Origin of the sequence: Maribellus maritimus, assembly GCF_022267315.1 — a bacterium.
In the GTDB taxonomy this organism is placed as follows: Bacteria; Bacteroidota; Bacteroidia; order Bacteroidales; family Prolixibacteraceae; genus Draconibacterium; species Draconibacterium maritimum.
Genome location: NZ_JAIKLE010000004.1, coordinates 57,672 through 288,357, shown reverse-complemented (window position 1 = coordinate 288,357; position 230,686 = coordinate 57,672). Strand labels below are relative to the sequence as shown.

The 230,686-nt window shown below is 37.6% G+C and carries 199 protein-coding genes, 2 tRNA genes, 1 other RNA gene and 1 pseudogene (2 of these 203 only partly in view); 116 read left to right on the top strand and 87 right to left on the bottom strand.

The window, feature by feature from the left end:
- From K5G00_RS05915 to K5G00_RS05815, 21 genes are all read left to right on the top strand, one after another.
- Window positions 1–925, top strand: the end of a protein-coding gene (locus K5G00_RS05915; protein ID WP_238765236.1) for a TonB-dependent receptor. Its footprint begins 1,418 nt before the window's first position; the window shows 925 of its 2,343 coding nt (coding positions 1,419–2,343); its start codon lies off the left edge, out of view; its stop codon occupies window positions 923–925.
- A 4-nt stretch (window positions 926–929) separates the two neighbouring features.
- Window positions 930–1,721, top strand: coding sequence for a DUF4249 domain-containing protein (locus K5G00_RS05910; RefSeq protein ID WP_238765235.1), 792 nt, complete (start codon window positions 930–932; stop codon window positions 1,719–1,721).
- A gap of 154 nt (window positions 1,722–1,875) precedes the next feature.
- Complete coding sequence (locus K5G00_RS05905; RefSeq protein WP_238765234.1) at window positions 1,876–2,598, top strand: DUF4386 domain-containing protein; 723 nt, start codon at window positions 1,876–1,878, stop codon at window positions 2,596–2,598.
- 43 nt (window positions 2,599–2,641) lie between these two features.
- Window positions 2,642–3,718 carry a serine hydrolase domain-containing protein gene (locus K5G00_RS05900; protein WP_238765233.1) on the top strand — a complete coding sequence of 359 codons (1,077 nt, stop codon included), beginning with the start codon at window positions 2,642–2,644 and terminating at the stop codon, window positions 3,716–3,718.
- Window positions 3,719–3,952: 234 nt separating this feature from the next.
- A complete protein-coding gene (locus K5G00_RS05895) occupies window positions 3,953–4,885 on the top strand; it encodes a ketopantoate reductase family protein (protein ID WP_238765232.1) in 933 nt (310 codons plus the stop codon).
- Between the two features lie 22 nt (window positions 4,886–4,907).
- Entirely contained in the window at window positions 4,908–5,723 is an 816-nt protein-coding gene (locus K5G00_RS05890; protein ID WP_238765231.1) for an alpha/beta fold hydrolase, read from the top strand.
- A gap of 26 nt (window positions 5,724–5,749) precedes the next feature.
- The gene (gene hxpB / locus K5G00_RS05885) at window positions 5,750–6,424 is read left to right on the top strand and encodes a hexitol phosphatase HxpB (protein WP_238765230.1); all 675 of its coding nucleotides are present in this window, start codon (window positions 5,750–5,752) and stop codon (window positions 6,422–6,424) included.
- A gap of 311 nt (window positions 6,425–6,735) precedes the next feature.
- A complete protein-coding gene (locus tag K5G00_RS05880) occupies window positions 6,736–7,287 on the top strand; it encodes an ElyC/SanA/YdcF family protein (protein WP_238765229.1) in 552 nt (183 codons plus the stop codon).
- A 99-nt stretch (window positions 7,288–7,386) separates the two neighbouring features.
- The gene (locus K5G00_RS05875) at window positions 7,387–7,752 is read left to right on the top strand and encodes a response regulator transcription factor (RefSeq protein WP_158868842.1); all 366 of its coding nucleotides are present in this window, start codon (window positions 7,387–7,389) and stop codon (window positions 7,750–7,752) included.
- A 10-nt stretch (window positions 7,753–7,762) separates the two neighbouring features.
- Complete coding sequence (locus tag K5G00_RS05870; protein ID WP_317235533.1) at window positions 7,763–8,959, top strand: sugar transferase; 1,197 nt, start codon at window positions 7,763–7,765, stop codon at window positions 8,957–8,959.
- 1 nt (window position 8,960) lies between these two features.
- Window positions 8,961–9,707, top strand: a complete 747-nt coding sequence (locus K5G00_RS05865) for a TolC family protein (RefSeq protein WP_238765228.1) — start codon at window positions 8,961–8,963, stop codon at window positions 9,705–9,707.
- 348 nt (window positions 9,708–10,055) lie between these two features.
- A complete protein-coding gene (locus tag K5G00_RS05860) occupies window positions 10,056–11,933 on the top strand; it encodes a GumC family protein (protein WP_238765227.1) in 1,878 nt (625 codons plus the stop codon).
- Between the two features lie 42 nt (window positions 11,934–11,975).
- Entirely contained in the window at window positions 11,976–13,334 is a 1,359-nt protein-coding gene (locus K5G00_RS05855; protein WP_238765226.1) for an oligosaccharide flippase family protein, read from the top strand.
- Window positions 13,334–14,830: an O-antigen ligase family protein gene (locus K5G00_RS05850; RefSeq protein WP_238765225.1), complete on the top strand. Its 1,497-nt coding sequence runs from the start codon at window positions 13,334–13,336 to the stop codon at window positions 14,828–14,830. The genes K5G00_RS05855 and K5G00_RS05850 overlap by 1 nt, the downstream gene beginning before the upstream one ends.
- A gap of 73 nt (window positions 14,831–14,903) precedes the next feature.
- A complete protein-coding gene (locus K5G00_RS05845) occupies window positions 14,904–15,848 on the top strand; it encodes a phosphoribosyltransferase family protein (RefSeq protein ID WP_238765224.1) in 945 nt (314 codons plus the stop codon).
- Between the two features lie 56 nt (window positions 15,849–15,904).
- Window positions 15,905–17,104 carry a glycosyltransferase gene (locus K5G00_RS05840; protein ID WP_238765223.1) on the top strand — a complete coding sequence of 400 codons (1,200 nt, stop codon included), beginning with the start codon at window positions 15,905–15,907 and terminating at the stop codon, window positions 17,102–17,104.
- A 5-nt stretch (window positions 17,105–17,109) separates the two neighbouring features.
- A complete protein-coding gene (locus tag K5G00_RS05835; protein WP_238765222.1) occupies window positions 17,110–18,318 on the top strand; it encodes a glycosyltransferase in 1,209 nt (402 codons plus the stop codon).
- Window positions 18,319–18,554: 236 nt separating this feature from the next.
- Window positions 18,555–19,670 (top strand): glycosyltransferase family 4 protein, encoded by a 1,116-nt coding sequence (locus K5G00_RS05830; protein ID WP_238765221.1) that lies wholly within the window; start codon window positions 18,555–18,557, stop codon window positions 19,668–19,670.
- 38 nt (window positions 19,671–19,708) lie between these two features.
- A complete protein-coding gene (locus K5G00_RS05825) occupies window positions 19,709–20,863 on the top strand; it encodes a glycosyltransferase family 4 protein (protein WP_238765220.1) in 1,155 nt (384 codons plus the stop codon).
- A 19-nt stretch (window positions 20,864–20,882) separates the two neighbouring features.
- Window positions 20,883–22,070, top strand: a complete 1,188-nt coding sequence (locus K5G00_RS05820; RefSeq protein ID WP_238765219.1) for a glycosyltransferase family 2 protein — start codon at window positions 20,883–20,885, stop codon at window positions 22,068–22,070.
- Window positions 22,071–22,363: 293 nt separating this feature from the next.
- Window positions 22,364–24,373: a T9SS type A sorting domain-containing protein gene (locus K5G00_RS05815; RefSeq protein ID WP_238765218.1), complete on the top strand. Its 2,010-nt coding sequence runs from the start codon at window positions 22,364–22,366 to the stop codon at window positions 24,371–24,373.
- A gap of 152 nt (window positions 24,374–24,525) precedes the next feature.
- Here K5G00_RS05815 and K5G00_RS05810 read toward each other — a convergent pair whose 3' ends face one another.
- The 4 genes from K5G00_RS05810 to K5G00_RS05795 all read right to left on the bottom strand — a co-directional run bounded on the left by K5G00_RS05810 (window position 24,526) and on the right by K5G00_RS05795 (window position 29,115).
- On the bottom strand, window positions 24,526–25,524 hold the full coding sequence (locus tag K5G00_RS05810) for an acyltransferase family protein (RefSeq protein WP_238765217.1): 999 nt from the start codon (window positions 25,522–25,524) through the stop codon (window positions 24,526–24,528).
- A gap of 132 nt (window positions 25,525–25,656) precedes the next feature.
- Window positions 25,657–26,778: a hybrid sensor histidine kinase/response regulator gene (locus tag K5G00_RS05805; protein ID WP_238765216.1), complete on the bottom strand. Its 1,122-nt coding sequence runs from the start codon at window positions 26,776–26,778 to the stop codon at window positions 25,657–25,659.
- A gap of 48 nt (window positions 26,779–26,826) precedes the next feature.
- Window positions 26,827–27,783 (bottom strand): UDP-glucuronic acid decarboxylase family protein, encoded by a 957-nt coding sequence (locus K5G00_RS05800; RefSeq protein ID WP_238765215.1) that lies wholly within the window; start codon window positions 27,781–27,783, stop codon window positions 26,827–26,829.
- Window positions 27,784–27,786: 3 nt separating this feature from the next.
- On the bottom strand, window positions 27,787–29,115 hold the full coding sequence (locus K5G00_RS05795) for a UDP-glucose dehydrogenase family protein (protein ID WP_238765214.1): 1,329 nt from the start codon (window positions 29,113–29,115) through the stop codon (window positions 27,787–27,789).
- 312 nt (window positions 29,116–29,427) lie between these two features.
- Between K5G00_RS05795 and K5G00_RS05790 the strand changes: the two genes are divergently transcribed.
- The 6 genes from K5G00_RS05790 (at window position 29,428) to K5G00_RS05765 (ending at window position 36,526) form a co-directional block, all read left to right on the top strand.
- Window positions 29,428–29,967: a heme NO-binding domain-containing protein gene (locus K5G00_RS05790; RefSeq protein ID WP_238765213.1), complete on the top strand. Its 540-nt coding sequence runs from the start codon at window positions 29,428–29,430 to the stop codon at window positions 29,965–29,967.
- Window positions 29,964–33,329: a PAS domain S-box protein gene (locus K5G00_RS05785; RefSeq protein WP_238765212.1), complete on the top strand. Its 3,366-nt coding sequence runs from the start codon at window positions 29,964–29,966 to the stop codon at window positions 33,327–33,329. The genes K5G00_RS05790 and K5G00_RS05785 overlap by 4 nt, the downstream gene beginning before the upstream one ends.
- A 127-nt stretch (window positions 33,330–33,456) precedes the next feature.
- Window positions 33,457–34,446 (top strand): YbbR-like domain-containing protein, encoded by a 990-nt coding sequence (locus tag K5G00_RS05780; RefSeq protein WP_238765211.1) that lies wholly within the window; start codon window positions 33,457–33,459, stop codon window positions 34,444–34,446.
- Between the two features lie 10 nt (window positions 34,447–34,456).
- The gene (coaE, locus tag K5G00_RS05775; RefSeq protein WP_238765210.1) at window positions 34,457–35,056 is read left to right on the top strand and encodes a dephospho-CoA kinase; all 600 of its coding nucleotides are present in this window, start codon (window positions 34,457–34,459) and stop codon (window positions 35,054–35,056) included.
- The gene (locus tag K5G00_RS05770) at window positions 35,040–35,798 is read left to right on the top strand and encodes a TerB family tellurite resistance protein (RefSeq protein WP_238765209.1); all 759 of its coding nucleotides are present in this window, start codon (window positions 35,040–35,042) and stop codon (window positions 35,796–35,798) included. Before coaE ends, K5G00_RS05770 begins: the two co-directional genes overlap by 17 nt.
- An 83-nt stretch (window positions 35,799–35,881) precedes the next feature.
- Entirely contained in the window at window positions 35,882–36,526 is a 645-nt protein-coding gene (locus tag K5G00_RS05765; protein ID WP_238765208.1) for an MOSC domain-containing protein, read from the top strand.
- 178 nt (window positions 36,527–36,704) lie between these two features.
- On the opposite strand, the gene K5G00_RS05760 is transcribed toward K5G00_RS05765, so the two are convergent.
- Genes K5G00_RS05760 through K5G00_RS05710 form a run of 11 tightly spaced genes read right to left on the bottom strand, consistent with a single transcriptional unit; the run spans window position 36,705 to window position 45,612 of the window.
- Entirely contained in the window at window positions 36,705–37,214 is a 510-nt protein-coding gene (locus K5G00_RS05760) for an NADH-quinone oxidoreductase subunit NuoE family protein (protein ID WP_238765207.1), read from the bottom strand.
- Between the two features lie 54 nt (window positions 37,215–37,268).
- Window positions 37,269–39,023 (bottom strand): NADH-dependent [FeFe] hydrogenase, group A6, encoded by a 1,755-nt coding sequence (locus K5G00_RS05755; RefSeq protein WP_238765206.1) that lies wholly within the window; start codon window positions 39,021–39,023, stop codon window positions 37,269–37,271.
- Window positions 39,024–39,041: 18 nt separating this feature from the next.
- Window positions 39,042–40,835, bottom strand: coding sequence for an NADH-quinone oxidoreductase subunit NuoF (locus K5G00_RS05750; RefSeq protein WP_238765205.1), 1,794 nt, complete (start codon window positions 40,833–40,835; stop codon window positions 39,042–39,044).
- Between the two features lie 21 nt (window positions 40,836–40,856).
- Window positions 40,857–41,252: a (2Fe-2S) ferredoxin domain-containing protein gene (locus K5G00_RS05745; RefSeq protein WP_238765204.1), complete on the bottom strand. Its 396-nt coding sequence runs from the start codon at window positions 41,250–41,252 to the stop codon at window positions 40,857–40,859.
- Window positions 41,253–41,270: 18 nt separating this feature from the next.
- Window positions 41,271–41,819 carry an ATP-binding protein gene (locus K5G00_RS05740; protein WP_238765203.1) on the bottom strand — a complete coding sequence of 183 codons (549 nt, stop codon included), beginning with the start codon at window positions 41,817–41,819 and terminating at the stop codon, window positions 41,271–41,273.
- On the bottom strand, window positions 41,816–42,556 hold the full coding sequence (locus tag K5G00_RS05735) for a PHP domain-containing protein (protein WP_238765202.1): 741 nt from the start codon (window positions 42,554–42,556) through the stop codon (window positions 41,816–41,818). Before K5G00_RS05735 ends, K5G00_RS05740 begins: the two co-directional genes overlap by 4 nt.
- Window positions 42,557–42,578: 22 nt before the next feature.
- Window positions 42,579–43,112, bottom strand: coding sequence for a dihydrofolate reductase family protein (locus K5G00_RS05730; protein WP_238765201.1), 534 nt, complete (start codon window positions 43,110–43,112; stop codon window positions 42,579–42,581).
- A gap of 53 nt (window positions 43,113–43,165) precedes the next feature.
- Complete coding sequence (locus K5G00_RS05725; RefSeq protein WP_238765200.1) at window positions 43,166–43,504, bottom strand: DRTGG domain-containing protein; 339 nt, start codon at window positions 43,502–43,504, stop codon at window positions 43,166–43,168.
- Entirely contained in the window at window positions 43,491–44,858 is a 1,368-nt protein-coding gene (locus K5G00_RS05720; protein ID WP_238765199.1) for a [Fe-Fe] hydrogenase large subunit C-terminal domain-containing protein, read from the bottom strand. Before K5G00_RS05720 ends, K5G00_RS05725 begins: the two co-directional genes overlap by 14 nt.
- On the bottom strand, window positions 44,858–45,268 hold the full coding sequence (locus tag K5G00_RS05715) for an ATP-binding protein (protein WP_238765198.1): 411 nt from the start codon (window positions 45,266–45,268) through the stop codon (window positions 44,858–44,860). The genes K5G00_RS05720 and K5G00_RS05715 overlap by 1 nt, the downstream gene beginning before the upstream one ends.
- Entirely contained in the window at window positions 45,268–45,612 is a 345-nt protein-coding gene (locus K5G00_RS05710; protein WP_238765197.1) for a hypothetical protein, read from the bottom strand. The genes K5G00_RS05715 and K5G00_RS05710 overlap by 1 nt, the downstream gene beginning before the upstream one ends.
- Before the next feature lie 180 nt (window positions 45,613–45,792).
- On the opposite strand from K5G00_RS05710, the gene K5G00_RS05705 reads away from it, so the two are divergent.
- The 3 genes from K5G00_RS05705 to K5G00_RS05695 all read left to right on the top strand — a co-directional run bounded on the left by K5G00_RS05705 (window position 45,793) and on the right by K5G00_RS05695 (window position 48,662).
- Complete coding sequence (locus K5G00_RS05705) at window positions 45,793–46,719, top strand: PAS domain-containing protein (protein ID WP_238765196.1); 927 nt, start codon at window positions 45,793–45,795, stop codon at window positions 46,717–46,719.
- On the top strand, window positions 46,703–47,902 hold the full coding sequence (locus K5G00_RS05700) for a SpoIIE family protein phosphatase (protein ID WP_238765195.1): 1,200 nt from the start codon (window positions 46,703–46,705) through the stop codon (window positions 47,900–47,902). Before K5G00_RS05705 ends, K5G00_RS05700 begins: the two co-directional genes overlap by 17 nt.
- Before the next feature lie 163 nt (window positions 47,903–48,065).
- Entirely contained in the window at window positions 48,066–48,662 is a 597-nt protein-coding gene (locus K5G00_RS05695; RefSeq protein ID WP_238765194.1) for a hypothetical protein, read from the top strand.
- Window positions 48,663–49,388: 726 nt separating this feature from the next.
- On the opposite strand, the gene K5G00_RS05690 is transcribed toward K5G00_RS05695, so the two are convergent.
- The 5 genes from K5G00_RS05690 to K5G00_RS05670 all read right to left on the bottom strand — a co-directional run bounded on the left by K5G00_RS05690 (window position 49,389) and on the right by K5G00_RS05670 (window position 55,789).
- Complete coding sequence (locus tag K5G00_RS05690) at window positions 49,389–49,772, bottom strand: response regulator (protein ID WP_238765193.1); 384 nt, start codon at window positions 49,770–49,772, stop codon at window positions 49,389–49,391.
- 383 nt (window positions 49,773–50,155) lie between these two features.
- Window positions 50,156–50,782, bottom strand: a complete 627-nt coding sequence (locus K5G00_RS05685) for a Crp/Fnr family transcriptional regulator (RefSeq protein ID WP_238765192.1) — start codon at window positions 50,780–50,782, stop codon at window positions 50,156–50,158.
- Between the two features lie 752 nt (window positions 50,783–51,534).
- Complete coding sequence (locus tag K5G00_RS05680) at window positions 51,535–52,074, bottom strand: phage tail protein (protein ID WP_238765191.1); 540 nt, start codon at window positions 52,072–52,074, stop codon at window positions 51,535–51,537.
- Window positions 52,075–52,303: 229 nt separating this feature from the next.
- Window positions 52,304–53,317, bottom strand: coding sequence for a dihydroorotate dehydrogenase-like protein (locus tag K5G00_RS05675; RefSeq protein WP_238765190.1), 1,014 nt, complete (start codon window positions 53,315–53,317; stop codon window positions 52,304–52,306).
- 177 nt (window positions 53,318–53,494) lie between these two features.
- The gene (locus K5G00_RS05670; protein ID WP_238765189.1) at window positions 53,495–55,789 is read right to left on the bottom strand and encodes a sodium-translocating pyrophosphatase; all 2,295 of its coding nucleotides are present in this window, start codon (window positions 55,787–55,789) and stop codon (window positions 53,495–53,497) included.
- 429 nt (window positions 55,790–56,218) lie between these two features.
- Here K5G00_RS05670 and K5G00_RS05665 point away from each other — a divergent pair, with 429 nt between their 5' ends.
- On the top strand, window positions 56,219–58,606 hold the full coding sequence (locus K5G00_RS05665) for a zinc-dependent metalloprotease (protein WP_238765183.1): 2,388 nt from the start codon (window positions 56,219–56,221) through the stop codon (window positions 58,604–58,606).
- A gap of 226 nt (window positions 58,607–58,832) precedes the next feature.
- On the opposite strand, the gene K5G00_RS05660 is transcribed toward K5G00_RS05665, so the two are convergent.
- Both K5G00_RS05660 and K5G00_RS05655 read right to left on the bottom strand, forming a co-directional pair.
- Window positions 58,833–60,065 (bottom strand): hypothetical protein, encoded by a 1,233-nt coding sequence (locus K5G00_RS05660; RefSeq protein ID WP_238765181.1) that lies wholly within the window; start codon window positions 60,063–60,065, stop codon window positions 58,833–58,835.
- 39 nt (window positions 60,066–60,104) lie between these two features.
- On the bottom strand, window positions 60,105–61,421 hold the full coding sequence (locus tag K5G00_RS05655; protein ID WP_238765179.1) for a DUF4270 family protein: 1,317 nt from the start codon (window positions 61,419–61,421) through the stop codon (window positions 60,105–60,107).
- A gap of 293 nt (window positions 61,422–61,714) precedes the next feature.
- On the opposite strand from K5G00_RS05655, the gene K5G00_RS05650 reads away from it, so the two are divergent.
- On the top strand, window positions 61,715–62,722 hold the full coding sequence (locus K5G00_RS05650) for a Kelch repeat-containing protein (protein ID WP_238765177.1): 1,008 nt from the start codon (window positions 61,715–61,717) through the stop codon (window positions 62,720–62,722).
- On the top strand, window positions 62,715–63,071 hold the full coding sequence (locus K5G00_RS05645; RefSeq protein ID WP_238765175.1) for a DUF4907 domain-containing protein: 357 nt from the start codon (window positions 62,715–62,717) through the stop codon (window positions 63,069–63,071). The genes K5G00_RS05650 and K5G00_RS05645 overlap by 8 nt, the downstream gene beginning before the upstream one ends.
- Here the strand turns inward: K5G00_RS05645 and K5G00_RS05640 are convergent.
- From K5G00_RS05640 to K5G00_RS05600, 9 genes are all read right to left on the bottom strand, one after another.
- Complete coding sequence (locus K5G00_RS05640) at window positions 63,048–63,341, bottom strand: hypothetical protein (protein ID WP_238765168.1); 294 nt, start codon at window positions 63,339–63,341, stop codon at window positions 63,048–63,050. The genes K5G00_RS05645 and K5G00_RS05640 overlap by 24 nt on opposite strands.
- Before the next feature lie 30 nt (window positions 63,342–63,371).
- A complete protein-coding gene (locus K5G00_RS05635) occupies window positions 63,372–64,178 on the bottom strand; it encodes a DUF4249 domain-containing protein (protein ID WP_238765160.1) in 807 nt (268 codons plus the stop codon).
- Between the two features lie 19 nt (window positions 64,179–64,197).
- On the bottom strand, window positions 64,198–66,444 hold the full coding sequence (locus tag K5G00_RS05630) for a TonB-dependent receptor (RefSeq protein WP_238765158.1): 2,247 nt from the start codon (window positions 66,442–66,444) through the stop codon (window positions 64,198–64,200).
- Window positions 66,445–66,626: 182 nt separating this feature from the next.
- The gene (gene cobA / locus K5G00_RS05625) at window positions 66,627–67,364 is read right to left on the bottom strand and encodes a uroporphyrinogen-III C-methyltransferase (protein WP_158868795.1); all 738 of its coding nucleotides are present in this window, start codon (window positions 67,362–67,364) and stop codon (window positions 66,627–66,629) included.
- The gene (locus K5G00_RS05620) at window positions 67,346–68,185 is read right to left on the bottom strand and encodes a Rossmann-fold NAD(P)-binding domain-containing protein (RefSeq protein WP_238765156.1); all 840 of its coding nucleotides are present in this window, start codon (window positions 68,183–68,185) and stop codon (window positions 67,346–67,348) included. Before K5G00_RS05620 ends, cobA begins: the two co-directional genes overlap by 19 nt.
- Before the next feature lie 79 nt (window positions 68,186–68,264).
- The gene (gene cysI, locus K5G00_RS05615) at window positions 68,265–69,965 is read right to left on the bottom strand and encodes an assimilatory sulfite reductase (NADPH) hemoprotein subunit (protein WP_238765154.1); all 1,701 of its coding nucleotides are present in this window, start codon (window positions 69,963–69,965) and stop codon (window positions 68,265–68,267) included.
- Between the two features lie 115 nt (window positions 69,966–70,080).
- A complete protein-coding gene (locus tag K5G00_RS05610; RefSeq protein WP_238765141.1) occupies window positions 70,081–71,907 on the bottom strand; it encodes an assimilatory sulfite reductase (NADPH) flavoprotein subunit in 1,827 nt (608 codons plus the stop codon).
- A gap of 1 nt (window position 71,908) precedes the next feature.
- Window positions 71,909–72,367, bottom strand: a complete 459-nt coding sequence (locus K5G00_RS05605) for a precorrin-2 dehydrogenase/sirohydrochlorin ferrochelatase family protein (protein ID WP_238765134.1) — start codon at window positions 72,365–72,367, stop codon at window positions 71,909–71,911.
- Between the two features lie 11 nt (window positions 72,368–72,378).
- Window positions 72,379–72,636: a DUF2061 domain-containing protein gene (locus K5G00_RS05600; protein ID WP_238765133.1), complete on the bottom strand. Its 258-nt coding sequence runs from the start codon at window positions 72,634–72,636 to the stop codon at window positions 72,379–72,381.
- Between the two features lie 771 nt (window positions 72,637–73,407).
- Here K5G00_RS05600 and K5G00_RS05595 point away from each other — a divergent pair.
- From K5G00_RS05595 to K5G00_RS05535, 13 genes are all read left to right on the top strand, one after another.
- Window positions 73,408–75,561 (top strand): elongation factor G, encoded by a 2,154-nt coding sequence (locus tag K5G00_RS05595; RefSeq protein ID WP_238765131.1) that lies wholly within the window; start codon window positions 73,408–73,410, stop codon window positions 75,559–75,561.
- Between the two features lie 199 nt (window positions 75,562–75,760).
- Window positions 75,761–76,123: a DUF1801 domain-containing protein gene (locus tag K5G00_RS05590; protein WP_238765130.1), complete on the top strand. Its 363-nt coding sequence runs from the start codon at window positions 75,761–75,763 to the stop codon at window positions 76,121–76,123.
- A gap of 97 nt (window positions 76,124–76,220) precedes the next feature.
- Complete coding sequence (locus K5G00_RS05585; protein WP_238765128.1) at window positions 76,221–76,787, top strand: Crp/Fnr family transcriptional regulator; 567 nt, start codon at window positions 76,221–76,223, stop codon at window positions 76,785–76,787.
- A gap of 60 nt (window positions 76,788–76,847) precedes the next feature.
- On the top strand, window positions 76,848–77,300 hold the full coding sequence (locus K5G00_RS05580) for a DoxX family protein (RefSeq protein ID WP_238765119.1): 453 nt from the start codon (window positions 76,848–76,850) through the stop codon (window positions 77,298–77,300).
- An 11-nt stretch (window positions 77,301–77,311) separates the two neighbouring features.
- A complete protein-coding gene (locus K5G00_RS05575) occupies window positions 77,312–77,896 on the top strand; it encodes a class I SAM-dependent methyltransferase (protein WP_238765102.1) in 585 nt (194 codons plus the stop codon).
- A gap of 209 nt (window positions 77,897–78,105) precedes the next feature.
- Window positions 78,106–78,663 carry a hypothetical protein gene (locus K5G00_RS05570; RefSeq protein WP_238765100.1) on the top strand — a complete coding sequence of 186 codons (558 nt, stop codon included), beginning with the start codon at window positions 78,106–78,108 and terminating at the stop codon, window positions 78,661–78,663.
- A gap of 105 nt (window positions 78,664–78,768) precedes the next feature.
- On the top strand, window positions 78,769–79,155 hold the full coding sequence (locus tag K5G00_RS05565; protein WP_238765098.1) for an exonuclease/endonuclease/phosphatase family protein: 387 nt from the start codon (window positions 78,769–78,771) through the stop codon (window positions 79,153–79,155).
- Between the two features lie 531 nt (window positions 79,156–79,686).
- Window positions 79,687–80,856, top strand: coding sequence for a Gfo/Idh/MocA family protein (locus tag K5G00_RS05560; RefSeq protein ID WP_238765091.1), 1,170 nt, complete (start codon window positions 79,687–79,689; stop codon window positions 80,854–80,856).
- 45 nt (window positions 80,857–80,901) lie between these two features.
- Entirely contained in the window at window positions 80,902–81,576 is a 675-nt protein-coding gene (gene rpiA / locus K5G00_RS05555) for a ribose-5-phosphate isomerase RpiA (protein WP_238765089.1), read from the top strand.
- Between the two features lie 121 nt (window positions 81,577–81,697).
- Window positions 81,698–83,071, top strand: coding sequence for an FAD-dependent oxidoreductase (locus K5G00_RS05550; RefSeq protein ID WP_238765087.1), 1,374 nt, complete (start codon window positions 81,698–81,700; stop codon window positions 83,069–83,071).
- A gap of 73 nt (window positions 83,072–83,144) precedes the next feature.
- The gene (locus K5G00_RS05545) at window positions 83,145–83,726 is read left to right on the top strand and encodes a Crp/Fnr family transcriptional regulator (RefSeq protein WP_238765080.1); all 582 of its coding nucleotides are present in this window, start codon (window positions 83,145–83,147) and stop codon (window positions 83,724–83,726) included.
- A gap of 113 nt (window positions 83,727–83,839) precedes the next feature.
- Complete coding sequence (locus tag K5G00_RS05540) at window positions 83,840–84,427, top strand: ester cyclase (RefSeq protein WP_238765078.1); 588 nt, start codon at window positions 83,840–83,842, stop codon at window positions 84,425–84,427.
- A gap of 131 nt (window positions 84,428–84,558) precedes the next feature.
- Window positions 84,559–85,404, top strand: a complete 846-nt coding sequence (locus K5G00_RS05535) for an SDR family oxidoreductase (protein WP_238765067.1) — start codon at window positions 84,559–84,561, stop codon at window positions 85,402–85,404.
- Window positions 85,405–85,920: 516 nt separating this feature from the next.
- Here K5G00_RS05535 and K5G00_RS05530 read toward each other — a convergent pair.
- On the bottom strand, window positions 85,921–88,551 hold the full coding sequence (locus tag K5G00_RS05530; RefSeq protein ID WP_238765065.1) for a M14 family metallopeptidase: 2,631 nt from the start codon (window positions 88,549–88,551) through the stop codon (window positions 85,921–85,923).
- A gap of 481 nt (window positions 88,552–89,032) precedes the next feature.
- Between K5G00_RS05530 and K5G00_RS05525 the strand changes: the two genes are divergently transcribed.
- The 7 genes from K5G00_RS05525 to K5G00_RS05495 all read left to right on the top strand — a co-directional run bounded on the left by K5G00_RS05525 (window position 89,033) and on the right by K5G00_RS05495 (window position 95,332).
- Window positions 89,033–90,271, top strand: a complete 1,239-nt coding sequence (locus K5G00_RS05525; RefSeq protein ID WP_238765058.1) for a hypothetical protein — start codon at window positions 89,033–89,035, stop codon at window positions 90,269–90,271.
- Entirely contained in the window at window positions 90,271–91,383 is a 1,113-nt protein-coding gene (locus tag K5G00_RS05520) for a S8 family peptidase (protein ID WP_238765057.1), read from the top strand. Before K5G00_RS05525 ends, K5G00_RS05520 begins: the two co-directional genes overlap by 1 nt.
- Window positions 91,384–91,393: 10 nt before the next feature.
- Window positions 91,394–92,422: a hypothetical protein gene (locus tag K5G00_RS05515; protein ID WP_238765045.1), complete on the top strand. Its 1,029-nt coding sequence runs from the start codon at window positions 91,394–91,396 to the stop codon at window positions 92,420–92,422.
- 163 nt (window positions 92,423–92,585) lie between these two features.
- Window positions 92,586–93,488, top strand: a complete 903-nt coding sequence (locus tag K5G00_RS05510; RefSeq protein ID WP_238765044.1) for an esterase-like activity of phytase family protein — start codon at window positions 92,586–92,588, stop codon at window positions 93,486–93,488.
- Window positions 93,485–93,676: a hypothetical protein gene (locus K5G00_RS05505; protein WP_238765037.1), complete on the top strand. Its 192-nt coding sequence runs from the start codon at window positions 93,485–93,487 to the stop codon at window positions 93,674–93,676. Before K5G00_RS05510 ends, K5G00_RS05505 begins: the two co-directional genes overlap by 4 nt.
- 287 nt (window positions 93,677–93,963) lie before the next feature.
- Window positions 93,964–94,593 (top strand): hypothetical protein, encoded by a 630-nt coding sequence (locus K5G00_RS05500; RefSeq protein ID WP_238765035.1) that lies wholly within the window; start codon window positions 93,964–93,966, stop codon window positions 94,591–94,593.
- Window positions 94,583–95,332, top strand: coding sequence for a hypothetical protein (locus tag K5G00_RS05495; protein ID WP_238765029.1), 750 nt, complete (start codon window positions 94,583–94,585; stop codon window positions 95,330–95,332). The genes K5G00_RS05500 and K5G00_RS05495 overlap by 11 nt, the downstream gene beginning before the upstream one ends.
- 173 nt (window positions 95,333–95,505) lie before the next feature.
- Here the strand turns inward: K5G00_RS05495 and K5G00_RS05490 are convergent, their stop codons facing one another.
- The 13 genes from K5G00_RS05490 to K5G00_RS05430 all read right to left on the bottom strand — a co-directional run bounded on the left by K5G00_RS05490 (window position 95,506) and on the right by K5G00_RS05430 (window position 119,855).
- A complete protein-coding gene (locus K5G00_RS05490; protein ID WP_238765027.1) occupies window positions 95,506–97,290 on the bottom strand; it encodes an FAD-dependent oxidoreductase in 1,785 nt (594 codons plus the stop codon).
- A gap of 8 nt (window positions 97,291–97,298) precedes the next feature.
- Window positions 97,299–99,200, bottom strand: a complete 1,902-nt coding sequence (locus K5G00_RS05485; RefSeq protein WP_238765025.1) for a glycoside hydrolase family 97 protein — start codon at window positions 99,198–99,200, stop codon at window positions 97,299–97,301.
- Window positions 99,201–99,211: 11 nt separating this feature from the next.
- The gene (locus tag K5G00_RS05480; RefSeq protein ID WP_238765004.1) at window positions 99,212–100,294 is read right to left on the bottom strand and encodes a glycoside hydrolase family protein; all 1,083 of its coding nucleotides are present in this window, start codon (window positions 100,292–100,294) and stop codon (window positions 99,212–99,214) included.
- Window positions 100,295–100,604: 310 nt separating this feature from the next.
- A complete protein-coding gene (locus tag K5G00_RS05475) occupies window positions 100,605–103,088 on the bottom strand; it encodes a hypothetical protein (protein WP_238764996.1) in 2,484 nt (827 codons plus the stop codon).
- 563 nt (window positions 103,089–103,651) lie between these two features.
- Complete coding sequence (locus tag K5G00_RS05470) at window positions 103,652–105,106, bottom strand: sulfatase family protein (protein ID WP_238764994.1); 1,455 nt, start codon at window positions 105,104–105,106, stop codon at window positions 103,652–103,654.
- A gap of 210 nt (window positions 105,107–105,316) precedes the next feature.
- Entirely contained in the window at window positions 105,317–108,010 is a 2,694-nt protein-coding gene (locus tag K5G00_RS05465; RefSeq protein ID WP_238764986.1) for an alpha-L-rhamnosidase, read from the bottom strand.
- 59 nt (window positions 108,011–108,069) lie between these two features.
- The gene (locus K5G00_RS05460; protein ID WP_238764984.1) at window positions 108,070–108,855 is read right to left on the bottom strand and encodes a family 16 glycosylhydrolase; all 786 of its coding nucleotides are present in this window, start codon (window positions 108,853–108,855) and stop codon (window positions 108,070–108,072) included.
- A gap of 203 nt (window positions 108,856–109,058) precedes the next feature.
- Window positions 109,059–110,207, bottom strand: a complete 1,149-nt coding sequence (locus K5G00_RS05455; protein ID WP_238764976.1) for an endo-1,4-beta-xylanase — start codon at window positions 110,205–110,207, stop codon at window positions 109,059–109,061.
- A gap of 118 nt (window positions 110,208–110,325) precedes the next feature.
- A complete protein-coding gene (locus K5G00_RS05450) occupies window positions 110,326–112,647 on the bottom strand; it encodes a GH92 family glycosyl hydrolase (RefSeq protein WP_238764974.1) in 2,322 nt (773 codons plus the stop codon).
- 175 nt (window positions 112,648–112,822) lie between these two features.
- Entirely contained in the window at window positions 112,823–114,466 is a 1,644-nt protein-coding gene (locus K5G00_RS05445) for a RagB/SusD family nutrient uptake outer membrane protein (RefSeq protein WP_238764972.1), read from the bottom strand.
- A gap of 12 nt (window positions 114,467–114,478) precedes the next feature.
- On the bottom strand, window positions 114,479–117,943 hold the full coding sequence (locus K5G00_RS05440; protein ID WP_238764954.1) for a SusC/RagA family TonB-linked outer membrane protein: 3,465 nt from the start codon (window positions 117,941–117,943) through the stop codon (window positions 114,479–114,481).
- A gap of 157 nt (window positions 117,944–118,100) precedes the next feature.
- A complete protein-coding gene (locus K5G00_RS05435) occupies window positions 118,101–119,159 on the bottom strand; it encodes a FecR family protein (RefSeq protein WP_238764951.1) in 1,059 nt (352 codons plus the stop codon).
- Between the two features lie 81 nt (window positions 119,160–119,240).
- The gene (locus tag K5G00_RS05430; RefSeq protein ID WP_238764949.1) at window positions 119,241–119,855 is read right to left on the bottom strand and encodes an RNA polymerase sigma factor; all 615 of its coding nucleotides are present in this window, start codon (window positions 119,853–119,855) and stop codon (window positions 119,241–119,243) included.
- Window positions 119,856–120,265: 410 nt separating this feature from the next.
- Here K5G00_RS05430 and K5G00_RS05425 point away from each other — a divergent pair, with 410 nt between their 5' ends.
- The 4 genes from K5G00_RS05425 to K5G00_RS05410 all read left to right on the top strand — a co-directional run bounded on the left by K5G00_RS05425 (window position 120,266) and on the right by K5G00_RS05410 (window position 124,110).
- The gene (locus K5G00_RS05425) at window positions 120,266–122,140 is read left to right on the top strand and encodes a T9SS type A sorting domain-containing protein (RefSeq protein ID WP_238764947.1); all 1,875 of its coding nucleotides are present in this window, start codon (window positions 120,266–120,268) and stop codon (window positions 122,138–122,140) included.
- Window positions 122,141–122,378: 238 nt separating this feature from the next.
- Complete coding sequence (kdsA, locus tag K5G00_RS05420; protein ID WP_238764939.1) at window positions 122,379–123,200, top strand: 3-deoxy-8-phosphooctulonate synthase; 822 nt, start codon at window positions 122,379–122,381, stop codon at window positions 123,198–123,200.
- A 15-nt stretch (window positions 123,201–123,215) separates the two neighbouring features.
- Window positions 123,216–123,692: a hypothetical protein gene (locus K5G00_RS05415; protein ID WP_238764937.1), complete on the top strand. Its 477-nt coding sequence runs from the start codon at window positions 123,216–123,218 to the stop codon at window positions 123,690–123,692.
- A gap of 4 nt (window positions 123,693–123,696) precedes the next feature.
- Window positions 123,697–124,110, top strand: a complete 414-nt coding sequence (locus K5G00_RS05410) for a Dabb family protein (protein WP_238764935.1) — start codon at window positions 123,697–123,699, stop codon at window positions 124,108–124,110.
- A gap of 44 nt (window positions 124,111–124,154) precedes the next feature.
- On the opposite strand, the gene K5G00_RS05405 is transcribed toward K5G00_RS05410, so the two are convergent.
- A complete protein-coding gene (locus tag K5G00_RS05405) occupies window positions 124,155–125,315 on the bottom strand; it encodes a nucleoside recognition domain-containing protein (protein WP_238764922.1) in 1,161 nt (386 codons plus the stop codon).
- Between the two features lie 151 nt (window positions 125,316–125,466).
- Window positions 125,467–126,498, bottom strand: coding sequence for a DUF6807 domain-containing protein (locus K5G00_RS05400; RefSeq protein ID WP_238764920.1), 1,032 nt, complete (start codon window positions 126,496–126,498; stop codon window positions 125,467–125,469).
- A 656-nt stretch (window positions 126,499–127,154) separates the two neighbouring features.
- Here K5G00_RS05400 and K5G00_RS05395 point away from each other — a divergent pair.
- The gene (locus K5G00_RS05395; RefSeq protein ID WP_238764918.1) at window positions 127,155–127,982 is read left to right on the top strand and encodes a hypothetical protein; all 828 of its coding nucleotides are present in this window, start codon (window positions 127,155–127,157) and stop codon (window positions 127,980–127,982) included.
- A gap of 196 nt (window positions 127,983–128,178) precedes the next feature.
- On the opposite strand, the gene K5G00_RS30155 is transcribed toward K5G00_RS05395, so the two are convergent.
- The 7 genes from K5G00_RS30155 to K5G00_RS05365 all read right to left on the bottom strand — a co-directional run bounded on the left by K5G00_RS30155 (window position 128,179) and on the right by K5G00_RS05365 (window position 133,909).
- The gene (locus K5G00_RS30155) at window positions 128,179–128,280 is read right to left on the bottom strand and encodes a hypothetical protein (RefSeq protein WP_394800857.1); all 102 of its coding nucleotides are present in this window, start codon (window positions 128,278–128,280) and stop codon (window positions 128,179–128,181) included.
- 126 nt (window positions 128,281–128,406) lie between these two features.
- Window positions 128,407–128,952 carry a hypothetical protein gene (locus tag K5G00_RS05390; RefSeq protein ID WP_238764911.1) on the bottom strand — a complete coding sequence of 182 codons (546 nt, stop codon included), beginning with the start codon at window positions 128,950–128,952 and terminating at the stop codon, window positions 128,407–128,409.
- 1 nt (window position 128,953) lies between these two features.
- Complete coding sequence (locus K5G00_RS05385) at window positions 128,954–129,460, bottom strand: RNA polymerase sigma factor (protein WP_238764909.1); 507 nt, start codon at window positions 129,458–129,460, stop codon at window positions 128,954–128,956.
- A gap of 248 nt (window positions 129,461–129,708) precedes the next feature.
- A complete protein-coding gene (locus K5G00_RS05380; RefSeq protein WP_238764903.1) occupies window positions 129,709–130,122 on the bottom strand; it encodes a hypothetical protein in 414 nt (137 codons plus the stop codon).
- A gap of 101 nt (window positions 130,123–130,223) precedes the next feature.
- Window positions 130,224–131,147, bottom strand: coding sequence for an RraA family protein (locus tag K5G00_RS05375; protein ID WP_238764893.1), 924 nt, complete (start codon window positions 131,145–131,147; stop codon window positions 130,224–130,226).
- Between the two features lie 35 nt (window positions 131,148–131,182).
- A complete protein-coding gene (locus K5G00_RS05370; protein ID WP_238764891.1) occupies window positions 131,183–132,466 on the bottom strand; it encodes a bile acid:sodium symporter family protein in 1,284 nt (427 codons plus the stop codon).
- A 36-nt stretch (window positions 132,467–132,502) separates the two neighbouring features.
- Window positions 132,503–133,909, bottom strand: coding sequence for a mandelate racemase/muconate lactonizing enzyme family protein (locus K5G00_RS05365; RefSeq protein ID WP_238764889.1), 1,407 nt, complete (start codon window positions 133,907–133,909; stop codon window positions 132,503–132,505).
- 254 nt (window positions 133,910–134,163) lie between these two features.
- Here K5G00_RS05365 and K5G00_RS05360 point away from each other — a divergent pair, with 254 nt between their 5' ends.
- Together K5G00_RS05360 and K5G00_RS05355 are read left to right on the top strand one after the other, a co-directional pair.
- Window positions 134,164–136,284 (top strand): M3 family metallopeptidase, encoded by a 2,121-nt coding sequence (locus K5G00_RS05360; protein ID WP_238764887.1) that lies wholly within the window; start codon window positions 134,164–134,166, stop codon window positions 136,282–136,284.
- A 151-nt stretch (window positions 136,285–136,435) separates the two neighbouring features.
- Window positions 136,436–140,404: a M6 family metalloprotease domain-containing protein gene (locus tag K5G00_RS05355; RefSeq protein WP_238764885.1), complete on the top strand. Its 3,969-nt coding sequence runs from the start codon at window positions 136,436–136,438 to the stop codon at window positions 140,402–140,404.
- On the opposite strand, the gene K5G00_RS05350 is transcribed toward K5G00_RS05355, so the two are convergent.
- The 5 genes from K5G00_RS05350 to K5G00_RS05330 form a co-directional block, all read right to left on the bottom strand.
- Window positions 140,401–141,249, bottom strand: coding sequence for a mechanosensitive ion channel family protein (locus K5G00_RS05350; RefSeq protein WP_238764872.1), 849 nt, complete (start codon window positions 141,247–141,249; stop codon window positions 140,401–140,403). The two genes, K5G00_RS05355 and K5G00_RS05350, sit on opposite strands and share 4 nt — an antisense overlap.
- A gap of 2 nt (window positions 141,250–141,251) precedes the next feature.
- On the bottom strand, window positions 141,252–142,016 hold the full coding sequence (locus K5G00_RS05345; protein ID WP_238764868.1) for a DUF432 domain-containing protein: 765 nt from the start codon (window positions 142,014–142,016) through the stop codon (window positions 141,252–141,254).
- Window positions 142,017–142,122: 106 nt separating this feature from the next.
- The gene (locus K5G00_RS05340; RefSeq protein WP_158868738.1) at window positions 142,123–142,638 is read right to left on the bottom strand and encodes a DUF4252 domain-containing protein; all 516 of its coding nucleotides are present in this window, start codon (window positions 142,636–142,638) and stop codon (window positions 142,123–142,125) included.
- 26 nt (window positions 142,639–142,664) lie between these two features.
- Complete coding sequence (locus K5G00_RS05335) at window positions 142,665–143,252, bottom strand: hypothetical protein (protein WP_238764866.1); 588 nt, start codon at window positions 143,250–143,252, stop codon at window positions 142,665–142,667.
- A 4-nt stretch (window positions 143,253–143,256) separates the two neighbouring features.
- The gene (locus K5G00_RS05330) at window positions 143,257–143,811 is read right to left on the bottom strand and encodes an RNA polymerase sigma factor (protein WP_238764864.1); all 555 of its coding nucleotides are present in this window, start codon (window positions 143,809–143,811) and stop codon (window positions 143,257–143,259) included.
- Window positions 143,812–144,316: 505 nt separating this feature from the next.
- On the opposite strand from K5G00_RS05330, the gene K5G00_RS05325 reads away from it, so the two are divergent.
- The 18 genes from K5G00_RS05325 to K5G00_RS05240 all read left to right on the top strand — a co-directional run bounded on the left by K5G00_RS05325 (window position 144,317) and on the right by K5G00_RS05240 (window position 166,025).
- A complete protein-coding gene (locus K5G00_RS05325; protein ID WP_238764858.1) occupies window positions 144,317–145,570 on the top strand; it encodes an outer membrane protein assembly factor BamB family protein in 1,254 nt (417 codons plus the stop codon).
- Window positions 145,571–145,673: 103 nt separating this feature from the next.
- Window positions 145,674–146,975 carry a glycoside hydrolase family 140 protein gene (locus K5G00_RS05320; protein WP_238764856.1) on the top strand — a complete coding sequence of 434 codons (1,302 nt, stop codon included), beginning with the start codon at window positions 145,674–145,676 and terminating at the stop codon, window positions 146,973–146,975.
- A gap of 90 nt (window positions 146,976–147,065) precedes the next feature.
- Window positions 147,066–148,433, top strand: a complete 1,368-nt coding sequence (locus tag K5G00_RS05315) for a glycoside hydrolase family 28 protein (RefSeq protein WP_238764854.1) — start codon at window positions 147,066–147,068, stop codon at window positions 148,431–148,433.
- 17 nt (window positions 148,434–148,450) lie between these two features.
- Complete coding sequence (locus tag K5G00_RS05310) at window positions 148,451–148,975, top strand: ATP/GTP-binding protein (protein ID WP_238764852.1); 525 nt, start codon at window positions 148,451–148,453, stop codon at window positions 148,973–148,975.
- A 90-nt stretch (window positions 148,976–149,065) separates the two neighbouring features.
- Window positions 149,066–150,241, top strand: a complete 1,176-nt coding sequence (locus K5G00_RS05305; RefSeq protein ID WP_238764851.1) for a purple acid phosphatase family protein — start codon at window positions 149,066–149,068, stop codon at window positions 150,239–150,241.
- Between the two features lie 134 nt (window positions 150,242–150,375).
- Entirely contained in the window at window positions 150,376–152,826 is a 2,451-nt protein-coding gene (gene pheT / locus K5G00_RS05300; protein ID WP_238764849.1) for a phenylalanine--tRNA ligase subunit beta, read from the top strand.
- A gap of 69 nt (window positions 152,827–152,895) precedes the next feature.
- Window positions 152,896–153,801, top strand: coding sequence for a DMT family transporter (locus K5G00_RS05295; RefSeq protein WP_238764846.1), 906 nt, complete (start codon window positions 152,896–152,898; stop codon window positions 153,799–153,801).
- Between the two features lie 74 nt (window positions 153,802–153,875).
- On the top strand, window positions 153,876–154,889 hold the full coding sequence (locus K5G00_RS05290) for a phosphotriesterase family protein (RefSeq protein ID WP_238764833.1): 1,014 nt from the start codon (window positions 153,876–153,878) through the stop codon (window positions 154,887–154,889).
- Between the two features lie 233 nt (window positions 154,890–155,122).
- A complete protein-coding gene (locus tag K5G00_RS05285; RefSeq protein ID WP_238764827.1) occupies window positions 155,123–155,983 on the top strand; it encodes a universal stress protein in 861 nt (286 codons plus the stop codon).
- Window positions 155,980–156,624: a DivIVA domain-containing protein gene (locus K5G00_RS05280; protein ID WP_317235534.1), complete on the top strand. Its 645-nt coding sequence runs from the start codon at window positions 155,980–155,982 to the stop codon at window positions 156,622–156,624. The genes K5G00_RS05285 and K5G00_RS05280 overlap by 4 nt, the downstream gene beginning before the upstream one ends.
- 98 nt (window positions 156,625–156,722) lie before the next feature.
- Window positions 156,723–157,568, top strand: coding sequence for a DUF2764 family protein (locus K5G00_RS05275; protein WP_238764823.1), 846 nt, complete (start codon window positions 156,723–156,725; stop codon window positions 157,566–157,568).
- A gap of 5 nt (window positions 157,569–157,573) precedes the next feature.
- Window positions 157,574–159,346 carry a V-type ATP synthase subunit A gene (locus K5G00_RS05270; RefSeq protein ID WP_238764821.1) on the top strand — a complete coding sequence of 591 codons (1,773 nt, stop codon included), beginning with the start codon at window positions 157,574–157,576 and terminating at the stop codon, window positions 159,344–159,346.
- 12 nt (window positions 159,347–159,358) lie between these two features.
- On the top strand, window positions 159,359–160,696 hold the full coding sequence (locus tag K5G00_RS05265; protein WP_238764819.1) for a V-type ATP synthase subunit B: 1,338 nt from the start codon (window positions 159,359–159,361) through the stop codon (window positions 160,694–160,696).
- Window positions 160,697–160,701: 5 nt separating this feature from the next.
- Window positions 160,702–161,820, top strand: coding sequence for a universal stress protein (locus K5G00_RS05260; protein ID WP_238764811.1), 1,119 nt, complete (start codon window positions 160,702–160,704; stop codon window positions 161,818–161,820).
- Between the two features lie 15 nt (window positions 161,821–161,835).
- Window positions 161,836–162,423: a V-type ATP synthase subunit D gene (locus K5G00_RS05255; RefSeq protein ID WP_238764809.1), complete on the top strand. Its 588-nt coding sequence runs from the start codon at window positions 161,836–161,838 to the stop codon at window positions 162,421–162,423.
- A gap of 14 nt (window positions 162,424–162,437) precedes the next feature.
- Entirely contained in the window at window positions 162,438–164,231 is a 1,794-nt protein-coding gene (locus tag K5G00_RS05250; protein ID WP_238764808.1) for a V-type ATP synthase subunit I, read from the top strand.
- Window positions 164,232–164,271: 40 nt separating this feature from the next.
- On the top strand, window positions 164,272–164,727 hold the full coding sequence (locus K5G00_RS05245) for a V-type ATP synthase subunit K (protein ID WP_158868720.1): 456 nt from the start codon (window positions 164,272–164,274) through the stop codon (window positions 164,725–164,727).
- A 125-nt stretch (window positions 164,728–164,852) separates the two neighbouring features.
- Window positions 164,853–166,025 (top strand): M14 family zinc carboxypeptidase, encoded by a 1,173-nt coding sequence (locus K5G00_RS05240; protein WP_238764806.1) that lies wholly within the window; start codon window positions 164,853–164,855, stop codon window positions 166,023–166,025.
- On the opposite strand, the gene K5G00_RS05235 is transcribed toward K5G00_RS05240, so the two are convergent.
- Complete coding sequence (locus K5G00_RS05235) at window positions 166,011–169,142, bottom strand: CHAT domain-containing protein (protein ID WP_238764804.1); 3,132 nt, start codon at window positions 169,140–169,142, stop codon at window positions 166,011–166,013. The genes K5G00_RS05240 and K5G00_RS05235 overlap by 15 nt on opposite strands.
- The gene (locus K5G00_RS05230; RefSeq protein ID WP_238764802.1) at window positions 169,142–169,927 is read right to left on the bottom strand and encodes a hypothetical protein; all 786 of its coding nucleotides are present in this window, start codon (window positions 169,925–169,927) and stop codon (window positions 169,142–169,144) included. The genes K5G00_RS05235 and K5G00_RS05230 overlap by 1 nt, the downstream gene beginning before the upstream one ends.
- Window positions 169,928–170,023: 96 nt before the next feature.
- On the opposite strand from K5G00_RS05230, the gene K5G00_RS05225 reads away from it, so the two are divergent.
- Together K5G00_RS05225 and K5G00_RS05220 are read left to right on the top strand one after the other, a co-directional pair.
- Window positions 170,024–171,262 carry a CHASE2 domain-containing protein gene (locus K5G00_RS05225; protein WP_238764800.1) on the top strand — a complete coding sequence of 413 codons (1,239 nt, stop codon included), beginning with the start codon at window positions 170,024–170,026 and terminating at the stop codon, window positions 171,260–171,262.
- The gene (locus K5G00_RS05220) at window positions 171,259–172,050 is read left to right on the top strand and encodes a hypothetical protein (protein WP_238764798.1); all 792 of its coding nucleotides are present in this window, start codon (window positions 171,259–171,261) and stop codon (window positions 172,048–172,050) included. The genes K5G00_RS05225 and K5G00_RS05220 overlap by 4 nt, the downstream gene beginning before the upstream one ends.
- Before the next feature lies 1 nt (window position 172,051).
- On the opposite strand, the gene K5G00_RS05215 is transcribed toward K5G00_RS05220, so the two are convergent.
- Window positions 172,052–172,543: a DUF7004 family protein gene (locus tag K5G00_RS05215; protein WP_238764790.1), complete on the bottom strand. Its 492-nt coding sequence runs from the start codon at window positions 172,541–172,543 to the stop codon at window positions 172,052–172,054.
- Between the two features lie 200 nt (window positions 172,544–172,743).
- On the opposite strand from K5G00_RS05215, the gene K5G00_RS05210 reads away from it, so the two are divergent.
- The 3 genes from K5G00_RS05210 to K5G00_RS05200 all read left to right on the top strand — a co-directional run bounded on the left by K5G00_RS05210 (window position 172,744) and on the right by K5G00_RS05200 (window position 174,379).
- A complete protein-coding gene (locus K5G00_RS05210; RefSeq protein WP_238764788.1) occupies window positions 172,744–173,211 on the top strand; it encodes a DUF4405 domain-containing protein in 468 nt (155 codons plus the stop codon).
- Window positions 173,187–173,603 carry a hypothetical protein gene (locus K5G00_RS05205; RefSeq protein ID WP_238764786.1) on the top strand — a complete coding sequence of 139 codons (417 nt, stop codon included), beginning with the start codon at window positions 173,187–173,189 and terminating at the stop codon, window positions 173,601–173,603. Before K5G00_RS05210 ends, K5G00_RS05205 begins: the two co-directional genes overlap by 25 nt.
- 110 nt (window positions 173,604–173,713) lie before the next feature.
- A complete protein-coding gene (locus tag K5G00_RS05200) occupies window positions 173,714–174,379 on the top strand; it encodes an O-methyltransferase (RefSeq protein ID WP_238764776.1) in 666 nt (221 codons plus the stop codon).
- Window positions 174,380–174,397: 18 nt separating this feature from the next.
- On the opposite strand, the gene K5G00_RS05195 is transcribed toward K5G00_RS05200, so the two are convergent.
- Complete coding sequence (locus K5G00_RS05195; RefSeq protein ID WP_238764774.1) at window positions 174,398–175,621, bottom strand: transaldolase family protein; 1,224 nt, start codon at window positions 175,619–175,621, stop codon at window positions 174,398–174,400.
- 411 nt (window positions 175,622–176,032) lie between these two features.
- On the opposite strand from K5G00_RS05195, the gene K5G00_RS05190 reads away from it, so the two are divergent.
- The 3 genes from K5G00_RS05190 (at window position 176,033) to K5G00_RS05180 (ending at window position 177,669) form a co-directional block, all read left to right on the top strand.
- Window positions 176,033–176,626 carry a hypothetical protein gene (locus K5G00_RS05190; protein ID WP_238764767.1) on the top strand — a complete coding sequence of 198 codons (594 nt, stop codon included), beginning with the start codon at window positions 176,033–176,035 and terminating at the stop codon, window positions 176,624–176,626.
- 62 nt (window positions 176,627–176,688) lie between these two features.
- Window positions 176,689–177,021 carry a PadR family transcriptional regulator gene (locus tag K5G00_RS05185; RefSeq protein WP_158868708.1) on the top strand — a complete coding sequence of 111 codons (333 nt, stop codon included), beginning with the start codon at window positions 176,689–176,691 and terminating at the stop codon, window positions 177,019–177,021.
- Between the two features lie 21 nt (window positions 177,022–177,042).
- A complete protein-coding gene (locus K5G00_RS05180; RefSeq protein WP_238764764.1) occupies window positions 177,043–177,669 on the top strand; it encodes a PspC domain-containing protein in 627 nt (208 codons plus the stop codon).
- 58 nt (window positions 177,670–177,727) lie between these two features.
- On the opposite strand, the gene K5G00_RS05175 is transcribed toward K5G00_RS05180, so the two are convergent.
- The 3 genes from K5G00_RS05175 to ffs all read right to left on the bottom strand — a co-directional run bounded on the left by K5G00_RS05175 (window position 177,728) and on the right by ffs (window position 178,123).
- Window positions 177,728–177,809 (bottom strand) — tRNA-Tyr (locus K5G00_RS05175).
- 11 nt (window positions 177,810–177,820) lie between these two features.
- A tRNA-Thr gene (locus K5G00_RS05170) sits at window positions 177,821–177,894 on the bottom strand.
- A 129-nt stretch (window positions 177,895–178,023) separates the two neighbouring features.
- An RNA gene (ffs, locus tag K5G00_RS05165) (signal recognition particle sRNA small type) lies at window positions 178,024–178,123 on the bottom strand.
- 202 nt (window positions 178,124–178,325) lie between these two features.
- On the opposite strand from ffs, the gene K5G00_RS05160 reads away from it, so the two are divergent.
- The 3 genes from K5G00_RS05160 to K5G00_RS05150 are packed head-to-tail and all read left to right on the top strand — an operon-like array spanning window position 178,326 to window position 180,690.
- Window positions 178,326–178,853, top strand: a complete 528-nt coding sequence (locus tag K5G00_RS05160) for a DUF4199 domain-containing protein (protein WP_238764762.1) — start codon at window positions 178,326–178,328, stop codon at window positions 178,851–178,853.
- A gap of 17 nt (window positions 178,854–178,870) precedes the next feature.
- Window positions 178,871–179,824, top strand: coding sequence for a glycosyltransferase family 2 protein (locus tag K5G00_RS05155; RefSeq protein WP_238764760.1), 954 nt, complete (start codon window positions 178,871–178,873; stop codon window positions 179,822–179,824).
- Window positions 179,825–179,841: 17 nt separating this feature from the next.
- Entirely contained in the window at window positions 179,842–180,690 is an 849-nt protein-coding gene (locus K5G00_RS05150) for a hypothetical protein (protein ID WP_238764757.1), read from the top strand.
- Window positions 180,691–180,803: 113 nt separating this feature from the next.
- Here the strand turns inward: K5G00_RS05150 and K5G00_RS05145 are convergent, their stop codons facing one another.
- The 3 genes from K5G00_RS05145 to folP are packed head-to-tail and all read right to left on the bottom strand — an operon-like array spanning window position 180,804 to window position 183,464.
- Window positions 180,804–181,757: an NAD(P)H-dependent flavin oxidoreductase gene (locus K5G00_RS05145; RefSeq protein WP_238764755.1), complete on the bottom strand. Its 954-nt coding sequence runs from the start codon at window positions 181,755–181,757 to the stop codon at window positions 180,804–180,806.
- Between the two features lie 46 nt (window positions 181,758–181,803).
- Window positions 181,804–182,589 (bottom strand): diadenylate cyclase CdaA, encoded by a 786-nt coding sequence (cdaA, locus tag K5G00_RS05140; protein ID WP_158868702.1) that lies wholly within the window; start codon window positions 182,587–182,589, stop codon window positions 181,804–181,806.
- Window positions 182,586–183,464 carry a dihydropteroate synthase gene (gene folP / locus K5G00_RS05135; RefSeq protein WP_238764753.1) on the bottom strand — a complete coding sequence of 293 codons (879 nt, stop codon included), beginning with the start codon at window positions 183,462–183,464 and terminating at the stop codon, window positions 182,586–182,588. The genes cdaA and folP overlap by 4 nt, the downstream gene beginning before the upstream one ends.
- Window positions 183,465–183,570: 106 nt before the next feature.
- Between folP and K5G00_RS05130 the strand changes: the two genes are divergently transcribed.
- The 17 genes from K5G00_RS05130 to K5G00_RS05050 all read left to right on the top strand — a co-directional run bounded on the left by K5G00_RS05130 (window position 183,571) and on the right by K5G00_RS05050 (window position 202,927).
- Window positions 183,571–184,110 (top strand): DUF1599 domain-containing protein, encoded by a 540-nt coding sequence (locus tag K5G00_RS05130; protein ID WP_238764752.1) that lies wholly within the window; start codon window positions 183,571–183,573, stop codon window positions 184,108–184,110.
- Between the two features lie 15 nt (window positions 184,111–184,125).
- Entirely contained in the window at window positions 184,126–185,256 is a 1,131-nt protein-coding gene (locus tag K5G00_RS05125) for a BT_3928 family protein (RefSeq protein WP_238764751.1), read from the top strand.
- Window positions 185,257–185,358: 102 nt separating this feature from the next.
- A complete protein-coding gene (gene tpiA, locus K5G00_RS05120) occupies window positions 185,359–186,117 on the top strand; it encodes a triose-phosphate isomerase (RefSeq protein ID WP_238764749.1) in 759 nt (252 codons plus the stop codon).
- 251 nt (window positions 186,118–186,368) lie between these two features.
- Window positions 186,369–186,800 carry a hypothetical protein gene (locus tag K5G00_RS05115; protein ID WP_238764748.1) on the top strand — a complete coding sequence of 144 codons (432 nt, stop codon included), beginning with the start codon at window positions 186,369–186,371 and terminating at the stop codon, window positions 186,798–186,800.
- Between the two features lie 19 nt (window positions 186,801–186,819).
- Window positions 186,820–187,383 carry an RNA polymerase sigma factor gene (locus K5G00_RS05110; protein ID WP_238764747.1) on the top strand — a complete coding sequence of 188 codons (564 nt, stop codon included), beginning with the start codon at window positions 186,820–186,822 and terminating at the stop codon, window positions 187,381–187,383.
- Between the two features lie 10 nt (window positions 187,384–187,393).
- Window positions 187,394–187,906 (top strand): hypothetical protein, encoded by a 513-nt coding sequence (locus K5G00_RS05105; protein WP_238764745.1) that lies wholly within the window; start codon window positions 187,394–187,396, stop codon window positions 187,904–187,906.
- Window positions 187,907–187,952: 46 nt separating this feature from the next.
- Window positions 187,953–188,333, top strand: a complete 381-nt coding sequence (locus K5G00_RS05100; protein WP_238764742.1) for a hypothetical protein — start codon at window positions 187,953–187,955, stop codon at window positions 188,331–188,333.
- Between the two features lie 105 nt (window positions 188,334–188,438).
- The gene (locus tag K5G00_RS05095; protein WP_238764741.1) at window positions 188,439–190,385 is read left to right on the top strand and encodes a 4Fe-4S binding protein; all 1,947 of its coding nucleotides are present in this window, start codon (window positions 188,439–188,441) and stop codon (window positions 190,383–190,385) included.
- A gap of 37 nt (window positions 190,386–190,422) precedes the next feature.
- The gene (locus K5G00_RS05090; RefSeq protein WP_238764737.1) at window positions 190,423–192,792 is read left to right on the top strand and encodes a YCF48-related protein; all 2,370 of its coding nucleotides are present in this window, start codon (window positions 190,423–190,425) and stop codon (window positions 192,790–192,792) included.
- Between the two features lie 75 nt (window positions 192,793–192,867).
- Window positions 192,868–195,729, top strand: coding sequence for a TonB-dependent receptor (locus K5G00_RS05085; protein WP_238764735.1), 2,862 nt, complete (start codon window positions 192,868–192,870; stop codon window positions 195,727–195,729).
- Window positions 195,730–195,740: 11 nt separating this feature from the next.
- Window positions 195,741–196,946, top strand: a complete 1,206-nt coding sequence (locus K5G00_RS05080; protein WP_238764734.1) for a DUF4876 domain-containing protein — start codon at window positions 195,741–195,743, stop codon at window positions 196,944–196,946.
- Window positions 196,947–196,951: 5 nt separating this feature from the next.
- Window positions 196,952–198,523, top strand: coding sequence for a DUF6850 family outer membrane beta-barrel protein (locus tag K5G00_RS05075; protein WP_238764730.1), 1,572 nt, complete (start codon window positions 196,952–196,954; stop codon window positions 198,521–198,523).
- A 10-nt stretch (window positions 198,524–198,533) separates the two neighbouring features.
- A complete protein-coding gene (locus tag K5G00_RS05070; protein WP_238764728.1) occupies window positions 198,534–199,418 on the top strand; it encodes an ABC transporter ATP-binding protein in 885 nt (294 codons plus the stop codon).
- Window positions 199,419–199,422: 4 nt separating this feature from the next.
- Window positions 199,423–200,097, top strand: coding sequence for a hypothetical protein (locus K5G00_RS05065; RefSeq protein WP_238764726.1), 675 nt, complete (start codon window positions 199,423–199,425; stop codon window positions 200,095–200,097).
- Window positions 200,098–200,099: 2 nt separating this feature from the next.
- On the top strand, window positions 200,100–201,338 hold the full coding sequence (locus K5G00_RS05060; protein ID WP_238764724.1) for a DUF4857 domain-containing protein: 1,239 nt from the start codon (window positions 200,100–200,102) through the stop codon (window positions 201,336–201,338).
- 81 nt (window positions 201,339–201,419) lie between these two features.
- Window positions 201,420–202,265, top strand: a complete 846-nt coding sequence (gene prmA, locus K5G00_RS05055) for a 50S ribosomal protein L11 methyltransferase (RefSeq protein ID WP_238764723.1) — start codon at window positions 201,420–201,422, stop codon at window positions 202,263–202,265.
- The gene (locus K5G00_RS05050) at window positions 202,262–202,927 is read left to right on the top strand and encodes a phospholipase D-like domain-containing protein (protein ID WP_238764722.1); all 666 of its coding nucleotides are present in this window, start codon (window positions 202,262–202,264) and stop codon (window positions 202,925–202,927) included. The genes prmA and K5G00_RS05050 overlap by 4 nt, the downstream gene beginning before the upstream one ends.
- Here K5G00_RS05050 and K5G00_RS05045 read toward each other — a convergent pair whose 3' ends face one another.
- A complete protein-coding gene (locus tag K5G00_RS05045; protein ID WP_238764721.1) occupies window positions 202,928–203,377 on the bottom strand; it encodes a DUF1284 domain-containing protein in 450 nt (149 codons plus the stop codon).
- Window positions 203,374–203,889: a metallophosphoesterase family protein gene (locus K5G00_RS05040; RefSeq protein WP_238764720.1), complete on the bottom strand. Its 516-nt coding sequence runs from the start codon at window positions 203,887–203,889 to the stop codon at window positions 203,374–203,376. Before K5G00_RS05040 ends, K5G00_RS05045 begins: the two co-directional genes overlap by 4 nt.
- Before the next feature lie 84 nt (window positions 203,890–203,973).
- On the opposite strand from K5G00_RS05040, the gene K5G00_RS05035 reads away from it, so the two are divergent.
- Both K5G00_RS05035 and K5G00_RS05030 read left to right on the top strand, forming a co-directional pair.
- Window positions 203,974–204,252 carry a putative quinol monooxygenase gene (locus K5G00_RS05035; protein ID WP_238764718.1) on the top strand — a complete coding sequence of 93 codons (279 nt, stop codon included), beginning with the start codon at window positions 203,974–203,976 and terminating at the stop codon, window positions 204,250–204,252.
- A gap of 12 nt (window positions 204,253–204,264) precedes the next feature.
- The gene (locus K5G00_RS05030) at window positions 204,265–204,759 is read left to right on the top strand and encodes a SixA phosphatase family protein (RefSeq protein WP_238764716.1); all 495 of its coding nucleotides are present in this window, start codon (window positions 204,265–204,267) and stop codon (window positions 204,757–204,759) included.
- A gap of 47 nt (window positions 204,760–204,806) precedes the next feature.
- Here K5G00_RS05030 and K5G00_RS30150 read toward each other — a convergent pair.
- Window positions 204,807–204,968 (bottom strand): annotated as a pseudogene (locus K5G00_RS30150) (LytTR family transcriptional regulator DNA-binding domain-containing protein); the annotation flags it as partial.
- Window positions 204,969–205,565: 597 nt separating this feature from the next.
- Between K5G00_RS30150 and K5G00_RS05025 the strand changes: the two are divergent.
- Window positions 205,566–205,787 (top strand): MotA/TolQ/ExbB proton channel family protein, encoded by a 222-nt coding sequence (locus K5G00_RS05025; RefSeq protein ID WP_238764714.1) that lies wholly within the window; start codon window positions 205,566–205,568, stop codon window positions 205,785–205,787.
- A 56-nt stretch (window positions 205,788–205,843) separates the two neighbouring features.
- On the opposite strand, the gene K5G00_RS05020 is transcribed toward K5G00_RS05025, so the two are convergent.
- From K5G00_RS05020 to K5G00_RS05010, 3 genes are read right to left on the bottom strand one after another with little or no spacing between them, the layout of a single operon-like run.
- Window positions 205,844–208,954, bottom strand: a complete 3,111-nt coding sequence (locus K5G00_RS05020; RefSeq protein WP_238764712.1) for an efflux RND transporter permease subunit — start codon at window positions 208,952–208,954, stop codon at window positions 205,844–205,846.
- Window positions 208,955–210,193 carry an efflux RND transporter periplasmic adaptor subunit gene (locus tag K5G00_RS05015; protein ID WP_238764710.1) on the bottom strand — a complete coding sequence of 413 codons (1,239 nt, stop codon included), beginning with the start codon at window positions 210,191–210,193 and terminating at the stop codon, window positions 208,955–208,957.
- A gap of 51 nt (window positions 210,194–210,244) precedes the next feature.
- Window positions 210,245–211,684 (bottom strand): TolC family protein, encoded by a 1,440-nt coding sequence (locus tag K5G00_RS05010; RefSeq protein WP_238764708.1) that lies wholly within the window; start codon window positions 211,682–211,684, stop codon window positions 210,245–210,247.
- A gap of 345 nt (window positions 211,685–212,029) precedes the next feature.
- Here K5G00_RS05010 and K5G00_RS05005 point away from each other — a divergent pair, with 345 nt between their 5' ends.
- The 6 genes from K5G00_RS05005 to K5G00_RS04980 all read left to right on the top strand — a co-directional run bounded on the left by K5G00_RS05005 (window position 212,030) and on the right by K5G00_RS04980 (window position 217,016).
- A complete protein-coding gene (locus K5G00_RS05005; protein WP_238764704.1) occupies window positions 212,030–213,337 on the top strand; it encodes a cytochrome ubiquinol oxidase subunit I in 1,308 nt (435 codons plus the stop codon).
- Window positions 213,334–214,347 (top strand): cytochrome d ubiquinol oxidase subunit II, encoded by a 1,014-nt coding sequence (locus K5G00_RS05000; RefSeq protein ID WP_238764702.1) that lies wholly within the window; start codon window positions 213,334–213,336, stop codon window positions 214,345–214,347. Before K5G00_RS05005 ends, K5G00_RS05000 begins: the two co-directional genes overlap by 4 nt.
- Window positions 214,348–214,440: 93 nt before the next feature.
- Window positions 214,441–215,142: a 16S rRNA (uracil(1498)-N(3))-methyltransferase gene (locus tag K5G00_RS04995; protein WP_238764700.1), complete on the top strand. Its 702-nt coding sequence runs from the start codon at window positions 214,441–214,443 to the stop codon at window positions 215,140–215,142.
- Between the two features lie 45 nt (window positions 215,143–215,187).
- Window positions 215,188–215,841, top strand: a complete 654-nt coding sequence (locus tag K5G00_RS04990) for a DUF4159 domain-containing protein (RefSeq protein WP_238764698.1) — start codon at window positions 215,188–215,190, stop codon at window positions 215,839–215,841.
- 79 nt (window positions 215,842–215,920) lie between these two features.
- Window positions 215,921–216,496, top strand: coding sequence for a flavodoxin family protein (locus K5G00_RS04985; RefSeq protein ID WP_238764697.1), 576 nt, complete (start codon window positions 215,921–215,923; stop codon window positions 216,494–216,496).
- Window positions 216,497–216,542: 46 nt separating this feature from the next.
- Window positions 216,543–217,016: a hypothetical protein gene (locus tag K5G00_RS04980; protein WP_238764696.1), complete on the top strand. Its 474-nt coding sequence runs from the start codon at window positions 216,543–216,545 to the stop codon at window positions 217,014–217,016.
- A 60-nt stretch (window positions 217,017–217,076) separates the two neighbouring features.
- Here the strand turns inward: K5G00_RS04980 and K5G00_RS04975 are convergent, their stop codons facing one another.
- From K5G00_RS04975 to K5G00_RS04925, 11 genes are all read right to left on the bottom strand, one after another.
- Window positions 217,077–217,958, bottom strand: coding sequence for a coiled-coil domain-containing protein (locus tag K5G00_RS04975; RefSeq protein WP_238764695.1), 882 nt, complete (start codon window positions 217,956–217,958; stop codon window positions 217,077–217,079).
- Between the two features lie 168 nt (window positions 217,959–218,126).
- The gene (locus tag K5G00_RS04970) at window positions 218,127–219,779 is read right to left on the bottom strand and encodes a diphosphate--fructose-6-phosphate 1-phosphotransferase (RefSeq protein ID WP_238764694.1); all 1,653 of its coding nucleotides are present in this window, start codon (window positions 219,777–219,779) and stop codon (window positions 218,127–218,129) included.
- A 230-nt stretch (window positions 219,780–220,009) separates the two neighbouring features.
- Window positions 220,010–220,768 carry a glucosamine-6-phosphate deaminase gene (locus tag K5G00_RS04965; RefSeq protein WP_238764693.1) on the bottom strand — a complete coding sequence of 253 codons (759 nt, stop codon included), beginning with the start codon at window positions 220,766–220,768 and terminating at the stop codon, window positions 220,010–220,012.
- Window positions 220,769–220,779: 11 nt separating this feature from the next.
- Window positions 220,780–222,018, bottom strand: coding sequence for an Nramp family divalent metal transporter (locus K5G00_RS04960; RefSeq protein ID WP_238764692.1), 1,239 nt, complete (start codon window positions 222,016–222,018; stop codon window positions 220,780–220,782).
- Between the two features lie 91 nt (window positions 222,019–222,109).
- Entirely contained in the window at window positions 222,110–223,348 is a 1,239-nt protein-coding gene (gene nagA, locus K5G00_RS04955; protein WP_238764691.1) for an N-acetylglucosamine-6-phosphate deacetylase, read from the bottom strand.
- 74 nt (window positions 223,349–223,422) lie between these two features.
- Window positions 223,423–224,406 (bottom strand): Gfo/Idh/MocA family oxidoreductase, encoded by a 984-nt coding sequence (locus K5G00_RS04950; protein WP_238764689.1) that lies wholly within the window; start codon window positions 224,404–224,406, stop codon window positions 223,423–223,425.
- A 9-nt stretch (window positions 224,407–224,415) separates the two neighbouring features.
- Window positions 224,416–225,759 carry a Gfo/Idh/MocA family protein gene (locus K5G00_RS04945; protein ID WP_238764687.1) on the bottom strand — a complete coding sequence of 448 codons (1,344 nt, stop codon included), beginning with the start codon at window positions 225,757–225,759 and terminating at the stop codon, window positions 224,416–224,418.
- Window positions 225,760–225,790: 31 nt separating this feature from the next.
- Entirely contained in the window at window positions 225,791–226,855 is a 1,065-nt protein-coding gene (locus K5G00_RS04940; protein ID WP_238764686.1) for a substrate-binding domain-containing protein, read from the bottom strand.
- A 205-nt stretch (window positions 226,856–227,060) separates the two neighbouring features.
- Window positions 227,061–227,273, bottom strand: coding sequence for a zinc ribbon domain-containing protein (locus K5G00_RS04935; RefSeq protein WP_158868665.1), 213 nt, complete (start codon window positions 227,271–227,273; stop codon window positions 227,061–227,063).
- Window positions 227,274–227,466: 193 nt separating this feature from the next.
- On the bottom strand, window positions 227,467–227,625 hold the full coding sequence (locus K5G00_RS04930) for an Arc family DNA-binding protein (RefSeq protein WP_238764685.1): 159 nt from the start codon (window positions 227,623–227,625) through the stop codon (window positions 227,467–227,469).
- A 525-nt stretch (window positions 227,626–228,150) separates the two neighbouring features.
- Window positions 228,151–228,999, bottom strand: a complete 849-nt coding sequence (locus tag K5G00_RS04925) for an SPFH domain-containing protein (RefSeq protein WP_238764684.1) — start codon at window positions 228,997–228,999, stop codon at window positions 228,151–228,153.
- Window positions 229,000–229,161: 162 nt separating this feature from the next.
- Between K5G00_RS04925 and nhaA the strand changes: the two genes are divergently transcribed.
- A complete protein-coding gene (gene nhaA / locus K5G00_RS04920) occupies window positions 229,162–230,487 on the top strand; it encodes a Na+/H+ antiporter NhaA (RefSeq protein WP_238764683.1) in 1,326 nt (441 codons plus the stop codon).
- Window positions 230,488–230,498: 11 nt separating this feature from the next.
- Here the strand turns inward: nhaA and K5G00_RS04915 are convergent, their stop codons facing one another.
- Window positions 230,499–230,686: the 3' portion of a hypothetical protein gene (locus K5G00_RS04915; protein WP_238764682.1), read on the bottom strand. 28 nt of this gene lie beyond the right edge of the window; 188 of the gene's 216 nt are visible here — the last part of the coding sequence; its start codon lies beyond the right edge, outside the window; it ends in the stop codon at window positions 230,499–230,501.

Genomic DNA, 230,686 nt, shown 5'->3' with positions numbered 1-230,686 from the left:
TACATATAACGAAAAAGATGAAAGGGTAAATACCGAAGTTTTTTCTGAAGGAGAGGTGGTGAAAAAATACAAGAACATTGAGCCAAGAGCAACTTTCAATATCATTTTAAACAAAAGAAATTCCATCAAATTTTCGTATGCAAGAAATGCACAGTACGTTCATCTTCTTTCAAATTCTTCGGCATCGTTGCCAACCGATTTGTGGATTCCGAGCAGCAAAAATGTAAAACCACAGGTTGCCGATCAACTGGCATTGGGTTTTTATAAAAACTTCAATAACAATATGTTTGAAACATCAATTGAAGTTTACCATAAGGATTTAATGAATCAAATCGATTATCAGAATGGTGCAGAAATACTTTTGAACGATGATGTTGAGTCGCAGTTGGTTTTTGGAAAGGGCAGGGCTTACGGACTGGAATTGTACATAAAAAAACAAACCGGGAAATTAACCGGCTGGATTGGTTACACACTTTCACGCACCGAAAAATCGATGGATGAAATAGATAATGGTAACTGGTTCCCTGCAAAACAAGATCGCACACATGATATTTCAGTGGTTGGAATGTACCAGTTAAATGAAAAGTGGAATTTGTCGGCCAACTGGGTTTATAACACTGGCAATGCTGTAACATTTCCAAGCGGAAAATATACGTTAGATGGATTTACAGTTCCGGTTTACACCAAACGAAACGGCTACCGGATGCCCGATTACCACCGTCTGGATCTTGGTGCAACGTACACGCCGAAAAAGAAAAAGCGTTTTGAATCGAGCTGGAATTTCTCCATCTACAACGCCTACGGAAGGCGCAATGCTTTTTCTATCACTTTTCAGGGAAATGAAAACAACCCGACACAAACCGAAGCGATGCGTTTAGCACTGTTTCAGATGATTCCATCAGTTACTTACAATTTTAAATTTTAAAGCCATGAAAACAATTAAAGTATTTACAATCATATTTAGTTTAGCGGTTTTATTTACCGCGTGTCAGGATGTAATCGACATCGACCTTGATTCTATTGAACCAAAATTGGTTATTGATGGAGTAATTACCGATTCTGTTGTTGTTAAAATATCCAAATCAACCGATTACTTTGAACCGGGAATTTATCCGCCGGTTTCCAATGCAATAGTTACCGTAACAGACAATTCAGGAAATTTATTTCAACTTGAAGAAATCAGTCCGGGAATTTATTCCGAAAACCATATGGGGGTTGAAGGGAACGGATATACGTTGGACGTTGAAATAAACAATGAAATCTATACTGGTAGTGTTGAAATGCCCCACAAAGTAACTATCGATTCAATTTCCATTGAGCCAACTCCTGATTATATGGAATTTTCAGGTGGTTATATTGTAAACTGTCATTTGCAGGATTCGGCAGATGTTGAAAATTATTACAGGTTGAAAGTGTCAAAATTAAATGAAACAGATCCGGAAAATGTCTTGTGCGTATTCGACGATGCTTTTGTAGATGGAAATGAAATTTCGATGCAGTGGGACAATAATCAGTTTTTTGAACAAGACACAGTGGTTGTTGAATTACAAACTTTAGCCAAATCAACTTACGAGTATTATCGGACACTTTCTTCAATTTTTGAGAGTGGGATGATTGGAAATGCAAATCCTGCGAATCCGATAACCAACCTTTCAAATGGGGCACTTGGATATTTTGGCGCTTACACCGTTAGCCGCGATACAATAATTATTCTGCCATAATATCAGTTAAAAAGAAAGCTTTTCCAAAGTTTCAAACTCTGGAAAAGTTAGCTTCTCAAATAAGTAACATATAAATATTTTTATTAGTAAACTCACCCTGAGGGAGAGTTACAAAAGATTGAAATAAATAAGCCATTCTATAAAATTTAAAGTCATGAAAACAATACAATCTGTTCGGTTAATGAAAACCAATGCGCGCACTGCCGGCGTTTTATACCTGATAATTATTATCACAGGGCTATTTAGTGAGCTGTTTGTCCGATCGGGAATCATTGTCCCGGGCAATGCTACTGCAACTGCAGATAACATTGCAGCCAATTCTTTTTTATTCCGAATTGGTTTTATCAGCGATTTAATAATGGTAATGAGCGATGTAGGTGTTGCCCTGCTTTTTTATTTGCTTCTTAAATCTGTAAATCAGGGGCTTTCTATGTTAGCTGCATTCTTTCGGTTGGCACAGGCAACTGTGCTTGGAATTAATCTGCTGAATTTTTACCTGCCGCTTTTGCTTTTAGGGAACGGCGATTATCTCAGTAGTTTTAATCAGGAACAGCTTAACTCACTTTCGATGGTGTTTCTGAATGCCCATTCGTATGGCTACCTGATTAGCGGAGTATTTTTCGGGATTAGTTGCATTATTCTCGGAACCCTGATTTTTAAAGCAGCATATTTCCCAAAATGGCTGGGAACGTTAGTGGTTGCTGCCGGAGTGAGTTATTTAATCGATTGTGTTGTTAATTTTCTGTTTCCTGAGTTCGCTTCAACGAGTGAAATACTTGTAATGACTGTAGCAGTAGTTTCAGAATTATCGCTTTGTTTGTTTTTGCTGATAAAGGGAGTAAAGTCCAATTCCAGGAAATTATTTGTAACCAACTAAAAAAGTTGTTGTCATAAAATCAGTAATTATAAAAAATTTAATCATGAAATTATTGTCTGTTTTATTAATATCCAATCTGTTATTATTTGTACATCCTGAAGTTTTCTCACAATCTCTTGAAAATAGAATTGATAGCATTTTGCAGGAAAAATATAAATCAGATGCACCGGGTGCCGTTTTTCTGGTTGCTAAAGATGGAGTACCGGTTTATCGTAAAGCTTTTGGGAAAGCCAACATAGAATTGAATGTAGATCTGAATCCTGAAGCAGTATTTCAAATCGGTTCTATGACCAAACAATTTACAGCCGTTGCTATTCTTATGCTGGAGGAAGCAGGAAAACTAAAAGTAACAGATGACATTACAAAGTTTATCCCGGATTATCCTACACACGGTAAAAAGATCACCATTCATCATTTGCTGTCACATACCTCGGGGATTAAAGACTTTACGCGCATGAAATCAATTATGAGCATAGCAAAAAAGGATTTGACCCCCAAAGAGCTGGTTGATTTCTTTAAAAACGAGCCTATGGATTTTGAACCGGGAGAAAAGTTTCAATACAACAATTCGGGCTATGTTTTACTGGGATATATTATTGAACTGGTTTCTGGAATGACTTACGAAGATTTTATCCAAAATAATATTTTCGTTAAAGCAGACATGAAGGATTCACGCTATGCCAGCGACCGGGAAGTTATTACAAACAGGGCTTACGGTTATCAGCAAAATGGTGATATTTTGTTAAATAAAATGCACATTAGTTTTAATATTCCCTATGCATCGGGCTCGTTAATGTCAACCGCCGAAGATTTGCTGAAATGGCAAAATGCAATCAATAACAACTTACTGGTTAGTGGGAAAACAATTGAGTTGGCATTTACCAATTATACGCTTAATAGCGGTGAAAAAATTAACTATGGTTATGGCTGGCATTTAAGAGAAATTGATGGTTTCTCCGACCGTGAGCATGGCGGCAGTATTTTCGGCTTTAAATCAATGGCAGTTTATGTTCCTGAAATGGATATTTATGTTGTTGGACTTACCAATTGCGATTGTAATTCGCCAACACAGGTAACAAGAGATATTGCTGTGCTGGCGACAAACTATTTTCTGAAATAGGACAAAAAGGTCTTTTCATAATGAACTTCAACATCGCTCCGTAATTATCGATTCGAAGTCAAACATCTCCCGGATTTAATTTACAAAGCTCTTCTTCATTTTGACAGCTTGTTGTATTAGCAAAATCAGATAAAGATTGCATTTAAGTGCTTTTATTAAAATATAAACCTGATATATATTGTTGTGTTAAATAAAAGGAAGCTATAAAATTATCTTCAAACAGATTCAAAACATATGAAAAAAGATAAAATTTATATCGTTGGTGCAGGAGCAATAGGACAAGCTTTGGCTGTTTTTTTACAGCAAGAAAAGAGAGATGTTATACTTGTTCGAGGTAGTGTGGATAACAAACCGGCTAAGGAAAACATCATAACAGTAACCAATCAGGATAACCAAAAATTTCAGCAAAAAATAACCACAACCACGTTTGGTAATTTAAAAGATATTAATGGCATTGTATTGGTTACTGCCAAAGCTTTTGCCAATGTAGAAATTGCCCAAAAACTAAAAAATAAAGGGGACAACTTCTCTGTGGTTATACTTCAAAACGGGCTCAACATAGAAAAGCCGTTTGCCGATTTTGAAAATGTTTTTCGATGCGTTCTGTTCTCGACCAGCCAGCGAACAAGCAATAATACGGTTTCTTTTAAAATGGTTACCGATTCTCCTGTTGGAGATATGCAAGGAAAAAACGCAAATCTAAATGCAATAGTTAATCAAATCAGCACTCCGCATTTTTGTTTTAAAAATGAACCTAATATTTTGAATGTGGTTTGGGAAAAGGTAATTATCAATTGTGCATTTAATTCAATCTGTCCGTTACTTGAAACCGATAACGGAATCTTCCTCCGTAACAGGGAAGCAACCAAACTGGCAAAAACGATTATTGCCGAATGTATTGAAGTGGCGAATAAATGTGGAATCACGCTTAATCAAAAAGAAATTGAAGAAAAATTGTTGTTAATAAGCAGGCGGGCAGATGGACAGCTTATTTCAACTTACGAAGATATTCGAAATAACAGGAGAACTGAAATAGAAAGTTTAAACCTCGAAATCTCAAGACTGGCTGATAAAATGGGAATGCTTGAGTTGGTTCCCAACACCCGATTACTAGGCGAAATGATTCAACTGAAATCAAAAATTGGAATGGCCAATATTAATCATTAAAACTAAAGATTAAACAGTATTTATGAAAGATTGGATTTTAGAAAATAGTTTTGACTTTGAAGGGAGAGAAGTTCGCTGGGGAGTTCAGGGACAGGGAAAAGCAATCGTTATCGTTCATGGAACACCCTGGTCTTCGTTTAACTTAAGACATTTAATTAAAGGATTATCCGATGAATACAAAGTCTATTATTTCGACTTGCTGGGCTATGGGCACTCAGATAAATCTGAAAACGATGTTTCACTTGGAATACAAAACAAGGTATTAGCTGCTCTTATCGACTTTTGGAAACTTGAGCATCCCATTGCAATTGGTCATGATTTTGGCGGAACAACAGTGTTAAGAGCACATTTATTAGATAAAAAACCCTATAAAAAGTTAGTTGTAATAGACCCTGTGGCAATTTCTCCCTGGGGGTCTCCGTTTTTTAACCATGTAAATAAACACGAAGAAGCTTTTTCGGGAATGCCGGATTATATTCATGAAGCAATTGTTGAAACCTACATTAAAACTGCTGCATACAAAAAATTAAACAAGAAAACCATTGAAGGAATTATTAAACCTTGGAAAGGTGAAAAAGGCAAGGCCGCATTTTACAGGCAAATTGCGCAAGCCAATTCGAAATATACCGATGAAATACAAGACAAATACAGAACGATAAACACACCAACATTGATTTTGTGGGGCGAAAATGACCAATGGATACCAGTAGAAAAAGGGATTAAACTAAGTAAAATGATAGCAGGTAGCCAATTAAAAACAATTCCAAACAGTGGGCATCTTGTTATTGAAGAAAAATATAAAGAATTAGTTATTGAAATAAAGCGTTTTATAAAATAATGCGTTAAGATTGTTTTATACAAAATATGACTCAGAAAACAAAAGATAAGATTGAAGCTTTCATTTTTGATATGGATGGAGTTATTATTGACTCTGAAGAGATATGGAAAAGAGCTGAAAAAGAAGTCTTTTCTTCTGTCGGCGTAAAACTGTCAGAAGAATTATGTTCCATTACACAATCGATGACCACCACTGAAGTTACGAATTTTTGGTACAGTAAATATCCGTGGAAGCACAAAACATTAGATGAAGTAGAAAATGGCGTAGTAGAGCGCGTTGCACATTTAATCAAAAATGAAGGGCAAGCGATTTCCGGTATTGAAAACTTTATAAGAATTTTAAAATCCAGGGGATATAAAATTGGTTTGGCAACAAATTCACCTTCAGTAATAATTCCGGTTGTATTGGAAAAGTTGGCACTTGGCGAGTACTTTGATGCCACTTCGTCGTCGGAACATGAATTGGAAGGAAAACCACATCCTTTTGTTTACCTGACCACTGCTGAAAAATTAAATGTAAAACCGGAAAATTGTCTGGCAATTGAAGACTCTTTTTCAGGGTTACTGGCAGCAAAAAAAGCAGGTATGAAAACAATTGCTATTCTTGACAGCCTTAACTGTAAGGTAGAAAATAAAATAGCAGACTACTACATCAGCTGTTATAACCAATTTGATTTTTCAATACTTAGTTTGGAAGAATAGCTATTTGCATATTGGGGGAGTATGACATACTCCTGTAAATAATATCTTTAAAAAAAACTAAATAAACACCGTAAAAATGCCTGTGCCTTGATTTTGAGCAGCCAATATTTATATTTGGGTTTGTGATTTTTCAGATTACCTTTAAAGTTAATTCTTAGTGTCCTGCATTTGAAATATACAATATTTGTATGACCCGATTTAAATTGACAAAAAAGAAAGAATGCACCGTTTTAACATGGCCTGCAAAATTTTTACTACTCGGAATACTATTGCTCTTTTTCTATCTTTTCATATTTCAAATGCCTCTTTATTTGAGCAAAAGTAAACCTGTTTATGGCGACTATTTGGTTCTTGACGGAAGTATGTCTGATTATTCCATAGAGAGAGCAATCGAATATTTTAATACAAACAATTATAAGTTAATATTTACTACTGGCGGTAAACTTTCAGTTGGGTATTATCTTGAAGAAAAAAAAACATTGGCCGAGCTAACCCGGGCAACTTTCCTAGAATTAGGATTTGATAGTACAAAAGTTATTGCAATTCCCGGGGAGACCGTTCTCAGAAACAGAACATATACCTCAGGTCTTACATTGAAGTCCTATTTTGAAGAGCAAAATATAAAAAAAGCAAAAGTAGATGTTGTTTCAACAGGATGTCATTCCCGGCGAAGTATGCTTTTATTCCAAAAAGCATTGGGAGATAATTTTGAAGTGGGAGTTTTTGCTATCGAAGACAATTCTTACGAACTAAAAAAATGGTGGAAAACAAGTAGAGGTGCCCGCACTGTAATTAGCGAAACCATTGCATTTTTTTACAGCAAATTTTTCTTTTATCCCCGTGAAAATCAGAATCCAACTTAAATATCTCATTAATAAAACATTGAATAAGTTTTGTAATTCAAAATATTGTTTATTTTTGTTTGTGATTGAGAAATCTCTATTTGCAAACCATACATCAAAATGAAAAAAATTCTAATTGTTGACGACAAACCTTCAATCAGCAGACTTATAGTTCAATTTTTGAGTAAAACATTCGAAGTAACAACAAAAGAAGACGGGCTTCAGGCACTCTCCTGGTTACAGGAAGGCAACATCCCTGATCTGATTATTACAGATTTGCAGATGCCCAACCTCGACGGATTTGAGTTGATCAGCCGTGTAAAGGAAAGTGGCTTTTTCAGGGACATTCCGATAGTAGTTTTAAGTAGTAAAGACAGTAGTACCGATAGAATAAAGTGTTTAAAAATGGGAGCTGAAGATTATCTGGTAAAACCATTTAATCCGGAAGAACTCCAAATCAGGATTGAAAGAATACTGGAAAGGTAAACCTACTTTTATGAAAGACGGAAAATTAAATCTTGTCTACATTGGAGAAGATAAAAATATTATTGAAAAATTCACTTCAGTGAATGGAACAGTAAATTTTAAAAGCTTCCCCAACCCGTTGCAGGCATCTGCATGGGTCGACGAGAATAATACGAGTACAGATGGTGTAATAAGTGAGTATGAAATACCGGGAAGAAATGGTCTGGACTTCCACCAGTCGTTTGTTGAAAATTTTGACAAAAAAAATGAAATTCCATACATCGTTTTATGCGATACTAAAACACCTGAAATATTAAACCGGGCATTCAAACAAAAGATAGATGATATTTATACCAAGCCTGTAAATGCAGAGGTGATTTTCAACCGTATTAAGTTTTTAAAAGTTTTAAAGCCTCAAATGGCGCTGTTAAAAAAAGAAGTTCACCCCGAAGAAAATATATACAAAACTCCCTTTTTTAAACGTTCTTTCGACGTATTTTTTGCAGGGCTTGTTTTACTTCTTATTTCCCCTATACTGGTTTTATTTGTCATTGCAATTCGGCTTGAATCAAAAGGAAAAGTATATTACATATCAAAACGTGTAGGGACAGGTTACAGAATATTTAATTTCCTAAAATTACGGTCGATGTATCCCGATGCTGACAAAAGACTAAAAGAATTTCAGCATTTAAATCAATACAAAAAGGAGGAAAAAACCAGTGTAGTTGAAAATAGTCTGAGTGAAAAAAAGGAGGAAAAAATTGATGAATCGGGAACAATTTTATTTGGTGACGATATCGAGGTTGACGAAAAACAACATATTCAGCATCAAAAAGAAAAGCAGGAAAGTGCATTTGTGAAATTTGAGAACGATCCACGTATTACTAAAGTTGGACACATCATTCGAAAATTGAGTATCGATGAATTACCTCAACTTATAAATGTGATAAAAGGAGATATGTCGATTGTTGGGAACCGGCCTCTCCCACTCTATGAGGCCGAACTTCTTACCACCGACGAATGGACCGACCGGTTTAACGGCCCTGCAGGGATTACCGGTTTGTGGCAGGTTGAAGCGAGGGGCAAAACATCAAAAATGTCGCCGGAGGAACGCAAACAACTTGATAACAGATATGTAGAAATTGCGAACAGCAAATTCTCATTCTGGAAGGATATTTGGATTATTATACGTACGTTTCGCGCAGTATTCCAAAAAGAAAATGTTTGAAATGACAATACAAATTAAGTTAATTTTAGGAGTAGCAATAGTATTGTTTGCAAAAAATATCTATTCGCAGTCTTCCATTCAAATTACCAAAGATCCGATTGATAAGGTTGACATTATTGAACGGTTACCATCTCTGGCAGAATTACAGGAAATTGCTGTAGAAAACTCTCCTATTTCTAAACTTTTGGATGCTGACATAAAAATCGGAAATTCTAAAATAAACGAAGAAAAACGTTTGTGGATGAAATCTCTCGGTATTGAAGGAAATGCCAGATATGGAATTTTCGATAATCTGTATTTAACAGAAGATTACTCAACAATAGAAAGCACCTTGGCAACAACAAAAGAAACTCGTTTTTATATTGGAGGATATATAAAAATTCCAATCTCTGATATTATTGATAGAAGTAATGTAAAAACAGCAATAGCTGAAAAAGAAAAGTTACAATACCAAAAAGAAGCAAAAATAATAGAACTTCGCCAACTAATTATTGTTCAATATAACGAGGTTATTAAATCTTACAGAAAAATCCAAATAAATACCAATGCTGTAGAAACTTATCGGCTTCAAATGATCAGGGCAGAAATTGATTTTAATAATGGTAAAATAAATGTAGCTGAATATGCTCGTTTGGATAATATGCTTTCTAAAACTTTAATTGAGCTTGAGGATGCAAAACTTGATTTTGCCACAGCACTTCAAGTTCTGGAAGAAACAGTGGGAATAAAAATTAATTTAAAACCGTAAGATTTGAAAATAGTTTATTTTATAAGACTGTTATTAAAACACGCAGGGTTACTAATAATATCCCCCTTGTTAATGGCGGTGCTTGTATTCTTTGGGACAAAAGAGCTACCTAAAGTTTTTATTTCAACAACACGAATTTACACAGGTATCACAACAGGTTCATCAATAGTTTCACTCGATGATTCAAAAATTGATTTGTTTGCATCTCGTGCAGCTTTCGACAATCTGATTGAAATAATTAATTCAAAAAACACACTTGAAGAAGTTTCGATCCGATTACTTGCGTCGCATCTTATTATTGATAAGCCCACCGATGAGATTATTTCAGACAATTCCTATTCAAAATTAATGGAAATTGTTCCGGAAGAAGTTAAACAACTTGTTGTAAAGGGAAATTTGGAAAAGACAGTAGAAAACTTCAGAAATCTAAAAAATAAAAATTACTCCAACTTCATATATGCAATACTGAATTACGAACACCCCCATTATAGTACTCGAAAAATTGCTTCTAAAATAAAAGTCTCAAGAGTTCAATCAAGTGATATGATTGATATCAAATATCAATCAGATGATGCAGCTATATGCAAAAACACACTTGATTTCATCGTTCAAGTTTTTATCGAAGAATATACAACAATAAAAATTAACCAGTCTGATGCCGTTGTTCAATATTTTCAGAAGCAACTAAAACAGGCCGATGAAAAACTAAACGAGGCGGAAAATGAGTTACTCCGTTTTAATCAATCGAACACTATTATTAATTATTATGAACAGACTAAACATATCGCATCTGAAAAAGAACATTTTGATTTAGCTCATCAGGAAATTCAAAGAGATAAAGTTGCAGCAGAATCAGTACTTTCGATTCTTGAGGAGAAAATGACAGCTACCCAGAAACAATTTGTCAATAATAAAAAAATTCTTGATTTAAGAAATTCGCTTTCTGAATTAAATACTCAAATTGCACTAAAAACATACGAAAACGAAAGTGACTCAGCTAAAGAAAAAAGTTTAATCTCTAACATAGCAAGTTTAAAAACACGTTCGTTTGATATACAGGAAGAATTGAAAAACTCGGTTAGAGAGCAATTTTCAATGAGTAATACGACTGAAGGACTTCCCTCCTCTTCTGTTTTGACAGAATGGTTATCAAACGTCATAAAATTAGAAGCTGCAAAAGCAAAACTTATAGTCGCCGACATTCAAAAAAAAGAATATGAAAGATTATTTTCGTCATATGCACCATTAGGAGCGACAATGAAAAGACTCGAACGTAAAATAAATGTTGCTGAAAGAGAATACCTCTCAATTTTGCAAAGTTTAGGACAAGCCAAACTAAAACAACAAAACATTGAATTGAACTCAAACCTGAGAATCATAGCGCCTCCTTTTTTTCCAATAGTGGCGGAACCCAGTAAAAGAAAATTCATTGTACTTATCGCTTTTATGATTGGTTTTCTTATCCCTACTTTTATAATAATCGTATTGGACTTTTTGAACAACAACATAAAAACCTGGGCGAGAGTTGAAGAACTAACCGGACTTAATGTTGCAGCCGTTTATCCAAATACGAGCAAAGTGAGTAAATATGTTGACATAGATACTATCGAAAAACGGGCACTCGATATAATAGCCCGTAAACTAATTTTAAATATCGCATCTATAGAAAATAAAAGAAAGCCTTCATCTTTTCTATTCTTTAGCAGTTTAGAAAAAGAAGGCAAAACAAGAATTTTACGCTTTTTGCTGAAAAGATTGACCGAATATGGATACAAAATATTATATATCTCTTATGAAAAAGATAAAATTTCAGAAGAAATAGAACAAATAATATACAGTAGAGATAATTCTTTTCACCGAGCAGAAAAGATTGAAGACTTGACTCCGGAAAAGGATAAAAATAATCTATCGAATTACGACTTCATTTTTATTGAAATTCCGGGAGTTTTGAATAACAGTTACCCGATCAATTTATTTAAAACCGTTGATGTCCCAATTTTAGTAACAAGAGCAAACAGGCAGTGGCTAAAATCTGATTCTTTCGCTATAAAAGATATTCTCGAAGCATCAGATAAAGAGCCTCAAGTTTTTCTAAATGGTGTTGAATTACAAGAAATGGAAGACTTAATTGGAGAAATTCCCCGCAAACGTTCCCGAGTGAGACGTTTCTTAAAAAGACTAATACTTTTAAAGTTTAGTTCAAAAGATAAACTCTCTATATTGTAAAAGTTCGGGCTATAATTAAACAAAAAAATACAGCTAAAAAAGTTGAATAAAGTTATGTTGTCCGTATTAAAAAAGATAATATACGAAAAAAATGTGCTTTCTCTCTCAACAAGTGTAATTGGCGCAATACTCGGTTTAGCAAGTTTTATGCTTCTAACAAGAGGACTTGAAAAAGAACTGTTTGGAGACTGGGTACTTTTCACAACCCTCGCAACTTTTTTTGACCAATTAAGATTTGGGCTTACTAGTACAGCTCTTGTTAGATTTTCTTCCGGAACAGACGAAGAACAAAATAGAATCTATCTTGGAACCAGCTTCAAGATAGGAATTATTTTAGTTGGAATACTTTCAGCAATCTTAATTATCTCCTATCTTTTTATAACCCATTTGAATACTAAAATAAACAATGGTTATTTACTTTTTCTAAAATATTACCCAATACTGGCACTTTTCAATTTATCATGGAATAATGCAACTTCCTATTTTCAAGCAAAACAGAAGTTTAAAGAGATTCTGATTATAAAGATTTTTAGCTCTGGAAGTTTTGTACTTTTTTTAATAGGAAACAATTTATATTTTAAATTTCAACTTACTACTATAGTCTTCGTTTTTCTATTGACAAACTTTATACCTAGCATTTGGGCCGCTGCAAAAAAGTGGGATGGACTATTTTTCATTCGCAAATCAACTCGATATTCCACAAAAGAAATGCTCAATTTTGGTAGATTTTCAATGGGAACATTAATTGGAAGCAGTTTATTAAAAAGTGCAGACACTATAATAATTGGACTAAGCCCCATTTTAGGATCAATTGGGGTAGCAAAATATGCAATCCCGCTCAAATTAACTGATTTACTTGGAATACCACTGAGAAGTTTTACAATTACGGCATTTCCGAAGATGGCACAAAAAAGTTTAAAAAATGATCTTGAAGGAGTAAAAAAGATATTTTACGAATACAGTGGGACAATTACTTTTCTTTTTATACCGATGGCAATATTTGGGATAATCTTTGCAGAACCATTTGTTTTATTTTTGGGAGGAAATGAATTTCGAGACTCAATTCCCCTTTTGGCAACAATTTTCAGAATCTTCGCCCTTTATTCAATTCTACTGCCAATCGATAGGTTTACGGGAATTGCTTTAGATAGCATAAATCGCCCTCATCTCAACTTTTACAAGGTAATTGTAATGACGCTTGCCAATATAATAGGAGATGTTATTGCGGTGTTTTTTTTCAAGTCATTAGAAGCTGTCGCTCTTGTAACAGTTGCATTTACCTTTATTGGTATTTTAATCGGATATCAATATTTAAATAAAGAACTTCATTTAAAATTCAAATTTATTTTTTCCAACGGATGGCAGTTCTTTAAAAAAATATATGAATTTATGAAAGTATAATGAGTCATCTATTTGAACAAAAATATGGAAATGATTTATTAACTAAGCCATCAAGTATAGTTATAATTATTCTTGTTATTGTTATGATGGGGCTTATCATTGTGAAAGGTGGATTAATTGCAGGAATAGGACTTTTCCTCCTCCCCTTCATTGTTACATTTTTATATCTGGTTTTTATGATTCCCAGAACAGGATTAATTGCTGTTTATATAGCGAATTTCCTTGCAATTGGATTAACTAGATATTTAAAGGGTATTCCTTTAGGTTTATCTATAGATATGCTTTTATTTCTAACCTATATTTCGCTTTTTCTAATGAGTTTTTTCAAAAAAATTCCATGGAAAAATGGGAAAAACGATCTAGTACTACTTTCTGCCATTTGGTATCTATATACCATCTTTGAATTATTTAATCCAGAAGCAGTCAGCAGAACTGCTTGGTTTTATGCTATGAGAGGTGTTTCGTTATATATGTTATTAATTATCCCCCTTATTTTTATTCTATTCAACAAGAAAAAAGACATTGATCTTTTTCTGAAAATCTGGGCAATCCTGTCAATTATGGGGACACTTAAAGGCATAATGCAAAAATATTTTGGAGTAGATCCTTTTGAGCAGGCTTGGCTCAATGAAGGGAATTATAAGACCCATGTACTTTTTGGAAAGCTTAGAGTTTTTTCCTTCTACTCAGATGCTGGCCAGTTTGGGGCATCACAGGGGCTGACAGGTGTCATTTTTCTAATTCTTTCTTTTAACAAAAAATTACCAAAAAAAACAAAAATATTTTATTTAGTTACTTCCTTTCTTGGATTCTACGGACTCATGATCTCCGGAACCCGCGGAGCAATGGCTGTTCCTATAATGGGATTTGCTTTGTATATTATTCTTCGAAAAAATTTTAAAGTGATGATTGTTGGAGCAATTCTAGGATTAAGCGTAATCATTTTCTTTAAATATACAACAATAGGACAAGGCAATTATAGCATTCGGCGCATGAGAACAGCCTTCAATCCCACAGAAGATGCTTCGTATTTAGTTCGACGGGCAAATCAAAAAAAACTAAGTAACTATCTGGCAGCTCGTCCATTTGGCGGAGGGATTGGTTCTGCTGGCAACTGGGGATTACGATTTACGCCAAATACGTTTCTTGCAAATACACCAACAGATAGTTGGTACGTTATGATTTGGGCAGAACAAGGCGTAGTTGGATTAGCTCTACATTTATTTATCCTTTTATACATTTTAGGGAAAAGTATGTTTTTTATCTTTTTTAGGATAAAAAATGAGGAAATTCGCAATATTATGTGTGCCTTTACGAGCGGTTATTGGGGAATAATGGTTGCATCATACGGTAATGGCGTTCTGGGACAAATGCCTACAGGAATTGTAATATATACTTGCATGGTATATATGTTCATGGGGCCAAAGCTGGATAAAGAGGAAACAGAAAAGCAAATAAGACAGAAGAAATTAAATAAAAAAACAAAACAGCAATAAGCTAGTAATCAAAAGTTTATTGTATATTTACGAAGCAAACCTTGATACAAAAAATATTTAAACCATAAGTTTCATGTATTACAGAAATATCTCCGATTTAAATCAAATTATATTAAAACGCTTAAATATACTTCCCCGTGACTTCGATTTAATTGTGGGAATTCCCAGAAGTGGAATGCTCCCGGCAAATTTATTGGCGTTATACTTAAACCGGCCTTATACTGATATTGATTCATTTCTAAATGGACATATCTATAAAGCAGGAGAACGCGGACAATTTTTTGACATAAAGAATTTCAAAAAAGTGCTCGTTGTTGATGACAGTATTGCTTCTGGGTCTGCAATGCAAAAAAGCAAAGACAGATTAAAAACAATAGAAAAAGACTTCGATTTAAAATACTGTGCAATATATGTTATCCCGGGAAAAGAGAAGAAAGTAGATTATTTTTTTGAAATAGTTCCTCTACCGCGATATTTTCAATGGAACGTATTTAATCACACTTCATTGGAGAAAGCATGTTTTGATATTGACGGAGTTTTATGTATTGATCCGACAGAAGAGCAAAATGACGATGGCGAGAAATATCGCGATTTTGTGCTGAATGCTCCGCCGCTATATATTCCGGGGGCTAAAATAGGCACACTGGTTACATCAAGACTTGAAAAATACAGGATAGAAACTGAGACATGGCTAAAAAAGAACAATGTAAGATATAAAGAACTAATCATGCTCAATTTGCCTGATATGCAAGCCAGACAAAAAGCGAATAATCATGCTGAGCATAAAGCCAAATATTACATGGAAAAGCCTTATGTACTTTTCGTTGAAAGTTCACTTTCGCAGGCGCTCGAAATAAACAGAATAACCAAGAAACCCGTTTTATGCACCGAAAATTTTGAGATGATTTTTGATGCCCAGTCATTTTACTACAATTTAAAAAGCGGAAAATATCTTCCATTTTTACGTAAAACGGCGCTAAAAATTAGAAACAAATTGAGAAAATTGAAATCGAATTAAAACAGGGAGAGAAGAGTAATAAACGCAAAAACAAACCTTTGCAACTCTAATTCAACATGGAAAACTATTTGCAAAATATTGTATGTGTTTCAAATACAACATGGGAGGGTTTTTATACAAAATCAACAGTTCAGCTTCTGTCTTTAATCGCAAAAAACAACAAAGTTCTGTTTGTAGAATACCCCTTTACTATTAAAGATTTAGTAATGTCTCTTCTGGGTAAAGGCCGGGCACCGGTTGCAAGAATGCTGGGAACAAAGAAAAGGCTAGTCACAAAAAAAACGGCATTTAACACTTCTGTTTATCATTTGGTAGTTCCGCCGATGTTGCCTTTTGCTGCATTTAAATCGAATTGGCTCTACAATTTACTTTTAAGTATTAATGCAAAAATTTTTTCGAGAACAGTTAGACGCAGCCTTCGAAAATTAAAAATGGATGCCCCAACTTGTATTAATGCTTACAACTCTATCTACGGATTAAAACTAAAGGGAAAACTGAAAGAAGTGTTACACCTTTTTTATTGTTATGACGGCCCGGATATTTTAAGATACGGAGACAGAGCCGTTCAATCAGATCAAAAGTTTACAGAAATTTCCGACGGTGTAATTGTTACGTCTGACTACCTTAAAAATACAATGAAACATTTGAACTCAAATATAAAAGTTGTAAAAAACGGCGTTGATTTCAAACTATTTAATAAGGAAACAAAAACAGATGTTCTGACAAACAAAACAAAGAAAGTGGGGTATATTGGAAGCATCGATCACCGATTTGACCTGGAAACAGTTGAACATGCTATTCAAAACCTGCCAGAATATGAATTTGAATTTGTTGGCGACCAAATGAATAAAAAAGTAGCACAACAATTACAGAAATATTCCAATGTAACTTTTCTTCCTCCGGTTCAGGCTCACGAAGTTCCGGCATTGCTAAAACAATGCGACGTTGGACTAATTCCATATATCTGTAGTGATTATACAAAAAATATTTACCCTCTTAAGATTAACGAATATTTATCAGTAGGAGTCCCGGTTGTTTTAACCTCATTTGCAAATTTACCCGAGTTTAAAAACATTGTCTCTTTTACGTTCAATAAAGAAGAATTTTGCAATGCAATTGACAATGAAATAAAAAATGACACTAGAGATAAAATAACCGAAAGGATAAAATTTGCAGAACAAACTTCTTGGGAAAACCGGGCAATTCTATTCGAAAAAGTAATCAAAAATTTTAGGGATAAAAAATTAAAAAATTAAGAGCAATGGCGGTTCTAAAATTCATAATAAACCTTTTTGAATTTATACTTTGGATATATTTTGGTTTTGCAGCCATTTATGTTTTCATATTTGGGTTTGCAGGAGTTTTTTCACGAAAACAAAAAATAAATCCAAATCCCAAAATCAGGAAATTTGCTGTTTTAATACCCGGCTACAAGGAAGATGCTGTTATTATCGACGTTGCGAAGGAAGCTTTAAAGCAAGACTATCCCAAGGAAAGTTATGAAGTTGTAATCATCGCAGATTCATTCCAAACCGAAACACTCAAAAAACTAAGAGAACTCCCCATTACTGTTATCGAAGTTTCATTTGAAGTGAGTACAAAATCGAAGGCACTGAACAAAGCCATGTTTGAATTAGGCGATAATTATGATGTGGCTCTTATTTTAGATGCCGATAATATCATGCAAGAAGATGTCATCTCGAAAATTAATCAGGCTTTTGAAAATGGATTTAAAGTAGTTCAAGGTCATCGAGTTGCAAAAAACACAAATACATCTTTTGCAATTCTTGATGCCATAAGTGAAGAGGTAAACAACAATATCTTCAGAAAAGGGCACCGAAATCTGGGTTTTTCATCGGCTTTAATTGGCTCGGGAATGGCATTTGACTACTCTTTTTTTAAAGAAACAATGGCAAACGTAAAAGCTGTTGGCGGATTCGATAAAGAACTGGAGCTAAAACTTCTGAAAAATAAATACAAAATAGAATACTTACAGGATGCTATTATTTTAGATGAAAAAGTTCAAAAGTCGGAGGTATTTACAAATCAACGGAAAAGATGGCTTTCTGCACAATTCATATATTTTGGCAGATATTTTTTCCCGGGAATCTATCACTTATTCTTTAAAGGGAATATTGATTTCTTTGATAAAGTTTATCAAATGGGTTCTCCCCCAAGAGTTCTTTTAGTTGGCTTAGTTACAATTATTACTCTTTTATATGGTTTTATTGATTTGATATTTCCAAACGCAAACTTTTTGAAATTTGGGTTCAACGAATGGTGGCCTGTATTTTTATTGGTGTTTTTGGCATTTCTTTTTAGTATTCCCGGAAAATTTTATTCTGTCAAAACCTTAAAAGCAGCCTTAACTTTACCCAAAGCTTTCTTTTTAATGTTTGCTTCATTATTTAAGTTAAAAGGAGCAAACAAAAAATTTATACATACAGAACATGGAACCATGGACAACTAAAGAATAGAAAAATTGGGTCTAAAAGTATGGATGAAAAAAAACATAAATGACCTAACACTATTTTTTATAAACTAACTCTTAAATTTTATCATAGTTACCAGATGCAACATATAGCAAAAAAACAGAAGAAAATAAAATACATCAAAATAACCAAGCTGGTTATTTTCGATGTCTGAATATATTGAATTACGAAAAGTTGAAAACGAAAATAAAAAGTAAAAACACCATATAAAAAAATGAGAACCTTTAAAATACTTGAAACGATTCGCCAAGGGAATATTGGTGGCGGAGAAAGCCATGTTATAGATTTAACCATGAATCTTAACACAGTGAGATACCAACCGATAGTTTTATCTTTTACAGATGGCCCGATGGTCGAACTAATGAAAAACAATAATATAGCCACTTCTGTAATATATACAGAGAAAGCTTTTGATTTTGCAAAATGGAAAGAAATAACAAATTTTATAAAGGAAGAAAAAATTGACCTTATTCATGCGCATGGCTCTCGCGCAATGTCTAATGTCTTTTGGGCCTCTCAAAAGTTAAAAATTCCGATAATTTATACGGTACACGGATGGTCATTCCATATCGATCAAAAGTTCTTTGTTCGGGAGCTTAGAAAACGAATGGAAAAATTTCTTACAAATAAAGCCTCCAAAACAATTTGTGTTTCCCATAGCAACCAAGAAGATGGGATCAAGCTATTTAATATGAAACGTTCAACGGTTATCTATAATTCCGTTGATTTTGAAAAATTTAATCCTAATAGAAATTTTAAAGATATTAGAGCTGAGCTAAATATAGCTCCGGAAATAACGTTAATCGGTTACATTGTAAGAATTACACAGCAAAAGGATCCTTTTTCCATGATAGAAGCAATGCGAATTATTGCTCAGAGCGAAAAAAATGTTATGCTACTAATTGTAGGGGAAGGAAACCTCAAAAATGAGGCAGTTGCTCTAGTAAACAAACTAAAGCTAAACGATCGCATAATTTTTCAGCCTTTCAGAACTGATATACCAGATATATTAGACGCTATTGACATATATTGTCTTCCATCACTTTGGGAAGGATTTCCTATTGGAATTATTGAAGCAATGGCTATGAAGAAACCAGTTATTGCCTCTCCTGCCGATGGAAATATTGAGCTAATAAACAATGGAGTAACCGGAATAATTGTTCCTGAAAAAAATCCTGAGAAACTCGCGAATGAACTTATTCAGCTGCATAAAAATAAAAAATTACGCAATTCTTTGGCAGAAGAAGGATTCAATTTTATAACTAAAAATTTCGGAATAAAACGCATGATAAGTGAAATTGAAGATTTGTATTCCAGTCTTTTAAGCTAATATTTCGGAGAGAGCAGTTAGAGTTAAATACGAAAAAAATGAAAATAGGGATTGAAGGACAACGGCTTTATCGAAAGAAAAAACACGGGATGGATATGGTTGCACTGGAACTGATAAAAAACCTGCAACTTATAGACAAAAAAAATGAATATATTGTTTTTGTAAAACCCGATGTTGACAACAGCTGTATTCCGGATGCGCCAAATTTCAAAATAATAGAGTTAGGAGGCGGCCCCTACCCCATCTGGGAACAAATAGCCCTTCCTAAAGCGGCAAAAAGAGAAGGCTGCGATATTTTGCATTGTACCAGCAATACGGGCCCGGTTTGGTCTAAAGTTCCTTTGATAACCATTTTACATGATATTATTTACCTGGAAATTATTAGCATTTTCAAAAAAGCAGGAACCTGGTATCAAAAGTTAGGAAATATGTACCGCCGCTTTGTTGTTCCCCCTGTTATAAGAAAAAGCAAAAGGGTATCAACAGTTTCCAATTTTGAAAAAGAACGAATTAAAAACTTTATGGGGCTTGGCGAAAAATTGGTTACCATCTATAACGGTGTAGGAGAACACTTTAAAAAAATTGAGAACAAACAAGTACTTTTTGCCGCCAAAGAGAAATATAAACTTCCCGACCATTTTCTATTCTTCTTTGGCAATACCGACCCAAAAAAAAATACAATAAATGTATTAAAAGCATTTGCTGAGTTTAATGAAAAAAGTTTGTTAAAATATAAACTGGTGATGCTTGATTATGAAGAATCAGCCCTTAATAAAATACTTTTTGAAATCGGGCACCCTGAAATCAGGGAAGATATACAACTAACCGGATACGTTGTAAATACGGATCTTCCTGCCATTATCAATCAATGTGAAGTATTCCTATATCCATCTCTACGCGAAAGTTTTGGAATTCCTATTTTAGAAGGGATGGCTTGCGGTATTCCGGTAATTACATCAAATACGTCATCAATGCCCGAAATAGCAGGAGACTCCGCTCTAATTGTAAACCCTGCCAAATCAGAAGAAATAACAGATGCTATCTTCAAAATTTTAAACAACGAGACGTTAAAAAAAGAATTGACGGAGAAAGGGATAAAAAGAGCAAAAGAGTTCTCTTGGGAAAATATGGCGAAGTCTTATCTCAACCTCTATGAAGAAATATACAACGAATTAAATAGTAATAAAAGCTAACCCATTAAATTCTGATAAAATGAAAGCTCTTGAAATTATCTTCTGGATTTCTCTTTTTATAATTTTCTACTCATATCTTGGTTATGGAATTCTACTTTTTCTGATAATAAAAATAAGACGAATACTGGGTTTAGCTAAACCATATACAGGAAATGAAAATTATGAGCCTGAAGTTACCCTTTTTGTTGCAGCATACAACGAAAAAGACTATGTTGATAAAAAAGTAAAGAATTCATTTAGTCTGAATTATCCAAAAGAAAAGGTAAAACACCTTTGGGTAACCGATGGTTCTGATGACGGAACCCCTGATTTACTCCGTAAATACGAAGGTATTGAAGTTCATCATTTAGACGAACGTGGCGGAAAAATTGGTGCAATGAACCGGGGAATGCAATTTGTAAAAACCCCAATCGTAATTTTTTCCGACGGAAACACAAACCTGGGAGAAGATTCAATAAGAGAAATTGTAAATCTTTTCAAAAATCCAAAAGTTGGGTGTGTATCCGGTGAAAAACGCATTTACAGCAAAGATGCGGATGCGGCAGCAGGGGCAGGAGAAGGATTATACTGGAAATATGAATCGACCCTAAAAAAATGGGATGCAGAATTGTACTCGGTTGTGGGTGCAGCAGGCGAACTTTTTGCCATCCGAACCGAGCTCTGGCAGGAAGTGGAAAAAGATACTCTACTCGATGACTTTATCATTTCTCTTCGTGTTGCGATGGGCGGACATACTATTCAATACAACCCGAATGCTTATGCAATAGAAACAGCATCGGCAAATGTAAAAGAAGAATTAAAACGAAAAATAAGAATATCGGCCGGAGGAATACAATCAGTTATTCGTCTCAGTCCTCTCTTAAACATTTTCAAATACGGAACTTTGTCTTTTCAATATATTTCACACCGGGTTTTACGTTGGACGTTGACACCTCTTTTATTATTACTAATTATTCCACTTAATCTAATTTTAGCGATTAATGTGAGTTTTGAGATCAGCAATTTGTACACTCTCCTTTTCTATGGCCAAATACTTTTTTACATAATGGCGTTAACTGGCTGGTTTCTTGAAAACAGAAAAATAAAAGTAAAAATTCTTTTTATTCCTTATTACTTTTTCATCATGAATCTATCTGTTTTCATGGGTTTCAGACGATATTTAAAGGGGAACCAATCCGTAAAATGGGAAAGAGCGAAAAGAGGATAACCTACTAAAGGACTAGCACATTAAGATCAACTAAAAAAATATTAGCGTTTATTTACAAATTACCTTAGTCTTTTTTCTTCTTTTCTAAATAATTTCTATTATTAACATAAAATCGCGGCGGCAATAATCAGCATTTTTAACCCTCTTTTTCAGAACTTCGTATCACCGTTTTCTAATGCAATATATCTAACTTGCAAGTACCATTAGAGAAAGAAGGACGCACTTCTTTTCTATCAAAAATCAGGATTGAAAAAAACAATCCACAGCAGTAAGAAAGATAAAGTTTGTAAGTTATGAAAAAGATATTGAACCAGATTTCAATAAAAATTGCAGTTATTGTTATTGTTATCATCACAACCCCATTCTTTGCGAAATCAAATCAAACAGAAATAAGTTATCTTATAGATGAATCGTCTTCGTACTATGTCACAGCCGAAACTTGGGATACTGCTCCAGGTGGTGGAGATACAATCTACATCTCGTCTGAACGCACAAAAGCGCTCAGATTTCAAGAATTAAGCGGTGATAAAGACAACCCCATTGTTGTTATAAACAAAGGAGGACAAGTACAAATTGATGCTCCTGATGCTTGGGGAGCAATAACTTTTGAAAATTGCCAGTTTATAAAAGTTTCAGGAACAGGACATGCCGGATATAAATATGGTTTTACTCTGTCTGCCAATACGTGTGGACTTGCATTCTCCGAACTAAGTTCAGACTGCGAGGCTGAATTTATAAAAATTAGTCATGAAGGCTTCTTTGGAATTATGGCAAAGAAAAATTATGACGGCAATCCTCCATCTCCGGCACCCGTTTTTGCAAATCTTGTAATACATGATTGTTTTATAGAAAATGTTACTGAGGGGATGTACTTAGGAGAAACAACTAGTCCTGGAATGGAATTCAAACACGTTAAAATATACAACAACATAGTGCGCAATACTGGCCGTGAAGCCGTTCAGATTGCGAATATGGTAGAAGATGTTGAAATTTATAACAATACGCTTCTCAACGCAGGACAAGATAACGAAACCTGGCAAAATAATATATTGCAAATTGGCGATAATTCGGTAGCAAATGTTTACAATAATATCTTGATAGGTGCACCTGAATATGGAATTATTACCATGGGAATGGGAAATAATATATTCTCCAATAATTATATAAGTTCTTGCAAAGGAGCTTTTATTGATAACAGATTATTTAGTGAAGAAAATTATCCTATAGTATTTTCAGGTAACTACTTTGTAAACAACAGTGGCGACGAAATTATCAAGAATATGAACGAAATCAATAACATCGTTATTAACAACAATACTTATGATACCGATATAGATTTCTTCACCAACGCATCGGGCGTTGACTCTAACTTAGTTTTTGCAAATAATAAAATTGCCGAGTTGGATACGATAAGTTTCACATCTCCTGACTCAAATGATTATTCTCTCTCGGAAGCAACTCCTGAGATATATGCTTACATGGGAGCTCCAGGTGGAGAAGAATATTTTGAATACAAAGAAGATACAGTAACAGAAGATACGATTGCTTCTGAACAAATTATTTTAACATCAGACATGATTGTTGATTTAGTAGATGGTGGTAGCATTTACCCTGCTGACTATTTAGTTGATGAACAGAGCTATACTCCGGAAAACGGATTGCATCCCATAAGCGAATCGTGGAAACCCTACTGGAATATGAATTATGGACCTTACCATGTATATATCGATTTAGGAGAAACATACAATATTACCAATATTGCATTACACGACATGTACAATTCGCAAAACCTAGTAGTATCTGCAGGGGAACCGGGAAATTGGGAAACGCTCTTTACTGAACCGTGTGATAAATATAAAACGTGGAAAGAAAACAGTACAAACATTTCAACCAGATACATTCGGTTAAGTATGAACGAGGGTGTTTATGCAGCGGTTAACGAGATTGTTATTTATGGATATAAAGATTCAACTTCAACAAGCGAAAAAAGTGCATCAACAGGCACCTCTAAAAGTTCATTTTCAATAGAAGAAGAACAAACGTCTAATATAGAGCTCGTAAAAAATCCCGTTAGTGATAACCTGAGATTTAACATTTCAGAAGATTTAGAAACTAGTTTTAGTATTGAAGTTTTTGACATCAATGGCTCAAAAATTTTGTCAAAAAATTTCATTAATAATTTTCAATCTCAAGAACTAAATATTAGTATTTCTGAATATAATCTCAAAAATGGTCTCTATATTATAAGGTACTTAAATTCGAATCGAGTACAAAAAACAATGAAGTTTGTAAAAACATCATAGATAATCCTTTACAAAACAAAAATTCCTTTAATCTAAAAAGATTCACGAAGTATGTAAGTTAAAAATACCGGGGTTTAGAGTCAATTTACTCAAATTTCCATTTTTAAATGTGTAAATTATAACAGAGCAATACTGAATACAAAATATTTCTATTACAATCCTACCACCTTTAAAAATTTATCAATCCCCTTTTGGTATATTACAGACAGGGGAAATACAAGAATAAGCGAAATAATTACAATATAAACCAAATTAATTTCGGATAATAACCTTGTTAAAAAGAGTAATACTAAGAAGTGTAATAAATATACAGAGAAAGAAATTTTACCTATCGATAAAAACAAATTATTAATTGGTTTCAGTTTAATATTATAAATAAAAATAGCTATAAATGAATATCCAATTAAAGCAAAAAAATCGTTAAATAATTTACCTGTGGTTCCTCCTTTTAACGCTAAAAGTGCACATATTGAGTAATTTATTATACCTCCAATCAAATAAAACATCTGGCTTCTTTCATTTTCAACTATTCTTTTGTCATTAAATATTCGCTCTGCTAGAACCATTCCCAATACAAACTCCCACAAATATTGCAGGAAAAAACTATTCCAAACTCTTTTATTTCCTTTATCAAATAAAAAAACTATTGCAGCCCAGCCAAAACTTATTAATATACCTACTACTAAAAACTTCTTTTCGTCCAATTGTTTTCTCACCCAGATAATAATATAAAATAATAGGTAAAACTGAAGTATCATAGATATAAACCAAAGAGGATATCCATAAGAACCAACAATACTTTCATCAAACATTTTATATAAAAAAACATGTCCACCTAACGCATAGAGAGAATTATTATAAACGGGAATAAATAAAGAAATTAGTGCAGACATAAAAACTACCACAATATAAGGTGTATAAACTTTTACAAATCTTTTCTTTAAAAAAGCGGGGTATGTCAGAGGTTTTCTTAGATAAGAATAATATAAACCAAACCCTGACAATAAAACAAACAAATGAATTCCTGTTCCGCCAAAATATATTAACTTATCAAACGGAGAAGGAGGTTTCAAGTATTGACAATAGTGAAAAATTACTATCGTAAATATAGAAAATCCTTTCAAAAAGTCAACAAGTTCAAATCGTTTCATATTTTTACTATTTGTTCTTTGATTTTATTATATTCATAGAACACAAAATAAATATTATTTTAACTTAATTAAATTATCTACTTAAATATAATAAATGGAAAAACGATATAAAATCTATTTATAGCACTCCAATTAGGCCTCTGAAAGAAAAAGAGAAAATGTAGTCCCTTTTCCGACTTCACTTTCAACTTGAATAGTTCCATCGTTACGTTCGACAAAGTCTTTACACAGAATTAATCCTAATCCACTTCCCGACTCACGATTGGTTCCATATGTTGTTAAATGCTGCGTCTGATCAAACAGTTTCGAAATACTTTCCTCAGGAATACCTACTCCCGAATCTTTTATATCAACCTTTATTCTTCCGTCAGACTCACTCGCAGAAATCGTTATTTTTCCTTTCTCGGGAGTAAATTTTATTGCATTCGATAAAATATTTCTAAAAACTATTTTTAATGTATTCAGGTCGGCATTTACCTTGGTATCGGGAGCGATTTCAGTAATAAAATTAATTCCCTTCAAATTTAGATTACCCTTATTCAATAAATAAACACTATTTACAAGATCATTTAAATCTACGGCTTCTTTTTCAAGAGAGAGGTTACCACTTTGTGATCTTGCCCAGCCCAATAAATTTTCCAATAAGCTAAATACCTCGTCCGTAGTTTTTACCAATAAATCCAAAGTTGATTTCAACTCTTCTCCTGCAGCAGCATCAGAAGTTTGAGAAAGAAATTCCAGAGTCATTTTTACACTGCCTAATGGTGAACGCAAATCATGCCCGATGACCGAAAACATCTTATCTTTTAATCCATTTAGCTCAGAAAGATGTTCCATTGTTTTTCTCAACTTATCTTGTGTTCTTTTTAGTTCAAGATGCGTTTTCACCCTGCTAATCAGCTCATTTTTATTAAATGGCTTGGTAATATAGTCAACCCCTCCGGCATCAAACCCCATCACTGTATTTTCTTTGTCGCTTAGTGCTGTTAAAAAAACTACCGGAAGATTTTCATTTTCGCTTTTTGATTTGATTATACGGCAAGTTTCATACCCGTCCATTTCCGGCATCATAACATCCAGCAACACCAAGTCAGGCCGAGTTTTGTCAACCATCTCTATTGCACTTTTGCCGTTGGTTGCGATTACCAGTTTATAACTTAGTGGTCGTAACGTTAACGCTATGATTTTAACATTATTGGGGTTATCATCAACAATTAGAACGGTGGGTATAATTTCCTCTGTTTTTAAATTCATTTATATCTAGAAAATGGATTACTTTCAAACGGATTGATGAGTCCGGGATCAATTTATAGTTGATTCTTTTTTCAATAAATTATCAAAATAAGTTATGGTTTTTTCTAATCCTTCTTTTAAGGGCACTTTAGGTTCCCACCCATTTAATTTTTCTTTTGCCAAAGTAATATCGGGCTGGCGTTGTGTCGGATCATCTTTGGGCAGGGGTAAATGAATTATTTTCGATTTTGTACCTGTAATACCAATGATCTCCTGTGCCAATTCCAACATCGTAAATTCACCCGGATTACCAATATTTACCGGTCCTGTAAAAGAATCCTCAGTTGACATCATTCGAGTCATTCCTTCAACCAAATCACTCACATATTGAAAACTACGGGTCTGATTTCCATCTCCAAAAATAGTAATATCTTTTCCCTGCAAAGCCTGTACAATAAAATTAGAAACAACTCTCCCGTCATCGGGTTCCATTTTGGGCCCGTAAGTATTGAAAATTCTGATAATTTTTATTCTTACATCATTTTGCTGGTGATAATTGACAAACAGCGACTCGGCACAACGTTTTCCTTCATCATAACACGAGCGGATCCCTATAGGGTTCACGTGCCCCCAATAGGTTTCTGGCTGTGGATGCAATTCCGGGTCGCCATAAACCTCGCTTGTTGAGGCCTGAAGAACTTTAGCTTTTGTTCGTTTAGCCAACCCCAGCATATTAATAGCCCCCATCACCGATGTTTTTATGGTTTTTATAGCGTTATACTGGTAGTGGACCGGTGATGCAGGACATGCAAGATTATAAATCTCATCGACCTCAATATAGTAGGGCATCGTTACATCATGTCGTACCAATTCAAAATACTTACTATCAAGCAAATGGATAATTTTTTCTTTTTTACCTGTAAAATAATTATCCAAACAAACCACTTCATTTCCCTGATTTAAAAGGTATTCACAAAGATGCGAGCCTACAAATCCAGCTCCTCCGGTTACTAAAATTCTTTTCATAATTTAATTGATTATTGGTTTTCGGCCAATGGCATAATATGTAAATTCCATTTCATTTAATTCTTCCGGATCATATATATTTCTGCCGTCGAATATCAGATTATTTTTCAAAAGTTTCTGCAGTACTCTAAAATTGGGCAACCTAAACTCGGGCCACTCTGTCACCAAAACCAAAGCGTCCGAATCAATACAAGCGTCGTATTCATCTTTGGCAAATTCGATCCTGTCTCCCAGTATTCTTTTTCCTTCCTCCGACGCAACAGGATCGTAGGCGATTACTTTCGCCCCGTCTTCCAGTAATTTATCAATTATAACCAACGAGGGAGCTTCACGCATATCGTCTGTTTTGGGTTTAAAAGCCAACCCCCAAACAGCAAATTTCTTTCCTTTTAAATCACCATTAAAGTGACGTTTTATCTTTCCATACAGGATCTCTTTCTGACGATAATTCACCGATTCAACAGCTTTAAGAATCTCGAGCGAATAACCATTCTCATCAGCCGTCCTTATTAATGCTTGCACATCCTTGGGAAAACAAGAACCACCGTAACCGGTTCCGGGGTAAATAAACTTTGTGCCAATCCTCACATCTGAACCGATCCCTTTTCTTACCGAATCAACATCAGCACCAACAATTTCACAAAGATTCGCAATATCGTTTATAAAACTAATTTTTGTTGCAAGCATTGAATTTGCTGCATACTTAGTCATTTCTGAAGAAGTTATATCCATAAATAAAATGGGGTGACCATTTAACAAAAATGGTTTATACAACCTCTTCATCACTTTTTGAGCCTTTTCGGACTCGGTTCCAATAACAATTCTGTCGGGCTTCAGAAAATCATCAACGGCACTTCCCTCCTTTAAAAACTCCGGGTTTGATGCCACATCAAACGGAACTTCTTCCCCACGTTTTTCCAATTCCTCAAGTACTGCATTTTTCACTTTTACCGATGTGCCCACCGGAACTGTACTTTTTGTTACAATAACCATATAGTGATCCATAGTGCGCCCGATTTCACGAGCCACTCCAATCACATATTTCAAATCAGCACTTCCGTCCTCATCGGGTGGAGTTCCAACAGCAATAAAAACAGCATCCGAATCTTTCAGACTTTCCTCCAGATTGGTTGTAAACATCAACCTTCCCTTTTCAACATTCTTTTTGTAAATATCTTCCAACCCGGGCTCATAAATCGGGATATGTCCTTCTTTCAACATTTCAATCTTGCGCTCATTAATATCTACACAAGTTACATTCACCCCGGTTTCAGCGAAACAGGTACCTGAGACCAAGCCAACATACCCTGTTCCAACTACAGAAATTTTCATTGTTATTGTATTTTTGAGTTAATTAAGATTCTTTTTAAGACAGATTCAGCGTTCCTTTTATAATTTGATGCAAAATAAGTATTTATATTAACACCAGAAAAAAAATTCTGATATTTCAAGTTGTTTACGGAGAAAAAGCAAACACCCCCGCACATCCATCTAAATATCAATATATTAGTTATAAATTTTGCACTTAGCTTTAGTTTAACTATTTTCAAAACCAGAATTTCCAAGGTGTATTAAAATATTTTGATATGTTCTTTTAAAAATGAAACTCTTAAACCAGTAACTAATACAAAAAGTTCATGAACTATGGAAGGAATCGTATTCAGAATGCTGCTCGATTTGGTTGAAAATAGATTTGGTTACGCGATGGTTGATAAAATAATAACCACATCAAATCTTAAACGCAATGGAGTTTATACACCCGTTGGAACTTATCCTTACCATGAGTTGATTGCGCTCAGCAGAGAACCTGAAGAAAAAACTGGAATTGTAATTGACAAATTGCACCTTAATTTTGGAAAATCTGCTTTTAATATTTTCAAACAAAGGTATTCTGATCTAGTCGCGGGGTTTAACGATGTTTTTCAATTTCCTGAACATTTGAATAATACTGCCCATGTTGAAGTCCTAAAGTTATACCCTAAAGCAGTGTTACCATACTTAACAAACAAAAAAATTAATGATAAAGAAGTTGAACTGGTTTACAACTCAAGCCGAAAAATGGCTTTTTTTGCAGAAAGACTTATCAAGGTTTCATTATCGTATTTTCAAACAAAAGCCAAAATTAAAATTCAACCTTTAATAAGCAACAACCCGAATGTTCGTTTCCAAATCAAAAAAATATGAATTCAGAAATTAACCTTTTAAAATACAAACTCGAACGGGAACAAAAAGCAAGAATTGAAGCTGAAAAATTACTTGAATCAAAATCGCAGGAATTGTATCATTCAAACCTGAAATTAATCTCTCTGAATAAAAAGCTGGAAGATCTTGTAAAACAGCGAACCGAAAAACTTTTGGAAGCTGAAAAAGATTATGAGTTTCTTGTTGAGAGTATTAACGACATGATTCTTCGACTTGACCTAAAAGGAAATATCATTTTTGCCAATATGGTAGTTACTCAAAAGCTTGGCATAAAAAGGTCGGAAGTACTTGGGCAAAATATATATGACCTCCTCCCTGCCGAATTCAAGAATAAAATAAAAACTCATTTTACCAGAGAATTTTTAAAACGAAATTGTATCAGTTATTATGAATTACCGGTAATCAACAAATACAATAAAACAATCTGGATGGGACTAAACGTACATTTTTCAAGTGATGAATGTAAATCGTGTTTCCAGAAACAGCTATCACTTGAAAATTTTGCGCAATCGATGAAAGCCGAAAAAGAATGTACTTTTACAGAAGTAATTGTTGTAGCCCATGATATTACATCGCAAAAGCAAGCACAAATTAACCTTGAAAAAAATGAAAAAAAATACCGTGAACTTTCTGAATTTCTTCCTGAAATGATCTGTGAAGTCAATTTAAACGGGATCCTCACTTATGCAAATCAATATGCGATTAATAAATTTGGGTATTCAAGAGAGGAAGTTATAGAAACGAACTTTAGCATTATTGATATTTTTCCGTACCCGGAACAAGAAAAGGTTCGCCAAAACATTCGCAGGGTTTACGAAAATGGACAAACAATCTCAAACGAGTATAATGCTGTAAAAAAGAACGGAGAAATTTTCCCTGTATTAACCTACATTTCTCCCATTTATGAACAGGAAAAAACAATAGGCGTTCGCGGAGTAATGCTGGATATCACTGAGCGTAAATCATTTGAACAAGAAATTGCACATAACCTGAAACAACAAGAAATACTCTCTAAAATATCGTTAAACTACAATTCATTTGAAGACTTCGATAAAAAAACAAATGAAGCCCTCCGTATAATAGGCCAACATGTTAACGTTAGCCGTGTTTATATTTTTGAAAATAGTGCCGATGGAAAAACGACAAGTAATACTTTTGAATGGAGCGCCAAGGGAATAAATCCACAAATAGAAGACCTGCAGAATGTTCCTTTTTCTTTAATTCCTTCGTGGAAAGTTCGTTTGGAGAAAGATAAAATAATTTTCTCGGAAAATATTAAAGAGCTCCCAAAAGACATTTATGATATTCTTGACCCCCAGGGAATAAAATCAATTGTTGCTTTTCCACTAATTGCTTCCCATAAAATTTTTGGGTTTATTGGTTTCGACGAATGTAACTCACGGAGAAAGTGGACAAAATCGGAAATTGAGTTATTAAAAACCATCTCAAACATCATTTCAAATGCCTTTCATCGAAACAAGATAAACTCAGAATTAATAAAAAGCGAAAGCGAAAACCGAATAATTATCAATTCAATTCCCGATGTAATTATACAAATCGACAGAAATGGTACTATCAAATCTTTTAAATCGTCGCAAAAATTTCACTTATTTGCCAAACTGAATGAGTCTTCAAACGATTCAATCAATATTGTTTTTAACGAAAAAATAGCACAAGCATTTCAAAAAGCAATAAAAGAATGCCTTTTAAATGGTGCATATCAGTTCGATTTCCAAGATCCCAGGGTAAACTTTATTGAATTTTATGAAGCCAGAATGGTAAAACTCAATAGCAATGAAGTGCTTGTTATCATCAGGAATGTGACCGAGTCCCGTGAAAATGAAAAGCAATTGATGATAGCGAAAAACAAGGCTATACAGGCTTCAAAATCAAAATCTGAATTCCTGGCCAATGTTTCTCACGAGATACGTACACCGCTCAACGCCATTTTAGGCTTTAGCCAATGGTTGTTTGAAAATACAAAAATTGAACAACACAAAGAATATTTAAGTACCATTTTAACCAGTGGGAAAAACCTGCTAAACCTGATTAATGATATTCTTGATCTCTCAAAAATTGAGTCAGGAAAAATGGATATTGAATTACAGCCGATGAACTACCATGAAATCATAAACGATATCAAAATGATATTTCATCAAAAAATAGAACAAAAGGGGCTTTCATTTAAAATCAGCACCGATGCTTCGGTTCCGGAATTCATCTACATGGATGAACTTAGGTTCTACCAGATTGTTTTTAACCTTATCAGCAATGCTGTTAAATTTACTTCAAAAGGATATGTCCATGTTTCTGCATTCGCGATGAAAACCAGTGTAAAGGATGAAGTAAACCTCAATATAGTAATTGAAGACACCGGGATTGGTATAGAAGAAGATCATCAAAAAAATATTTTTGATTCTTTTACACAGCAAAGCGGACAAAACAACCGTAATTTTGAAGGTACGGGACTTGGATTGGCTATTGTTAGCGGTCTGCTAAAAAAGCTTAATGGAACTATCTCGTTAAAAAGCGCCCCCGGAAAAGGTACCGTTTTTACGCTGACTTTTAACAGTGTGAAAATTGACAAATCAGAACACGACGAATCAGAAAACATAGACTATAAACCGAATGCCATACTCGACCCGTGTAAAATAATGATTGTTGACGATATCAATTACAACATCGTGGTGTTAAAAAAACTGATTAACTCAAAAAATGCAACATACATCGAAGCCCAAAACGGGGCAGAAGCATTGGCCAAATTGAATAATGAAAAACCTGATATTATTTTTATGGATATTCGAATGCCGGGAATGAGTGGATATGACGTTACTGAAGTTATAAAAAATGACGAAAAACTTGTAAAAATTCCTGTCATTGCTTTTACGGCATCTACAATAAAACAAAAAAACGACAGAATAGATCAATTGTTTGACGGATACCTTCAGAAACCCGTCTTTAAAAAGGAGGTCGATTCCATTCTTTTTAAACATTTAAGCTATAGCAACACAGCTTCAATACTATCGGAAAATAGCAACGAAGATGAAATTAAAGAATCATTAACGGAATTTGAGAAAGCGCTTCCTGAAGTAATCCTGGAAATCGAAAATAATCATTTCCCATTTTGGCAAAATATAAAAGATAATCTAATTATCTACGAAATTGAGGAATTCACCAGGAAGCTTTCAGAAATGGCTTTCCTGAAATCGTGTAAACCCGTCAGAAAATATTGTGACGAACTTAACATCGGGCTTCAAACTTTTGATATTGAGATTATAAAAAAGAAACTGGACGAATTTCCGCAATTAATTAAAAAATTAAAAACATACAAAAAATTAGAGTAAACGTCCTTTGCGCATTCCGATAAAAATACTCATGTAGTAAAATGCACTTTGCTATACCATTTTGAATATGATGATTATAAAAAACCATGATAACATTTTAGTTTAATTGGTTAATTTTGCTACTCGTATGAAAATAAAATTATCAGAAATTACGGGATACTTCAAAATTGAAAGATTAAAAGATGATAAACAAATTGTTGTTTTTCTGATTTGCCTTTTAATTGCAACTGCACTCTGGTTCTTAAATGCCTTAAGTAAAGATTACACTACTACGGTTTCTTATCCTGTAAAATTTGTTAGTCCGCCCGCTAATCAGTTTGTTTCAAATAAATTGCCACCAAAATTTGAATTACAGGTTGACGCACACGGATTTACTTTATTACGTCATAAATTAAGTCTTTCCTTTTCTCCTATTGTTATTAATCTCACTCAAATTACACGCGATTTGGAGCCGGTTGCCGATAGATATTCAATCCGTTCTGCTGATCTAATCAATATTGTTTCAGATCAGATTAGCAACGAGATTTCCGTAACCAATATACGACCCGATAACTTTATTGTCGTTCTCGATAGTTTAAAAACCAAATCAGTTCCGGTAAGGATGAATGCCGAACTGAATTTTAAGCCGCAATTCAATTTAAAAGACCCCGTCTCAATTTTGCCCGAAACAGTGTCAGTAACCGGGCCGGCAATACTTTTAGACTCGATTCAATTCCTTGAAACCGAATTTAAATCGTACGAAAGGCTGGATGCAGATATGGAAAAAGTGGTTACGGTAAAACACCCCGAAAAAACCAGTATAAAACCTGAAAAAATTACATTAAAAATTCCGGTTGAAAAATTTACTGAAAAAGAGTTAAAAGTGCCGATACAAATTAAAAACAAGCCGGATAATGTAAAAATAAAATTATTCCCGTCGGAAGTTACACTTTCATTTCTTGTTGGACTAAGCGAATTTGAGAATGTTACGTCTTCTGATTTTGTTATAACCGTTGATTACAACTCGATAAGAATGAATGTTGAAAATATCGGAGTAAAAACCGAACACGAGCCAACTTTTATTGAGATACTTAGAATTTCACCAGAAACAGTTGAGTATTTAATAGAAACCGACTAAGAAATTAAGGATGACAATAAAAATAGGAATAACTGGTGGAATAGGAAGTGGAAAATCGACCATTTGTAACATTTTTAAACTGTTAGGAGTTCCCGTTTTTGAAGCTGATACTATAGCAAAACAACTCCTTGATTCAGATTCTAAAATTAAAACGAAGCTCATTCACCTCTTTGGAGAGGGAATTTATATGGACAATGGAAGGGTTAACCGAAAAAAACTTGCCAATATTATTTTCAATGATAATATTCAGCTTGAAAAAATGAATAAAATGGTTCATCCGGTTGTTCGGGAAAAATTTAATGATTGGGTTGACAAACAAAACCACAAATATATAATTCATGAGGCTGCAATACTTTTTGAAAGTGGATTTTATAAAATGATGGATTTTAATATTTTGGTTTCAGCGGAAAAAAGACATCGAATAGAAAGAGTAAAAAAAAGAGATGGAGTTTCTGAAGCGCAGGTTTTGGAAAGGATAAGCAGACAATGGACGGACAAGGAAAAAAGAAAACTGGCAAGTATTGAAATTATAAATGACAACAAACGTTTAATAATCCCTGAAATTATTGAAATAGATAAAAAATTAAAAAAATATGGCAAAATTTGGTAAATGGATAGGAGGAGGCCTTGGATGGGCTGTTGGCGGACCAATTGGAGCAATTTTTGGATTTGTTGTAGGTTCAATTTTTGATGGAAGTACGGAACAAATGCAACAGGGTGGAGGCCCCGGATTTACAACAGGAAGAACCACCGGATATTCGGGCAGAACAACTACAGGTGGTTATGTAATGAGTTTGCTCGTTTTAGTGGCTGCTGTTATGAAGGCAGATGGAAAAGTTTTAAAATCGGAACTGGATTATGTAAAAAGGTTTATGGTGCAGAATTTTGGCGAAGCTTCAGCGACAGAATCAGTAAAAATGCTTCGAGATATTTTAAAACAAACCATTCCTGTAAACGAAGTGTGCCGCCAAATTCAGCAAAACATGAATTATTCGGCCAGACTGCAACTCCTGCATTTTTTATATGGTATTGCACAGGCCGATGGACAAGTTGATGCTGCAGAGAAACAAATGATTGCCCAAATCAGCAGATATATGGGGATTAACGATAGTGATTACCAATCAATTGAAGCAATGTTTGTTCCGAATACTGACGCAGACTATAAAATTCTGGAAATTGAACGTTCGGCCAGCAACGATGAACTCAAAAAAGCGTATCGCCGGATGGCTATGAAATATCACCCGGATAAAGTTAGCCATCTCGGCGACGATTTCCAGAGAGCTGCCAACGAGAAATTCCAGAAGGTAAATCAAGCCTACGAAAACATAAAAAAGGAGCGAAAAATTGCTTAAGACAGATTTTAGAAATCAGGAATGAGTACAGAAAAAAATAAGGTAGTCTATACCTCAAAACGCTCCATCTAAAATCATTATAAATGAAAATCATCTCAACAAATATTGGTGCCCCACAAACAATTGAGTGGCGTGGAAAGCAGATAGAAACCGGAATTTACAAATATTCGGTTCCCCACCCTATTTTTCTGGGAAAAGAAGATGTTGAAAATGATCATGTTATTGACCGCAGATATCATGGAGGCACAGACAAAGCATGTTACCTATATTCTGCCGACCATTACGACTATTGGCAAAAATTCTACCCGGAATTAAAAATGCCCTGGGGAATGTTTGGTGAAAATCTTACAGTTGAAGGTTTGCACGAAGCAAAAATAAATATTGGCGATACTTTTAAAATAGGAGAAGTTGTGGTTCAGGCTACTCAACCACGCCAGCCCTGTTACAAGCTGGGGATTCGTTTTGGGACTCAAAAAATGGTAAAACAATTTATCGATTCCGGTTTTGCAGGCGTTTATGTCCGTGTACTTCAAAAAGGCGAAGTAAAAGCCGGTGACGAAGTTGTTCTTATTGAAAAAAAAGATTCGCTTTCCATTCTAAAAGTGTATCAACTTCTTTATGCTTCCGAATTTGAAAAGGAAAAAGAAAACTTTGAAAAGGCAATCAACGACACTTTTCTCGCTGAAAGTTGCCGAAATGATTTACTCAAACGTTTTTCGCTTAAATGATCTTGCAAACTAAGAACGCGACAAAACGTAACCGATTGATTCATTTGACAAAAAAATGAGAACTTCAATTTTGAAGAAAAAAGATGTTTCAACGCAGGATAAACAAAAAAACACTTATTATAATCATAAAATTTAAAAAGTGGCGGGACTATTTTGAATTAAAAAACCCGCCACTTTTTTATGCTGATTTGGCATCATCACCTGCACATCCTTCGCGATATTCTGCAATAATCTTTTTTACTTCGCTCGGAGCAACACGGCCATACACTTTTTCGCCGACAGTAACAACCGGAGCCAAACCACACGCACCTACACAACGTAAACAATTGATCGAAAATTTCCCATCGCTGGTTGACTCTCCGACTTCTACTTTTAACTGACGCTTAAATTCAGCCAAGACCTGCTCGGCACCACGAACATAACATGCTGTTCCCATACAAATTGAAATCGGATTTTCTCCGTGTGGAATCATCGTAAAAAAGCTATAAAAAGTAACGACCCCATACACTTTTGCTACCGATGTTTTTAATTCTTTGGCAATCACTTCCTGCACTTCAGCCGGAAGATATCCTAGCTTGTGCTGCACCTGGTGTAAAACATTAATCAATTCACTCTCTTTGTTTCCAAATTCAGCGCAAGTATCTTTTATGAGTTGTATTGTATTTTCTGCTAATTTTATTTTTGGCATTTTTTATTGACTTTTAGAAATTAGACAATTATTAGTAATAGAACCTCAAACAAACTATTCCGTTCGATCAAAATACTCGGTATGTAACAAATGATGTGCTTTTTCGCTCATCGGTTCTCCTAAAAACTCCTCGTACAATTCAATGATATACGGATTTTCGTGTGATTTACGAATTACTTTGTTTTTGTCCTCCTGGTAAATAGCCATCTGTCTCTTTTTCAGTACCTCTGCATTTCCATGGTGATAGGGCTGCCCTCCACCACCAATACAGCCCCCCGGACAACTCATTATTTCAATGGCATGAAACTCACTTTTACCGGCCTGAATGTCTTCAAGCAATTTGCGGGCATTTCCCAAACCATGGGCAATTCCAATTTTTAAGGGGAATCCATCAAAATCTATGGTTGCTTTCCGAATCCCCTCCATTCCGCGTAGTTCAGCAAAATCAATCCGGGGAAGCTCTTTTTTTGTATGAATCTCATAAGCAGTTCTGACTGCAGCTTCGATCACTCCTCCTGTTGTTCCAAAAATTACTGCGGCTCCGGTTGATTCTCCAAGCGGATTATCAAACGTTTCATTGGGAAGTGTTCTGAAATCGATGTTTGAAATTTTTATCAGGGCAGCCAGTTCACGTGTGGTCAATGCATAGTCAACATCAGGGTTATCATTGGTTTTAAATTCCTCACGGCCACATTCATATTTTTTAGCCACACAAGGCATTATTGACACTACAACCAAATCTTCCCTATTAATACCCAATTTATCAGCAAAATAAGTTTTCGCAATGGAGCCAAACATTTGCTGCGGTGAACGTGCTGTAGACGGGATATCTTTCATTTCAGGAAACTGGTGCTCAAAAAACTTCACCCACGCCGGACAACACGATGTCAAAATTGGCAATTTTACATCCTTATCGCCAGACAAATGTTTTGACAAACGGTTTAACAACTCGGTACCTTCTTCCATAATGGTGAGGTCAGCTGCAAAATCGGTATCAAAAACATAGTCGAATCCAAGCTGTTTTAAGGAAGCAACGAGTTTACCTGTAACCAATGTTCCGGCTTCCATTCCAAATTCTTCGCCAAGAGCTGCACGAACAGCCGGGGCAGTCTGAACAATTACAGTTTTCGAGGGATCGGACAAAGCGCGGATTACATTTCCTGTTTCATCTACTTCGGTTAACGCACCGGTTGGGCAAACAGCAACACATTGTCCGCAATACGTGCAAACCGAATGGTCGAGATTCATTTCAAAAGCCGGAGAAACTACAGAATTAAAACCACGGTTTATCGCCGAAAGAACGCCTACCGTTTGTACTTCATTACACATCATTTCACAACGGCGGCACATTATACATTTGTCCACTTCACGAATAATTGCAGGGGAAGTGTCTTCCCGATAATGTGACTGTTCCCCCTGGTAATGAATTTCACGAATACCCAGTTGATGTGCCATGTCCTGCAACTCACAGTTGCCCGACTTTGCACATATCAGACAGTCAGCGGGGTGGTCGGAAAGAATCAGTTCCATCACTGTACGGCGAGCATTAATAGCCCGGATCGAATGGGTATTTACTACCATTCCTTCAGCTACTTCGGTACAGCAAGCCGGAGCAAGATTCCGGCGTCCCTCAACTTCCACCACGCAGACGCGACAGCCACCGGGTTTATTTTCTATATTTAAATCATGCAGTTTCATGTGACACAACGTGGGGACATGCACGCCAATTCCTGATGCCGCTTCCAAAATTGTAGTTCCGTTTTTTACAACTATCGATTTATTATCAATTGTCAGATTTATCGTATCCATTGTATTCTTTTTACTTGATTATGTTAGGGTTATCGCATCGAATTTACATTTTTCAAAACAAACACCACATTTAATACAGATAGACTGGTCAATAAAATGAGGTTGCCTGCGCTCACCTGTAATTGCTCCAACCGGGCAATTTCGGAAACAAAGTGTACAACCTGTACATAAATCTTCTGCAATTTCATATTTCAAAAGAGCCTTGCACTGCCCTGCCGGACATTTTCCGTCATTTACATGCGCCAAATATTCATTTTCAAAATTTGCAATGGTTGAAAGTACCGGGTTGGGAGATGATTGTCCCAGTCCGCAAAGTGACGCATCCTTAATAACTGAACTCAAAACCCTTAAACGTTCAATGTCTTCCACTTCTCCTTTTCCTTTTGTTATTTTGTCAAGAATTTCGTGCAGGCGTTTATTGCCGACACGACAAGGAGTACATTTTCCACACGATTCTTCCAATGTAAATTCGAGATAAAAACGCGCAATGGAAACCATACAATCGTCCTCATCCATTACAATCATTCCTCCCGATCCCATCATCGATCCAGCAGCAATCAAATTATCATAATCGATTGGTGTATCCAAAAAATCTTTTGTTAAACATCCACCGGAAGGACCTCCGGTTTGCACCGATTTAAATTCTTTTCCGTTTTTTATACCGCCACCAATGTCGTAAATCACTTCACGCAATGTAGTGCCCATTGGAACTTCAATTAAACCAACATTGTTGATTTTTCCGGCTAATGCAAAAACTTTGGTTCCTTTTGATTTTTCAGTACCAATTTTATTAAACCAGTTGGCTCCTTTATTTAATATAACAGGAATATTAGCAAAGGTTTCCACATTGTTTACGTTGGTTGGTTTCCCCATATATCCTGAAACAGAAGGAAACGGCGGTTTAAAAGTAGGTTCACCACGTAAACCTTCCATTGAATGAATAAGCGCTGTTTCTTCGCCACAAACAAATGCACCTGCACCATAACGCAGTTCAATATCAAAATTGAACTTTGCGCCCATAATATCATTGCCCAACAATCCATATTCGCGGGCTTGTTTTATCGCTGTCTTTAAACGCTCAATTGCCAATGGATATTCTGCACGGATATAAACCAAACCTTTGTCTGCACCGATACAATATCCGCAGATAGCCATGGCTTCCAAAACAGAATGCGGGTCGCCTTCCAAAATTGACCGATCCATAAATGCACCAGGATCACCTTCATCAGCATTACAAACTACATATTTTTGGTCGGCCTCCGATTTTCGTGTAATTTCCCATTTTAATCCGGTTGGAAACCCTCCACCTCCACGGCCACGTAATCCTGATTCCTTTATTTCCTGAATGGTTTCTTCCGGAGTGAATTCGGCCAGACACTTTCCAAGCGCCATGTAACCATCCCGGGCTATGTACTCTTCAATATTTTCCGGATTGATAAAACCACAATTTCGTAAGGCAATCCTGATTTGCTTTTTGTAAAACCCAATTCCTTTGGAATCACTTATATTTTCGTTGGTTACCGGATCGGTATACAATAAACGCTGAACTGTACGTCCTTTTACTATATGCTCTTTTAAAATTTCTTCAGTATCCCCGGGGCTTACTCTCACATAAAAAGTATTATCGGGCAATACCTTTACAATGGGGCCTTTCTCGCAAAAACCAAAACATCCGGTGCGTACAATTTGCACTTCGTCTTCCAGCCCAAACTCATCAATTAAAGAAGTAAATGAATTTATAATATCTTCACTTTCCGACGCTTTACAACCTGTTCCGCTGCAAATGAGAAGGTGCATTTTATAATCGCTCATAATAAATTTAGTTGAAGGTTTTTATTCATCAATGGTTTTAAAATTTACCGGAATAATGCCATCTACCAGCTTGCCACGTTTGATGTAGACTTCGATAATTTCTTCAGCTTTTGATTTATTTACGTAACCAAAAACCACCGGTCCTTTTCCGGGCAACGTTATTTCCACCGTTGGCTCGGCGTAACAATATCCCATGCATCCGGTTTGCGTAACAACGGCATCAATAGCCTGTTGTTCCAATTCTTCCACAAAATAATTCATGGTTTCTTTGGCACCCGATGCAATTCCGCACGTTGCCATCCCCACTTTAATCTGCACAGTTTGTTCGGGATGATCGCTATTCTCCCGCAATTTGATCTTGGACTGTACCTCATCCCTGATTTTTTTGAGATCAGCCAGTGATTTTATTTTAGTCATAGTTGTATTGGTTGTTTTTTATAAGGTTGCTTTTATATCTGTTAAATTGTTTTTTATCAGTTCGATAATTCCATTTTTAATTTCTTTGTTGTTTAGTGGCATTCCGTCAAGCATTTTGATAATGTCATCAGATGAAATTTCAAAAATGCTCTTAGTGGTTTTATGTGTGTATTTCAATTCTACTTTTTTGTAACTCAGCAAAGTGAGATAGTAAGAATTCCACACATCTCCCAACGGTGGCCTGTCAATATTTGATAACTGAAAAACAGCTTTTATTTCCGTTCCCATCCCCTCTTTCGATTTCAGCTCAAGTTTTCCGCCACATTGTTCTGCATTTTGTTTTAGCAGCGCCAGCCCCATCCCAACTTTCCGGGTATTTCTGGATGTAAAGAACGGTTCGGTTGCCTGTTGTAATGTCTGCTCATCCATACCGCAGCCGTTGTCCCGAATTATCAAAGTGTAAATGTCATTTTTTTTATCCTCATCAACTATGATTTCAATCAATGTAGCCTTTGCCCTGACCGAATTTTGAACGATATCAAGGATATGTTCAGATATGGTTTTCATCTTATTTGAACAAATCGGTTATTTTTCTGATTCAGAGCCATTTTAATTTCTGAAAAATCGGGTTTTTCAATTATAAAATTGGTGTAAATTTCGCCAATTTGTTCCAAATAATGGGCATCGGAATTGCGTATAAGGGTCTTTTTATTTTCTATAACATAATGTTTTCGAACATAATTTACGGAAGTATGTTTTGAAACACCCAACGCATCATATTTTAAATTCTTGGGAATAAATCCAAGTTGACTTATAATCCCATTTGCGGATCGGTCGATATGGGCGGGAATAAAAAGGCCATTTAAACCGGAAACCTGATTTTGAATTTCATCGATTCCAACTTTTAGCGCAGCAGGAAGATAATAGGGAATCATCTCCAAAATATTTTCTTCTTCATCAATTAATGGCTGGTAGCCAAAATAATCTTCCTTGTTTGGAATTTTGGTTATGTTTAAATCGATAAACTGTTGAAAGATTTCAAGTTCCTTTTCTTTTTCAAAAAACACGAGGCAATGTACCTCTTCTTTTGTTGTAACTTCAGCACCGGTAAGAACAAAAATTCCCTCCCTTTCAGCCAGCTTTCTTACCAACGGCGCTTGTTTTGTAGAGTTATGATCAGTGATTCCGATAATCTGAAGTCCCGTTTCTTTTGCTCTTTTTACGATATTTCCGGGCGACATTTCCAAATCGGCACAGGGCGACAAAAGTGTATGTATATGTAAATCGGCCCTGAATATTTGCATTTTGCAATTTTTTTGAAGATGGTTAACGCTTTATTTTGTAACGCAGTTCAATAACTCCGCTTTTGTAAACTTTTGAGTATGTCAGCTCAAGTCGTGTTTCCCGGGGAATAGCTTCAAACAACTCAATTCCCGCCTGGACAACAATGGGCATAATAAAAACATAAACCTCGTCAATTAATTTCTCGTTTAAAAACCAGGTATTCAACTGCCCACCGCCAATTAGCCAAATATCGCGCTTCGATTTTCCCCTTAAATTTTGTACAAATTCAATATGATTTTCTTTTACAAAAGTTACATATTTTGTGTTTTGAATTTCCGGATTTCGTGTAAAAACATAGTTTATTTTTGTTTTGTAGGGGAATTCTATATCCCAACTAATTAGTTGTTTGTATGTGCTGTTCCCCATGATTGTTATTCCAACAGAGTCAAAAAATTCAGCATAACCATGATCTGTATTCTCAGGATTGGGGATTGATTCCAGCCACTCTACGCTTCCATCGGCCAAAGCGATTTTTGAGTTTAAACTTTGTGCAATATAAAGTTTTATTTTTGCCATTTTCTTTTTATTTGAAGATTATAAATTCAAAACAAAATTGTCCTGAGAATCGATTAATCTTCCTGAAGAAAATTATAAAGTTTCCCTACAGTTTCAAACGTTCCCCAACGGGTTCCTAATATGGGAATTCCCTCTTCGTTGCTTTTGTTTAATGTTTCAGTTTCTGGCTCAAATCCTTTTACCAATATTACTGCTGCCAGGTCCTTTAATGACGCGACAGCCATTACATTCTGATGGGTTTGGAGTGTAATCCAGACTTCGCCTTCGCCGGCATTTCCCATCACATCACTCAATAAATCGGAAACATAACCTCCCGATATTTCATTTTCAAGGCCATTATTACCTGAAAATACTATTAGATTAAACTTTTCAACCAAATCAGAAACCTTCATTTCGTCCGCCTTTTTTATTACAATCGGCATCAAAACGTTTTTGGCCCCATACCTTTTCAAGGCTTTTAAATCCTTTTTCAACCGATAATTTATTTTCTTTTATATATCTCTTTTGTAAAAAGATACAGTCCGTCATTTTAGCATTCCCCTGAACCATGTCTTCCGCAAGGGCATGGCAGTTAGGTGCCCCGCAAGCTCCACAATCAATACCCGGAAGCTGACAAAGAATTTTGCCTGCCTTTTGCATCCGGTCCAATGCTTTTACCCGATCCTCATGCAACACAAAAATGCTTTTTGCTTCTATTTTATCTGCCTGCAACTTTTTCTGAACAATCGTTTTGCCAACATCCGGCACTTCTGTTTTTGATGCAGACGGATATCGCAGAGCGCGTTTTTGCAAACGTTCCGAAGTAAGAAACCGATTTCCTGTTAATAAAATACCCCCGGCACATCCCTGACTGCATGACTTTAATTCGAGATAGTCAAGACCGGCAATCTCTTCGTTTTCCAGGCGTTCCAAAAATTTCACCACGTTATGAATTCCGTCGATAGACATGGCCCTGCTTTTAAACTGTCTGGATTCCCCGCGGGGCAAACTCCACAAGATTCCGTCGCGACTAAGATTTTTTCGCAAGGGAGAGAAATCCTCCGTTTTATCTTTTAAAATTATTTTCATTATCCGGTTGTACAAATCCTTCATATTGATGGTTCCGTTTACAACCGATTTTTTCTCTCCAAGCGGCTGGTTCACTGCGGCCATCTTTGCAGAACAGGGACTGATATAAAAAATACCGATTTCACCTTCATTTGCCCCTTTTGCCTTTAATTCTTCAATTGCAAAATTTGCGGCTAAATCGTGGGGAGCTTTTAATGGAGTTATATTCTCAGCCAGCGAAGGATATTTTGATTGTATCAGGCGTACAACTGCCGGACAAAATGAAGAAATTACCGGATGCTCCCGATTTCTGCCGGTTTTCTTCTTTATTTCCTCCGAAAGCCAACGAATAGGTTGTTCTACCTCATAAATATGAGTAAACCCTAATTTTAAAATTGCCTGGTAAATCTGGTCCTCCGAATATTTTTCAGGAAACTGCCCGATTAAAACCGACGGAAAAAGTGCAATACGGTAATTGTAATCAAAAATATTCTGCAAATCATCCTGTTCCACATAAAATGCTTTGGCCGGACAAGCACGCAAACAGTTGCCGCAATCCACACATCTCTCCGGGCGAATAGAGGCTACTCCGTTTACGATACGAATTGCTTCGGTTGGACATGCTTTCATACAATGTGTACACCCAAAACATTTCTCTTCGTCCACTTTTATTGCATGATATTTTTGCCCCTCTTCCATTAAAAGTAATTTTTAAACTTTACAAGCGTACCTTTGCCCATCTCACTTATAATATCCAGTTCATCAACATTTTTTTTTATGTTAGGCAGTCCCATGCCTGCACCAAAACCCATTTCCCGCACCTGCTTTGAAGCGGTAGAAAAACCCGCTTCCATCGCTTTTTCCACATCCTCAATTCCCGGCCCTTTATCAGTTAGTTTTACTTCAATAAAATGACTACCTATGGATGCTTTCAAAATCCCTTTTTTGGCATGTGCCACGATATTTACCTCCGCCTCGTAAACAGCAATTACAATTCGTTTTATTGTTTTTGAATCAATATTTAATTGTTTCAACACTTTTTTGATTTTACTCGATGCATTTCCGGCACTTGTAAAATCGCCTCCTTCTATTTCAAAAACAAGTTCCATTAATACACCGGTTTTATTCCGTTTGAGAATAACACCCCACTTGCTCTGAAAATCGAAAATGGAGTTTCAAGCAAAACAATCTTATTTTCTTTGGCCAGTTGTATCATTTCCGGTGAAGCCTTTTTATTTCTGGCAAGTAAAACAACATGAATATCTGCCATTTCAGCTGTGCGAAGCAACTGCACATTTGCAAGGCCTGTTATCAGCAAAATATCTTCCTCATCAAGCGTTAGAACATCACTCATTAAATCTGAACTAAATGCCTTTTTTATATTTTTTTCTGTCAGTAAGTCGCCGGCAATGATTCGGGCTTCTGTTAATTTTTGAATATCACTAATTTTCACTGTTGAATTTAAATGGTTTTATTTTTGAGATATATTTGTTCTTCAAACAAAGATAAACGAACAAAAATTCAAATAATCAGCTTTTCATCATAAAAAACTGTTTTCAAATAGATTTAAAATGAATTGAAATAAAGGCTTTATTTGTTAATTTTCACATTCCAAATTTCGAAAAACCAAAATATGATCTACGATAAAAAATCATTTTTGACCAATAATATTGATGACCCGGAATTTCATCAGAAAATTATTGATGCGCTCCCCATTCCTATTTTCTACAGAGATTTAAATGGAGTTTACCAGGCTTGCAACAAAGCTCATGAAAAGTTTATTGGTCGCCTTCGCGAGCAAATAGTTGGAAAGTCCGTGTACGATATTCATTCCAGGGAAATGGCTGATATTTATTCACGTCGCGACAAAGAATTGCTTGAATCAACAGGTGTACAAGTGTATGAAAATCAAATTAAACATTCCGACGGAACCATTCATAATGTCATTTTTAACAAAGCCGTAATACACGACAATGATGATAAAGTTATAGGTATTGTAGGCTCAATTAACGATATAACCGAATTGAAACGAACAGAAACCCGCCTGAAAAAAGCACAGGAATCGATGGAGGTTTCTTCACACATGTTGCATAAAATTAACGTGGGTATTTTGATGATGGACGATAACCACAAAGTAGTGGATTCGAACGTTAGCTTTGCGCAGCTAATGGGCGAAGAAACCTCCGAGTTGTTTGAAACGATTCCGGGCTTAAAGGGGGCGGATGTTAGTGTCCTTGTGCCTGAAGTAATTTTTAAAATGATGTCGAGTATTCTCACGTCAGGAGAAGAGATCCTGGAGCGTGACATTAAGTTTCAGAATAAACTACTGCATGTTTCTGTTGTAACTCTTTATAAACAAAAGGTTGTAGGTGCCGTTATCCGCGACATGTCTGCGCCGATGCTGGTGCGCGATGAAATCATTAACCGGGCACAGCGGATAAAAATCCAGAATATAGAAACAGTACAAAAAATTGCCCGATTGTTAGGCGAAAATGCAGCAGAAACAGAAGAACTTTTAAACTCAATTATTGAATCGCACAGATATGGTGACGACGAATAACCCGGGCTACCACGTAGAAATTGATGTTCAGCAAAAAAAGCCAAAAGGAGAGATTGCCTGCGGCGATGTTTTTGAATCGAGTATCACCAAAGAAGAGAGTCGTACAATTTTGGTTTTAAGCGACGGGATTGGTCATGGAATCAGGGCAAATGTACTTGGCACACTTACCGCAACCATGGCTTTAAAATATACAAAACTACATACCAAACCCGAAGTTGCAGCCAGGATTATTATGGAAGCCCTTCCTAAAAGTAACGACGGAAAGGAAAACTACGCCACATTTACCATCATTGAAATTGACCCTGAGGGATATGTAAGAATAATTAACTATGATAATCCGACTGTTTTAATTCTTCGAAACGGGAAATTATTTCAACCCAAAGAATATGAATTAAAAATCCGCGGAGAAGCAAATTTGGGAAAATTATTACGTTGTCGTGAATTTAAAGCTTTTAAAGAGGACAGGATTATATTTATGTCTGATGGGGTTCCTCAATCAGGGTTGGGGAACAATCGTTTCCCGCTGGGATGGGGAATGGAAAAAATTGAAAATTTTATATTAAATCAGGTAGGCCGGATGCCGGATATCTCGGCAACAAAACTTTCGCGGAAAATCTTAAACCAGGCAGTAATGAATGACAACTTTTCGGTGAAAGATGATACAACCTGTGGTGTAATTTATTTTAGAGAGCCCAGAAAATTTATGCTCATTACAGGCCCTCCGTTTTACAAGATTAAAGACTATGATTTTGTTGGACGCGTTCAGGGATTTAAAGGCAAAAAAATTATTTGCGGGGGTACAACAGCCGAAATTATCGCCCGCGAATTAAATCTTGAAGTAAACATCCAGCACGGTGAAAAAAAAGCAACAGCATTACCACCTTCGGCAACAATGTCAGGTTTTGAGATGGTTACAGAAGGAATTTTGACACTGGGAAAAGTTGAAGACATTCTGGAGAATTACGACAGCGACACAAAATTACAGGATAGTCCGCCAGAGCAGGTTGTTAAACTTTTACTTCAACACGATAGTATTGATATAATTGTAGGAACTCGTATCAACTGGGCACACCAGGATCCGGAACAACCACTGGAACTGGAATTGAGAAAATTTGTGGTAAAACGAATTGTAAAAATTCTGGTGCACAAATTCTTCAAAAAAGTAAAAGTGGAATACGTTTAATATGGTAACAATCACTAACAGCCTCTGCCATAGAAACGAATTAGCGTACTTTCAATTGATGAACCTTCGATAGAAATTGAGAACAGACATTAACATCATTTACCATTTTTTCAGGCAATTTAAGGAGAGTTTTTCAGAAATTAGTGGATATAAAACAAAAGTCATGAAACTGCTAACTCTGCTACTTTTTGTTCTTACTTGCTCTTTTGCACTCTCGCAGGAAAAAGAATTTCATATTCAAGGCCGGATAATTGATGGAGATTCCAATCCGGTTGCAGATGTATACATTTTAAATTACCGCAACCTCAACAAAGCCGTTAGTCGACAAAACGGTATATTCGACATGTGGGTGCTTCCCGGTGATTCTCTAATGATTTCACATGTGTCATACATGTCTCAAAGAATAAAAGTTTTTGATCTAATGGTTAATCCGGTTATCCAAATTGCATTGGATACCATCAATATAATAGAAGTTGATATCTTTTCCAATCCACAGGATGATATGATAAACGCAAAGAAAAATATCGAATCAATGGGATGGAATCCTAACCCCACTCCCACTGATAAACTCACTGAAAAAGAGGTGGTACAGGACATGGTCAATCGAGAAAATAGTGTAATGCGCTCAGAAGCGACGTCGCTGAAAATTTTAAAGTTTTCTCCTTCCGATGTTGTTGGGGCTATTTCAAAAAAAATAAAAAAACGGAAAAAGTCGAATGAATATTCATCTGAAAAAAAACATAAAAAAAACTATCCCTGAGTTTCGGAATAGCTTTTTCATAGTTCTTAGACCTCTAAAGTTTTGCGTCCAGTACCTTTAAAAGGTTTCGTAATTTTTAAACTCTCTAAAAATAAGGTTTGTAATCATCATCTTCATTTCTTATATATCTTGAAAGATATTATCAATTTGTTATAGTACAAAGTAAAAACAAACAGAATAAAACTACAGATTTTTAATGCTGAAAAGCGATGCTTTGTAAACCTAATTATTAATTACACTTTACTTAAAAAGACTCGGGCTTTACTTATTTTTTTAGAAAATTATGAGTAACAACAACTACAAAAAAACCTACTTAATGTTCAGAATATCTGTAATAACAAAAATTCTATAATCTCTTCAGCCTTTTCTGGGAGAGGCGTTGCAAACAACAGGAGCCGGCCTTCTAACGGTGATGGTATGTAGAATACATTTGAAGATGATTATGTCTCAGCCGGCATCCTGTTTCATGGGCTGGGATTTCACCCATTGTTTGCAAACCTGAAAGGACGGACGGTATTATCTATGTAACTCTGAGTTTATTACTTATTTCATATTATCGTAAAACATATTCTCAAAATTTCGTTTTCAGCAGAGATATCAATTCAAAACGGGAAAAGGAAACACCGGGAGTTTCAAACTCCCGGTGTAGTCCAGAGGTTTGTAAAAACATCAATCTTTGCGTCACATAATAAATTTACACTCTTTTACTTTCAAAATATTCAATAACTAATTCAAATTCAACAAACTGCTTATATTATCCATCTCCTCCATCAATATTTCTTTATTGACGGGTTTTGGAAAATATTTCCTGATAAATCCTTTTTCTTCAAAACTCTTCACCTTATCTGTCCTGTTGCTACCAGACAACATATAGCAAATTTTATCCGGATACGATTCATTTACATACTGAACCAGCTCCAATCCATCCATCTCTGGCATAACCCAATCGCTAATTACTATTTTCAGCTCTGGGGAGTCGTTTAAAATTGAAATTGCATCTTTAGCTGAACAGGCAGGTACCAATTCAAAATTGCTTTCCAGCAATACCCTGCACATTAACAAGATATGCGCAGGATCGTCGTCAACATAAAGTATCTTTATCTTTTTCATGACCCTTAAAATTTGCTGCAATTGTACCATTATGCTTTCTTTACAAAAACAAGGAATACCAGCTCTTTTATTTCACATATAAAATCTCTGAGCGAAGTTATACCATTCCTTTATCTATTACTGTAAATAAACAATCAGTACAGAATACAGCTTGAACCTTAAATCGTATTATCGTTAAACAATTTATTATTTACGTCCATCAATTTTCGACACAATTTTAAAATGAAAAAAACGGGTTTGTATGTATCGAAAATTACATTCTATAAATAAGAAATATTATCTTCTTACAAAGAAAAAAGTTTTTATTTTATTTCCACTATCTTAAAATTGACATAAGTCATTAAATGAAAATGAAGCAAAAAAAATTACATTATTACTTGAATCTATTTTTTTCTTTTGATAAAGATGTATTCAAAAGGTGAAACATCAGGTAAATCCACTCCATCTTTTATTTTGGATCTAACCCTGCTTATAGTTTCAGGTGTTGTTCCAAGGTAATTTGCTATATAGACTGATGGAATCTGTTCTATTAATTTCGGCTGACGTTTTATCAGAAATAAATATTGTTCTTCCACAGTAAAAAAACGATTTAGCGAACGTTCCATAGAATTATATATCCAACAAGCTATCAACAAACGTTCAATATCAATTGTTACGGGAACACTTTTGCTTATCTGTTGAAAATAATCCCATTCCATCGACCATACTACTGCATTTGTAAGTAGCTGAATAGATAATATGGACGGACTTTTCCGAATCAAACTTGTATATACGCTAAATATTTCATTTGGAAACGCAAAGGTTTCAGTAACTTTTTGGCTCCCTTTTTGATAAAAAAGATGAGCTATACCTGACTCCAAAAACCATATTTTAGACACGGGTTGACCTGCTTTAACCAAATATGTCCCCTTCTGGTGTTTCTCTTTTTCAATCTTTGCAAGAATATCATTGGGAAGGTTTAATTTCAATTTAGTTAAATAGTGAATGATCTTTTCTTGCTCCCTTTGCATATAATTGAAGCTTTTCGGATTTTTTAAGCTGTTAATTAATAAATCAAAAACCATTCGACACTTATCTTTAGTTCATCCTAAGTTTACACACATAGTTATCCACTTGAAGGACTCTGTCAAATCAAATATAAAGGACAATAATTTACTTTTTTCAAGGTGGCAAGCGACAAACTATACCCTCAATGAGGCTAATATTGCTATAAACCTTTTTAATAAAATTTTGTGATTTGTATCAAGCGTTCCATATTTCATATTTTACGATATTTTAGGGAATAATATTCAAAGAAGTACAAAGGAATTAAACTTTTGCCGAATATTCTTATATTCAACTTGATTTTAATCAAGAAAATAGGTTTTTTGTAATAAAAAATTAACCTCTTGTAATAAATTGTTACAAAATAGAAATAACGAAACCTAAAAGACACTTAATTATCGTTGGAGTTATCTATTATTTAGTCAAACACCTTTTCCTACCAATCCGGCAGCTAATCATATTGATGGGCTGGAAATGCATTTCCCGCCCTTATTCGGCATACTCAAAACATTTCGCGTAAAAACTCTGTACTGCTCCTGCAAAAAAATTCCAATGATATCGTTTGCCTAAAAACTTTCTTCGGAAACTTCGGAACTCAAATCAATCGTCAACTTGCTGCACATCGGCTTCAATCACATTTATACTTTGGGTATTTCATGCAAAAATCACCAAATACTGTAACCAACACAAAATTCATATGTTTTAGATGTAATGTCTCTTAGCCCCGAGAAGGATATATCCCCTGCAACGCGATAATATAATTTATACACTGATAAGGCTGAACATTGTTGTGAGGCAGACTTCCTCCTGAATTATTAACAGTCACATCGACACCTCCGGCCTTCATAGTTGTATTTGCTTTTTGGGCATATCCTTCTGTATTTTTATTTAATGTAGCAGCCACAGCGTCTCCCGGATTGGAAGCATCCGCTTGTCCGTTTTTTGCCTGAATAGTCCCGGATGCACTATGGTTATGTGCAGGAATCTGATTTATATTTAACAGAATATTTTCTTCTCCCGATTTTTCTCCAAGTCTTCTTGGTGTTAATCCCGGCCCATTACCCGGATGCATTGGAACACGCCCTCTTAAATCAGGCAGCCCAAAAGTTGTTCGGCCGTCTCCTCCATATGTTGTGCCTAGAATTGAAAATAAGGCCTGATTTTGTGTGATTGAAAGCAATTGTCCATCACAAAGTGCCCATCCTCTTGGAGCGAAATTTCCTCCAAACAGCATTATTTGACCTATAAATGGTTCCATAGTAAAATGATTCAATGGTTTACGATTATTCCTAACACTATGTAATATAATACCTTTTTGCCTTTTTTCAAAACAAATATTTCTCCTTTACTTATTGATTTCTAAAACTATATTATCATAATTTTCTCAAAAAAAAATACAACTAATGAATTTCTCCTGTCAAACAAAAAAAAGCAGGAAACTATATGCTTCCTGCTTTTTATATAAAATAATTAGTTATTCTCTCTAACTAAACCATCGGATATTTTTTAAATATCGAATCTGATTTCATGAGAATATCAACATATTGTGCTCTCTGATATGCAAACGGGTCTTTCATATTTTTCCGCGAAAGTTTTCCTCTGAAGTCGCCCAAAGACTTGTATTCTTTTTCCTCCATCCACTTGTTTAATTCAATCAGAATATCAGAAACAACAGAAGGCTGGTTTTTGTATATCGTACTCACCATTTGCACAGCATCTGCACCGGCAAGTATCATCTTAATTACATCCTGCGCACTGTAAATTCCGCGACTGGCACAAATACTTCCTTCCAGATTTCCGTAAAGCAGCCCCGCATAACGCAAACTAACCATGTGATCTTTGGGATTACTCAACTCCCATGGATAGTAATATTCTTCCTTTTCCGCATCAATCTCGGGCTGGAAAAAACGGTTAAATAAGACATAGGCATCTGCGCCGGCTTCATCAACCTTTTTAATAAAATTAAGCGGATTGGAATAAAACATACTTATTTTAACACTTACGGGAATGTTAACTGCTTTTTTTACTGCTTTTACAATCTGAATCTGTTTATCCTCGATAGATTTCCCGGTCACTTCGAAATAGCCGGGAGTAGCGTACAAATTAATTTCCAAACCATCAACACCTGTTTTCTCTAATTCTTTGGCATATTCAACCCACGTAGGTTCGTAAATTGCATTTAAACTTGCAAAAACCGGAACATTTACACTTTTTTTCAATTTTTCAAGATTATATAAATGTTCTTTAGGGCCCGCATGTTCCAGTGTTGGAAACAAATCAGTCATTTCAGCGTTACGTTCGTTATACTCATTGAGTTCTTCATCCATCTGAAGATTTTCAAGTTGAATTTGCTCCTCAAACAACGAACGATAAACAATTGCCCCAATTCCGGCATCTTCAATTTGTTTGATTGTTTCAGGCTTGTTAACCAGATTGCAAGCTCCAAGAATTAATGGGTTTTTTAATTTTATACCCATGTAGGTTGTTGATAAGTCTGCCATAATATTTGATTTTTAATGTTTTATTCCTGTTCACAATAAGTAACTAAATTTAGAAATATTTTGTTCAAGAATAATTCTAAATTTATCCTAATATTTTTAAAATTAAAAAAGGCACAAAAAAACCACTTGTAACAATACAAGTGGCTTAATTATATTAATTCTATTACAATCAATAATTTACAGCAAACTTAATGTTACGGTTAACCCAGCCATTACAACTGAGACCATTGTCATAAGTTTAATAAGGATGTTCAATGAAGGACCAGAAGTATCTTTGAAAGGATCACCTACGGTATCACCTACAACACCTGCTTTATGAGCTTCGCTTCCCTTTCCTCCGTAATTTCCTTTTTCAATGAATTTTTTAGCGTTATCCCATGCCCCTCCGGCGTTATTCATAAATACAGCCAGCGTAAAACCAGCAGTTAAACCTCCGGCTAAAAGACCAATTACCCCGGCAACTCCCATTGACGCACCAACAATTACGGGAACAATGATAGCAACAAGTGAAGGAACCAACATCTCTCTCTGGGCTCCTTTGGTTGAAATCTCAACACATTTTGCATATTCAGGTGTTGCTTTCCCTTCCAAAATACCTTTAATTTCGCGGAACTGACGACGAACTTCATCAACCATCGCACCGGCTGCACGTCCAACAGCTTTCATTGTCATTGCACTAAACAGGAATGCCATCATTGAACCAAGGAACAATCCACCAAGGAACAATGGATTAAACAATGTAATATCGTAAGCAGCTGAAAAATCTTTTACAGAAGCAGCTGAAATTTTTACAGCTTTTATACCTTCTTCTACTGCAGGAGCAACATCATTATAAAAAACATACTGACCTTTAGCAACAAATCCTTCACCACCTTTGGCTATTTTACCAAACCACAATCTTACTTCTTCCATGTAAGCCGAAATAAGTGCCATTGCAGTAAGTGCAGCAGAACCAATGGCAAAACCTTTACCTGTTGCAGCAGTAGTATTTCCTAACATATCCAAAGCATCGGTTCTTTCACGAACTTCAGGAGGTAATTCCGACATTTCAGCATTTCCACCTGCGTTATCAGCAATAGGGCCAAAAGCATCGGTTGCGAGCGTAATACCTAATGTTGAAAGCATACCAACAGCGGCAAAACCAATTCCGTATACTCCCATTGCAAAATGCTGAGCACCACCGGCAGCCCAGAAAGCTCCCATGATACCAAGTACAATAGTTACTACCGGAATCCAGGTTGAATTCATTCCAACAGCAATTCCATCGATAATGGTTGTGGCAGGGCCTTGTTGTGCCTGATGTGCAATACCTTTTGTAGGTTTATATTCATCGGAAGTATAATATTCGGTTGCCTGACCGATAATAACACCGGCTGCCAAACCAATAACAACAGCCCAGAAAACACCCCAGGTAATCCATCCCATAAATGCCAAACCTACCAAGGCAAGAAGTATAAGAACAGAACTACCAAAAGTTCCTATAAATAAAGCTCTTAATAATGTTTTTTGTGTTGCTGATTCTTTTGTACGAACCATAAAAATACCAATGATGGATAAAACAATACCTATAGCAGCAACAATCATTGGTGCAGTTACAGCTTTAATCGGGTCAATTCCTGTACCGGCCAGAGCAACCGCCGGAAGCGCAGCTCCTAACGCAGCAGTTGCAAGTATCGAACCTGCATAACTTTCATAAAGATCGGCTCCCATACCGGCAACATCGCCAACATTATCACCAACATTATCTGCAATGGTTGCAGGGTTACGTGGGTCATCTTCAGGGATACCAGCTTCAACTTTTCCAACCAGATCGGCACCAACGTCAGCCGCTTTAGTATAAATACCACCGCCAACACGTGCAAACAATGCCTGTGTAGATGCGCCCATCCCAAAGGTTAACATCGTAGTTGTAATTTCAACCAGCTTTTGTGTTTCGGTTGTTCCCTCATGAACAAACTGGAGACCAAGAAAATGCAAACCGTTAGCCATATGTTCAGGAGTAAAAATCACTTTACTCAACAGTAAATACCATGCGGCAATATCAAGAAGGGCAAATCCTACAACAACTAATCCCATTACGGCGCCACTACGGAATGCTACCTGCAAACCTTTATTCAGCGATTGTGAAGCACCGTGGGCTGTTCTCGCCGAAGCAAAAGTGGCTGTTTTCATTCCCAAAAATCCGCAAAGTCCGGAAAAGAAACCTCCGGTTAAAAAGGCGATGGGTACAAATGGATTTTGAACACCAAAATACGCCATTATTGTTAGCAGGATAAACAGAACGACAAAAACAATTATTACAACTTTATACTGTCTCTTCAGATAAGCCATTGCACCTTCGCGAACATATTGTGCAATCTCTTTCATCCGATCAGTACCTTCTGAATTTTTCATCAACGATTTGAAGAAAATCCAGGCAAATACCAGTGCCAAAATGGAGGCAATGGGTACTAATAAGAAAATATTACTCATAAGTTGATAATTTTATGTAACTGCTGTTACGGTTTAGATTTATAATAAATATACTTTACATTGAATCGTTAAACTCAGTTTGATTTATGGTCGTTTTTAATAAAAAAAAATTTCCAGCAGACAAAGATAAATTTTAAAATGAAATGCTAAAGATTTGGTGACCTGTTACACAATAGATTGAAAATAAATTAACAAATCATTTTGATGTCTGCCTTTTGAAAAAAAAGTGGTAAACTGCCTCGTAAATCTCATGTTTTAACCCAAAATTGAACCACGTATTAAAAAGTTTTTAAATAACACCTGGGAAACTTAATCAAATTGAAATGATTGTTTGTTAATGTTTCATTAGCATGAGTAGCACTTACTCAAAAAATCGGAATTTAAAATGAAATTTTCCGATATTTATAACAAATACAAACATCTGTTCTTATGAAAAAAATTGTGACTGCTTCCATTTTATATCTCATTACATTTTTACCTTTTATTGCCTTTGGCGAAGAATTCACCGGTTTTTTTAACTTTTCATATTCTGAAAAAGAAAATAAAGTAACACTTGAAGTTGATAAGCTTGACGCAGAGTTTTTGTATGTGACATCTCTTGCTTCGGGGGTGGGTTCAAACGACTTAGGCCTTGACAGGGGAAAGCTTACCGGAACTAAAGTGGTAAAATTTGTAAAAGCAGGAAATAAATTATTACTTGTACAATCCAACTACGACTACCGGGCTTCGAGTAAAAACGACGATGAAATAAAAGCCGTTGACGATGCATTTGCTATATCAGTACTTTGGGGGTTCAAAATTGAAAAAGAAGAAAGCGGCAAATTTTATGTTGATGCTACCGATTTTTTCCTCCTGGATGCGGCTAATGTTTCTGCAACCTTACAACGGAACAAAGAAGGAAATTATAAAATTGATAAATCGCGTTCGGCAATATACCGGGACGGGCTAAAAAGTTTCCCAAAAAACAGTGAATTTGAAGCACTGATTACATTTACCGGAGAACCAGCGGGAAAATTTGTACGCACCGTTACGCCAAGCTCAGATGTGATAAGTATTTATATTCATCATTCGTTTATTGAACTGCCGGATAACGACTACAAACCAAGGGCATTTGATCCAAGGGCAGGTTATTTCTCGACCACTTATCAGGACTATGCAACTCCTTTTGATCAACCAATTGTTAAACGTTTTATTGAACGGCACCGGCTGGAAAAGAAAAACCCAAATGCCCGAATAAGCGAACCGGTTGAGCCGATTATATATTATGTTGACAGGGGAACTCCGGAACCAATTAAATCGGCACTTATTGAAGGCGCAAGCTGGTGGAACGAAGCTTTTGAAGAAGCCGGATTCAAAAATGCGTTTATTTTAAAAGAGATGCCCCAGGGTGCCGACATGCAGGATGTGCGCTACAACACCATTCAGTGGGTGCACCGCTCAACACGAGGCTGGTCCTATGGCTCAACAGTAAGCGATCCCAGAACCGGTGAAATATTAAAAGGACATGTTTCTTTGGGCTCGCTCAGGATACGCCAGGATTTTATGATTGCACAAGGACTGATTTCACCTTTTGGAAAAAACACAAAAGAGATTGAAAAAGCCAAAGAAATGGCGCTGGCACGTATTCGTCAACTTTCAGCACACGAGGTCGGACACACCATTGGCCTGGCCCACGCCTACAGTTCAAGCAGCGAAAACCGTGCTTCGGTTATGGATTATCCGCAGCCGCTGGTAAAAATTAAAAATGGAAAAATAGACCTTTCAGAAGCTTACGATGATAAAATCGGAGACTGGGATAAAATTGCGATTAACTATGGCTACCACGAATTTTCAGACGAAAAAAAGGAAAAAGAAGGCCTCGGTAGAATCATTCAGGATTATATAAAAAACGGTACAACTTTTCTCTCCGATCGGACTTCCGGAGGAGGCATCCAGCCATATACCAGCCAGTGGGACAATGGGGAAAACCCATACAAAGAACTGGAAAGAATGATGGAAATCAGAAGGATTGCTTTAAGTAACTTTGGCGAAAACACGATTCCTGAAGGAACACCTTACGCTATCCTGGAAGATGTTCTTGTTCCGGTATATTATTACCATCGTTATCAGATTACTGCGGCAGCAAAAATAATCGGTGGATTAAACTACCGGTATGCTTTAAAAGGTGACGGACAAATGATAACTGAAATGATTTCGTCCGAAGACCAGGAGAAAGCTTTACAGATTCTGTTGCAAACCATCTCGCCCAAAGAGCTGAAAATCCCGGAGAAATTACTCCGGATGATTCCTCCCAAGCCCATGGGCTACGGCAGGAGTTCTGCTGAAAACATAAAATCAAATACCGGATTAACTTTTGACCCTCTAAGCGCTGCCGGAAAATTAACGAATATGGTTTTTAGTGAACTGTTAAACCCGCAACGGGCACAACGTTTAATCGAATATCATGCAAGGAATACCAACCAGCCGGGTTTTTCCAAAATACTGGACGAACTGGTTTCTGCCACATGGGAAACTCCCCTGACAAGCGGGATGGATGGTGAGTTGCAGAAAGTAGCCAATAATACACTCCTGGTAAACCTGATGCAACTGGCCTTAAACCCAGATGCCACATCAGAAGTAAAAGCACTGACATGGCAAAAGATTCAGGATCTTAAAACGTTGGCCAGCCAAAAAAGTAATTCTGTATCTCTTTCGGAATCTAAATCACATTACGCGTATGCTGTTCATCAAATAGAGTTCTTTAATACAAATCCGGAGAAATTCAAAGAAATAAAAAACGAAATGCCACCGCAAGGTGCTCCTATCGGGATGGAATAAAATATTTTAACTTCATATGCCTTGGCAGGGTTGTTCATAATTACCTAGAAAATAAACAACTTAGCCAACGATGCAAAAAAAACAAAATTCGTTGAATTTGGTATTTACCTAACAGTTGTTTAAATATATACAACAGCAATGCTTTCGATAGATATTGATATTCCAAGATCCTACATTCGACCAATTTTAATTCGCCCAACCACATAAAAAAAGCCCTCAATAGGATTTAATCGTATCTCCGTTTTAAAAAGGCAATTTCATTTAAACTAAAGCCAAGATGAAACAGTATATAATTCTCTTTTATCAACTGATTAGAAAGTGTACCGTTCGAACCGATTTCAACTCCCCAGTTTACATTTGATATTCTTCCGGGGACAGGAACTCCTGCACCAAATGAAACACTCTTATTGCTAATTGTTTTGCTACCGAAGTTGAGGTACGAAGTTTCATAGCTGAGCCCTAATCTGTAAACCCAGTTCTTATAGCCTCTGTTGGTAATACGATTTTCCCACAAACGAAATTCACTTCCAACTGAAAAACGATGAGAATCCTTAAAATCACTCAATTGAATCGGATATTCCACACCCGACCATTTCTGAAAATTATAATCGGCCAGAAAAGTTAAGCGGTCGGAATTGTAAATTCCTATCCCAATTCCTATTTTGGTTGGAACTTTCAAGTAGTCGCTGTCATATTCGTCGTAATCTACCAAACTGTAGTTTGCATCATAAACTTTAAGTAAATGGCTCGATTTCAAATTTTGCTGATTGCTAAATGTTACTCCAAAGGAATAATTCCATTTCTTCACAGGAAACGAATACTGTATGCCGTAATCAAAATAAAAACTTTTCAAAAAATCCTGACGAACAATCTGATAGGATGGAACTACTCCTGTAGCAATTAAATTTTCTTCTTGTGTTAACGAACCAAAAAGGTATGAAGCATTTATTCCAATCGACAGGTTTTTATTGATTTTGATCGCATTCCCAAAATATGCCTGGCTGATTCCCCCGCTACCAACATATTCCGAAATAAACTGTTCATTCTTTCCTTCAACATAATTTGTTTTTGATACGGAGTATCCAACACTACTAAAAGGAACAACACCCAAGGATCCTGCAAACCAGTTTGTATAACGCCACCCGAGTGCCATATAGTTGAAGTTCCCGGTATATCCGGTATTTGATTTTCCGGAAGAGCTTAAGTCGTAATATTTGCCTTTCACTCCAAATTCAAAAATCAACCGTAAACTGTCTATTCCGGTATAAGAAGCCGGATTAATATTGTTAAGGTTGTTGCCCGATTTAAGGGCAATTCCGGTACCTCCCATCGAACCCGATCGACTAAAACCTTTGTTTTGTAATTCACCAGGACCAAAAATAGAATACGGAGATACAGTAGTCTGAGCTCCAACATAAATCGATACAAAAACTAATAATACTAATAATAGGTGTTTCATATTTTTTGCTTATCTGTTTCCGGATAACACACTCAGTCTTTATTTATACATCAGGAAATACAGCTTTAAGGTTGGCCGGTAATTATTTCCACTCCTTGTATCAATTACAAGGCGCTGTCCGGTGCTCTGAAATGTTTCTTTGGGAAATGTTATTATTAATCCGTTTTCAGGATTGAAGTACGAATCACTCAGTTCATCCATTATAAAATTTGTGATATCGAATCTATAGTGAATATCTTCGCGGTACATATTATCAAAATAAAAATCGGCAAGTAAAGTTTCATCATCGTCATTCTGCACTTCAGCTGTTAAGCGGTTGTATTCATCGGTTGTATACAGCATTAGCTCTTCCGGGAAATCAATTTGATCGTCACTCTCGGGGGCTGGTCGGAGAATCAGTTCTGCTTTATATAAAACATTGCGGGTGTCAAGCTCCATTATTTTTTCGAGGCCAGTAAAATCAAGTCGGGTAACAATTCCTGTTCCGGCCTGTATGTACGATTTGTTATCCGTTTGAGTAGAAGAAATATTCTCTCTCTGGCTTATTAGTTTTTCTATAAATGTTTCCGATCTATCGGCCACAACGTTATTAAAACAAGTCTCGGCAGAATACATTGGCAAACGATAATTTGCTTCGGTACGGGTTTGGCCTTTAAGATGTGTATAAAGCACGATATTTATTAACGAATCGGTGGATTTAAAACTCAAAAGCGATGCATCTTCATCTCCCGGAACCAGAGCAATTCCTTTAAAATAATTCAAAAAATCATCGGCTGTCGAGATCTCATCTGCATTGTCTTTCATCATTTGCATCAAGGTTATTCCCCAGTTATCGTCAAGCCTGATTTCCAAAGAGTCATCCTTGTTGGGTTCAGGAGTAAATTTGATTGCGCCAAGCGGTACATCATTGAACTTAAACTTTGATGTATTATAAATATATGAATCATCGGTACCTTCAATTTCTTCCAAAACTTCATGAACAAAAATGGTTCTTTCTTTTGTTGTATCTCCGTATGATAAACCGTCATATTCCAAAACCAGGGTAAGCGAGTCAAAAATAGCATCGTCGTCGATTCCGGCATAAGTCGGAGCATTAACCTGGAAATAAGAAGTTGAACTCACTTCGCCAAAAAAAGCGTCACTATAGCTCCCAACCAACAGGTTATTTGGTGAATTAGCAGGGATAGAGTCAATTATAAAAGTAGATAAGTTAAGAGAAAAAGTATCAACGATAACAACATGTGTTTGAGAAGAGATAAAATTATCCCCAATATTAACCAAATCCAAATCGTTTTCGTCTGCACACGATATAAATAAGTATACTATTATTAAAAGAGAAAATGTTTTTCTTTTCATATAAGATTTTAATTTGGGTTCAAAAGAAGACAAGAAATGGAACCTGAAAAAGAAATATATACCAACCCAAATTTTATATAGATAAATCAGCTATTTGTCGATGTTTTAATCTTTATTAACGCCCTTAAATCGCTAAAATTACTTCAGAGATCTGTTTCAGAGACAAATTTTCGGAGTTTATCTATACTTATCGAACTGTGGTCTAAATTCCTTTTTTCTGACTATTCTGAGGCATACGTTTGTGATTAAATTCCTGATACTTTAGGATTAATATAACATATTAAAAAACAGTCATGAAAATTAATTACTTATTTATTTTACTTTTTGTACTTTTTGGGGGTCTGAGCTCGTGCGGTAGTGATGACGACGATGAATTGATGGGAAACTGGTCGGAAAAATCAGGATTAGATGGAACTGCCAGAAGTGAGGCCGTTGGCTTTGTAATTGATTCCAAATTCTATTTGGGAACGGGGTTTGACGGAGAAGACCAATTAAAAGATTTCTGGGTTTACGATCCGGACGGCGATTACTGGACACAACTTTCTGATTTCCCGGGTGCGGCCAGAAATGGTGCTGTTGGAATAGCCATCAATGGAAAAGGATACATAGGTACCGGGTTTGACGGAGATGATGCACTAAAAGACTTTTTTGAATATGACCCTTCAACACAAAGCTGGCTCCAAATTGATGATTTCCCGGGAGAAGCAAGATACAGTGCGACTGCTTTTACTATCGACGACAATGGCTATGTCGGCACGGGGCGTGGCGACAACCTTTTTTATAAAGATTTCTTTACCTACAGTACTTCTTCCAAAAGTTGGGAAAGTATAATCAGTTTAGGCGGTTCTAAAAGACGTGATGCCGCTTCGTTTGTGATTGATGGAATCGGATACGTTGTTTCGGGCTACAACAATGCTTCGTACGAAGACGACGTTTGGGCTTATGATCCTTCAACAGGATACTGGACAGAAATGCGACATATTTCGAATTATAACGATGATGAAAAATACGACAATGACTATACAACCATTGCGCGCATGAACGGCTCGGCATTCACATTAAACGGGAAAGGTTATCTGGCATGTGGAACTGCCGGTTCAAATGTGAGTAACGTGTGGGAGTATGACCCTCAAATGGATTTATGGAAAGAGAAAACTGGTTTTGAGGGAGCTTCGCGTACAGAAGCAGTTGGCTTTTCCATCGGTTCAAAAGGGTATGTTGTAACCGGCAGAAGCGGAAGTTATTATTTATATGATTTATGGTGTTTTGATCCAAGCGCAGAACAAGTTGACAATGATTAAAAAAACGGCATATATACTCATAAGCATATTGACTGCACTCGTGGTTTTATTTGCTTTAAAAGAAAAGAAAACAGAAACAGCGAAACTCGATCAGGAACGTTTTAGTATTCAAACATTTACTACTGATAACGGTGGCTGGGGATATTCTATTTTCGATAATAAAAAAAGGATTATCAAACAGGATGTTATTCCTGTAATCCGGAAAAACATGTCTTTCCAGTCGGAAAAGGATGCCCGGGTCACCGGGTTGCTGGTAATCAGAAAACTTAATGCAAAAAAACTTCCTACGCTAAACCGACAGGAACTTGAGAACCTGCACATTTCGTTAGGCAGTTATGATATAAACTAGAAAAGCAAGGGATGGCAAAAATCCAATAAAAGCCAAACCCTTTGCTTTATTTTTGATTTTGTCCCGTTCGGTGGCGAGGTAAAAAATCCCGATGGGAATAATAGCGATAAACAAAACTGTTCCGAGAAAATTAAAAATCTCGTCCCTGTCGGTTAAAAATACCAACGAATGTCTTCCTTCTTCAAAATACCAGATGGCAACTGCAATAATTACGGAAAGAATCAGAAGAATCAAGGGAAAAATCCGACAGCAATATTTATTAGTTTTCATAATGGAAATATCTTTAAATACAAAAAAGAATCATTTTAAACTTTTGATTTTCGATTGAATTACTATTGTTTTTTCATCACAGGAGTATGCGGAAAAATACCCCAGCGCTCCGTTAGAAAAATTTGGATTTGGATTAGCTGGCGAAGCCGAAACTGCTGAATTCTCATCGATAAGCTCAGAAACAGCGCTAAAATACTCGTAAGCCGCTTTATCCAGCGTTTGTAACTGATACGTTACAGTATCACCAACTTCATAAGTTTTCCTCCGAATACGCAGTTCAACAAACTTCCCATTTGTATTATTATCATCAAAAAAAATAAAATCTTCAGGAGCATCCTCCTCTTCACCATTCAAAAACATTTTTAAGCGGTAATAGTTATTCTCCCCTGGCGGGTCATGAAAATAAAGATACACATTGTAACCTTCCTGAAATACAGAATAGTCTTCATTTAAAGCCACAGCCATAGAATCAATAAACACTGTTCTGTGCATTTTTGAAACCGACTCATACACATTTTCGCCCATGGTAACTGAAAGCCTGTACTGACAATTGGCATCGGGGATAATAGAATTATTCAGATACTGTCCGTTATTTTCTATAAGTTCAAATTCACGTCCCTCTTCATCGGTAATTTTCACCGTAGCTCCGGCAAGCATTTCAGCTGGTTCTGAGCTATAGTAACTTGTGGTATTAGAAATCTTAACACAGGCCAAATTCGGGTTGTCTGATAATGTTCCTTCTATAACAATAACAGGATTTGTTTCATTAAGGTCTACATCAATTTTTTTTTCGCAGCCCCAAAAAAGCAAAATAAAAACCGGAAATATGAGCTTCATTCTTATCATTATCCACTGGTTAAAATTTGAACTTATAACTTACAGAAGGAACAATTTTAAACAACGAAAATTGCACGGCTTCTGTTTCGCCGGGATTTGTCTCGCTTTCTCTAAAATCGATGTAATATGCATTCTCCCGGGCATAAGCATTGTATATCGAAAAATTCCAGCTCGATTCAAATTTAATGGTTTTCTTCCGAATCCATGTCAGGCCTAAATCAAGCCGGTGATAATCGGGCATTCGGTAGCCGTTCCTTTCTGTATAATACTCCACAATCCGACCGTCAATTTCGTAACGCCCGCTGGGAAATGTAACAGCATTACCGGTGTAATAGACCCATGTTGCCGAAAGTTTAAGCCTGTCGTTAATATCATACATTCCAACAATTGAAAAATCATGGGTTCGATCGTGCCGGGCAGGAAAAGGCTCTCCCTGATTTATTTCGTCGAATTGGCGCATTGTTTTTGACCAGGTGTAGCTCAGCCAGCCATTTATTCGACCATAGTTTCGTTTTACGGTTAGTTCCGCTCCATAAGCCCAGCCGCGACCAAACACCAGTTCAGCCTCAACCGTTGAATTAAAAATTAAATCCGCACTGTTTTTATAGTCAATTTGGTTTTCTAAATCTTTGTAATATATTTCAAGAGAGGACTCAAATTCATTGTTTTTAAAATTTCTAAAATACCCAAGAGAAAATTGATCTGAAATCTGTGGCTTTACGTTATTACTGCTAGGCAACCACAAATCGGTTGGAGTAGCTGTGGTCGAATTGGAAAGCAAATGAAGAAACTGATATATCCGGTTGTAAGAAGCTTTTACCGAACTCTCAGCGCTTAACATATAAGTTAAACCCAGCCTTGGTTCCAACCCTCCCTGTGTTTTTACAAATTCAAAATCTTCTTTTTCAACCGTATTCGTCAATACACCATCACCATCAAATTCATAAAATTCTCCGGGACCAATATTGGAAAATAATGCCAGTCGTAATCCGTAATACAATTTTATCTTTTCAGAGATGGTTTGCTGATTAGAAACATAAGCAGCCCATTCAATGGCTTTTCTTCGTGTTATTTTCAGCGGACTATAGATGGAACCCTGGGGTACAGAAATTTCACCGGGAAGAATATTGTGATATATCATATTACCGCCATACTTTATCGTATTCCTGACATTCGCGTAGTACGAAAAATCCTGTTTAATATTCCAATCCTGGATTTCAGAACGAATATCAACATCCAAATCGCGAAGAACATTAATGTTGTATGAATAATTACTAAAAATGAAGGATGTATTTGAAAACAATTTTTCGCTAAAATTGTGATTCCAGCGAAAGGTCCCGGTTTTATTTCCCCAGTCAAATCCAAATTCTTCCGCAAATCTAAACTTATCACGTCCAAAATATCCGGAAAGAAAAATCCGGTTATTTTTATTGATTTTATAATTGGTTTTTAAGTTTAGGTCGTAAAAATAAAGGGTTGAATTATTTACATCTTCGTCGTTTGAGAACACTAAAAACATATCGGCATACGTTCGGCGGCCGCTCACAACAAATGAACTTTTATCTTTTACAACCGGTCCTTCCACGGTAAGACCCGATGAAATTAATCCAACATTCCCGGTAACACCGTATTCCTTTTGATTTCCGTCTTTCATTTTTATATCGAATACCGATGAAGCGCGACCGCCAAACTCGGCCGGTATTGAACCTTTCATCAGGTTGGCATCTTTTATCGACTCTGAATTGAACACAGAAAAAAAGCCCATCAGATGCGAAGCATTGTACACCGGGGCCTCATCAAGAGAGATGAGGTTCTGATCAATTCCTCCCCCGCGAACATAGAACCCGGAACTTCCCTCGCCCGCTGGTTTTACTCCCGCAGTTAACTGTATGGTTTTAAAAACATCATGTTCGCCAAAAATAACCGGGATACTCTCAATCCTACCCGGAATCATTTTTATATTTCCCATATCTACCGAAGAAATATTCCGGTCTGCCCGCTCTCCGGTAACTGTTATGTTTCCAATCTCAAAACTCTTTTCTTTCATTTCAACATTCAGGCTTTTGTTTTCATCCAAAACCAGGTTAAAAACCTCGGTTTCATAACCAACAAACTGAACACTTAACTGATATTGTCCCTTTGCCAGGGAAAGAGAATAAAAACCATATGCATTGGAGGTAGTGCCGGTACTTTGCAAATTTTTCACAACAATGGTTGCACCAATCAGGTCTTCACCTGAAGCTGCATCTTTTATGTTCCCGCTCAAAACAAATCTCTTCTGCGCCGCCAATGAAAAGCAGACTTCTAAAAAAAGAAACAGAAGAGTGGTAGTCCTGAGCATAGTTTTTTATCAGGCACCAAAAATAAAACAATATTCAGGGGTTTCCCAACAGCTTATGCTATTGGTTTTAATATTTAAGTTTCTTTATGAATTTTTATTCCTGCTTTTTAAATCCCCAGCGCATATTTACCAATGATGACTACCGACGGGGTTTCCGGAGTATTGGTTTCCATAAATGTTTCAATTTCACCTAAATTAGTAGTGTAGCTCTTCTGTGTATTTTGTGAGATTTTACTCAATACCTGTACCGGAACAGATGACGACACACCAGAATCCTGCAATTTCTCAGCGAGTTCGGGCAAACAACTCAATCCCATATAAATTAACACCGGCGACCCCGAACAAATTACATCGGCAACCACATTAATATCCGAGAAGCGATCTTCTTTTCTGCAAGCGGTATAAAACAATACCATGTTACTTTTCTGGCGCTCGGTTAGGGGAATTGAAAATATTGATGCACCTGCTGTAGCGGCTGTTATTCCCGGAATCACTTCATAGTTTAAATTGTTTTCTTTACAAAACCTTATTTCCTCTGCTCCACGGGCAAAAATCATTGGATCACCGGTTTTTAAACGTACAATCTTTTTGTTTTTTTGCGCCCAGAATACTAAATCGTTACAGATCTCTGTTTGCCTTACTTTCTGGTCTTGTCCGTCGTTATGTCGTTTTCCTACAAACTTTTTCACACAACCTGGTTTTACCAAATCGAGTATCGCTCCGCCCATAAGCGCGTCATACAAAACCACGTCAGCTTCTTTGATACGTCTCTCTGCTTTAACAGTCAGTAATTCAGGATCGCCGGGGCCGGCACCTACGATCGATATCAAATGCGATATGTCCATTCTTCCAGCTCTTTTAGATAATCCATTGGACTGGGATACTGAAATTTATAGTCCAGCCTGTTTATCAACTTTTCACTGCTAATCACTTTGTAGTTCTCTGTTCTCTCTGAAAACTCAGGCAGAGGTAATTCACTTATTTTGGCAGCTTTTGTATAAAACTCTTCCTTGGTGGGATGTTCCGGGCTACAGGCATTAAACACTTCGCCCCAAACTCCCTTTTCAATAATCTCAGTAAGAATGTTCACGCAGTCATCCCGGTGTATCAGATTTACCGGCGAACCGGCTGCAATATTTTTTTTACCGGCCATAAAGCGTGCCGGATTACGATTGGCACCAATTAATCCGCCAAAGCGAACCACAGTTGTCTGAACCCCGGGAATAGTTAGCAAAATCTCCTCTGCCTTTAACAAAGCCTGGCCACTCGCTTTCTCCGGATTTCCTTCCTCTCCTTCCCGCACAACTTTGTTTCCCGATTCATAGACCGAAGTGGAAGAGATAAAAATTACTTTTGAAATTTCCATCTTCTGAACCTGCTGCGCTATTTGCGCTATTTGTCTTGGAAAGATATCCGCTACATTTTCGTTTCGTCGGGGCGGAATACAACAAATTAAAACATCGGTGTTAAAAAAGCTATTGTAATCAACTGTTAACGAGTCGGGTTCAACGCGAATATGATAGGTTTGAATTCCTGTAAACTCAAGCTTGGTATAACTTTCAGAAGTAGCAGCAGAACCTTTAACCACATATCCTTTTGACATCAATCTTCTCCCTAAAGCAGTTCCTAACCACCCGCAACCTAATATGGATACTCTTTTTATCATAAAATTCTTTTTGAATAAATAATCCTATTACATTCAACTACGTTTTCAACTTTTTATAAAAATTGAACTAGTTCATTCTTTAGTGCCTGAACTCCTTCCCTTCTTTTATTTCCTTTACATAATTTTTTCGAAGTATAAAATCGCCAAAATGCTCTCCCTTATTTCGCGATTCCGCATAATCTTTGATGATTGGTTCCAATTCCTGTAAAATCTCTTCTTCAGAAATCGTTTCTTTGTATAAGGTATTGAGGCGGGAACCGTTAAAACTTCCACCAAGATAAAGGTTATAGTAACCGGGCGATTTGCCAATCAAGCCAATTTCGGCCAGGTATGGGCGGCCACAGCCATTGGGGCAGCCAGTCATTCGGATAACAATTTCCTCTTTATACAGGTTATATTTTTCCAAAATCGTTTCAATTTTTGAAACCAGCGTGGGCAAATAGCGCTCAGCCTCGGCAAATGCCAGTGGGCAGGTTGGCAAAGCCACACATGCGATCGAATTTTTCCGTAAGCCAGAAATTCCGTTGGGAGAGACATCGTGTTTATTAAAAATAGTATTTACCTTCTTTTTTACCTTTTCGGAAACGCCGGCAATAATTAAATTCTGGTTACCGGTAAGAATAAAATTCCCGTCGCTGATTTTTGCGACTTCACGGAGAGCTGTTTTTAGCAGGCGAGTTCCGTCGTCTTTTACACGACCACCTTCCACAAAATAAGTAAGATGCCATTTATTGTCGGTACCTTTTTTCCATCCGAAGTTGTCCCCGGTGCGTGTAAATTTGAAAGCCCTCGCTTTCTCCAACGAAAAACCAAGTCGCTTTTCCACCTCATCAACAAACCAGTCGAGGCCAAGCCTGTCGATTGTATATTTTAAACGTGCCTGTTTCCGGTTTTGGCGATCGCCATTATCGAGTTGCACCAATACCACTTTTTCCGCCACATCGATTACCTGTTCAGGTTTGCAGAAACCAATCACATTTCCTGCTCTGGGGTAAGTTTCAGGCTTTCCAAAAGTAGAGCCCAATCCTCCGCCAACAACGACGTTGTATCCCACTATTTTTTCTTTTTCGATGATGGCAATAAAACCCAAATCCTGCGAAAAAACATCACAGTCGTTTTGCGGCGGAATTACGATTCCTATTTTAAACTTACGCGGCAAATAACGCTCTCCGTAAAGCGGTTCAATTTCTTCTTTGCTGTCGGCCACCAACTTCTTGTCAAGCCATATTTCGTGGTAAGCACCCGTTTGAGGTAATAAATGCCCCCCCACTTTTTTTGCCAGTTCAATAATTTCCGGATAAAGTGGAGACTCGGCCGGATTTGCATGACACATTACATTTCGGTTTACATCGCCGCAGGCAGCGATGGTGTCCAGCAAACGATCGTTAATTTTCTGAATCGTTCCTTTCAAATTCTTCTTAAGCACACCATGCAACTGAAACGTTTGGCGGGTTGTTAGTTTTAATGTTCCGTTAGCAAACTCGTTGGAAATAGTATCCATTTGTAACCATTGCTGCGGAGTTACTGTACCTCCCGGCATGCGCACACGGATTAAAAACGAATACAACGGTTCCAGTTTTTGTTGTTTTCGCTCTTTGTCGGTGTCCCGATCGGTTTGCTGATAAATACCGTGAAATTTGGATACCTGCGTATCATCTGCGTGTATCGCGCCAGTAATCGGATCAGCCAGACTTTCCAGCAAAGTTCCCCGCAGATAATTACTGTCGAATTTTATTTTCTCAACTTCAGATAACTCTTCCCATTTAATCGATTCACTCATGATTAATTCTTTAGGTTATAAAATCAAAAAAAACTTCCGGTGATTTACCTGAATAAAAAGACAGACATTCAGAGTAAAAAATAGTTTTCAGGTAAATCCGGATAATTAGTAGTTGTTAATATACATCGGTTTGAAACCGTTTTTCTTTTTTTAATTGTTTTAAATATTTTTCAGCTTGTTCTTCACTTACACCACCTTCTGTTCGAATTATTTCGAGGAAAGTTTTTGTTACATCATTAGCCATATTTTTTCGGTCTCCACAGAGATAAAAATGTGCCCCGTTATCCATCCAGTTAAAAATCTCCTTCCGATTCTCTTTTAACTTATGCTGCACATAAATTTTCTCTTCCTGATCACGTGAAAAAGCTACATCCATTCTTTCCAGAAGTTTCTTTTCCAACAGCTTCTGCCATTCTGTTTGATACAAAAAATCAGATTGAAACCGACGGTCACCGAAAAACAACCAGGTGTTTCCCTTCATTCCCAAACTTTCACGTTGTTGCATAAATGCACGGTAAGGAGCGATTCCGGTTCCCGCCCCAACCATAATAATTCGGGCACCGTTGGCCGGCAATCTGAAACCCGGATTTTTTTCTATATAAATCGGAATTTTATCATCCTGGTCAATAAAATCAGCCAAATTGGATGAACAGGCACCAAAACGTTGCCGTTTCTTTCTTTCAAAATTTACGACAGAAACAGTAATATGAACCTCTTCGCCAACACTTTCCATACTTGAAGAAATGGAATACAAACGCGGAGGAAGTGGTCGTAAAATTTCAATTAGTTTGTTTACGTTCCAATCAAACGGGAAATCATCGAGTAAGTCAAGCAAGTCGCATCCGTAAAGATATTCGTCAAGCTTTTTGTCATCTTCCAGAATTATTTTGAGTTCCGGATTTTTTGTTCTCCCGTAGTATTTCTGTAATGAATCAAATGTCATTACAGTAATTTCGTAATGGTATGTGAGTGCATTTAACAAGGACACTTCTTCTTCTCCAAAAGCAATGTTTTTCTCCGGGTCGAATCCGCATTTTTGAATAATATCGTCAACCAGTTCCGGCGGATTTTTAGTAAACACGCCAACAGAATCTCCAGGCTCGTATGTTAATCCTGACTCTTCAAGCGAAAGTTCAAGATGATATACCTCCTTGTCGGAACCATTACCGGTAATTCGAACTTTATCGAGCACCATTGCACTAAAAGGATTCTTTTTAGAAAATTCTGAAACCGGAACTTTGGTGGCTGGAGGCGAGGTAATAACAGTGGTCTCTTCAACTGCCGTTTCAACTTTTGTTGTCGTTTCGGATGGCGCTAAGTTGATAAGCAGGTTATTCATCCATACTTCCGCAGTGGCTTCGTAATCAACATCGCACTTTGCGAGTGGAGTAGCAGGAAAGCCACCACTCTTTTTTATAGCATTATAAATTTCTTCACCTGTTTGGCAAAAATTTCGGTACGTTTTGTCGCCCAAGGCCAGGACAGAGAAGCTCAAGTTCTCGAGCTTGGGAAGACGTTTCCCTGTAACAAATTTATGAAACTCTTCCGCCATATCAGGTGGTTCTCCTTCGCCGTGAGTACTAACTATAATTGCAACATTTTCTTCATCTTTTAATTTTTTAGGATCATAATCGTACATATCTACCACATTAACAGCCACATTTTTAAAACTTGCTTTTTCAGCCAGCTTTTGGGCTACCTCTTCGGCATTTCCCGTTTCGGTACCAAACAGAATGGTGAGGTTTGCCACTGTTGTAGTTTCCTTTACAGCCTCGGTAACTACTGATGTTACCTCAACAGGACTTCCGTTTCCATTTAGTCCGGCCAGTCGTCCGTCTAAAAAACCGTTCAGCCAAATTATCTGTTCAACTGTTACATCTTTCACCAATTCATTTAAAGCAATTTTCTGCTTTTCACTTAATGGATTCGATTTTAAACTCATTTTAGTTTTTATGAAAATTATCTGTTAGAAATTCACTGATTTTATTTCGAAGCCGAATTGACTCATATACATCTTCGCCATTTGAAGCAACAGCAACCGTCATTTTACCATTTTTATATATGGCCGGCGAAACAAACTGGCACAGTTCAGGTTTGTCGTGAATATTTACCAAAACCCCCATTTCTTCTCCATCTGAAAGAATCTGTTTATCCAGTTCATAATTATTGGTACAGGAATACAACATCAAATATCCTGTCAAATGTTTCTTTTGGTATGCTGTTTCAAAATACTTTATTCCGCTTTGTTTTATTTCATCAGAAACATCGATGGCCAATACCTCAACCTCAGCTCCAAAACGCTGTAGTATTTTTATTTTTTTGAAGGCGCTTTCTCCACCTCCGATAATTAAAATTTTTTGCCCTTCAATATTGATGGAAATTGGCAGAAAATTCTTTTTCATTGTTATATTTATTAAATTTCGTATTCAACGGGCACTTCTTTAACCCTGCCGAAGTTGCTTTTATTCCAGGCTCTTTCGTGTAAAAAGTAAAGTGCCATTTTAGTAAACAACTCAACCCCGCCAATGGTTACGGCAAAATTCACATTTCCCACAATTATCCACGAAATTATTATGGTATCAATAGTTCCTATCGTTCGCCAGGAAATAGTTTTTACAATGCTCCGGCTCTTTTTCTCCCTTATTTTTTCACTGCTCCTATTCTTATTCACAACCATAAATTTTCAAGATAAAATCTACTTATTTTTATGTTTTCTTTCAATCTCAGTTATTTTTAGGTTTAAACATTCATCCCTATAAAACAAAAAGCCCCTCTGCTGTTTGCAGAAGGGCAATAAATCCTAACTAATTATATACTCTCAAATTTTAAATTCCTTCCGCATAAAATGAATATGACAACACATACACATCATACATGCCATCGGATTCAATTTTATTTCAGAAGAATACTGCTTCATTTTTTTTATGATTTTTATCACATTGCAAATGTAAATGAATATTTTTCTTTTCAAACCATTTTTTAAAACTTTTTTTTATTCAGTCTAAATAAGACATATAAAAAGCTGATTATTTGCACAAATACTTCTTGCATCCTTTTTACACAATCGACTAAAATCATATTTATTCAACGGCCTCCGAGAAAACAAAATCAAACATCTGAATATGAGAATATTAACCCAACACCGATCTATCGACAAAAACGTTTAAACAACTGAATTATAATTGCTTAAATAAAACAGTAAAAAAAATATAGTTGTATAACATTAACTCGCAAATTCATGGAACTTGATTGTTAATAAATTATTACTAATTTTGGTGACCTTTTTTATAAAACTTCCGAAAAACGGGAAAAGAAAATGGGAAAAATTCACTTCACAAAGAAGTAAGTTTTCATGCCTGAGATGATTAAAAAATTTGGATAGAAATACAGCATTAACAAATAATTCTGTAAATATTTAAAATATTAACTAAAACATATACACGTGAAAGTTTATAAAACAAATCAAATCAGAAACATTGCACTGTTGGGTAATGCTGGCAGTGGGAAAACCACCCTTGCTGAAGCTATGCTTTTCGAGGGTGGAGTGATAAACAGAAAAGGTGAAGTAACGGCTAAAAATACCGTTTCGGATTACACCGACATTGAACACGATTATGGCAACTCGGTATTGCCAACTTTACTATATACGGAAAAAAACGGTGTAAAAATCAATATTCTTGACACTCCTGGAATGGATGATTTATGTGGTGGTGTTGTTTCATCGTTAAATGTAACCGACCTGAGTTTAATGTTAGTTAATGCTACGAATGGTGTTGAAGCGGGTACCGAAGCAGCAGGCCGTCATGCCGAAGCACTGAACTCTCCGATGGTTTTTGTTTTTAACCAGCTTGATCACGACAATTCAAATTTTGATGCGGCACTCGACCAGTGCAAAGCAACTTTTGGAAACAAAGTTACCATTGTACAGTACCCGGTTGATGCCGGTCCAAGTTTTTCCTCTGTTATCGATGTATTAAAAATGAAAATGTATAAATACAACGATAAAGGAGAAGTGCAAGTTCTGGATATTCCGGATTCAGAAATTGAAAAAGCAGAAGAACTGCACAACGAACTGGTTGAGATGGCAGCCGAGAATGAAGAGGCTTTAATGGAACTGTATTTTGACAAAGGCAGTTTAACTGAAGACGAGATGCGTAAGGGCATGAAACTGGGAATGCTGCAACGCGATTTGTATCCGGTATTTTGTACTACAGCAAAAAAAGGTATCGGTGCCGGCCGCCTGCTCGAATTTATTGCCAATATAGCTCCCGCACCAAACGAAAGAGAAATGCGGACTGTAGTTAGTGGCAAAGCTGTTAAAATGGAAAAATCAGAACCACCAAGTTTATTTGTTTTTAAAACTACTGTTGAATCTCACGTTGGTGAAATTACCTATTTCAAAGTAATGTCCGGAAAAATTAGTGAAGGACTCGATTTAATCAACAGCAAATCAGGAAATAAGGAACGTTTATCGCAAGTATTTGTTGCGGCCGGTAAAAACCGTGAAAAGGTAGATGAGCTGGTTGCCGGCGATTTAGGTTGTACCGTTAAATTAAAGGAAACCAAATTTAACCAAACGCTTACAACAAAAGAAGCTGATACAAAATTTGAACCGATAACTTTCCCTTCATCAAGACATACCGTGGCAGTAAAAGCCGTAAACGATTCCGATGATGAAAAAGTAGGTGAAGTTTTGAATAAACTAAAATATGAAGATCCTACATTTATTATTGATTATTCAAAGGAATTAAAACAGTTGCTGGTTCACTGTCAGGGAGAATACCACACCAATGTATTAAAATGGTATTTTGACAATGTACATAAGATTGAAGTAAATTATCTTCAGCCCAAAATTCCATACCGCGAAACCATTACCAAAGCGGCTCAGGCTGACTACCGCCATAAAAAACAATCAGGTGGTGCAGGACAGTTTGGGGAAGTGCACCTGGTTATTGAACCATATGAAGATGGTAGCGAACCAAAATCAATGTTCAAATTCGGTGACAAAGAACAGAAACTCTCCGTTCGTGCAGTTGAAGAGCACAAACTTTCATGGGGTGGTAAATTAATTTACTGCAACTGTATTGTTGGTGGTTCAATCGATGCCCGTTTTATGCCGGCCATTCTGAAAGGGATTATGGAAAAAATGGAAGAAGGCCCGCTTACCGGTTCCTATGCACGCGATATCCGTGTATATGTTTACGATGGTAAAATGCACCCGGTAGACTCAAATGAGATTTCATTTAAACTTGCCGGTCGTAATGCATTTAGTATGGCTTTTAAAAACGCCGGGCCTAAAATTCTGGAGCCAATTTACGATTTGAATGTATGGGTTCCTTCCGACAGAATGGGCGATGTAATGAGTGACCTGCAGGGACGCCGCGCCATGATTATGGGAATGGGCTCTGAAAAAGGAATGGAAAAAATTACAGCAAAAGTTCCGTTAAAAGAGATGAATAAATACACCACTTCGTTAAGTTCAATTACCGGAGGACGAGGAGTATTTGACATTAGTTTCGACGGATATGAAAAAGTTCCTGCTGATGTTCAGGATGAACTGTTAAAAGCTTACGAAGCTGAGCAGGAAGAAGAATAGACCATTTTCTAATCCATTTTACTATAAACTAGATGAAGGCCCCGGTTTTTGAACCGGGGTTTTCTTTTTTGAGTTAATCTAAAACAAAAAAAAGAATTCAACTCCTGCAGAAAATTTGTTTCATTTTTTCCCGGAAACAAAAACCAAACAAAACCTTTCATTGATTTTTAAGATGATTTAAAGTAACTTGAAAACCATAATGAAAGCATCAGACAATTTTTATTTAAGTAGTGAAGAGCCAAACCGAAGTTGTTTGCTGGCTCTGCGGAACATCATTCTCCAACAGGATAACAATGTAACCGAAACAAAAAAATATGGCATGCCCTGTTTTTGTTACAGAAAAAAAATGTTCTGTCACCTCTGGACGGACAAAAAAACACATGAACCTTATATACTTATGGTAGAAGGAAGACATCTCAATCACCCTGATCTGGAAACAGGAAATCGATCAAGGATGAAAATTTTTAGGGTAAATCCAAACAAAGACCTCCCCCTGGATACAATTGAAACCATTTTAAATCAGGCTTTGAATTTATACAGAAACGGGATTATTAAAATATAATAACCCGGTTTTAAATAGCTTAGCAAGCTTGTATCCTAAAAACAGATGATACTGTTACAGTACCTTTCATTTCAAATGCACAAATAAAAGTGAGCGTATGAACCCAATAAGAAAATACCTGGAGAATTTTGTTGAAATGACAGACCATGACTGGGAGTTTTTTAGTTCCAAACTAATCAGAAAGACCTTCACAAAGAAAAGTATCATCTTAAAACAGGGCGACGTAGAAAAGTATTTGTCATTTGTTGAAACCGGAGTTGTACGATTTTATGTTCGGGGAACAAGTGGTGAACAAACTTTTGGATTCGTATTTCAAAATAATTTTGTAAGTGCTTACGATTCCTTTTTAACTCAACAACCGTGTCCTTACCAGGTTGAAACCATTACACAAACCACCTTATACAGGATAAATTATCAGGATTTACAGAAAGTTTATGAGACCACAGGAGTAGGAAACGAATTGGGCAGACGGAATGCAGAAAGGCTTTTTCTAATCAAATCAAACCGCGAAATTTCTCTGCTAAACAGAACAGCCGAAGAACGTTACCTCGACCTCTTTTCTTCCCGGCCCGAACTGATCAAACAAATTCCGTTAAAATACATTGCATCATATATTGGAATCACCCCACAGGCCTTAAGCAGAATACGAAAGAGAATTTCTTAACCCTGGTTCATTGTTTTATTTATCAATTCAGCGCAACTTTGCAAACAAAGACTTTTAGTTATGAAACCATTCGTTGTACTGCTTAGTGTATTTATTATATCGGTTTTGGGCATAAAGGTATTCCGTGGAAATTTTGAATTTGCTCTTCCGGGCCGAATTGCGATGTCAGCAATGCTTGTTTTTACAGCAATGGGGCATTTTGTTTTTACAAAAGGGATGTCGATGATGCTTCCTTCCTTTATTCCATTCAAAACAGAACTGGTTTACCTGACAGGAGCTATCGAGATTGTCGCGGCTTTCGCACTTTTTCTCCCGGCATTCAGAGCATTGACAGGATGGTTGCTTATCGCTTTTTTCCTGCTTATTCTGCCGGCAAATGTCTATGCAGCCATTAATCATATCGACTACCAGAAAGGGACATTCCAGGGAGCCGGCCCCATTTATTTGTGGTTTAGAATTCCGTTACAGATTTTATTTATACTTTGGATTTACTTTTTTGCGATAAAAAGTTAAATATTCTGAAAATGACTAAAAACAGCTCAACCGGCGTCACAAAGCGGTTTACTTCCAAAGGTATATTTCCCTATCAAATGGCATTTACACTTCTTATCCCGTTACGAAATATTTTTCTATCACCTAATCAGCTAATAAAAAGACTTGAGTTAAAAGCTGATTCGTTGGTACTGGAAGTAGGCCCCGGTCCCGGTTATTTTAGTTTAAAGGTGGCAGGATTTCTTCAACACGGGAAATTGGTGCTGGCTGATATTCAAAAGGAAATGCTCGACCTCGCCCAAAAGCGCCTTGATAAAAAGGGAATTAAAAACACTGAATACTATCTATGTAATGGAAACAAGTTTGCTTTTAGCGACAATTCCTTTAACCGAATTTTTATGGTAACTGTAATTGGCGAGGTTGAGAACAAAGAAACTTACATCCTGGAATTTTATCGAATGTTAAAACCAGATGGAATCTTGTCGGTTTCAGAGCTGGCTGGCGATCCCGACAAACTAAAAAGCAACGATATAAAAACGTTGTGCCGGAATGCCGGGTTCAAATTTTATAAAATCTATGGTAACGAAAAGAACTATACCATCAATTTTAAAAAATAGTCGACACCGCCGGTGAACTCTTTTATTAAAAAGGAACTTTCAATTTCTGCTTCAAAATTTTTGCCCTTAATAAATTGATTCCCCAATTATTTGTTGTAATTTAAATAGGATATCATTTTATTCTAAACAATGACACAGCTCTCATTATTCCTGTTTATCAGGAAAATAAACAAAGTACAAATGACTTCTTTTTAAATTACAACAAAAAAATGGCTGAAATAAAATTTGCGCTATGGAATGCAGAATGGTTTAATGAATTATTTACTGGGAATCCTCCGGAATTTAAATCGTATTATGAAAAAGGTTACATGACCAAAGAAATTATCGGTCACAGAATTCGGGATTTAACCGGTGTTATTAACGACATTGATTCCGATATCTGGATTCTTGTAGAAGGTCCAAATCAAAGTACTGAACTTCAACTCTTTTTTGATCAGGCTGATATTAACGGCAACTGGCAATGTGTAGTGCAGCCCACGGGGGCGCAAAGTGTTGGGTTGGCTGTACGAACCGACAAAGGGCTGTTTGCCGATCCTCCTTTTGATTGGTTTGACATAGCATCAGCAGTAGAAGCGGAGACCTTAAAAAAAGCCACCAATGAGTTTACAATGGACACAGATGGTGACGGTATTGAAGAAGTGCACAAATTTGAACGAAAACCATTGTATGCATCAATAAATTTGTTTGACGGGAAAAAATTCAGAATCATCGGTCTGCATTTGAAAAGCAAAGGAATTTTTGATGCCCTCGAATGGTCGAAATGGTGAGCCAAAGCCGATGGCAACCGGAAAAAGATAGTTGCTCAGTGCCACCAACTTCGCACAAATTTTTTAAATGATTATTTAAGCAACGATAACACCAAAAATATTCCTTTGATTGTTTGTGGCGATATCAATGACGGACCAGGTTTCGATGCCAGTGAAATGAAAATAAATGCCAGTGGTATTGAACGCCTGATGGGTTCCATATGGCAACCTGAATTGTGCCTGGGAAATTCTATTTTTGACACGCTTGATGACAAGAAAAAAAATGACCTCGATTTTTCCTCATTGTACACCGTAAGTTTTGCTGATCCAATTTTTAATTATTCATATATTAATTCGTGGATTGACCACATTTTGTATAGCCGGATAAACCATTGGGTGAGTGGTGCCAAAATCAACTTTAATACAAATAGCGGAAATCCTATATATAAAGACTTCCCTACTGCTTCGGATCACAAGCCTGTAACTTGTACAATTCATACCGACGCATTTTGATAAAGTTTCGTTTTGGCTCTTCATCAGGGAAAAATGAAAGAACAATGCCACTTTCGTTACAACACGTTCTAAAATAGTATTCTTGCAAACAATGAGTAATTTTTCTTTTTACCAAAATGTTTTTTTGACTAAACCAAAGTTCAAACTATATCAATTCCCTAAGTTTTCTTCAGAAAACCTGTCTTTACCACCGTTCATGCCACACAATAAACAGTGGGATAATAAGTGTCGAAAAATAATAATCTTCATATCGTGACTAACTTCAACAGGATTTTCCGGGTGAAATGGGAAACAATGGTTCTGACTTTACTGTTGGTTCCGTTCTTTTAAAAAAAAGGAATGGGTAACTTTTACAAAGGCTTAATCGGCGGTTTGGCAGTTTTCGACCGAGTGCTTACCTCAGCGGAAATAAAAAAATTGGTCCAGTGAAATTTTATTTTCCCCGGCTTTCATGCTGTTTCATTGAATTATCTTTTATTTTCGTATAAATTTTAAGAATATAAACCAACAACTTAAAAACAATATAAACTTATGGAACTTAACAGAAGAAAATTTCTGCAAAAGTCGATAGCTTCAGCAACCGGAGTTACAGCTGCCGCTTTTTTGCCTGGTGAATTGTTTGGTCGCAGCCTCCACAGCACCAATCGTCCGGAGGAAATTGTTCTGAAATCGAAAGATCGCTCTGCGCCTAAAAACTCCATTCGTTTTTCGGTAATTGGTCTTAACCATGGCCATATTTACGGAATGGTGAGTGCACTTATTGGTGGTGGTGGTGAGCTGGTCTCGGTGTATTCGCGTGAACCGGAATTACTCCCTCCGTTTACAAGGCGTTTTCCCGAAGTAAAAGTAGCCAAAAGCGAAGAAGAAATTCTTGAAGACAGTTCCATCCAGCTGGTTGCCAGCGCCGGAATTCCGGTTGAAAGAGCTCCACTGGGTATCCGGGTGATGAAATCAGGCAAAGATTATATGGCTGACAAACCGGGTATTGTTACCTTTGAACAATTTAATGAAGTAAAAAAAACACAAAAAGAAACCCAACGCATTTACTCCATCATGTACAGCGAGCGCCTGGGAAACCCGGCATCGGTAAAAGCCGGCGAACTGGTTCAGGCGGGCGCCATTGGAAAAGTGGTTCAAACCATTGGTCTGGGACCACACCGGATGCGCCCGGAGTCGCGCCCCGACTGGTTTTTTTATCCTGAAAAAGCAGGCGGTATTTTATGTGATATTGGCTCACACCAATGCGATCAGTTTTTGTTTTACACCCAATCTCAACAAGCTGAAGTTTCGCTTTCTCAGCTGGGAAATTTTGGGAACTCACAGTATCCGCAGTATATGGATTTTGGAGATATGAATGTCCGTAGCCCACATGCTACCGGCTACATTCGTATCGACTGGTTTACTCCGGAGGGACTGGATACCTGGGGCGATGGGCGAACATTTATTCTGGGTACAGAGGGCTATATTGAAATGCGAAAGTATATTGACATCGCCGGCCGTGAAGGCGGAAACCATCTCTTTTTGGTTAATCAGAAAGAGACCAAATATTACAATTGTTCCGAAATAAATATGCCGTATGGAGAACAACTGGTAAACGATGTAGTTAACCGAACCGAAACGGCAATGACACAGGATCATTGTTTTCTTGCTACGGAGCTGGCATTAACTGCGCAAAAAAATGCTTACATATTAAAAGGTTAATTCTATTTTTGCAGAAAATTTTTATTAATCAGACAATTCGGTTGAATGAATTACGAAAAAGAAAAAGAACTGGCCTCCGCTGAATCTGTAAAGTTGGTAAAAAATGGAATGGTAGTCGGGCTCGGCTCGGGATCTACTGCTGCATACATGGTAAAAGAGCTGGGAAAAAGAGTTGCTTCCGGCTTATCGATATTTGGGATTCCTTCCTCCGAAAACACCAGGCTGCTGGCTATTGAAAATGGAATTCCGCTAAAAGAATTTGGAGAGATTGAAAAAATTGACATTAATATCGACGGAGCGGATGAGTTTGACCCTTATTTGCGATTGATTAAAGGAGGAGGCGGAGCGCTTCTTCGCGAAAAAATTCTGGCGCACAATTCAAAAATTAATATCATTATTGCCGATTCAGGAAAACAAGTGAAACGGCTGGGTTCTTTTAAGCTGCCGGTAGAGGTTGTTCCTTTTGCTGCATCAAAAATAAAGGAAGAGCTGGCACTGTTAAACCTAAATCCTGTTTTACGAAAAGTGGACGGTTCTGTTTTTGTTACTGACGAGCAAAACTATATTCTGGACATCGACATCTCCAATCAAACCAACCTTACAAACTTGGAGATCAAACTAAAAAGCATCCCCGGGTTGGTGGAAACCGGTTTATTTATTGAAACCACAAGTAAAGTTATAATGGGGGTCGGGAACAAAACCATTGTCTTGCAAAAATAAATTTACTAAAGCGTAAGTCCACTTATTCAGATCAAGCCGATAACCTTTTTTTAAGAAGAGCTGTTTTATTCCATATTTTAGTTTTGAAAAACCAACGTTTTGCCTAAATCAGTAAACAAAAATGACAGAAATCAAACGCAGGCAGATGATAAAAAGCATGGGAGCGCTTTCCGTTGGAATCGCTTCAGCACCGTTTGCCAAAGCAGAACTCCCGACAAAAGTACAATCGGAAAATAAAATTAACTGCGATATTTTGGTGGTTGGCGGCGGAACAGCCGGTACGATTGCCGCGATTCAGGCAGCAAGATGCGGAGCCAAAACCATACTGATTGAAAGCGGCAGTCAACCAGGCGGAACAATTACTACCGGAGGAGTTACTTTTCCCGGCTTATTTCACGCCTGGAGAAAACAAATTATTGGCGGCATTGGCTGGGAAATAGTCAGTGAATGTGTAAAAATGAATGGTGACCAAATGCCCAACTTCAATGTTATAATAAACAACACCACTGTACGACACTGGCGCCACCAGATTGCAATAAACAGTGCCTTATATGTTTTGCTTGCCGAAGAAAAATGTATTGATGCGGGCGTGGATATCCGGTATTATGAAAGTCCGGTTGCCGTGGAATTCAAAAAAAACAACTGGATTGTAGAAACTGCAGGAAAAGGAAGCTTCTCACAAATTAAGTGTAATCAGATAATCGACTGTACCGGAAATGCGCTCATTAGTTCAATGGCCGGATGCGAAGTATTAAGAGAAAAAGAAACACAACCTGGTTCCTTACTTTTCGCCTTGGAGGGTTACGATTACTCTAAACTTAATCTTGACAAAATTCCCAAACGATACCACAGTTTGCTGCGGCAAAATATGCTCACCAATTCAGAAAAAGAAGGAACACCCAATAATTTCCCAACAACTTCGCCATACAATTATGTTTATGTTCCGGAGGCAGATTCCACAAGTTCAGTAACACACACAGATGCAAACATTAGGGGAAGAAAAGAATTGTTAAAAGTATTGCGCGAGTTAAAAACCTTTCCGGGTTGCGAAAACATCAGAATCGCAAGCCTAAAAACAGAGACTGCAGTTAGGGAAACTTACAGGATTTCCGGACTTTACCAGATAACCCACGACGATTATATAAATGGTGTTGATTTTGAAGATGCTGTTTCCTATTCGTTTTACCCGGTTGATTTGCACCGGGAAGGAAAAACCATTCACCAGGAATATTTGGAAAATGGTGCGGTAGGAAAGATTCCTTTGAGAGCCTTAATTCCCGAAAACAGCAAAAATCTGGTTGTCGCCGGCCGGTGTGTAAGCAGCGACCGAATGGCGAACTCCGCACTACGGGTGCAGGCTTCCTGTATGGGAATGGGACAAGCTGCTGCTGTAACAGCCTTTCTAGCCCATAAAATGAATGTTTCGCCGGAAGATGTTCCGGCAACAGTAGTTCGCAGTGAACTGGTAAAACATGGAGCAATTGTACCGGATTAGTTAAAGTTACCCCAAACGCGAAACATGCTGATTATTCATAATTTTGTATTTTCACCGTGTAGGAAATTTGGTTATGACAACATCCGGAGAGCATAAACTACTATACTATTTCAAAAAATGGATTTCAATTTCAGAGAAAGACGAAGCGATTATTTTGTCGGCTTTTGAACCTGCATTTATCAAAAAGAAAAAAGATCTGCTCGTTCCCGGAGAAGTGTGTAAATACATTTATTTCATCAAGCAAGGAAGTTTGCAATCTTATTTTATCGATCCAAAGGGAATTGAACACATTTACCAGATTCGGTTGGACAACAGCTGGATTTCCGATCTGGAAAGTTTCTTTTCAAAACGTCCGTCAAAATATTACATTGAGGCGCTTGAAGATTCTCAGATGCTGCGGATTTCAACAGAACGACTGGAACAACTTTACGATGAAGTCCCAACGCTGGAGCGCTATTTTCGTATTCTTTTTCAAAAAGCATACATTAACGCCCTGGAACGACTAAATGCCACGATGTGGGAATCGGCAGTGGAACGCTACAACGATATGCTAAAAGAACACCCCAACATGTTTCAACGGGTTCCATTGGTTTATATCGCTTCATATCTGGGGATTACACCAGAAAGCCTCAGTAGGATTCGAAAGAAAAAATAGATAGCCTTCCTTTTTCCCTTAACATAGATCAATTGTATTTCTTATCCCAGGTCAAGTGTGCGAGGCCCTTCACCGACCTACCTTTGTATCGTAACATTAAAACAAAAAATACGATGAAAACAAAGTTGAATTTTACAAAGGCAGTAATGGCAATACTTTTGGTGTTGACCGTTACAAATTTCTCCTTCGCGCAAAAAAGCAAAAATGAATACAAAGCAGAGGTGGAACAGTTAAAAAGTGAACTTGCAAAAATTGCGGAAACAAATGAGGTGATTGCCAAAAACCTGGCCACTTTTGATGAATTAGATTTTGTAGTGTTTACAAACGAAGAATGGGCACGACTTCATGAAAGCCACGCTGAAGATATTCTGGTCCACTGGCCCGATGGTAGCACAACTACAGGAATTGAACGCCACATTGAAGACTTAAAAAAAATGTTCGTTTATGCACCGGACACCCGAATCAAAGAACATCCCATTAAAATTGGTTCGGGAAACTTCACTGCAGTAATGGGGGTAATGGAAGGAACATTCACGAAACCGATGCCAATTGGCGACGGGAAATTTATTGATCCGACAGGAAAAGCTTTCAAGATAAACATGGTAACCATTGGTTTGTGGAACGACAAAGGTGTGATGTATGAAGAATATCTCTTCTGGGACAACCTCACCTACATGAAACAACTGGGTTTAGCCAACTAACAGAAGTTCAAATATTTTAAAGTTGTAAAGTAACCAAATTAACTTTTAATTGTTGAATAAACAGAGTATCATCCTGAAAAAACAGATGACTACATTAACAGACATTTATTAATATTTAAAATTCAAAAAAAATGAAAATAGCAGTAACGGGAGCAACTGGTCAGTTAGGACAACTGGTTGTAGCAGAATTAAAAAAGAAAGTTTCAGCAGAAGATATCGTAGCATTGGTGCGTACACCTGAGAAAGCAAACGGATTGGGAGTAGAAGCACGTGAGTTTGACTACAGCGAACCGGCAAACCTGGCGGATGCACTTCAGGGAGTTGATAACCTGCTTCTTATTTCAGGTAGCGAGGTGGGACAACGTGCGACGCAGCACTTTAATGTGATTGAAGCAGCCAAAAGCGCAGGTGTAAAATGGATTGTTTATACCAGTTTGCTGCATGCAGATTCTTCATCATTGAGCCTTGCCGGAGAGCACCTGGCAACAGAAAAGATGCTAAAGGAATCAGGAATTGAACATACCATTCTTCGCAACGGTTGGTACACCGAAAACTACACCGGTTCAATTGCAGGAGCATTGGCAGCAGGAGCATTTGTAGGAAGCGCAGGCGAAGGAAAAATTTCGTCGGCACCGCGTGCAGATTTTGCTGAAGCAGCAGCAATCGTTGTTAGCGACGAAAGCCACAAAGGAAAAGTTTATGAACTGGCAGGAGATGAAGCATATACTTTAAATGATCTGGCTGCAGAAATTTCAAGCCAGACAGGGAAAGATATTCCGTACAACAATTTACCTGAAACAGAATATGCAAAAATTCTTAAAAGTGTCGGGCTACCGGAAATGTTTGCTGAAGCAATTGCAAGCTGGGATACAGGAGCATCAAAAGGTGATTTATATGACAACTCAAAACAGCTTTCAAAACTGATAGGCAGACCAACCACTCCAATGGCAGAGACTGTAAAAGTTGCTTTAAAATAATCATGTAATAAGTTTACTCAAAGCTGAATGAAAAAAATGATATGTAGTACTCTCCCTGATTGCAACTGCATTACAATCGTCTCTCTTTGTGCAGAAGGGAATAAGGGAGAGTTCTGTTAATTTTTTCATCATAAAAATAAGTTTATATACTTAACTTCAATCACCGCCCTAAAGGGCGGCGCGTTTAACAAACATTAATTTAAGCAGTCACCGTTCCAGAGAACGGTGACTGCTTTTTATACGATTCATACCTACGAAAAACTCATGCCATGAAAACATAAAAAAATTTGCCTGATGACCATCGAAAAAAAAACAACTTCGATTCGCATATTTACAAGATAACATTCAGCAAAAAGAACTCATCCTGAAAGAGGTTATCAATTTATTTCAGATACTTTTTTCAACCACGAAGATTTTGCCGCTCTGTTGTTACTTCCGGAAATTACGCATTATTTAGATTTTGAGGAATTACAATAACTCCCTCATAGCGGTAATAGTCTTGACTATTCTTTTAATCTAATCAAGCAATAAAGCATTAAACAACAATTTGTAAGTACCGGAAGTAGATGCCCGGAATTGCGGATTAAAGCCGTAAAATACAAAATTTCCTTTTCCCTTCTTTGCCCAAACCATTGCCGGTTTTCCTTTCAGTAATTCCTCTTTCTCGGCATAACCACTTGCCACTATATCTTCTTCCGGGTAACTGGCAATCACCCTCCGGTCGAGATCAAAATAGGGAATGGATGTACCGAATACAGGTTTTCCCCCTGAAAATACGCGAGTTGTTTTTCCCATTCCCAGGGTAAGCGGATGATTTTCCAGCAGTTCGACGTTAAACAAGGTCCCCGGAGCATAAAATCCCTTTCCTTTTATCGCCGGTGATACATCTTCCACCGGCAACTCAAACTCCTCTTTTTCCTTCTCCGAAATTTTGATGGTTTGTACACCAAAAAACAATTCAGCCGACTCACCCCAGCTTACAATTGTTCCCCCTTCATTTTCAAACTTTAATAACTTCTGCAGGCCTTCTTTTTCCATGCCTTTTATATACCTGGGATCATAGTTGGGAATGGATGTTTTTCCATCTCTGCTTTTATTTTTCCCATCAAGAAGCAGGGACTTTTTAGTATCGGGAAACACAATTACATCAAAATCATCCAGTTCTTTTGATTTTATATCTTCCGGTTTAAGAACGGTAAAAGGAATATGATAAGTATCAAACAAAAAACGTGTCCAGCCTGCATCCATATCATGAAAAGCTGTTTCTACCAGGGCAACTCCAGGCAGCTTTAATTCTTTTATATTTGAGGGAATTACCCCTGAAATCTCTACGGGTTTTACACTTAATTTTTCCAAGATTTCTTTAAGTTTATCCGCATTCTTTTGATTTAGCTCAACTACAAAATCGCCGGTTTTTAATGCCATCTCTCCAACTACCGAATCTTTGCTAAGCCGCGACACTTCAATATCATTTTTCAGAGCAGCAAAAGCCACCCTGAAACTTTCGTTGTTATCTACCGAAAAAATCAGCGTCGTATTTTCTTCCGGAAGTTCCCAATTTAATTCAAAGGGAAAATCGACTTTGTTTATATTTTGGTCAATCACATCCACAATTTCGTCAATCTGATAGGAAGAAACTCCCTGGTGCAATGGCAGAGACCAGCTGGTTATATCGTAAGGCCGCATCAATTCTCCACCTGGTGTATAATACCGCTCCGGGTACTTTTGTTTTTCCATCACTTCTTTTACAAATGCGCGGTAAGGCTGAGCCAATGGAATAATATAATCGCCCTTCTCAATAATTCTCCCTTTAAAGCTTAATTCATCCAATGTTTTATACACGTCAACACCATGTTCATTCAGCAAACCCAGCATTGCAATTAATTCGCTCTCGTCATGCTGTTTGGCCGGAACCACAAAGTAGGCAGGCGCCTCTGTTTTACCTTTTTTTACTTCGCCCACGCAAAGCGCATTCCGGTTCAGAAGGATATCCTTTTTATGAAACGAAGCTGTTTTTATAAGTGAAAGTGACGATGACACTTCGTAAGCCACAATGTCGCTTAATCGCCACCAGCCGCCTTTCCACGGCGCGGGCATGTTGATGCTCTTTTTGTATTCAGCCAGCCCCGAGCCACCGCCCCGCAATTCACTTTTTTCCACATAAACCGGTTTGGCCAACTGAACACTGGCGCATTCGGTCAGCATCGAAATGATATTCTTCCAGATGCCGGTTTCTGTCGATCCCGGCCAGTAATCGTCAAAAATAGAGTTTTGTGTGACGCCTGTCAGGCTATCGGCAGCCATATCCTTTGCCATATTTGAACCAAAAATCCAGGTCCAGTTCCACACTTTTTCATCTACATTTTCGGCAATCGGATCGTGCATGGGCGGAACAAAATAACGCGGCCCGGTGGCTCCCATCTGGTGTTTATCCACCAGAATCTGCGGATACCATTCCGTGTTGTACACGCGGGCAATCGCTTTGTTGTCTTTCTGCGTAAGTGTAACAAAGTCGCGATTATTATCGTGCCCCACATATTTATGATACACTTTGGGAAAACTTCCGCCTTCATATTTTGTATCTTTTGATTGCATGTAATGTTCCACAATCATATCCATTCCATCCGGATTGGAGGAAGGTACCATCATATATACCACATCCTTTAACTGCTTTACCAGCGCAGAATCGTCTGAAGTCGCCAGTTCATAAGCCACCAGCGGCGCAGCCTGCGACGGACCAACTTCGGAGGAGTGCATCGAAAGTGTGGCCAGTATAAAAACTTTTCCTTCGTTGCTGTAAGCCTTCAACTGAGCATCGGTAAGATTGGGATTTAGTGCCAGCTCTTTGTTTATTTCTTTTAAATACTGAATGTTTTGAATGTTCTCCGGAGAGGAAAACAACAGCATATGCATTTTTTTTCCCATCGGTGACTCCCCAATTTCCAGCATTTTTACCCGCGAAGATGCTTCCGCCAACTGCTGCATATAGTCAATCAGCGATTCATAATTTAACAACATACGGTCGGTACCGGGCTGAAAACCAAAAAATGATTTGGGAACAGGAATGGTATCCGTTTCATTTCCGGCCTTTACAGACGAAACAAAAAGACTAACAAAAAGCAATAGAACAGCGCAAATTTTAGACATATTCACAATCTTTTTTTATTGAACAAAAGAAAAAAACCAACCAAATGTAACAAAGTTCAACAAATCAAAATCGTTTTTCCCTGAGGGATTGCGAATACAGGCTATAAAAATTAATACGAAGACCAATAAAAACACATCAACAAAAAATAAATCCTTTTTGTAAAATCCGAGAAGTGCAGAACATACTATTAAACAACTATATTACAAACCATTACAAAATAATTAAAATTGAAAAATAATTTTTAGTTAGCCTTCCTTGTTAAAAGCACAGCAAAAACAGGGATTCCGTTTAAATTTATGCCCCACGAACAAAAATACTTGTAAACTTTTTTATATCAGTCTATTGCGAATAATAGAAAACTTATTTATCTTTCTATAACCAATACACCAAACAATGAAAAAATGAAAACTTCGAAGCCTCTGAAATCAAAAAATTTGATAATGCTTATAGTTAATAATTCACGTCATATCCCGAAATGCTATGTTTAACTCTATTGTACTTGATGTTTTTATAGGATTGGTTTTTATATACTTGTTATATAGCCTTTTAGCGACCGTACTCCAGGAGATTATTGCAACAAATATTCGCTTACGAGCTTCAATATTGAAAAAAGCTATAATAAAAATGTTGGATGATAGTGATAGTAAGGAATATTCAATGAATAAGTTGTCAACTGTTTTCTATAGTCACCCTTTGATTAAATATTTAGGAAAAAACACCTGGTTTGAAAGATGGATTAAACGAGATAAAACCAATAAACCTTCCTATATGACACCCGCTAATTTTTCAAAGGTTATGATCGATTTGTTAAGAGGTAGTGGATATCAAGCCGGTGAGTCTCAAAGTAAGCCCATAGGTGATACCATTCGGGGCGAAAAGGTAAGATATGTGTTGGGAAAAGAGGAAGCAGAAGTTCAAATAGAAACAGAAACACTTCAATACTTAAGGAGTATATGGGCTGATTCACAGGGAGATGTTGAGAAGTTTAAAGTCAGCCTGGAACAATGGTTTAGTGATACAATGGAAAGGGCAAGTGGATGGTATAAGCAAAAAGTACAAATCATCCTCTTTTTTATTGGTTTTTTTATTGCGGTGTTCTTTAACGTTGATACCATTTCTATTGCAAAAAAGCTATCCACTGATAAAACGGCCAGGGAACAAATGGTGAGTATGGCAAATGCATATATAGAAAACAACCGCAGTCTGCCGATAGAATTGAATAGTAGAAAAGACACGATTAAAGCAGCTGAGAATTATAATCAAAAGCTGGATTCGCTATATGCGTACAAAAAGAAACTGGATGCCGATATTGCAAAGGCGAATTCAATTTTGGGATTAGGTGCGTGGCTTCCCGATTCGGTAGAGACGCCATTTGATTCTGTTAAAAATGTACTGGTGTATCCTGTTTATATTGATAAAAAGGCATTGCCAAAGATATACAGAGATAAAAACGCACCTAGCCAGAAGAAACTACGTGCGTATAATGGTAAAGGCGTCCGTTTTTTTTTGAAGGCTAAAATCAGCTATCTATTTTGCCTTCTATGGTATCATTTCTGGGGATTCTTACTCACTGCTTTTGCCATTTCTCTGGGTGCAACTTTCTGGTTTGATTTACTAAACAAGCTAATGAAATTGAGAGGTTCAACACAGCAAAAACCTGAAAACAATAAATCCAGTAATCCAGAAAATCTCCCTCCAAACATAAAACGAGTCGGCTAATGAAGGTAACGGTGACAAAATATTTAAATGTACGGGTTGGGCAGCCAAGTTTAAATGCGCCTTGTTACCAATATTTAGCACCAGGTACAGAGTTAGAGGTAGATGGAATATTATATAAGGGGAATAGCATAGATGGATCATATGAAGGAATTAATACTTGGTACAAAGATGAAGCTAATAATTACTATTGGAGTGGTGGGTTTGAAATCGCGCAACTTAATGTTTTTGATGGGAGTATTAACTTTGATTTTACTCCGGGTTTAAAAGCCCACTGGTTAAAAGATAATTTTGATGTTAGCCCCTTTTGGAAGTTTGCAACAGGAAAAGGAATAACAGTAGCAATAATAGATACTGGAATTTCTCCACACAAAGATCTTCTTGATAACATAGATAGAGAATACGAAAAGTCTTTTGTAGAAAGTTCTTTGCTAGATACAGACGGGCACGGGACTCATATTGCCGGTATTATTGGAGCAAAGGGAAGAAGTAAAATGACTGGAGTTGCACCTGATGTAAAGTTGTTGCCATTAAAAGCTTATGAAATCCATGATGGGGAAATTAATCACCATCAATTAGCTGAAGCAATTAAATATGCCTCATCTTTAGAACATGTTCAAATAATAAATCTAAGCTTGTATATAAAGTTTAATGACCTTGTTAAACAGGCTGTAAATGGTGCTATTTTAAAAGGAAAAATTGTGATTAGTTCTGGGGGAAATCATAATAGTAATTCTGTGACTTTCCCAGCTAGTTTGGATAATGTAATTGCAGTTAGTGCTGTGTTAAGGATAGATGATTCCAAAGAAAAGTATCGATTGGTACATTGGGCAAACTATGGGAATAGAATAGATACTTCTTGTGTCGGCTATGACATGGAATCATGCGCTTTAAATGGGCAGACAGAACCTACCTACGGAACCTCAATGGCTTGTGCTTACTTAAGTGGTGTAATGGCACTTCGTTTACAATATTTGAAGGATAAGTCACGCCATTACTCAGTTGCACAATTGGTCCAGGAAATCAGAGATAGTAGCTATGGAGAAGCTAATCATAAAACACATTTAAACATTTCTTTACCAATTTTAAGTCCTATGAAATTTTTAACAATCTAAAACAAAAAATATGAAAGCAAAGTTGATAATGTTAGTGTTATTTTTCCTTCAAATTCATCTATTTGTAGAATCTCAATCAGTTCTTAAACTAAATTTAGGAGAAGACGAAGGGACTGTGATTTCGAAAAGAGGTAATTTAAATTGCGATGTTATCTTATTGGAGAATGTTGTAGCTGGTTTTGAGTACAGTATCGATATTGAAAAGACAGTGGAATTATTGGCCCCCCTTTCTCAGCCACCGAAAAGCGGGGGTTCGGGCGCTGGACCAGAATCTCCTTGTGATGATTTGCAGGAAAAAATAGATACCGTTTTAAATTTCCAAAGATCTGATAAAAAAAATAGAACGGAGAAAGACTTGTCTAAACTGGTTGATGATCTAAAAAAAGAGTTGGATAAGGAAGACTGCAATGACATTTCTACGATCAACTTAGCCAAAGAGTCGATTAGTATGACCACTAAGTCCCGACCAGAAAATATAAGGTTAGTAGCAGGAGAAAAACTCACGATTATTATAACTCGTGACGATAAAACATGGACATTCGTTTTTAAGGGAGAACAAAGAGGACAGTGGGTAGCTTCTTATGGGTTTGGATTTACTCCAAAGTCTTTAGAACGTTCCACATACTTCTTACGACAACAGGAGGACACCACAACTTTTCAATTATTTAAAGCGGATAAAGCAGAAGCACTCGATTTGAGTTATGTACCAGCAATCTTTTATTCATATTTCCCAGCTCAAAATTTTAGCAGGGCTGTTAATCATAGTGTAACCGCAGGATTAGGTTTTGATTTGGTGGCGCCTGTAGCATTTTTCGGGTATAATGTAATGTTTAATCACAATGTAGGACTTAGTGCAGGAGTGGCATTCCAACAACAGAATAAACTTAAAGAGCAATACTATGAAGGGCAGATTATTTCTACTGATTTAGACAAAGATCAACTTCATGACCAAATATATCGCCCCAACTTCTTTTTATCGATAAACTTTCGATTTGGAGAGAATCCATTTAAAACAAACGAAGAGGCAGAAAAAGAATAGATTTTGAGAATGTTCCATTCTCTGTTGCCAGATGGTGACTTTCATAATTTTTGTATTTAGTTGATATTAAAATGTAATGTTCTGAATTTCTTCCAGAATTTGTTTCTGGCTAATTGCTAAAATGGATAATGATTTGTTAAATTTAATTGCCAACCTATTGTCTATGAAAAGATTGTCAATTGTTCTAACCATTTTGCTTTTTCTCTATTATAAAGGTTTCTCTCAGAATGTAAAAACCGAAGTGTACTCATTGCCGTGGACCAACTCAAAAAATGAGAAAAAGAATGAGGCGAGAAAAAAACTGATTCCCTGTCTCTCCAATGATAATCTTGTTTTTAAAGGAGGACTGGTATTGTACTCGAGATCCAACAAAACAAACAAATATGATTTCGGTGGTTTATCTGCCCTTCACTGTTTCGATAACGGAAGGACAATTATGACTGTATCAGATTATTCACTTGAGGAAAAACTTGCAAAACAGACTCAATTCAAATCTAAATGGTTCCAATTTACGCTTGAGTATGACGACGAACAGACACTGGTTGGTGCTAAAGGAATGGTGAAAGGCCAGGTTCATGATTTGAATAGTTTAATAATTCGGGGAGAAATTGAATCAATGGCCTACTTGGGCGATTCTATTGTTTACGTGGGTTTTGATAATCTAAATTACTTGTTGAGTTACGACCTTAAAAAATCGGGATTTGGATGTGCTGTAGATAAATTGTCTGTCGATGACAAACAGTGTTTCCCTGCTAGAAAAAATGCTGGTATAGAGGCTTTGACGAATGTTGGGGATTCTTTATTTGCGATATATGAGGTGAAAGGGAATGATAATGATTACTACGAAGCATGGTTAATTGATTCTGGTGGAAAGAATACAGAGAGATTGAGATATAATGGTTTTGTTAATGTTAGTGATACATATATGAACAATTCAAGCATTCTGAAGGAGGTTAAAGGAGCTACTACTCTGCAAAATGGTGACATTGTAATATTGGAAAAATTATTCAAAAGACTGATACGTCAAATTGTATTCGTCTCGTATTCGTCAATTCTCAGAAAATGAAGGAAAATTACATCGAGCCAATTACCTTGTTGGACACAGGCTTCTCCAAAGCACTTGATAATTTTGAAGGCATTGATTCTTACACTGTAGATGGTAAGGAGTACTTGCTTTTGATTTCTGATGATAATGGAGATTGGAATGGCGAGAAACAACAGACCTTGTTGTTGAATTTTAAACTATTGAAATGAACTCAAACCTCTTGGAAAAAATGTGCCCGATTTAACATAGGTTAAGTCATATTTTCCGAACTAAGTATTGTTAAAAATAAAAAACTTTATTATCTTTTTATAAATTATTTATCTGGGAAAAATGCAATTCAACTATAAAAGAAGTATTAAAAGTCAATGCACAATTTTGAGTATTGAACTTAGATATTTTAGATTGTAATTGACAGCGAATATTATGTTTATTAATCAAGTTTTTCATATCCAATTTGGAAAAATGTTGTATTGATGTCAGACAAAATAAAGCTATAATGGGCCAAATGTTTACGCGAAAAGAATTTCCTTATCTCTTCACTATATTGATTGCACTTATTGGATGGACAGTAAATCATATTTCCAATCGTCTTTTAGATTCAAAAATTATATCTTATTCAAGTAAAACATATAATAAAACATATAGTGGGAGAATAGATGAATATAAAGACTCTCTTTTTGAAGTTATAGAGTTTTCAATTAAAAATTTAACACAAGAGCAATTATTTAGAAATATACATTTTACAATAATGTTCCCTGATACAATCAAGAATGGCGAACTAAAAATTTTAAAAATGCGGCCAGATTCACCGTTATATTTCAATGTTGAACCCTATGAGGAAAAGGTAACAGGAAAGTATGTCAGCTTTAAGGTTGATGGTTTGCACCCCAAAACTAGTATTAAATTATATGTTTATTTCTTTGGAGAAAAAAAGCCAAATATTTATTTGGAATACCAAGACGAACCAAGTATTAACAAAGAGCAACCAATCCTATTTCTAAAATCCGGAATTGATACAAAAATTCTTGAATATGAAATTCATATATTTACAATATTACTTATTATATGGATAATGTTAGTGGGTTTTTATTTGTTCAAACTAAAAACTATTAATTATGAGACATGAATTATTACTTATTATTTTTATTTTGATATCTCTTATAAGAACTTACGCACAAAACTCGTATATCACTGTAATATGTACCGATGTCAGGACTGGTAAAATACTAAATGATAAACAAATTGTTAAAGGAACAGTATATCTTAATCGTTCAGATGGCCCAACCGTAGAATATGGGCCTATTCTTGATGGAAAATTCGAAATCTATTCAAACTGTTTACCTGGTGACAAATTCATTTTGAAAATTGACCAAGGATTTTACTTTGGTAAAACATATTATTTCGTCCAAATTAAGAACTTTGGTAATAGATTCCCACTTCTTAGTCGTGCATCTCTTACTCAATTGGAAAAGAATCTTAATTCGTTCCAAAGTAACGAATTTGAAAATAATGAAATTAAATACGCCTCGATGGCATATATTTCAAATTCAATAGCTACAATACAAAAAGAAAATTCTAATTTGGATGAATATAATCTTAAAGCAAAAGAAGCATATGTCTATGTTGGTAAAGTATTAAAAGTAGAAAACCCAGTTTATTTCGACCCTGATCAAGATAAATGGGTGCCGTCTAAAAAACTAGTTCAAAGAATAATCGACTATAAAGAATTAAATGGATTTAGTAAAATCGATGGTCAAATAAATCCTAGTTTTCTCAGAAACCTGACAGGCCTTGATCCTACCTCGAAGTATTTAGATCCGGACGATATCTATAAAAAGGTAGAAAAGAATTTTGAACTTAAATAATTATTTGGTTTAGATTTTTTTAAAGACTTCTCATACGAATAATGCACTGAATTTAATTTTATTGAGCCTAACCATAGAAATGGAACAAAAGGTAATGTAGTAAAATAAACCACAGTAGTAAGGATTATTTGAGTTAGATCACAAACATTTGTTTTATTCACTCATAAAGGTTGTCAATGCTCAAACTCCGCCCCCGATTTTATTTTATCCAGCCGCTCGCGCATGGTGTCCAGATGGTATTTGTACACATCGCGGGGAGAGCAGTTGTTTTTTTCCTTACAAACAGCAGCAGCATAACCCACCACAACTCCCATTTGGGTGGTGGTGTGCATTACGCGCGGGCTGCCAAGGCCAACGTGGGTAGCCGAGAAACAACGCCCGGCCATAAACAGATTGTCGATGTCTTTGGAATACAAACAGCGGTAGGGAATTTTGTACTGTTCAATTTTAGTAAATTGCGCTTCCGTAAGGAAATCATATTTCCCGCCACGCGGATAATGAATATCAATGGCACGCACCTCTTCCACAAAACCATCTTCAAAATCGGGGCGGTTAACCACATCACTTTCCTTTAACACGTAGTCGCCCATAATGCGTCGTGATTCGCGTTTCCCGGCTACGTAGGCTATCCATTTTAATCTCAGATTGGCATTTTCCGAGTCTTGTTTTACATTGTACCAGTTGCCATAAATGGCCCGAAAAATATGGTCGCGAATTTCTTCCGCGTCGTAAATGGTATTCATCAGCAAACCGTATTCCCAGAACCACTCACCACGGGTAGCTTCGTAATCTTTTGCCACATCCATAGCCCACGGTACTTCCTGCCAGCCTACTTCCAATTTATCTTCAGGTCTGGCTCTGTCTTCTTCTTTTTCCACTTCCACGGAGTTCCACAAAATGGAATTTCCCATAGTCATTCCATCGCCTTTTTCCGGCGCCAGCGATTCACCAAACTCATCGCGCGACTCGCGGCCCATACGTACTTCGGCGCCAGCCCAGTAGCCAATCCAGCCATCACCTGTTGCATCAACAAAAAGAGGTGCTTCAAAGCGGATTTCTTTGTGGGTGTGTGTATTAAAACAATCCACACTGGTAATCTTATTTCCCTCTTTGTGCACGGTGTAAGCACGGGTATTTGGGAAAACAGAAATGTTTTTTTCTGCGCGTACCACCATTTCAATGGTATCGGTAGCGGCAATGGCTCCCGCATCGCCATTTGGATAATGCTCGGTGCTCAGTTCCTGCACGATAGTGTAAAACTCCAGTCCTTCTGTATGAACCCTTATTTCTTTACTTGCATTTCCACCCAGCACAGGCCGGTCGTTAATTAAGGCCACTTTTAAACCGTGCCGCGCCGCCGCAACTGCAGCACCGCATCCTGCCAATCCGCCACCAACTACTACCAAATCAAAATCTCCGGCATTTTCGGGTGGAGGAATTCCCAGTTTTTCTTTACGCCAGGTAGTCATTTCTTCCAATTCAAAAGGAGGATAATCGTCTTTATCTTTTGAAAAATAAATGGCATCGCATCGGCCTTCAAAACCGGTTTCATCTTTTAGCTCAATTTTCAGCTGTTTAGAATTGTCCACTCGTACCCTACCCGACTGAACCCACTGCCAGCCTTCGTTTACGCCAAAAGTTTCGGAATATTCTTCACCGTCGAACACAATTTTGAATGTTCCCGGAGTTTCCGGGCGCGAGGGAATCCAGTCTTTGGTGCGCACCCAGAACCAATATCTTCCGCTCTCGGGAAATTCAACCGTAGTTTTAGCATTTTCAACAGATTCGCCCATGCCGTGCGCCAGTAAATATGGCGACCCCATGGAAGGAATAAACTGTTGATCAACTACCCAACCTCCTTTTTCGTCAAAGCTTTCGGCTTCAACCAAAACTGAGACAGTTTGGGCAACGACCCAATTGCTCACAAAAATGAATAAAATGGCACATATATTTTTCATATCATTTTTTATTTTAATTCTTCTAAAAACACTGTATTTCCTCCTCCCGGAGCCATACTTATTTTTAACATATCTCCGGCAAGAACAACTTCTTCTTCCACCTTATAAGACTCTTTATTGTCCATATAATGGCTGTTAGCGGCGTCGGAATATATTACAGCTTTGTACTTTTTCCCTTCAGACAAAAAACCAAGATCCAACTCGACATCCCTCGCGTCGCGGTTGGTAAGCGATCCAATAAACCAATTATCACCAGCCTTGCGGGCAACACTTATGTATGCTCCGATTTTTCCGTCCAACACTTTAAAACTATCAAATTGAGGAGGCATTTTGCGTATACAATCAAACAAATCATCCTTTTTTAAATACTCTTCAGGACTATCAGGAAGTACCATCCAGCCGGAGTAAGCAACAACCAATTTAGCCACCTCGGCAGCTACAGTTCCCGGGATTTCTTCAAATACGCGCATTCTCGAATGTGCATTGTTCAGATCAAACCAACCGTTGGTATAATCAAGCGGACCGGCAATCATATTTATAAATGGTGAAGTAACTGCTGTTTCGGGAAAATAAGAACGCTTGGCATCGGCCTGTGCATGGCAAAACTCCCGGGTAATAAGGTTTGGGTATGTACGGCAATCTCCACCTGGTGGAACAGGATTATCATGAAAATCCACCATCAGTTTATATTTAGCACAGAGCGCTACTACTTCGCGTGTGTGTCTGACCTTATCCTCCCAGCTCCCCTGCATAAATCCGTATTTTACACCAACAGCCCCCCAATCCGAGAATTGTTTTAATACACGATCCAGACCAAATTTCTTTGCCCCTACATCATTTAAATATAAAATTACACCTATGTTTTTCTTTTTTGCATAAGCCATACATTCTTCTATATTGATTCCCTCGCGAGCCGCCGTGGGGTCGGAGCTATCACTAAATTCGGGGCCGTACCAGTCAGCGTCTATCAATAAATACTGAATATTATTTTCTGATGCAAAATCGATAAATCTTTTATGTGAAATTGTATTTAATTCGTATTCAAAACCGTCTTTCGCCTTGTATCCCCATACACGCCAGTCCCATAACGATTTGCCCGGTTTTATCCACGAAGTATCCTCAATTTTGCAAGGTTCGTTCAGGTTAACCAGTAGATCTGATTCCAGCAAATCACCCGGACGTTTCCCTACAATAAAAGTGCGCCATGACGTTTGCAACTCTCCTTTTTCCGAAGTTTCATCAACTATAAAACCAAGATTTTTTTTTGCGCCGTCAATTTGAATATTCATGGGTGCATACCGTACTACCTCCGCTTCATGAATAGCCATATACAAGCTGTCATCAAGTTCAAGAACCATCGGAGTACGCACTTTCTCCTGCGAAGAAGAAAACCTTACCGGACCGATATTATGCTGTTCCCCGTTGTATGCCCAATATAAAAAATCGCTTTTGAAATTTAGTTTTGTATTTTCACCTTTCCACTGAATACTATCACCTGAAATACTTTTTACTACAAAGCGGTAAGCAAAGCCATCGTTATAACAACGAAGAACCAAATCGCAGGATATGTCACTTTCGGCTTCTCCCCGGATATGAAATATCTTCTCGTTATAATGATTTCGCACCATTTTATTTTTCCCGCTAACGGTATGCCACATTTCGTCAAAAGCAGATTCTTCTGTTTCCTGAATAGTTACATGAGTTGAAAAATCAATATCCTGAATTTGTAATCCGAGCGGCGAATTGCCAATGATCGTATCACCATTAACCCAATGGGATATCTGTAGCAAACCCTTTTCATTGCTAATTGCAACAACCATATTGCCATTGGGAGATTTTACCTGTTCAACTTTTTCATTCCTACATGAAAACAAACTCACAACAATAATAAAAAACCAAATTTTCTTCATAGGGCGATTATTTATTTTGTTAACAAAGGTATCTGCAGATTAAATGAATGCTCGCGGGTTTCATTTACTGCACAAAGTAATGCTGTTGGTTTTCCGTTCTCGATGAGTAACTGAGGCCTTTCCAGCGCTTTCACTTTCTGAAGCGTATCGTTTTTCCAATTGATTTCCAGTTTTGACACCAACGGATGTTCAGCTAATTTCCAGTCCATTCCGTTGGCGGAATAAAAAAGCACCAGGCTCCTTCCGGCATCTGTAAAGGCACCATGCATATCTTTAACAATAGCATAGTAGCAATTCCCGGCAAACCACACATATGGATCTTCAGCAGGAAATTCTGCTTCTTCCGCTGTAAATATCGGTTTCATCTGTTTTACAAAAGGGCCTTCCGGATTGTCGGCGATAGCAGTTAAATGTACTACAGGACCACTCATAGGTTTAGGTAATTTTTTTGCAGCCGCTTTATACACCATTAAATATTTCCCGTCGCGCATTTGGGTTACCGACGGATTGGAAACCATCAACGCATCATGTGCAGTTGAATCTGAGGAAACACTGATGAGCGGTGTATCAAAACGTTTCCAGGGCCCCTCCGGATTTTCGGCAACAGCAACGCCAATCTGCTGTTTATTGCGGTGTTCCCAATATTGGTTCTCGACATTCGGATCTCCTGTAGTCCCCATATAATACAAATAGTATTTCCCGTTAAAAAAATGTATAGTTGGGTTATGTGTTACGGCCCCATCCCAATATTCGCGCCCACGAAACGGCAATACCACATCAGCAAACTCAAACGGTCCCAGAGGAGAATCAGAAACTGCGTGCGCTATTTCGGAATGCGTAACCCACGCAGACATACCCAACTTTTGAGGCCAGCGAGAATAAAATATGTGGTATTTCCCGTCGTCGTCTGATTTTACCAAACTACCGCCCCATATAAACCAATCAGGATCAATAAATTTTCCGGTTTGAGGAACAGGTTGAAACATATTGGCAAGATTCAATTTTCCGGGTTCTGCTTCCTGTTCAGGTGAACATGAAAACAAAAAAACCAGAAAAAATAAAAAAGTAATTTGCTTACTACATATCTTCTTCATTGTCGTCGATTTAGGTAATTCCTGTCAATAATAGTTTCATTTTTTTGTTTTTCAAAGTGATATTTTGTTAATGTCCGTTATGGGGCTCTTGTTTTCGGTGTATGGTTTTATCTGCTTTTCAATTCAGCAGGTTTGAATGCACTGATGACTATTTTCGCTCGCATCCCCCGGATAATCTGATAATCAAACCTCAACCTAACTTTGGGCTCTTTTTATTCTCTCCGTGACAAAAGCCGGGGCTATTTCGTATTCATTCTTTCAGGATTTTCTTATTGTACCAACTACTCCTCTGCAACTACAAACAATTTTTTTACTTGTACTCCAGCCATGCTGTCGCGGTGCATTCTTTATTGGCTACAAACCGAATCCAGCGCGACTGAAAATCTGACGGAAATTCGTAACTGTAGGTTTCACTCGCCTGAATGTTTATTTCTTTATACAGCATCCAGGGACCGTGGCCAATCGGTTCCACTTCAATTTTGAATGTCACTGACTCCTTGTTGTCGTGTGATATTTCAAGGCTACGTTTATCGTAAAAACCAATTAAATATGGATCCGAAGGATGCCCTGCTTTTACATCTGAATTTTTCCAAGGGCCGCCATGTCCAACGGGTTTTCCCATTTCCCACAGGTCATCGATAACGCCCAGCCAAACTGCTGCTTTTCCATCGTCGGAACGGACAATATGATCTCCTGCTTTTACATCGCTGTCAAGTCCTGTTAAAACTAACATCCCGCGGTATGACGCATAATCATTTATCCTGAAGCTGTGAGAAGAAACCGGACGGATTTTTGCAAATCCATCTGCATTTTCAGCAGGCAATTCATAAAAAGTTCCTGAGCAGTTAAACAGGTCCCGTTCGGTGGCTACTTCTCTGCAAATACGCAATTCGGCCTCGTCGGTAAGCGATTTATAAGCTTTATCTCCCAAAGGCAATCTCCAGCGGCGCCCTTTGTCGTCGACCACCAAAACCGAAGAATTATCAATTCGAACTACATTTTCAGGAATTGCAAATTTCTCCCTGATAAAATTATTGGTTTCCAAATCGTCTTTCGAAACTAATTTTAGGTTTTCGTCCAATTCATAATAACCGGTTTCCGAAGTTATTCCATTTTCAATTTTCAGAGCCGAAACCCCAAGTGCACGCCGGCTGTCCGCTAACCCATACAAAAGTCCTCCAAAAACTTCATTGTCATCAATGGTGGCTATTCCATCAAATAATTTTGCAGCTGAAGTTTTTCGAACATCTATATCGGTATAATTAAAACTGACCGTAGCTTTTGTTGCTTTATTTACTCTGATACGCACCCATTCTCCAACTTCATTTTCGCTGAACTCAACAAACCGGGAACTTCCGGGTACAAGCTCAACTGTTTTTAACGGACTAAAATCGCCGTTCCCGTTTTTATCGATCTCAAAACTAAACTCAACAGTATTTTTTCCAGCGTTCTGAATCCAGGCGCAGCGTTTCTCCCAACCGGAAAAAAGAAAGGGTTCAGAATATTCGCCGGTATTTAGTTCATCGTTTAACCAAACAGCCCCGGAAGCCGTCGCTGGTCCCAGTTGATCTGGTTTTTCAGGTGTTGTAAACCAAAGATTGGAGTTAGACTGCCCTGGTCCTTCGATATTTCCTTTTTGTTTTCTTTTATTTAAAAACTCTTTTTGTGCAGAATCATCACAACCAAAAACCAGGCGACCATTCCAGCGGGTAAAATCGCCAATTACTTTCAGGTAAGCTGAACGCGGACGAATTCCGGCAGAATGTCGGGCTGAAAAATCTCCCGGGAAGTCCCAAAACATACCGTGCATGGTCATCAGATACTCGGGATTTACTTCTGTGCCAATGTCCCTGATTCGCGGCCATTCTGTATTCCAGCCGTGAGCGCCATCGTAGCTGTGACTGGCTTTTGGCAGGCGATAAAAATCCCAACCGGTTTTCGGATTCCGAACACCCAAAAGCAATGATTTATGATCCCAGCCAGTCGCCCAAATCGGGTCTGTTTCCGGGTTTACATTTCCATAAATCCCTCCCGGACCTGTAATTTCAACAAACTGATTTCTACGCACCACTTTCCAGTTTTTTCCGTCCCACTCAGACAATGAACCGGCTTCCACATCAAATTTTTGTTGCGCTTCCTGTGTCGCTTCACCATTATTCGAATATACCATCACTCCCTGTCCTGAGTACAAACCTTTTCCGTGAGCACCCGGCAGAGTTGCATTTACCGGGTTCACATCTGTATCATCATGCTCTACTTTTCTGCCACTTGAGTTATTCCCGTCTTTATAAAGTTCAGTTACTTTTAATGAATTTACATCTACTTCATAAAATCCTTCTTCCATTGTACCATAATATATCATCTCTTCCGGGTGAAACAGATGCCGTGCATTTCCGGTATGGCGTCCCTGCATTTCTGAATAAGGAATCACTTTTACATTACGCTGCCCGTCAATTGCGTATGGTCCAATAAAAAGCTGGCTACTTTCCTTATGAATCATCCGGTTTGCCGGAGTTCCGCCAATACTTTCCTGTCTTACTATTTGTTCAAGATTGGGAGTAATCTCATACAGTTTATCTGAAGATCCATGCGGAAGATGTGGCCCGTAGGTTATTACCCAAAGTCTGCCGGCCCATGGAACAACAGCACCGGTTCCGCATTCACCTTCATTGTTATAATAGGCCAACTGCGGATAAATACCGCTCACCTGAACGGGTCCTTGCGACTCCTCCTGTTTCTGCCTGCAAGAAACAAGCATCACAATCGTTATGGCATAGATAATTGTATTTCTCATTTGTCTAAATTTAGTTATCATTCGTATCTGAAGGCCTAAAGATTAAAGGAGATGCAACTTCCTTTGCTATTCTTCTTTTACCCAGTTCACAAAAATAAAAAATGAGGCTGTCAAAAAGTCAATATTATTGAAATAATATGTCCAAAAAATCCTCATCCTTTGTTAACCCCAACCAGTAGTTTCCTAAATTTTGAGATGAATTGCCCTTAACTGGAATTTCTTTGGAAGGGGTTAACTACAAAAACTGTCCTTAGAAATCAACTATCCTCAATATAAAAAACTTAAAAAGTCCTTTATGTGCATATATTCAAAGTCAGCAATTCAATGGCTTGCACGATAACTTTCTTTTGTTGTCAAATCGGTTTCAGGAGATAACATAATCCGTCAAGATAAAGGGTAAACATTCGGCTTATTTATGTTTTGTTTTGCAAATACTTTATTTGTCGGAATAACAAAAACAAAATATAAAGAAGCTTATCGCATTTTGGGATACATTTTTGTTTTTCATATCCAATAGATTTGAGTCAAATTAAATATTTGGAAACACGCATTTCATGTCTTTTCTAATTATTATAGTAATATCTCTCAGGGTCATTGGTTTGCATCATCTCCTTTTTGAGATATGCCTTAAACTCTTTGATTTTGTCTGCATATTGTTCATCATTGATCAAATTATTCCAACATCCCGGGTCATTGTTTAAGTCATAAAATTCCTCAACCGGGCGTTTACGCAGAAACTCGGTGCGTGCAGCCAATTTCAAATTTTCGCTCATGCTAGACGCTATTACATCAAGCCAGTTCAATGGTATTCTTTTTTCTCCCTTAAAACGCTCCACATAGGGATTCCATATGTAGCAAAATTCTTTATTGATGATAGAGCGTTGCGGGTAAAAATCTTTTTCTGTAGAATCTCCCCAATAATCAAAAGAAGTAAACGCATATTCACGATCTGCTTTCTTTTTCTTACCGGCTGCCACATCATACACTGAGTAACCTTCAATGCCTTTTATAGCAGGTAACTGAAGTGCTTCGAGAATTGTTGGTAGTAAATCAATGGCGCAAACGACAGATTTTTCATCGACTACTCCGGCTTTAATCTTCCCGGGAAGTTTTATAATAAGCGGAGTGCGTACACCATGCTGATAGAGCGTATTTTTAGCGGCAGGTGTCGCCATACCATTATCGGATAAGAAAATAACAATGGTGTTATCAGCCTCCCCGCTCTCCTCCAGGGCTTTTAATATACTTCCCAGACATTCATCGCCCCTGTGAAGAGCTTCGTAGTATGGTACTAAATTCGTTCGCACATCAGGTAAATCAGGCAAACATTCTGGTATTTCAACTTCATTTGAAGTATAACTGCGGTTTGGAGCAGGATATTCATGGAGGCTATTCCATTGTCGTCTGGCGTCTCTTTCACCCTGTGTATTAACCCAGGGACGGTGAGGATCAATGGGATTAGCATAAAGGAAAAACGGTTTCTCTGCTTCTTGTGAAGCTGCAATAAATGCTTTCGTTCGCTCATAAAAAGAATCACTATTACGATCATGAAAACCTATACCGAAAGGGAATTCCCGGTATTTGACGTCCCATGTTTGATTTCCACACCTCCCGTTTTTTAGAATTGCTCCTGTTTTATAGCCGAAATCGTGCAGGTAAGTGGATAAAGCGGGCGTTTTTATCAAAGGTTCCTCCCAAAAACCGGGAGGCTGAACTCCATGTCCCATAATCCCGCTGCAGTGAGGATAACGCCCCGAAAGCATCGCTGCCCTTGATGGACCACACATCGGAACTGAGACATACCCATGTGTAAATAATATTCCTTGCGAAGCCAAAGCGTCAATATTGGGAGTAATATCCGGCACTTTACACCCTTCTGCGCCAGAGGTACCATAGCCCATATCATCGAGAGTCAAGAACAGCACATTTAAACCGTTACCGGTAATCCTATTTCTGTTATCAGACTGACACCCAAAAAAAAGAAGTAAGGCAAAAAATACTATCGCGTAACGTTTCATTGGTTAATTGATTAAAAAATATTCAGTTTTATTCCTCTCTTTTCCAAACGAGGACATAGTCAATCTCATGAAATACCCTTCCGGGTCGGTGAGGGCAGGAATCCCAAACCAATAAGGGAAGGTTTCGCCGTCAAAGTTGATGTTCTGAGGCAGATGCCGGTACTTATTTTGTTTGACTCAGATCTGCTCTCTGTTAAAATACAACTTTATTTACTTTTGTAGTTGAAAATTATATTCACCTGATTCCAGATGGTATTGTTTTTTATTTGAATCATCAGTTTCAATTTTAATAAACTTGTTTTCGTCGAGCTCTTTTCCGCTTTCAAGTACCTTGTTGGTTGGCAAGAAAAGCATAGCTGTGCTGTTAGGCGGAACGACAACGTGATAGCTTATTTCTTGTCCTGTTTTTTCCCATGAAGAAACAATATTTCCGTATGGACCATCGTGTTGGGCTTCAAAATGTTCAAGTCCTTCAACAAAATTTGGTTTCAGAGTAATATTTTTGAATCCCGGATTTTTTTCATCCGGGAAAATACCTCCCAATGCTTTATAATACCAAGCATCAATTTCTCCAAACATGATATGGTTCATTGAAATATCATTGCTCGCATTAAGATCCCAGTTTTCCAGAAATGTGGTTGCCCCGTTTACTATCCACCAGCCCCACGATGGGAATGTTTCCTGAGCGGCAACCTTATAAGCTAAATCAGCATAACCATTTTCGCTCATTGCATTCAAAATTGATTTTGCACCTAACAGACCTACATCTACATGACTGTTATCTGCTTCCACTCTTTTTGCCAAATTTTCAGACACTTTTGCTATCATCTCGTCCGGAACCATATTCCATTGAAGAGGGCAACTCATTTCTGTCTGGACCCCTTTATTATAAATTCCGGTTTCTCGATTCAGATATTTTTGATTAAATGCATTTTTGATTTTATCAGCCAATGCTGAATACTTTTCTGCATCATTTTTTTCTCCCAAAACAGCAGCTATTTTTCTAAAGATGTCAACAACAGCAAAATAATAAACCGTTGATGTAATTTCTGTTGGCGTCATTGATTTTACCGGAACCCAATCACAAAGTCCCCAGTCGGTCAATCCTCCCGGATAAGCCTCGTCGATATAATTAATATATTTTTTGATATTGTCATAACAATCTTCCAGTATTTTTTTGTCGCCGTAAAACAAGTAGATGTTCCATGGAATAATCGCAATCGTGCTTGTCCAGTCCGGGCCGTTTTTTGTGTATCCCCAGCCATCGGTAGGAACAATCCGGGGAATTACACCATTGTTTTGTTGCTCATCGCGGTGGTCAGCCATCCATTTTTCGTAGATTGTTATAGCATCGTAATTATACAAACCCGTTTCTATACATATTTGAGCATCGCCTGTCCATCCGTTTTTCTCTCGTTGCGGGCAATCGGTAGGGTATCCAAATAAATTGGATAAATATGAAGCGTTGGCTGCTTCCCAGATTTTGTTTAGCATTTTGTTCGAAGAATTGATCTTCCCCACTTTGGGAACCGCACTGTGCATAAAATATGCAGTCAGGTTTTTCTCTGAGAATTCAATGGGTTTATCGGCGCTTACTTCTACATATTGAAACCCCTTGTAATTAAATTTAGGCATAAATTCATCTTCACGACCGCTTAAAATCACAATATCAGTCTGAAACGGATCAGAATCATCTGTTGGACGATAATGGATATCAATATTTGAAATATCTACATGCCCGTTTTTATACAATCGCTCTCCGTGCTTCAATCGTAAAGTTGTCCCATCAATCCCTTTTATATTCAATTTTGTAACCCCTGCCATATTGCGTCCAAAATCTACGATATAATTAGTGTCACTAAATTTTTTGACTTTAACCGCTGGAATTTCTATCACATTTTGTATTGGATGCATCACCTGTGCCACTATATTTTTTGACGGTGCATTTGTACAAATAACCTTTTTCCATTTTTCATCGCTAAATTCAGGTTTGCTCCAATCTGGCTGTTCCAATCGTGCATCATAATGTTCAGCCGTATAAATACTATTAAAAATTATTGGCGATAGTGAGGTCTTCCAGTTTTTGTTTGTTGAAATTGTTTCTACAGAATTATCATCATAAACAATTCTGATATCCATACAAAATTTTGGTCGTGCACGCCAGGGTGCTTTATCAAAATACCAAACAGCTTTAGACTGGTGATTATACCATCCATTACCTAAAATCACGCCAACGGCATTTTCCCCATCTGATAAGTTTTTGGTTACATCATAAGTAACATAGAGCGTCCGACGATCAAAACGTGTTAACATTGGATCAAGACGGTGGTTGCCTATTTTTTCGCCGTTCAGATAAAGTTCATACAAGCCTCCTACTGCAATATAAGCTCGCGCAGTCTTTACCTTTTTTTTGACATCAAAGCTTTTTCTAAAATAAGGAGCAGGCTTTATATTGAAATCATATGAGTCTGAAATCCAATCCCCTTTCCAATTATTTTGCCCCATCATTCCGGTTTCAAAAAAAGTTATTTTTGAAAATGGCGACCATTCCCCTTTCTGATTTTTAACTTTTACACACCAATAATATCGCGAAAAAGGCTTTAGTTTGGTTCCTGCATAAACTACAGGGATAGTAGAAGAGGACAATGTTCCTGACTGCCAGACATCCCCCTTTCCATTTGAGACATCTTTTTCATTAGTGCCTACAACAATTTGCACTGCGTCTACTGATATACCTTGTTCTTCGGATTTAATCTGCCATGTAAAACGAGGATTTGCTGCATCAATACCAATAGGGAACTGAAGGTATTCGCACTTTAAATTTTCAACAATAAATTTATCGGAAGTTTGCCTACACGAATATAAAGAGGCGAAGAGAGTGATAAATAGTAATATGTTTCTCATAAATGATCTAATATTAATTTTCAATTTTCGGACAGAACTATTGTCAATAATATTCTATTTTACTCCTTTCTTTTCCATACTCGTACGTAATCAACCTCAAAATGGCCCGCCGGATCTTTTGGATCAGGAAGCCCAAACCAACTCGGAAAAGTTTCGCTGTCGAAATTCATATTCAGAGGCTGATGCCAATACTTATTTTGTTTGACTCGGATCAGCTCTCCGTTTAAATACCATTTTATTTCCTTTTCGTCCCATTCTAAACCTGCAATCCAAAATTGATTTGCCAGTCGCGACGGGGTCTCCCAGAGTTCAGAACTTTTAGTTTTCTCTTTTACTTCAGGATGCTTCATTACATGGACGGTCATAAAATACTTCTGTTCCATTTCCGGGGTAGGATGTTTACCACAAATTTCAAATACATCGATTTCGGTCCAGAGGTCCGGTTCAATGCTATAAAACCAGAAAGCGCTGGAACACCTGGAATCCATTGGTTTAAAACGAATCTCGTAATACCCGTACAACATAAACGCTTTGCTTTTTACTGCAGCCGTTGTAAAAGTATGATATCCTTCAGGTAAATCCGGCAAATCTTCGGTTTTTGAAGTCAGGATCATTTTACCATCCTTTACCGAAACATTTGCCGGCGAAAAATATCCGGGTTTCCTACCTTTCCAGCCCGGATTGCGGGGATACCATTTCGTTGTATCTAAAGTGTTGCCGTTAAACTCATCGCTCCATTCCGAAATGTACTCCCATTCACCTTTAGATAGAGGACATTCCGGTTCCTTCTCTACACAGGCTGAAAAAAACAAAGAAAGAAGAAAGAAAAAAGTAAAATTTTTCATAATAAATATTGATTTAATTGGTATTATATTTTTTAAATTTAAATATCCAGGCATGCTGGCAAATAAGACTTGGATAGCATTATAAAATTATTAAACTGTCATCTAATAATTTTTTGCCAACGTCACTTGGCGCTGCATATCTGATTGATTGAAGCAGATTAAAACAATTTTTTTTTTAAATTTTGAAAGTATCATTTTTTCATTTAATCTTTCACTATTTTTAAAATCCTATTTACAACAGGTTTTGCCTGGTAGTTTCTGTCAAAAAGCAACGGATAATCGGTCCGTCCTTTAACCGGCCAATTATTTTTCCACGATTGATTATCAGTTACGCCCCAAAATGTTACACGATCAATTGTGTCGGAATATTTCACAAATAAGTTGAACAGATCGATGTAATAGTTGTCTGCTCTTAACCTGACATCTTCAGGTAATCCCTCTGTGTATGGATTGAGTAACTTGTTGTACTCTGCATTGCCTGAAATATCAGCTCCCTGGTTTTCATCAGGGAAAGGCAAAACAGATATGTCCAACTCTGTGACCATAACCTTTACGCCGGCACCGGCAAACGCCATGATCGATTTTTCAATATTTCCAAAAATGGAATCTTTCTCCGATAAAATATAATGGGCCTGCATACCTATACCATCGATACGAACACCTTCTGCTTTTAATTCTTTTATGATTTGAACAACGGCGTCTCGTTTTTTTGGTTTGTACATTGTATAGTCGTTATAATACAATTCTGCATCAGGATCGGCCTCGTGTGCAAACTGAAAGGCAAGCCTGATGTAATCTTTTCCCAGTATCTCATAAAATTTGCTTTCCCTGTAGGAACCATCTTCGTTAAGGGCTTCGTTTACCACATCCCAGCCTTTTACTTTTCCTTTGTATCTGGACACAACGGTGGTAATGTGTTCTTTCATGCGCGCAATAAGCTCATCCCTGCCGATTTGGTTGCCCTCGTCATCAACAAAAAACCACTCGGGTAACTGAATGTGCCAAACCAGAGTGTGTCCAATAATTTTCATATTGTTTGCCAGGCCAAAAGCGACATATTTGTCGGCAACACGAAAGTCATACCGATCCTTTTCAGGATGGATATTGGACGCCTTCATATAATTTTCCGGGGTAATTGAGTTGAATTGTTTCTCTACAATTGCAATAGATTGACTGTCAGCTCCCATGATCTGATATTTATTCAATGCAGCGCCAACATAAAAGTCGTCTTTAAAAACTTCTTTAAACGTATTGGCTACTGGTTTTTCCTGTTTTGCACTTTGTTTTTTTGTAGAATAACCGCACCCGGCAACAAAGACGAACACAAACAACAAAATCGATAATTTTTTCATAAATTCTTTTTTAATCATTGTTGAAGAAATACTCTTTATCATCATATTTTGATCTGCTATGTAATTTTCTTCGCTGAAATATTTCAACTTCCGCACAAATTATAAATACCCTTTGTAGCTATGGCTTCCCCCACATTTTGTTTGGTTTGTCTCCCAATATAATCTCTAATTTCCCGCCTTTAGCAAATGTTTTATGAGAAAACCAATATTTATTCCAATTCTCCCCATTTAACCTGGCACTCTGGATATACATATTTTGTTCTGAGTTATTTTTTGTTTCTATTATGAATGTTTTTCCGGGATAATACTTGTTATCCAGGTGAATCGTTATCTTATCAAATAACGGGCTGGTAAGCTCATAAGAGGGATTAGCAGAAGCGCCTCCGTCTTCCTCGAAGAGTCCAATAGCCATTAACACTCCAAGTGCTCCCATTTGTCCCTGATCCTCATCTCCATTGTATCCACCATACGCTGTTGTGTCGCTAAACGCTTCTTTTACTTTCCTCACCCATTTTTGGCTGAGCCATGGAGCACCAGCCTTATTAAAAACATGCGCCATACCCGTTCCCGGCTGGTTAGAATAATCGACCCACATTTCTTTGTTTGGTACAAAGCCATATTGTTGTGCTTTTTCGAACTGGGAATTCAGCTTTTCCACAAAAGCATCTTTGCCCCCGGAGAGAGCTGCCAGCCCTTCGATGTCGTGAGGCACAAAATAGGAATAAATGGCAGAGTTGCTTTCACAAAAACCACGGGGAGTTTTTGAGACAGAAGGGTCAAAGTTACCAATCCAGGAGCCATCCTGTTCACGAGGGTGCATATATCCTGTTTGCGGATTCCATACATTTTTGTAATTCTCCGATCGTTTCATGAACATATTGTAATCCGCTTCATTTTTCATGTTTTTTGCCATCTGTGCCAGGCACCAGTCCTGATAAGCATATTCCAATGTTAATGCTACGCCCCCGCAATGCCATCCTTTGGCATTTACATCTTCCGGCACATAACCTCGTTCCAGGTAGTAATCCACCATCGTTTTATCCGGATAATCTATTTTATGTTCATAACCTCCGTGATCCCGGCTACCTTCCGGGAAGGCGTTTTTACGCAGGCCTTCATATGCTGTTTCTGCATCATAATTTCGGATCCCTTTGTTATATGCCGTTGCAAAAAAACATGCGGATGGATCACCAATCATAACAAAGGTATAGTTACCCCCTGCCGGCCCTCTTGGAATAAGTCCTCCATCCTTATACATATCGACCATGGTGTTACAAAATCCATCCATCACCTCGGGATATGCCATCGACCATAAGATGTCAAGCGACCAGTGACTCCCCCACCACGCGTCAAAATTATAATGAGGGAACAAAGGTTTGCCGTTTTTATCTAAAGCAACTTGTTTTACTCTTGGAGTGTCACCGGTCATGTCCAAATATTTTCCGTTCACGTCGCTTATTATTCTTCGCCCTTGCAATGCATGCCACAAATCAGTGTAAAACCTCACTCGTTGTTTGTGTGTGCCTCCTTCTACCTCGATTTTACCCAGCCATTTGTTCCATTCATCATATGAATTTTTTCTTGCCTGATCAAAATTCCAGCCGGCCAGCTCAGTTTCCAGATTTAGCCGTGCTTGCTCAACGCTAACATACGAAACAGCAACTTTCATCAATACTTGCTCTCTCTCCGTAGTTTGAAATTTAATAGCCGCTCCTGCGTTTACCCCGTCTATTGTATCAATAGGGTTATCGATCATAACAGAATCTTCCCAGCCAATAAAGCTTTCAATCGGTTTGTTTAATTTGGCTACAAAATAAACCGGGGTAGCTTTTGGACGGCGAATTGTCGCTTCCATGATTTCATACCCCGCCACTTCAGTATCGTTTACTTTCCAAACTTTTGAATATTTTGTCGGCCCATGTGCAAGGAAAGCACCGGTGTCGAAAATAATATAGCTGTTATTGCTTTTGGGATAGGTATAACGATGAAAGCCAACACGAGCGGTAGATGTTAGTTCTGCCGTTATTTCGTAGTCACTTAAAATTACTTTATGATATCCGGGTTCAGCTATTTCCCCTTCGTGATTAAAAGAAGACTGATAGGCATCCATTCCCAAATTTCCTTTAAATTCTCCGACAGTTGGCATAACAGCCACTCCCGACAGTTGCCACGCATGTATGTGGCTAAAGCAACGAATTTGTTTACTGTCATACAAATAGCCGGATCTCCAGCTTCCTTTCGTATCCGTATCCGGGCTTAGGTTTACCATTCCAAAAGGGCGGGTAGCCGAACTAAAATAAAACCACCTTGAATTATGGGTATCAACAAATACATTAACTAAACTTGCTGGCTCTATTTTTGTTTCTTGTTTTTGTATACACGCTGAGAAAAAAGAACCTATAACAAAAAATACGACTAATAGGTTGACTGAGGTTTTCATGACTTCTTTTTTGAATATCCTGATTCGTTTTCCGTGATTTCTTTATCTGACATTGAACTAAATTTTAGCTCATACAGGGGATTAAAAAAAACCTTGGGAAAACCAGTAACTAGACTAAAAAAATCTGGCATCCCAAGGATTTTATGAACACTTAGACTATTCTCTATTTTATATGCTAATCATACAATGAATTCAATTCTTTTTCACTTTCAGGAATAGGCCAGTACCAGCCAGAATACGGAGGAGCAACAGCAGGAGTTTCAGGATTGTCTCCTGCTGGTATATCCATTTGCGTACCCATCATAAAGTCGATGGTCCAGCCTTCACCGGTCATCTCCCTAAGGTATTCGGTATAAATAGCATCGTGGTCTACGTTTGATGTGTTATAGAAATCTGTATTATCAGGATGTGCACGGTTCCAAACCATGTTCATGTCCGAAGCTGCCCCGGACAGGTCATTGGCGTTCATCCTGGTCCAGGCACGCAACAGGTAGATGTCGGCCAAACGTATATAAGGCACTTTTGTGTATCTTCCGTACGGAGCAGGCGCCCTGTAGTATTTGTCGGGATAAATATGCGAGGTAGTTACCGCAGCATGTCCCGCTACTGTTTCTGTTTCATAATATTCGGGGTCGCTGGTTGGCATATCGGCCTGGTAAGGTTTCATATAGTGGTAAACCTGTTGATAGCGCAAATCGTTTTCAGCTTCTTCGGTAACCACATAGTCGCCATTTTCCTGTTCCAACCAGCCCATTTTTTCCGCGGCATAATCGGATATTGCATAAGCATTCCAGGTGCTTTTAACAAAGCCTGTATTTACGTCAACAGCATCACCATTAGATGACCTCATCCTGTATCCAATAATCATTCCGGCATAAAAATAATTGCTATGTGATGTCCCCAGCGTCCCGGTATTGTTTTCCCAAATAACTTCTTTCCCTACGTCATAAGAAAAAGCCTTGTTAAAAGGTTCTTTGGGAGCTTCCAATGCATAAGTACCTGTACTTTCTGCATACGCAATAACGTCGTCAAATTCTGCTTTTGCCAAATCATACTCTCCCATTAAGAAATACACTTTGCCAAGCAATGCCGTTGCCACAATTTTATTTGGCCGCCCACATTCAAACCCGGGGACATTACTCCACCCGGATAGTTGAAGTTGCTCAGGCAAAATTTCTTTTGCTGCTTTTAAATCGGTTATTACCTGTTGGTAAATCTCTTCGACTGAACCTAAGGCTTCATTTTCTATGTCTTCAACAGAGTATGCTGCCGTATTTTTTAAAGGAATATACCGGCCACTATTATCGCCACCATGTTTATACGGAGGACAGTAGGTTTTTGCCAGATACCAATAAGCCCATGCACGACTAAAATGATATTCACCAATTTGTCTTCTATAATTATGCAGGTAATCGCTTCCTGTAACATCTAAGCCAAATGGATTTCCATTGCCATCAGCATCCTGATCGAGCGCAAGGTTGCACATGGTTACAATTTGGTAACCCGCTGCCCAGTAATTGTCCATTTCATTTTCACTAAAACTTCGGTTGTATAGTGGTGCACCGGTATTACATCCTTCTAGCAAAACAGAAGTCCCTGACATCAGGAAGTCTGTATAAATAAAGGCTGAATTAGTAACATCTGTAAGCCAGCCATAAAAATGAATGTTGTTATAAACAGAAGATAGTCCCGATTCGAATGTTAAAGTAGTCGTCCAGGCAGATTCTTGTGTCCTTTCGTATTCAAAATAATCTTCGCATGAACTAAAGGACATAATAACAGCCAGTGCGAATAATATCTTTATATATATCTTTTTCATTTTTTTAAAATTTTATAAGTTTAACGATAAACCAAAGTTAAATGTCCGAGGCATTGGCAAATCATCCTGTGTTTCCGGATCTAAACCATCATACCCGGTTATTGTCAATAAGTTAGTCATCCCCAAAAACAAGCGCATAGAAGTGCTCCCTCCAAATACGGAACGAGGCAGAGTATATCCCAACTGAATATTTTTAAGCCTTATGTAATCTCCCTTTTGCAAAAACCGGGTGGTTTCAGATACTGAAGCATATCCGTACACGGTATTTGAAGGATTTCCTTCGTGATCGTAGTAGTAATAGTTGTTTGACATCAACTGAGGATATTCTGCATGGTCGCCTGCTTGTTCCCATGTGTTGCCCACCATTTCTTTCATTACGTTATACTCCACACCAACAAATTGAGAAGTTTGTTCCCTGATCTGGCTTTTTATATAATGACCACCTGCGAAACTGAACAGAAGGTTCAAATCAAAATTTTTGTAGCTGACAGTATTGTTAAAACCTCCGTAATAGGTTGGAGTAGTCGTTTTTCCGGAAAGGACTTTTTTGTTGTTGTCCACGTTATTGTTGGTCATCGGGATAATTTCCCCTGTTTCTTCTGTTACATACTCAGAGTCCCATTTTTCGGCATCAATTTGTTTAATCATATAAATACCTTTATCCGGGTCAACATAGGCATAATCAGCAAGATACCATGTATTCAACGCTTCACCAATTCTACGAATCCTGTTACCCGAAATGTATCCTTTTCCACTTTCAGCATCATTTAATTTTTTAACTTCATTTTTGTTTGTGCTGACGTTAAAAGACGACTTCCACGAAAAATTTTTCTTTTCAATATTTACTGTTGACACATTGAATTCTACTCCCCAGTTTTCAAGGTCGCCTACGTTCTGGTAAATTGAGTTTGTGTTGTAACCAACAGATGGTTGGACATTCCCCATAAGAATCAAATCAGAAATCCATTGGTGATAAACAGCAAACGATCCATTGATACGGTTCTTAAACAAACCATAATCAAATCCTAAGTCCATGTTTGCAGTAACCTCCCATTTTAAATCCGAACTTCCCAATGGGCCAACAGTTGTTCTTTGTGTCAAATATTCAGAACCAAAAACTTTGCTTGAAGTTGCTCCCCATCTCATGTAGGTCATTGAATTTGCCACTGCACTGTTACCTGTTGTGCCGTAACTTCCCCTTAATTTTAAAAGGTTAAGCCATGGTATGTCTATGAATTCTTCATCGGTGACAATCCATCCTGCACCAAATGCGTAAAAATCAGCCCATCGGTTGTCTTCGTTAAAAGCTGAATGCCCGTCGCGACGGTAGCTTGCATTTAAAATATAGCGGTCTAAAAGCTTATAGTTTGCACGGGCAAAAAAGCCCATTAAATAAGGTCCGTCACTAAGTGCCCCATTCATTGAGTTCATTGTTCCTACTTTTCGCAACTCGGGGTAAATGGACTGGATATCGGAACCAGATGCATGACGCACATATCTTCTTGTACGTGTACCTTCCCACCCCGCAGTAATATCTATAGCGTGTATATTGTTAATTATTTTCTTGTAGTTAGCGTAAGTATCGTAATTGATAACAGTACCGGTAACTGCTCTCTCTAAAGCTTCAGAAACATACGGTTCTACCGGGTCCAACAAGGCCGATTTCCAGTATGAATTATTTGTCATTATCAGGTCAGCTCCCGCTTCACCCTTAATTACAAGCCCTTTTACCGGAGTTTCCCACTGCACATATGTATTGGTCAACGCACGGTATTTATCAACATCGTTGCGTTGCAGGTCGCGATCTGAAAATGCCCTCAGGTTATAGCCGCTGTTCACGCCCCAGTATCCGGTTTGTGAGTTCTCATCGTAAATTTTAAACCAGGGAAGTGTGTGGTGCCAGTTGCTCCAGCCTCCGTTGCCTTTGCCAGCAACCGACATAACGCCATTGGTCTTCATATAAATAAGGTTCGAGTTAAAACCCATCTCAACTTTGTCCAATGGTCTATAGTTAATACTGAAACGGCTGGTCAACCGTTGAAGGTCGTTTTCGTGGATCAAGCCTTCTTCGTTCCGATAACTTAACGAAAATGTCATCCCGCCATCGGTAAAACTTTTGTTGGCCGAAAGCCCAAACTGGTGGTACTGGGCTGTTCGTGTCAAAGCTCCCAATTGGTTTGTGCTGGTGACCAAGGCCTCTTCTTTAGTTATTTCGGGCCTTTCCCCCTGGCAAAGGGTATTAAGAGCCGATTCGGTAGTCATTTCTGTCAATCCGGCATTTTCTCTTGATTTATCAATAACATCCCACCATGTTTTTGAATCAACAAAAATATCATTTTGCGAAAAAGGGATATAAGAAACACCTCCATCATAATTGATGCTTAAGTTGACCTTGCCTCCTTTATATGATTTTGTGGTTACCAAAATAACACCGCCTGAAGCTCTGTTTCCATAAATAGCAGTTGCCGCTGCGTCTTTTAAAACCTGGATTGACTCAATATCGTTAGGATTAAGCATCGCAATTGGGGAAACAGCTTTTACCCCGTTTGCAGTTGATTCATCTGCTCCGGTAACAATAGGCATCCCGTCAACTATCCACAAAGGGTTAGAACTGAGGTTGATTGAATTCAAGCCTCTTACCCGAATAGAAGGTTCACTGCCCGGATGACCGCTGTTATTGGTAACCATCATCCCACTGGACATACCTTGTAGTGTTTGTGCAAGGTTAGTTGTTGGTATTTTGGTAATATCATCATTATTGATTGTTGCAACAGAACCTACAATATCGCGTTTTTTCATAGTTCCGTAACCAACAGCGACCACTTCTTCAATCCCTATAGCATCGTCTTCCATTATAACACTGAATTCCGTTTTACCAGCAACTGGGATCTCCTGAGTTTTCATCCCCACAAACGAAAACAACAAAATATCATCTTCGCCAACTCCGGTCAATTGAAAACTTCCGTTTTCATCTGTAATAGTTCCTTTTGATGAGCCTTTTACTACGATTGTGGCACCGGGTAACGGCATGCCGCTTTTTTCGCTGACTTTCCCGGTCACCTTTTTGCTCGACTGAAAGATATCTCCCGATCTTTCTAATTTCATTCCTACGGGGCTCAGTATCACCTGTCTGTCCATGATGGAATACTGAACCGATTGCCCGGCAAAAACAGCATCTAAAATTTCGTCCACCTTTTTATCTTTCATCTGGACGTTCACTTTCCGGTCAACATCTATCAGCTTGTTGCTGTAGATGAAATAAAATTCACTGTTATTCTCGATCTCTAACAATACGTTTTTCACCGTTGTATTACGCATGTCAAGAGAAAGGCGGGTAACTTGTGAATAAGAATTTACTGCAAATGTTTGTATTATTGCCAGTAAATAAAAAAAAGCAGTTAGTTTCATAACTCTAAATAATTTGCCTAATAATGGATGTAATTCACCCACATTAACAACTTCTCGTTTTTTTTCCATAATTTTGTAATGGTTTGAATTTGACATTTTATTGAATCATATTGTGAATCAAATCGTTAATGAAGGGTGTTGCGACCACCCTTCATTATAATTTTTATTGACTAAGTTTTCATTGTTGTTTTGTTCTATATATTTATTGGTTCATTTAATCCTCAATTTAATCCAATGGATAAATCAGGTATTTAATTTTATTCTGTTCTTTCTGCGAAACAAATTTGATCGGAGCGGCTTTACCCAAATAGGTAAAAATGTGCTGTATATCTTCTCCTTCAATAGTAAACGTAAACGGATGAGAATTTAAATTTCCGTTTGTATCTTCAATAACTATTTTAACATCGTACCTGCGCTCCAACGTCTTGCAAACTTCAGACAAAGGACTGTTTCTAAATACGATTTTTCCATCTTTCCACGCAGCTTCAGCATTAACATCTTCCTCTGTCACAATTAGTTTTTGCGTATCCGGATTATAAACTGCTTTATCACCCGGTTTAAGTTCAATTGGATGCTCAGCACCGACACCGATAAACTTAATTTTCCCCTCCACCAAAGCTGTTTCTACCTTGTCTTCATTTGAATAGGCTTTCACGTTAAACTTAGTTCCTACAACCTGAACTTCTGCTTTGTCGGTGACAACCAGAAAAGGTATTTTTTTATTGCTGGTTACCTCAAAGTATGCTTCTCCCGAGAGAAACAAAATCCTTTCATCTTTATTAAATTCACTTGAATATTTGATTTTTGTTTGTGAATTCAGCCAAACCATTGAACCATCAGGTAATTTAATTTGACTTTTCTCTGAAGCAGGAACATATATCTCGGAAAACTCCTGCGATTTATATTTCGAGCCAACATAATTATTCATCAACCAATAAAAAGAAATGGCTATTACAACCACACTTGCAGCCGCTACACTTTTCCAAATCCATTTTGAGGCAAATAAAATAGTAGATTTTGATTTTATGTTTTTGTATTTTTTCCAGATATCCTCATAATTCCTTTGCAAACGAAACTCATTTATTTCTTTGTTTGACGTCGTATCTTTTAATGAATAAAGTTCTTTTATTATTTTCCGGGCACGTATTGCCTCCTCTTCCAATTCAGGATGCTCCTTAAAAAAGAGTGTCCATTTCTTTTTCTGTTTTTCTGAATTATGCAAAACATATTCGTTAAACTCATCGTTTGCCAGAAAATCATCTATATTTTGTATATCTGCGTTCATTTAACCAATCAATTCAATAATCTACAAATACAGCATTTCAAAAATTGTACTATCATAAAAACCATTTTTATTTATTCGTTTCTATAATTCATAAAAAAAACTACGAAACAACACTACCATTCGTCCTTTGGGAATTTCATCTTCAAAATCTTTTCTAATCTTTATCAGGGAATTACAAAGTGTATTTCGAACTGTTTGATGGGATACGCCTAAAACTTCAGCAATTTCTTTACTATTCAAACCCGAGTGATATTTTAGATAAACAATCTCCTTTTGGCGTTCTCCCAGTCGATTAACAGAAGCAAGCAACTTCCTTCTCAACCGATTCTGTTCCTCGTCGTCGCCGTATGCAGGTTCAACGCTCTCTTCAAAAAGAAATTTGGGATTATTGTTATCAAACAAATCGGTTACTTTATATTGTTTTGTATTTAAGGTTTTAAAAAGCTTACGTCTGATTGAACAAAACAAGTAAAAACGAATATTGTCGGTTTGGCTTAAAGAACCTCGTTTTACCAATAGTGTTACAAATAAATCCTGAATAATATCTTCAACCAATGCTGAATCATTGGTGAATTTTCTACAATAATTATATAAAAAACGGTAATGAGCAAAATAAATACTTTGGAATGCAATTTTGCTTCCATTAAGAAAATCCTGCCAAAGCCTGCTATCACTATTCCTTTCTTCCAATTTCATTAGTTAGGTTTACTCCGTTGAAATACCACACCTTAATTTTTGTACCACTCCAAAACTAAAAAAAAATGAAAATGAAATATTTTTTTATTGATAAACTGAATGGGAAAAGTAAAACTTCACCTTATTGAACACAGGGAATCAATATTACAAAAACAATTTCTTAATGGTGAAATTCCTATATTGCACTGATTACAAACACCTTTAATACGAACAAATGTTTTCAATTATAATAATTCTCAAATAAGAATTTAATAATTAAATTTACTTAAAATAAAATTACATTAAACTTTAAATCTTAAACAAACCAAATACAACCTCAAATGAAAAAAAACATTTTGTTCCTCTGCTCATTTTGTTTCGTATTATTTTCCTTGGGTCAAACCAGCGATTTTCAAACTTCAGATCTAAAAATGAGTTATTTGAAATCAGCTACGAGTGAAAAGGCAACACTCGACAGCATGATTTTTGATTTTTACAATGCTGAAGCAGACTCCTTTTTAAAAGCTGGAAAATATTTATACGATTATAACTCAAACGGTAAACAAACACTTGAATTGTGGTGCAATTGGGATGAAAACACAAATGACTGGAAAAGTTATCGTAAGTGGCAGTATGATTACAACTCACAGGATAGCCTGATAACGAATACGGATTTTTTATGGGATTCTGACAGTTCGAAATGGGCTCCATGGAACAAACTGATATATGACTATGATTCCTACGGAAATAAAATCCTGGAAGCAGAAATGTATTTTGATGAATATAGCACTTACTCCTGGGTAGGCACAAAAAAATATGAATATGCGTTCGATTCGAATGGAAATAAAGTTCTTGAAACATATTACGGTTGGGATCCCAATGAACGAGACTGGATGAATATTAAAATGCAAAAAGACAGCTTTAATTCGTCCGGTTTTCAAACTCTTGAATCATCATATCAATGGCATTTTGACGAAAAATACTGGTACGGCGATCAGAAATTAATTCATGAATATGAAAATGACAGCATTTTAACTTTAGAGGAATACTATTTATGGTCTCTTATTTCAAACGATTGGGATTTAAAGTATAGAGGTAAATATGAATACGAAACAATTGATAATCTGACATCGCAATTGCAATTTGATTGGAATTTTGAAAATAAAATTTGGGTCAAAAAGAAAAAAACAGATATATTAAATGACAGTGAGCATAACTTAAAAATCACTACAAAATATAGCTGGTCCGACAGTTCCGAAGACTGGATGGGAATAACAAAAACTGAAACAAAATTTGATGATGCAGGACGAGATATCCTTATTATCAATAGTTCATGGAACACTGAATCAAATCGTTGGATAAATGCTGATAAACAAGAATATGAGTTTGACAATTCAGGGAATAAAATTCTTGAAGCCAAATACAACTGGTCGGACGAGACTGAAAGCTGGGTTGGATATCATTACAAATATGAATATGAATTTGACTCCTATGGAAATCAAACCCTCAGAATTACTTATAACTGGAATAGTACAGAAAACCAGTGGATTCCGTCAGATAAAACAATAGACGAATATGATTCAAATAACAACCTCGTAAACCTTTACTATTTTACCTGGAATAATACAGATCAAGACTGGCAAGGCGGAATAAAAAGACAATTCAACTACAACCTATCCAACTATTATATTGGTACGGTTTGGTATACGTGGGACAACGATTTAAATGATTGGAAAGGGACGCTGAAATATGATTTAGCCCGCGACAACAATGGAAATATGACACTGGGAACAAATTACAGATGGGATAAAAACACTCGGGACTGGTATAAATACTCTGAAATTGAAACGGTTACTAATAATACATGGGATTACAGTGAACTCGTTCTGCCAATTTATGATATTCAGGTTTCTGTTTTATCTCCCTGGCTTGGAGTACTTGATTATGACAATTTCCCCAATATGCTTACTCAGGTTACTTTTTTTGAATATGATGAAAACACAAACGGATTAGTAAAAAGCTCTAGAAATACACTTTATTATTCAACTCCTATTGTCGATAAAGTCCCAGATATAGAAAGCCCACAGGTTTATGTCTACCCTAATCCGGCTGATGATTACATTTATATTTCGAATTTAAAAACATCCGGAATATTTGAATTGTATACCGTTGAGGGCTCAATTGTAAAATCAACCAATTTGAATGAAGATAGAAGCATTTCCCTGCGAGAATTAAGTTCAGGAATCTACTTTTACAAATTGCGAATCAAGGAAAATATCCAGAAAGGAAAAATCATAAAAAGGTAGAAAAAATCGGATCCAAAACTACCATCTTAAAAACTCAAAAGTCGGGCAACCTTGTTTACCGGTTAGTGATAAATATTGATAAAACTTAGCTACAAAAAAACGCCGGGAAGAATGGTTGAGCAATCGTATTTTTTTAGGTATTCCCGATAAAAAGTAAATCACAGATTTTAAAATTATGATGGAGAATTAGCAGCAAACTTCAGTTTTACTTTCTAAATTTGCATGAAAGAAAAGCATTATGAATTTTCATATTGACAAACTAAGGCACACCGGCGAAGATTCTTTTTTCCTGATGGCCGGGCCATGCGCCATCGAAAGCGAAAAGATGGCTTTGGAAATTGCAGAAACGATTGTAGAAATTACCAACAGGCTGAAAATTCCTTATATTTTTAAAGGCTCATACCGAAAAGCCAACCGCTCACGACTCGATTCGTTTACCGGGATAGGTGATAAAAAAGCGCTGAAAATTCTGCAAAAAGTGGGAGAAACTTATAATTTACCTACGGTAACTGACATTCATTCTGCCGAAGAAGCGGTAATGGCAGCTGAATTTGTTGATGTTTTGCAGATTCCCGCATTTTTATGCCGGCAGACCGATATTCTGGTTGCAGCTGCCAAAACCGGTAAAACTGTAAATATTAAAAAAGGACAGTTTTTATCGGCTGAAGCAATGCAATTTGCGGTAAACAAAGTACGCGAAAGTAGAAATAATAAAATAATTCTTACTGAGAGGGGAACTACTTTCGGATACCAGGATTTGGTGGTCGATTATCGGGGAGTCCCGGTTATGCAGGCGATGGATGTGCCGGTGGTTTTGGATATTACCCACTCGTTGCAACAACCGAACCAGGCCAGCGGAATTACAGGGGGAAAACCGGAATTGATTGAAACCATTGCCCGCGCAGGAATTGCAGTTGGAGTCGACGGCATCTTTATTGAAACGCACCCTGAGCCTCAAAAGGCAAAATCGGATGGAGCAAACATGCTACAACTCGATTTACTTGAACCTCTTCTAAAAAAACTAGTGGCAATAAAAAAAGTTGTTGGCAACTTTAAATAACAATATTTTATGGTTATGAGTCAATTTCAATACCTGGCAGATGAACTGGAAGCATTGGTTTTTGAATGGGAGGAAAAGTTTAAAAATCTTTCTGAAAACCAAATTGGAATTCCAAAAAATATTCAAAACCGAACAATAAAACATATTGTTGGGCACATGATTGATTCGGCATCGAACAACACGCACAGGATTATTCATTTACAATACAGCGAATCGCCACTGGAATTCCCCAACTATGCGACCTATGGAAATAATGACCGTTGGATTGCCATACAAGACTATGAAAACGAAAACTGGAAAAATATGATTGCATTGTGGAAATATATCCATTTGCATCTTACACATGTCATCAAAAATATCAACACCGCTAAACTGGATAACGAGTGGATGGCGGATAAATATGAAAAGGTATCGTTAAAAAAAATGGTTGAAGATTTTCCGCGGCATTTTAAACTACATATTTCTGAAATTGAAAAATTACTAAAAATATAAATTTATGAAAAACAGAAGGTCATTTATCAAAAAAGGAACAGCAGCACTTGCTTTGGCAGGTATTTCAGGTATATCAAAAACAGCAGGAGCGGGCGAAGTTAAAATTAGCAGCGCTTTATTACATCATGTTTTTTTCTGGTTGAAAGAGCCCGATAATCAGGCGCATCGTCAACAATTTGAAAATGCTTTGGAAAAGTTACTCAAAGTAGAAACTATTACTGTAAGCCATATTGGAATTCCGGCTGCTACTGAAGAACGGGGAGTTGTTGACAATTCTTATACCTATTCTTATTTGGTAATGTTTGACACTTTGGAAGACCAACTTGTTTACCAAACACACCCGCTGCATTTAAAGTTTATTGAAGAAAATTCTGATTTATGGGAAAAGGTTGTGGTTTATGATTCTGTGGATATTTAAGAATCTTCTTTTGCGGAATTGAATCGAAATTTACCTGAGAAGCCCTAATAAAAGAACAGGTAGGCCATAAAAACAGATGCAATAATCCCGACAAAATCGGCGATTAAACCGCAAACAAAGGCATAACGCGTGTTCTTAATTCCCACAGAACCAAAATAAACTGCCAGAATATAAAAAGTTGTGTCGGTAGCTCCCTGAACAGTGCTTGCTACTCTGCCAACAAACGAGTCTGCACCATAGGTCGACATGGCATCCACCATCATTCCGCGGGCACCGCTTCCACTCAGCGGTTTCATAAGTGCTGTTGGCAAAGCCGGTATAAAATCAGTATTAATTCCTGCTTGTTCAAACGCCCAGGAAAAGCCAGACACAAACCAGTCCATCGCCCCCGATGCTCGAAAAACGCCGATGGCAACCAAAATAGCAACCAAATACGGAATAATCTTAACTGCCGTTTTAAAGCCATCTTTGGCACCTTCGATAAACGCCTCATAAACATTTACTTTTCTGAAAATTGCCATTAAGATAAAAGCTACAATTACAGAAAACAAAATAAGGTTACTTGCCACAGTTGATATTCGTGTAATTGAGTCTTTATCGAGCGTGGAGAAATACCAGATTATGCCGACAATAAAAACGGTTAAGGCACCAAGATAGGTCAATACTACTCTGTCAAGCAAATTAATTTTCTGGTAAATGGCAACTGAAATCAGCCCTGCAATTGTAGAAAAATAAGTTGCCAGTAAAATAGGTATAAAAATATCGGATGGATTAACCGCTCCCAATTGTGCACGGTAAACCATAATACTAATGGGTAAAAGTGTCAACCCGGAGGTGTTTAATACCAAAAACATAATTTGTGCATTGGATGCGGTTTTTTTATGCGGATTGGTTTCCTGCATTTCCTGCATTGCTTTTAATCCCATTGGTGTAGCAGCATTATCAAGGTTAAGCATATTGGCTGCGATGTTAAGCATAATGGAACCGTGCGCAGGATGGGATTTTCCCAATTCAGGAAAAAGCTTGTAAAAGAAAGGACCGATAAATTTTGAAAAAACCTTTACGATCCCCCCCTTTTCTCCTATTTTCATTATTCCCATCCAAAGGGTAAGAACACCGGTCAACCCCAACGAGATCTCAAACCCGGTTTTAGCCATATCAAATGTGGCATTCATCATTTCAGGAAAAACCTGAGTGTCTCCCAAAAATATCAGTTTTGCCAGGCCTATGACAAAAGCGACAAGAAAAAAGAATATCCAAATATAATTCAAAGCCATTCCTACATGTAAAACCCCAAATGTAGAAAGACAAATGTATTTTTCATAAGAAATGGGGGACTAAAAAACAAAGGCTTTGTTATTTCTTCTCAAAATCTTTGGCCATTTTATTTATTTCTGCCACTGAAGGATCTCCTGAAAATACCGCCAAACGATATTTAAAAGTCGCTGTTTTCCCCTCATCAATTGAGAAATTCATTTCTTCTTTACCCTCTGAAAATATTTTCTGCCCTAATGTATTTGCCGCAAATAATCCGTATCCGCGCGCATGCCAATATGTTGGGTATCCTGGATTGTCGGGATGATCAAAAATAACTACCGCCACTTTCTCTCCGTTAACTTTGCCATATAATTTCATCCACTTAGCGCGTGTTGCCCAAACATCACCACCTTCTATTCCTTCACTACTTAAATAATTTCCATTTGCAATATCGTCGTCAGAAGCTTCAACCTCAGTAACTACTCCATGCGAATCAACGAGTTTAACCTTGCCAGTCGAGGGTAATTCCAAATCCCGGGTTACACGAATGGCGAACATTCCCTCTTTATTATCGTTAATTTCAACTTTACCGTTTACTGCTTTTAATGTAGTCTCCCGATCTATTATTCTGGTTTTCCCTTCCGTAGAAAAAGAAAATTCGGTGTTGTCATCTAAAAGCGTTTCACCAGCATTATTTTTCCATTCAGATGTAGTTTTCAAAATTCCATTTTTGTTTCCGCTCTTTGCCGAAACAACTTTATTATGATATATTGTACCATAACTATCAGCCCTGTCTGCTGGTATTGCCTCGGAATTATTCCAAAAATCCAAATCGTTAACATCACCATAGTTTAGCCATATTCCCACATGATGGGGATGATCCACTCGTTCTCCCGGCTTATTTTTTAACGGAAATTGCCGTGTAATTTCATTTCCCTCTGCAGTGACTACAGGCCACAACACAGGCTTTTTAATATTATCCGGGTAGATATACGATGTAAACAACTCATTATCAATCAATACATCAACTTTCTTTTCTGTTGGTTTTTCTACTAACTGAATTTTTGGTTGTGCTGACATACCTGAAACAATAAAAACAAAGAGAGTTACGAGTAAAAACAACTTTTTCATATTTATTAAATTTAGTTGGAACTAATCAAAGATAAAAAAAGAAGGTTAAAAAAAAATAGTCTTTTGAGCAAAATTGTATCGTAACAATATTCCAAGCGTTGAACGATTGTTCCTTTTTTATCCTCTTCCTGCCATTTTGGGGTGAATTGTCCGAGCGCCTAAACTCAAAAAAGCGGTGGTAGTGCTAACCGTTGTCATTGCTTTGTTTTTATAAAAAAAGGTATATCATTCTACTGTTGCTGCAGGTTGAAGTGAGCCTCAGCATATACCAGTATCTTCCCCTTGTGATCAGTTTATTCCGATTCCCTTTTCGGCATAAAAATAATCGTAACTATTAACATTTCAAATACTTACCTGAATTTTAAAAAATGGATTTATTATTTCATTTTTTTTCTGAAATTGCGATAGAAATTTGGCAACTCAAAAAAATAAAAACAACAAGTTATATTTCTCTTTTTTTGTTTGTTCCTGAATATAAAATAATATCCAAACTTCAACTATATGTATTGTCAATAAGGAGTAAAAACTTCCGACAAAATTTATAGAAAAACGGACATCAGCTTTCTTCTGAAAAAAACACCGGTCATTTTAGATTGTTTATTCAACTTTTTTACTAAAAAAAGTTTATATACTTGTATAACCAAAGACAAACTTGAATGAAAACATTTCTTTATTGGATCGTCGCAATTTTAATAACCGCAGGTGCGATAATTTATCAAAAAAAAACAGGCCCTACATACGACAAAAAGGTAGAAATCAATATAGAAAACACTACCTACAATTTTAATTTAATCAGAAGCCATGGCGGAGAAAATGATTGTAAAATAGAACTTAACATACCGGATCAAAATATATCGGGAATTTTGGAATACAGAAAATACCCTACTAACGATCCGTGGACAAAAGTAGAAATGGAACGGCAATATGATAATCTTGTAGGATATTTGCCTCACCTTCCTCCTGCGGGTAAATATGAATATCTTGTTATACTTGAAAAAAACGGAAAAAGATACGCGTTAAATGATGCTCAAACCGTAATAATCAGATTTAAAGGAGATGTTCAGCTGAGTGTTTTATTTCCGCATATTTTCTTTATGTTCTTTGCTATGTTCCTTGGAAACCTGGCGGGCATTATGGCTTTATTCCGTCATAAGAGATATAAACTGTTTACCACTATTACAGTCATAGCACTTTTTATTGGTGGTATGATTCTGGGCCCATGGGTTCAATGGTATGCTTTTGGTGAAGCCTGGGCAGGAATTCCATTTGCCTGGGATCTGACAGACAACAAAACTTTGTTTGCCTTTATTTTCTGGGTTATTGCTTTTTTTATGAACCGGAAAAAGGAACGTCCGCTTTATACAGTCATTGCATCATTAGTAATGTTGCTTGTTTATTCCATACCCCATAGTATGTTTGGTTCGCAACTTGACCCGGAAACCGGCGAAATAATACAGGGCTGGATTCGGTTGTTTTATCTCTAACGTTGTTACTTATTTCTTAACTCTTATTTTGCAAAAAGATTCAGTAAACACCTGGATTTATTCAAAAAAAATGTTCTTAATTATAAAGGTTTGCTAATACCAAATTTTTCATTTTTATATAACTCGGGATTGGCAACAATAGTTGAACAAACCGCCTGATTCTTTTTTGTGATACGTCTAGTCCCTTTTCCGGTTCTCATTTATAGGTGATTTCATAATCTACTTCGTTGGCATTCGTAAACCAATCGGGACGCAAAATGGTATAATCCATCGCAGATATTTCGAGAATATCGGCCAGCCTGCGGTATTAAATTGCTATAACGACTGCAACGTTCTAAAGAACAATGCCAGCCAAATTAGCGATTTGAGACAGAAAGGACAGCTTCAGGCTTTTTGACAATACCTGCCATCGACAACTAAACAATTATTCACCTTCAATTTCCCTTACTAACCGCTGTGCTTCATCGCGAATGGGTTTGTATCTGACATACCAAAGTATCAACCCGATAATGACCCCGAATAGTATCGCTCCCCAAAAAAAAGCCTGCGTAAAAAATAAGGAGGTATCATCTTCCATCCAATCCAGGGTCAATGCGACGTCAATTAAAATAAGAGGAACCAGTACCCGAATTGATTTCTTTTGAAATGGTTGGTAACGATGAACGGCTTTTTTTAGCATTTGAATGGTTGGAAGAGAATAGTCAACAAATTTATACTCGTAATAATACTTTCTAAAAGACAGGGCTAGACCTGTAAAAGCCAACATATTACAAACTCCGCTGATGATAGCAATAACATTACTGGAATCCATGTATTCACGAACAGTCATAATTCCGATAAAAGGAACGAAGATCCAATACATAAACTGAACAGCCCTAACTATTACGGCATAATTTGTATCCTCTTTTTTTAATTTTGAAATTAAAGGGTTGAGGTCTGTGTAGTTACTATTTTCGTTATCAGTTTTCATATTATTCTCCTTTCAGCTTTTCTTTTAACTGTGTTTTCACCCGATGTATTTTAACTTTCACATTGGGCTCCGTAATTCCAATTACATCAGCAATCTCTTTCATGGAAAGTCCTTCGAGCATTAAAGAAATCAGCGCCTTGTCGATTACCGACAATTGGTTTAGTTCAGTCTGCAACTTGTCGAGTTGGTCCTCCTGTTCCAACTTTTCCTTAAGATCTTCATCATCCAAAACAGAGTTCAGGTTCTTTGTATCTCCATTTACCATCAGTTTCATGTGCCTGAATGCCTTCCCCGTATAAGTGAGAGAAGTATTTACAGCTACACGGTAAACCCATGTGCTAAGTGCAGAATCGCCTCTGAAACTGTCGAGACTTTTCCAAATATTTACCAGCACTTCCTGGTACATGTCTTTTTGCTCCTCTCCATTGGAATTATAATATCTGCAAATGTTCCGGATGCGCGTACTGTTCTCTGCTACGATGGCGTTAAATTTCTCTTCTTTGCTCAATTTTCTGGTGTTTTTTTTATTTAGTAAAGCTGAAAAAGAATAGTTACATTTTTTTTGTCTCTTTTCTTAAAAATTTTAAGCCTGAAAAATCGAACACTCAAAAGCAAGCATAATAGTCTCCAAAATCGATTAGGCTTCACTCCGTTAACTGATTTTACCAAAATGAACTATTTAGAAATTTTTTCAAAACAACAAAAAATAGAATTGAAATGGGAGAAGTGTGGAGACAAAAGAGTTGAAAAAGCTATTTATTCAACTACGATAAAATCTTCGTCTTCAAATTCCCTTTCGGAATAATTGACATTCAAGAAAGTGTTGCAACCCTCGATTGTAGAAAAAACCCGAACGATATCTTTATAACGACTATCCATTCGCAGCATTAAAGACAAAGCTGTCTGAATCGGACTTTCGGTAAGAACAGCCCACTTCGAAGTTTTATTGTCATTTGCCGGCTGCATAAATTTTAAGAAATCTTTCACCTCAGCCAAGGAAGCTTTGAGCTTAATGCTTCTAAGATCACTTATTGACTTGTTTATTTCAGAAAAATCAAGATTTTCTCTTTCGGCAATATAGAGTTTTCTAAAATCAGAAAGTCTAAGTTCACCTTCAAAAACATCTACCAGCAAGTTCCTGTCTTTATAAAACTTGTATTTGAGACTCATCTGCCAAATGTAAACAAAATGAATTCCAAATATAAAATATCTATATTTTTTTTACTTAAACTTTTAGAGTTCCTTTCAATATATAAACAACCATACTGTTCTCACCACGTTCTGGTTTTCATATACTCGTCCAATTCTTCACGCGACATAGGCAAACTTTCTTCATTCTCGTCGAGCCATTTGATAAAAGCACTTTTTATTTCTTCAGTCCATTGTGTATCTATTTGCCCGGGAGTATAAACTCCTTTTCTGAGCATTTCATGTCCAAACTGGTCGCGTAATGCAATAAACTCTCCTGTAATAACGACTTTCTGAACCAGATGAGCCGGAATAAAAATTACTCCTTCGCGTTTGGCCAGAACCACATCGCCGGGAACGACTGTTGCCTGTCCTACCCGAATAGGGGAATTTATCTCTGTAACCATCATTTCCATAATAAATGTAGGATCGAAACCCCGGACAAAAGCATTAAAACCTTCAATTTTTGAAAGGCCTTCCAAATCGCGAGCACCGGCGTCGAAGACCACTCCGGTTTTTGATTTTGCATAAATGGAATTCCCCAGGTTATCACCTATTAATGTACCGTTAAAAACCTTTCCAAATCCGTCGGCCACATATACATCTCGCTCTCTCAGCATGTCGATGGGCCAGGAATTTGAAGCACCTATTCTCCCCTGTTCTTTTCCCAAATCCATAATTTGTTTGTTAATCTCCGGCCGTGTCGGCATATATTGAACCGTAAGTGCCCTTCCCACAAAAGGCTGGTCGGCATGAATCATTTCCCAACCACCTTCAAACTGATTGTGATACCCTTCGCCGCGAAGTACCCCCCAGGCTTCCTCAAGCGATAAGTTTATCAAGCGATCAAGTAATTCATCAGGAACTATCGGCCGACCACCGGCATCCCGTTCGCCATTCCATTCCGGTGTATAAAACTTCATCATTTCAACCGTAGGTTCTATCTGCGAAAATAACATTCCTGAAAAACAGGTAATTGTTGTAATAATCAGAATACACTTTTTCATTTTTTGTCAGTTTGTTATTTATTTTTTTGATGATTTCATTTTTTGACCCCTGGTATTTTATTTCTCCACCAGGTAGCCAGTGATGAGCCGGTGATATTCATCATTGGTCCAAATACTGCAGGTGCCAATCCGACTGTAGTAACTTTTCCCATTTGCAGTGCCAGCCCCGATGCCAACCCACCGTTTTGCATTCCCACTTCCAAAGCTATGGTTCGGCAATCCTGCTCATTCATCCGCAGCACAAAACGGGCAATGGTGTATCCCAAACCATACCCAAACATATTATGTATAAAACAAGCAAGTATAAGCAGCAAACCTACTTCAAGCAAACTGTCGCGCCCGGCAGCAGTTATAATGGTTATTATAATTCCAATTCCAAGCATGGAGATAAATGCCAGTGCTTTGTTTAACCATTCTTTGTTTCCTTTGGCAAAATATTTAAAAACAATTGTTCCCAGATAAGGCAGCAACATAAACCAGAATATGTCAGTTCCAATTCCTTTTAAGAAAAAAATGAATGATATATCAGAAGTTTGAAAAGCAATAAAATTTTTCAAAACAACAATAAGTAAATAACTGATTAACTGGACTATTCTTCCTTTAAAAGACACCATACTAATAGAAAAAATATTAAAAATGAGTCCAGCGATAATTGGTAAAATAACCATATTAAAAATATCAAGCATCATACTCCAAAAATCAACTTCAATAAATTGTCCGGCCAGTGTTTTCATCAAAAACGGAGTTAAAAGTGGCGACAATAGAGTGGCAAATGCAGTTAAAGTTACCGAAAGTGCCAGATTTGCTTTGGCAATAAACGACATTACATTTGATGCCAGCCCACTGGGTGATGAACCTACCAATACAATACCGGCTGCAATTTCCGGCGGAAAATTAAATATGGTTGCAATTGTTATTCCAATTAGCGGCATGATGGTAAACTGGCAAATTACACCTGCTATTACTCCTTTCGGCATTTTAATGACGCCGGCAAAATCAGACAAGCTCATTTGGGACCCCATTCCAAACATGATGATTTGCAACAAAGGAACAATCAAAAGCTTAAACTCAAAATTCCCGGCTGAAAGAAAGTATTTAGGGTAGTACATGGAAACTGTAACTGCTGTAAAAATCCAAAGCGAATAAGAAAAACCTTTAAATGTCGGAAAACCGCGTACAGCAATTGCCAGTGTTATAAATCCCAAAATAAGCGTAGGCCCCTTATATTCTTGTTTACCGGCAATTGAAAGAAAAACAAATAAAACAAAAAACAAGCATGCTAACGTAAGCAGGTAATAGTACAATCTATTTTTTTTCACTGAATTAAGTTTAGGTTTATGGTTAATATTTTTTGATTAACTCCACTGGCGGTCCCACGAATTTCTCTGATTCCATTCATCGGTTGGGGCAAACAGCTTTTCACCTTTTTTTAAATGTTCTTTAACTACTTCTTCATTTAAATCAATCCCCAAACCGGGTGTTTCGGGAACGCCCACAAAGCCATTTTGCAAAATGGGCTTATCACAAACAACATAATCTTCCCAATATGGTGTATCCACGTCGTGGTGCTCAAGGGCAACAAAATTTTGCGTAGCAGCGGCACAATGTATATTTGCCATAAACGAAACCGGTGTTCCTGCAAAATGCATGGCCATTGCAATTCCTTTTTCCTCGGCATAATCGCCAATTTTTTTGGTTTCCAGAAGACCTCCGGCAGAAGCCAAATCGGGATGAACCATATCAACAGCATGTTCATCACACAATTTTATAAAAGCCTCTTTTCCAAAAATATCCTCCCCGGTTAAAGTAGGAGTATTGACAGCTTGTGTAATTTCCTTCCATTTCGCAGTGTAAAACCAAGGCACCATATCTTCAAGCCAGGCCAGCTGGTATTTCTCAACAGCCTGACCTAAACGTATGGCCGTATTTGTATCAAAATGCCCAAAATGGTCGGCTGACAATGGAATTTCATAACCTATTATTTCGCGAACGGTATGAACATATTCCACCATTTTCTCAAGCCCTAAATCGGTAATCTGAATTCTGGTAAACGGATGTTTTGTGTTGCTTAAGTTGCCGGGGCGACTTTGGTCCCATTCACTTTGGCCGCTCCAAAATTTTTCGCCAATCAGTGCCCCCGGAATATCTTTAACAAGGCCTACTCCAAAATCCATTTTTAGGAATGTAAATCCCTGTTCCATCCGGTAGGTCATTCTTTTTGCATAAACTTCCGGATCTTTTGATGAAGGTGTGTCTGCATAAATCCTGATTTTGTCGCGATATTTCCCACCCAAAAGCTGGTAAGCAGGCACTCCGTATGCCTTCCCTGCCAAATCCCACAATGCCATTTCAATTCCGGAAACACCTCCTCCCTGCCGGCCGTGACCGCCAAATTGTTTTATGGCCTTAAATATTTGTTCTACATTACAGGGATTCAATCCCAGGATACGGCTTTTAATCATCAGGGCATAACGAGGGTCCGCAATGTCACGCACTTCTCCCAGCCCGTAAATATCCTGGTTGGTATAAATTTTTATGATTGGTCCATCGGTCGTATTTGCGACTCTTAAATCGGTAATCTTTAATTCGGTTGGATTTGAAGTCCGGCTGACTTTCTGTGTTGTATATTCAACATCAGCGGCTACATTGTTTGATTTTGCCAGGAAAGCAATTCCGAGTCCGCCTAATACTGATTTTTGCAAAAAATTTCTACGTGACGATTTTGAAACCGGAGACGTTTTTTCGTTGTCAGGCTTTTTCATAATGGTAGTTGGTTTAATTCGTTGAATTCAAATATAATGAAATTTGATTTCTATTCCTTTTTCTGTTTCTATTATTAGTGATTAGTTTTTTGTTTAATGTAAAAAAAATCATAATTCTCTTAATCAAAATTCATTATATTTCGAGCCTGTTTTTTTCCAATGTCTATAGGTGAATAGGGAATAAGAACACACTTTACAAAAAAAATGTGTTTATTAAATTGCTGCTGAAACTATTTAATTTAAAATAATTCGAAATGAAAAAACTGCTGTTTGTTATTTTTGTTTTAGGCTTGGCGCTTGTATCGTGTCAAAGTCAGAAAAAGGAAAATTCGACTACTATGGAGAATCCGTTTTTTAAGGAGTGGACCACCCCGTTTGGAGTGCCCCCGTTTGACGAAATAAAAGTTGAACACTATGTCCCGGCTGTAAAAGAGGGAATACAGCAACAACAGGCTGAGATTGATGCAATTGTTGCAAATACGGCCGAGCCTACGTTTGAAAACACCATTTTGGAGATGGATAAATCGGGGGAGTTATTGAGCAAAGTAAGTGGTGTTTTTGGTCCGCTAAATTCAGCAAATACAAATGAAGAAATGCAGGCTGTGGCTCGTGAAATCTCACCGCTCACAACTCAACACCGGGATAATATAATGATGAATCCGGAGCTTTTTAAAAAAGTAAAAGCGGTATATGAAAAAAGAAACGACCAGGGCCTAGATGCAGAACAGTTGCGTGTTACTGAAAAATACTACCAGGATTTTGTGAGAAGCGGAGCAAACCTTTCGTCAGAAGATCAGGAAAAGTTGAAAAAGATAAATACAGAACTCTCCGGCTTAAGCCTAAAATTTGGAGAGAATTTGCTGGCTGAAACCAACAAAAATTTTAAACTGGTAATTGATAATGAAGCCGACCTGGCCGGCCTGTCAGAGGATGTTGTTGCCCGCGCAGCAGAAGATGCTAAAAAATCGGGTGAAGACGGCAAGTGGGTTTTCACATTGGCCAAGCCAAGTATGATTCCTTTTTTGCAGTATGCTGAAAATCGTGATTTGCGTGAAAAATTGTACAGAGGCTATTTTATGCGTGGCGACAACGGAAATGAAAACGATAATAAAGAGGCAATCCAGAAAATTATAAAACTACGCGACGAGAAAGCAGAATTACTTGGTTTTGATAACTATGCCGATTATGTCATTGATAACAACATGGCAAAAACTCCCGAAGCTGTTTATGACTTTTTAATGAAACTTTGGGAACCGGCTCTGGATATGGCAAAACAGGATGTGAAAGAGATGCAGGCGATTATCAATCGCGAAGGCGGTGATTTTAAACTGGCTTCCTGGGACTGGTGGTATTACAACGAAAAACTGCGCAAGGAAAAATTCAATCTCGATGAAGGCGAAATAAAACCCTACTTTAGTTTGCAAAATGCGAAAGATGGTATTTTTTACGTGGCCAAAAATCTTTATGGATTAAAATTCATAAAACGTGATGATCTTCCAACATACCACGAAGAAGCTGAAGCCTACGAAGTGCAGGAAGCGGACGGCTCTTTGCTTGGCGTTTTATATATGGATTTCCATCCACGCGACGGAAAAAGAGTTGGAGCATGGTCAACCGGGTTTCGTCAGGCTTCTTATACCAAAGATGGGAAACGGATTCCAAGAATTGGCTCGATTGTAATGAACTTTACACGCCCTGCTGGCGATACCCCTGCCTTACTGAGTTTTGATGAAGTTTCAACGTTGTTCCACGAATTCGGCCATGCTTTACACGGTTTATTTACCGATGGACCTTACGATCGAACTGCCGGAAGCGTGCCACGTGATTTTGTTGAACTTCCTTCACAAATTATGGAAAACTGGGCTGCCGAACCAGAGGTGATGAAAGTATTCGCCAAACATTATCAAACTGGTGAACCTATCCCGGACGAGTTAATCGAAAAACTGCAAAAAAGCGGCACATTTAACCAGGGCTTTATCACCGGAGAATATGTGGCTGCCTCGCTTTTGGATTTGGATTATCATACAGCAGAGAACGCAGAAATTGATGATGTTCGTGCCTTTGAAAAAGCATCTATGGATAAAATCGGTTTAATTCCTGAATTTATTCCACGATACAGAAGCACTTATTTCTCGCATATTTTTGCAGGTGGATATTCTGCAGGATATTATGTGTATTACTGGGCTGCGGTACTCGACACCGACGCATTTTACGCATTTAAAGAAACAGGTGATTTGTTTAATCCTGAAGTTGCAGCCAAGTTCCGTGAGTTGCTGGCTAAATCAGGTTCCGACGAAGGAATGAACGTGTATGTAAATTTCAGAGGAAAAGAGCCTTCAATCGAGCCTTATTTAAAAAAGAAAGGATTGATGTAAAATACATATGAAATATAATATTCTCAAAGAGGTTGCAACAGTGACCTCTTTTTTTATGCCTTTTTGAAGATAAAAATCAGAAACTATTACTCCCGATATTTCAGATAATGTTTTATTTTCGCCACTGGAACTTTTTGGAAAAATTCTGTTAATGAGATTATTTTTACTTGCACTTTTTATACTGTTAAAAATTGCGGCATTTGGACAAAAACCCCAGTTTGTATCAGCGGCGCCTTACACTGTTGAAATAGAACAGCCAGATGGAACAAAGTTATTAATCAAAGGATTTGGTGATGAATACAACCATTTTTCTGTAACAGAAGATGGTTATACTGTTCTAAAAAACCGTTTAGGTTTTTATGAATATGCAAGTTTAGCTGACGATGGCACATTAAAAACTTCAGGGATAAAAGCCAGAGACGCTAAAAACAGAACCGTCAGAGACAGACAATTTCTAAGAGGAATTTCAAAATTTCAAAGCCCAACCATTGAAAAAAGTTCGTTGAAATCTACAACAGTAGCTGAAGCTGCGGCTGAGTTCCCACCTACAGGCACAAGAAAAACATTGATGCTCCTCATTAAATACCCTGATTTGGATTTGACCTATAGTCCAAACGATTTTGATAATATGATGAACCAATCAAATTACAATGGAACAGGTTCGTTTCGGGATTACTACCTGGAGGCTTCCAACGGAAACCTCTCTTTGTCGGTAGATGTTTATGGATGGTATGTAGCAGAAAATAATTATGAATATTACGGAGATGAAAATGGCGATACCAGATCGCGAATACTGGTTGCTGAAGCGATTGATGCAGCCGAAGCAGCAGGCGTCGATTTTTCGCAATATGACAATGACGGAGACGGAGAAGTTGACAACTTAATGGTGGTTCATTCTGGTCCGGGAGCAGAAGAAGGTAACAGAACCCAATACATTTGGTCTCATAGATGGACATTAGGATTATTTTATCGGCGAAATTATGACGAGGTTACGATTAACTCATATACCATCCAGCCCGAAACCAGAACCTATGGAATGGTTGGTATTGGAGTATTTTGTCATGAATTTGGGCATGCACTTGACTGGCCCGATTTATATGATACAGACGGTTCCTCTGAGGGCCTGGGCAAATGGTGTTTAATGGCTTACGGCTCATGGTTAAACAACGAGAGAACTCCGGCAATGGTTTCTGCATGGGCCAGGGAAGAAATTGGCTGGATTACTCCTACTGTAATCAGTGCCAACGGCGATTATTCCTTATCTCCTGCAGCAACAAGTACCCAGTGTTATAAGCTAACAACCCAAAATAGCAACGAATATTTTCTTCTTGAAAACAGATACAAAACCGGATTTGATGCCTCTCTACCCGGCTCGGGCCTTGCCATCTTTCATGTAAATACGAATGAGTCTGACAATGACAATGAACGAAGCAAACTTTCCGATTTGGAGGAAGCAGATGGCAAAAATGATCTGGATAATCAAATCAATAACGGCGATGCAGGTGACTTGTTTCCAGGGACTTCAGAAAACACCGCTTTTAATGACCAGACCAGTCCAAGTTCTCTGACATATACATCTGCTCATACGGGAATTGATATAAACAATATTTACCAGAGTAACTCTACTTTGCATTTTACTTTGGGAAGTACTGAAGAAGGAATTAATCTAAGCTTTGTTCCTTCTTCAAACAGTTTTTCGATTGATAATTATGATGTTTCTTTTGAGCTGGAGGTAAAAAATAATGGCGATTTTACATCAGAGACGAGTAATATTGGATTTTATCTTTCAGACAATACAACATTAACCACATCCGACTACCTGTTAGGTACATTGTCTTTAGCTGAGCTGGATTCCGGTGAAACCATCCAGAAAACGTTTGGCGTAAACATATTAAATAAAATTCCCGGTTTACCCGAAGGCTCTTATTATTTAGGTTACATCATCGACTATCAGGACCTAAACGATGAAACGGATGAAACAGATAACAGTTATTTGTATTTGGCGAAAACTGTCGAACATGTTTTATATCCAAACTTAACCTACAATACTGAAGCCAATTTATTGGAAATAACTTCAGCGAAAATCAACGTTGATTTACAAGTAGAGAATAATGGAGAAAAGCCATCCGGCACATGTAACGTGGGGTATTATCTTTCCGAAGATGTAAACATTTCCGGCAGCGATTATTTTTTGGGGTATTCTTCTTTAGGGCAACTTGCAGTAAATGATACCGAAAAAAAATCTTTCACAGCCAATATTGATGAAATAAACGGCGACATCAACAGAGGAACGTATTATATTGGTTACATTATCGATTACTTAAATAACAACAACGAACTGAATGAAAGTGACAACAGCTTTGTTTTTGTTAACAAAATGTTTGACTATTGTCCTCCCGACGTATACGAAATAAACAGGGAAATTTGCGAAGACGAATCAACTTTTTACAATGGAACGGAATACTCAGAAGAAGGAAGTTTCGAGTTTGTTTTTCAAAACCAATACGGTTGCGACTCGGTAATTGTGTTGAACATAACAGTACATCCAAAACATGATATTCATTTAAACAAAATTATTTGTCGAGGAGAGAGTTATTCGGTAGGAAACGCTGTTTATTCTCAGGCCGGGGTCTATACACAAACATTAACCAATCAATATGGCTGCGACTCAGTTGTTACACTTTCGCTTGATGTTGCAAATCCTGTTGAAGTGACCTTAAATCAATCCATTTGTGAAGGAGAATCAGTGAGGGTAGGCGAAAACTCTTATTCTGAAAGTGGAAACTACGTCAATATTTTAACCAGTGCAGCAGGTTGCGACTCAACAGTTACATTAAATTTACAGGTAAATCCTGAATCAGATACACTTTTAGTCAGGACCATTTGTGAAGGAGACAGTGTTGTTCTTGGCAGCGATGTGTTTACAGAAACTGGCGTTTATTCTTCGTTGTTAAAAAACGTTTGGGGATGCGATTCGCTTGTGACGCTCGATTTAACTGTAAATCCTTCCTATTCGCTAATGACCGGAGAAACCATTTGTGAAGGCGATACCGTTTGGCAAGGTGGAGTTCCTTATTTCGAAAGTGGAATTTATGCTGAAACCTACTCAACACAACTGGGGTGCGACTCTTCGTTTGTATTTGAATTGAGGGTTAATCCGGCTTACGACACTTTGCTTGAGATTGCGCTTTGTGAGGGAGAAAGCTACCAAATGGGAAATACAGTTTATGATGAAACCGGTGTTTATTCTGAAATGTTTACAAGTACCTCTGGCTGTGATTCGGTCGTTACGCTCGACTTAAAAATCTATCCGGCAGTTGATACGCTTCTGAGTAAAAGTATTTGCGAAGGTGATAGCGTGGTGATTGGAAATTCAATTTATTATACCTCTGGCAGTTACAAAAATATCTTATCAAGCAAATATGGCTGTGACTCAACTGTTTATCTAAACCTGACGGTTAATCCGATTCAGTACATGGAACTTTCGGAAGATATTTGTGAAGGAACAAGCTATCTTTTTGGAGATACAGAACTGATATCAAGTGGCATTTATGAATACACTTATAACAATCAGTATGGTTGCGATTCAGTGGTTACCTTAAACCTGAATGTTGTTCCTCTTCCGGTTGTTGATTTAGGTGAAGATACCATATTGTTTTCTTCTGAAACATTGACTTTGGATGCTGGCTCCGAAAACTCGTCCTATTTATGGAATACAGGCGAAACTTCATCTGCAATTACTGTTGGTAGCGGTGATTTGGGAACTCAAACTTATTCGGTAACGGTTATTAATAAACATTTATGCAGTAGTTCCGATGAAATTGTAATTTCGTTTTACGATGACTCTTATTCGAAACAAAATCAGGAAATCCTTTTCAAGCTGTTCCCTAATCCTACTGCCGGCGAAGTGAATTTATTGTTAGAGGACGTTTCAGGAAGTTTTGATGTCCGAATTTTTTCCGAAACCGGTTTTATGGTATACACTGAAAGTTTTACGTCAACGGCAGATAAGTTTATTCAGCCCTTAATCGTTAATTTCCTTACTAACGGAATCTATACTGTTCAGATAATTACGAACAAAGGGATTGCCAGCCAAAACTTTGTATTACTCAGAAACTAATTTGCTTTTTGCTCTTTTCTTACAACCAAAGGAAAAGGTTTTGTTGCTTCTCCGGCATATAAGCTTACATGCGGGAACGGAATTTCAATTCCTTCGGAATCAAAAGCTTCTTTTATTTCCTGAAAAATAGAATTTTTTACCGCCAAATAATTGGCCTTTTCAAACCAAATACCGAGCAAAATATTTATACCGCTGTCGCCAAAATCTTTGAAAACAATAAGTGGTTCAGGTTCATCCAAACTCAAAGGGTTGTTTTTAGCCACCTGTTCCAAAACTGTTTTTACCTTTCGAAGATCTTCCTTGTAAGCCACACTTACATTGAAGTCGAGCCGACGGATGGGAAACCTTGTAACATTGGTAACTTCACTACTTATCACTGTTTGGTTGGGAATTCGAAGCAGCAAATTATCAAATGTTTTAATTTTTATTGACAGTAAATCAATGCTGTATACAACGCCGCTTTTATCTCCTATTTTTATTACATCACCCAACTCAAATGACTTTTCAGAAACAAGAAAAAAACCACTTATAATATTTCCGATACTGGTTTGAGAGGCAAATCCTATAATTATTCCAATTACACCAGCGGCTCCAAAAATTGTTGTGAGCTTATCACTAAGATTTAATGCCGATATCAAAATAAAAAAAAGAAAAATATAACCGGAATACTCAACAAACCGCGTTACAATCATTTTGCGTTGCCTGGACCATTTTTGGGGAAGAAATTTTTTGACAATAAAAGTAAGGGCATGGATGACTATAAATCCAACAATCAGGATTATTAATGCAATTACTATCTTTTCAATAATCGGATTGGAGATATATTTTGACAAGTCCAGATTCATAATTAATCGATTTTGTACATGTTTTTAATAAAATGAAAATTAATTTTCAGCAGATTCTTACTACTGGTATTTCTTGGTTTTGTCAATATATCCTGTTTCTCACCATCATAAGTTTTCGAATAATGATAATCTGCAGCACTTAAAATCTGTTGCCCCTTGTATTCTACCTGCACCAGGCTGGTCACAATCTTATTGGCATTTTTATACAACGTAAGATGTTCTACACGGATGATTTGTCGTTGTATTTCGAGTGTATTTAAAGAGTTATTAAATATAGACACCGGGCAAATAGCTTCAAAAGGAGATATTTCAACGGTCTCAAAATTTAAAAAATATTCATTCCCCAGAGCAAATGCTGCTTCTCCGTTATCTGGTTCGCCAAACCATGTATCAGAAAGACGTCTGTAAGGAATTTCCTTTAACAGATTTTCTCCGGCATTTTTTGAATAATAGACTTGGATTGTAATGGGTATTTTCAGAAAAAAAGTGAATTTTTGCTTGGGTGACACCTTCAACTGAGATCCTTTAAAAACCATCGGTTTTACAGGTAGTGCCGGCGCAAGGACAACAGAGTTGGATTTTCCCGTTTGAAAGTATTCAGCATTGCTAAAATCAGGTTGCTCATCCTGCTCTGACAAATTCTCTTTATAAAGCAGACGCCAGCCTTCTTTTTCCCTCTTTACCCAAAGCGTAGAATCGCCAAGAATAAAAGATTTTGTATTTCCCGGGGTGATCTGATGTTTACCAAATATTTCGTTTGTACTCATAGACTTATTTATAACGCTTTAAAATTACGAAATACTTGGAAATCTCAAGTATGGCACATAAAAAAGTCCGGGGTTTTCCCGGACTTTTACATCAAAGTTATCCTTTTTATTTTTTTATGTCAACATCAATATCACCTAAATCAACATCAAGCGACCTGGTAATTTTACCAATGTTTTCCGGATCGATTATCCCGGAGATACTAATTAAAGCATTGTCGTCGCCACCTACTACCAGTAACAAATCTGAAATTTTCCCGTTTCCGGCATCTTTCGCCAAAAAACGCACAACTTCATCGTCTTCAGTAACTTCCATCAACACTTCAAAATCCTTGTCTTTGAAAAATCCGTCTCGCTCCAATTCTGCATAAAAATCGATGTTTTTATTCAATTCGTCATCTTCAACCGAAAGAACACGCACTCCTCTCAAACTGGCCAGTAAATCTTTTGTAGCTTCGTCTCCGGTATCAAACTGAGCAGCAAAACTCAACAGTTTACCGGAAATGCTAACGGTGGTAAATCCTTTTTGGTTGGCATATTTTTCAAACAATTTGTCAACCGGAGATTTTTGTGCAAGCACTGCCATCGGCAATACAACTGCAATTAATAATATCAGCTTCTTCATGGTTTCAATTTTATGTATTCGTTTATCTATTTTTTTGTTTTTATTGAATCATCCTCAGTCGTATTCGACTGTACTTGAGCATCTTCAGCCTTTAACCTGCTAATTTCATCAAAGAATTCATTTACCGGTCTAACTCCTTCTTTTATAGGCTTGGCAGCCACCTGTAATTTTTCAAAATTTGATAATTCTGCCAGTCCTTCACTATATTTTCCTGAAACATACTGCATAGTTTGCCTGACGTAAGCATAAGCAACTTCAGGGTCATCGAATGTGTCTTCAAAAGGCTGCTGATTTTGTTGCTGGTAAAAAAGAAATCCTCCCAAAACAATGATTACAGATGCTGCAATTCCGGTTACCGTTTTCCACATCGAACGATATTTTGTTTTTTCCTGGTGTTCGTTTTCCAGGATGTAATCCATTACATCATCTTCAATGGTCGGATCATCTTCTAATTCAGAAAGTTCGGAAATCCCTCCAAAAAATTCAGCATATTCTTTCAGTTCATCTGCCACATCTCCTCCACTAAAGTAGGCTTCTAACTTTCTTTCATCTTCCAGTGTACTTTCACCGTTAAAATACAATTGTAATAATCGTTTTATTTCTTTTAATTCCATTGTCTTAATTTTTTTGAATTCCGTTTACCCTTTGCAACACCGTGCCTGCACTTACTCTAAATTCTTCCGTTTTCACTCCGGCCGCTGGCCGTTCGTTTGAATTTATTTTTAGAAATTCGTCTCTAACTTTCTTTCTTGCCCTCGACAAGTTCACCCTGATCGCATTTATTTTTAAATCAGTGGCTTCAGCAATTTCTTCATAGCTCATTTGCTCAATGTCCCTGAGCTGCATCACTGTTCGCTGCAAATCGGGCAATGTATTAATGAGCTTTTGAATCTGTGCTGCCGTTTCGCTTAATTCAACCTGTTTATGAACGTCTACCGATTCTTCTTTTAATTTGCGGTCGGTTTCCGCATCTATGGGCACAACTTTGTTTGCCCTTATCACATCAAGGCAGCGGTTGCGCGTCATTCGCATAGCAAAAGCCTCAATGTTTTCAATTTCTCCCAGCGTACCCCGTTTTTGCCAGAGTTTCAGGAATACATCCTGAACCACATCGCGCGCTTCATCTTCATCTTTTAAAAAGTGAGTAGCGAAACGGAGCAACTTTTTGCTCACTGGTAGAACTCTTGTTTTAAAATCTCTGGCAACCATTACGTTGTCTTTATTTTTGTTTCTGTTTCAAAGGTAAGACGGTAGTCTTCAAATTTCATTACATGGCTATTTAGTTTTTTTAATTTGAAGGAAAAATTATTTTTAAATTGCCTTGTAAGCAAAATAGATAGAATGAATAATCTCATCAACTACTATTCCCTATTGGCACGCAGTTAGCTCTCTGCATTGCTTACTCTACTCTCCTTCCTTTAATCAAAAAAATAAAACCCCTTCTAAATTGATTTCTTTGCGAAGATATCCAAAGCAATATTGGCAGCATTTTCGTATTCACGTTTATATATTTCACGTAAAAGTTTAGGTGCCCAAAAAAGTTCCGTCTTATAATCAGCGTTATAAATGGTTGAACGTTTTTATTCCTATTCTGACGGCTTTCAAAGTACGATTCATATCCAATAATTTTCTTATCTTTTGGGTTTTAATGCCAAATCGATTATTAACGAACAAAACCATGAAAAATCAAATCAAATTATTCATTATTAGCCTTATTTTATTTAGTTCGGGGTATCATGCCCTGGCTCAGAAGATTTCAGAGTGGCGACCGGAAAACCGTACCGGTGTTTCTGCGGAAACCGGTTTATTAAAATCGTGGCCGGCAGAGGGACCAAAACTTCTGTGGGAAAACCTGGAACTGACCAAAGGAAATTCCTCACCTTCGTTTGGAAACAATAAACTTTATATTACCGGAACTGAAGATGGAAATGACATTTTATATGCCCTCGATATGAATGGAAAAATGCTTTGGCAAAAAGCTATGGGACGAGCCTGGAACCAGTCTTTCCCTGAAAGCCGGGCAACGCCGACAGTGGAAGGCAACCGGGTTTACACTTGTAGCGGCATCGGTGACCTTGCTTGTTTTAACGGGAATACCGGCGAAAAGATTTGGGCCTACCAGGCAAGTGAAGAAAACAAAGGAACCTATGGCAACTGGGGAATTGCAGAATCGCTGATTGTTGATGGAGAAAAACTCTATTTCTCACCGGGAGGCCCCGAAACAAATACCATTGCCTTAAATAAATCCACAGGGGAAATTATTTGGAAATCGGAAAGTATCGATGATAAACCTGGTTATGTTTCCCCTATTCTTGTACAGTATGCCGGCAAAAAAATGCTAATTAATGTTTCCCTGGATCATGTGTACGGCGTTGATGTTTCAAATGGCGATATCCTGTGGAAAGTTGGCCATGTAAATCCCCGTGAAGGACGCGACAATATTCTTTGTGTTACTCCATTGTTCAAAGATGGTAAAGTATATGTAACCGCAGGCTATAACATTGGCAGCTACCAGGTAAAAATTGCCGGTGACGCGAACAGCGCAGAAATAGTTTGGACTGATGATATACTGGATGTTCACCACGGAGGTGTTGTATTGGTCGATGGTTATATTTACGGCTCAAACTGGCTAAACAATGCCAACGGAAACTGGTGTTGCCTTGAATGGGAAACCGGTAAGAAAATGTGGGAAGAACCATGGAATTGCAAAGGGTCTGTTATTGCAGCAGAAGGAATGCTTTATATCTATGACGAAAAACGGGGGAATGTAGGACTGGCAAAAGCCACACCTGAAAAATTTGATTTGGTAAGCTCTTTCAAAATAGAGCAGGGAGACAACGGTCCCTTTTGGGCACACCCTGTAATTCACAATGGAATATTATACATCAGGCACACCAATGCTTTGATGGCTTACGATATCAAAGAAAAATAAAAGAAACTCAAACAACGTGAAAAATCAGGGTTTTATATTACTATTGGTTTTATTGTTCTCTTGTTTTGTGCAGAGTCGGGCACAAAAATTACCCCTATTGAAAGTGTCGGAAAATAAACGCTTTTTAGCAAATGAAAATGGCGAACCTTTTTTTTGGTTGGGAGACACAGCTTGGTTGTTATTCTCAAAACTTAGCCGGAAGGAAGCAGACACGTACCTGAACGACAGAGCTGAAAAGGGATTTAATGTTATCCAGGTGATGATTTTACATCAACTAAACCTGACCAATGTATACGGGGATTCGGCTTTGATAATGGGAGATATTTCACAACCCAAAGTTACCTATGGAAAATCATTTGAAAATAAGGAAGCCTATGATTTCTGGGATCATATTGATTACGTTATAGATTTAGCTGAGAAAAAAGGACTTTATATGGCACTTGTTCCGGTATGGGGCTCAAACGTTCGTTCGGGAAACATAAATAAGAAACAAGCAAAAAAATATGCAACATGGCTATCAAAACGTTATGCAAAAAGATCAAATATAATCTGGTTAAATGGCGGCGATGTAAAAGGAAGCGACAGCACAGCCATCTGGAATACTATTGGCAGGTGCATTCGGGAAAATGCGCCCAATCATTTGATCACTTTCCACCCTTTTGGCCGGACAAAGTCGTCGATGTGGTTTCACAATGCGGAGTGGCTTGATTTTAATATGTTTCAGTCGGGACACCGCCGTTACGATCAGGATGATACTGAACTGGCCTATAGACCGGACAACTGGAAATATGTGCGCGATGATTATTCGCTCTCCCCCATCAAACCAACCATAGACGGAGAACCATCGTATGAAGGAATTCCTCAGGGGCTTCATGATCCTGCTGAACCATTCTGGAATGCCGGTGATGTAAGACGATATGCCTACTGGTCAGTCTTTGCAGGAGCATTTGGTTTTACCTACGGACACAGTGCTGTGATGCAAATGTATAAACCCGGAGATAAAAATCCCGGTTATGGAGTACGTGAATACTGGTATGAAGCGCTGAATGCCACTGGCTCATCACAAATGAACTACCTCAAAAAACTCATGCTTTCTAAACCTTATTTTGAACGTTTCCCTGATTCGTCGATAGTTGCCGCATCCGGCCGGGGCGAAAAATATGACTACCAGATAGCTACCCGCGGAAAAAACTACGCACTAATATACTCCTTCAACGGGCGCGACATTCAAACAGTTCTGGGAAAGATAGACGGTTCAAAAGTGCAGGCATCATGGTTCAACCCGCGTTCAGGCGAATTTACATTTATAGGGGAGTTCAAAAATGAGGGTATCAAAAAATTTGATCCTCCGGGTGAAACAAAAGATGGAAACGACTGGGTTTTAAATTTAGATTCAGCAAACTAATTCTTTTTTCCATATTTTTTCAATCAAACAAATTATGGTAGGTTTATGCAAATTCAAAACATTAAATTTGCAGCAACAAAATCATCTGCAATGAAGTATTCTTTTCTGCTTATTCCAATCGTTTTATTTGTTTTTCTGTCATGTAATGGAGACAAGTCACCAAAAATCGTTACGGTTAAAGTGAAAGCACCTTTTGAAATGCCGGCGATAACCATCCCTGATTTTAGCAACTGCCCAAAATTCCCGATCACTGATTTTGGGGCTATTCCTGAAGACAAGGAAAAAAATACATTAGCCATAAAAAAAGCCATTCAAAAGGCCAATCAAATGGGGGGAGGTACAGTTGTAATCCCTGAGGGGGAATGGATAACAAAAAAAATCCATTTTCAAAGCAATGTAAATATCCATGTTAAAAAAGGAGCTGTACTTCTTTTCTCGGGAGATCCTGAGGATTACTTACCGGCAGTGCAAACTACCTGGGAAGGAATGGAGTGCTATAATTACTCGCCTTTAATTTACGCTTACGAATGTAAAAACATAGCCATAACCGGCGAAGGCAAACTAAAAGCTCAAATGGATGTTTGGGAAAAATGGTTTGCCCGGCCTCCGGCGCATATGAATAGTCTAAAACGGTTGTACAATCTTGCAGCAAAAGATGTCCCGGTGGAAGAACGCCAAATGGTAAACGACACGGCCCATTTACGCCCCCACTTTATTCAGTTTAACCGGTCGGAAAATATTCTACTCGATGGTTTTTCCATTACAAACAGCCCCTTTTGGACAATTCACCCTTATTTATCGAAAAACGTGGTTATCCGGAATTTGAATGTTTATGCGCATGGCCATAACAACGATGGAGTTGACCCGGAAATGAGTCAAAACATGTTGATAGAAGATTGTGTATTTGACCAGGGAGATGATGCGATTGCCGTAAAATCAGGCCGTAACCAGGATGCCTGGCGACTAAATACTCCAACAAAAAATCTGGTTATCCGAAACTGTCTGGTAAAAAACGGGCACCAGCTGCTGGCAATAGGAAGCGAATTATCAGGCGGCGTGGAGAATATTTATATGAGCAATTGCAAAGTGAAAGACGATGCCAACATGTTTCACCTGGTATTTATAAAAACCAACGAACGAAGAGGGGGCTATGTGAAAAATATTTATGTGAACAATATCGGGGCCGACAAAATGAGTGAAGGTATTCTCGGAATTGAAACCGATGTGCTCTACCAGTGGCGCGACTTAGTTCCCACTTACGAGAAACGCCTGACACCCATTTCCGATATTTATCTGGAAAACATAAAGGCAAATTCGGTAAAATTTATCTCCCGGATTTTAGCCCAGGATAAACTTCCGGTTAAAAATGTTGTTCTCAAAAATATTAAAGTAGATCAAATTGAGGGAGAGCATTTTATTCATAAAAATGTGACAAACTTTAAAATAGATAAAAAATAAAGTTTGCTGACAATTTTATGAAAATAGCAGTAAGCGGATCACACAGAGTTGGGAAAAGTTCATTGATTGAAAAACTGGGAGAAGTATTTCCGGATTATATCTGTAAACCTGAACCTTATTATGAACTGGAAGAAACCGGCCATTTTTTTTCTGAGATTCCTGATGTTGACGATTATATTGTGCAATTAAGATATTCAATAGAGCAAGTTGTGTCTGCCGAAAGCAACATTATTTTCGACCGTTGCCCAATCGATCTTCTCGCATACATCCAGGCATCAGATGAATTTGGAGAAGTGGATATCCAGTCGCTGTTTCGGGAAGTAACAGACGCAATGACCAAAATCGACCTGCTTGTTTTTGTCGCGGTTGAAGAGCCCGACATAATTTCCTGTGCAGAATCAGACTTGCCTGAACTGAGAATACAAGTTGATGAAATTCTGAGGGAATGGGTCCAGGATCTCGATTGTACGTTAATTGAAGTTTACGGTTCGCTGTCAAATCGCAAAGACATGATTCTAAAACAGATAAAAAAGATGAATTAAAATGGTAAAAATCTGTCTTTAAATTAACATTGGGAAGCCCTGTTGAACAACAAATATTTTCTACCTTTCCACCTCCAAAATCATAAAAAAATGAAACAACTTCACCTGATTATCTCAGCGCTGCTACTGTTTTTTGTTTCAAATCTGTTTTCACAGGAAGAAACATTTTCAATCACGCACGGTCCATACCTGCAAGCATTAACCGAAAATGAAGTAACGATTGTTTGGACAACCAACCGAAAAGGTATTTCGTGGGTGGAACTGGCTCCCGATGACGACACTCATTTCTATCTTACTGAACGTCCGCGTATTTATTCCGAAGGTTTTGGTTTTAAAGTTGTAGATTCGGTACATGTTGTAACATTAACCAATTTGGAGCCCAATACAACGTATCGTTACCGGATTTATTCACAGGAAGTTTTAAGCCATGTTGGTACCAAAGTTTTATATGGAACTGTTGCGGCGAGTAATGTGTACCGAAAAAAACCCTTTGAATTCGCAACAAACAATCCGAAAAAAAACGACATATCATTTCTGGTTATAAATGATATTCACGGGAACAATGACTTAATGGAGAATCTTTTAAAAGGAACAGATTGGGGCAAAACAGATCTTGTTTTTTTTAATGGTGATATGACCAACGATATCCGTTCAGAAGAACAGTTATTTGGAGATTTTCTGGATAAGTCAGTAGAATTGTTTGCCAGTGAAACACCAATGTATTATGCACGCGGAAATCACGAGACAAGGGGCAACTTTGCAACCACTTTTCCAAGATACTTTCCCACTCCAACCAAGCAATTGTACTATATGTTCAGGCAGGGGCCGGTTTGTTTTGTAGTGCTCGACTGTGGAGAGGACAAACCCGATTCAGATTTGGAATACAGCAGAATTGTGGCTTTCGACCGCTACCGCACTCAACAGGCAAACTGGTTAAAAGAAGCGGTAAAAAAAGATATTTTTCTTGATACGCCCTATCGCGTAGTGATAGTTCATATGCCTCCGTTTGGTGGCTGGCACGGCGAACAGGAGATTAAGGACAAGTTTGTACCGGTACTTGAAAAAGCCGGCATCGATGTGATGCTTTGCGGGCATCTTCACCGACATGTTTTCAAAAAGGCAGGCGACGGACAAAATTTCCCCATTATTGCCAATGCCAATAAAGCTGTTATAAAAGCACATACTGAAAACTCAGTGCTGGTTCTTGATGTTGCAGATGAAGAAGGGAAAGTTGTACAGAACTTAAAAATTTCTGCAAGAAAATAGAGAAACAATTCAACTCATGTTTACTTTTCGTTTCGAAATTCAAGCGAAAGAAGATTAATTGAATGATCCCCGCCGCTTTCCGGTTAAATTCTCTATTTTTGTGACTTCAATTTTATTTGCAGAATTTTTTCGATATGAAGATATCATACAAATGGTTAAAAGATTACATCCAACTGGATGAATCGCCCGAAGAAGTAGCTAAAATTCTTACCCAAACCGGTTTGGAAGTGGGTGGTTTGGAAGAAGTGGAAACCGTAAAAGGTGGCATGAAAGGGCTGGTTATTGGTGAAGTGGTGACTTGTGAAAAACATCCGAACTCAGATCACCTGAGTAAAACAACCGTTAATGTTGGAACCGGCGAACTCCTGCCAATTGTTTGTGGAGCCCCCAACGTGGCAGCCGGCCAGAAAGTTATTGTGGCTACCGAAGGAACAACACTTTACATGGGCGATGATGAGTTTACCATTAAAAAATCAAAAATAAGGGGTGAAGTTTCGCAGGGGATGATTTGTGCAGAAGATGAAATCGGTATCGGAACGGACCACGAAGGAATTATTGTTCTGGAAGATTCCGTTCAGGTAGGAGTGGCTGCTAAAGATTATTACAATGTGGAATCAGACTGGATGATCGAGATCGACCTCACTCCCAACCGAATCGACGGAGCATCGCACATTGGCGTGGCGCGTGATTTGGCTGCCTTTCTGAAAAAAACAAAAGATGTAGCATATACCCGTCCATCGGTTGAGAATTTTAAAGTCGACAACCACGATCTGGAAATTCCGGTGGAAATAGGCACTCCGGAGGCTTGCAAACGTTATGCAGCCGTAACCATTTCAGGCGTTGAAATCAAAGAATCGCCCGATTGGCTGAAAAATAAATTACGTGTAATTGGGCTTACTCCAATTAGTAATGTAGTTGACATCACCAATTTCGTACTCTTTGAAACCGGACAACCCTTACACGCTTTTGATGCCGACAAAATTACAGGCAGGAAGGTAATTGTAAAAACAATGCCCGCCGGAACCAAATTTACAACACTGGATGAAGTTGAACGTGATTTGGATGAAAACGACCTGATGATTTGTAATACAGAAGAAGGCATGTGTATCGGCGGTGTATTTGGTGGAATAAAATCAGGAGTCAAAGATTCAACCAAAAACATTTTTCTGGAAAGCGCATATTTCGATCCGGTTTTTATTCGGAAAACTGCTCGTCGCCATGGGCTAAACACTGACGCTTCGTTCCGCTTTGAACGTGGAATTGATCCGAACGGAGTAATTTATGCGTTAAAACGTGCGGCTTTGTTAATGAAAGAATTGGCCGGCGGTACCATTTCCTCTGAAATTGTGGATGTGTATCCCGAACCTATTGAAGACTTTAAAGTTGACATTTCCTACGCAAATGTTACCCGTCTCATCGGGAAAGAGCTGGGCACCGAACAAATCAAAAAAATACTTACATCGCTCGAAATAAAAATTGAAAGTGAAACCGAGAAGGGATTGTCCTTGCTGGTTCCTCCCTACCGGGTTGATGTGCAGCGTGAAGCTGATGTAATTGAAGAAATCCTGCGTATATACGGGTACAACAATGTTGAAATCCCCTCGCTGGTAAAATCATCATTACAATACGCCGAGCAGCCCGATATGAACCTGATGCGCAACCTGGTTTCTGAAATGCTTAGTTCTCAGGGATTCAACGAAATATGGTCAAACTCATTAACCAAAGCAGGCTATTACGAAGGATTAACACAATATAAAGAAGACCAGACAGTAAAACTATTAAATCCTTTGAGTGCCGACCTGAACGGGATGCGTCAGTCTTTGTTATTTGGAGGATTAGAGGCCATTGCATACAACGCCAACCGCCAGAATAAAAGCCTGAGTTTTTATGAGTTCGGGAACTGTTACTTTTTTAAAGGAACCGAACTGAAAGAACACCCTGAAACCAATTACTGGGAAGAAGAACATCTGGGTTTATTTGTTACCGGAAATAAATCAGAAGAAAGCTGGACAAACAAGGAATCTCCGGCAACTTTCTACAGCATAAAAACTTATGCAGAAAACATTCTGAAAAAACTGGGTATGAATCCGGAACAACTTCAGCTTTCTGAAACAGAGAACGAGCTATTTGATGAAGGATTACAATATCAATCGAACAACAAAACGATTCTCGAAATTGGAATTGTGGCCAAAAAATGGCTCAAAAAATTTGATATCGAAAACCCGGTATATTACGCTGATTTAGATTGGGGGCGTATTATTTACGAAAAACGAAATCACAAAATAGTATTCGAAGAATTGCCCAAATTTCCGGCAGTTCGACGAGACCTGGCTTTGTTGATTGACAAACCGGTTAAATTTAGTCAAATAAAAGAAAGTGCTTTTAAAGTGGAGCGTCAGATTTTACGAAGCGTAAATCTATTCGATGTGTATGAAGGAAAAGGGGTGCCTGAAGGTAAAAAATCGTATGCGGTTAGTTTTATTCTCCGGGACGACAATAAAACACTAAAGGACAAGCAAATTGATAAAACAATGAAAAAAATGCTTTCCGCTTTTGAACGTGATTTTGATGCACAATTAAGATAGACCGGAAACAATATAAATATTGTTATCCCGGGTACAAAATATCCGGGATTTTTATTCTGACAAACAAATATGCAAAACTATACCAAAGGAATAATTTATGCTTCAACCACTGCTTTCTTTTGGGGATTTCTGGCGATCGCCTTAAAAGTAGCTACGCGGGAAGTTGAACCGGCTACCATCGTTTGGTTCCGTTTTTCTGTGGCTTTTGTTATGCTTTCCGTTTGGCAAATATTCCAGAATCCTTCCTCCTTCCGGATTCTGAGACGCCCTCCCCTGCTTCTGATACTGGCCGGAATCGGACTCTCCTGGAATTATATGGGATATATGTTGGGAATTCACTACACCACTCCAAGCAATGCACAACTTTTTATTCAAACCGGCCCGATTATTCTTGCGGTTGCCGGTCTTGTTTTTTTTAAGGAAAAACTTAAACGAAACCAAATCATTGGATTTTCTGTAGCTATTATTGGTTTCTCTTTTTTTTACCGCGACCAGTTGTCTGCCTTTTTTGAAAGTCAGGAAAAATATAACCTTGGAGTATTATTCACCATTTCAGGAGCCATTGCCTGGTCAACTTATGCTATTTCACAAAAAAAACTGGTAATCAGGCACTCTGCGGAAAGTTTAAATCTTTTCCTGTTTGGTTTTCCTGCTTTGATTTATATCCCTTTTATTGACTTAACACCGCTTTTTCATTTACATTGGACATGGTGGCTTTTAATGATCTTCCTCGGAGCAAATACTTTTATTGCATACTCTTGTCTGGCGTTGGCACTAAAATATCTCGAAGCCAATAAAGTAAGTATTATCATCATTGTAAACCCGATGATCACTTTTATAACCATGGGGATTTTAACTGAAATGGATGTCAGCTGGGTAGCGCATGAACGTTTCTCAATAATTACTATTTTGGGAGCAGCGTTGGTTTTTGCAGGAGCGATACTTGTTGTTTGGAGGAAAAGAAAAAAGATTTAATCGCTCTTATATTTTCTTTCCCTATTTCCCGAATGAACATGTTTTTGTAAATTGGAAAAAATTTCAGGCAACTTATGATGAAAAATATCAATTCCCTTTATCTGTTTCTTTCAGTTATATTTTTGCTGTCGTGTAACAGCAAGGAATCAAAAATTATCACTGTAAGCGGAGAAATTCCGGCGGAAGAAATCGGGAAAACCTTACACCACGAACATATTCTGGTTGATTTTATTGGAGCCGACAGCACCGGATATCACCGCTGGAATAAAGAGGAGGTCGTTGAAAAAGTACTTCCATATCTTTTGGAAATAAAAAAACTCGGATACAAAACAATAGTTGAATGCACCCCGGCCTATTTGGGACGCGATCCTGAATTATTAAAAATGCTGGTGGAGAAATCAGGTTTGCAGATCATTATCAACACCGGATACTACAGTGCCGTTGGTGCAAAATATATTCCCGAACACGGTTTTACAGAAACAGCAGAACAACTTGCTGAACGCTGGATTGAAGAGGCAAAAAACGGAATCGAAGGAACCGGAGTTTACCCGGGTTTTATTAAAATTGCCGTTGAACGGGCATCCCTGGAAGAAATAAACCGCAAGGTAGTTGAAGCTGCCTGTATTACACATAAAGCGACCGGACTAACAATTATGTCACATACAGGATTGGCCGTCCCTGCATTTCAGGAATTGGAAATCCTGAAAAACTATGGTGTTCATCCTTCTGCATTTATCTGGACACATGCGCATAACGAACGCGATTTAAGCAAACCAATTGAAGCTGCGCAAATGGGAGCCTGGATTGGATATGACAATTTCACACCGGAGAAACTGGACCGATTTGTAAATTTTGCTCTTCAAATGAAAAAAGAAGGATTACTTCATAAACTGCTTTTCTCTCACGATGCAGGATGGTATCGTCCGGGAGAGCCCGGTGGTGGAAATTTCAGAGGATACACCGAAATAGAAGAATACCTGATTCCTGCGTTGGAAAAAAATGGTCTGTCACAACAAGACATTTATCAAATTTTTACACTTAACCCAGTGGAGGCATTTAAAATACAAGTTCGACCCGTTCAATCATGAATCTGTCAAAAAATCAAAACGCAAACTAAAAATAATAATTTCCACACTTCGATATTGATATTCTTTATTCACAAAGTGAAGTGACTCAACTATTTTTGTCAAAATTATAATGCTTTTTGAACCTTTTTTGTAAACCCTTGAATACTTTTTCCGTATCATATGTTAATTAAAAAATTTGAGCAACTAACCATTTTCCTACGATCACTGTTGTTCAATCCTAAAAAATCGGGGCTATGAATCAAATGTCAAACAGTATACTGGCATACATCCCTCAAAATTCAAACGCAAAATCCGTTTTAAAACAATTTCTGCGCTTTCACAAGCCATTGAAGATGCGAATATTTTTCTTGAATATTCTTGAAAGATCATCGTTCCTTACCATGGGACTTCAGCCCAAAAAGAAGGATTCAATAAAAAATCATGCAAAACAAAATCTAATCGATTTTCTGAAAAAAACGACAAAAAAAGAACTGCCGGATGAATTTATTCCGCGTATAAAAATAGGAGAAAAACTATCCACCTTAATAAAAGAATCAAAAAATGGGGGATACGATTTTATTGCTCTTGACAAAAATGACAGCGGACTCAAAAATACAATGATAAACAAACTCATTATTCGCTCACATTGTCCGGTTTTACTTCTCAACAAAAAGACCTCATTAAAAAAGATTAAAACAATTGTCGTCCCAATCGATATTTCGCAAACCACAACAAAAAGACTATTTTGGGCTACTTTTTTTGCAAAAAAATGGAAAGCCAAAGTCAAAATTGTTTCGGCCTTAAACATCGATATCAATGAAGGCAGGAGTTTGGCCCGAAAAAATGCTGATCACCTGAAAGAGATGTTAACCAAACGTGGTGTGGAGTGTGAAGTTGAAATTTTAAAGGTACACAACCAACTCAAGCACAAAGTAATTCTCGATTATATTACGGAAGAAAATCCTGATTTGATCATCATACGAACACACCAGGAATCTATTTTTGCCGACCGGCGCATCGGTCAGTTTGTTACTCAAATCGTGTACGGCTGTGAAATGCCGGTTTTTACGGTTGGCCACTCTACACAATCTCTTTCCCTGGATAATATTCGATAAACCATTTAAAAACTTCAACAAAAACCATGACTGACAAGTTACAGGAAATAACAGAAAAAATATATAATGAAGGCATTGTAAAAGCCCGGGATGAGGCAGAAAAGATAAAAGAAAACGCAAAGAAAGAGGCCGAAAAAATTATCAATGAAGCCCAGAAAAAAGCCGGAGAAATTCTCGCGAAAGCAAAATCAGACGCAGATGAGCGAAAAAGTAATGCAGAGTCGGAAATGAAGCTGTCTGCACGACAGTTTCTGAGCAAATTAAAACAGCAGGTTACCAATTTAATTTTGGCACAGCAAGTGGATAGCACTGTTCAGGAAACGTTTTCTGATAAAACATTTATTCAAAAAATCATCATAACCATTATTGAAAAATGGCAGCCCGCTGAAAATGGCGAAATGGATTTAAAAATTATGGTGCCGCAACACGAGCTTAACGGTTTAACCGCCATATTAAACCAGAGGGCTGCAGAAGCAATGAAAAAAGGCCTTGATGTACAGGTGGATTCAAAGCTAAAAACCGGCTTCAAAATCGGACCAAAAGACGATCGTTTTGTCGTGCGGTTTACCGACCTTGATTTTGAAAACTATTTTAAAACCTATTTAAAAGAGACAACACAAAAATTGTTATTCGAAGATTAGTGAACAATGCTTGACAGTTATCAATAAGACCAGAAAAAGCAACTAGTAAACTGGGTTTTAGATGAGATACTTGTAAGGTTACCATTTAAAATTCGACCATGTTTAAAAAGAATTATTACTGTTTGATTGCCGGATTGCCCGATTTGTTTTTTAATGAACTTAAATCAGAAATTACTCCTGTATCATTTCGCAGGATATTAAAAAATGATCTTATTCCGGCTGATTTTGAATTTGTAAGGATGTTGTTTTATCCTGACGACAATAACAACCTGCTTAACCAGATATTTGATTCCGGCGCTACTTTTAACTGTTCAGGGAATTTCGCAAAAAAATTTCTTGACGAACAAATCGAAAATCCCACTGAAATTCCGGAATACATGATTCAGTTTTTAAAATGGATAAAAAATAAAGACATAAAACAACATCATCTTCTTGCTGAAAATAAACTCCATACACTTTTTTATGAATATGCAGCCAAAATCAAAAACCGCTTTTTGAGAGATTGGTTTTTGTTCGACCTGAAGATCAACAACCTCATTACTGCATTTCATTGCCTCACTTATAAATATGAAATATCCGAGCACCTGATTCATACTGAAGAAACCAATGTGATGAATTCGCTTTTACTGGGAAACCAACTAAAACCGGAATATTTTGATGATGAAATTCCTTTTGCATCTGAAATTATCAGGGTGATTGAAACCGATATGGAAATGAATGAAAAAGAAAAAAACATCGATAAAATAAAGTGGAACTACCTCGATGAGCAGACTTTCTTTGACTATTTCACCATTGAAAAAATATTGAGCTATACGATTAAACTAAAAATGATTGAACGCTGGACAAAACTGGATAAAAAAACGGGCAAAGAACTGCTTGAAAAATTGTTGACCGAACTAAAAACAAGTTATGTATTTCCGGAAGAATTTAGCGTTCCAAAATAAAACACATGAGTACAAAGGGAAAAATAACCGGAATAATCTCCAACCTGGTTATGGTTGAATTCGACGGACCGGTATCGCAAAATGAAATCTGTTTTATCATTCACTCTGAAGTAAGACTGATGGCAGAGGTTATCAGAATAGGAGGAAAAACAGCTTATGTACAGGTCTTTGAAACCACTCGCGGCTTGAAAACCGGCACCATAGTTGAATTTACAGGGCATATGCTGGAAGCCACACTGGGGCCGGGAATTTTATCAAAAAACTTCGATGGGTTGATGCACGACCTCGATAAAATGACCGGTATTTTTCTTCAAAAAGGAGATTATACACCTGCGCTGGAAGACGATAAATTGTGGAAATTTAAACCACTCGCAAAACCCGGTGATGAAGTCCTTGCCGGCTCATGGCTTGGAGAAGTAAGCGAAAACTGGATTCCGCATAAAATAATGGTTCCCTTTATTTTTAAGGGAACGTTAACTGTAACAGATGTGGTTTCTGAGGGTGAATATCAAATCAACGACACCATTGCCATTTTAACTGATACAGAAAAACAGGAACATAAAGTGACCATGGTACAAAAATGGCCGGTTAAAATTCCCATAAAAGCTTACAAGGAAAAACCGCGTCCATTTGATTTTATGGAAACCGGGATTCGGGTAATCGACAGTCTGAACCCAATTGTTGAAGGGGGAACCGGATTTATTCCCGGACCTTTCGGAACCGGCAAAACAGTGCTGCAACATGCGCTTTCAAAACAGGCTGAAGCTGACATGATTGTGGTTGCTGCCTGCGGAGAACGTGCGAACGAAGTAGTTGAGATTTTTACTGAGTTTCCTGAACTGGATGACCCCAGATCGGGAAGAAAACTAATGGAACGAACAACCATTGTTGCCAACACATCGAACATGCCGGTGGCGGCACGCGAGGCGTCGGTTTACACGGCAATGACTATTTCTGAATACTATCGTTCTATGGGATTAAAAGTCTTGTTGCTGGCCGACTCCACGTCGCGCTGGGCACAAGCGTTGCGCGAAATGTCGAACCGCATGGAGGAATTGCCCGGGCCCGATGCCTTCCCGATGGATTTGCCTGCAATTATTTCAAACTTTTATGCCCGTGCCGGATTTGTTTATCTCAACAACGGAAAAACTGGCTCGGTAACATTTATCGGAACAGTTTCACCTGCCGGTGGAAATTTAAAGGAACCGGTAACCGAATCTACCAAAAAGGCAGCCCGTTGTTTTTATGCTTTGTCGCAAACGCGTGCCGACAGTAAACGTTACCCCGCCATCGATGCAGTTGACAGTTATTCGAAATACCTCGAATATCCTGAGTTTCTGGAATTCATGAAAAAAAATATCTCGCCTAAATGGGTGGATAACATTATCCTGGCAAAAAACATCCTCATCAGAGGGCGTGAAACATATGAGCAGATTAATATTCTTGGCGACGATGGTGTTCCCATCAATTATCACGTTATTTTCTGGAAATCAGAGGTAATCGATTTTGTTATTCTGCAACAGGATGCTTTTGACAAAGTAGATGCATCAACCCCAATCAAACGCCAAAGATACATGATGGACAAAGTGCTGGAAGTGTATCATACTGATTTTCATTTTGATTCATTTGAAGATGTGAATCCCTATTTCAAAAAAATAATAAACGTATTCAAGCAGATGAATTACTCGGAATTTGAAAGCGACGATTTCAAAAAATACGAAAACGAGTTGCAGGAAATTATTCAAGAGAGAAAAAAAGAAAAAGCAGAAATCAACTAACCGGAATAAAGAATGGAAACCACTGCATTTCAGAAAATATATACAAAAATTGAACAGGTTACCAAGGCAACAATTGCACTTCACGCTTCAGGTGTGGGCAACGAAGAAATGGCGGTTGTTAACGACCGTTTGGCGCAGGTAGTTAAAATTGAAAAAGATTTAATTACCCTCCAGGTTTTTTCAGGTACAGAAGGAATACCAACCAATGCAGAAGTGGTTTTTCTTGGGCATGCGCCACAACTTTCGGTTAGCGACGAATTAGGCGGGCGCTTTTTTAATGCTTACGGACAACCAATTGATGGTGGTCCGGAAGTAGACGGTAAAAAAGTGGAAATCGGAGGTCCTTCGGTAAACCCTGTACGACGCGAACAACCTTCTGAACTAATTACTACCGGAATTGCCGGTATAGATCTGAACAACACCCTGGTTACCGGGCAAAAAATACCGTTCTTTGCCGATCCCGACCAGCCTTATAATCAGGTGATGGCAATGGTGGCCTTGCGGGCAAAAGCCGACAAAATTATCCTGGGTGGAATGGGTATAACCAACGACGACTACCTCTTTTTCAAAAATGTGTTTGAAAACGCCGGTGCTATCGAACGAATCATCAGTTTTGTAAATACCACGGAAAATCCACCGGTTGAGCGTCTGCTGGTTCCGGATATGGCTTTAACTGCTGCTGAATATTTTGCTGCCGAAAAAAACCAAAACGTGCTGGTCCTTTTAACCGATATGACCCTGTTTGCCGATGCGCTGAGTATTGTCTCAAACCGAATGGATCAGATTCCTTCAAAAGACAGTATGCCCGGCTCGTTATACAGCGATTTGGCTCGTTTATACGAAAAAGCAGTGCAGTTTCCAAGTGGTGGTTCAATTACCATTATTGCAGTTACTACACTATCGGGCGGAGACATTACACACTCCATTCCCGACAATACCGGATACATTACCGAGGGACAGTTGTTCCTTAGAAAAGACACTGATATAGGGAAAGTTATTGTTGACCCCTTTCGAAGTTTATCGCGCTTAAAACAGCTGGTGATAGGCAAAAAAACGCGGGAAGACCACCCGCAGGTTATGAACACGGCAATCCGACTTTTTGCCGATGCAGCCAACGCAAAAACAAAAATTGAAAATGGCTTTGATCTGACCGATTACGACAAACGAACCATGAGTTTTGCCAAAGAGTATTCCGAAAAATTACTCGCTATCGACATCAACATTGAAATTGGAAAAATGATTGATACCGGCTGGAAGTTATTCAATAAATACTTTTCTGTGGCAGAAATTGGAATTAAATCTGAATTTGTAGAGAAATACGGGAGAAGTATAGAAAATAAAAAAAATTAAATGTCATGGAAAATCAACTGGTTACAATCCTCCGAATAACAAAGCCGCAAGTTGGAAGTTTTGTAAAAAGAAGGTTCGAATCAGAAGGAATTGAATGCTTTTTCACCAATGAAGGTTTGAAAATGGGTGGCGTTTACAATCCTGATGAAGTTCTGCTAAAAGTAAAAGCCGGAAAATCAGAAAAAGCCATTAAGCTGCTTTTGAATATGCATAGGGAATATGATCTGGACACCTTATCGGAAGACGCATCATATGCGCAAATGAAAAAAATTCTTTTGCCGGTTAAAATGAGCGAGGGTTGTCTGGAGCTATGCAAATTTGCCATTTCAGTAGCTCAAAAAAACAACGCCGAAATAAAGCTTTTGTATGTTTATGAAGATCCTACCATTCACAATTCAGCCAAACACACGGTTTCATGGGAAAAACATGTAAAAATGGAACTTCAGGAAGCTCACAAAAAAGCGCAACTCAAACTGGTAAATTTTAGCCTCGAAATCAAAAAAATTGTCCCTAATGATCTCCTGAGATCTGTAAATCTGCACTACCGGATGTTAAAAGGAATTCCGGAACATGTAGTTGTGGATGCCGCAGAAAGATATCAGCCTGACATTATTTTAATGGGCAGCAAGGGAGAATACGAAAAAGCAAATGAATTTCACGGTAAAACGATTGCTAAAGTAATTGAACATTCCAACTTCCCGGTATTGGTCGTTCCGCCAAAGGCTGATTTTGAGGGCAAAGATAAAATCAATGTAATGTATGCTACAGACTTTTATGATTCAGATAATTCATCGCTGAATAAGTTGTTGGCGATATTGCAGGCTTTTGATAAACAAATCTATTGTGTACACATCGATTTAAACGATGACTCGCACCACCAGGAAAAAGTTAATGAGTTAAATAAATTGTTGGCCCGCGATTACAGCGTTCATAACATTAAATGTGTGCTATTTGAAAGCGACAATGTGGTTAAAGGACTTGAAACTTTTGCTGAATCAAATGACATTGACGTCATATCATTTTCAAAAATGAAGCGCTCGTCTTTTTATAAAATGTTTCATTCAAGCCTTTTGGAGAGAATTGTCTTAGTTGAAAATATTCCAATACTAATATTTCCGGTGTAACAAAATTATAAACCATTGCCTTTAAAATTTCAATATAACAAAACGGCGTTGCAACAACTGAATAAGCAGCTTAATATCAGACTGCGTGCACTTCCCACCTTAAAAAACAAAGAAGCCGCACTTCGTATGGAAGTAAAAAAAGCCAAAGATAAAATTCATGAACTGGAAAAAAAGCTAAGTTCTGAACTTACAAAAGAGTCAGAATCAGTTGGTCTGTGGAATGAATTTAAGCCAAATTTGGTTGATGTTGGCGATGTAAAAATCTCAACAAAAAAAATTGCCGGAGTTAAAATACCGGTTTTTGAAAAAATCGCATTTAACGAAAAAGAATTCAGCATCTTTGAAAACCCGAAATGGTTTTCCTACGGGATTTCAATTGTAAAAAACCTTGCCGGAATTGGAACCGAACGGGAATTTTATTTACGAAAAATGACTTTGCTTGACTATGCCCGAAAAAAAACCACACAAAAAGTCAACCTGTATGAAAAAGTGCAAATTCCGGAATATAAAGATGCAATTCGAAAAATAAAACGCTTTCTGGAAGATGAAGAAAATCTATCAAAGTCAGCACAAAAAATTGTAAAAAAACGACAGCAAAAATAACGAAAGGCGCACTAATGATTGTTCCAATGTACAAATATTATTTCCTGGTGTTTTATAAAGAATACAATCAATTTCTTGAGAATATTCAAAAACTGGGAGTGATTCATGTGATTGAAAAGAAAGTTAAACTCACCAGCGAAATCAAAGAAAAATACGGAACCATTGAGCAACTGGAAAAAATCATCGATTTTCTGGAAAAACGGGAAATAAAACAGTTGGAAGATCTGCATGTGGAATCAGATGGAATAAACATTATGAACAACGTTTTCCGCAAACAAAAGGAACTGGAAATACTGGAACAAGAGCTTGAGGAAGAAAAAAAAGAACTAAAAAAGGCAAAACCGTGGGGCGATTTTTCGCACGAAATCCTTGGAAAACTCAAAAAAGAAAATTTGTTTGTCCGTTTTTTTATTGGTACAAAAAAGAAATACAACGAATGCCTGAAAAGAGGAAATATTGTCGAGATTATTTCTGAAACGGAAAACCAGGTGTTTTTTATTGTCCTGTTAAAAGACGACGAAAAAGCAGAATACGAACTGGATGAAGTTGAACCGCCCAAAATTCCGTACCCAAACATAAAAATTAAGTGTGACGAGCTGGAAGAGGAGATTGAAACCATCAACCGGCAACTGGATGAAATTGCTGCAAAAGATATTCCATCTATGGAAAAAACAAGGATGGAAATTATGGAATCGCTGTGCTTTGAAAAAGTAAAACTTAACACGGCCAAAGAAGCTGATGAAAAGCTAATGATTCTGGAAGGCTGGATTCCCTCAACAAAAAAACAACTTATTGATGATTTTCTGGAACAAAACAGCGTTCATTTTTATTTCAGAAGGGCGACGCCTGATGATAACATCCCGGTACTTCTGAAGAACAACAGCTTTAGCAAACTTTTCGAACCCATTGGCAATATGTTTTCGCTGCCCGATTACCACGAAATGGATTTAACCGTATTTTTTGCCCCGTTTTTTATGCTGTTTTTTGGTTTTTGTTTGGGCGATGCCGGATATGGACTACTTTTTATTATTGGTGCCGGAATTTACAAACTTAAAGCAAACAAACAAGTAAAGCCCTATCTGTCACTCATTCAGTTTTTGGGTTTGGCAACCGTAATTTTTGGGTCTGTTTCCGGAACCTTCTTTGGCATTAATCTCATTCAGACTGAAGCTGACTGGCTGCAAAACATAAAAGGTTTGTTCCTCGATCCAAATAAAATGTTCAATCTGGCACTGGTTCTCGGTGCCGTACAAATCATTTTTGGCTTGTTTATAAAAGCGGCCAACCAAAGCAAACAATTCGGGTTTTCATATGCTTTGTCAACCATTGGTTGGCTGGTTGTTTTGTTGGGCAGCCTAATTTACTTTTTGCTGGTAAATTTAAACGCAATTTCTCCAAACTCTGTGATTTTATACGTCGTCTTTTCGGCCGGCGGATTTTTTATCCTGTTTTTCAGCGATCCGAAAGCAAACATTTTTTCTCGTGTTGGCTCAGGAATCTGGGATGTATATTCAACAGTCACAGGAATATTTGGCGATTTACTTTCCTACATCAGACTCTTTGCGCTTGGATTATCAAGTGCCATTTTGGGCTTTGTAATTAACGACATCGCCCTGCAGATATTAGGATCTTCAAAAATTCTGGGGCCTGTTTTTTTTGCGATATTCCTGTTACTGGGGCATACTTTGAATATCCTGATTTCATCACTTGGTTCGTTTGTCCACCCCATGCGACTTACCTTTGTTGAGTTTTACAAAAATGCCGGTTTTAAAGGCGGAGGAGAAGAATATAAACCATTTTCGAAATAAAAAAACGTAAATAAATAAAACAATTGAAAGGAGATAAATTATGACAACTGCAGTTATTTTGGCTTACATAGGGCTGGCAATTATGCTCATTTTTTCAGGAATTGGAAGCGCGGTTGGTGTATCAAAAGGCGGAAATGCAACCGTCGGTGCGCTCAAAAAAAAGCCTGATAAGTTCGGAAGTTATTTGTTGTTAAGCGCTCTCCCCGGAACACAAGGTTTGTATGGTTTTGCAGGATTCTTTATTATCAACAGCCAGGGAATTATTTCAGATGAAATGAGCATGTTACAGGGAGTTGCAATTCTGGCAGCCGGTTTTACCCTTGGATTTGTAGGATTCTTTTCAGCACTAAACCAGGGCGATGTCACATCAAACGGAATTGCCGGAATTGGATCGGGGCACGATATTTTTGGAAAAACCATGGTACTGGCCGTTTTCCCGGAACTGTACGCTATTATTGCGTTTGCAGCAACTTTCCTCATCAGTATGAGTCTGTAAAGGAAAAAACATCTCTCAAACCAATCAAAACTAATTTGCACTGGAACAACAAAATAGTGTAATTTTATAATAATTACTGGTTTTGAGTAATCATCTTTTATTACAAATCTAAATCCGGCGAAACCATGGTGTACGTTTTCAGATTAATTTTACTCCTTGTTGCGATTATATTTTTTAATGAGGAATCTTTTGCGCAGATAAAAATTGAAGCCGGCGATCCGCCAAACAATTCCGACATACCAACTTTTTTCAAATCAAAAGTGTCTGAAATCCAGGATGAAATTGATAATGTAAAACTGGGTGAAGTAAAAACCATAGCTGTTTCACCCGGCGGTCTGCCTGTTTACGCTGTATATTATGGTGAAAAAGAAAATTTTCATTCGCAGGCAAATTATAATTCGGCAGTTGCAGCCCGCAACCCGGCGTTTTATGCACAAAAAGACAGCATAAGCAAACCCGTTGTATTTTTTGTAGGCCCGGTTCACGGGCATGAAGTAGAAGGAATGGCCGGGTTAATTAACCTTATCCATATCGCCGAAACCGGAAAAGATTACAGGGGAAAAGACTGGTCGGCACTAAAAAAGAAAATCGAACAATGCCGAACCATTATTATTCCATGTGGAAATCCTGACGGAAGAAAACGATGTCCTTACGACAGTTTCATAGGGCTTCCAACAAAAATAATGACTAAATACGGACAGGGAACACACAAAGACGGAACTTCGTGGGGATGGCCACATGCAAAATCGCTTCATCCAATGAAAGGAGACGTCGGAATTTTAGGAGCCTATTTTAACGATAACGGAATTAATATCATGCAGGACGAATATTTTAATCCGATGGCAAAAGAAACCAAAGCGATTTTGGAAATTGCACAAAAAGAAGCTCCTGACTTAACCGTTTCACTGCACTCACACGAGAACCGCCCGATAGTTTTGCAACCTGCCTATTTGCCCCTGTTTATGAAAGAACGTGTGTATGATTTGGCGCATCGTGTAAACAACAGATATAAAAAGAATAATCTGGCTCACTGGCCCGACGACTGGTTCTGGTCGCCTGAGCCGGATGATAAAAGATTTCCTCCAGCAAAAACATTTAATCTTATTTCTGCTCTTCATCATATTTCCGGAACCATGGCATTTACTTTTGAATGCAGTCACGGCTCTGTTTCTGAAAATTCTCCTGAACCTGTTGTCAGGTATGATGATATTTTGGACATTCAATTGTTGTTATATGACGAAATGTTCAATTATATTCTGGAAAAAAGATTATTATGGCAAAAGTCAGCTCCCGATTAAAACGAATGGAGCCCAGTAGTAAGGGTGGCTGTAACGACTGTTCTTAACCAGCTTCAGTTTTGCAGCATGTAACGACTCAGAAATATTCATCGCCCGTTCAATAATTCCGTCGTAAAAAGGCACCATCATTTCTGATGTAGAGGTGTCATCTACTTTCCAAAGCGAAAGCAACAGATTTTTTGCTCCCGAATAAAGAAAAGCTCTCGAAAACCCCAGCATTCCTTCTCCTTCGGCAATTTTCCCTAAACCTGTTTCACATGCTGAAAGCGTAATTAACTCGGCATCAAACTGCAGGTTATATATTTCGCCTGTGTATAAAATATTCTCTGAATTGTGCTCTAAACCAGGAGCAAAAAATAACCCGGAAAGATCGGGATTGTTTTTATCGATAAATCCATGCGTTGCAATATGGATAAACTTAAAATCCCGAAGATTTTGTTGCTTGATTTGCGCTTTAGACGACTGCAAATTGACAAAAACTCTGGAAGTCAAATGATTAAAATAAAATAAAGAGTCAATTTTCAGAATTTCCTGTTCAGAGGCCTGAAGCGGTGCTAACCACAATTCATTTAATTTTGTTTGATAAGTCCGGAGCATATTTTCATCTTGTAAATCAGCTTCCGCCACTCCGGGTTCCACCTGACTCTTAAATACAGGTGCAAAGGCGAGAAAAGAATCTTCTTTGTCGTTCAGACCGTTTTCTGAATTTAACTTCAACCAAATTGCAAGCGAAGGAGAATAACTGATTTCAATTTTATTTAGAAGAAAAGGCCAGAATTCCGGCTTTACACCAGGAGCGACACTGTCTGTAAGCAATGCTTCAAAAGGCAAAACAGTGAGCGCTCCGTCAGGAATCACTATCATTTTCTTGTAGTTTCCGGCAACAATATCATCCGGAATTAAAAGTGAAAAAAGTTGATGTGCTTTTTCAAGATAAATATCATCCAGCTTTAAGGTAATTCCTTTTCTCATCCCGGTTAAAAGATCATCAAAACCTGATACAGGAATTTTTTCCAGTTTACTCTGTTTTTTTGCTATTTGCATTCGGAAAAATGCGTGTTCTGAAACAAAAAAGGATAACACGACAGTTTCATCATCAAGCTTTTCTCTAATTTCTCTTAGTCCGGGAACTGCATTTTTATTCCTCAAATTATAATATTCCGGATAACTCTTTTCGAGGTATTTAACCAGATTTTTATACTCTTCTCTGCTTGCAAATAATTTTTCCTGAATATTTCTTTTTTCCAAACTATCCTCTTCCAATTCAGCCTGAAGTGTTAAAAAATTTATTCGCCCTAACATCACCTCTTCACGATTCAGAGCCGAATCCGGAATCCCTGCATATCTCTTTTCACTCTTTTCTGAAATAGAATTTAACAAAACCAGGTTTTTACTCTTTTCAATGTATTTAAAGGATGTTTCAAAGGTTGTTGCATCTTGTTGTTCGGTATGATGAATAAAACATTCCAAAACCGCTTCAGTTAAGTTTTTTGCATTGCGGGCCAGGTTAATTTTATCATCTTTATCAAACAAAAAATTTCGCTGAACAGACAAAATAGAATCGGCAATTTGAAAACCAAACATCGATTTTTCACAAACTGACTCTGTTGTATTCCCTGATTCTGAAGAAAGTTTTCCCTGTAAAAGATAACTTTCAAAAAGAATAGACGGATCTAAACAGGCTTCATAAATGTTGTCCGGATTCTCTTCTCCATTCAAATTGGCAGATATGGATTTTTTAACCATCTGCCCGGCAAGCGTGTAATCACCACTTTTGAAATAAATCTCAGCCAGTTTATTATATGAGTTTGCCAAAACCGGATGTCTTCCCTTAAAAAGCTGAGAGAGACTTTGGGTTGCTTTATTATAATTGTAAATGGCAGAGTCTGTTCTATTTAAAAAAGAATATGTTTCTGCAATATTGCTTAATGTGTTGAGATATTTTTCTGAGGTTTCCAGTCCGTTTTCCACGTAAATTTTTGAAGCAAGTTTCAGATAGTGTAGTGAGGTTTCCGGCTGCTTGTGATTTTTATAAACCAGCCCCAGATTGTTGTATAACGGAGCTACTTCAATCGCTTGTTTTCCATAAATATTTGCCATGATTCCAACAGCTTTTTCAGTGGCTTTTAACTCGTTATCAAAATCACCAAGCTCCTCATATACATTGGCAAGATTTTGATAGACTTTGCCATTCTTCTCATTTCCCTGTCCAAAAATATCGGTATAAATCGCCAGTGATTTCTGAAAATACCGGTACGATTCAACATTTGCCTTCAGAAGATTGTAAACAGCTCCCATATTTAAGTATAAATCAGCCAGTTTACCCAGTTCATTTATTTCCCGCAAAATGCTTTCAGCTTTTTCATAATAATCGAGAGCGCCCCTGTAATTTCCCAACATGGTCTGAATCTCTCCCGCATTCATATAGTTCAGATATACTGAAGGATCGCGGGTTTCCATTTTAATTTCAATCGCTTTGTTATAATACAAAATTGCCTTATCAAAATCACCCAAATCACTATATATCAAACCAATATTATTAACAACACCACCCACCTGCGGATGTTTGGGACCAAGTTCTTCAATTCTGATTTTTTCTGCTTTTTTCAGTAGTTCAATAGCCGAATCAAAATCTCCGTATTTTCGTTTTATCAGTCCTAAAACATTGTAAGAATATCCAATATCAAGCCTCGAAACCGGATACTTTTTTTCGTACATTTCAATAATGAAACGAAAAGCTGAGTCTGCTTCTAATATCTGGCTACTAAGGTAGTACGAGTAGCCAAGTTCAATAAAATACTGACCATACAAATCAGGAGAAATAAAAGGCAGCTTTTTGTCTTTGTTCCTGAATTTGCCAAGTTTTTCGTTTACATTTTTAGCAAACCCAATTCCTGAAAGTTTATGTGAGAGCTCAAAAATTCGTATATATTCCGCATTTGTAAAATCCTCCGGATTCCGGGTCGTAAAAATCTGATTATAAAATGAAATAGCCTCATCCCCGTTGTAGTTTTCAACGGCCTGTTCCAATCTGACAAACAATGAATCAGGCTGAGCACGTGAAATAAGTCCGGTTAAACTGAGAGTTAAAACAAGGCTGATACATCTTATTGGCATTATATTTCTTCGATCTTAACGGTTGCTACTTCCTTGGGATCACCCACTTCAAACTGAATTAAATCCTGATTGGCCTGCCGCGTAAACTTACTGCCTACCAATGGAATAACATAAACAGTTTGTGCAGTAACAAATGATTTTGTGGGAGAATTATCGTTTTTATCTTTCGGGTTTAATTCCGCTAAAAACTCTCCTTTTTCATTAAAAATACATACAAAAACATTTCCCCTCTCTGTCTGACGATTGATTCTGATTTCAGCCGTCTGGTTTTCCGAAGCTTCCACCCGGAGAAACTGCTGCGTTGCATAATCTACAGTCGAAGGGTCCGTAAAAAGTTCATCTCCCGAGATACTAAATTTTACCGGCGGACGAATATATCTTCCGACACTTATGGCTGAAGCCGTTGCATTGTTTCTAAAAACCAAAACCTCGGCACTGTTAAAATCTCCTTCACCCCCATTTTGTCCGAATTTATACCTGTTTCCATCTTCAGATAACAAAACCTCGTACAACGCCGGAACAGCAAATAAATAAAACGGATTTCCACGACCGTTGGTAAAAGTTTGTCCGGTATTCATTCTCCGCACAGCACTTCTATCCGTTGACATCAAAATAATTCCGGGGATTTTTGATGCAACATCTACACTTAAATTCCCGCTTCTGCCGGGCTCCCTGAAATAGTAATATTTGTTATTATCAAAACGAAGTTGCTGTAAATCCTGCTGTGCAAAAGAACAGACAGACAGAAAAATCAAACCAATAACAAAAGAAGGAAACTTTTTCATGTTGGATTTTTTAGATTTATTATTTTTTATCTTTAATCAAACAACATTTCCGATATTTTATTTGTTCACCTAAAAAAATGATTTTAAGAACCTTGCATGCCCTTACTTAAGAATATAAAATCTCATTTTAGAAACTATTTTGTAAAATATAAAATATGGTTAATAAGTTTAGCCCACAGCTTTGTCCTACTTTCTTTGGGTTATATTTGGCTGGGAATGACGTATACTTTTGGCGATGAAGCTTTTTTAATTAAATGGACGGCATTGATAAAAAAAGACATTTTAAATTTCGATCCCAAACCACTGCCATCAGAAGTTCTGTTTATAAATACATCGCAAAGTAAAGTTGAAATTGAGATAAATCGCGATCCACTGGCAATTCAACCCGAAGAAGTTGAAATTACGGACAGAAAACAACTCTCAGAACTTGTTTCATTAATAGAGCCTTACAAAGATGATGTACAACTTGTGGTTCTGGATTTGATTTTTGATTTGCCTTCTGAAGACGATTCTCTTCTCCAGACCCAGCTTAACAAAATGCGAAACAAAATTTTAGGAGCAGTTCATATAAATAAAAATAAAGAAATCCCTGAGTCTGTGCTTGATTTACCGGTTGCTCTGGCAACCTATCGTTCGGCGGAAGGAATGTTTTTTAAATATCCAATTGTTTACAACGAGCAAAAAACACTGCCTGCAATTATGTACGAAAAAATTTCTGGTAATACTATTTCAAAAAAAGGGATGTTTTTTCGTGACGGAAACAAAATAAGTTTGAAAGCTCCCATAACAGATTTTAAAGTAAGAATGACCGACTTTAAACTGGGCAAAAACCTGGATGAATCTAATTTTGCACTACATCATATGGGAACAATAACGGAGTTGGGAAAATTTATGGAGCCCAAAGATTTGAAAAAAATGTTTGCCGGTAAAATTATAATGATTGGAGATTTTGACAACGACACGCATAAAACTGCTTTTGGAATTATGCCAGGCATGCTCATTGTTTTTAACGCTTATCTTACACTTTTAAATAACGACAACATTATTACGCTTGGCTGGCTGTTGCTAATTGTTATCGGATTCACCTGGATTTCCCACAGAATTTTAACCGGAAAAGGCTTTAATTTGCTGGATTTACTTAAAAATAAATTTCGCTCCGGCTGGATACATTTTATTATTGATTCACTCGATGAGCTGTTTTTTTTGTCAATATTAACCATTTTGTCGTATCTTTTTTTCAACATTCACATCAACATCCTGGTACTTTTTGTGTACCTGAAGCTTGTTGAATTTGGAATTGACATTGTTAAGAACAGGTATAAAATAGAGGTATGAAAACACTAACTGCACTGCTGCTTTTGTTAACCATTTTTTCCCTTCCACCTGCTGAAAATTTCTATGTTGTAAAGGTTGTTGGTGAAGTTTTGTGTAATAACAAAACGCTAAAAACCGGCGATAAACTTACTGAAGAGAATATTCTTCATTTTTCGGGGAAAGAAGATAAAATTTATCTGCTTTCGCCAAACGATGGCTACTTCCTGCTCTCTCCCGGCGACCAGGAAAAGGAATCAAAAAAATGGGTGGTTGCCTTAAAAAAAGCTGTTATTCCACAAAATAAATATTACATGACTGCTACGCGCAGTTCAAACAATTTTTCTTCTTTTGAGGATGTTTACGATTTGATGGGCTTTTTTAGAGAAAAGGTTTTGATTGTCAATGAAACGCCATTTTTATATAACACGGAAAAAATACCCCTGGATGACAAAAACTATTTGTTGTTCTCCGATTTAAAGGGGAACAAAAAAGTAAATCTCAAAATTGATAATAATTCATTTTCAATAGCCGGAGATTACAAGGATGAGACATTCCAACTGACGTATGTAACTTCGGCGGAGAAGAAAGAAATTGGCACTTTTAGTCTCACGACCAAATCAAGAAAAGCAATTTCTGAAGAACTGGCTGTTTTTTTTAATAATCAAAGCGGAAAAAATTCTTCTGCCGTCTATTTTGAACAAATTGTTCCATACATTTCAGAAGCCTACGGGAATACCAATATGGAAGTAATCAAAAACATTATTGATAAAGATCTTCGTGTAAAAGTTGCCAAAACCAATCTGCCGTGAATTAGAAACCTTTTGCCCTCATCAAGCGGTCGAGAGCCTGCCACTTTATCCCTTTACTAAAGTTGGCTGCTACTTCCGGCTCAAGGTTATCGATAAGTAAATGGTGCATTCCCAGCCGTTTGATTCTTTTTTTCAGGACAGCTTTCTCTTTGTTCTCCTCTGCTACCATTCCGGCATACAACACATTAAACCAAATTTCTATTTCGAGTCGGTCGCTGCCGTGCTTGTAATATTTACTAATTTCAGTAATTTGTTTAAAAATATGTTCGTCGAGCAGTGCTGTTGTTTTATCAAAAATCAAAACAAAATCACCGTAGATTTTTTGATTGCCATATTTCTTTCCCAACTTTTTCAGCCGCCTGAAATATCTTTCATCGGTTGGGGCAAACCGCTCCCCACCAGGCTTTGTAAGGAAAACACACCAGTCGTCAAAACTTCCGGAATCAAATTCTATAAATCCGCCATTGCTAAATGTATTTAATTTTCGGGGCATATTTTTTATGTATTAACCGACAATTGTTCCCTCAAAATCAGTATTAAAAGTAAATAAAAGCTACAAATAATTCCAAACAGCACTACTCATTTCTTAACTGACACTGACTCAAAACAAAATACATGTCAATTTTAATATAAAGACGTTTTTAAACTTATCCTTCGCGATTGAATCTAACCAGCAAGTACAATAAAAAAACAATGATGAACAAAATTAAATTCATTTTGAATGTTTCGCTGGCAGCAGTCATGTTGTTACTAATGGATCCAAGATCGTTTTACGGACTTGGATTTCATGAGTGGGCAGGTTTAATAATTGGTTTATTCTTCCTGCTTCACAAGGCGTTAAACTGGACCTGGATAAAAAAGGTTACCATGGGTTTTATAAAACGATGTCCCCGAAGAGCCCGGTTAAATTATGTGTTGGATGTCCTTCTTCTCGTGGGAATGTTTTTAATGATTTTCAGTGGAATTGCCATTGCCAAAACAATTGATTTTTCGTGGCTCAACCTGGGAGGCTCCCATATGTTTTGGCGTGTAATGCACACCAGTTCATCATATATTACACTGGCGCTTTTTGGAATTCACCTTGGATTGCACTGGAAATGGGTAGTTCAAAGATTTAACTTTAAAAAAGACAAAAAATGGCAAAAAAAATTGGCATCATAATCATCAATTTGGGAATCGTTATTTGGGGGATAATTGGTTTTAACCATCTGAATTATTGGGAAAGAAGTGTCCGTATTTTTCATGTAAACAGCGAACAAAACTTCAGACCAGGTTTTGATCCGGGCAGATCAAGTTTTGATGAAAGGAGCAGCCGGAACAGGACGAATCGAACGAAGAGCATCGCTCAGCAAAGCGCAGATGTCGTTCAAAGAAATCGTGAAAGCCTCCGTGAAAGAAACTTTGAAGACCGGGGGCACGGCCGCAGAGGCTTTCACAGCAGACAAAAAATACAACTGAGAAATGTAGTGTGGTTTCTGGCTGTATTTTGTTTATTTACTGTTGGAACCATTTATACCGATAAAATACGGACTTTCAGGAAAAAAGAAAAGTAAAAGACACAATTATTCTTTTATATTTCAAATACTTAAACCTTTTTATTATTCAATTTGTCTTATTATACGATAACCGGAGCGAAACAAATAACAAACCATTAATTTTTTTTATGAAAAGGAAAATTCGAATTTACTATCATCTGGTTTTTTCCGTAATAAGTATACTGTTTATCAACCAGGCCGTTTTTTCACAAAATTTGAATGAGAATCCGGAACTGGATAAAAAAGTAAAAGCTTTTCTGTCGGATAAGCGATACTCGTGGAGAGATATGAATGTACCGGCGTCTGACGGCCAGTTACTGTTTGATATTATTGTAGAAAACGGTTATAAAAATGCGGTTGAGATTGGCACTTCAACCGGACACTCGGGGGTTTGGATTGCATGGGCATTAAGTAAAACCGGGGGTAAATTAATTACTTTTGAAATTGACGAACAGCGACATAAGGAAGCGCTTGCTAACTTTGAAGAAGCCGGTGTTGCTGAATATGTGGATGCCCGTTTAGGCGACGCCCACCAATTGGTACCTCAATTAAAAGGCCCCATCGATTTTGTTTTTAGTGATGCTGACAAAACATGGTACAAAAATTATTTTGTAGATATTGCACCCAAAATGGAAGTTGGTGGTTGTTTTACAGCCCACAATATTACACAGGGAAGAAGAATGTCAGGCATCGGTGAATTTGTGAAATATATTGAGTCGCTCACCAATTTTGAAACAACTTATAACAACAAAGGAGGCGGTGTTTCAATCAGTTACAAAACAAACAAAAATTAGGATCACAAAATCCGGACACTAATCTTTTATAATTCTTTCAATTCTACTGTCCAACTCTTTCTGATCGGCAGTGAAACTTGCCAGTCCGGATAAATTCAGTAAGGTATCGATGGCAAGTTCACCAAATTTTATTCTTTCTGCCCAACGCTCGTGCTTTGGGATTTTCCCGTCAGATGAAATAAATTCCAAATCCTCTTTGTTTAGCCTGGGAAACATATCGCCACAACCGGCAGCATGCGCTCTTTCAACCAATTCATCTCCTGTTTCCGGACAATTTTCATCCAATTCTTTTGCCAGTTCAACTTCTTTTGAGGATACTTCCCACAATTTTTCAGGAAAATATTGCGGCGCTTTTTTATTTAAATCAACCGGGTAAACTTTGTTTAATTTTGATTCAAATTTTCCATCCAGTTTTTCTCTTCCCTCACCGGCCACTTTTGTTGGCATGGTAAACACATTTACTCCGGCCAGGTCAACCAACTGCTCATAGTTCCGTAAACTGGCGGCGATTAATTTGGTAGAGTTGGAATTATCCCGCGAAAGTTCAGTAACCCATCGTTGGGTTGAAATAACTGTTCGCTCTCCTGCTCCGGAACCGTCACCTAAACCATTGTTTTTAATGTAAGCCCCAATTCTTCCCAGAAAAACATTTAAATAATCAGGTTTGGTAACAGCTGCCACCATTACGTTTTGCCGGGCCGAAAATTCAAGTGTAAAATTGATTCTCACTCCTTTCTCCTTCAATTTACGGGCGGCAATCAATCCGGTTGCCGTGTAAGGAACTTTTACAATAAATTGTTTTGGATTGATTTCAAAATATCTTAACCCGTAATCAATAATTGCATCTTTATCGTGCGCTGTGTCGGTATGTAACTCTACACTCACAAAACCGCCAAACTTTTTTGCGAGACGCAATCCATGCCGGGCGTTAAGGATAAATGCGATTTCAACGATCTGTTGTCTTAAAGGAAGCGATCCTACAATTTCTTTGGCTTCAGAAATAAAAGAATCATAAATTCCCTTTTGTATTTCTTTATTTACCAAGGTGTTGTTGGTTGTCAAAGCAGTCATTTCCGCGGTCCATATTCTTTCGGCTTCATCCATGTCTCCAGTATCGAGCCATAATTCAGTATCCACGTTTCGCAACGCTTTCCAAAATGTATCTCCTTTTGTAACTATCGGTCTTTCTTCAACTCCTTTTAAAATAAATGCTTTTATTTTCTCTTTTAAAACCTTATCCATAATCTTACTTTTTACTGTCTTATACTTATTTAAATAGTAAAACTTCAAAAATTGTTTAAGCATACATCTGCTTTTAACGAAAAATAATTAATACAATTTCTGTCATTTTTTCCGAACAATTAGTAGCCCCCCTAAAAACATGACAAAAATCATATAAACACAAACCACTGACTATAAGAATATTAAACATTAAAAATGAGATATTTTATAAAAATTATAGTACTTTGTATTGCATAGTTCTATTTTTTATTCATATATTTGTATTACAATAATCCATTTTAAAAATGGTAGCAGACAAAAAAAAGTTCTATACAAAGTGTAACATAAAACAAAAAAGAGCGTCATAAGATTGAAAGTTTGAAAAACAGAAAACAGAATAATAACAGAAAACAAAAAACAGGAGACAAAGTCATGAAAACAAAAAACAATGTTCAGAAAGCAATTACAAAAACGTTAGCAGCAGGAATGAGCTTAGTACTGATAAGTATTACAGTAAATGCGCAGGATTTTTGGAGGTCGTTATTTGAAAACAGTAGTTTTAACACCATTGCAACAGCCATGGTAGATAACAATCCAAAAGCAATGAAAACTGAAACACATGCTTCTTCGCCAGCTGACTTTTCAGCAATCTATGCAGAAACAGAAGAAGCTTTGGAACTGGAAAACTGGATGACCGATGAAGGTAGTTTTGAAGGTACATTCAATTTTGAGAATGAAGTGGAAGCTCCGCTTAATCTGGAAGTTTGGATGACAAGCACAAACTCTTTCAACAAAACCAGTTTTGCTATGGAAGTAGAGGCTGAGGAAATACTCGAACTCGAAAACTGGATGATTGACGAAACTAATTTTGGAAATTCATCTATTGAATTTATTAAAGAAACGGAAAAGCCATTGGAACTCGAAAACTGGATGTTGGAGGAATACAATTTCGACTCAATTGAAACAAAGGAACAACCACTCGAACTGGAAAGCTGGATGATATCTGATAAAAACTGGGTTGCATAAAACAACCCGGCCCCCAGATTTTGGTATCAGAAAAATTTTTAACAATCAAAAAAGACAGCGCCATGAAAATAGAAAACACAAAAGCACAAATGAGAAAAGGAGTTCTCGAATACTGTATTCTTCTGATACTGGACGGTGAACCTTTATATGCCACCAACATATTACAGGGATTAAAAGAAGCCAAAATGATAGTTGTGGAAGGAACACTTTATCCGCTATTGACCCGGCTAAAAAACGACGGGTTACTAAAATACAAATGGGAGGAATCAACACAGGGTCCGCCAAGAAAATATTACGAGCTAACAGACAGCGGGAAAAAATTTCTGAAAGAACTGGAAGGTTCATGGGACGAACTGGTTAACGCAGTTGGGTCCGTAAAACAAAACAGAGCATAAAAAACAAAAAACAATACACAAATGAAAAAGACATACACAATTCACCTTAGCGCCACAGTTTTTTATATTGAAGACGATGCTTACGAAGAACTGCAAAAATATCTTATCAGTTTAAAAAAATATTTTGGCGATAGCGAGGAAGGAAGGGAAATTATTGCAGATATTGAATTCAGGATCGCTGAAATATTTACTTCAAAAATTACTGAAGAGGAAAAAGTAGTCACAATGGAGTGGGTTAATGAAGTTGTGGAAATGATGGGAACACCTGAAACTTTTAATGAAGCCGGAGATAACGAAGAACCTTTCGGTGAAAAAAACAGACGAAAAAGAAGGCTTTACCGTGATCCTGAACATAAGGTTTTAGGTGGTGTTTGTGGTGGTTTGGCAGCTTATTTCGACATCGACCCTGTTGTTATGCGACTGATAATGGTCCTGCTGTTCTTCTTTACAGGGATAGCGCTATTTGTTTACCTTATTTTATGGATTGTTGTACCTAAAGCTGTAAACGCAGCACAGCGTCTTGAAATGCGTGGTGAAGACGTAACTGTAAAAAATATCGAGAAATTTATAAAAGAAGAAGTCGACTCGGTAAAAGAAAGCTATAACAAATTCAAAAAAGAGGGATTTTTCTCCAAAAGCAAAGCATAATCTTTTCTATAATCATAAAAAAAGGGAATCATCAAAAATGGTTCCCTTTCATAGTTTGTGGGGAGAGCAGGATTCGAACCTACGAAGGCTTTGCCAACAGATTTACAGTCTGCCCCGTTTGACCGCTTCGGTATCTCCCCAAAATAAGCTGAGCCGAATCTCAGATTCGAACTGAGGACCCCGAGATTACAAATCACGTGCTCTGGCCAACTGAGCTAATTCGGCTTATTTTATATCAATAAATTGCTTTAGAACGTTTGCTGTTTTTGAATTCAGCGGCGCAAAGTAAAGAATTAATTTTTTAATCTGCAAAACTTTTTTCAAACTTTTCTTTGCTTTTTTTCTTTCAAAAAAAGTGGGTAAGCTACCTGTGTCGCACCGCTACAACCGCCTACCCTTGCTGCCTTCCGACCCTGGGGGGATTCAGCAGGAGCTGGTCGCACAGGACTTACCCGGCTGCAAAAGTAGAAAATTTTGAATTACCTCCAAATAAAAATCAAAAGTCTCGTAATTTTCATGTCATTTTCCCGACTCATCAGAAAAAACATTCAAAAAAATAATTTGTAACTTTCAATTCTCTTACAGTTCTAATATTTCAAGTGAAATCAGATTAAAAAATAAACATATCTTTGTCGAACTTTACAAAAAAAACAATTATGGAACAAAAATCTGCATCTGTATGGAAATCATCCCTCATGTCAGGTATTTACCTGGGGATTGTATCAATTTTAGTTTCTGTTATTTTTTATGTAACCGGAAACCCCTTCTCTAAAATAGCCCAATGGCTGGGTTACGCAGTATTAATTGCCGGTGTTGTATTAGCGCAAATAAATTACAAAAAAGCGTTGGGTGGAACCATGAGCTATGGACAGGCACTGGGAGTTGGATTGTTAACGGTAGTTTTTGCTTCTATCTTATCGAGTATTTATACTGTTCTCTTATACACGGTTATTGATCCTTCGTTGACGGAACAACTAAAACTATTTACCGAAGAACAAATCGTAAAACAAGGCAGAGTACCTGAAGAGCAAATTGATATGGCAGTTGAGATGTCAGCAAAATTCCAAACCCCAACAATGATGATGGTTATGGGAATCTTTGGCGGCGCATTGATTGGCCTGATTATTTCTTTAATAACAGCTATTTTTACACAGAAAAAACCGGTAGACGATTTCACTGAATAAGAACAATCAGATTTAATATGGATATTTCCGTAGTTGTGCCCCTTTTTAACGAAAAAGAGTCGCTCCCTGAATTAACGCAATGGATAAAAAAAATAATGGAAGAGCATGGCTTCTCCTATGAAATTATTCTTATTGATGACGGTAGTATAGATGAGTCATGGAGCGTTGTAGAAGAACTACAAACAAAAAATAAAAATATTAAAGGGATAAAATTCAGGCGTAACTACGGAAAATCGGCTGCGCTATTTTGTGGTTTTGATGCAGCACTGGGCAATGTTGTTATTACCATGGATGCTGACTTGCAGGACAGCCCCGATGAAATTCCCGAGTTGTACCGAATGATTACAGAAGAAGGTTTTGACCTGGTTTCAGGATGGAAGAAAAAAAGACGAGATCCGGTTTTAAGCAAAAACATTCCAAGCAAACTATATAACTGGACGGTTAGAAGGATGACAGGGATAAAACTGCATGATATGAATTGCGGGTTAAAAGCTTACAAACGAAAAGTCATAAAAAGTATAGAAGTATATGGCGAAATGCACCGATATATCCCTGTTCTTGCGAAGTGGGCCGGCTATAAAAATATTGGCGAAAAAGTGGTTATTCACAGCGAAAGGAAATATGGCGTAACTAAATTCGGATTGGAACGTTTTGTTCGCGGTCCACTTGATTTACTCTCCGTGATTTTTATTTCAAGGTTTGTAAAAAGGCCGATGCATTTCTTTGGTATTCTTGGTATATTAATGGTGCTTCTTGGAATCGCATCAGCAATAGTACTCGCGGTGCAAAAAACACAACAGTTAAAAGCCGGAATATACGGCAACTTACTGACCGACAGCACGTATTTCTATATATCTCTAACAGCAATCATCATCGGGGCGCAGTTTTTCCTGGCAGGCTTCCTCGGAGAGCTAATCTCGCGCAGTGCATCCGACCGTAATAAATACCAAATTGATAAAAAGACATTTTAATCAAAATATTATTTTGAATGACTGAAGTACAAGTGCAATTTCAAAAGAAAAGAGAACCGGGTGATATTTTTTCTGATTCATTTCGGTTTCTGAAACAGGAATTTAAGCCTGTTGCCAAATTATTTGCCATATATATTTTACCTTTTATCATCATTTACGGAATTCTACAGGTTTACGTACAAATAAAAGTTTTAGGGAAAGTCGATTTGAATAACCCGGATATGCTACTTTCAAATATCGGCCCCATTTATGGTAACATTTTTATAATTTCTTTATTCGGAATTTTTGTGCAGTCGCTCCTTGGCGGAACATATTACACCTACATTGAGTATTATATAAAAAAAGGAAAAGGAAATTTCGAATTGAGTGAAATCACCCCCCTCTTCTTTTCCAACAGTTTAATTGCTTTAGGGGCTAACCTTTTACTTTTTATTGCGGTAATTGCTGGCGTGATAATGTGCATTGTCCCCGGAATTTATTTCGCCAACACTTTTTCCATCGTAGTAATGATCCTGATTTTTGAAAAAAAAGGTGTTGGCAACGCTTTCACCCGTTCGTGGAATTTGGTAAATTCTCAATGGTGGAATACTTTTTTAGTTAATCTGGTTGGAATCATCATTATTTATATCGTTAGCTTTCTAGTGTCTATCCCGGCAATGATTGCAGGAATTGGCTCAACAATGTTCAGCCTGCAGCAAACCGGAACAATAGACTATCCGCAATGGTACTGGATTCTTACGGGATTTTCAGTTATTGTTTCAGCCATATTGTGGATAATTCCTTACACTTTTCTGGCTTTTCAATATTTTAATCTGGATGAGCGTACAAAACCCAATCCACCACAAACTCAAAATTCATTGGAATAAAAGAAAGAGAACAAACCTCTGTACGTACTTGCCTGGCAAAATTCATGGCCTTATAAAAAAACAATGTTTGGGAAGTTCTTTAAAATAGAGTTGTTGCTTTTTACAATACAATATTAGAGTGAATACTTGCCGCCGTTTTTAATATCATTCACACCTTTTTTGTATTCTGAAATTAATGTTTCCATAATTTCTTTTACCGGTTTAATCTCTTTAATTTGGGCTGAAACCTGTCCGATTTCCAATTCACCATCTTCCAAATCGCCAAGAAATATTCCTTTTTTTGCACGTCCTTTTCCAAGTAATTCCTGTAAGCTTTCGGCAGTGGAACCACTTTTTTCAGCTTTATCCACCTGTTCAAAAAAATGATTTTTAATTAACCGCACCGGAGCCAGTTTTTTCAGGGCCAATTTTGTTCCCCCCTCGTTTAATGAAACAACCAGCTTTTTAAAATCAGGGTGCGCCGATGATTCTTCAGAAATTGCAAAACGAGAACCAACCTGAACACCATCTGCTCCCAAAGCCATTGCTGCCAGCATTGCCTGTCCTGTTGCAATCCCGCCTGCTGCCATCAAAGGTAAACCAGTTGCTTTTCTCACGGATGGAATCAAAGAAAGTGTAGTTGTCTCCTCTCGTCCGTTATGTCCTCCTGCCTCAAAACCTTCAGCAACAATGGCATCTACTCCCGCTGCCTCGCTTTTTTCCGCAAACAATGAACTTGAAACCACGTGAACAACCGTAGTTCCATGCTCTTTTAACCAGCCGGTCCATTTTTTAGGACTTCCTGCCGATGTAAACACAACCGGAACTTCATTCTGCACAACAATTTCCATTATTTTCTCGATTTCAGGATAAAGCAAGGGAACATTTACACCAAATGGTTTTTGAGTAGCTTGTTTTGCTTTTTTAATGTGTTCATCCAACACTTCAGGATGCATGGAACCTGCTCCAATCAAACCCAATCCTCCTGAGTTACTAACTGCCACAGCCAATTTCCATCCCGAACACCAAACCATACCACCCTGAATAACAGGATATTGAATATCAAACAACTCGCAAATTCTGTTCATAATACAATTTAAAATAAAAAACGGTTGTGAATATAAAAGAAATTCGCTATTCCGAACGAACAATATTCTCTTCCAGCAGTGTTGTTAACACTTCTTTTGAAATCCTTCGTTTTATTTCTCCGTCTTTGGTAAATGAAATAGAACCTCTTTCTTCGGAAACAATAACAACAACTGCGTCGGTAGATTCGGTTATTCCTACCGCAGCGCGATGGCGCAACCCCAGCATTTGATCCAACTCTTTTTGCGTTAGCGGCAGAATACAGCCCGCTGCTTTAATTTTATTTTCTTTAATTATTATTGCTCCGTCGTGGAGGGGAGAATTCTTAAAAAATATCGTGCGTATTAAGGACGATGAAATTCTGGCATTCAGCTTTTCGCCGGTGTTGATATAATCAGTCAACTCCGAGTCGCCGGCAATTACAATCAACGCCCCGGTTTTCGATTTCGCCATGGATACACAAGCATCAACAAGGTTTTCAATCTGTTCCTGGTTGATAGTTTTCACTTTTGCTGTTCCAAATAATTTATCGATAGAAAGCAAGCGGTTTACGTTATAATTTGTTCCGATAAATACCAGAAATTTCCGGATTTCAGGGTGAAAAACAATGATTAATGCAAGTACCCCTACCCCAATAAACTGTCCCATAATTGAGCCAAGCAACTGCATATTCAGTGCCCGCACAACCAACCAAAGCAAATACAACGAAAACAGACCAATGACAATATTAAAAGCCACCGTTCCTTTTATTAACCTATAGAGCTGATAAAGTAAAAGCGCAACCAAAAATATATCGAGGATATCAAGAAAACGGATGGTTATAAATGCCATCATTTAATTGTTGCTTTTATTTCACAAAAAATCTTTACGGCTTCAACAGCTTCTTTTACATCATGTACGCGTAAAATATCAGTTCCGCCCATTAACGCCAGTGTATTTGCAACTGTTGTCCCGTTTAGCGCAAATTCAGGTTTGGTTTCCAATGCCCTCCAAATCATAGACTTACGACTCAACCCTGCCATCACAGGAAGTTGGAATACTTTAAATGAATCGAGTTTGTTAAGTAACTCGTAATTGTGATCGAGATTTTTCCCAAATCCAAACCCCGGGTCTATTATTATATCTTTTACTCCCAATTTTGTGAGACGTTTTACTTTCTCGCTGAAATAAGTCGAAATCTCCTTAATAATATCATCGTATTCCGGATTCTCCTGCATATCACGCGGAGTTCCCTTTAAGTGCGATAAAATATACGGCACTTCCAGTTTCCCAATCGTTTCAAACATTTTGGAATCCAAAGTTCCGCCGGCTATATCATTTACAATCACCGGACCAAACTCATCAATTATCCGAACCGCCACCCAGGAACGAAAAGTATCGATAGAAAGTGGGATTGCAGGAAATTTTTTTCGGATCGTTTCAACAGCAGGCAATAATCTTCCTAATTCTACTTTGGTAGAAATAAGTTGTGCACCCGGCCGGGTCGATACGCCACCAATGTCAATTATGGAAGCTCCGTCTTCGATCATTTTTTCGACTGCAGCCATCAAAACTTTTTCGTCTTCCATTTTACCCCCGTCGAAAAACGAATCAGGTGTAACATTAATAATTCCCATAACTGCCGGTACGGATAAGTCAATTAGTTCTCCGCCCAGGTTTATAGAATTCTTACGTTTGAGGAACTTGCCCGCAGACTGGGTAATCAACATGAGTTAAAAACTTTTATGGTTTAACAAATTGTTAACTACAAATGTAAAACAAAACCATCCATTTTCCTCAAATTTTAATATTTTTATGCCTCATTTAACACTACAGATGGAGAAAACAAATCAACAGTACGATCAGGTAATTTCACTGTGCAGAAACATTTTCCAGAAAAAAATGCAGGATTACGGAACCGCCTGGCGCATTTTACGCCCTATTTCATTAACCGACCAGATATACATAAAAGCCCAACGAATCAGAAGCATAGAAGAAAAAGGAATTGCCAAAGTTGATGAAGGAATACGCCCTGAATTTATTGGGATAGTGAATTATGCAATTATGGGACTTATTCAGCTTGAACTGGGAACGTCGGAAAATGAACTATCGGAGCAGGAAACCCTTGATTTATACGATAAATATTTTGATACCGCAAAAAAATTAATGCAGGCCAAAAACCACGATTACGGTGAAGCCTGGCGGAACATGCGGATAAGTTCTTATACCGATTTAATTCTGATGAAATTAAAACGAACCAAACAAATTGAAGATAACCAGGGTAAAACAATCATTTCTGAAGGGATTGATGCCAATTATTTAGACATGATTAATTATGCTGTTTTTGCTCTTATAAAAATTGAGTTTGAAGCTTAAAAAGGATTAACTTTTATGAAAACACTGGCTCATATTTCGCGCATTTTGGTTGGAATAACTTTTATTTTTTCCGGATTTGTAAAAGGAATCGACCCATGGGGATCGACCTACAAATTCACCGACTATTTTAATGCCATGGGCCTGGAATGGTTAACCTGGGCTGCTTTCCCACTCGGGGTATTACTGTCGTTTGCTGAATTTGCCATTGGAGTTGCATTGCTTTGGAATGTATTTATCCGTTTCTTCTCGTGGCTGGCTTTACTTTTTATGGCATTTTTCCTGCCACTTACGCTTTGGATTGCAGTAAAAAATCCGGTAACCGATTGTGGTTGTTTTGGAGATGCACTTGTTATTTCAAACTGGGAAACATTTTATAAAAATGTAGTACTGATTGTTTTGTCAATTCTTATTTTTAGTAAAAGAAAAACATTGGCAAAATCGGGAAAAGGAAAACTTAATTACATTTCAAGCGCAGTTTTTACAATCGTATATATTGGCTTGGTCGTCTATTCGTATAACCATCTTCCCATTTTTGATTTCAGACCTTATAAAGTTGGAGTAAATATTCCTGAAGCGATGTCTTATCCTGACGATGCAGAACAGGAAGTTTACGAAAATATTTTTTATTACCGGAATAAGAATACCGGCGAAGTGGAAAAATTTTCTGAAGACGACTACCCGTGGCAGGATACCATAAACTGGGAATTTGATGATATGGAGTCGAATTTAGTGCAGGAAGGATACAAACCTCCCATCCACGATTTTACCATTACTACTCCTGATGATGAAAATATTATCGATTTTTTTATTTACGACGAAAATTATGTTTTTATGGTTGTTGCCTATAATCTTGAAAAAAGCAATACCGAAATCCAACCGGAAATCAACCAACTTGCTGAATGGACGCAGGAAAACAATTTTTCATTTATAGGTTTAACCTCCACATTGCTCGACAACAGTCTGAAATTTGCAGAAGAAAATAATGTACCTTATGAGTTTTTCAACTGCGACGAGATTACGTTAAAAACAATCATCCGTTCAAACCCCGGGCTTGTTGTTCTGAAAAACGGAACCATCGTCGGAAAATGGCACTATAACGACATTCCAACACCGGCAGAGTTTCAGAAAGAGTTCATGAACAAATAGTTAATTGTGAAAATGAACACTTTCCGAATTTAATTTTTACGGACGAAGCTTGTATTTTTACGCGCAAAATTTTATATACCTTATAAACTAAATATCAGAAAAATGAGAAAAAAAATAGTTGCAGGAAACTGGAAATGTAATACCAATTTGCAGGAAGGAATTGAACTGGCGAAAGCTGTTGACGCAGTTGTTGCCAGCGAAGGAGCCGATGACGTAGTTGTTGTTTTGGGGACACCTTTTACACATCTTACAAAAGTTGTTGAAAGTGTAAATACCGAAAGAATCGGCGTATCTGCTCAAAACTGCGCAGCTGAAGCCAAAGGTGCTTTTACCGGCGAAGTTTCTGCCGAAATGGTAAAATCGACCGGGGCTGAATATGTAATACTTGGCCACTCTGAACGTCGTGAGTATTACGGAGAAACCAGTGAAACACTCAACAAAAAATTAGCACTTGCATTGGAAAACGGATTAACACCGATTTACTGCTGTGGTGAACCGTTGGAAATCAGAGAAGCAGAAACACAAAATGAATTCGTAAAAAAACAATTGGAAGAAACCATTTTTACACTTTCACCTGAAGATTTCAAAAAACTGATAATTGCATACGAACCAATCTGGGCAATCGGAACAGGTAAAACTGCTACTTCTGAACAAGCGCAGGAAATCCACGCTTTTATACGTTCAACTATTGCTGAAAAATTCGGTAAAGAAATTGCAGAAGGTGTTTCTATTCTTTATGGCGGAAGCTGCAAACCAAGTAACGCAAAAGAATTGTTTGAAAACAACGATGTTGACGGTGGTTTAATCGGAGGCGCATCTTTAAAAGCAGAAGATTTCCTTGGAATCATCAATGGATTCTAAAAAAGGCCGATTATATCTCATTCAAAAGCTGCACAACCTGCAGCTTTTTTTTGTGCCCTTTTTAAGGATTAAACTTCAAATAAGATGAAAATTACATTCTTCTTTTATTTGTTTTTAAAATTAAAATTTTACTACATTTGCCGCTATCGACAAAATAAAAAGCCAGATTAGTGCCCCCATACAATACAAAATGTTAACACCCGGAGTATAAAAAAAACTTTTTAAAACTAAAAATATTAAAATTCGACACCATGAAAAACCTGATTTCTATTTTAACATTAGTCTCTATTGTTGTATTTAGCGCGTGTAATTCAAAAAATAAATCAGATGAAATAGCCAATTATGCATACGAGGAAAAAACTGCTGAGCTAAATAAGGAACTGCAAAACAAGGTTGGCGATTGGATTGAAAAAGGTTCGGTTTGTTACGGGCTTGTTGTTGCTATTGACGGAAGTGGAACACCCAAGCACGGAAAACCGGTAAAAGCAAAAGTGGTGAGGATTTCAGACGATGAGATAAAAATGAAAGCGCTGGAAAAAATAAACATTGGTCCCAAAGAGGGGTGTTCTGAAATGGGAATTTCAAGGGGAGAAACCTGGATGGAAAAAGACGGTGAACTGTTTCAAACAAAAGATGAAGCTGTTACTTATTTGAAAGACAAAGGCCTGTTTATGGAAGAATAAAAACTTTGCAACGAAATAAATGGACGACAGCCAGTTAATTGAACAAATATTAAAAAACAATAACCTCGCTTTTCGATCCTTAATTGAAAAATACAAAAAACTTGTGTATAATACCATCTTCCGCATTGTGGGTAACCAACATGATGCGGAAGATATCTTTCAAGAGGTCTTTCTTCAGATTTTCAAATCATGTCAACATGTAAGAAACGAGGAAGATCTTACCATGTGGATTTACAAAATTGCCTACAATAAATCCATAAGTTTTATCCGGAAAAAAAATCCTGCCAAAGCAGAAAAGCAACAAGGCCCCGAATCTTCGGAACAATCGTTTGGCAGCAACTATATAGACAATGAAACCCCAGCCAGGAAGCTTGAACAACAGGAGGCAATATCACATTTGTTCCGGCTCATCGACGAGCTACCCGAAGCACAAAAGAAGGTACTTTTAATGCATAAATTTGAAGGATTCTCCCAAAAAGAAATTTGTGAAAGACTAAAACTTTCAGCTACTTCGGTTGAATCATTAATGTACAGAGCTAAAAAGAATTTAAAAAACAGACTAACAGACTATTTCAAACATTAAATCTACGGAAATGGAGAGCAAAGGAAAAGCAGTAAAATGGTTAAATATTTTCTTATTGGTAATAAACATCTCGGCATTTGCTACCTTCCTGTTTATGAACAGCAGACAAGAAACCGGTTTTGATGAACAATACAGTTCAGACGAATTTTTACGCGACCGTTTAAAACTTAGTGACGCTCAATACGAGCAAATCCTGGAGATGGACCAAAAAGTATTTCGGAATTACCAACTGCTTATAGATATTGAGTGTGAGTCAAATTTTGAACTTATAAAAGCTTTATCATCGGAAAATACGTCCAACGAAGAAATATATGAAATCGTTGAAAAAATTGGCCGCTATCATGGCCTTGTAAAAAAACAAACCGTAAAACATTTTCAAAATATTAAAAGTATTTGCACAGAGGAACAAAAAGAACGTTTAGACGCCTTATTGCTTGAAATGATGGAAGTTGGTGACCAGTGCCAGTACTGCAACAAAGAAAATTGTTCACGAAGAAATCAAATAAAACAGAAAAAAAATTAATCTTTAGCGCCAGATTTTATTTTTAATTTCGTCTTAATACTCAGAGATGAATAACAATCAGAAAGAAAATACAAGCAATTTCGAGAAAAATGAAAAAAAAGCAACATCTGATGGTGTGGTTTGCGAAGTAACAATTGACCAAATTATAGCCGTTTTAGATGTTGAGGTTGAAATTCCGGAAGGACTGGTTGATAAAGTTATTAAGGAAAAAAAATCGATAAAATTATCGACCGGAAACCGTTTCGATTTTTCAAAATACCTGCAGATTGCCGCGGTTCTTATTGCAGCAATGTTGCTGGGCGTACTTCTCGGGAAAAATGCCGATGTAAACTCTTTTCATAAAAAACAAAGCCAACAAAATAAAGCTTTGCTTGAGTTAAAAGATAAACATCATCTTTCAGAAAATCATTCATTCGGAAGACTTTGATCAAATTTGAAATTTGTTTTAAATTTTACTGAGACCAAGTCTAAATAAAAAACACTATTTTTAAATTTAACCACGCCTAAAACGTTGTGGTTGTCATTTATTATTATGAAATTAAAAACCAAAAACGCAAACTGGCCGCGTCTTGTAGCCCAGTGGGGAGTAATTGCATTTATTTTAGTTTTAGCTTTTTTCCCATCAATCCTGAACATCACTGCACCTGATTTTGAAGCATACTGCCCGTTTGGAGGACTTCAGGCTTTAGGAAGTTATTTGTTAAGCGGGGCTCTTTCATGTACGATGACCAGCGCCCAAATTGTTATGGGAATCCTGTTGTTTGCCGGGATAGTTTTGTTAAGTAAATTATTTTGCTCGTACATATGTCCGATAGGCACCATTAGCGAATGGCTGGGAAGATTAGGAGATAAATTAAAAATACGTTTTACCATTAAAGGATTTGCTGACAAAGCGCTACGTTCTTTAAAATACATATTGCTTTTTATAACGCTGTATTTTACATTACAGTCAAACGAATTGTTTTGTAAAAAGTTTGACCCCTATTTTGGTGTAGCATCAGGATTTAACAGCGATGTAGTAATATTGTATGCCGCAATTTCGATAGCTTTGGTTGTATTCGGTTCAATATTTATAAGGCTGTTCTGGTGTAAATACTTGTGTCCGCTTGGAGCCATTTCAAATATTTTTAAGTTCACACTATTTTTTGCAGCAACATTGGCTGTCTACCTGCTACTTCTTCAACTGGGAGTATATGTTAGTTATGTATACCCGCTGGCTGTTGCATGCGCCGGAGGATATATTATTGAATTAACCGGACATCAGAAAAGCAAATTTTTCCCTATTGCCAAAATTACACGAAACACCGACAGTTGTATTGATTGTCAACTCTGCTCAAAAAAATGTCCGCAGGCAATTGATGTCGCCAGTTTAAAAACAGTAAAACATGTTGATTGTAATTTGTGTGGCGATTGTTTACTGGTGTGTCCTGAAAAAAATACGCTGACAATTAATAAAAAAAGAAACTGGAACCGCGTACCCGTAATTGCGACTGTCTTGCTTGTTATCCTTGGAATTACTTTAGGAAGTGTTTGGGAAGTTCCTACTATTGATGAACGGTGGGAAGAGCCTGAGGTGATTGAAAATGCAGCTGTTTTTAATCAGGCCGGATTAAAAAATATAAAATGTTATGGTAGTTCAATGGCTTTTGCCAATAAAATGAGAAACGTTGATGGAGTTTACGGTGTTGCTACTTATGTAAAACATCACAGAGTAAAACTGTATTATAACCCGGAAATTTTAAACGATGAAAAAATACAGGAGTTATTATTTACCCCTCAAAAGAAACCGATTCAACCTTTGGCCAAAGAAATCGATAAGGTTTATGAAGTTTCACTTACGCTTGAAAACTTCTTTGATAGTTTTGATTTCAGTTACCTGAGTATCTTACTCAAACAAAAGACCAATGCCGTTGGCGTAATTTCGGAATATGCCTGCCCGGTTATCGTAAAAATTTATTTCCCGGAAGAAGTTAAAAATAAGAAAGAACTTATTTCGATATTAGAATCGGAAACACTTAGTTATGAGACAACTGCCGGGGAATCGACAGCAAAACTAAATTACGAAGTTGCCAGCGAGCCGGAATACAAAACGATTACCAGGGATGAATATGTTAATTTGTTATTTTCACCCTACCAAAGTGTATTTAACAAGCGAACAAGCTATAGCAACGATGTGTTAAACTCGTACCTGCTTCCACTTGGAAAAAACAGAGGATTACGCAACCGGTTCCCATACATTGTCAGCCATTTGTCAAACGATACCGGAATCGTTGAATTTAAAACAAAACTTGACTCTACAATGGAAGAAATTGCCGAAATTTTTTATGTTGATACTTTAACAAACGAACAAAATATAATTGATGCCCTTCTGAAAGACTCGTTAAGTATTACTTATACCAACGGAAAAACAGCGAAAGTAAAAAATATGTTTGATTTCAATGAAACATTAAGCGCCTCAAATACACCGGAAAACAACTAATAATTAAAGCACCATAATAACTCAAAAAATCTCGCGTATGAAAAATTTTACTTTATTAACTATTTTAAGTTTTCTGTCCCTGTTGACTTTTGGACAGGAAGCAACCTTCAATTGGCAACAAGACACCATATCTTCCGGGAATAACCTGCAGGGCATGACTATAACCGGAGATTCAACTGCCGTAATCATCGGGTTTGACAACACCTTCAAGAAAATCACCGAAGGTGAGATGAAAGATATTAAAGCTTTTGACGCTATGTATGATTACATTGGCTTAAGCTCAGGCCAAAACACGACCATTCTTACTTCCCGAAAATCAAAATTGGTTGACTACCCTTCAAGCGGAAAATCTGATGTTTATGCCAGTGGAGTTATGTTGAAATCGAACGACATGGGTAACACATGGACTTTAATGGATGTTTCAAAAATAGGAACAGGAGATGACGCATCCATAAATCCAAATGCTGAAGGAAGCTATGCCAAGGATATTTTTGCAGTAGGAGTTTACAATAATGATACTATTCTTGCTTATTCCGGTTGGTATGATGTAAGTTCCGGTGATAGTGAATCAAGAGGGGCTGTTTTCAGAACCAATGATGGCGGCTCAACATGGGAGGCAATCACGCCGGATTTTGGAAGTAAAATCATAACTTCTATAAAAATACAAGATTCTTTAGCTTACTTCGGGGGGTACAACAAGATGTATGTAACCAACCTGAACACTAATACTTTAACCGACTTGTACCCTAACCTGGCCATTGGAACAGACAGTAATCTGTATGTGAACTCCATAACATTAAAAACTGCCGAGGAATTTTATGTAACAACCACTTCTGACGGTATTTTTAAAACTATTGACGGAGGTCAGACCTTTACAAGGATTGATGATTTTGGCGGAGGCAATGATTTATGTATCATCAACGACTCCACTTTAATTGTGCTTGGCAGTTCTGCAAAATCAATGGTATCAACCGACAGCGGTACAACCTGGACGGGGTGTTACCCAGGGAAAACATGTTATAGTATCGGAGGTGTCTTTCATGATACTTTATACGGTATGGCAGATACCTATGCATATAAAATTGCGGTTTCTGATTTAATTGAAAAAAATTTTAACTGGGTTAGCACAGAATTAAATGATGCGGAAGAAAATCTCCAGAAAATGGCCATTTATGACGAGAGTAATGCCTTAATCATTGGCTATTCTGAAATGTGTAAAACATCAAACGATGGAGGTCTGACCTGGCAAACCGCAACCTTACCTGCTGATTTTAATGAAGATATTGAATTTGATTTTACCAGTATCAGCGCCAACGGAACCGATGCATACAGTACCGTAAGACGTTTTAAAATCGCCGACTTCCCATCTGATGCTGAAATTGATGATTATTACATGGAAGGTTTAATTATCAGTACAACCGATAACTGGGAGAGTATTTCAATAATTGACATTTCAAAAATTGGAGAAAACGACGGTGATGATGCAACTTTAAATCCACAGTTGGATGGATGTTACGGCTTAAATCCTTATACTATTGCTTGTGTGGATGCCAATACTGCTTATGTGTATGCCAACTGGTATGAAACAGTTACTGAAGGAACCGCAAAAAGCAGAGGACGGGTATTTAAAACAAACGATGCCGGTGCCACCTGGTCAGGAATTACCGAAGATTTTGGAAACTCTTACATCAATGGAATTGAATTTATCGGAGACCTTGGTTTTATCGCCGGAAGTAACGTATTGTATAAAACAACTGATGCGGGTGCAAACCTGGAAGATATTTACCCGAATTTAACAGCAGTAAATGACGGTGACAACAGTATTTTCATAAAGGCAATTACTTTAATTGACGAAAATACTTTTTACCTACCAACTACTTCCGACGGTGTTTTCTACACAAGCGATGGTGGTGCTACGTTTACCAAATTTGAAGGTGTTGATGGCTGCAATGATTTTTATGCATTGGATGGAAATTCATTCATGTTGCTGGGAACAACCTCAAAATCATATTTTACAAATGATGGAGGTACTACCTGGCAAAATCCTGATGTGGGAAAAACGGTTTACAGCATTGGCGGAGTTTATCAAGACACTCTTTATGCCCTGGGCAGCGGAATCCTTTATAAAGTTGCAGTTAACGATCTTGATATCACAACTTCATCTCCGTTAATCACAAATACAAATGCAATCCAACTTCAATACCACAGTGATCACATTAGTGTGGTTTCTTCGAAAGATTATATTGAAAGTTGTTATGTCTATTCCATTTCAGGGAAACTGGTAAAGATTATTAAACCAAATTCGAACATTTGCCAGCTAAACAGCTACGATTATAAACCCGGAATTTATATCGTTGCGGCGATGGTGAAAGGAAAACGGTTTGTAGATAAAATAGTATTTAAATAAATTCCAAAAGAGAATAACAGGGAATATTCCCTGTTATTCTCCAATTTCTGTAAAAATTCTTTGATTAAAAACTACATGTTGAAAAAGCTGTATATACTGTTTCTTATTTCGTTCGCTGTTTTTACCGCTCCGCTTGCACTCGCCCAAAATAATATCAAAATAAGCGGTAAAATTACCGATGCTGTAACAAACGAGCCCCTAATGTATGCCAACGTTGCTTTTGTTGAATTGGCTGTAGGGACTACATCGAATGAAAACGGAGAATTTACCTTTGTATCGATTCCTCCGGGGACATACACATTTTCGGTGACTTACATTGGCTACACAGAATATTCGATAACAGCTGATTTTACCAAAGATGTGGATTTAAAAATTAAACTCCGGCAGCAGTCGCTGGGTTTGAAGGAAGTTACAGTTACAGCGGAAAACTCTAAAACCGGAGCTACTTCTTCAAAAATAAAAAGTGAAGCAATCAGTCATGTTCAGGCTTCGAGCATAAAAGATGTTTTGCAGTTGATCCCTGGGAACATTTCTGAAAATCCTGATCTGTCCGAACCGGGTAAAATTAGTATCCGTGAAATAGGGACAGACATAAACAGCGCTTTGGGAACTGCAATCATTGTAGACAATATCCCTGTTTCAAACGATGGGAATATGCAGGAAAGTATTGAAACCTTAAATGGTATGACCTCCAATTCCGGGACAGGTATTGATTTACGTTCCATTCCTGTAGAAAACATCGAATCAATAACTGTAGATGTTGGAATTCCTTCAGCTGAACACGGAAACCTGACTTCCGGCGCAGTACACATAAAAACAAAAGCCGGAGGTTCACCTTACAATGTAAAACTAAAAGCTGACCCCCACACCAAAGAAGCATATCTAGGAAAAGGATATCTGCTAAAAAACAACAAGGGAGTAATCAATATAGATCTGGGATACACTCAATCGTACAATAAGCTTGTTGAACAAACCGATCTTTACAAACGAATTAATACCACGGCAAAATATTCAAAAACATTTTTTAGAAATCGCTCTCCGCTTCAAATGGAACTAAAACTGGATTTTGTAAACAGCCTCGACGGGCAGAAATGGGATCCGGATATGATTTTAGAAGAAGAAAACTATTCAAAAGATCAGGAAATAAGAACAAATCTCTCTACCAATTGGACACTTGACAAAGCATATATAACAAATTTGTCTTTCGATTTTGGCTACGAAAAAACATGGCAGGATGGCTATGAAAAAACATGGGAACAATCATCCAGTGGTCCCAATTTTTTTACCACTGCCACTGAAGACGGCGAGTATGAAATTTCTTATGGTCCTTCTTCCTATTATTCTGAGGTAAATTATGACGGCCGGCCTTTTAACATCTATTCCAAGTTAAAGGCAAAACTTTTCAAAAAAACCGGTGCGGTCAGTAATAATATCCTGATTGGTGCCGAGTGGAGAACCACTGGCAATAATGGAAAAGGAAGAATTTTTGACGTTGAAAGACCACCAAACGGAACCGGTACACGTCCACGGCCCTTTACAGACATTCCGTCGCTGAACCAATTTTCGCTGTTTGCTGAAGATAAAATTCTGGTAGAGCTGGGGACTACGGAACTGAATATCATGGCAGGAATTCGCATGGACAACGTACAGCCCGATGGTCCGTTTAAAACCAACGGGAGCATTGGACTCGACCCCAGGATTAATATTCAATATGAAATTTTAAACCGGAAAAACAATTCTCTTTTCAGAACCCTTAGTTTAAGGGCGGGTTACGGTCAAACCACCAAAGCTCCGACATTGGCTCATTTATACCCCGATAAAAAATACAATGATGTAGAAAGTTTTAATTATTATCCTGACCTGATTGTATATACTACTGATGTAGTTGAAGACACAAGAAACTACGATTTGAAACCATCCACTGGGAATAAATATGAAACCGGAATTGATTTTCAAATTGATAAAATTTCGGGCAGGGTTACCTTCTTTTACGAAAAATACGAAGGCGGATTTGATTTGGACCAGATTTATTATCCAATCGCATATCGTGATTATAATACCATAGATGCCGGCTTACACCCATATTATGTGCCTGGCGATGGAATTTATTACACCGATGCAAGCACTGGCGAAGCACAAGCTGTCGGATACGAAGATGATGTTACTTTCAGGACTTATTCGGTATACAGAAATGCCAGCCAGCGAATAAAAAAAGGAATAGAATACAGTTTGAATATTGGCACCATACAAGCCATAAGGACGTCGTTTAACATTACCGGTGCCTGGTTTCATACGGAGTCCTATACGAACGGAGCACCGTATTGGGACAGAGTATATTATACCACCTATTCAGGGAATACAAGCTCACAGGAATCTTTCGCAGTCAAATTTTCAGATGAGCATGGCTATGGGAATGTTGCCGAAAGGTTAAATACCAATTTCAGCATAATAAACCATATTCCGGAACTCAAACTGCTGATTTCTTTAAATACCCAGGTAATTTGGTTTGAAAAAGACCGAAGAAAACTTTATCCCGGCAAATTCAAACTTTACAGCCTCTCCCAGTTAAGAGATTATTTGGGAAATCCTGACTTATTTATCAACGAAGACGAAGAAGAAGACTACTATTTTTTACCAGAAAGTTACAAATTTTATGACAATGTGGAACATGAATATACCGTTGCCGATTTTCAGGACCAGTTACACCAAACAGCAATTGAGAAACTATCTAAATTTCGGTTTGGAGAAGAAACAATGCCGGTTTTGTTAAAATGTGATATAAAAATTTCAAAAGATATAGGAGATCGTTTTAAACTTTCTTTTTATGCCAATAATTTTCTGAACATCAGGCCATGGTACTTAACCAGTCGCGAAGGGAAATATCGCAGACGTAACCAGGTACCTTATTTTGGCGCAGATGTAAAAATGCAGTTTTAAATTTAAATGACGTGAAAAAATATTTAATTTTCCTACTCGTAATTATAGCCGGTTGTACTGATGTGTACAACGAACCTTCAACCCTTGAGTTAAAAGTTCTGGTAAAATATCCGGTAGAATTTAGTGAAGGTGCTCCAATCCCGAACGCTACCGTAAAAATAACGAATGTACAAACCAGCAGGGAATACGAAAACTTAACCGATGAATCGGGTATTGCAACATTCGAAGTCCGCGGGGGTAACTATGATGTGATGGTGTCGCTTACAGAAGAACATGAGATTGAAATAGACAACTACCCAACGCGCAAGACTATCCTTTTTAATGGCGCTCTAACAGGACAGGTAATCACCGACTCAGGCGAGACACTAACCATTCAAACCGACTATTCCATCCAAAGTGAAGGATTTATAATTAAAGAGTTATATGTGTCCGGCTCAAGAACTCCGGAGGAAGAAAGTTACGGCGCCGATAAATTTTATGAAATCTATAACAACTCTGCGGATTTGTTGTATGCCGACGGATTGTGTTTTGGGATACTGTATCCGAATACTACTTTCCGTCCGACACCCTATGTTGACGAAAACGGAGATCTTCTGGACAGACTTCCGGTCTGGAGTTTTGTTCCGATTGTTCCGGGCTCAGGGCAGGAGCATCCAATACAACCTGGTGAATCTTTTGTAGTTGCGTTATCAGGATTAAACCATAGAGATGATCCAAACGGAAATCCCAACTCGATCGATCTTTCCAATGCCGACTGGGAACTTTATGTAGAAGACGGAAAATATGTTGACGTGCCGTCGGTTCCAAACATACTTATGCAAAGAATAACCATTGGGTCTGCTATGTCGTTCGATCAGCGTGGAACACCGAGTATTTTATTCCGTCTTCCCAGCGACGATATTGAATCTATCTTTACAAATCCGGATAACTACTATCAGGCACCGGGAAGTACTTTTAGCTGTTTTATGGTACCCAAAAGTTGGGTGATAGATGGCGTTGAAAATCCAATACTGGATGATCGTGGGGTATATAAACGCCTGCCCAACGAAATCGATGTAAGCTATATTCAAACACGGGGTTCACTTGAAGGTGTTTCCATTCGCCGAAAAGTTAAGGAAGTAATTGACGGACGTGTAGTTTACCAGGATACCAACAATTCAGCAGAGGACTTTTTAACCAATCAGGAACCACAGCCTGGTGTAATTTCAGCGAACTAAACGTAATGAAACTTTTCAGAAATATCATATTGCTTTTTATACCGCTGGTATTTTTTGCCCCATTTTTTATAGCTGCTCAGCCTGTCGATTCTGTAAAAGATTGTAACTCGGTAACAACCAAACAAATAATGCTACTTCAAACTCCCTGGTCAGAATCAAAAAATGCTGCTGCATTAGTCTATTTTGGTTGCGATAGCAGAATTGCTTCAGCGATGGTTTATACTGAAATCCAGGATAAAGATTACCATCTGTTTCAGGAAGGAGATGCCCGGTTTCAGACCGGATTTTTTACTGACGGTTATGTAAATCTCAACAAATGGAAATTCTATGGGAAGTTTAACTACTTCAGCCAGCAAGAAAAAAATACAAAATGGGTACAGGCGATGGAGCCGTACAACGACAATCCATACATCGTGGGAGACTCCATCGGCGGAGATTATTCCAAAGAATATTTTATTATGGAAGGGAAAGGTGCCTATCAGGTAAACAACAAATTCTCTTTTGGATTCGATGTAAACTATACAACCGGTGTTGGCGCTAAACGCAAAGATCCAAGACCCGAAAATACCATCACAACTTTTGATATTTCCCCTGCAGCAATTTTCGATTTTGACAAAATTAAACTGGGTGCAAATTTCCGCTATCTAGGCAGTAAGGAAGACATTGAGGTTTCAACTGTAACAAGTAAAACTTTCTATATCTTTCATTTTAAAGGAATGGGGGTTTACAGTTCCACTCCGGAATATGACGATCGTGTTCACATCTCAAATCAGTTAGGAGGCGGTTTGCAGTTTAATTTTAACGGGAGGGAGATGAAAAACCTTACCGAAGTAAATTTTTATAAAAAAACCACCAACATAAAAAGAGGTGAAACCTACCCATTGCAGGTAGTATTGCTCGAAAAATTTAATACCGATGTTTCCTCCACTTTTCTATTTTCACCGGAAAGCAAAAAAATAAAAAAACTGAGACTGTATTTTAACGACAAACGTCTGTACGGACACGAGCCTGTTGTTGAACCGAAACTCGAAGCCGTTTCTTATCAATGGTCAACAGCAGCCAAATATACACTTTACTGGCATAAAGAAAATGAATATGGATTTGATTATTCCTGGTATAAAATTATTGACAAAAACCATTTTAACTGGGGTGCAACGCTTTCAGGAAAATTAAACTCAAGCGAAAACACTTACTATTTTGTACCCGAGTTTAACAGGCAAAAATTGAATCTGCTGTATATAAATGCTCAATTCGAGAAAGGGTTTCAATTTAACAAAGGAGATTTAGTATTAAGTTTTGACGGCGGATACCGAAAAGGATTTAACGACAAACTGGAAATTATCGACGATGAAGATTTGCTGTCAACTGTAAACACTGATTTTGTCAACCACGACTATGAATATTTTGACTCCGGACTTTTGCTTTTTGGTGCTTCTGCAAAAGCCGGAAGAAACATATATTTTTATCAAAACCCCATTCAGGCTTTTACTGAAGCAGGGATTAAACACACGATTTCCAATCTTCCGGGAAATCCAACATCAACAATTTTTGAGGTAAAACTTGGAATGAACTTTTAATAAAAATTGAATGAACGCTATTGAATGTAGAAACCTGACCCATTATTACGGGAAAAAGCTGGTTTACGAAAACCTGAATATCAATGTTCGGGAAGGAAGTATACTGGGACTTCTCGGAAAAAACGGCGCAGGAAAAACAACAACAATAAACATTTTAAATGGATTTTTACAGCCCCGCAGCGGTGAATGTTTAATTTACGGTGAAAACACGCAACATCTTTCACCGGAAAACAAAGCCCGGATCGGTTTTTTGATTGAGGGACATATTCAGTATTCTTTTATGAATATCCATCAAATCGAAAAATTCTACTCCGGTTTTTATCCGAAATGGAATAACGAACCTTACTGGGAATTGATGTCGAAATTAAAGGTAACACCCAAACAAAAAATTTCGTCAATGTCTTGCGGACAACGTTCACAAGTGGCTCTCGGTCTGATTCTGGCACAGGATCCGGATTTACTGATTCTAGATGATTTCTCAATGGGGCTCGACCCGGGTTACCGGCGGTTATTTATCGACTATCTGCGCGAATATGCAAAATCGAAAAACAAAACCATTTTTACCACATCGCATATCATTCAGGATATGGAACGTTTAATCGACGATGTACTCATTATGGATTACAACCGGGTTCTGGCGCAACGAAATGTAAATGATTTTATGCGGGAATTCAAGCAGTTCTATTTTGAACTTGAAAATCCGGAAATTAATCTTTCAAATGAAGACTTTGTTGCCAACTTCGAAAAGGTACATAACAAAGTGGAATTGTATACTTATGAAACAGAAGATTTTGTAAAGAATTTCCTTTCAAAAAACAGCATTGTCCACTTCAACTTTCAAAAAGTGGAAATGGGACTGGAAGATGCGTTTATTGGTTTAACCGGAAAATACTAAAAATATGTGGAAATCAGTGATATATAAAGAATGGCTAAAAATCCGATGGGTAGCCATAATATTTGGCGGTTTGGGAATACTGGCCGTTGGGAATATTTTTCTAAAAGTACAACACGATTTGGTTTTTAACGAAGCTACCAACTACTGGTACTTTATTCTTTTTCAGGGATACCAGTTCTTTGGCTACGGGCTTTTCAAATTTATTCCAGTACTTGGGGCACTGGCGGTTGCTGTTGCTCAATATTTTCCGGAAACTGTAAACAAACGAATAAAATTGACTTTTCATTTGCCTTTGAATGAAAACAAAGTGCTGCTGATGATGATGCTCTTTGGTACAATTTGCCTGCTGGCCATAGATGTAATTATGTTCTTATTGTTTACGTCTTTAAGCCTCTTGTTTTTCCCTTCTGAAATCATCATTGCAACCTTGGTTTCTACCGCGCCCTGGTTTCTGTGCGGATTTGTTGTTTATTTTTTGGTAGCCCTTATTGTGTTGGAACCAGTGTGGAAATACCGTTTTATGTATATTATTGTTGCAGGGGCCTTTGTACCTATTTATCTGGAATCGGCCGAAACCGGTGGTTATGCTCCGGCACTGCCTCTGCTCATATTATTTACGGTTGTATTAAGTATTTCACTTCTATTTTCAGGATACCGCTTTAGAAAAGGAGAAATGTAATTATGGTAAAAATAAGCAGATATATATTAGTAGTTATTGCCATTGTCGGGTTTTCTATCGGAATACCCAAACTCTACTGGATGGCTTTTTCAAAACCGATAAGGGTTCCGTTTGTTATGTACAGTTGTATTGAAAACGATTTTATGATTCAGCGGTCAGGCGAAGATGGCCTGATGCGTCAGGACACCCGTGGAAATAACTATACACGCGAGGAATACGAAGAAAAACTTCCCTTTCTATATGTAAGGCAGTTGTTGATGTCGAACACGATGCCCGATTCCATTAATGGAGTGGAAATGGACACCCATGAAATCAGCATGAACCGTTCAACCTTCCGAGTACAGCCCGAAGACCTCGACAGCCAGACACAAAAACTGTTTCCTCTTTTTGAAGCGGAATCGGGAAGGGCTAACCTGGAAATGCCAGAAGACTATTTCCGAATCAGCTGGAGAATGGAATTTGTGGATGCCAAATCCAACAAAATTTTGGAAGAAAAAAGCCAAATGTTTTCAGCTGTATTGTACAACCGGGGTTTTGAATTTCCGGCAAAATCGATAAACGGAATTCCAACCACACGAAAATCTTGTGATGAGGGATACCTGGTGGTTGACTCAAAAGATCAGCTTTTTCACATTAAAATGATAGAAGGGGAACCTTTTGTTGAAAAGGTGAAGCTTCCCGGGGGAATGAAATTTAAATACATCAGTTGTGTCGATTTTCGTAATAAAAATTTTTATGCCTACTTGTTTTCTACAAATAATGAGCTGTATATTCTTACACAAGATGAATATGAACTCATAAAATTTCCCGTAGAAAATATTGATCCGGCTAAAAACCAAATCCGAATATACAGCGACTTATTTCATTACAATATAATCGTCAGTGGCGACGACTTTGTTAAAGTGTATGCCCTTGACACAAACTATCAAAATGTGAATGATTACTACGAAACCTGGCCCGCAAGGGAAGACAGGAGCGAAGGAAAAATTATTCAGGCACTTTTCCCCGGTCAAATCAGCATGACCGATTCTGATTCAAATTTTATCCGCTTCTACACCACTTTCAATTCCTCACTGTATTGGTTGGTGTTAAGTGGGCTTCTCATCGGAGTACAATTTGTAATCATAAAAAAAAGGAATCTTGAATTAAAGAAAAATATTATTGACTTTATCATTATCGGAGTCTCAGGAATTTTTGGATTTCTGGCAGTAAATATTTTTCCAAATAAATTTTTCGATTAATCAATATTACCTATTATCAAAAAGCAGTCATTCAAAATTGAGTGGCTGTTTTTTTATACCTTCGCGAAAAATAAATCGAAAATGGATTACCGGAAAGTTACCGTAAATATTTCTCCTTTTGAAGAGTGGCTGAGTGATATATTAACATCTCAGCTGGGCGAAAATGGTTTTGAAAGTTTTATAAATACCGAAACAGGCTTTGAAGCTTTTCTTCCTGAAAACCTGTTTCAGGAAGAAACTGTAAAAAGGGTGCTGGAGCCGTTTTCTGAAAACTTTAAATTCGAAATTCTTTCTGAAAAAATTGAAGACCGCAATTGGAACGAAGAATGGGAGAAAAACTATTTCAAACCGTTGATTGTGGCACAAGAATGCGTTGTTCGGGCACCTTTCCATACTGATTATCCTGAGGCCAAATATGAAATTGTGATTGAACCTAACATGGCTTTTGGCACCGGAAACCACGAAACGACATCTATGATGTTGGAATATATCCTCGAAAATGACGTTAAAAATAAAACTGTTCTCGACATGGGCTGCGGGACCGGAATCCTTGGAATACTTGCTTCGATGAAAGGCGCAAAAAATATCACTGCGATTGACATTGATGAATGGTCGTTTAAAGGAACTCAGGAAAACACAACGTTAAACCGGATTGAGAATATTGAAGTAAAACTCGGCGACGTTTCTTTGTTGGGAGAAGATACCTACGATTTTATTTTCGCTAATATTCAACGAAATGTATTGCTGGCCGATCTTCCCGCATATTCAAGATGTTTAAACACAAAAGGGAAAGTGTTCCTGAGTGGTTTTTATAAAGATGATATTCCGGCCATAAAAAAGCGGGCAGAGGAGTTTGGGTTAAAAGATTTTGGATACAAAATAAAAAACAACTGGGTTGCTCATGCCTTTACCAAAATCGAAAAATGAAGTCTGCCATAAAATATTTTGTCACTCATTTTGACACTCTGCAAAGCGAAAAGCCTCATCTGAAAATCATTCAGCAAATAAACAAACTCAACCGGAAAGAAAGAGGAGAATTGCGAAACCAACTTTTTGAACGGGCAAAATTTCTGGAAGCGTCAAAATCTCCCGAACAAATAATTTTGTGGTTGGAAAAATGTTTTCAAATTATCGACAAATATAGTTTTAGTTTTAACCGTGTTTTTTTTAGTCCCGGAAACGGCATCAAAGAATCGATAGAGAAACTGCTGCGGGAAGCGCGTTTGTCGGTTGACTTGTGTGTTTTTACGATTACCGATTACGAACTGGCGCGACAAATCCTGGCTTGTCAAAAACGAAAAATGCGGGTCAGAATAATTACTGACGATGAGAAGATTTTGGATCACGGCTCGGTGATTATGAAATTAAAAAAGGCTGGCATTCAAATAAAAACCGACCATTCGCACTATCACATGCACAACAAATTCGGAATCATTGATAACAGAATTGTAATTACCGGCAGTTTCAACTGGACCTACACAGCTACCAAACATAACCAGGAAAATTTACTTGCAACCTCTAACTTTGATATTGTTAAACAATACCAAACCGAGTTCAACCGTCTTTGGGAAGAGATGTTTCAACTTTGATTACAGCACTTTAGCTGAATAAATTTTCAGCCCTTTTTGCACATTCTCTTTTCGCTTTGCCGTGTGTGCAATGTCGTTCCCCTCATATATGAACTTCATATTTTCGACATATTCTTCTGAAAACTGTAGCAGCGATTTAAAACTGTATTTTTTTGAAACATCAATTTCGCAAACTTCAATAATCCGGGAATCCAAATAATTATTAAACTCCTCTTTCAGCGTAAAGTCTTTCCGGTGAGTAATTATATCGTTGCAGGAAGTTTCCACCAAATGAATACACCCCATACAAACATGGTCAGCTCCAACTACAATCTCAACTTCTGTTTCAGGATGCTGCCAGACTATTTCCGCTACTTTATGATAGGAATGTTTATACGGATGCGGATTAAATTCTTTAGCGATGCCAAAATCACGAATAATATCAAAAAAATGATGAATTTTAATTTTCATAACTCATGGACTAATTTTTTAGGTTTTTCCATTTCCCAGATTTCGAGGTCACGCATATTTTTTCCGTCAACTACAAAACGCAAAGCGGTTAACACCTTGTGGAATCCTTTTAATCCGGCGGCTCCGGGATTCATATGCAGGAAATTTAACTTCTTATCAAACATCACTTTTAAAATATGTGAATGTCCACTGATAAACAAATCAGGCGGATGTCTGAAAATTTCGGGCATTACATATTTTTCATAACGTCCAGGATAACCACCAATGTGGGTCATCCAAACGTTTACATCTTCGCACTTAAATCGCTCGTGAAGCGGATAAACTACCCGAACATCCTGCCCGTCAATATTTCCATACACTCCCTTCAATGGCCTAAAATCAGCCAAACGATCAGCAATTTCAATGTTTCCGAAATCCCCGCTATGCCATATTTCATCTACATTTTCAAAAAACGCAAATAACCGTGGATGTATAAAACCATGAGTATCAGAAAGGAGTCCGATTCTTTTCATAAAAAGATTACATTTTCGCCTTAAAAAAGGGTAAATTACGGTAATTTTGTTCACAATAAACAGGAAAAATTTAAAAACCACATTATGATTTCTATTGTAGCAAAATTTACAGTAAACAAAGGAGAAGAAGATAAATTTATGAGTTTGGTAAGTGAATTGGGTGAAGCTTCGCGATCCGAAGAAGGTTGTATTGAATACATTTTGCACAAACATGCAGAAAAAGCATTAACTTATTGCATTATTGAAAAGTGGAAAAACCAGGCCGCTATTGATGAGCACAATAGTTCGGGCCATTTTACCACGATTGTTCCTAAAATTGTTGAAATTGCTGATGCTGAAATAGATATTTACCAGCCAGTTTAAACACTATTTTTTATGAAACGAGTAGTTATTGTCCGTCATGCAAAATCAGTTCCCTACGGTTACGATGATGATTTTAACCGCGACTTAAAAGAACGTGGAAAAAATGATGCAAAACTGGTGAGTGGGGATCTGAAAAGAAAGGGAATAGTGCCCGATGTTATGATTTCGAGTCCGGCAAAGCGTGCTATTAAAACCGCCCGAATCTTCGCCGATAATTTGGGTTTCAACCGTAAAGATATTCTTAAGGTTAAAAATATTTATGACGGACAAACTACTTCTGAATTTCTGGAGATGATAAAAAAGCTGCCGGAAAATGCGGAAACGGTTTTCTTTTTTGGTCACAATCCGGGATTTCATTATTTCGCGAGTAACCTGCTGCAATCTTTTGGAGGAGACATGCCCACCTGCTCCACAGTTGGAATTGACTTTGATATTGATTCGTGGAAAAAAACAGAAGCCCGGATGGGGAAAAAGGCCTTCCACCTGGTTCCCAGGGCGTTCAAATAATAATTTAATGCCACAAGTCAGTTGTAAACTTTTAGCAGAGGAAGAACCTATTGTTTGTAACTTCTCCGTATAATAAGGAGAACATCATTTAATTCCACCTCGCCGATGTTAAAACAGGTTATCTTTTCTTTGTTAACGATAAACGACCGGTGAATCCGCAAAAACAGCCCTGGTAACTTTTCTGCTAAGGCACTTATTTTTTCCTTACTGGTAACCTCTCTGGCTTACTGAATGAACTTTTATATAATCGGAAAGACTTTCGCTATAATTTATATCATCAAAATGAATTCTGACCAGTTGCCTGTTCTATGCCAATTCAAGAAACGGCCAATCCTTTTTTTCCTCTCTTTTCTATAGTGTTCAATTTCTTTCCGCCTTTTGGTTAACTGTTGCAACATTACCCCAAACACCCCCACAAAAACTACCATATACATTAAAAGCGCCAAAAAAACAATATCATTCATTGAGTTAGGTTCCATTTCTTCCAGATTAAAATTGGCCAGTTATATAAAAGACAAGATGATCACCAGAATTTGAAGGTAGAGCGAAACAATTCGAATTTCGTTAAAAAAAAACCGATTCAGGAACTTTAGTCGGTAAACAACGGTTTTAGAACCGGATTCTACCGTGGAGTTTTCCTTATTCCAGCACTAAATTTGAAAAACAAATTAATATTATAATTTTTAAACTACGAAAGATTTATTTTACATGGGTGGCACTTTTTTAAAGGGATTTTTGACAATAGTTTTAATCATCATGCTGGCGTGGCCATTTACCATTTTCTGCCGGTAATTTCAAAAAAGAAATTGGTACAAAAAACAGGTTCTAGATTAAAACATATCAGAACGATTGGCTCATTTGTATTAATTACCTGTATTCTTGGTCAACTAATAGGGCTTTATTCGGCATTTGCGTCGATAAAACAAACCGAAAGAGTTTCGCAAACTTTGTTAGCTGCAGGATTAAAATTTTCCATGCTCACAACCATTTACGGAACAATTATCTTTATGCTTTCTCTGATAATTTGAGTTATTTTGACTACGTTTTAAGTAAAAAAACACAGCAGAAGTAGCTATTAAATTAGCTACCTGAATTTAAACAAAGAACGTAAATCTTCCAAAATCATATAGAGTGAAGGGACAAGAATCAAAATAATACTTGTTGCAAAAACAATCCCAAATCCCAAAGAAATAGCCATTGGGATAAGATAATAAGCCTGCCGCGATGTTTCAAGAATTATAGGTGTAAGGCCACCAAAAGTTGTAAATGTGGTTAAAATAATTGGTCTGAAACGTCGCAGTCCGGCTTCGTGTATCGCGTCGAAAACAGCCAGTGCCCCCCGTCTTCGATTTGCATAATCGACCATAATAAGCGAGTCGTTTACCACTACACCTGAAAGAGCAATAACTCCCATCAGACTGATTAACGACAAATCGTATCCTAACAAAATGTGACCTATAACAGCGCCTATAACTCCAAAGGGAATAGCTGTCATTACAATTAGCGGTTGAACATAATTTCCAAAAGCAATAGCAAGTAAAGCATACATTACCAACATGGCCATTGTGAATCCGCCCCATAATACCTGCGTCGACTCCCGCATTTCGGCCTGGCTACCCTGAAATGTCCAGGTAATACCCGGAAAATCATTTCTTAACTGAGGAAGTACCTCGCCTTTTATTGAGTTCAAAACTCTTGTTACAGCATTGGCGGGTTCAACATCCATTCCAACATTTACCACTCTCCTTCCATCGCGTCGATTGATGGACGTAAATGCTTCACCCTGTTCAATACTAACCACTTCAAGCAAAGGTACTTCTGTTCCGTTGGCTGTGCGAATCATCAGATTCTCCAGGTGATAAATGTCCTTCCTCTCTTCCAAAGGTAACTTCACGCGAACTTCAATCTCATTTGTTCCGCGAAGCTGTCTCATAGAAAGTGCGCCATAAAATGCATTTCTGATTTGCCGTCCGACTTCCGTGGGAGTTAACCCCAGGCTTCGTCCTTCCGGCAAAAGTTCAAAGTCAAACTGTGTTTTCCCCTTGTTATAATTATCACTAATATCGCGGGTCGCTTCAAACGCTTCCATTCGTTCAAAAAAAGCCTGGCTTGCTTTCTCAAGCACTTCAATGTCTGCGTGGCTTAAATCTACACTAATATCCTGCTGAGCGCCGCCCGGTCCTCTTTCAGCTTCAAAAGTAATTTGATCAACCCCCTCAATATCTCCAATTTCATCGCGCCACAATGTTATTACTTCCTGCGCACTCATGTCCCTTTGATCCGGTGGTTTTAATACAATTTCAACATCTATAAAATTCTGGCCCCGTACATTTGTTTTTATACCGTCAGCAACTTCATAGAGATTATGCTCATCAAACATTCGCTGTGTCGACTCTGTGATTTCCTGCGCCACTTTTGCTGCCTGGTCGACTGTTGTACTTACCGGAAGACGGACCCCTGCCTCAATCTCATCAGCCGCCACTTCCGGCATCATTATTATTCCCATATGGTCACTGTAGCCATATCCTCCAACAACTATAAACAGCGCAATTGCAATACTAAGAGTTATATAACGATTTTGTAAACTAATTTTTAGAAAAGGATTATAATATTTATTCACAAACTTTTCAAAACCACGGGCAAAAGAACGTTGTCCTTTTTCCAAAAAGCCAATAAATCTTAATTTAAATGATTTATTTTTTGAAACGTGTCCCAGGTGAGCAGGTAATATAAACAACGCTTCCATTAAGGAAACGACTAACACAATAATGACTACTGCAGGCAAAGGCCACCAAAATTTGCCTGTTGTTCCGGGAATAAACAAAAGCGGAATAAATGCGATAATGTTTGTAAGAATACTAAAAACCACGGGCCGGGCAATATCCTTTGTCCCTTTTATTGCAGCTTTCATAAACCCCATTCCTTTTTGCCGGTATTCGTAAATATTTTCGCCCACAATCACAGCGTCGTCAACCACAATGCCCAACACAACAAGAAAACCAAACATCGAAATCATATTGATACTGATTCCTGCAGCTGGTAAAAAAACAATCCCACCTACAAAGGAGATGGTCATCCCCATCATCACCCAAAAAGCCAGGCGAAAATCGAGAAAAAGAGAAAGAATGAAAAAAACAATTATTATAGCCAGCAAACCGTTCTCGGTAAGAAGCGATAGTCTCTCCCGATAGTCTTCTGCCTGATTACTGCCAATTCTGTAGTTTACGCCGGGAGGAAGTGTATTTTGAAAATCAGTAACGATATCTTTTACCGCAGATTCAATATTAAGGGGAGACTGTTTCCCTACTCTATACACCTGAATACTAACTGACGGCTGTTTGTTAAACTGCCCGTGAAACCCGGTTTCTTCAAATCCGTCGGAGATATCTGCCAAGTCTGCGAGTGTTACAGAAGATCCTGTTTGAGAGGGAATAACTTCTATTCTGCTAAATTCTTCCGCCCATTGTTTTCGCTCTTTCATCCGCAGCAGGATTTCGCCTGAGTTGGTTTCAATTGCACCGGCAGGAATATCTTCACTCGATTCAAAAATCAGTCTTGAAATATCACTTAATGTCAAATTATATTCGCGAAGTTTATGTCTGGGGATTTCAATATGTGTTATATAATCAGGAACATTTCCAATATCGATTTGCGTAATTTCTTCATTATTTAAAAGCCTGTCACGTAATTGTTCAGCTAAAATGCGAAGTGTCCAGATATCCACATTCCCGTATAAAACCAGTTCCATTACTTCCCGTTGTTCTGTTTGAAGCTGAACTTCCGGCTCTTCAATATCGTCGGGGAAAGTTCGAATACGGTTCACCGCCTGATCAATTTCCTGAAACGCTTTCATTCTGTTGATACCGGCAACCAGCTCAATCAACACATTACCAGATCCTTCACGCGCTGTTGAAGTAATCTCTTTTATTCCCTGAATTCCCCTCACTGCCTCCTCCACAGGCATTAGAATCCCTTTCTCGACCTCGGCAGGAGCAGCTCCTGGATAAACAACGCTCACCTCAACTATATCAAGCTGATATTGTGGGAAAACTTCTTTCTGAATGTTAATCATTGTCCACACGCCGCCTCCGAGTAAAATAATCATCAACAAATTGGCGGCAACCGAGTTGCGGGCCATGTAATCAATCGGTCCTTTCCACTTTTTTCGCTTTTTACTTGACTTCGGCTTGCTCATCTAATTTACTCCTTCCTCACTCTTTTTCAGAAATTCAGCAACACTTTCTTCGGAATTTGATTCGCCTGTTTTTTCTGCATGTGAACTTTCAATACGTAAACTTACACCTTCGGTAACCGTTGAAAGATTAGTGGTAACTACTTTTTCGTTATCATTTAAGCCTGAAACGACATAGGCATATTCTGCGTCCTGAAAAACAATATCTACGTCGCGAATTTGTAATTTTTCGTTAACCATCACCCAAACCGTTTCGTTTGTCCTAACGTAATCGCGGCTTAAACGGAAAACATTTTTAATTTCATCAGCGCGGATACCAGCTTCAACAAACGACCCTAAAATCAGTGGCGTTTTTTTTAGTGTATCTGCTACCGTCGCAAGCGGATCTTCCACTTCGGCAAGAATTCTGGCCATCCTTGTCTGCCCTTCCAGTGAACCGATCATTTTAAAAAGATTTCCTTCCCGCCATTCTTCATCCTGAGAGGAACGATGACGAATTTTCACCGAAGCTCCTTTTTTTGTTTCGGAATCAGGAAAAGAAAGCCACTTCAATCTGGCAAGCGGCACTGTAATTTCAATCCAATATACATCCTGACCAACCAAACGTCCTAAATCCTGCCCCGGAGAAACCTGTGAGCCGGTATTTACATTTCTGCTTAATATATGTGCGTTAAAAGGCGCCTTTAAAGTTGTGCGTTGCAGATCGAGATTTGTCTGATTTACCGCGGCATTGCCTGCTGCTACCTTTGACCTTGCTGCTTTCAATTGAGGTTCCCGAAGCACCAGTGATTTATCTTCTAGGTCAAATTCGTTTTCAAGTAACTGATAATCTTTTAAAGCTACATTTTGCCGCCCCATTTCAATATTTAAATCAGCTTCGGCTTGTAACAGTTCACTTTCGCGAAGCTGAAGTGCATTTCTGTAGTCAGAAGGATCTATTTGGAGCAAAGTTTCTCCTTTCCGCACAAAACCACCGGGAGTAAAATTCTCGGAAATATAGACAACCTCGCCACTCACTCGCGGACTTAAAGAAATATCTTTAGAGGGAACCACTGTACCCGTTGTAACAATCGTAGGCTCATAATTTCCACGGGTTACGCGCACAACATCGACAAGCATCGCTGTTTCTTTTGTAGCTCCGCCAATTTTTGCTGTTGGCTCCGTCCTAAATATGACAAAAGTAACCGCAGCTGCCACAATTAAAATTGCCAGACTAATCAGAAGCGTTTTCTTCCAATTCATGTTTTTTTTATTTAACCTTTTTGAACTATTTGTCATACATCAAATTCATGTTTAAATGTCAAGCAAACCATCAAACTGCCTTTCTGTTTCAAAACCACCCGCAAGCGATCGATACAGGGCAATCCGGTATTCAATAAGCATAAGCTTCGCACTCAACAAGTCACGCCTGAGTTGCTGTTCATCATGCAAAGCGGTAAGTACATCAAGGTAATTACTCATTCCATTCAAATATTCCAGTCGAAGTTGCTCGTTGGTTTTTACTGTCATTTCAACCTGTTTCTCCAGACTTTGGATGCTTTCAGCCTGTTTGGCCTCCTGGATCAAGGCATCCTCGACTTCTCTGAAAGCATTTAGTATCGTCTCACCATATTCATAAAGACGTTGTCTTTTTAATGCTTCTGCCCGATCAACCTCAGCATTTAATTCTTTTCCCTGAAAAATAGGTGCCAGAAGATTTCCGGCTAATGAACGCCCCCAGTCCTGAAATAAATCCTCGACATCATACGCTGCTGTTGAAACCGAAGCAGACAATGTAATTCGCGGATACCGATTACTTATGGCCATTGCCAAATCACGGTCGGCTGCCAACAGCTCCTTAAACGATGAACGTATGTCGGGACGCCTGTCAATTAGTTCAGAGGGAATTCCGGTTTCAGGAAGTGGAGGGAGTTTCGGCAAAACTTCAACTTCATATAGCGGAGCTTCCTGTGGAGTTTTCCCAAGCAAAACAGCAAGTTGATGTTCCAAAACTTCCACACGCGATTCGGCATGAATCTGCTGCTCCCTGGTAGCTTCAAGCAACTGCAGCTGCCGCAAAATATCAACACTCCTTACTTGTCCACTGCCAAACCTAACTTTTATCAGCCGGAGCATCTTTTCATTAATTTCAACCTGCTCTTTTGCAAGTTCCAGCTGGTTGTTTGCCTCCAGCAATTGAAAATATGCCCTAACAATCTCAGCCGAAATAACAAGCGCCGAAGTTTGATAATCAGCGAATGCAGCTTCGGTTCTCAGTTGCTGAGCCTCAATTCCTGCACCAATTCGCCCCCATAAATCTATCTCATATTCAGAATACAACCCAAGACGAAATCTTTGACTCTGCTGAAATTCTGACTGCCGGTTGTTGACTTCTGCATCTGCTGAACCGCTCAAATTCGGGAACAATGCAGATGATTCACGTTTTAAAATGGCTTGTGAAGCCCGAAATCTTTGCCAGGCAGAATTTAGTGAAAAGTTTGTGATAAGTGCACTGTCAACCAAAATATTTAAACGCTCATTATTGAACGCAAGCCACCATTTATCTGGAGCAGGGAAATCACCCGACCGAGAAAAATCATCTGGTGGTGCTACAGGAAGCAATACTTCGGCCGTCTTTGGAGAACAGGAAAAAATCCCAACAGTAATGGCTGTTATCAAACTCAACTTTAAAAAGCCGGAAACACTTTTTAAAAACACCATACTTTTTAAGTTTGTCAAATGTCTTCTCCTCATACATAAACTGTTAACCTACTGCTAAACAATAACTATTAATATTTAACAAGAAAAATAAAAGGTGGTTCATATATCATTTCCCTGATTTCAGCGGGAAAAAGTTAAAAACAGTTTGTTTTTCATTTAAGAAAAAAGACAAGCATTTATGAAGGAAAATTTTTATTGATAAAAGAAACAGGATATCACCTTCGATAAAATCATTTGAAAACAATTGAATTAAAATCCTTCACATCAAATGATTGCAAAAACAGTTTTCGGTTTTGTAAAATTCCATCAAACCGAAACCTGTTTTGCGTGTTGAAATAAATGATTATTTAAGTACAATGTTCAAAACTGAAAACAGATATGGATGCATTTATGGCCGCCCGCATGCAAATGGCGGTTTCGTTGGGATTTCACATTATTTTCGCCTGTATTGGTATGGTTATGCCGTGGTTTATGTTTGTGGCCGAATGGAAATGGCTACGAACGAATAATCCGGTATATCTTGATTTAGCAAAAGCCTGGGCAAAAGGTGTTGCCATTTTTTTTGCTGTCGGAGCGGTTTCAGGAACCGTTTTATCATTTGAATTGGGTATGCTGTGGCCCACATTTATGGAGCATGCAGGTCCCATTTTCGGGATGCCTTTTTCGTGGGAAGGGACAGCATTTTTCCTTGAAGCCATCGCGCTCGGACTTTTCCTCTATGGCTGGAAAAGACTAAATAAATGGGTACATCTTTATACCGGAATGGTTGTAGGAATTGCAGGTGTTCTCTCAGGAATTTTTGTTGTTTCCGCAAACGCATGGATGAACGCCCCCTCAGGTTTCGATTGGGTAAACGGCCAGGCAGAAAATATTGACCCGGTAAAGGCAATGTTTAATAAGGCCTGGTTTTCGCAGGCGCACCACATGACCATTGCCGCATTTTCAGCTACTGGTTTTGCGGTGGCTGGTGTTCATGCAATGCTTTACTTAAAAAACAAATTGGAGATACATGCCAAAGCCATTACAATTGCGCTGGCATTTGCATCAGTTGCAGCTGTGTTGCAGCCACTCAGCGGTGATTTGGCTGCAAAAAATGTGGCGAAGCTTCAACCTGCCAAACTCGCTGCCTTTGAATCGCACTTTGAAACACAGGAAAAAGCTCCGCTTATTATTGGCGGGATTCCCGATGTTGAAAAACGCGAAGTAAAATATGCAATTAAGCTTCCCGGATTTTTGAGCTTCCTGGCTCACGGCGATTTTAATGCAGAAGTAAAAGGACTTGAAGAGTTTCCCGAAGAAGAGTGGCCACCGGTTCCCATTACACACTATTCTTTCCAGCTAATGGTTGGTATTGGGATGTTTCTAATGTTGATTGCTTTTATTTTCTGGGCTGCTTCATTCAAATGGAAACACTGGCAGGAAAAAAAATGGTGGCTAAAAATATTGATCCTGGCAACGCCTCTGGGTTTTATTGCTATTGAAGCAGGCTGGATTGTAACCGAAGTAGGCAGACAACCATGGATTATATACGGAATTATGAAAACCAAAGATTCGCTCACTCCAATGCCGGGAATTCAATATACGTTCTATACCATATCAGCAGTTTATCTTCTGCTTAGTTTTATCGTTACCTGGCTTCTAAGCCGTCAAATTAAAGTATTACAATCAAAATATTTATCCAAATGACCGAAATAAACTTTTCCATTCTTGTAATTAGTCTGTTGTTGTATGTGTTACTGGGGGGAGCTGATTTTGGCGGTGGAATTCTGGAACTTCTCACCAAAGGAAAAGCATCAGGGATTGTTTCACGAGCCATTGCGCCAGTGTGGGAAGCCAACCACGTTTGGCTGATTTTGGTAGTGGTAATTCTATTTGTTGGTTTTCCACCTGTTTATTCTACCATTTTAACTGCGTTACACATCCCGGTTTTGCTGGTTTTATTGGGCATAATTCTGCGTGGATCGGCATTTACGTTTCGCCATTACGATATTGACGAAGCTACTCCCAAAGCCATTTATTCAACAATCTTTCAGTATTCAAGTCTGTTTACCACATTTTTCCTGGGTGTTACATTGGGTGGCGTTATTCTCGGAAACATCTCTCTCGATTACCAGGATGGTTTCTACAAAGTATACGTGCACCCCTGGTTAAACTGGTTTTCAATGAGTATGGGCTTATTTCTTGTTTTGCTTTTTGCATTTCTGGCCGGAATCTTTACAGTTAGCGAGCTAAAAGAAGAAAAATATATCCGCTATTTCTCGCGCATTGCCAAACGTTTAATTATCGCTTTGGTTATTGTTGGAGCAATGGTTTTTATTGCAGCTGAAATTAGCGGACATCCGCTTTTTTATGAATTTTACCACTCGCCTGTGAGTCTAGGAAGTATAGTGCTTGCAACCATAGCATTGCCTTTGCTTTGGATTAACCTGAATAAAAATAAGCGCAACATGCTTCGAATCATCGGGGGTTTTCAAACCACCATGATTGTAACTGGTTGGTTTGCTATACAATTTCCTGTTTTGGTAAAAGTTAGTAGCGGCGATGATATTACACTTCAAAACTCGAGTGCTCCTGAACAGGTGCAATTTTATTTACTCATTGCGCTTGTGGTTGGAGTACTTATTATTCTGCCGTCAATGGCTTATTTATACAAAACATTCAAGTTTGATAAACAATCTTCTTCCGAATCGATATAAAAATACAGTTGGGATTTTTATAGTTTATTCTGCTTTTATTAAAGTTCAAACCATAATTGTGTAATTTTGTGAACGGTTTAAAATGCTAAATAAATGCAACTTTTTTATATACCCAAAATTTCAGGAAATACGGTAACGCTCGATCAATCGGAGTCAAAACATGCAGTCAGGGTACTGCGTCTTTCAAAGGGTGATTTAATCCAAATTATCGACGGGAAAGGAGGATTTTACGAAGGAGAAATCCAGGATGATAATCCCAAATGCTGCAAAATTTCTGTTTTGAATGCCACCAAAGAATTGGGAAAAAAGAATTATAAACTTCACATTGCCATAGCTCCCACAAAAAACATCGACCGCTTTGAATGGTTTCTTGAAAAAGCAACAGAAATAGGCATCGACGAGATAACGCCAATTCTTTCTGAACACTCAGAGCGAAAAGTGATAAAGCCGGACCGATTAAATAAAATACTGGTTTCGGCAATAAAACAATCCGTAAAAACATATCTTCCTGTTCTAAATGAAATTACTTCATTTACAGAGCTGGCTTCAGATACGACTATTGAAAACAAATTTATTGCACATTGTAACGATGGGGAAAAACCTCATCTGAAAAATATAATTCATAAAAACCATGATGCGTTAATTTTAATCGGACCGGAAGGAGATTTTAGTCAGGAAGAAGTGAATTTTGCAAAAAGTAAGGGTTTTCACGAAATTTCGTTGGGAAAGTCGCGTTTGAGAACTGAAACAGCCGGCGTGGTAGCCTGTCATATTGTAAATCTGGCAAACGAATAGTTTTTATATTTGACAATGAATTGTATTTTTCGGAAAAACAGAACCATGAAAAACTTTCTTAGTTTTATTTTTGTTGTTTTTATTCTTTCTGCTTCGGGACAAAATCAGGCAGTAAAAATTGCTTTGGCAAAATACAATGGTGGAGGTGACTGGTATTCCGATCCAACTGCATTACCTAATTTAATTGAATTCTGCAATCAAAATCTAAATACAAACATTAATCCCGAACCCTCGACAGTTGAAATTGGGAGTCCCGAGATTTTTAATTATCCCTACGTGGAGATGACCGGTCACGGAAATGTGATTTTTTCTCAAAGCGAAGCCATCAATCTGAGAATTTACCTTGAAGGAGGCGGATTCTTGCATTGCGATGACAACTACGGAATTGATGAATATTTCCGCCGCGAAATGAAAAAAGTATTTCCGGATAAAGAGTTTATAGAACTTCCCCCCTCCCACTCAATCTTTCACCAGAAATATAATTTTAATGAAGGTTTACCCAAAATTCATGAGCATGATAATAAAAGGCCACAAGCTTTTGGATTGTTTATCGAAGACAGAATGGTGTGTTTATACACTTATGAATCGGACCTGGGCGACGGTTGGGAAGATGAAGCAGTGCATAACGATCCCTACGAAACAAGAGAAAAAGCACTCAAAATGGGTGCAAACATTATCTCATATGTTTTTGGTCAATAATATAAAAAACCACTAATATTGTATTATAAAAAGATTATGTAAGGATTATTCCAAGATAATCACACCCTAACTTTAAATAATGAAAGTAGTAGCAATTAACGGAAGTCCAAGAAAAAAAGGGAACACAGCACTTTTAATCAACGAAATATTTAAAGTACTTGAGGAAAACAGTGTTGAAACAGAAATGATTCAACTGGGCAATAAACCGGTTCATGGTTGTACTGCTTGTTTGAAATGCAAAGAAATTAAGGACGGAAAATGCCATATAAAAAATGACCACCTGAATTACTGCATCGAAAAAATGACAGAAGCTGACGGAATTATCATTGGCTCTCCCGTTTATTTTGCCGATATCACTCCCGAAATAAAAGCGCTTATTGATGTTGCCGGCTATGTAACAAGGGCAAATGGTCATTTATTAAAAAGAAAAGTTGGCGCGGCGGTAATTGCCGTGCGCCGCGGAGGAGCATTGCATGCATTTGAGTCGGTAAACAATTTCTTCCTTATAAATCAAATGATTGTACCAGGTTCATCCTACTGGAACTTTGCTTTTGGCCGGGAACCAGGTGATGTTTTAAAGGATGAAGAGGGATTAAATACAATACAAACGCTGGGAAAAAACATGACCTGGTTACTTGAAAAAGTTTGCAACTAAGCCGATTTTTATTTGTCTGTTATCAACAAAATATAAAACAATTATTATGAAAAAAATACTTTTAGCGATTGCAATAATGATTTCAGTAGCATTTGCAGCACACGCACAGGATTACAGTACCGGTATCGGTATTCGTGGCGGACCGTCGAACGGACTGACAGTTAAACACTTTATAACTGACAACGCTGCACTGGAAGGAATTCTTGCCAGTCGCTGGGAAGGTTTTAATATAACAGGTTTGTACGAGATCCACGCGATTGCATTTGATACTCCGAGATTGAACTGGTATTACGGTTTTGGTGGTCATATCGGCTTTTGGGACGGAACAAAAAACGACTACTGGTTTGACGACTCAGACAACTATACTGTTGTTGGAATCGACGGAATACTTGGAATAGAATACAATATCGAGTCCATTCCGTTTAATATTAGTTTGGATTGGAAACCGGGAATAAACCTTATTGGTTATCAGGGGTTCTGGGGCGATGAAGCTGCGATTTCCGTGCGATTTATTTTCTAAATAATCAGCTGTACTGAATGGAAGATATACTAAGTTTCCATTCAGGGCAGCTGTCTACTTTTATTGTTTGGTTAAAATCACCAGATACTTTGAAGCTTTCCAAAATTCTCCGCTGTTATCAATAAACAAAGTGTCTGCTTTTTCTTCTCCGGAAATATGAAAAGATCCGGCAGGATGAACAGAAACTACTTCAGCTTTTTTTACCAGCAAGGGAATATATTTAAACTCCCGAATATCAATTTTTGTAAAATAATCCTTATTAAAATCTTCTTTTACATCAGTGTTTTTCCCAAGCCCCAGGAAACCACCTGCCCGCTCGATTACGCCATTTTCTTCTAATTCCTTTTTACTTCCATAGGTGTAATAAGCTTCATTTAACTGCAATATCTGTGACTCAATTCTTTCTGTTTTTTGTTGACTCTCATCTTCCATAATCTCAATCTTTTGATTTAATGAAGTGATATCAAAATTTAACTTCTGAATTTCTTCATTCAGCGCCAAAATCTCGGTATCTTTTTGATCAATCTGACTTTGAAGATTACTCACCATTTTTTCAAATTCGGTTACCATTCCCTGTAGCTTTCCAACTCTAAAATTGGCATTATTCAACTTCTTCTGCAGCGAGGCGGTTAACTCCTTATTTTCCTGTAATAAATTATTTATCAGAGCAATATCATCCATTATCAACTCTTTTTGTTGGGACGACATTTCGCGTCCCTGCGCTGATTGAACGGTAACCAAATCTTCCATCTTTTTAATGGTATCAAGATTGGCCTGGATTTCATTAAAATCATTTAAAAATCCGACAATCGATGAATCTTTCATTTCCGATTCACTACGCAAACTATCAATGGTTACGGAAAGTTTCTCTGCATCCTCTTTATAGTTGTGACATGACGCAAAAAAAACGACCATCAAAATAAAAATCGCAAGCTTTTTCATTTTATCTTTCTTTTTCACACAATTTAATACAAAAAAATCTTTTTCCAACATAATGTTTCTCCAAATTAGCAGCTACGTATTTTACACCCGTTTTACACTTATCCTAAAAACAAAAAACCCTCTGCTTTTAACAAACAGAAGGTTCTTCATTATTTATTTTTTATGAATCTATGCTTTTTCAAATTTTAATGTTTCTGTGGTTAAATCACAAACTTCTGATGGTCCGAAATACTGAATTGGTCCCGGGTACACAAACTGCGTTGTAAAAGCCCACTCACCACGTTTCGAAACAAAATATTTATATGGAGCACCCTCCAGTTCAACCAACGCTTTTTGAATTACGGGTTTCATATGTCCGTGACGTTTTTCCATATTCATCATTGTGGTTACCGGAACACCACCAGCAATCCAATCTTCCGCGGGAGCCGTCAAATTACGAACCGATGACATATAACCGGTTTTTCCGTCAGAAATCAAAACTGATGCAGTATAGCCCAACGAATAACAATAATCAGCATCAAAATTCGATGGAGCCGCACAACGACCTTCATAGCCAAAAAAGTGATATTGAGTTCCGAATTTACCCACATATTCACCTGCTTTTTTCATTTTTTCCAACTTGGCTTTGACCATTTCACCCAGCAATTTTTCAGTTTCAATCAATGAAACCTGTACGTTTCCGTGTGGATCACGATCCAAAGTCAACTGTGTAGCTATACCTGAAGGAAGTGATTTGAATACTTTTGCCGAATCATCGGTTAAATGACCTGCCACCCATTCATTTCTGTGGCTTTTTTTCAGCATTTTAAATTCTTTTTCTGTTTCCGAACCTTCAGCAAGCATATCATTCAATTCCGAAATCAAAACTTTCATTTCGGGAATAAACTCAATCAACCCTTCCGGTATCAGAGCCACTCCGAAGTTATCACCATTTTCGGCACGTTTTGCAACAATGCCTGCCATGTATTCTACTATTTCTTCCAACGTTTGCTTTTTGTCGGCAACCTCTTCCGAAATTAAAGTAATATTAGGCTGTGTTTTTAGTGCACATTCCAAACCGATATGAGAAGCAGAACGTCCCATTAGCTTAATAAAGTGCCAGTATTTTTTTGCAGAATTGGCATCGCGCTGAATATTTCCGATCAATTCGGAATAAACCTTTGTTGCTGTGTCAAAACCAAACGAAGTTTCAATCATTTCATTTTTTAAGTCGCCATCAATGGTTTTCGGGCAACCTATTACCTGAACACCTGCATCTTTAGCTGCATAGTATTCGGCCAAAACACAGGCATTTGTATTTGAATCGTCGCCACCAATAATAACCAGTGCATTCAAATTTAAATCGTTAGCAATTTCCAAACCTTTGTCAAACTGCCACTCTTCTTCCAGTTTTGTACGGCCGGAACCAATAATATCGAAACCACCGGTATTACGGTATTCATCAATAATCTCAGCAGTTAATTCAACGTATTTGTGATCAACCAATCCGCCTGGGCCACCTAAAAATCCGTACAAACGGCTTTCCTGATTTATTTTTTTTATTCCGTCGAAAATACCTGAAATTACATTGTGTCCGCCAGGAGCTTGTCCGCCGGAAAGAATAACACCAACATTTATTGCCGGTCTGTCTTTTTTTACTTCACCTTCTTCAAAAGTGATTAGAGGCATCCCGTAGGTATTTGGAAACAATTTTTCGATATCTTTCTGGTCGGCAACTGATTGAGTTTTTGCACCTTCAACAAGTTTAACCGCTCCAACCAAAGATTTTGGAAGTTTAGGCTGATATTTCGCCCTTTCCTTTTGTAATGCGCTAATATTCATTTTGATATAATTTTTGATTCAGTTTCAAAATTCACTCAAAAATAATGCATTTTGTGGTGATTGCCTATTGAAGAAATTTTTCTCCGGTGGATTTAAAGTAAAGTTAAAAGGCAAATCAATGATTCACCGTGCGGCTTTTTGTTATAATTCAAAGTCGACGGATAAATTAGCGACTTGCCCTGAAGGTGTAATCCCGCATTACTCCTTTGCTTTACTTTAGTTGGTCTATTCTACAATTTTGAGGCAGAATTTTTATCAAGAAAAAGAGTTGTACCCGGATGAGTTCGTAATATTGTTGCCGGGCAAGTTGTTGAAACCTCTACATTTAAAGTGTCATACACTGCCTGAGCCTTTCTTTCGTCGGGAACAACGCAACTGATATGTCTACAGTTCATAATTGCCGGAATGGTCAATGAAAGTGCATGTGTTGGCACATCATCGAAAGTCGGAAACCACCCTTCGCCCAATTGCTGCTTTCTACAAGCCTCATCCAATTCAACCACTTTTACAAGTTTTGGGTCGTTAAAATCGGCAACCGGAGGATCGTTAAATGCAATATGCCCGTTTTCGCCGATCCCGATACAAGCCACATCAACCGGATGTGTTTTTAACAAGTCCTCATAACTCGCAAGTACTGTGTCAATATCATCTGCATCTCCTTCCAGGTAATGAACCTCTTTGGGCTGAACCTTATCCAGTATCCTTTCTTTTAAATATTTTCGAAAACTTGCCGGATGAGAAATCGACATTCCTTTGTATTCATCGAGGTGAAAAACCGTAATTTTATTCCACCCGATATCTTCTTTTTGAAGATGCTCCAAAAACGAAAATTGTGATGCCCCGGTTGCGAGAATTAAATTCGCAAAACCTTTCTCCTTTATTGCTTCGGCCAATTTTTCCGCTACTGAAATTGCGGCGGCCTTTCCCATTAAATCTGCTGTTTCAAAAACGCGAACATTAAGCTTATCTTTTTGAATTTTAGAAATCATTATTTGTGGTTTTAAAAAAGTTCAACAATGGCATAATAAGTTGTTAAAAATGAAAACAGAATTACGGCAATTACCCCGAGATTCATTTTCCATCCTGCGATATATGTATTCATTATTTTTTTGCGATTCATTAAGACAAAAATAGGGATGGCAACTGCGGGAAGAATACAAGCTTGAAAAGCCTGCGAAAAAATCATTAAAGCCGGCGGTCGGTGTTTGAGAAAAACAGAGCCAAATGCAAAAATGATTCCCAGAAACATTAACCAGCGAAACAAAGGAGAATGCACATCACGTGGTTTTCCCATATAATCGGAAACCAGCCATGGGGCAATTAACACGATCGGAAAAACAGTTGATAATCCGGCCCCTGTAATCCCAAAAATTAAAATCAGGGCAGCCCATTTTCCTCCAAGAGGCTGAAAAAGATGAATCATATCCACCGTATTATCCAGTTTTAAGCCCATTATATGCAGTGTTCCCGCTGAAACTGCCATGATTATTCCACTTAGAAAAAGCATCATTGCCGCAGATACAAAAGCGTCTCTTTTTTCATTTTTTAAATTTTTTATTGTCCAGCCTTTTTCTGCCACCACGGTACTTCGAACAATAAAAACCGCAGCAGAACAGGTAGTTCCGGCCATGGCAGCAACCAATCCAAGCGCACCGGGTTTATCGGGAATACTTGGAATCATTCCTTGCAAAATGGTCGAATAATCAGGTTTCAGCATAAAAAATACAACGATAAAACTCACCCCCATTAAAATGACAAAAACTGTAAGCACCTTTTCGAACTGTTTATAACGGCCAAACCAGAGAAGCAAATACAAAACAGGCACTATTATCAATATAATCCATAGCGTATTTACTGTCTTCCCATCGGTAAGAATTCGGATTCCTTCCTGCAGTAATTCAGCAACAATTCCCATCACGCCTATTAATGCCAGTAGTTCTCCAATTATCAGGGCAATTAAAATATACAAGGCGAGCAACCATCCGTATTTAAACTCGGATTTAATGTTAAACAAAGCTGTTTTGCCGGTTACTAGTGTGACTTTCCCGTATGCAACCATCAAAATGAAGGTAAAAACACAGGATAAAACCAGGGCCCAAAAAAGTGACATCCCGTATTCTGCACCTGATTTGGACATCGTAGTCACGCTTCCGGTGCCAATGTTGTAACCTATCAGGAAAAGCCCGGGACCAACTGCTGCGAGGCCAACTATAATTTTCTTGAAAATATTTTTTGACATACTAATTCTAAAAAATTCAAATCTCAAATCAATTTAAATCGCCAATTTGTGTTTTGATTTTCGGTTTTGAGAATTGAAGTTTATTACTTATTTATTTCTCATAAACCAGGTCACCCAAAACATAGGTTTTTTGGATATTCACATTAAAATCGTCGAGTGTAAAAAGAATGATGTCCGCTCTTTTCCCCGGTTCCAGCACCCCGCGGTCGTTTAATCCATTCAATATAGCAGGGTTTGTACTCGACATTTTAACAGCATCTGCCAAAGAACATCCGGTAACTTCCATAATATGACCTACTCCCTTTGTAATGGCAGAAGCCGAACCATACAATACATTTTGCGCCGGATACCTTAACATTCCATCTTTTGTCAGTTCGATAGTTTCGCCTGTTTCAGTTTTATATTCACCGGGTTCAAGAGCTGCATAACTGGTTACATCTGAAACTATTATAGTTTTATCTAATCCTTTTGCCTTAAAAAAAACAGAAATTTCTTCGGGTAACAGATGAAAGCCGTCACAGATTATACTGGCTGTTAAATCTTCGTTTGCCAGCTGTGGCCACAGTGGATTCCTGTGGCGGTTTATCATATTCGCACAGCCGTTTCCAAGGTGGGTTGAAATCCTCGCTCCATTTTTTACCGCGTCGTTTACCTGTTGAGTATTTGCGTTGTGGTGCCCAAGGGCAATAACAATACCTTTATCCGCGCATTTGCGGATAAAATCCATAGCCCCTTCCATCTCCGGGGCTACCGTTACCTGTATTATTTTTTCATTTGCGGCTTCGTACATTTCCATAAATTCGTCCCAGTCTGGCAAACGCACAAACCGTTTCGGGTGTGCACCACGAAAACCATCTTCCGGATTTATATAAGGCCCTTCCAGGTGAAACCCTGGTATAGAACCTTTTAAATCTGTATTGTTCATCGATTTCGCCAGCAATCCGAAATTCTTCACCAGGATTTCCTGACTATTGGTAGTAAGAGTTGGCAAATAAGTGGTTACTCCCTGTTTCCACAATTCACTGGTAGCCTTTTTTATTCCGTCAACGGTTAAATCACTCTCCCCAAAAGCAAAGGATACGCCTGCAAAACCATTTACCTGATTATCAAAAAAGCCCGGAGCGACAAAAACGTTTTGGCTTTTTTCTGATAGTCTTTGAATTGACTTCACTTCTTTAATTTCACCATCCTCAATCATTATCTGAACAGGTTTACCGGTTTGATAATGAATCCCCTCTATCACCTGTTGGGAATATGATTGGTTACTAGTCAAGATTAAAAGCAGGAATATTAAAAATTGGTATCTATTTTTTAGTTGGTTTATACTCATCTTATTTCTTTTTAGTTTGAAATTCATAAATTACGAAAGCAGAGACGAAATATTAAATCTTTACTCTTTGCCCTTTACACATTAAGCAATTCAACAGGAGTCCATTTCTCAGTTTTTGCCGACTTCTCCAATGCTTCCAAAACTGAAACACAATTCAAAATACTCTGATGAGAACGCGGTTCCCTTCCGGTTTTGAACATTTCAACCATATCGGCATAATTTTTAGGCGGGTCTGATTCTTCTACTCCCGGCTTCAATTCCATAAACTGACTTCCTGATTCCACAAAGGTTTCCCACCCATACGCCTTGTGCTTAAAAATCAGAGTAGCAAACAGCCCCGAGGCAAATTTCAAACTGGCATTACCTGCACTTCCGTTTCTGTTTACCTTCACTTCTTCGATATCCTCACCAAACATATACATTAAAGGTTGTACAATGTGCACCCCGTAAAAAAATATACCTCCATATTTTGAGTCCAGATCGGCAGTACCTGTGCGCACAACCTGTGAAATTTTGTCCATTGATTTTATCTGTTTCATCATATCAAAAGTAGCTGAACTTTGTGCGATAGAGCTATATGAAGTGACTGGAGTTTTCATTTGTTTTGCCATTTGCAGAAAATCTTTTCCTTCGCTGGCACGGTAACAAAAAGGCTTGTCAACAAAAGTCGGAACTCCCGCCTCCACAAAAGGCCACGCGGCTTCGAGGTGATATTTCGGATGACGATGATCTACAATTAAAGCATCAATATTTCCCAACATTTCTTTTGGGTCTTTCACCTGTTCCGGAATATTTCCTTTTTTCATAGCAGCTTTGGCAAATTCGTCGGTTTCACCCCAAACATATTTTACTTCTGCCCCCGGAAATTTTTTATCGATATTAAAAAGTTTGCCAAAACCAGCCGTATGTGAGTTTTCGGCACCAATGATCCCAATCACCAACTTTTGTTCCTGAGGTTTAGCAAAAACCGCTTTTGTAATAAAGCCAGGAGTTGCAAAAGAAGCAATCGCTACTCCTTTACCGGTTGTTTTTATAAATTTTCTTCTTGAACTCTTCATTTCATTCATTTATAATTTCATTCCCCAGCCTTTTTCATATTCGCGCGACCACAATTTTTGCGCTTCCTTATCTCCTTTTATATGTCCGTTTTGGGGGTTAATTTCGAGAGAATGACCAACCCTCTGTGCGATATTTCCCAACTGAACAAGTAAGGTACTTTTATGCCCTCCATTGATATCCGACTTAAGTGGCTCGTTATTCAGGATGTTGTTAAAAAAATTCCGAATATGCAAAGCATCCAAGTGGCTCGAAGGATTAGCAGCATCTCGCGGATCGATTTCCATCTCGTTGTTTACTTCCTTTACAATGTTATTTTTTAAATCGTAAACCTTATAATCATTCCCTCCTGAAATCACAATACTTCCTTCCTCTCCATAAAAAGCAACTCCAACCGAACTGCCTTCAATATGTTTCCCGTTGCAGCTTCTGCCTTCCCAGCTCATTGAGACTTCCTTATCAAAATCAAAGCCGATGACCTGTGTATCTGGTGTTTCCCAATCGTCTTTATAACGATATCGCCCCCCGTTTGAACTGACTTTCACTGGATAGTCGACCTCCAATCCCCAGCGCAACAAGTCAACCATGTGGGTTCCGTTATTCAATGCTTCTCCGGTTCCCCAGTGCCAGAACCAGTGCCAGTTGTAATGCACAATATTATCTTTGTATGCTCTGCGTGGTGCCGGTCCTTGCCAAAGCTCCCAGTTAAGCCAATCCGGAACCGCAACTTCTTTACCGATTCCGATGGATTCGCGATTGTTTGTATACCACCCCTTTCCATAATAAGGTCTACCAACAATTCCATCTTTTAAATCCTTAATGGCTTGCATCACATTTGGCCATGAACGACGCTGATTTCCCATCTGAACCGATTTTTTGTATTGTTTTGCAGCTTCTACCAACATCTCTCCCTCTGCGGGATTATGGCTACAGGGTTTTTCAAGATATACATTTTTACCAGCCTGCATGGCAAGTAAAGCAGCAGGCGCATGCCAGTGATCCGGTGCAGCAACCACCAGAATATCAACATCCTTATCTTCCAGTGATTTTCGAAAATCAGTTAATCCTTTTGGTTTCACATCCTGAACTTTTTCGACATTTGCTGTACATTTTTTAATGGCACGGGAATCTACATCGCAAATGTGAATAACATCACAATTATCTTGAAATGCAAAATTTTGTGCCAGTGCATTTCCCCGTGAATTAACGCCCATTACCGAAGCCCTCAGTTTTTCATTTGCGCCAACAATTCGTTTATAACTTGAAGCGCTAAACCCCGGCAATATTCCTCCTGCCATTATTGCCGCAGAACCAGCCGCAGCATTTTTAATAAATTTTCTTCTTGTGTTTTTCATCGTTTATTTTGTTGGTTTACAATAATTCAGTTTAATTAAAATTGATATAAAAGTCTACATTTTCCCGAATAATGATATCGAGTGGTACATTTTGAATTTTTCCGGGTTCCTTTTTATAAACAAAAAGTTCAAACAACGACTGAACGGCTTTTAATCCTTGCTTTTGCGGACTTTGTGAAATCAAATAATCAATCCCGCCCTTCTTTAAATGATTTATATTTTCCTGAACCAAATCGTAGCCTGCAACTCTGATATCAAGTTCATGCGTCAGGTGAAAATCGGAAACCAGAAACGCTTTTGAATTGGTAACAAAAACTCCTTTTATATTCTGATTTCTTATATAAAACTTTGTTAGCTCCCTGAACACCACATCTTTATTGGTTGAATTGATCGTCAACTTGTGAATCCGGGTTGGATCTCCTTTTTTTTCGTTAAAAAATTCTATAAATCCAGCCTCCATTCTTTTGAGTGCTGCCGCATTCTCATAACCTTTCACCATGTGCAGAATTAGTAACTCGTTTTCTTTGCCAACCACTGAATTCAATAGCTTTGCGGCGATATAAGCACTTTGTTTTACATCAGGGCCAATGTAAGTCAGACTCTTTTGTCCGGGAATATCGGAATCGATAAAAACACATGGAATATTTTTCTCTTCCAGTTTTTTAACAAACTCCAAACTCTCCTGAACAAAAAGAGGAGCTATGATAACACCGTCAGGATTTTGTTCAAGTATTTTCTGTGCCTGAGAATTAAAGGAGTTTTCATCAAACAAATGAAAAGGAAAGATATCTACAACCATTCCAAAATCCCGATACATGTTTTCAGCTTTCTCCAATCCATCTTTAGGAATGGACCAGTAATGCCCGGAATGAGGAGCTGAAGGAATTAATGCACAAACGAGAAACCGACTGCCAAGCGCAAGTGTGCGGGCAATCAAATTCGGATTAAAATTCAGCTTTTTTATTGCCTCTTCAATCTTCTGTTTTTTTTCAGGAGATACTTTTCCGCGGTTGTGGATAACCCGGTCGATTGTTCCGACTGATACATTGGCATAATTTGCCACATCCTGAATAGTTACCTTTTTTGATTTTTCCATTTCAACAGTCCCACAATAAAAATTCAACAATCCGTCCTTAATGTGTGCGCACACATTAGAGGAAAAAAGATAACTATTTTAGATTAAAAAACCTCACAATAGCGCAAAAAAATAAATATTATTTTCATAAAAGGCTCATAAGTGTGTGGGCACACAATTATTCTTTCGTAACACAACTTTCCCGCTCCAACTTCTAACCCAAGATTTAATTGGTTAAAAAATCCAGCACATTACTTGCACCGCCAGAACGAGCTCCTTTGTATAGTTCAGTATATCCACAGCGAGAGCATGAAACAGCAGTAAATTTTCTGTTTTGAATGTTGAAATACTTTGTAAACCCTGCACCTGTAGTGCGTAACTGATCTATTTCCGCCTTCCGGTTACCACACTTGGGGCAAGTATACGATTTTTGATTCATGGCATTTTTATTTTATCTGTTAAGTAAAATATCTGTTCGGTATATTAGTATCCGTTAATCAAATAAATTACTATTTCAACAAATAACACAAATATTGAAATAATTACCGGCCTCCACCAAAAATTTAGTTTTAATACCTTTTTTCTAAATGAAACATCATTCTTTTCTTTTACATTTTCTGCGTACCTGCTTTTTACGATTTTTTATTTAATCGCTTTGCATCCTTTAAAGCATGATGTATTATCCATTCCAATTGTCCGTTTATACTCCGAAAATCATCGGCAGCCCATTTTTCAACTGCTTCCATCATTTCGGGATTTATGCGTAACACAAATGTTTTTTTCTTTGCCATAATTAATACCTCCCGTCAGGAACCAATCATATTTAATCAGTCAACTCAGGACTAATACCACAATTGCCATAACAACCTCAATAGCAATTAAAACAAGAAAGACCTTTACCTTCCCGCCAAAAAATGATTCCTTTTCTTTTTTTAATCTATTGTCTTCCATAATCCTGCAACTTTTAACTCATTAATTTCACCATAACATTTCTTGAAGCTCGTTTTCGTTGCGTTCTGACAAATAGTTTTTTTTTACACTTTTGAACATTAGTAGATAAGCTATTCCTATTCCATCTGTCATAGTTTTGATCTTTAATCTTATTTTGGCAAATTCAAAAACAACTAATAAAATCAGTAAAAATACTCCCATTACAATCAATCCTTCTGTACTAAAGAACCTAAACAAGACTTCCTGTGAATCCTTACCGCAAAAAAAGAATCAAAACCAACTAACAAGACAAAAAACCTAAGTTACCGCAAACCAACATTCCGTATAACACTGCGCTTCATTCACTAAAAAGGAATGTGCCCATTTTATTGATACAAAGTTCCCGTATTTACAATTGGTGTGGCATCTTTATCTCCGCATAATACTACCATCAGGTTACTCACCATTGACGCTTTTTTCTCCTCATCCAGATCAACAATTTCTTTTTGACTTAATTCATCAAGCGCCATTTCAACCATACTTACAGCACCTTCAACAATTTTGTAACGTGCAGCTACAATTGCAGTCGCCTGCTGTCTTTTCAACATCGCCTGGGCGATTTCCTGTGCATAGGCTATATGGTTAATACGAGCTTCTATGACGTGGATTCCGGCAATTTCAAGACGTTCAATTATTTCCTTTTCCAATTCATTGTTTACCTCTTCAGTACCATCACGCAAAGTGACTTTTGCATTTTCATCTTCAATGTTATCATAGGGATACATGCCAGCCAGTTTTCGAAGTGCAGCCTCGCTTTGAACAACCACAAAGTGCTCATATTCATCCACACCAAAAGCAGCTTTATATGTTTCCTCCACTTTCCAAACCAAAACCAACCCGATCATTATCGGATTTCCCAACTTGTCGTTGACTTTGATTGTTTCGCTGTCAAAATTTCTTGCCCGAAGCGAAATCTTCTTCCGAACAAAAAATGGATTCACCCAATAGAATCCATTTGACTTAATGGTTCCTTTGTATGCTCCAAATAAAACCATAACGCAACTCTGATTGGGATCTACTACCGTGAAACCGATCGCCATCAAAATAAAAACAGGAATGAGAATCAGGGCCGGAATAATCATCCCTATCACAAATCCAAACACAATTAAGATTAAAATAACCAATTCCAAAAAAAGGAATAAATAGCCAGACAAGGCAGAATATTGTTTTTCCATGACATTAAAATTGAATTAATATGATATCAAAATAATATCACAAAATTAAATTATTTCAAAATAAAAAACAATACTCTTGTTCATTTTTTTTAACTTTAATCAAAATCATAAACCAATTAAACTTTTAGAGACTTTTACGGTTTATTTTCAAAAAACATTTAAATGAAGAACACAATTAAGTTAATAAAAGAGCCTTTAAATCAATTTATACGACTGGAAACCTCGAGTAGTATTATTCTTTTTCTCGCAACCATTACCGCATTGGTTCTGGCAAACAGCCCAATAAAAGAATCATTCTTAAGTTTTTGGGACAATTATATCACCATTAAAGTACCCGGATTTGAATTATCCAAACCGATTTTAAAATGGATTAACGACGGATTAATGGCCATTTTCTTTTTCCTCATTGGTCTTGAAATAAAAAGAGAAATCTTAACAGGGGAACTCAGCAGATTGAAAAAGGCTTCACTTCCGATTTTTGCTGCGATTGGTGGCATGATTTTACCCGCGATTTCTTTTACTTTACTTAACATGGGAGAACCTGGCTCAGAGGGATGGGGAATTCCAATGGCAGCTGATATTGCTTTTACTCTGGGTATTTTGAAACTTTTAGGGAACCGTGTCCCAAACGGACTTAAAGTCTTTTTAATGGCTTTTGCTATAATCGATGACTTAGGCGCGGTATTGGTAATCGCTTTTTTCTACAGTTCCAATCTTGTTTGGCTATATATTGGAATAGCATTGGCTATCGTTGCAGTTTTAGTATTGCTGTCATTTCGCGGATTTTACTCAAAGTATTTATTTTTTGTAATGGGTTTGATTGTTTGGGTACTGTTCTTAAAATCAGGCATTCACTCTACCATAGCAGGCGTCCTGATGGCATTAACAATCCCTCTTAGAAGAGAGACAGATACGCGTTCTTTTTACGAAAAAGGAAAAGAAAGCCTCGAAGCCTTTATGGAGGACTGCAAAACCAATGGCGAAAAAACCGTATTAACAAAAAGGCAATTTAGTGCCATTGACGATTTGGAAGAAATTACTGAAAAAACAGCAGCTCCCTTACAGTACTTGGAACACCGACTACACGGCTGGGTTTCCTATCTGATTATGCCCATTTTTGCACTGGCCAACGCTGGCGTTGTATTTAGTTTTTCCGGAGATTCTAATTTTTCCCTTTCAACAAATCTGGCAATAAGTCTTGTTGCCGGGAATTCGGTAGGTATCTTCCTTTTTTCGCTTATGGCGATAAAACTCAACCTGGCTGAACTCCCTGCAAATGTTACCTTTCAACAGCTGGCAGGAGTGTCATTTTTAGGAGGTCTTGGGTTCACCATGTCACTATTTATCAATAACCTTGCATATACAGATGCATTACTGATTAATTCTGCAAAAATGGGAATTTTGATCGGCTCATTTATTGCCGGCCTGGTCGGATATCTGATTTTGAGAGTTACATTAAAAGATAAAAAAGAAGAGGCACAAAATTAAGTGCCTCTTTTTTAATTCAAATTCATTTCAACAAAACCCGCCTCCTCACTCTCAAACACCTCGTACGAACGGGCAAAATTCATAATATTTTCGATTGTACGTTCGGACGGTCCAACGTCTGATTTTTCCATCCTTGTTAAAGTTAAATCCAGACTTTCTCTTTCACTATTTTCAGAGTCAGCCTGAAAATTGCTAACAA

Bases quoted from the DNA above. Each gene is read 5' to 3' on its own strand.
- K5G00_RS05670 (WP_238765189.1), bottom strand. From the start codon at position 55,789: ATGAGTAATATTTTCTTATTAGTACCCATTGCCTCCATTTTGGCACTG.
- K5G00_RS05660 (WP_238765181.1), bottom strand. From the start codon at position 60,065: ATGAAACACCTATTATTAGTATTATTAGTTTTTGTATCGATTTATGTT.
- K5G00_RS05220 (WP_238764798.1), top strand. From the start codon at position 171,259: ATGAAAACACTAACTGCACTGCTGCTTTTGTTAACCATTTTTTCCCTT.
- K5G00_RS05115 (WP_238764748.1), top strand. From the start codon at position 186,369: ATGAAAAACCTGATTTCTATTTTAACATTAGTCTCTATTGTTGTATTT.
- K5G00_RS05445 (WP_238764972.1), bottom strand. From the start codon at position 114,466: ATGAAAAAGATATATATAAAGATATTATTCGCACTGGCTGTTATTATG.
- K5G00_RS05035 (WP_238764718.1), top strand. From the start codon at position 203,974: ATGATTTCTATTGTAGCAAAATTTACAGTAAACAAAGGAGAAGAAGAT.
- K5G00_RS05750 (WP_238765205.1), bottom strand. From the start codon at position 40,835: ATGAGCGATTATAAAATGCACCTTCTCATTTGCAGCGGAACAGGTTGT.
- K5G00_RS05425 (WP_238764947.1), top strand. From the start codon at position 120,266: ATGAGTTATTTGAAATCAGCTACGAGTGAAAAGGCAACACTCGACAGC.
- K5G00_RS05245 (WP_158868720.1), top strand. From the start codon at position 164,272: ATGACAACTGCAGTTATTTTGGCTTACATAGGGCTGGCAATTATGCTC.
- K5G00_RS05590 (WP_238765130.1), top strand. From the start codon at position 75,761: ATGAAAGCATCAGACAATTTTTATTTAAGTAGTGAAGAGCCAAACCGA.
- K5G00_RS05525 (WP_238765058.1), top strand. From the start codon at position 89,033: ATGTTTAACTCTATTGTACTTGATGTTTTTATAGGATTGGTTTTTATA.
- K5G00_RS05550 (WP_238765087.1), top strand. From the start codon at position 81,698: ATGACAGAAATCAAACGCAGGCAGATGATAAAAAGCATGGGAGCGCTT.
- K5G00_RS05890 (WP_238765231.1), top strand. From the start codon at position 4,908: ATGAAAGATTGGATTTTAGAAAATAGTTTTGACTTTGAAGGGAGAGAA.
- K5G00_RS05335 (WP_238764866.1), bottom strand. From the start codon at position 143,252: ATGGAATTAAAAGAAATAAAACGATTATTACAATTGTATTTTAACGGT.
- K5G00_RS05650 (WP_238765177.1), top strand. From the start codon at position 61,715: ATGAAAATTAATTACTTATTTATTTTACTTTTTGTACTTTTTGGGGGT.
- K5G00_RS05275 (WP_238764823.1), top strand. From the start codon at position 156,723: ATGTTTAAAAAGAATTATTACTGTTTGATTGCCGGATTGCCCGATTTG.
- K5G00_RS05850 (WP_238765225.1), top strand. From the start codon at position 13,334: ATGAGTCATCTATTTGAACAAAAATATGGAAATGATTTATTAACTAAG.
- K5G00_RS05570 (WP_238765100.1), top strand. From the start codon at position 78,106: ATGGCTGAAATAAAATTTGCGCTATGGAATGCAGAATGGTTTAATGAA.
- K5G00_RS05510 (WP_238765044.1), top strand. From the start codon at position 92,586: ATGAAAAGATTGTCAATTGTTCTAACCATTTTGCTTTTTCTCTATTAT.
- K5G00_RS05795 (WP_238765214.1), bottom strand. From the start codon at position 29,115: ATGAAAATTTCTGTAGTTGGAACAGGGTATGTTGGCTTGGTCTCAGGT.
- K5G00_RS05825 (WP_238765220.1), top strand. From the start codon at position 19,709: ATGAAAATAGGGATTGAAGGACAACGGCTTTATCGAAAGAAAAAACAC.
- K5G00_RS05365 (WP_238764889.1), bottom strand. From the start codon at position 133,909: ATGAAAAAGCCTGACAACGAAAAAACGTCTCCGGTTTCAAAATCGTCA.
- K5G00_RS05060 (WP_238764724.1), top strand. From the start codon at position 200,100: ATGGTAAAAATAAGCAGATATATATTAGTAGTTATTGCCATTGTCGGG.
- K5G00_RS05725 (WP_238765200.1), bottom strand. From the start codon at position 43,504: ATGAAGGTTTCTGATTTGGTTGAAAAGTTTAATCTAATAGTATTTTCA.
- K5G00_RS05900 (WP_238765233.1), top strand. From the start codon at position 2,642: ATGAAATTATTGTCTGTTTTATTAATATCCAATCTGTTATTATTTGTA.
- K5G00_RS05090 (WP_238764737.1), top strand. From the start codon at position 190,423: ATGAAAAATTTTACTTTATTAACTATTTTAAGTTTTCTGTCCCTGTTG.
- K5G00_RS05815 (WP_238765218.1), top strand. From the start codon at position 22,364: ATGAAAAAGATATTGAACCAGATTTCAATAAAAATTGCAGTTATTGTT.
- K5G00_RS05490 (WP_238765027.1), bottom strand. From the start codon at position 97,290: ATGAAAAATATATGTGCCATTTTATTCATTTTTGTGAGCAATTGGGTC.
- K5G00_RS05540 (WP_238765078.1), top strand. From the start codon at position 83,840: ATGAAAACAAAGTTGAATTTTACAAAGGCAGTAATGGCAATACTTTTG.
- K5G00_RS05110 (WP_238764747.1), top strand. From the start codon at position 186,820: ATGGACGACAGCCAGTTAATTGAACAAATATTAAAAAACAATAACCTC.
- K5G00_RS05310 (WP_238764852.1), top strand. From the start codon at position 148,451: ATGAAAATAGCAGTAAGCGGATCACACAGAGTTGGGAAAAGTTCATTG.
- K5G00_RS05905 (WP_238765234.1), top strand. From the start codon at position 1,876: ATGAAAACAATACAATCTGTTCGGTTAATGAAAACCAATGCGCGCACT.
- K5G00_RS05845 (WP_238765224.1), top strand. From the start codon at position 14,904: ATGTATTACAGAAATATCTCCGATTTAAATCAAATTATATTAAAACGC.
- K5G00_RS05715 (WP_238765198.1), bottom strand. From the start codon at position 45,268: ATGGAACTTGTTTTTGAAATAGAAGGAGGCGATTTTACAAGTGCCGGA.
- K5G00_RS05095 (WP_238764741.1), top strand. From the start codon at position 188,439: ATGAAATTAAAAACCAAAAACGCAAACTGGCCGCGTCTTGTAGCCCAG.
- K5G00_RS05475 (WP_238764996.1), bottom strand. From the start codon at position 103,088: ATGAGAAATACAATTATCTATGCCATAACGATTGTGATGCTTGTTTCT.
- K5G00_RS05020 (WP_238764712.1), bottom strand. From the start codon at position 208,954: ATGAGCAAGCCGAAGTCAAGTAAAAAGCGAAAAAAGTGGAAAGGACCG.
- K5G00_RS05360 (WP_238764887.1), top strand. From the start codon at position 134,164: ATGAAAAAACTGCTGTTTGTTATTTTTGTTTTAGGCTTGGCGCTTGTA.
- K5G00_RS05265 (WP_238764819.1), top strand. From the start codon at position 159,359: ATGGAAACCACTGCATTTCAGAAAATATATACAAAAATTGAACAGGTT.
- K5G00_RS05235 (WP_238764804.1), bottom strand. From the start codon at position 169,142: ATGCCAATAAGATGTATCAGCCTTGTTTTAACTCTCAGTTTAACCGGA.
- K5G00_RS05350 (WP_238764872.1), bottom strand. From the start codon at position 141,249: ATGAATCTGGACTTGTCAAAATATATCTCCAATCCGATTATTGAAAAG.
- K5G00_RS05805 (WP_238765216.1), bottom strand. From the start codon at position 26,778: ATGAATTTAAAAACAGAGGAAATTATACCCACCGTTCTAATTGTTGAT.
- K5G00_RS05765 (WP_238765208.1), top strand. From the start codon at position 35,882: ATGAAAATCATCTCAACAAATATTGGTGCCCCACAAACAATTGAGTGG.
- K5G00_RS04945 (WP_238764687.1), bottom strand. From the start codon at position 225,759: ATGAAAAACACAAGAAGAAAATTTATTAAAAATGCTGCGGCTGGTTCT.
- K5G00_RS05745 (WP_238765204.1), bottom strand. From the start codon at position 41,252: ATGACTAAAATAAAATCACTGGCTGATCTCAAAAAAATCAGGGATGAG.
- K5G00_RS05125 (WP_238764751.1), top strand. From the start codon at position 184,126: ATGAAAACACTGGCTCATATTTCGCGCATTTTGGTTGGAATAACTTTT.
- K5G00_RS05675 (WP_238765190.1), bottom strand. From the start codon at position 53,317: ATGGCAGACTTATCAACAACCTACATGGGTATAAAATTAAAAAACCCA.
- K5G00_RS05395 (WP_238764918.1), top strand. From the start codon at position 127,155: ATGAAAACATTTCTTTATTGGATCGTCGCAATTTTAATAACCGCAGGT.
- K5G00_RS05315 (WP_238764854.1), top strand. From the start codon at position 147,066: ATGAAGTATTCTTTTCTGCTTATTCCAATCGTTTTATTTGTTTTTCTG.
- K5G00_RS05260 (WP_238764811.1), top strand. From the start codon at position 160,702: ATGGAAAATCAACTGGTTACAATCCTCCGAATAACAAAGCCGCAAGTT.
- K5G00_RS05870 (WP_317235533.1), top strand. From the start codon at position 7,763: ATGAAAGACGGAAAATTAAATCTTGTCTACATTGGAGAAGATAAAAAT.
- K5G00_RS05305 (WP_238764851.1), top strand. From the start codon at position 149,066: ATGAAACAACTTCACCTGATTATCTCAGCGCTGCTACTGTTTTTTGTT.
- K5G00_RS05730 (WP_238765201.1), bottom strand. From the start codon at position 43,112: ATGGCAAAAATAAAACTTTATATTGCACAAAGTTTAAACTCAAAAATC.
- K5G00_RS05105 (WP_238764745.1), top strand. From the start codon at position 187,394: ATGGAGAGCAAAGGAAAAGCAGTAAAATGGTTAAATATTTTCTTATTG.
- K5G00_RS05065 (WP_238764726.1), top strand. From the start codon at position 199,423: ATGTGGAAATCAGTGATATATAAAGAATGGCTAAAAATCCGATGGGTA.
- K5G00_RS05270 (WP_238764821.1), top strand. From the start codon at position 157,574: ATGAGTACAAAGGGAAAAATAACCGGAATAATCTCCAACCTGGTTATG.
- K5G00_RS05685 (WP_238765192.1), bottom strand. From the start codon at position 50,782: ATGCAAAGGGAGCAAGAAAAGATCATTCACTATTTAACTAAATTGAAA.
- K5G00_RS05470 (WP_238764994.1), bottom strand. From the start codon at position 105,106: ATGAAACGTTACGCGATAGTATTTTTTGCCTTACTTCTTTTTTTTGGG.
- K5G00_RS05645 (WP_238765175.1), top strand. From the start codon at position 62,715: ATGATTAAAAAAACGGCATATATACTCATAAGCATATTGACTGCACTC.
- K5G00_RS05740 (WP_238765203.1), bottom strand. From the start codon at position 41,819: ATGAAAACCATATCTGAACATATCCTTGATATCGTTCAAAATTCGGTC.
- K5G00_RS05585 (WP_238765128.1), top strand. From the start codon at position 76,221: ATGAACCCAATAAGAAAATACCTGGAGAATTTTGTTGAAATGACAGAC.
- cdaA (WP_158868702.1), bottom strand. From the start codon at position 182,589: ATGATGGCATTTATAACCATCCGTTTTCTTGATATCCTCGATATATTT.
- K5G00_RS05155 (WP_238764760.1), top strand. From the start codon at position 178,871: ATGGATATTTCCGTAGTTGTGCCCCTTTTTAACGAAAAAGAGTCGCTC.
- K5G00_RS05665 (WP_238765183.1), top strand. From the start codon at position 56,219: ATGAAAAAAATTGTGACTGCTTCCATTTTATATCTCATTACATTTTTA.
- K5G00_RS05545 (WP_238765080.1), top strand. From the start codon at position 83,145: ATGACAACATCCGGAGAGCATAAACTACTATACTATTTCAAAAAATGG.
- K5G00_RS05005 (WP_238764704.1), top strand. From the start codon at position 212,030: ATGGATGCATTTATGGCCGCCCGCATGCAAATGGCGGTTTCGTTGGGA.
- K5G00_RS05185 (WP_158868708.1), top strand. From the start codon at position 176,689: ATGAAAATAGAAAACACAAAAGCACAAATGAGAAAAGGAGTTCTCGAA.
- K5G00_RS05195 (WP_238764774.1), bottom strand. From the start codon at position 175,621: ATGGATAAGGTTTTAAAAGAGAAAATAAAAGCATTTATTTTAAAAGGA.
- K5G00_RS05480 (WP_238765004.1), bottom strand. From the start codon at position 100,294: ATGAAGAAGATATGTAGTAAGCAAATTACTTTTTTATTTTTTCTGGTT.
- tpiA (WP_238764749.1), top strand. From the start codon at position 185,359: ATGAGAAAAAAAATAGTTGCAGGAAACTGGAAATGTAATACCAATTTG.
- K5G00_RS05355 (WP_238764885.1), top strand. From the start codon at position 136,436: ATGAGATTATTTTTACTTGCACTTTTTATACTGTTAAAAATTGCGGCA.
- K5G00_RS05455 (WP_238764976.1), bottom strand. From the start codon at position 110,207: ATGAAAAAATTATCGATTTTGTTGTTTGTGTTCGTCTTTGTTGCCGGG.
- K5G00_RS04935 (WP_158868665.1), bottom strand. From the start codon at position 227,273: ATGAATCAAAAATCGTATACTTGCCCCAAGTGTGGTAACCGGAAGGCG.
- K5G00_RS05640 (WP_238765168.1), bottom strand. From the start codon at position 63,341: ATGAAAACTAATAAATATTGCTGTCGGATTTTTCCCTTGATTCTTCTG.
- K5G00_RS04985 (WP_238764697.1), top strand. From the start codon at position 215,921: ATGAAAGTAGTAGCAATTAACGGAAGTCCAAGAAAAAAAGGGAACACA.
- K5G00_RS04990 (WP_238764698.1), top strand. From the start codon at position 215,188: ATGAAAAACTTTCTTAGTTTTATTTTTGTTGTTTTTATTCTTTCTGCT.
- K5G00_RS05050 (WP_238764722.1), top strand. From the start codon at position 202,262: ATGAAGTCTGCCATAAAATATTTTGTCACTCATTTTGACACTCTGCAA.
- K5G00_RS05875 (WP_158868842.1), top strand. From the start codon at position 7,387: ATGAAAAAAATTCTAATTGTTGACGACAAACCTTCAATCAGCAGACTT.
- K5G00_RS05505 (WP_238765037.1), top strand. From the start codon at position 93,485: ATGAAGGAAAATTACATCGAGCCAATTACCTTGTTGGACACAGGCTTC.
- K5G00_RS05760 (WP_238765207.1), bottom strand. From the start codon at position 37,214: ATGCCAAAAATAAAATTAGCAGAAAATACAATACAACTCATAAAAGAT.
- K5G00_RS04970 (WP_238764694.1), bottom strand. From the start codon at position 219,779: ATGAATATTAGCGCATTACAAAAGGAAAGGGCGAAATATCAGCCTAAA.
- K5G00_RS05495 (WP_238765029.1), top strand. From the start codon at position 94,583: ATGAGACATGAATTATTACTTATTATTTTTATTTTGATATCTCTTATA.
- K5G00_RS04975 (WP_238764695.1), bottom strand. From the start codon at position 217,958: ATGAAAAAGCTTGCGATTTTTATTTTGATGGTCGTTTTTTTTGCGTCA.
- K5G00_RS05755 (WP_238765206.1), bottom strand. From the start codon at position 39,023: ATGGATACGATAAATCTGACAATTGATAATAAATCGATAGTTGTAAAA.
- K5G00_RS05410 (WP_238764935.1), top strand. From the start codon at position 123,697: ATGAAAAACAGAAGGTCATTTATCAAAAAAGGAACAGCAGCACTTGCT.
- K5G00_RS05690 (WP_238765193.1), bottom strand. From the start codon at position 49,772: ATGAAAAAGATAAAGATACTTTATGTTGACGACGATCCTGCGCATATC.
- K5G00_RS05075 (WP_238764730.1), top strand. From the start codon at position 196,952: ATGAAACTTTTCAGAAATATCATATTGCTTTTTATACCGCTGGTATTT.
- kdsA (WP_238764939.1), top strand. From the start codon at position 122,379: ATGAATTTTCATATTGACAAACTAAGGCACACCGGCGAAGATTCTTTT.
- K5G00_RS05070 (WP_238764728.1), top strand. From the start codon at position 198,534: ATGAACGCTATTGAATGTAGAAACCTGACCCATTATTACGGGAAAAAG.
- K5G00_RS05010 (WP_238764708.1), bottom strand. From the start codon at position 211,684: ATGAGGAGAAGACATTTGACAAACTTAAAAAGTATGGTGTTTTTAAAA.
- K5G00_RS05770 (WP_238765209.1), top strand. From the start codon at position 35,040: ATGGCAAAATTTGGTAAATGGATAGGAGGAGGCCTTGGATGGGCTGTT.
- K5G00_RS05465 (WP_238764986.1), bottom strand. From the start codon at position 108,010: ATGAGAAACATATTACTATTTATCACTCTCTTCGCCTCTTTATATTCG.
- K5G00_RS05240 (WP_238764806.1), top strand. From the start codon at position 164,853: ATGGTGTACGTTTTCAGATTAATTTTACTCCTTGTTGCGATTATATTT.
- K5G00_RS05780 (WP_238765211.1), top strand. From the start codon at position 33,457: ATGAAAATAAAATTATCAGAAATTACGGGATACTTCAAAATTGAAAGA.
- K5G00_RS04950 (WP_238764689.1), bottom strand. From the start codon at position 224,406: ATGAAGAGTTCAAGAAGAAAATTTATAAAAACAACCGGTAAAGGAGTA.
- K5G00_RS05000 (WP_238764702.1), top strand. From the start codon at position 213,334: ATGACCGAAATAAACTTTTCCATTCTTGTAATTAGTCTGTTGTTGTAT.
- rpiA (WP_238765089.1), top strand. From the start codon at position 80,902: ATGAATTACGAAAAAGAAAAAGAACTGGCCTCCGCTGAATCTGTAAAG.
- K5G00_RS05450 (WP_238764974.1), bottom strand. From the start codon at position 112,647: ATGAAAACCTCAGTCAACCTATTAGTCGTATTTTTTGTTATAGGTTCT.
- K5G00_RS05015 (WP_238764710.1), bottom strand. From the start codon at position 210,193: ATGAATTGGAAGAAAACGCTTCTGATTAGTCTGGCAATTTTAATTGTG.
- K5G00_RS05295 (WP_238764846.1), top strand. From the start codon at position 152,896: ATGCAAAACTATACCAAAGGAATAATTTATGCTTCAACCACTGCTTTC.
- K5G00_RS05835 (WP_238765222.1), top strand. From the start codon at position 17,110: ATGGCGGTTCTAAAATTCATAATAAACCTTTTTGAATTTATACTTTGG.
- K5G00_RS05605 (WP_238765134.1), bottom strand. From the start codon at position 72,367: ATGAAAAAGAATTTTCTGCCAATTTCCATCAATATTGAAGGGCAAAAA.
- K5G00_RS05560 (WP_238765091.1), top strand. From the start codon at position 79,687: ATGGAACTTAACAGAAGAAAATTTCTGCAAAAGTCGATAGCTTCAGCA.
- K5G00_RS05620 (WP_238765156.1), bottom strand. From the start codon at position 68,185: ATGATAAAAAGAGTATCCATATTAGGTTGCGGGTGGTTAGGAACTGCT.
- K5G00_RS05785 (WP_238765212.1), top strand. From the start codon at position 29,964: ATGAATTCAGAAATTAACCTTTTAAAATACAAACTCGAACGGGAACAA.
- K5G00_RS04960 (WP_238764692.1), bottom strand. From the start codon at position 222,018: ATGTCAAAAAATATTTTCAAGAAAATTATAGTTGGCCTCGCAGCAGTT.
- K5G00_RS05340 (WP_158868738.1), bottom strand. From the start codon at position 142,638: ATGAAGAAGCTGATATTATTAATTGCAGTTGTATTGCCGATGGCAGTG.
- K5G00_RS05830 (WP_238765221.1), top strand. From the start codon at position 18,555: ATGAGAACCTTTAAAATACTTGAAACGATTCGCCAAGGGAATATTGGT.
- K5G00_RS05400 (WP_238764920.1), bottom strand. From the start codon at position 126,498: ATGAAAAAGTTGTTTTTACTCGTAACTCTCTTTGTTTTTATTGTTTCA.
- K5G00_RS05575 (WP_238765102.1), top strand. From the start codon at position 77,312: ATGACTAAAAACAGCTCAACCGGCGTCACAAAGCGGTTTACTTCCAAA.
- prmA (WP_238764723.1), top strand. From the start codon at position 201,420: ATGGATTACCGGAAAGTTACCGTAAATATTTCTCCTTTTGAAGAGTGG.
- K5G00_RS05190 (WP_238764767.1), top strand. From the start codon at position 176,033: ATGAAAACAAAAAACAATGTTCAGAAAGCAATTACAAAAACGTTAGCA.
- K5G00_RS05705 (WP_238765196.1), top strand. From the start codon at position 45,793: ATGATCTACGATAAAAAATCATTTTTGACCAATAATATTGATGACCCG.
- K5G00_RS05735 (WP_238765202.1), bottom strand. From the start codon at position 42,556: ATGCAAATATTCAGGGCCGATTTACATATACATACACTTTTGTCGCCC.
- pheT (WP_238764849.1), top strand. From the start codon at position 150,376: ATGAAGATATCATACAAATGGTTAAAAGATTACATCCAACTGGATGAA.
- K5G00_RS05325 (WP_238764858.1), top strand. From the start codon at position 144,317: ATGAAAAATCAAATCAAATTATTCATTATTAGCCTTATTTTATTTAGT.
- K5G00_RS05520 (WP_238765057.1), top strand. From the start codon at position 90,271: ATGAAGGTAACGGTGACAAAATATTTAAATGTACGGGTTGGGCAGCCA.
- K5G00_RS05500 (WP_238765035.1), top strand. From the start codon at position 93,964: ATGGGCCAAATGTTTACGCGAAAAGAATTTCCTTATCTCTTCACTATA.
- K5G00_RS05820 (WP_238765219.1), top strand. From the start codon at position 20,883: ATGAAAGCTCTTGAAATTATCTTCTGGATTTCTCTTTTTATAATTTTC.
- K5G00_RS05635 (WP_238765160.1), bottom strand. From the start codon at position 64,178: ATGAAGCTCATATTTCCGGTTTTTATTTTGCTTTTTTGGGGCTGCGAA.
- K5G00_RS05285 (WP_238764827.1), top strand. From the start codon at position 155,123: ATGAATCAAATGTCAAACAGTATACTGGCATACATCCCTCAAAATTCA.
- K5G00_RS05145 (WP_238764755.1), bottom strand. From the start codon at position 181,757: ATGAACAGAATTTGCGAGTTGTTTGATATTCAATATCCTGTTATTCAG.
- cobA (WP_158868795.1), bottom strand. From the start codon at position 67,364: ATGGACATATCGCATTTGATATCGATCGTAGGTGCCGGCCCCGGCGAT.
- K5G00_RS05530 (WP_238765065.1), bottom strand. From the start codon at position 88,551: ATGTCTAAAATTTGCGCTGTTCTATTGCTTTTTGTTAGTCTTTTTGTT.
- folP (WP_238764753.1), bottom strand. From the start codon at position 183,464: ATGTTGATTACCCAGTCTGCGGGCAAGTTCCTCAAACGTAAGAATTCT.
- K5G00_RS05250 (WP_238764808.1), top strand. From the start codon at position 162,438: ATGATTGTTCCAATGTACAAATATTATTTCCTGGTGTTTTATAAAGAA.
- K5G00_RS05230 (WP_238764802.1), bottom strand. From the start codon at position 169,927: ATGAAAAAGTTTCCTTCTTTTGTTATTGGTTTGATTTTTCTGTCTGTC.
- K5G00_RS05180 (WP_238764764.1), top strand. From the start codon at position 177,043: ATGAAAAAGACATACACAATTCACCTTAGCGCCACAGTTTTTTATATT.
- nagA (WP_238764691.1), bottom strand. From the start codon at position 223,348: ATGAGTATAAACCAACTAAAAAATAGATACCAATTTTTAATATTCCTG.
- K5G00_RS05840 (WP_238765223.1), top strand. From the start codon at position 15,905: ATGGAAAACTATTTGCAAAATATTGTATGTGTTTCAAATACAACATGG.
- K5G00_RS04940 (WP_238764686.1), bottom strand. From the start codon at position 226,855: ATGGAAAAATCAAAAAAGGTAACTATTCAGGATGTGGCAAATTATGCC.
- K5G00_RS05225 (WP_238764800.1), top strand. From the start codon at position 170,024: ATGCCCTTACTTAAGAATATAAAATCTCATTTTAGAAACTATTTTGTA.
- K5G00_RS05695 (WP_238765194.1), top strand. From the start codon at position 48,066: ATGAAACTGCTAACTCTGCTACTTTTTGTTCTTACTTGCTCTTTTGCA.
- K5G00_RS05720 (WP_238765199.1), bottom strand. From the start codon at position 44,858: ATGGAAGAGGGGCAAAAATATCATGCAATAAAAGTGGACGAAGAGAAA.
- K5G00_RS05345 (WP_238764868.1), bottom strand. From the start codon at position 142,016: ATGAGTACAAACGAAATATTTGGTAAACATCAGATCACCCCGGGAAAT.
- K5G00_RS05430 (WP_238764949.1), bottom strand. From the start codon at position 119,855: ATGAAATTGGAAGAAAGGAATAGTGATAGCAGGCTTTGGCAGGATTTT.
- K5G00_RS05150 (WP_238764757.1), top strand. From the start codon at position 179,842: ATGACTGAAGTACAAGTGCAATTTCAAAAGAAAAGAGAACCGGGTGAT.
- K5G00_RS05200 (WP_238764776.1), top strand. From the start codon at position 173,714: ATGAAAAGGAAAATTCGAATTTACTATCATCTGGTTTTTTCCGTAATA.
- K5G00_RS05910 (WP_238765235.1), top strand. From the start codon at position 930: ATGAAAACAATTAAAGTATTTACAATCATATTTAGTTTAGCGGTTTTA.
- K5G00_RS05610 (WP_238765141.1), bottom strand. From the start codon at position 71,907: ATGAGTTTAAAATCGAATCCATTAAGTGAAAAGCAGAAAATTGCTTTA.
- cysI (WP_238765154.1), bottom strand. From the start codon at position 69,965: ATGAGTGAATCGATTAAATGGGAAGAGTTATCTGAAGTTGAGAAAATA.
- K5G00_RS05865 (WP_238765228.1), top strand. From the start codon at position 8,961: ATGACAATACAAATTAAGTTAATTTTAGGAGTAGCAATAGTATTGTTT.
- K5G00_RS04925 (WP_238764684.1), bottom strand. From the start codon at position 228,999: ATGGAAAAACAATATTCTGCCTTGTCTGGCTATTTATTCCTTTTTTTG.
- K5G00_RS05435 (WP_238764951.1), bottom strand. From the start codon at position 119,159: ATGAACGCAGATATACAAAATATAGATGATTTTCTGGCAAACGATGAG.
- K5G00_RS05655 (WP_238765179.1), bottom strand. From the start codon at position 61,421: ATGAAAAGAAAAACATTTTCTCTTTTAATAATAGTATACTTATTTATA.
- K5G00_RS05100 (WP_238764742.1), top strand. From the start codon at position 187,953: ATGAATAACAATCAGAAAGAAAATACAAGCAATTTCGAGAAAAATGAA.
- hxpB (WP_238765230.1), top strand. From the start codon at position 5,750: ATGACTCAGAAAACAAAAGATAAGATTGAAGCTTTCATTTTTGATATG.
- K5G00_RS05440 (WP_238764954.1), bottom strand. From the start codon at position 117,943: ATGGAAAAAAAACGAGAAGTTGTTAATGTGGGTGAATTACATCCATTA.
- K5G00_RS05130 (WP_238764752.1), top strand. From the start codon at position 183,571: ATGGAGAAAACAAATCAACAGTACGATCAGGTAATTTCACTGTGCAGA.
- K5G00_RS05680 (WP_238765191.1), bottom strand. From the start codon at position 52,074: ATGGAACCATTTATAGGTCAAATAATGCTGTTTGGAGGAAATTTCGCT.
- K5G00_RS04930 (WP_238764685.1), bottom strand. From the start codon at position 227,625: ATGGCAAAGAAAAAAACATTTGTGTTACGCATAAATCCCGAAATGATG.
- K5G00_RS05390 (WP_238764911.1), bottom strand. From the start codon at position 128,952: ATGAAAACTGATAACGAAAATAGTAACTACACAGACCTCAACCCTTTA.
- K5G00_RS04995 (WP_238764700.1), top strand. From the start codon at position 214,441: ATGCAACTTTTTTATATACCCAAAATTTCAGGAAATACGGTAACGCTC.
- K5G00_RS05535 (WP_238765067.1), top strand. From the start codon at position 84,559: ATGAAAATAGCAGTAACGGGAGCAACTGGTCAGTTAGGACAACTGGTT.
- K5G00_RS04980 (WP_238764696.1), top strand. From the start codon at position 216,543: ATGAAAAAAATACTTTTAGCGATTGCAATAATGATTTCAGTAGCATTT.
- K5G00_RS05040 (WP_238764720.1), bottom strand. From the start codon at position 203,889: ATGAAAAGAATCGGACTCCTTTCTGATACTCATGGTTTTATACATCCA.
- K5G00_RS05810 (WP_238765217.1), bottom strand. From the start codon at position 25,524: ATGAAACGATTTGAACTTGTTGACTTTTTGAAAGGATTTTCTATATTT.
- K5G00_RS05580 (WP_238765119.1), top strand. From the start codon at position 76,848: ATGAAACCATTCGTTGTACTGCTTAGTGTATTTATTATATCGGTTTTG.
- K5G00_RS05045 (WP_238764721.1), bottom strand. From the start codon at position 203,377: ATGAAAATTAAAATTCATCATTTTTTTGATATTATTCGTGATTTTGGC.
- K5G00_RS05700 (WP_238765195.1), top strand. From the start codon at position 46,703: ATGGTGACGACGAATAACCCGGGCTACCACGTAGAAATTGATGTTCAG.
- K5G00_RS05205 (WP_238764786.1), top strand. From the start codon at position 173,187: ATGGCAAAAAAAATTGGCATCATAATCATCAATTTGGGAATCGTTATT.
- K5G00_RS05415 (WP_238764937.1), top strand. From the start codon at position 123,216: ATGAGTCAATTTCAATACCTGGCAGATGAACTGGAAGCATTGGTTTTT.
- K5G00_RS05210 (WP_238764788.1), top strand. From the start codon at position 172,744: ATGATGAACAAAATTAAATTCATTTTGAATGTTTCGCTGGCAGCAGTC.
- K5G00_RS05215 (WP_238764790.1), bottom strand. From the start codon at position 172,543: ATGCCCCGAAAATTAAATACATTTAGCAATGGCGGATTTATAGAATTT.
- K5G00_RS05860 (WP_238765227.1), top strand. From the start codon at position 10,056: ATGGAAATTGTTCCGGAAGAAGTTAAACAACTTGTTGTAAAGGGAAAT.
- K5G00_RS05375 (WP_238764893.1), bottom strand. From the start codon at position 131,147: ATGAAAAAGTGTATTCTGATTATTACAACAATTACCTGTTTTTCAGGA.
- K5G00_RS05030 (WP_238764716.1), top strand. From the start codon at position 204,265: ATGAAACGAGTAGTTATTGTCCGTCATGCAAAATCAGTTCCCTACGGT.
- K5G00_RS05160 (WP_238764762.1), top strand. From the start codon at position 178,326: ATGGAACAAAAATCTGCATCTGTATGGAAATCATCCCTCATGTCAGGT.
- K5G00_RS05290 (WP_238764833.1), top strand. From the start codon at position 153,876: ATGATGAAAAATATCAATTCCCTTTATCTGTTTCTTTCAGTTATATTT.
- coaE (WP_238765210.1), top strand. From the start codon at position 34,457: ATGACAATAAAAATAGGAATAACTGGTGGAATAGGAAGTGGAAAATCG.
- K5G00_RS05085 (WP_238764735.1), top strand. From the start codon at position 192,868: ATGTTGAAAAAGCTGTATATACTGTTTCTTATTTCGTTCGCTGTTTTT.
- K5G00_RS04965 (WP_238764693.1), bottom strand. From the start codon at position 220,768: ATGATTTCTAAAATTCAAAAAGATAAGCTTAATGTTCGCGTTTTTGAA.
- K5G00_RS05460 (WP_238764984.1), bottom strand. From the start codon at position 108,855: ATGAAAAATTTTACTTTTTTCTTTCTTCTTTCTTTGTTTTTTTCAGCC.
- K5G00_RS05790 (WP_238765213.1), top strand. From the start codon at position 29,428: ATGGAAGGAATCGTATTCAGAATGCTGCTCGATTTGGTTGAAAATAGA.
- K5G00_RS05515 (WP_238765045.1), top strand. From the start codon at position 91,394: ATGAAAGCAAAGTTGATAATGTTAGTGTTATTTTTCCTTCAAATTCAT.
- K5G00_RS05895 (WP_238765232.1), top strand. From the start codon at position 3,953: ATGAAAAAAGATAAAATTTATATCGTTGGTGCAGGAGCAATAGGACAA.
- K5G00_RS05380 (WP_238764903.1), bottom strand. From the start codon at position 130,122: ATGAGTCTCAAATACAAGTTTTATAAAGACAGGAACTTGCTGGTAGAT.
- K5G00_RS05485 (WP_238765025.1), bottom strand. From the start codon at position 99,200: ATGAAGAAAATTTGGTTTTTTATTATTGTTGTGAGTTTGTTTTCATGT.
- nhaA (WP_238764683.1), top strand. From the start codon at position 229,162: ATGAAGAACACAATTAAGTTAATAAAAGAGCCTTTAAATCAATTTATA.
- K5G00_RS05800 (WP_238765215.1), bottom strand. From the start codon at position 27,783: ATGAAAAGAATTTTAGTAACCGGAGGAGCTGGATTTGTAGGCTCGCAT.